Consider the following 225,224-nt stretch of genomic DNA (forward strand, 5'->3'; position numbering starts at 1 on the left):
GGGATCTCCGTGCGCGGCCGCACAGTGGCCGAGGACGGCGTCGATATCGAAGACTACGAGGATTATTTGGTCACGTGGCCCTTGGAAGTCGTAACGGAGCCGGTCAAGTAGCCGGGCGAGTCTTCGCCGTCAATGACGACCGTTCTTCTTGACCAGGCTCTTCGGTGCGACGTTGCGCCAGGCGGTTTCCATGGTTTGGCGGACGAGCTCTTCATCGGCGTCGACGAAGTAGAACGAGGTCCAGCCCCGCGCGCCCCAGCCGCCGGGAACGGCCGCGCAGACGCCTGGCTCCATTTCAAGCAACATGCGCTGCTGGTCGGGCGTGAACTTGAAGACTGCGCGGCCAGCCTCGGGGAGCGACATGAAAATGCGCTTGCCCACGCGGAAATCGCGTGTTCCGAAATGGGCATTTTCCTGAGTTCCCGGGAGGCTCAGTGCCAGTTTTTCAAGCTCTTCTGTCAGCATGAAAAAAGAGTAGCACGGAATTGCTGTTTGGCAAAAAGCCCGCGGCTCCTCGATTTAGAAGCGGCTGGGATTCGCATATCCGTCGTCGATTCTTGCGGCCTGCCGAACGGCCGAACCGTTCGGCAGGCGCTGCCGGCAAGTCACTCTGCAGGCGGAACGGGCTTCTGCGCAGCTTCGCCAGCCGTGCGCATCTCCCGCCACTCGTTCTCAAAACGATCGAGAAGCGGCTGCGGAACTCTGGATTGCGGTGGCGATGCGGGCTGTTTGTTCGCGCGTGTCTGCATCCGATCCTCCTGAATGTGCCGTTTAGGATGGCGGGACCTTTCCACATCATAAAGGCTTTGTAAATCAGCGGGTTAGCGACTTAAACGATTGAAAAAACTTAAATCGATTAATCTGCGACCGCTCCACAATATAATCGGAAGCGCACTTCGAAGTTTCGGACTCAACGGCGGAGGAACTGGATTCAATTGCTGAGAAAGACCACCTAAGCGACTCAAAAGAATCGCTAACCTTCAGCAGTTAACGCAGCGGGCAAGCGGCGAAGCCAGAAGCGCGCGACCACGAGCCCTCCGGAAGATTGTGATCGCAAGGGTCTTTAACACGAACAGCTCACGGGTTTCAGCTTTGGCGCAGTCCGGGCCGCTCGATTGGGACTGGCCTCGATCTAGAGTTTCCTCGCGGCGGAAGCCATTGCAATCTGTGGTCGCTTTTCCTTTGTAGATGTCGTTCCATCGGACGGGGCCCTTCACTTGGCTCAAGGGCCGACATTCATTTGCCATTCAGCCTGCATCGTTTAATGATTTTGCCGATGATGCTTCCCAAGTCGAAAGTGCGTTCATGTCTTCACCAGTGATCATAGCCGCGCTTGCTGCAGGCCTCGCGGGCTTCTCTCCGCCCGCCGACAAGATGCCTTCGGTTGTTATCCGCGTGGCTGGCGATTGCAGCGCCGCCGCCGCGCAGGTAGTGGCTGAGACGGGTGGAGAGCTGCTCTCCGCGCAGCCGACATCGGATGGCAAGTGCGTGGTGACCGTGCTAATCCCTGGCAATGGAGGGCGGCCGAAGAAGGTGACGGTGAAGGTGCCGATGTAACTTTCTGCACCCTGGCCCGTCAGCAAAGGGAAGTAAACGAGACATGCGCATTCTGATAGTCGAGGACGACGTCAACCTGAACAGGCAATTAGCCGAGGCGCTGAAGGACGCCGGCTACGTCGTCGACCAGGCCTTCGACGGCGAGGAGGGCCATTATCTCGGCGATGCAGAGCCCTACGACGCGGTGATCCTAGATATCGGTCTTCCCGAAATGGACGGCATTACGGTGCTCGAAAAATGGCGCGGTGGCGGCAAGACCATGCCGGTGCTGATCCTGACGGCGCGAGACCGCTGGAGCGACAAGGTGGCGGGCATCGACGCCGGCGCCGACGATTATGTTGCGAAGCCGTTCCATGTCGAGGAGGTGCTTGCCCGCATCCGGGCGCTGATCCGCCGGGCAGCCGGCCATGCGAGCTCCGAGATCGTCTGCGGGCCGGTGCGCCTCGACACCAAGGGTTCCAAAGCAACCGTTGGCGGGATACCGCTCAAGCTCACCTCGCACGAATTCCGCCTGCTTTCCTATCTCATGCATCACATGGGACAGGTCGTTTCGCGCACAGAGCTGGTCGAGCATATGTACGACCAGGATTTCGACAGAGACTCCAATACGATAGAAGTGTTTATCGGCCGTCTGCGCAAGAAGATCGGCAACGATCTGATCGAGACGGTCCGAGGACTTGGATATCGTATGCAAGCGCCCGGCAATGGTCATTAGATCCCTAACTGCTCGCGTTCTCGCGGTTTCGACCGTTTGGGCCGTCGTTGCCCTTGTGGTGATCGGAGTTGTTATTTCTGCACTCTACAGGCAGGGATCGGAACGCGGCTTCCAGGATCTGCTGCGTGCGCAACTCTATAACGTCATCAACTCGATTTCGGTCGACGACAAGGCCGCACTATCCGGCAGTCCTCAACTCGGTGACCTGCGCTTTTCCCAGCCGCAGACCGGCTGGTATTGGATCGTCGAGCCGATCGGTGAATTCGACACACCGCCGCTGCTGTCGACATCGTTGGGCACCTCGAAGCTGCCGATCGCCAGCGTGGACGAGGTTCCCTTCGACATTCGCTACGAGCGCTTTTATACGACCAAGGATCCATTCGGGAACGAAGTCGAAGTGGCGGAAACCGAGGTCGTCCTTGACATTCAAGGCCATGCCGCCCGCTTCCGTGTCGCGGGTAACCGAGACGTGCTGGAGGCGGACATCGATCGCTTCACCCGCAATCTTACGATTGCGCTCTCGATCTTCGGCCTTGGCGGTCTTGGCGTAAACGCGCTGACCATTCTCTTTGGTCTGAAGCCGCTCGATCAGGTGCGGCGGTCGCTCGAAAAAATCCGTGCGGGTGAGAGCGAACGCCTGGACGGTGCTTTTCCGCGCGAAATTCAACCTCTCGCCAATGAGGTGAACGCGCTGATCGACAGCAACCGTCGTATCGTCGAACGCGCGCGCATGCAGGTCGGCAATCTCGCTCACTCTCTGAAGACGCCGATCGCCGTTCTGCTCAACGAGGCGCGCGTGTTGGAGGTGCCGCACGGCGAATTGATCAGGACGCAGGCGGATGCGATGCAGACCCAGGTTCAGTCCTATCTCAGCCGGGCCAGGATTGCGGCGCAACGCGGATCCGTGCTGGCGAGAACCGAGGCGCAACCCGCGTTGGAGCGGATCATCCGAGTGATGCGGCGGCTCAACCCCGAAAAGCAGTTCAGCCTGTCGATCGATCCGCCTGGGCTGGTGCTTGCGATGGAGCAGCAGGATGTGGAGGAGACGGTCGGTAATCTGCTCGAAAATGCGGCGCGATATGCTCAAGACCATGTGTCGCTGACGGTCCAGCCGGCTGCGGAAGAGGCGCGCGGCAAGGAGCCCGGCCGGCAATGGATCGTGCTCGACATTGACGACGACGGCCCGGGGCTCGATCCCGACCAGATTGCTCTGGCGATGAAACGCGGCAGGAGGCTCGATGAAAGCAAGCCCGGAACGGGGCTCGGACTATCGATCGTGAGCGAGATCGTCGGCGAATATCAAGGCACGATAGAACTGTGTAAGCGCGAAGATGGCGGGCTCCGGGCCAAGCTCGTTTTGCCGGCTGCGGCCTAACGCGGGATTGGGAAAACTGTGAGGCGGCGCAATCGTGATCCGGCAGTCACACCGCAATCGAAAATGCCGAAGCCGACACCGGGCGCGGTTGCCTCGATCGGCGGAGGGTGCAAAAAGAAAATCGAGAAGCGCCGCCAGTGCGATTGGAGTTCCAACGCGGGCGGTCGCCGGTCAATGGGGATTGAGTTGTCGCGTATCATGAGGAATCACGCAAAAAAGACACGGGCCTTCGTCTCGGGGAGCCGGATCGCTGTAATTGCATCGGCTGTCGTCCTTGCCGGCTGTGGCTCGACGTCGAGCGGCCAGCGTGGCGCCTCTCTCTCGAATCTCGGTGCGACCTCGACACCCGGGGCGTCGTCGACGACCTATATCGCCGCGCTGCAGGGCGGCGTCATTGCCCGCCTCGACGGAATTGATCTTAGCAAGTCGGACCGGCAGCGGGCGCTCGAAGCGGAGTATCGCGCGCTCGAGGCGGCTCCAGGCGGGCAGCCGGTTGTCTGGGAAGGGCGCAGCGTCAGCGGCTCGGTCGTTGCTGCGGCTCCTTATCAGGTCGGTTCTCAAAACTGCCGACAATACAGCCACACCGTCGTCGTTAAGGGGCAGCCGACCACGGCGCGTGGGGCAGCGTGCCGCAATAGCGATGGAAGCTGGACGCCGCTGACCTAGATCACGATGATTTTAGGTCGGATCGACCTAAAATCATGAACGTGATCGATTCTAATAAGTTAGCGCGGGATGCGGGCGGAAAACCGCGCACACTTTTCCTCATCCCGCGCTAGGCCCAAGAACCGTCCTGGGAGCGTCTTCGCGCTAGCTGGAAGATCGTTGCAACGCCTTGAATACTGTCGCTGTCAGGCTTCATCCATCCCGGTTCCTTGAGCGCAGCGGACAGCCTTGCGGCGAAACGCCTCAAATCTCCGTCATTTTCCGTTTTCGAGTTGGAATGGCGCGGACCTCATAGTATTTCCCATCCATGTTGTTCTGGATCCTCGTCGCCATTTTGACGGCGGCCGTTGCTGCCGTACTTATTCTGCCGCTGATGCGGGCGGCACCGCCGCTTCCGTCTCCCCACAGCCACGACGTTGAAGTCTATCGCGATCAGCTTGATGAGCTTACGCGAGATCGGGAGGCTGGCCTCATCGGCAACGAGGATGCGGAACTCGCGAGGGCCGAGATCGCTCGCCGGCTGCTGGCCGCGAACGCGGCCGATGCCGCCGCGGTGGAAAGGACTCCGAAGTACCTGCGTTCGAGCCGGCTGGCGCAGATGTTCGTTCTCCTCTGTCTTCCGGCTGTCGGGCTCTGTCTCTACCTGACGACCGGCAGTCCGGGGGTGCCGGCGCAGCCGCTGGCGGCACGGCTTGCCAATCCGGGCGATGACATCAACATTCTGATTGCCAAGGCCGAAAACCACCTGGCCGTCAACCCTGGAGACGGTGCCGGTTGGGATCTTCTGGCGCCGATCTACATGCGCAATGGCCGCGTGGAGGACGCCGTCGCCGCCTATGATCGCGCGATCCGCCTGCTGGGGGCGGCTCCGGCGAGGCTAGGCGGCTATGCGGAAGCATTGATCGTGCAGTCCGGCGGTCTGGTGACGGCCGACGCGCAGGATGCATTGAGGAAGGCGCTTGCTCTCGATCCCAACGATCCGCGCTCCGAATTCTATCTTGCGCTCGGCCTGAAGCAGGAGGGCAAGCATGCCGATGCGCTTGCAGCTTTCCGCAAGCTCGCCGCTAACTCGCCCCCCGACGCACCCTGGTTGGCGCTGGTAAACCAGAATATTGCGGAATTGTCCGCCGGGTCGCCGGGCGCTGGGGCTGCCCCCGGGGATCCCGCGCCGGGGGACGTGGCTGCCGCCGAGCAGATGAACGCCGGCGAACGACAGGCGATGATCCGTGGCATGGTCGACAGTCTGGCCAGCCGGCTGAAGGGAGATCCTGCCAATTTCGAAGGCTGGATGCGCCTGATCCGTTCCCACGTTGTGCTCGATCAAAGAGACAAGGCTCGAGAAGCGCTGCGCGACGGACTGAAGGCCTTTCCCGCGAACGGCGCTCAGGGCAGACAATTGCTGGCACTCGGTCGTGAGCTCGGGATTGACGCCGCCGGAGAAGGAAAATGACGCGTAAACAGAAACGGCTGGCAATTATCGGCGGCGGCGTCGGATTTCTGACGGCGGCGGTGCTGCTGGTGATGTTCGCCTTCAGCCAGTCTGTCGCCTATTTCTATGTTCCCGGCGACCTTGCGAAGACTGATCTCGCCCCGGGGACGCGTATCCGTCTCGGCGGCCTGGTCGCCGCAGGCTCCGTCAAACGCGGCGAGGGCAAGACCGTTACCTTCGATGTGACCGATACGCTTGGAACGGTGCCCGTGACCTATACCGGCATCTTGCCCGACCTCTTCCGCGAGGGACAGGGCGTGGTGGCCGAGGGTGCGTTCGCCGGCGGCAGCCCCGTTTTCGTTGCGGATACGGTCCTTGCAAAGCATGATGAGACCTATATGCCGAAGGATGTTGCAGACCGCCTGAAGGCGCAGGGCGTCACGCTCGGCGGGAAGGAAAATATCCAATGATCATCGAGCTCGGACACTACGCGCTGGTGTTGGCGCTCGCGACGGCGGTTGTCCAGGCCGTGCTGCCGATTGCAGGCGTGCGGCGCGGCGACCGATCTTTGATGGATCTGGCAGCGAGCGCAGCGCTTGTCTGCTTCCTGCTCGTTGCTTTCTCCTTTGCGGTGCTGACGTTCGCCTATGTGACCTCCGACTTTTCGGTACGGAACGTCTGGGAAAACTCACACTCGCTGAAGCCGTTTATCTACAAGCTCTCCGGCGTCTGGGGCAACCACGAGGGCTCGATGCTTCTCTGGCTGCTCATCCTCGTCTTCTTTTCCGCCCTCGTTGCGCTTTTCGGCCGCAACCTGCCGGAGACCTTGAAGGCGTCCGTCCTTGCGGTGCAGGCATGGATCGCGAGCGCCTTCGCACTCTTCATCCTGTTGACCTCCAATCCCTTCGCCCGGCTCATTCCTGCCCCGGGTGAAGGCAAGGATTTGAATCCCGTTCTTCAGGATATCGGTCTCGCCATCCACCCGCCCTTGCTATACCTGGGCTACGTCGGCTTTTCCGTCTGCTTTTCCTTCGCTGTCGCCGCGCTGATTGAGGGACGGATCGATGCTGCCTGGGCGCGGTGGGTGCGGCCATGGACGCTTGCAGCCTGGACGTTTCTGACGGCGGGTATCGCCATGGGCTCGTACTGGGCCTATTACGAGCTTGGTTGGGGCGGCTGGTGGTTCTGGGACCCGGTTGAGAATGCCTCCTTCATGCCTTGGCTTGCCGGCACCGCGCTGCTGCACTCGGCGCTGGTGATGGAGAAGCGCGAGGCGCTGAAGATCTGGACGGTCCTATTGGCGATCATGACTTTCTCGCTGTCGCTGCTTGGCACATTCCTGGTGCGCTCGGGCGTGCTCACCTCAGTCCATGCCTTCGCGACCGACCCGACCCGCGGTGTCTTCATCCTGGCGATCCTCGTCATCTTTATCGGCGGTGCTTTTTCTCTGTTCGCCTTCCGCGCCTCGCGCCTCAAGGCAGGCGGCCTCTTCGCACCGATCTCGCGCGAAGGTGCGCTCGTTCTCAACAACCTCATCCTGACCACGGCGGCGGCGACAGTCCTCACCGGAACGCTTTATCCTCTCGTGCTCGAAGCCCTGACGGGGGACAAGATCTCCGTCGGCGCGCCTTTCTTCAACATGACCTTCGGCCTGCTCATGCTGCCGCTGCTTGCCGCCGTTCCCTTCGGACCGCTGCTTGCCTGGAAGCGCGGCGATCTCATTGGTGCCGCGCAGCGCCTGTTCACCGCCGCGGCGGTGGGCCTGTCGATCGCTGCGGTCTGTTATTATGCAACGGCTGGGGGCCCGGTTCTCGCTCTCCTCGGTATCGGGCTCGGCGTTTATCTGATCCTCGGCGCGATTACCGATCTCGTTCTTCGCTCGGGTCTTGGCAAGGTCGCGGGCAGCATCGCCTGGAAGCGGTTTTCGGGATTGCCGCGCTCGGCCTTCGGCACGGCGCTCGCCCACATCGGTCTCGGCGTCACGCTGATCGGCATCGTCGCCGTCACAGCCTTCGAGACTGAGACAGTTGTCGAGATGAAGCCGGGCATGACGGTGGATGCCGGCGCTTATACGCTGCGTTTTGACGGCATGCGTCAGGGCCGCGGGCCGAACTATACCGAAGAGACCGGACATTTCACGGTGAGCCGAGGCGGCGTCAACGTGACCGAGATCTGGTCGTCGAAGCGCCTCTATTCGGCGCGCCGCATGCCGACCACGGAAGCCGGAATCAGGACCTTCGGTCTCAGCCAGCTGTATGTTTCGCTAGGAGACGAGATGGCCGACGGCGGGATAGTCGTACGCATCTGGTGGAAACCGTTGATCCTGTGCATCTGGGGCGGCGCGCTCGTCATGATGGCGGGTGGTGTCGTTTCTCTGAGCGATCGCCGCCTGCGGGTGGGGGCGCCGTCACGGCCCGGAAATACGGGACGGGTTGCGATCGGAGCTGCCGAATGATCCGCTTTCTGGTTGCGCTTTTCCTCTGCATCGTTTCCGTCCTGCCGGCTCTGGCGGTCAATCCCGACGAGGTGCTTGCCGACCCGGTACTCGAAGAGCGCGCGCGGGCAATTTCGGCCAAGCTTCGTTGCATGGTCTGTCAGAACCAGTCGATCGATGATTCAAATGCCGAGCTTGCAAAGGATCTGCGAGTGCTGGTGCGGGAGCGGCTCAGGAACGGCGATACCGACGAGGCTGTGATCGCCTATGTCGTCTCGCGCTATGGTGAGTTCGTTCTTCTGAAGCCGCGGTTCCACGCCAAAACGCTGGTCCTTTGGGGGATGCCGGTCATCCTGCTCTTCCTTGGCGCCACCGCGCTTGTTGTCGCTACGCGACGCCGTGGCGCTCGGCCATGGGGCGTGCCGCTTTCCGACGAGGAAAAGGAAAGATTGGACAAGGTTCTCCGGTCCTAACGACCCCTTGGTTCTTGGGAGGAAAAAGACCTTCTGATTCAAACGTCTACATGGCTTTGCGGCTCGACGACGCTACCGCGGCCGCGCACACCGAGCATCTTTCGCCGCTCCATCCAAAAGATTACCAAAAATTCATCTGACGGACAGAACTCAGTAAGGTCCCATTCGTTACACGTTACGTCATGGGCTGTTCCTCCAGTCACAGCCATACGAGCAAGCTCCCATCGTCGGGGTGCAGGCTCGCGGTCACGGTTTCGAGGCCCACGCCCTTCGGCGCGAGGCTTCATGGAAGAGAAAAGGCAAAAACGAATGTCTAGGATCAAAACTCTGCGTCCCTCCCTCAAGACTGTTCTGCAGACTTCAACGGTCGCGGGGCTGACCGCTGTCTTGCTGAGCAGCGGCCTTCCGTCCGAGATCAAGCAATCCTTCGCCGAACCGGTGAGGGTGCAAGCCCCTGCCGTGCCGAGCTTTGCGAATGTCGTCGACTCCGTTTCCCCGGCTGTCGTATCGGTTCGCGTTCAGTCGCGCGCCAGAGCGTCGGATGAAGACGCCAGCAATTTCACCTTCGACTTCGGCGGGCGCGGCTTCGAAGACTTGCCGGACGACCATCCGCTGAAGCGCTTCTTCCGCGAATTCGGTGGTCCAGGTCCACGTGATGGCGACCGGGCGGATCGCGGTCGCCGTGGTCCTCCCAGCGAAGGACGCCTTCGCCCGAGGGCCCAGGGCTCTGGCTTCTTCATCACCGAAGACGGCTATCTCGTCACCAACAATCATGTGGTTTCCGACGGCTCCGCCTTCACAGTCATCCTGAACGACGGAACGGAACTCGATGCCAAGCTGGTCGGCAAGGATAGCCGCACCGACCTTGCCGTGCTCAAGGTCGACGCCAACCGCAAGTTCACCTATGTGAGCTTCGCTGACGATAACAAGGTGCGCGTCGGCGACTGGGTGGTGGCGGTGGGCAACCCCTTCGGTCTCGGCGGCACAGTCACCGCCGGCATCATCTCCGCACGCGGCCGGGACATCGGCTCCGGCCCCTATGACGATTACCTGCAGGTCGATGCGGCGGTGAACCGCGGCAACTCGGGTGGCCCGACGTTCAACCTTTCCGGCGAGGTCGTCGGGATCAACACGGCGATCTTCTCGCCGTCAGGCGGCAACGTCGGCATCGCCTTCGCTATTCCCGCCTCAGTGGCCAAGGATGTCGTCGACGATCTCATCAAGGACGGCAAGGTTTCGCGCGGCTGGTTGGGTGTCCAGATCCAGCCTGTCACGAAGGACATCGCCGAATCGCTCGGCCTCTCCGAAGCGAGCGGTGCCCTGGTCGTCGAGCCGCAGGCGGGTTCGCCCGGCGAAAAGGCTGGTATCAAGAAGGGTGATATCGTCACGGCGCTGAACGGCGAGCCGATCAAGGATCCGCGTGATCTCGCGCGCCGGATAGCCGTGCAGCGCCCCGGTGCCACCGTCGATGTCACGTTGTGGCGCGACGGCAAGTCTGAGAGCGTCAAGCTCGAGATCGGGACCCTGCCGGACGATACAAAGGATACAGCTCCGGACACGAGCGAGGATCAAACCGATCCAGGTCAGGCTGGCGAGGAAGCATTGGCAGACCTCGGCCTGACGGTCATTCCGTCCGACGACGGCAAGGGCGTCACGATTGCATCCGTCGACCCGGACTCGGATGCAGGCGATCGCGGCCTTAAACAGGGCGAGAAGATCGTTACCGTCAACAACCAGGAAGTAAAATCGGCAGACGATATCCTCAAGGTGATCAACAACGCTAAGAAGGACGGCCGCAGCAAGGCGCTCTTCCAAATCGAAGCCGCCGAAGGCAGCCGTTTCGTCGCACTTCCTATCGCCCAGGGCTGATGCCGCGGACATGCTGAGAATTCGGGAGCGGACGGAAAAGGGACATAGTCGTCCTTCCGCCCGCATCCGGTTCCTCGTCCATGGGACGCCGCGACATCCGAGCGATATCGCGGCGTTTCCGTTGCAGCCGAGCCCTTGTGTTCGACCGCAAATGCCGAAGCAAAACCGGTTGAGACGAACAGAGGTCCGGGACTATGGTCACCCGTATGAAGATTCTGATTGTTGAAGACGACCTTGAGGCGGCCGCCTATCTGGCAAAGGCGTTTCGTGAGGCAGGTATTGTGTCGGACCACGCCAGCGACGGCGAGAGCGGTCTGTTCATGGCGAGCGAGAACGCCTATGACGTTCTCGTGGTGGACCGCATGTTGCCGCGCCGTGACGGCCTGTCGCTGATTAGCGAACTCAGGCGCAAGAACATTCACACGCCCGTGCTCATTCTCTCCGCGCTCGGGCAGGTGGATGACCGCGTAACCGGCCTTCGCGCCGGCGGCGATGACTATCTTCCAAAACCCTATGCTTTCAGCGAGCTTCTGGCGCGCGTCGAAGTGCTGGGTCGGCGAAAGGGAGCGCCGGAGCAGGACATGGTCTACCGCGTCGGCGACCTCGAACTCGATCGGCTGGCTCATTCGGTTCGGCGGCAGGGCAAGGAAATCCCGCTGCAACCGCGCGAATTCCGGCTCCTCGAATATCTCATGAAGAATGCCGGGCAGGTGGTGACGAGAACCATGCTGCTCGAAAACGTCTGGGACTATCACTTCGATCCGCAGACCAACGTCATTGACGTGCATGTCTCGCGCCTGCGCTCGAAGATCGAGAAGGATTTCGACCTGCCGCTGTTGAGGACCGTGCGCGGCGCCGGCTACATGATTAAGGACGACCGGACCACTGAAACATGAGCACATTCCGCGTCCTGCTCAGGACGACGGCGGTCCGGCTTTCCGCCCTCTACCTCGTCCTCTTCTCCCTTTGCGCAGCGTTCCTCGTCTTCTACGTCACCGGCATGTCCGAGCGCCTGTTGCAACAACAGACGCGTGAGGCGATCGCCACCGAGGCGAGCCAGATCGAGGATGTCTACGAACGCGCCGGCATCAATGGCTTGCTTCGCTCGCTTGAACGGCGCGCACGCCAGCCGGGGGCCAATCTCTACGCTATCGCCGGGCCGAGCGGAGAAATCCTTGCCGGCAACGTCGCCGGCCTGCAGCCGGGCCTGCTTGACAACGAGGGCTGGAAATCCGAGCCCTTTCGCTATCAACGCTTTACCGACGAGAGCCGTGCGGATAGCCATGTCGCACTTGCCGAGGTTCTCGTTCTCGACAACGGCCTCAGGATCCTTGTCGGCCGCGACCTGCAGGAGCCAGAAAAGTTTCGGGTGCTCGTGCGCCAGGCTCTGATGGTGGCGCTCGGCATTATGGGGCTCGGTGCGCTGGTGATCTGGTTCGGTATTGGCCGAAACGCCCTGAAGCGCATCGATCGCATGTCGGAGGCGAGCACCAAGATCATGGCTGGCGATTTGTCGCAGCGCTTGCCGATGAGCGGTTCGGGTGACGAGTTCGACCGGCTTTCGGAATCCTTGAATGCGATGCTCGGGCGGATCGAGAAGCTGAACGAAGGCCTGCGGCAGGTCTCCGACAATATTGCCCATGACCTCAAGACGCCGCTGACCCGGCTCCGCAACAAGGCCGAAGCGGCGCTCGCCAGCAAGCAAGGCGGAACTCCGAGCGGAGCGCTTGAGGAAATCATTGCCGAATCGGACCAATTGATCCGCACCTTCAACGCGCTTTTGATGATTTCCCGCGTCGAGGCCGGCTCCGCCGTTGCTGAAATGAACGATGTCGATCTTTCCCAGATCGTTGCGGATTGCGTTGAACTTTACGAGCCCCTTGCCGAGGACAAGGCGCTGCGGCTGGAGGCGGATGTCGCACCGGGCGTGATGATTTCCGGCAATCGCGAACTGATTGGCCAGGCGCTTGGCAACTTGATCGACAACGCGATCAAGTATGCCGAAGAGGCTGCAAACCCGTTGATTCAAGTCACGATGAAGAAAAGCGACCGCAATGTCGTGCTAACCGTCGCCGACCACGGTCCCGGCATTCCGAACGACATGTATGATGAAGTGGTCAAGCGCTTCGTCCGGCTGGACGAAAGCCGCTCCAAGCCCGGTACCGGCCTCGGCCTTTCGCTTGTCGAGGCGGTGATGGAGATGCACCGTGGCTCCATGGAGCTGACTGCGACAGAGCCGGAAAGAGAGAACGGAAGAGGACTGACGGTTCGCATGGTTTTCCCGGCTGGCGCGACCTGATAAACCGATTATGGGACGGAGAGGGGACAATCCATGCCGGAAGCGATCGAGCGCCATTTGTCGGATATCGATGTGGTCCCGATTCGTCCGGCAAGCCAGATGGACGCGAAAGCTAGCCTGTCCGTCCTGAAGGATTTGGCAAAAGGGCACGAGCGTATCGCCCGTCTGCTTGCTTCTGACGCACCGCTCAAGGATTTCCTCGTCGCGGCCTTCGCCCTCTCGCCGTTTTTACGCGACACCGCCAGCAGCAATCCCACGATCCTCGAGACTCTCCTGTCCGAGCCGTTGTCTAAATTCCTCAAGCATCGGATCGACGCGGCACGGGCGGCCTGGCAAGCGGAGCCAGGGGGCATGGCGCTGCCGGATGCAGAGATCATGTCCAGGCTGCGGCGTGCGAAACGCGAGGTCGCCTTCGCCGTGGCGCTCGCGGATCTGTCGCGGCTTTTCGATGGCCGGCAAACGACGCGCTGGCTGAGCGACTTCGCCGGTGCGGCCGTCTCGGCGGCTGTCGATCACCTGCTGTTGAGCGCTCACGAAAACGGAAAGTTCGTGTTGAAGGATGCGTCCGCACCGAGCGTCGGCTCCGGCGTTGTGGTGCTCGGCATGGGCAAGCTCGGCGCCTGCGAACTCAACTATTCCTCCGACATCGACGTGGTCGTCTTTTATGATCCGCAGGCCGGCATCGTCGTCAGCCGCGACGAGGCGTCGGAAACCTTCGCGCGGCTCCTGCGGCGCTTGATCCGCATCCTGCAGGAGAGGACCGGTGACGGCTATGTCTTTCGGACGGACCTCCGACTGCGCCCGGACCCGGGCTCGACCCCGCTTGCGATCCCCGTCGAGGCCGCGATGCTCTACTACGAGAGCCGGGGACAGAATTGGGAGCGCGCCGCCTTCATCAAGGCGCGGCCGGTCGCGGGCGACCGAGAGGCCGGCGAGCGCTTCCTGAAGGAACTGACGCCCTTCGTCTTCCGGAAATACCTCGATTACGCGGCTATCGCCGACATTCATTCGATCAAGCGACAGATCCATGCGCATAAGGGCCACGGCGAAATTGCCGTTAAGGGGCACAACATCAAGCTCGGCCGCGGTGGTATCCGCGAGATCGAATTCTTCGCGCAGACGCAACAACTGATTGCCGGCGGCCGCATGCCCGCGCTCCGGCTGCGCGATACCGAGCGGACGCTACGCGTGCTTGTCAATACCGGCTGGATCGATGCATCGACTGCGGACGAATTGATCGAAGCTTACTGGTTCCTGCGTGATGTCGAACACCGTATTCAGATGGTACGCGACGAACAGACCCATGTTTTGCCGGAGACCGAAGCGGAGCTCAAGCGCATCGCCTGCATGCTCGGGTTCGAAGACACCGCTTCCTTCTCAAAGGAACTGTCACGGGTGTTACGAACGGTGGAGCGGCGCTATGCCCAACTTTTCGAGCAGGAGGCAAAACTTTCGACCGAGACCGGAAACCTCGTTTTCACCGGGCAGCACGATGACCCCGACACGCTGGAAACACTGAAGAAGCTCGGTTTCCAGCGACCGTCCGACATAGCGCGCACCATCCGTACGTGGCACTATGGGCGTTATCGGGCGACGCAATCCGTCGAGGCGCGCGAGCGCTTGACGGAACTGACGCCGGAGCTGCTGCGCGTGTTCGGCGAGAGCCGACGTGCCGACGAGGCGTTGCTGCGCTTCGACCAGTTCATCTCGGGCCTGCCGGCAGGCATCCAGCTTTTTTCGCTGCTTGGGAACAATCCGGGGCTCCTGTCGCTGATAGTCAATATCATGTCGTCGGCGCCGCGTCTGGCGGACATCATTGCCGCGCGGCCGCATGTCTTCGATGGCATGCTGGATCCCGGCCTGCTCGCGGAACTGCCGACCAGGGATTATCTGGCGCCGCGCATTGCAAACTTCGTCGCCGGTGCCCATCACTACGAGGACGTGCTGGATCGGCTACGCATCATTGCTGCAGAGCAGCGCTTTCTGATCGGCATAAGACTGCTCACCGGCGCCATTTCCGGTCTGCAGGCGGGGCGGGCATTTACCGACCTTGCCGATCTGATCATCTCAGCCGCACTCGATGTGGTTCTGGAAGAAATCCGCGCGGTACACGGTCGCATCCCGGGCGGGCGCGTCGCTATCGTCGGGATGGGGAAGCTCGGCAGTCACGAGCTAACCGCCGGCTCCGACGTGGATCTCATTCTCCTATATGACTATGACGGCGAGGCGCATCAGTCCGATGGCGCCAAGCCGCTTGATCCCACGCGTTATTTTACCCGAGTGACGCAGCGGCTGATGGCTGCGCTCTCCGCACCGACTTCAGAGGGTATTCTTTACGAGGTGGACATGCGGCTGCGGCCTTCGGGCAACAAGGGTCCTGTTGCGACACGTATTACCGCCTTTGCCAAATATCAGCGTGAGGAAGCCTGGACCTGGGAGCATCTGGCGTTGACACGCGCGCGATGCATCTGCGGGGACGAAAGTCTGACAAGCGAGGCGGAGGCTATTTTCGCACAGGTTCTTTCGCAGAAGCGCGACGTCGATAAGATCCGCAAGGACGTGGAGGAGATGCGCGATCTGATCGACCGGGAGAAGCCGCCGAACGGCATCTGGGATTTCAAGCTGATTCCCGGCGGTCTGGTCGATATCGAGTTCATCGCCCAATACCTGAGCCTGATTGCGCCGGCGAAAGGTGTGGTGCCGCCGCCGGCCGGGACACGCACCATGGACGTCCTGAAGACGCTTGGCACCAGGATGATGGATGCAAATGATCTCGACACGGGGCTCGAGGCTCTCGTGCTCTTCACCGAAGTGTCGCAGATCGTGCGCCTCTGCATCGAGGGCGACTTCAACCCGGAAGATGCACCCGCTGGTCTGATCGATCTCGTTTGCCGGGCTGGAGATTATCCGGACCTGAAACACCTCGAAGCCGATATTCGCCGTCTCTCCAAGGCGGTGCGCCGGATATTCCAGTCGACTATCGGGCCTTGATGCGCCGGTCTTTGGACGGAAACCGGCGTCCCTTATCGGTCAAGCGCGATCCGGAATACGCACCGAGATGATCGTGCCGACGTTTTCGGTCGAATGGATCTTCATGGTTCCGCCGTGCAGACGTGTCAGCGAGCGAGAGATTGCGAGCCCGAGCCCGGAACCGCCCTTGCTCTTGGCATATTGACTTTGCACCTGCTCGAAGGGCTGACCAATCTTCTGCAGGGCGTCCTTCGGAATGCCGATGCCCGAATCGGCGATCGTCAGCGTCACCGCCCCCTTGACCTTGCGAGCCCTTAAGGAAATTCGACCGCCTTCATTGGTGAATTTGACGGCGTTCGACAACAGATTGAGCAGGACCTGCTTCATTGCACGGCGGTCGGCAACCATGGTGAGACCGGAGGAGACTTGCTGCACGACGCGAATATTCTTCTGCTCGGCGGGTATGGTCGTGAAACGCAGCGTCTCCTCGATCAGCGGTGCGAGATCGATTTTTTCACGCGTGATGCGCAGGTGGCCCGCCTCGATCTTCGACATGTCGAGAATGTCGTTGATGACGTTGAGCAGATGCTTGCCGCTTTCGTGAATGTCGCGCGAATATTCGTGATATTTCTCCGAGCCGAGCGGACCGAACATCTGGTTCTGCAGGATTTCCGAAAAGCCCAGAATGGCATTTAGCGGCGTACGCAGTTCGTGCGACATGTTCGCCAGGAATTCGGACTTTGCCCGGTTGGCAGCCTCCGCGCGTTCCTTTTCCGCCTGATAGTTGGCATTGGCGATGGAAAGCTCCGCCTTCTGTTGTTCCAGGGTAATGCGGGATGCCGAAAGATCGCCGATGGTTGCCATCAGCCGCCGTTCCGATTCACGCAGGCGCACCTGGTGACGCTTCAGCAGCGTAATGTCGGTGCCGACCGAAACGAGGCCGCCGTCGCGGGTTCGGCGTTCGTTGATCTGCAGCCAGCGCTCGTCGGCAAGCTGCACTTCGCTCGTCTGTGAATGATTGCTGCGGTCGGGATCGGCAACGCGCCGCTCGACGACGGGCCTCGCCGCCGCGGCGTAAACGACCGTGCGTTCAGTTCCGGGTACGAGAACGTGGTCCGGCAGCTGGTAGGCCTGCTGGTAATGGGTGTTGCACATCACCAGCCGGTCCTGCTTGTCCCAAAGCACGAAAGCTTCCGACGTGCACTCGATGGCGTCGGCGAGACGCTGATCGGCCTCCGCATAACGCTGGGCGAGCCGGTGTTGCTCGGTCACGTCCATGGCGATGCCGATCAGGTGCGCGCGGCCCGACACCGTGCGAATGACCTGCGCACGCGCGCGAAGCCAGACGTAGTGGCCGCCCGCATGGCGCATGCGGAACACCTGGTCGATCTGGCGCGCATTGTCGCGCGCAATCGCGCGGGCAACACGATAGATGCCCCGGTCTTCCGGATGCATAAGTCGCGCGGCATCACCGAACGACAACACGCTGCTGTCGCCGGGCATGCCGAGCATTTCGTACATGGAGCGGGACCAGAACAGGCGCCGGTTGGCGAGATCGAAATCCCAGAGGCCGCAGCGGCCGCGGGAAAGCGCGGTCTCGACGCGCAGGTTCGATTCCGCGAAAACCGCGTCGGCATCGCGGGCACGTTTTGCCTGGATGTAGTAGGCGTGGAGAATGACGAGCAGGATCGCCGAGATGCCGGCAAACAGCGTCACATTGAGCGAAACCTCGTCGCGCCAGGCGAGCTCGAATTGGGCGATCGGCGTCGCCGCCAGGACAAGGCCGGCCGCGTCCGGTAATTGCACCAGGGCGACGAGGTACTCGACGCCGCCGATCGCCGTCTTCATCACGCTCGACCCTTCGCCATAGTATTGCAGCGTGGCGACGTCCGGCGCAATGGATGCAATCGTATTCCCGATGAAGTGAACGCCGTCCTGCGTACTCGCAAAAATGCGGCCGTCCCTGCGGACGGTCAGCAGGAACATGCCGGCGTCGAGAATCTCGGAAGACAGATATTCCGTGAGCCGGCGCTCGACTTCCCAGCGTCGCCCATCGGCAAAGAGCGCCGCGCCGTCATCGTGGAAAGCGGCTGCTGCGGCTGCCGCTGCGAGGCCGACTGCCCGGCGCGAGCCGGCCTCCATCCGGGCGTGCTCGTCCATGATGCCCGACACCCGCGAAATCGCGACGATGAGGAGGAAAGCGATAATGAGGACGGGAATGGACCGTTTGACAATGGGCTCCGCGCTCGCGAGCCTCTGCGATGCCGGCTCGGCAAAGAGTTTCGCCCGCTCGATGAACCCCCGCTCCAGGTCGGAAAAGCCTGGAAACTTGAGTCGCAACCGCCCGTCGGCTGCGCTTCCCCGTCGCGCGTCCGCCATCTTTCCCAATGTATCGTTCCTCGAGTGCGTCCTGCAGTCGTAACTATTGCAAAGAGACGCTTTGATCCTCTCAATCTGAAACATCGGCCCGTTTTCCAGCGCTTTCCCCGGAAAGCGGGATGTTTCAGTGATTCGGCACGCCGCCGCCCGAATCTGACTCAATGAATCACAGGGCGATTCGCCTTGTCCAGAGGCAATGGTAAAGATTTATTAACCAATTCTTATCGTTGGAAAATCATAGGCCGAGCTGCTTCCGCAGCCCGGCCGGATCCAAATCGAGAAGCTTTGTCAGCCTTTGAGCGTGCGTTCGACGATGTCGCTGACGTCGGCGGAGAGATTGGGGGCGTCGGCGATTTGCTGCAACGCATTGCGTGCGTGATCGGCCCTCTTCTCCTCAAGCGACCGCCAGGAGCGCATGGAGGTGAGGAGTCGGGCCGCAAGCTGCGGATTGCGTGGGTCGATCTCAAGGATTTGCCGGGCGAGGAAACGGTAGCCCTCACCATCGGCTCGGTTGAAGCCCGTCAGGTTGGAGAAAGCAAAGGTTCCGATCAGCGAGCGAACACGGTTCGGATTGCTGGCGTTGAAGAGCGGATCCGACATCAACTGCTTGACGCGGTCAAGCGTGCCAGGACCGGGGATCGTCGCCTGGATCGCAAACCACTTGTCGATGACCAGTGCGTTGTCCACAAAGCGCTTCTTGAATTCGGCGAGCGCCGCCGCAGTTTCCGCGGCGCCGGGAAAGCGGTGCGCAAGCAGCGTCAGCGCGAAGCTGAGATCGGTCATGTTGTTGGCGGCACCGAACGCGCTCGCCGCCTTTTCCGGCCTGCCGTCGGCATAGACAACGTAGGAAAGCGCAGCATTGCGCAGCGCCCGCCGTCCGGCGCTCTCGGCATCGGGACGGAACGGTCCGGAGAGTGCCATCTCCTTTACCAGTCGCATGAAGCTATCCTTGGCGGCCGCCGCGGCGGCGGCGAGAATGGCCTGGCGGCCGGCATGGATGGCGTTCGGATCGTTGTTGCTGCCGATTTCCCTGGCGATGTCGGCTTCGCTCGGCAGGGACAGCGCCTGAGCCCGGAATGCCGGCTCCAGCCGATCATCGGTGGCCGCGGCAAGGAGGCCTTCGACGAGCGCGTCGTCGCAGGCGGTCGGTTCACCGTTTCGCGCTTGCGCTGCCGCCTTGACCAGATTGTCGAGCGCCATCGCGTTAAGTGCTTGCCAGCGCGCGAAGAGGTCGGCTTCATGGCGCGCGATCAGAGCGCGGTCGTGCGCGCTCTGCTCGAAATGCAGGTTGATCGGCGCGGAGAAGCCGCGGTTGAAGGATGGAACCGGTCGCGACGGAATACCGGAAAAGACGACCGTCTGCTTGCGCTCCGTCAGATGCAATACGTCTCCGGTGACATCGGCACCCGAAACCGCCGAGGGTTTGGCCTCGCTGCCGTCCTCGAGCAGAAGCCCGATCCGCAGCGGAATATGCATTGGTTCCTTTGCGGTTTGTCCGGGCGTTGGAGGCACCGTCTGCTCCAGCAAAAGCGTGAAGGTCTGCTTCTCGAGGTCGTAGGATCCCGCTGCGCTGACCAGCGGTGTTCCTGCCTGGTGATACCAGAGTGAAAACTGGCTGAGGTCGCGCCCGCTCGCGTCTTCGAAGCAGGCGATGAAATCCTCGATCGTTACCGCCTGGCCGTCGTGACGGTCGAAATAGAGATCCATGCCTTTCTTGAAGAGATCGCGTCCGAGAATCGTCGCGATCATCCGCGTCACCTCGGAGCCCTTCTCGTAGACTGTCGTCGTGTAGAAATTGTTGATTTCGCGATATTTTGTCGGCCGCACCGGATGGGCGAGGGGTCCAGCATCCTCCGGAAACTGCTCGGACTTCAGGTGCCGCACCTCGGCGATGCGTTTGACGGCGCGCGAACGCATGTCCGCGGAAAACTCGTGGTCGCGATAGACCGTCAGGCCTTCCTTGAGGCAGAGCTGGAACCAATCCCGGCAGGTGATGCGGTTGCCAGTCCAGTTGTGGAAATATTCGTGGGCGATGATCGCTTCGATATTGGCGTAGTCCGCATCCGTTGCCGTTTCCGGGTCGGCGAGCACGTATTTGTCGTTGAAGATGTTGAGCCCCTTGTTTTCCATGGCGCCCATGTTGAAATCGGAAACGGCGACGATCATGAAGATGTCCAGATCGTATTCGCGGCCGAAGACATCTTCATCCCACTTCATTGAGCGTTTCAGCGCGTCCATGGCATAGGCAGCCCGCGCTTCCTTGCCGCGCTCGACATAGATCTTGAGCGCAACCTCGCGCCCGGAGGCGGTGGTAAACGTGTCTTCGACGACACCGAGGTCGCCCGCAACCAGCGCGAAGAGATAGCTTGGCTTCGGATGCGGATCGAACCAGGCAGCGAAGTGACGGCCGTCGCCCATATCAGCGCCGCCGAGATAGTTGCCATTCGACAGGAGGAGAGGGGCCTCGGCCTTGTCGGCAATGATGTTGACCGTATAGGCGGCAAGCACATCCGGGCGGTCGGGGAAATACGTGATCCGGCGGAAGCCTTCGGCTTCGCACTGGGTGCAATAGACGTTGCTGGTGCGGTAGAGACCCATCAGCTTGGTATTGGTTTCCGGCGACAACAGCGTCGTTACGGTAATCTCAAACGGCGCCGTCTCCGGTAGGCCGCGGATCGTCAGAGTATCGGGGGTCGCCTCATAAAGTGCCGTGGGTATCTCTTCCTGATCGAGCAACAGGCCGGTCAATGTTAGTTCGTCGCCGTCCAGAACAAGCGGTGCGGCCAGGCTGACACCCCCGCGTCGGTGAAAGATGAGGCGTGCTTCGACTTTCGTTTCCTTCGGATCGAGTTCGAAGGTCAGATCCACCCTCTCGAGAACGAAGTCGGTCGGCCGATAGTCTTCCAGATGAATGATCTGGCCAGTATTTGTCCGCATGGTCAGTCCCGCTTGCGCCGTCGCTAGTCATTCGACTTGTAGAGGCGCCTATCATGGTGAAAAGGTCAGGGGACGAAAAGCGAGTTTTTGCCACACGATTGTAGTGCTGGCGCCCGCACGCCGACAGAAAAAACGTGGCCTTCGGTGTCCTTCCGTTCCCTATCTATGAGTGATTTATCGAAGCGGGCCTAACAAGACCTAAATCCGCTTCGATTTTTTTGTATTTGCTAAATAGCCCTTGTTGGTCTCGGTTTACAGCAATCATCACGAAAAAACAGTATTCATCAAGAAATTTGATCCGATTTTCCGGCGCGCCGCAGTTAATGTAGCGCCATCTTCTCGCGCGGTATTCTTGCCGCGTCCTCCCTAATGCGAGCTCCGCAATCGGCCGACCGATGGCAGTTTGAAAGTACGATTCATGGATGCGGACGTCCGGAGCCCGATGAAGGGTATTCTGCTTAAGGTCCTGTCCGTCGTCGTCTTCGTTTGCATGTCGACTTGCATCAAGGCGGCGGGCGACGACATTGCCACAGGCCAGATCACTTTCTACCGCTCCGCCTTTGCTATGGTGCCAATCCTCGGTTTCCTGGCCTGCCGCGGCCAACTGCGTGACGCGTTCAAGACAAGCGACATCACCGGACATCTGGCGCGCGGCTTTATCGGCATTCTCGCTATGAGCTTCGGCTTCTACGGGCTCGTGCATCTGCCGCTGCCGGAAGCGATCGCGATCGGCTATGCCATGCCGCTGCTAGCGGTGGCCTTCGCGGCGATTTTTCTCGGCGAGATCGTGCGGCTCTATCGTTGGTCTGCAGTCGTCGTCGGGTTGGTCGGCGTATCGATCATCACCTGGCCGCGTCTGACGCTCTTCGGGGCGGGCGGCTTCGGTTCATCAGAGGCGCTCGGCGCCTTGGCCGTGCTGCTTTCGGCGACGCTCGGGGCCATGGCAATGGTTCTTGTGCGCAAGCTTGTGCAGAAGGAGCGTACGCACACCATCGTCCTTTATTTTTCCCTCTCGGCCTCGTTGTTCTCGCTGCCGACGCTTCCCTTCGGCTGGGCAGAGATATCCTGGATATCCTTCCTGCTGCTGATGGTCGCGGGCTTCTGCGGCGGTGTCGCGCAGATCCTGCTGACGGAAAGTTATCGACATGCCGACATGTCGACGATCGCTCCCTTCGAATACACGTCGATCGTGCTCGGGATCGTCATCGGCTATTTCCTGTTCGGCGATGTGCCGACGGGAACCATGATCGCCGGAACCGCGATCGTCGTCGGCGCGGGTATCTTCATTATTTTTCGCGAGCATCAGCTTGGATTGGAGCGCAGAGGCGCCCGCAAGCACGTGACGCCGCAAGGCTAGCGGCCGGCCTGTTCGCGAATGAGGTCTTCCTCGCAGCGGGATGCGGCCGATTGCGGCGGGTGGCGGGAAGGAGCAGCCGGTGAGCGGCGAGCGGATCAGTTGGGGAGGAGAGGGCTGACTGCGCCTCTGTGGGCCCGGCCAGCATCCTTGTTCGTGCTCAGACGGCTAAACTCGCGCGAGGCGCGGATAGCCGTGCCGATGTCGGAGATGGTGTCGAACAGGCGGCGGATGGGCATGATTGTATTCCTTGCTGCTGGTCGAGCGAGCCCGTGCAACCGCGCGGCGGTCAGCGTTGAATGAAATCAGCGTTGAATGAAATCGGCATAGATCTGCGCCGGACGGGTGGTCCGGGCGAGGCCGATCGCGGTCATCTGCTCATTGGCCGCGGTGCCGAAATTATTGAAGGGCGTCCGCAGCGCGGCGCCGGCATAACGGAGCGTCTCGAAGCTGCTGTGGATCGGACGAAAGCGGGCAGTCATGGTTCAATTCCTTATCCATTCCTCCCGTTGCTTCATATTGCGCTGCAGCATCGGTTTTGCAATGCATTAAAACGCCGCGCAGACATGCGCAAATCGCATGGCTTTCTTCACGCTTTGTTCACAAATCGGGCAGGGAAGGCATCAGCCGGTAAGCCTGGCTTTGAAGGCGAGCAGGTCCTGCCAAGCGAAGCGTTTGTTGACCGGCGCCGTCATGAGATCCTGCGGGTGCAGCGTCGCCAGCGCCGGAACGACATGGCCGCCGGCGGAGAGCTCTCGCCAGTCGCCGCGGACTTGGTGGATCATCTCGCTGCCGCCAAAGAAGAACCGGGCGGTGAAGTTGCCAAGCAGCAGCAACTGCTTCGGCTCGGCGAGCGCAATCTGCCGCTCGATGAAGGGGCGGCAGATATCCGCCTCTCGACTGCTTGGAACACGATTTCCGGGCGGCCGCCAGGGAACGACGTTGGTGAGGAGCACCTCGGCCCTGGACAGACCGATTCCGGAGAGCATCCGTTCGAGCATCTCGCCGTGCTTTCCCGCGAAGGGCCGACCGTCGCGGTCGTCGTCCGCGTAAGGCATCGGTCCGATGATCATGGCGCCGGATGCGGCACTACCTTCGACGAAAACGAGGTTGCGGGCACTGTTTTTCAGATTGCAGCCGGCGAAGGCCTCCATCGCCGTGCGCAGTTCTTCAAGCGAGCGCGCAGTCTCGGCTGCGAACCGTGCCTCGCGGATCGCCTGCTCGTCCGGGATCGCGACCGCGGGCGGGGCCATCGGTGCCGCGGCATCGCGGGATGGCGGTTTGCCGGAAGGTGCTGCCGCTTGCGGCCGCATGGATGGCGTCTCGGCGGAGCCCGTCTGGCGACCCGGTGGCGCAGCGCGGCCTTCGGCGCGCCTCGCCTTCATCGCCTCGAATTCGCCGAGCCGGTCGACGGGATCATCTTCCAGCAGCCACTCGACGCCTGCATCCGCATGGAAGGCGAGAAGGGCGGCAAGTTCTGAATGGGAGAGGTCGTTGGCCGAGATCATGGAGCGAATTTAGCAGATCGGCAGGGGCGGTCCAGCCGCAGTTGATGACAATTACGCAGCAGTCGTCCAGGCCGTGATGTCATCCCGTTCACCGATGAGAGCGAGTCCATGGGCGATCGAGAGAAGTTCGCCTCCAGTTTCGATCCTCTCCTGGCCGAAGCGCTTCTCGAAGAGCCCGCGAACGGCTGGCACGAAGGATGTGCCGCCGGTCAGGAATATCTTGTCGATCGCCGTAGGGTCGATTGTCGTCTTCGCAAGGACATCATCCAAGGCTTGTTCGATGCGAGCGAGATCGGGCGCGATCCAGCTCTCGAAGTCGCTCCGCCGAACGGTCCGGCGGGCGCGTTCGCCAAGCGGCGTAAAGAAAAATTCGGTTTCTTCCGCTTGCGACAGCCGCATCTTCGTGGCGGAGACCGCCTGATAGAGCGGATAGCCCTCGTCATGTTCGATCAGTTCCACGAAAGCTTCCAGTTTTTCCGGTTCGAGGCTCGTCCGGACAAGCTTCTTCAGTTCGGTAAAATCCTTCAGCGTCTTGAAGATCGAAAGCTGATTCCAGCGGCCGAAATTGGCGTAATAGCTCGACGGCACCTCAAGCAGCTTGTCGAAGCTCTTGAAGAGACTGCCCTTTCCGATGAGCGGCGAGACTATGTTGTCGATGATGCGAAAATCGAAATGATCGCCAGCGATACCAATGCCGGAATGTCCGATCGGCATTGCCGTCAGCCGGCCAGCCTCGCTCTCGAAACGGATGATCGAATAATCGGTCGTGCCGCCGCCGAAATCGGCGACAAGCACCGTCGCGTCACGGTCGAGGTTGCGAGCAAAATAGAAAGCCGCTGCTACGGGTTCGTAGACATAGTGGACTTCAGGAAAACCGAAACGCGCCAGCGCGCGATTGTAGCGTTCGAGCGCCAGTTTTTCGTCCGGATTGGCGCCGGCGAACTGCACGGGCCGTCCAACGACGATGCGCTGCAGGGTAGTATTCCAATCGTTGCCGGCATAGTCCTTCAACCGCGCGAGGAAACCGTGCATCAGGTCTTCGAAATTGTATCGCTTGGCGAAGACGAGGGTTCCCTGAAAAAGCGTGCTCGCGGCAAAGGTCTTGATCGACTGGAGGAAGCGGCATTCGCCGGGATTGTCGATAAATTCGCGGATTGCGGCCTGTCCGGCCTCGATCCTGAGCGGTGCAGACCCCGCGTCCTTCAGGAAGGAAAGAGCGGTCCGCGTCGTATCCGATCTGCCTGCCGGGCTTTCCACCACGACGGAGCGTGTCGATGCGCCTTGCGCCATCGCCAACACGGAGTTGGTCGTTCCGAAATCGAGGCCGAGGGCGGATGCCATGATTTTCTCCGTGTTTGTGGGATGGGGGCGGGCCTCCTCGCATGCGGTCGCGGCAAAAGCAAGCCGCTTGACGAGGGTCACGGCCGAGTGCATTTACGTTTACGTGCAAGTAATATAGGGCAGGTGTGGTAAACTCATGAAGTTATGCGCAAATGCAGAGACAGTCTGTCGCATCCCGGCTCGACAACGCTTGCCGCATTTGTCATGACGGGGACGATTTGGCTGGGAACGGAACCGGCGGAAGACCGGCAAGACTGGAGACTTTGAAATGACCGAGGCGATGGAACTGCCGGAACGCGAAAGCATGGAATTCGACGTGGTGATCGTCGGGGCGGGTCCGGCCGGGCTCGCGGCGGCGATCCGGCTGAAGCAGCTCAACCCGGAGCTTTCGGTCGTCGTTTTGGAGAAGGGCGCCGAGGTCGGCGCGCATATCCTTTCCGGTGCCGTCGTCGATCCGATCGGCATCGACCGTCTGCTGCCCGGCTGGCGCGACGAGCCCGACCATCCGTTCAAGACCGAAGTCACCGACGATCATTTCCTCTTCCTCGGGCCGGCCGGCTCGATCCGCCTGCCGAATTTTTTGATGCCGCCGCTGATGAACAATCACGGCAATTACATCGTCTCGCTCGGCAATGTCTGTCGTTGGCTCGCCACCCATGCGGAGGCGCTCGGCGTCGAGATCTATCCGGGCTTTGCGGCAACCGAAGTGCTTTACAACGACGAGGGCGCGGTGATCGGTGTCGCTACCGGTGACATGGGCATCGAGCGCAGCGGCGAGCCGGGACCGAATTTCGCCCGCGGCATGGCGCTGCTCGGCAAATACACCCTGATCGGCGAGGGCGTGCGCGGTTCGCTCGCCAAGCAGCTGATCGCCAAGTTCAAGCTCGACGAGGGCCGCGACGTGCCGAAATTCGGCATCGGTTTGAAGGAGCTCTGGGAGGTCAAGCCGGAAAACCACAGACAAGGCCTGGTACAGCATTCCTTCGGCTGGCCGCTCGGCATGAAGACCGGTGGCGGTTCCTTCCTCTATCACCTCGAGGACAATCTCGTCGCCGTCGGCTTCGTCGTGCATTTGAACTACAAGAACCCCTATCTCAACCCCTTCGAGGAGTTCCAGCGCTTCAAGACGCACCCCGTCATCCGCGGCACCTTCGAGGGGGGAAAACGTATCTCCTATGGTGCCCGCGCCATCACAGAGGGCGGCTGGCAATCGGTGCCGAAGCTCTCCTTCCCGGGCGGCGCCCTGATCGGCTGCTCGGCCGGCTTCGTCAACGTGCCGCGCATCAAGGGCAGCCACAATGCGATGCTCTCCGGCATGCTGGCGGCGGAGAAACTGGCGCAAGCGATCGCTAGCGGCCGCGCCAATGACGAACCGGTGGAGATCGAGAACGCTTGGCGGGCGAGCGACATCGGCAAGGATCTGAAGCGGGTCCGCAACGTCAAACCGCTGTGGTCGAAGTTCGGCACGGCGGTCGGCGTCGCCCTTGGCGGCCTCGACATGTGGACGAACCAGCTCCTCGGCCTCTCCTTGTTCGGCACGCTGAAGCACGGCAAGACCGATGCGCAATCGCTGGAGCCGGCGGAGAAGCACCAGAAGATCGAGTACCCGAAGCCGGATGGCGTGCTCACCTTCGACCGGCTCTCGTCGGTGTTCCTGTCGAACACCAATCACGAGGAAGATCAGCCGATCCACCTGCAGGTGAGGGACCCCGAGCTGCAGAAGCGGTCCGAATACGACGTCTATGCCGGACCCTCGGCGCGTTACTGTCCCGCCGCCGTCTACGAATGGGTGGAGCAGGACGGCCAGCCGACCTTCGTCATCAACGCCCAGAACTGCGTCCACTGCAAGACCTGCGACATCAAGGACCCGAACCAAAACATCAATTGGGTGCCGCCACAAGGGGGCGAAGGCCCGGTCTATCCGAACATGTAATGTTCGGGAGGCGGGCTGCGCGGACCTCCGCCGGGAAAGAGCGGCGAAGGCCCGGTCTATCCGACTATGCAGAGGCGGGGCCGCAGTTTCCGGTTTACCGGAAGAGGTGACCTGGCCTTTCCGGCGCTTGCGGGTGTCCGGGATAACGGGAAGCGCATCACTGCGTGATGCTTTTGTTGCTCGCAATCCGCGTCGCCGATGGTGTTCCGGCAGACGCTGCGCCAATCGTGTGCGTGTCTCGCGCTACTATCAGCGCAGCAAGGCGCGATAAGGCCAGAGAAACCGCAACTCTCGGCGAAACGATTGATTTCTCATGCATCTCAGCAAAGGCAGTCAGGGCATTCGCTGACGCAAATGGGCAAGTGTTTGCCGGAAAGACTCGATAAGCAATGGGTGGACGCCTGCGATGCGTGGAGGCATTGTAGGCCGACGAGGGTCGTGTGGATACCGATCGGGATTCGATGGGTGACGGCCCGTTCCGTTCGCTGCCAGCCGCCGCGGTGAGGTTGGCAGTCTGCCATAGGAGCACCGCCAAACAGAGGGAACCGAAATGAAAAAACTTCTTGCGACGACATGTCTTGCCGCTGGCCTGCTTGGGCTCGGCAGCGCGGCATCGGCGGCGGAATGCGGCGACGTGACGATCGCCAACATGAACTGGCAGAGCGCCGAAGTACTGGCGAGCGTGGACAAGTTCATTCTGACGGAAGGCTATGGTTGCGATGCCGAGCTGGTGGTCGGCGACACGGTTCCGTCGATTACCTCGATGATCGAGAAGGGTGAGCCGGATATCGCGCCGGAAGGCTGGGTCGATCTGCTGCCGGACGTCGTCAACCGTGGCCTCGAAGAGGGCAAACTGGTTGGGGCCGCCGTTGCGCTTTCCGATGGCGCCGTCCAGGGCTGGTGGGTGCCGAAGTACATCGTCGACGCAAATCCTGCCATCAAGACGATCGACGATGTGCTGAAGCACAAGGAACTGTTTCCCGATCCGGAGGATCCCAGCAAGGGTGCGGTCTTCAACGGCCCGCAGGGCTGGGGCGGCACCGTCGTGACGACGCAGCTTTACAAGGCTTACGGCGCGGAAGCCGCAGGCTTCACGCTCGTCGACACGGGTTCGGCGGCGGGCCTCGATGGCTCCATTGCCAAGGCCTATGAGCGCAAGCAGGGCTGGGTCGGCTATTACTGGGCACCGACGGCGCTGCTTGGCAAATATGAAATGGTCAAGCTCGAACACGGTGTGCCGCATGATGCCGCAGAATGGAAGCGCTGCAACACGGTTGCCGATTGCCCGGACCCGAAGAAGAACGACTGGCCGCGCGACAAGGTCCAAACGCTGGTGACAAAGACCTTCGCCGACCGTGCCGGTCCGGTGATGGATTATCTCAACACCCGCGCCTGGAGCAACGACACGGTCAACAAGCTGATGGCCTGGATGACCGACAATCAAGCGAGCGGTGACGAAGGCGCCAAGCATTTCCTTGAAGAAAACCCGGACATCTGGACCAAGTGGGTTTCGCCTGAGGTTGCAGAGAAGGTCAAGGCTGCACTCTGATCTTTCTTCGCATACGGGCGGCGCGCGGATACGCGCGCCGTTCTTGTTTCATGTATTGCACAATTCGCTCATAATGTCGGTTTGAGAACAAGTTTGTGCAGCTGCATCGGTTACAGCGCGCGGTGAGCGTTTGAAGGGTCGGCGGCGAAGCAAAAAGAAAATAGACCGCCCCGACTAATGCGAAGGGGAATCGAAATGGAATGGCTGACGAAATTTCCGACTATGGATGATGACCGGCTTCGAGAACTGAAGAAAGTGATCGACGAGGGTTTCCGAGCATTTACACGCGCCTATGGCGACAGCATCGAGTCCTTTTTCGACCCGCTGCAGTTCTTTCTTATCCAGTCCGAACGCTTCATGACGCGAACGCCATGGCCGATCATTCTGATCCTCATCGCCTTGGTTGCCTGGTCTGCCAGCCGCAACTGGAAGATCATCGTGGGAAGTGTCGGCACGCTGCTTCTCATCGGCTATCTCGACATGTGGGACGATACGATGAAGACGATCTCGATGATCTTCGTCTGTACGGTCCTTTCGATCGCGGTCGGCATTCCAATGGGCATCATCATGTCCCGCTCCGACCGGGTGCAGAATGTCATCAATCCCGTACTTGACGTAATGCAGACGATGCCAAGCTTCGTCTATCTGATTCCCGTCGTGATGCTGCTTGGCATCGGCAAGGTCCCCGGCCTTATCGCCGTCGTCATCTATGCCATCCCGCCGATGATCCGCTTGACCAATCTCGGCATCCGACTGGTCGACAAGGACGTGCTCGAGGCGGCGGACGCCTTCGGCTCGTCGAGCTGGCAGAAGCTGAAGAACGTGCAAATGCCGCTGGCGCTGCCCACCATCATGGCCGGCATCAACCAGACGATCATGATGGCGCTCGCGATGGTCGTGATCGCCTCTATGATCGGCGTTCAGGGGCTGGGACAGCCGGTGCTGAAGGCGATCGCCAACCAGTACTTCACGCTCGGCATCTTCAATGGTCTTGCCATCGTCGGCATAGCGATCATCTTCGACCGCGTCAGCCAGGCTTATGGTCATCGCCTGCAGAGACATCGCGAAATCGTCCACGGCTGAGCCTGCTGCATGTTTCCTTAATCGGAGCCGATTTGAGGGGGAAACATGCAGCAATTCAGGGTGCTACAGCGAGCTTTGTGCGTCTGAAAAGACGCACGGCGCTGTAAAAGACGAGAATGGCCCGGGATCATCGACCCGGGCCGAATTTTTTCTGCTCCGGTTCAGTTCCGTCGCGCGGACAAGATGCCGGTCGACAGCGCGACGCCTGAGGCTGTTACGGCCGCTGCGGTGATCTCGAAGGGGCCGATCGTCTCCCCGAGAAGCACGGCGCCGCCGATCATCGCCAGCACCGGCGTCAGTGCGGTAAATGCCGCCGCCTGCGTGCCGCCGAGCGAGCGGACGGCAAATCCGTAGGCAAGTGTCGCCGCAAGGCCGGAGAGGATTCCCTGGCTCATGACTTGGAGCCCGATCTCATGGACTGGAACGCCGGGTAACGTGCTGCCGAAAATGAGCGCCAGTACGACATGGATGAAGAACGACCACGCAGCAATCAAGGCGCTGCCTTCGACCGCGCTCAGGCCCGAGCGGCGAAAGGCGTGCGTATAGACTGCCCAGAGCGTCGCGGCGGCAGGTAGCAGCACGTACCCCATCCACGTGGAAGCATTGGACGCAGCGAGGCTGCGGGCAAGCAGGATCGCAACACCGACGATAATGGCCGTGAAGCCGATCAGCCGCATGCGGTCCGGACGCTCGCGCAACATAGCCACGCCGATGATTGCAGTCGCGAGTGGCATCGAGCCGCCAAGCAGGATGCCTACGGAAGATGCAGGCGTCGCGTGGATGGCGAAGGCCGCCACCTGGAAAAACGGCGCGCCGGAACCGGCAACCATCAGCGCGAGAAGGGTCATCGGCAGTTTTTTCGGCAGGAGGCCAGTCTTCAACCAAACCGGGGCCAGCACCAGCGCCGGTATCCCATAGCGGATGAGCCCCAGATCGATCGTGCCGAGGGTGGTGGCGGCGGTATGCCGCGTGGCGAGGATCCAGGTGGCCCAGATCAACACGGTGACGAAAGCGCCGGCATAACCGGCTGCGGCGGGGGTAGGGGCGCGGCGATCGAAAGTCAGCGCAACCATTCTCTTGTTTCTCCATCTTGTCTCCGAGGCATCTCGGACCGAAGGGAGGCTAGCGCTGAAGCCGCGGGCATGTCCTTGCTATCTGTGCCTCAGATCGCGTAGTCTGGGCAATCTTCTGCCAAAACGACAACGTGAACTTACTTACTATGCTAAAGCTGGATAAATTCGATATTGCCATCCTCAAGATCCTCCAGGAGGATGCACGCGCGACCAATGTCGAGATCGCCGAGCGTGTCAATCTCTCGCCCTCGCCGTGCCTGAGACGCATCCGCAATCTGGAGAAGTCGGGGGTGCTGCGCGGCTACCGGGCCGACATCGACCGCAAGGAGGTGGGGCTCGGATTAACGGTCTTCGTTGAGATCAAGGTCGGCCAGCACAGTCAGGAGAACGCGCGGCGACAGCAGGAGGCGCTGCTCGCCATACCGGAAGTGGTCTCCTGCTTTCTCATTTCCGGCAACGCCGATTTCCTCGCCGAGGTCGTGGTCGAGGATCTTTCCGCCTATGAGAAACTGCTGACTGAGACATTGCTCGCCATGCCCGGCGTGACGGATATCCGCTCGAATTTCGCCATCCGAACGATCAAAACCGGTGGTGCTTTGAAGCTGCCTACCTTGTGACGATCGTGCTGCCGGCAACGAAGGCTGCCGGCAGTTTCCTATCGGTTCGTTTGACAGCCGGGCTCAGAAGCCGGCCAGCACAAGCTTGCCGCGGGTACGGCCGGTTTCGATCATCTGATGTGCTTTCTTGAGTGTCGCAGCGTTGATGGGGCCGAGCGTTTCCGTCAGCGTGGTGCGGATCTTGCCGCCATCGACCAGTTCTGCGACGCTATTGAGGAGGTTGTGCTGCTCTATCATGTCCGGTGTCTTGAACAGCGAGCGCGTGAACATCAGCTCCCAATGGATCGACACGGCCTTTCGTTTGAACGGAGCCACGTCGAGCACTCCGGGATCATCGATGAGCGCAAAGCGGCCCTGCGGCGCGATCAGCTTGACGATTTCGCCTACATGCTTGTCGGTGTTGGTGGTCGAGAAGACGAAGGCTGGAGCGCCGAGGGCGAGTTGCTCGATCTCCGCCGCGAGCGGCCGGCTATGGTCCAGCACCTGATGCGCACCGAGCTTTAACGTCCAATCCCGGGTCTCGGGCCGCGAAGCGGTGGCAATGACGGTGACGTTGGTCAGCGCGCGCAGCAATTGGATAGCGATCGAGCCGACACCGCCAGCGCCGCCGACGATCAACACGGCATTCGCGGCGCCCGGCACAGGATCGTCGACCTTTAGGCGGTCGAAGAGTGTCTCCCAGGCGGTGATCGCCGTCAGCGGCAGTGCCGCTGCCGCCGAAAAGTCCAGCGACTTCGGCTTTCGTCCGACGATTCGTTCGTCAACAAGGTGAAACTCCGCGTTGGTGCCGGGGCGGTCGATTGCGCCGGCGTAAAACACTTCGTCGCCCGGCTGGAAGAGCGTGACCTTGGAACCCACCGCCCTGACGACGCCGGCGGCGTCCCAGCCGAGAACTTTCAGTTGATCCGGTTCCGGTTGAACGCCCACGCGCACTTTTACGTCGACGGGATTGACGGAGACGGCCTTGATTTCGACCAGCAGGTCGCGATCGCCCGGCGAAGGGATGGGCAGGTCGACGTCGATCAGTGCGGTTTCGGCGGCAATGGGTTGCGGTGTCTTGTAGGCGACGGCACGCATGGAATGCTCCTTTGCAATTTGAACAGGAGCTACATGAGCACTATAGTGCATAAGCGCAAGAATGCACAAATTTAGCCTATAGTGTCAAAAAGGATACCGTGATGTCCCGCCCGCGCGCCAAGCTGACCAATAACTTTCCCGGCTGTCCCGTGGAGGCGACGCTGAACTTCATCGATGGCAAATGGAAGGGCGTCATCCTCTACCACCTGATGCTCGAGCGTACCCTGCGCTTCAATGAGTTGCGCCGACGCGTGCCGAGCGTGACGCAGCGCATGCTCACCAAGCAACTGCGTGAGCTGGAAGAGGCGGGCCTGCTCTCGCGTAAGGTCTTCCCGGTCGTCCCGCCGCGTGTCGACTACACTTTGACACCGCGGGGAGAAAGCCTGAAGCCGGTAATCATGGCGCTAAAAGCATGGGGCGACGAGAATGTTTTCTGCGACAGCGAGCGCCTCATGCTCAAGCCTCTGCAACATCAAGCGGGTTGCCAAGCCGAACTCTGAGGTCGCTGACCTTCTCTCCTCTGGGAAACCCCCGCCGTCGCGCTTATCTGTGAGACTAAGATGTTTTGCGCGGATAACGGAGACTATGACCATTCATGAAGGTTAAAGCCATCTTCAATCGAGATGGGGGGACGTTCCGAACGACGGACATGGAGGCCTATGGCCGAAAGGTCGAGGAGGCTTTCCGCGCTGCCGGCCACGAGATCGAAATCGCCTTGGTCGGGGCGGACGCCATGCAGCACGCGTTGGAGACGGCGTGCCGGCGAGGCGATCTCGACGCGATCGTCGCCGGCGGCGGCGATGGCACGATCTCCGCCGCAGCCGGCGTCGCGTGGAAAAAAGGCATGCCGCTCGGCGTCATTCCCGCCGGAACGATGAATCTCTTCGCCCGCTCTCTGAAGCTGCCGCTCGACATTTGGAAGGTGCCTGAAGTCCTTGCGAACGGCAGGATCATCGATGGGGACATCGGCAGCGCGGATGGACGCGCCTTCGTACATCAGTTTTCCATGGGCCTGCATGCCCGCTTGGTGCGCTACCGTCAGTCCTACAGCTTCGCCTCCCGCCTTGGAAAAATCGGCGCTAGTACGCGCGCCGCTATCGGCGTGATTTTCAACCCGCCGGACTTCGAGATCGAATTTGATGCCGACGGTCACAGAGAGCTCCGGCACGTTTCAGCGATTTCGGTCTCGAACAATCATTTTGGCCACTCGACGCTGATGTATGCGGATGACGTGACAAGCGGTCATCTCGGTTTCTACACGGCGCCGCCCCTCAGTCCCGCGGGCGTCGCAAAGCTCGCCCTCGATATCTTGCGCGGAAGGTTCCGGGCGAGCCCGCTGATTACCGAGATGAGCGCTCTCGCAGTCGACCTGCATTTTCCGAAAGTGGACCGCAAGATCAATTGCGTCATCGATGGGGAGCTCTTGCCGATCGGGAAGCGAGACGTCGCCCTGCGTGTTCACCCAGGTGAACTGAAGCTGCTCGTCGGCGCTGACGTGCCCGCTGCATGATCCGCTGCCGTCGCGTCTGGAACACCGGAGGCCATTAAAGCGTCTCCAGCAACAATTAGGCTCACAGCAAGACCGTAGAGGAAGCAACAGAGAAAAGGAGACCGTTCTTCGGGATGGTCGCACCCGGGCCCCGATTGATCGTGTTAAGCATCCGAGGGCTCTCGTTCGAAGACCTGACGCACGATATAGCTGGTGGTCTCGTCGTCACGGAAATAGGCACGCGCCATCATTTCCGAAAGAATGCCGGTGGTAATGAGCTGGATCGAGGACAGGAAAAGCATCACGCCGACAATCAGCATCGGACGGGTACCGATATCGTTGCCGAGCACGAATTTATCCATGGCGAGATAGAAGAGGATGAGCCCGCTCAATCCGCCGGCGGCAAGCCCGATCGAACCGAAGAAATGGCCCGGGCGCGCCTTGTAGCGCATGAAAAACAACACCGCGAGCAGATCGAGTATCACGCGGAACGTGCGCGAGATACCATATTTCGATGCGCCGTAATGACGGGCGTGGTGTGTCACGGGCATCTCGCCGATTCGGCTGCTGGGCACGACGCCGGCAACCCAGGCCGGTATGAACCGATGCATTTCTCCCATCAGCTTCACCTGCTTGATAATCGAACTGCGATAGATCTTCAGGCTGCAGCCATAGTCGTGCAGCTTTACCCCCGTGATTTTGCCGATGAGGAAATTGGCGCACCAGGAAGGAACTTTTCTGAGCAGCAGACCATCCCGCCGGTTCTTTCGCCAGCCGACGAGCAGATCGAGTTCCCGCTCCTCGATCGCTGCGACCATATGGGGAATATCGGCGGGCTCATTCTGCAGATCGCCGTCGAGTGTAGCGATCAACCGGCCGGAGGCCGCATCGATACCAGCCTGCATCGCGGCGGTCTGACCGAAGTTCTTCTGGAGTTCGATGATCTTGATCTGCAGGCCTGGGTGCGAAAGCTCCTTGCGGGCGTTCGGCAAGGTCCGATCGGTGCTGCCGTCATCGACGAGGATCAGTTCCCACGATTTTCCGAAGCCGGCCATCGCTTCCCGAATACGCGTGACGAGCGGTCTAACACTTTCCTCCTCGTTGAACACCGGCACGACTATGGACAGTTCCCTGGCCTCCGCAACATCGGCCACGGACTTCACGGGTTCTTCAATGTGGTTCAAGGGCGGTCTCCGGAGTGCTGTCACAGGTTTTCTTGCACAGTTAACGGTGATAACCAACGCTGAATTGCGTGGCGACTGCGTGGTTCCTTAAATCGGAACCGATCCAAGGATAAAACCATGCAGCAATTCAGAGCGTTACAGCGATATTTGTGCGTCTGAAAAGACGCGGTACTGTGGGAACAGGGAATCGTATCTGATGAATTCGGACTGGCAGTTCAGCCGGCGGTCGTGGCTTGCGCGCAACCGCATGGCGCTGATTTCCCTGGCGGCCATAGCGGCTTATGCCATCTTCGTCGAGTGGGTTTGGGGCTGGTCGGCATTGATGCGCCAATGGGTCGAATTCGGCCTCACGTCCGTCCTGTCCGCTCTCGCCCTGTTGATCGCTACCTATTACATTCGCTGCTATCGCATCCATGACTATTTCCCGGAACAGACTGCGGGTCGCTTCCTGCCTCTCTTTCGAGTGACCCAGGTTCACAACCTCCTTAACATCATGCTGCCATTCAGAGCCGGCGAAACGAGCTTCCCGCTGCTGATGCGCACTGAATTCGGCGTGCCGCTGGTACGCGGCACATCGGCGCTGCTCGTCATGCGGCTGCTCGATCTGCATGCCCTGCTTACGGTCGCCGCGATCGGCCTCGTTCTGGGGCGGAGCGATGCGGTGATCGGCTGGGTTCTTTGGCTGCTCGCGTTTTTCCTGCCGCTCGTGCTCTTCCTTCTCAAGGGATCAGCCCTTGCGTTCGCGCGCCGTCTGGCGCCGGCGAGATTCGAAGTCTTTCTCGACGAGGCAGAAGCAGGCCTGCCGGGCGATATTCCAGCGTTTCTGCGCGCATGGGCGATGACAATGCTGAACTGGGCCGTCAAGGTGGTGGTTCTTGCCTGGGTACTCGCCATCATGGGCGTCGCACCGCTCGCCGCCTGCTTCGGGGGAGCGCTTGGCGGCGAACTTTCTTCCGTTCTCCCCGTGCACGCGCCGGCGGGGGCCGGCACCTATCCGGCGGCGATCGTCGCTGGGGCGATTTCCTTCGGCGCTGCCGCCGATCACTCGACGCTCGAGATGCTCGGCCGTGCGGGCGTCAACGCCCACCTCCTCGTCATCGCATCGGCAATCGCCGGCACGCTGCTTTCGGTACTGCATGTTTCCCTAGAGCGTTTCCGTGTTTGATTGAATCGTTGCCGATTCCCGAATCGTCGTTGTTGTGATTCATATGTGGACGCCCCTATGGCAAGGGCCTTTTGTCGGGGATGGTTTGATCGGTTGCTTTCATATGTCCGGCCTGTTTGTGCGGCGTAGAGTTTGACCGCTGGCCCTGATGGAAATCCGCCGGTGAGGTCCCTGATCAAGCTGGCGCGCTTTTGAAGCGCATTGAATCAGACGGGTTGGCCTCACCATTGGCTCGATCGTTACACATCATCGACTGCCGTTACCAATTCGGGTTGTCTGGGACCGAACTCAGGCCGTCAGCTCATGAGCCCTATAAGCTTCCTTTCGGGTCAGTACGACCCATGCGATCCGCGCGAGCTTGTTGGCGAGCGCGACGGAGACGAGCCTGAACGGCTTTTTCTCCAAGAGCTTTCTGATCCAATTCGCCATGGGTGTTGCCTTGTCCTTCGTGTGACGGATGACGGCGGTAGCACCGACAACCAGCAATCGGCGCAAATATCGGTCTCCTTGCTTGGAGATGCCACCGAGCTGGGTTTTGCCCCCTGTCGAATGCTGTTGCGGCGTCAGGCCGAGCCAAGCGGCAAATTGCCGACCTGAACGGAATTGATCGGGATCGGTGACGGTGGCAGCAACAGCCGTGGCCGTGACTACGCCGAGGCCGGGGATCGCTGCGAGCCTACGACTGGCTTCGCTGTCGACATGCCAAGCGTGAAGTTGCTGATCCAGCACCGCAATCTCATCGGTAAACACCATGATCTGCCGGATCAGAATATCCAGCGAAGTGCGTGCATAAGAAGGTAGGCCGTCCTCATCGGACAGCGCTTGCTGCGCCAGCTTGGCCAGATTGGCAATGCCGGGATTGGCGACAAGGCCGAATTCTGCCAAATGCGCCCGCAGCGCATTTGCGACCATGGTGCGCTGGCGAACGAGCAGCGCTCGCGCGCGGTGGGTCATGAGAATGCCCTGCTGCTCCACCGTCTTCACAGGCACGAACCGCATCGTCGGGCGCTGCACGGCTTCGCAGATTGCTTCGGCATCCAGCGCGTCGCTCTTGCCACGCTTGACATAGGCCTTCACATAGGACGGCGGGATGAGCCGGACCTCGTGCCCCATCGCCGCGAGCGTGCGAGCCCAATGATGCGCTGTTCCGCACGCCTCCATCCCGATCAGGCATGATGGTAGCTTTGAGAAGAAGGGCAGCATCTGCTTCCGATGCAACCGCTTCACGAGCACGGTGTTGCCTGTCTCGTCGATGCCATGCGCCTGAAACACGCTCTTGGCCAGGTCCAATCCCATGATCGTGATCTTCATCGTGAATGCTCCTCTTGCTGCTTCGGATGACAGGCCGGCATCATAGCCGCAGCCGGTGCGGGGGCGTCCACATCATCAAGATGCTGGCTGGAAGGAGGCCAGCATTGGATGACGCGACCCTTATCGAACGACCTTCGCGACCGCGTTTTGGCAGCGGTTTTGAGCGGCGAGACCAGCCGTGTGGTGGCGGCGCGCTTCGGAGTTGCCGTCTCGTCCGTGGTGAAATGGTCGCAGCGCTATCGTGCGACCGGTTCTGGCGCACCGGGCAAGATGGGCGGGCATCGCAAGCGTATTCTGGAACCGCATCGCGCTTTCATTGCCGAGCGGCTCAATCAGAACCCGCATCTGACGCTGCATGGCTTGAAGGATGAACTGGCAAGACGCGGCGTCACGGTCTCCCACAATACGATCTGGGAATTCATCCGGCGCGAGGGACTGCGCTTCAAAAAAAACCCTGTTCGCCCTTGAGCAAGCCCGCGCCGACATCGCTCGCAGGCGGGAGCGATGGAAGACCTTTCAGCGCAATCTCGATCCTGAGCGGCTGGTGTTTATCGACGAGACCTGGATCAAGACCAACATGACGCCGCTTCGAGGCTGGGGACCAAAGGGCAAGCGCCTGCGTGCCTTTGCTCCGCACGGCCACTGGCGGACGCTGACCTTCCTCGGTGCCTTGCGCAGCGATCGGCTGACTGCTCCCTGTGTCTTCGACGGACCGATCAACGGCCAGTGTTTCCGCGCCTATGTCGAGCAACAGCTCGTGCCCGCGCTCAAACCCGGCGATATCGTCATCATGGACAATCTCGGCAGCCACAAATCGGCAGCTATCCGGCAGATCATAAAGGCGGCCGGTGCACGGCTCTGGTTCCTGCCGCCCTATTCGCCGGATCTCAATCCGATCGAGCAGGCTTTCTCCAAGATCAAGCACTGGATGCGGCAGGCCCAGAAGCGAACCGTCGAAGACGCCTGGCGACACATCGGAGCGCTCGTCCAGACAATCGAACCACACGAATGCTCAAACTATCTGGCCAACGCAGGCTACGCTTCCGTCAAAACATGAAACGCTCTAAATCGGAGCCGATTTAAGGATAGAAACACGCAGTAATTCAAAGTGCTACAGCGAGCGTTGTGTGTCTGAAAAAGTGTCGTGCTAACGCCGAAAGCGTAACTCTTACTGAAATGACGTCTCGTAGAAGCTTCTGAGCTTGCGCGAGTGGAGTTTTTCCGGAGGCATCGCCGCCAGCTTCTGCAGCGCGAGGATGCCGATCTTCAGATGTTGGCTCACCTGCGTGCGGTAGAAGGCGCTTGCCATGCCCGGCAGTTTCAGTTCGCCATGCAGCGGCTTGTCCGACACGCAGAGCAGCGTTCCGTATGGCACGCGGAAGCGGAAGCCATTGGCGGCGATCGTCGCCGACTCCATATCGAGCGCAATGGCGCGCGCTTGCGAGAGGCGTTTGACCGGACCGCGCTGGTCGCGCAGTTCCCAGTTGCGGTTGTCGATGGTGGCGACCGTGCCCGTGCGCATGATCTGCTTGAGGTCGTACCCCTTGTAGCCCGTCACTTCCGCGACCGCATCCTGCAAGGCAACCTGCACTTCTGCCAGCGCCGGCAACGGGATCCAGACAGGCAGATCATCGTCGAGCACGTGGTCCTCACGCATATAGGCATGCGCCAGCACGTAGTCGCCGAGCCGCTGGCTGTTCCGAAGCCCGGCGCAATGACCGAGCATCAGCCAGACATGCGGCCTGAGCACGGCGATGTGGTCGGTGATCGTCTTGGCATTGGAGGGGCCGACGCCGATATTGACCATGGTGATGCCGCCATGCCCCTTCTTTTTCAAATGGTAGGCTGGCATCTGCGGCAGGCGGGCAAGCGTATAGTCGGCATCCGGCCTGTCGGCGCCCGCCGGTGTGACGATGTTGCCGGGCTCGACGAAGGCAGTGTAGCCGTTGCCGCCTTCGGCCATCTGCTCACGTGCCCAGGCGCAGAACTCATCGACATAGAACTGGTAGTTCGTGAAGAGCACGAAGTTCTGGAAGTGTGTGGCGCTGGTTGCCGTGTAGTGGCTGAGGCGGGCGAGCGAATAGTCGATACGCTGCGCCGTGAAGGGCGCGAGTGGCGAAGGTTCGCCCGGGCCTGGTTCGTAGGAACCGTTGGCGATCTCGTCGTCGGTCGTGGTGATGTCGGGGGCATCGAACAGGTCGCGCAACGGGATGTCGATGGCCTCGGCGGCCGATGCCTCGACATGGGCGCCCTCGCCGAAAGCGAAATGCAAGGGAATCGGTGTCGCCGATTCCGATACCGTGACGCCGACGCCGTGGTTGCGCATCAGATGCCCAAGCTGCTCCTTCAGATAGTGACGGAAAAGCTTGGGACGGGTGATCGTTGTCGTATAGACCCCGGGAGCACTGACATAGCCGAAGGAAAGCCTCGAATCGACATGGCCGAAGCTGCTTGTCTCGATGCTGACCTGCGGATAGCAGGCGCGGAAGCGGCTGAGCGGTGCATCGCTCTTTCCAAGCCTCTCGAAAGCCTCGCAGAGGAACCGGGTGTTGCGTTCGTAAAGCGTCTCAAGGCAATCGACGGCCTCGGCCGGATCGTCGAAGAGTTGCGGCTCGAAGGCTTCAGGAGTGGCGATGGAAAGGACGGAGTTTGAAGAGATTCGTTTGTGCATGTCGCATTATAAGCTGCGACTTCTGACAAGCAAACGACAAGATTTCATATCTTCGCCTGTTGCATCGTTCCTTAGATCGGCACCGATTCAGGATAGAACCATGCAACAGTTTCAAAGTGTTACAGCGATCCTGAGAAGACGCACGACACTGTAGCGCGCCCGCGGCTCGGGTAGGATCAGCTCATCGCCTGACGCTGGAGCGTGACGAAGAGGACCAGACCGGCGCCGTGCTTGCCGACGCCGAGGCCCGCGGCCTTGGTGTAAGCGACCGCTCCGATCGGCGCCATCAGCAGGCCCGTGAGCATGAGGAGCCGGAGCGAGAGGATGGCGGAGGAGACGAGAGCGGCCATTTTTGCGTTCCTTTTAGAGCTTGGCCTGGCAGTACTGTGCCGTATGCGCGGTACAATCGGTAAGCGAGCCGAGATAGGTGTTTTGGCGGCGGCGCTCCGTATCGGCGCCGACTGCAGCGGCGAGCGTCATCGCGAAGACAACCATCAGCAGACTGATGATGGTGAGGCGTCGAGCGAGAATATCCATGGTTCTATCCGTTGGGCTGGAGGCACGTTCAAATCGATTGATGCCTTTTCGCACAACCAAACTGAATTCTTGCTGAGATGCGCGTTCATCTCCGGTTCATCTTCGTGAATGGCGCCGCTCTTGCTGCGGGCGGCGAGCGTGCCTAAGTCAGTGTTCCCGCAATCCAGGAGAGAACGCTTATGACTGCTCCCATCGAGCTCTATTACTGGCCGACGCCGAACGGCTGGAAGATCACCATCATGCTGGAGGAGCTCGGCGTTCCCTATGCGGTCAAGTACATCAATATCGGCCGGGGAGATCAGTTCGCGCCGGATTTCCTGAAGATCTCGCCGAACAACCGCATGCCGGCAATCATCGATCCTGACGGGCCTGACGGCCAGCCGATTTCGATTTTCGAATCGGGAGCGATCCTGCAATATCTCGGTCGCAAACATGGAAAGTTCTATCCGGCCGACGAACGATCGCGCGTGGAGGTTGAGCAATGGCTCTTCTGGCAAGTGGGCGGCCTCGGCCCGATGGCGGGGCAGGCGCATCATTTCCGCCAATATGCACCGGAGAGGATTGAATACGGCATCAACCGCTATACCGATGAGGTGAACCGCCTTTATGGCGTAATGAACAAGCGCCTTGCCGACCGTCCATTTCTTGCCGGCGACTATTCCATTGCCGATATGGCCTGCATCGGCTGGGTGATCCCGCATGAAAACCAGGGGCAGGATCTGAATGAGTTTCCGAACCTGAAGCGCTGGTTCGAGGCGGTGCTTGCGCGGTCTGCGGTCAAGAAGGCAATCGAAGTCGGCAAGGAAGAACGGGCCCGCCAGGCGAGCCTTGCCGAGGACAAAGAGGCGCAGAAGATTCTGTTCGGGCAGCGCGCCCGTTGAGATTGCCGGCGAGGGGTGACGAACGGGCCGCCCCTTGCCGTTCCGAGGAAGCTAAAGGCGTGTCCACGTTTGCGACTTGCAAAGCACCTTCAGCACGCAACTTTCATCTTCAGCGAACTGCCGCTAACTGAGCCCGAGCCGCTATAGGTCTTATCGCTTTCCGGATCGGTGATTTCGCCGCTGTAGCTGCCGGCGGTGCCGGAAAGATTGCCGATATGCTTGCCCGCATGTTTGCCGGTTTTCAGCGTGATGCAAAATGCTCCACCGCACGGGGCGATTTCCGCCGTGGCGCCGCTCGCGGTCTTCCAGTTGCCGACGATCGGCTCGGCGGCATTGGCCGAGCCAGCGGCAAAGGCGAGCGCCGTGGTGAAGAGCAAGGTGCGAATCATGCGATGTCCTCCAATAGAAGTAGCCAGCGCCATGCCGGCTCGTGTCTGAATTTCCGTGTTGAGCGGCTCGTCACCGCCAGCGCGCCGGAGAGTAGCTTACGCGTACGTAAAGGTAAACATATCGATCGGCCGCATGTTTCCTTGCCTCGGCGCCAATATAGATCGCGAGATCTTGTCCTCATCGAGAGTGCTGCTGTTTTTGTGGTTAGCGTTTGGTTGAAATCCGCAGTCGAACATTTCGTAATTTTTGACGCGAATTTGCGCTGTTCCAGGCGGTCCGATGCTTAACGAAAACCCAAGTTTACCAAGTGTTTGAACTTTGTTTGCGTCAAATTAAGCATGCATTTTAAGCGAGCATTCAAGGGCATGGAGCATACTCCAACCCATAAGACGAGCGGAGAGCAACCCGCCGAGACCGCCGGAAGCGACGCTGCAAAAAGACGGTGCGCCTACGGAAAGCCCATCAAGAGGCAAGACCGAACAGGGACAGAGAAAACTGCCGACTGAAGCCTGGCTCGCCCCAAGGGGGCGTGCCGCTTCGGCTGGACCAACGAAGCAGAAACAGGGACAAGACAAATGGCACGCTTTGACATGCAAATCGCTTCGGAAGCCGAGATGGGTGGCGAGAATCGCGCCGATGTTCTTTGCGAAATGGGCCTCGCTTATGCAACGGGCCGCGGCAGGCCTGTCGATCTCGTGGCCGCCCACAAGTGGCTGAATATCGCCGCCATCAAAGGCTCGGACCGCGCCGCCGGCCTTCGTGCGGACCTCGCGGCCACGATGAGCAAGACCGACCTCGCGATCGCTCTGCGCGCGGCCCGCGAATGGATGACGATGCACTGATAGCAGATGCCTTCGAAAGCATGCCGCTGAAGGCTGATCTCGTCAGCCGGCGGCAGCCAGTTTCCCGAGTACCTCGGGCAGGGCCGCTTCCAGCAGGTTCATTTCAGCGTCGGGGCCGGTGCTGATTCGGATGCAGCGGTTGAGCGGGGCGACCCCTGGCATGCGGATGAAGATACCATGATCGTTCATCAGCCCGTCGACGATCGCCCGTCCGTAAGCCGCATCCCGGCCGCAATCAACGGCCACGAAATTCGTTGCCGAGGGAAGCGGATGAAATCCGTTTTCGCGCGCGATCATCGAGATCCGATCGCGCGACCGCGAGATCCGGAGCACCACTTCCTTGAGATAGTCCTGATTCGCAAGGGCCGCCATCGCCGCCGCAATACCGATCCGGTTCATCCCGAAATGATTGCGGATCTTGTCGAAGGCTTGGGCCGTGCCGGGTGTCGTGAGCGCGTAGCCGACACGTGAGCCAGCAAGGCCGTAGGCTTTGGAGAAAGTGCGCGTGCGAATAACGTTCGGCCTGTCGATCAGGCTTTCGATCGACGGCAGGGTTTTGGGCGGCGCCGTTTCGCAATAGGCCTCATCGAGGATGAGGAGCGTCGTTTCGGGCAGCGCGGTTGCGAATTCGAGGACGCGGTCGGCCGGCCACCAACTTCCCATGGGATTGTCGGGATTGGCAAAATAGACGAGTGGTGCGTTCTCGCGCTTCACGGCAGCGAGCAAGCCCTCGATGTCTTCTCGATCATTGACATAAGGCACCGTGACCAGCCGTCCGCCGTGCCCGGCGACGTGATAATTGAACGTCGGATAGCCTCCGAGCGACGTGACAACCGGCATGCCCGGTTCGATGACAAGGCGAACGATCTGCCCGAGCAGGCCATCGATACCTTCTCCTATGGCGATATTGGCCGGGGAAGTGCCCAGATGGCCGGCGAGCGCCTGCCTCAGGTCGTAATTTTCGGGATCGGCATATTTCCAGGTTTCGCCCGCCGTCTCCCGAATGGCGAGCAACACCGAATCGGCCGGTCCGAATCCGCTCTCGTTGGCGCCGATGCGCGCCGCGATCTTGCGCCCGCGCTGGCGTTCTATGGCCTCGGGCCCGACGAAGGGAACGGTGGCCGGCAAGGATTGGATGAGCGGCGTGAAGCGCGAAAAAGCGGACATCTTGAAAAACTGGACTCCATTCGAAAAACGCCGGGGAACTTATCGCATAAGCCCGGTAAGCGGAATCGCTTTTGCGGAAAAGTTTGGGTCGCCAACCATGCTCAGCCGGCGCTGAGTGCACCAGCAGCGCCGTTCACTGGAAATGGCGGCACGGCTCCGGACCGGCGTGGCGGGTGCGATGCGGTACATTTCCGCTCAGAAACCGCCGCTGGCGAATTGCATTCGGATCAGGCGGCTCAGGAATTCCTGCGCGAGCAGCATGTTGAAGCGCACGCCGAGTTCTGTGCCGCTGCGATGCACCTCTGCGCAGCCGATTTCCTCGTTGAAGCCATCGATCTCCAAGAAGAAATGTTTCGGCAGGATGATTGCGGCATTGAAGTCGAGCATGGCACCGGCAATCGATATATGGCGCAGAAGGCACTGATATCTTGTTTTCGCCTTCAACTGCGACCCGATGACAAGAATGCGGCACGGCCGCTCGATGAAATAGTGCTGATGCGCCACGGCCGACTGGCCCGGGGCTTGTGCGACGTGCACGATCATCGACATGGCAGGCCTCCAAAATACCTGTCGCTTCGTCTTCTGCCGGAGAATCGCTCCTCAAACGCCGCCACGACCGGCAAAGACATGATTTATTACCCTTCCCGAACGGGCTTGCTTCAGCCTTGCGGAACTGGGGCTCTCAACCATAAGACAAGACAAAGCCGCAGAAGCGCCTGAACCCCTGTCCGCTACTGCCAAGAGACGTCGGCATGGAGAATAGCAGAGACTTCGGGACGCGCGAAGGCGCTGAACCGCCTATGGACCGGGCGCTGGCGTTGCCGCGCCTTCCGCGATAGGCGAAAATGGAGCGATTTCCCGAAAACTGACAAAAAAATCTTGCATTGATGACGCGGTGACACTAGTCAGGCGCTAACGGAGAGGTGGCCGAGTGGTCGAAGGCGCTCCCCTGCTAAGGGAGTATACCGGAAACGGTATCGAGGGTTCGAATCCCTTCTTCTCCGCCATCAACACTTCCTACAGGTTCTTATCCACACCCACGCGGCCTTTGCCGCGTTTTTTGTTGCTTGTAGTCTCCTATCGATTCCCATCGATATCGACTGCTACCCACGCATTTGTGGGTATCTCTGTGGGTACCAAAGTCGGAAAATGCGGGTGCCAGGGCGCATGAGTGCTTTAGCGGACAAGCAGGTTAAAAATGCCAAGAAGGCAGAATCGACATACAAGCTCGCCGATGGCGGCGGCCTTAATCTGTTTGTTCTCCCCACCGGCACCAAGTCATGGCGGCTCCGATATCGTTTCGACGGTAAGGAGAAGACGCTCGTCATTGGCAACTATCCGGACGTGTCTCTCGCCGACGCGCGGGCGGAGCGGGAGAGCGCCAAGGAGACTCTAAAGGCCGGGCGCGATCCCAACGTCGTCAAGAAGGTCGAAAAGCTCGTCGGCAAGAAGCAGACCGCCGACACCTTTGAGGTCATTGCCCGAGAGTGGCACGAGCTGCAAAAACCGGTTGAAAAGCACGCCTCCGACGTCCTGGACTCGCTGGTGAAGGACGTATTCCCCATCATCGGCAAGATGCCGATCCGAGACATTGATGCGCCAACCGTGCTCGCGGTTCTTCGGATTGTCGAGAATCGCGATGCGAAGGAAACTGCCCGACGGATCCGGCAGCGGCTTTCATCCATTTTCGTTTACGCGATCGCATCAGGCAGGGCGACCCAAGATCCCGCCGGCGTTGTTCGTGAGGCAATGGCGCCGATGAAGAAGGGGCGGCAGCTCGCAATAACCGATGTCGACAAGGCACGCGAAATGCTGCAGGCACCGCGGTCCACGCCGTCGCATCCTGTGACGAAGCTCGGCCTTCGGCTACTGGTGCTTACAGCAGTCCGCCCGGGTACGCTCATCACCACGCCATGGGGCGAGTGGAACAACCTCGATGAGGACGATCCGATTTGGCAGATCCCGGCCGCGCGGATGAAGCTCAAGTTGCAGCACAAGGACGATGATGCTCGCGATCACCTTGTTCCGTTGTCGCGACAGGCGATGGAAACTATTGCCGTTCTGCGCTCGATCACGGGCAGGGGCCCGTTCGCCCTGCCGAACGGCCGGCACGCCCACAAGGCGATGTCTGAGAACGCGCTGGGCTACCTGCTGAACCGTGCCGGATACCACCACAAGCACGTGCCGCATGGGTTCCGATCGACGTTCTCGACAATCATGAATGAAAGATACCCCGCCGATCGCCAGATTTTCGACCTGATGCTCGCTCATACCCCAAGGATAAGGTTGAGGGGGCTTACAATCGCGCCGAACACTTGGCCCGACGCAAAGAGCTCGCTCAGTTTTGGGCCGATCTGATCCTAGAAGACATGCCTTCCGCCGACGAGATGCTTCACGGGCCGAGGAAGAACCTCAAGGCAATACAGACCATATTTTCAGAGTGAAGAGCCAAAAAGCGACGATAACGGTCGCCGCAACGAGGACTCGAGCTTGCGGCCGCGCCGCCTCTTGAAGGTGGCGCAGCCTAATTCTGCTCATGACGATGGGTTGGGACAGCGAGTTGGGGACTTAGCGGAGAACGAGCTGGCACTGCCAGATGCCGACCGCTTGCTGCGCAATCTTCTGCAGCATCTCCGCGCCCTTTCGGATCGGCTAGGTGGCCTGCCAGCCAAGCTGGAGCGTGGAGTAGCTGCGATACGAGCGGACATCGACGTCGAAGCGGCATCTGCCAGGCTCAAGGCAATCATTGGTGGGATATGCGCAACGATTGAAGGAGCGAGAGAGAGGCGGCTCAGAGAGAGGCCCGTCGATGCAAAGAAGATTGAGCAGCTTCGTTCGGCTATTGATCAGGCATTGCTCACCCGGCTGCGAACATCCATTCGTTCTTTCGCCGCTTCGTCCTCCGGTATGAGAAAACACAAGGAGACAGCGATGTTTCCGAGCTCAGAGTTACAGGGGCAATAAAGGTCAGCTCGTCGACCCTCCAATGGAGTATGAGATTCTCAACTTCACTGAGAGCTTGACCAACATGACATGCAACAATGCGGCCGGACGCATTTGGGATCATTCGCACGTCGACCGAGGGAGAAACTACAACTGGATTTCCAGATCCAGGAACTTGGCTTCTGGCGCAACCTTGTGGAGGCGGCCGGCCGCGTCGGCCTCGCGAGTATGTCCATGGAAGCACAATCTCGAGGAGCAAGCCCGCAAGATCAAGCCGGCAACTCGCGCGAGAGGGCGAATGAGCTGGCGGAAAAGGCGAAAAAGCCTAGCTCCGTTTGGGCAAAATTAACTATGACAGGCATCGGTGAAGTTCTTCGCCGCTGGCGCCCCGGTTTGCCCGCAATCACCCCGCCATGATTGGGAATGGATAAGGCAGGCATCGCATTTCTGGCGCTTATACTCGTCCTCATCTCTCTCGTGATGAGCATCCTAGCTGTAGATCGGGCAGAGATAGAGGTGCCGCCGAATAGGGCGGCACTCCTTCCCACCAATTACCCGTGAGTGCTGGAACTGAAGTATCCGGGCGAGTTGCTAAGCAACACCACCTTCGACAGCCCGTGCGGCAGATATCCCAAGGCGGGGCCTGCCTGACTCTGGCGAGCGCCGAAGAGGGAACGTTCCGTAAGTACGCGTTTCTACCCGATAGGCTTAGTGGTCTACAGTTCGATTCCCCTCACATCAGGATTTTTGTCAATGGTTCATTCAGGTGGCATCGAGTTCTCCTTGGTAGTCGGATCCACGGTCTGAGCCCATAGCAATTACCGGCCCGTCCTCGGGCCTGTACAACCTCACATCCGGTCGCCGCTTTCAACGGCTGCACCATTATCCCGCTTTCGACGGGCACGGGCTCAGGAGAACGGGGCCAAACTCAAGGTCGGCGGTTAAAGCCAATGGGAATCCCGGTCCGTTCACCTGGATCCGTCAGGACTGATCAGGCCCTGAGGATAGCAATCTGCGTTCAATGGCTGCTTCTGTACTTCAGGCGGTTTTCATCACCGCTCCTTCGATTACGACGCCGGAGCTCACGTACTTCCAGAGGGCGACCAGCAACTTGCGAGCCAGAGCGACGATCATCGGTCTCTTAAGACGACCGCTGTTGCGTGCAATGCGCTCCTTGAACCAGAAGGTCAGCGCCGAGTTCGGTTGATGGCGCAGCCATAGCCAGGCGAGCTCAACCATCGTCGCTCGCAAGCGCGGATTCCCCGCCTTCGAGACACCCTGCTCACGATTGACGTTGCCACTTTGCCAAGGCGAAGGAGCAAGCCCTGCGTAGGCCGCGACTTGCCGCCGATTGTCGAAGTGTCTGAACAAGCCTTCTGAGTAAAGTATCGTCGCGAACTCGGGACCAATTCCCTTGATCCTTAACAGCGTGGCTGCTCTTGCCGGTGCGCTGGTGGACTCGCGGGACATCAACGCATCGCGTTCTGCTTCTACCGCTTTGATCTGTGTGAGCAGCAATTCGAGACGATCGAGCTCACGGCAGATCTCTGCTCTCAGGTGCTTCGACACTATCCGGCCATCTCCCGTTCGAAGCTCCTCCAGGCGCTGACGGCGATCGCGACGCAAAGGCTCGTAATCTCGTATTCCTTGGGAGAAGAGCAGCCCCTTTATGCGATTGACGTGAAAACACGTTCCGCAATCAGGGTCTTCCGCTCTCGTCCGAGCCGGCGGTTGTCTTCCTCTTCGGGCGTGAGGAGTTTGACCATCGAGCAAGCACGAGGTTCACCGCGTTTCCAGGCCATCACAGCCCGTATTAATGTTTCGCCGTCTATGCGATCGGTCTTTGCGCGGCGATGTCGGCGCGGCATGGCAATGGATGCAGCCTCCACAATATGGCTCTCAATCCAGGTTTCCTTGCTAAGCACTCGCCCCAGCCAGAAGCCATCAAGCCCGGCCTCCTGGATCACCACCAGTGGATAAAGCTTGTCCACACGCCGCTGCGCTTTCTGGCGAAGGGTGGCGAAACACGAGAACAAGCCGGCGATGTCACCACCAGTTACAGCATGGCGAGACATTTTCTCGCTCCCCGGCGAGAGAGCGGTCACGAGCCATGTCGATTTGCTCAGTTCCAACGATACGAAAATTGCGCCAAGATCGACGGGGGTAGCGGTATGTGCTTGGGGTTGATCTGCTTTCACCGGCATGGTTGGCCTCCAGAGAGATTTCTAGCGACCTCACTCTGCCACGGTGCAGGCCGCTATCCATTCCTGATGGGATCTCAAGGCGAGGAACAGGCCACAAACGAGGAAACCTATAGGAGGTTGAGGAATCTCAACGTCTCTTCTGGCCACGAAACCCTCGCAGGCGGCCCGTCTTCGAGATGGTAGGCCAGGATCTTGATGTTATGCGAACATATCGCTGCGTTGAACGGCTCCTGTCGCTTGGCAATTAAATGTGAGAATGCGGCTGTTTCGGCTTGCTTTTGCATTTAAAGCGGAGAATCCAAGCGGCCGGATTCTCAAATTAACTGGCCATTCTCAAATTAAGTGTCACGTCAACCATTTGAAATCATTGGTACAGCAATCTCATAATCAAATGCCAAGCGACAACAACTCTTCGAACCTTTCCAGACGGGTTTTCCAGCAGTCGGTAGGGTCCGCACGGCCTCCTGGTTCCGGTGATCGATCCGTGAGGAGAGAAGGGTGGAGATTGATCGCTAGGAATTTATACGAGGTCATGAACGACATTGAGTCGATGATGGGCAAACTCAGAGGGCGCCGTCGTCCTTCCGGACGCACGCCCGCCTAGGGCTTCGGGCCCACGCTTCGTGCTTTCCGGTAATCGGTTCCGATCTTCGGGCCGAAGCTAGGCCGCTTTGACCAGCCAGTCCGCAAATAAGCGGGCCTTGGATGTCGCCTTAGGATGGATCTTCAGATGGAAGGGCACGGGTGAGGGAATGGTGTCGGCCACCAGCTGGACGAGTCGTCCTCCTTGCATGAGGCTTTCAACCAGCCCGTCCCAGCCCAGCACTGCCCCGACGTCGTCCTGAGCGGCTTGAAGCGCGATCATATAATTATTCACGTAGAAGCTGCGGCCCTTCGGCAGGGGGTGGCCGAGCGCGTGAAACCAATCGGCCCAGGTCGTCCAGCCGTTTTCCTCGTTGCTCATATGGATCAGGGGCGCCTTGAGCAGATCCTCGACACGGGCAATATCATGCTGGGCGGCGAAAGCTGGAGTGCCGAGAGCGACGATCCGATCCTGAAAGAGCTTGCGGTATTCGACGCCATACTCCTGTGGGCTTCCATAATGGATGCTCAGATCGCAGCGACCGGTCGTGCCCGGAACGTCGCTGGTGATCTGCGACACGGTAATGGCGGGGTGGATTTTCCAGAAAGCTGAAATCTTGGGCGTGAGCCACAGTGAACTGACCGCCGTGGTCGTTCGGATCGTCACGTCAACCGTTTCCTGGCGATCGCGTATCTGCGTGACGGCCTCTGAAATCGTCTCGAATCCACGCTGGATCGCCAGGAACAGAAAAGCCCCTTTTTCAGTGAGCTCAACCCCGCGGCTGCGGCGCAGGAACAGGTTGCATCCGAGATCGGTCTCAAGCGCTTTGATCTGGTGACTGACGGCCGCAGGCGTCACATTCATTTCCTGAGCTGCTTTCTTGAAGCTTGCATTGCGGGCCGCCGCCTCGAAGCAGATGAGAGCCGTCATCGAGGAGAGATCATAGGGCCTGGGCATAGCGGGTCTCTTGGAAGGCACACGTTGTCAGAACACCGAGCGCAGAGCTCATGAGGTTAGTTAAACTAATCCATCATGAAAAAAAGTGCTATTGTCAAAAAGGCTTGCTGGCAAGAAGATTCCATCACAGTTGAATATGCCGAACATGGAATTCTCCTATGACAGTCCCTTCACCTTCCATACATGACCTGCTTGCGCGCCGCGTTCCTGGTTACGCACTCGAACAGCCGTTCTACACATCGCCGGCGATCTACGAGCTCGACCTCGAGCATATCTTCTACAGCGAATGGCTCTACGCGATCCCGTCTTGCCAGCTTGCCAAGACCGGCAGCTACGCCACGATGCGCGTCGGCGCCTATGAGGTGATCATCGTTCGAGGCCGCGACGGCGAAATTCGCGCCTTCCATAATTCCTGCCGCCACCGCGGCTCGCTCATCTGCAAGGGGCGGCAGGGCCAGGTCGCCAAGCTCGTCTGTCCCTATCACCAGTGGACCTACGAACTCGACGGCAAGCTGATCTGGGCGAATGACATGGGGCCGGACTTCGAAGCCTCGAAACATGGCCTCAAGCCCGTAAACCTGCGCAATCTCGAGGGCCTGATCTACATCTGCCTGTCGGATACGCCGCCGGATTTCGAAGCATTCGCTCAGCTGGCTCATCCCTATCTCGCGATCCACGACCTGAATGACGCGAAGGTCGCCTATACCTCGACCATCGTCGAAAAGGCGAACTGGAAGCTCGTCTGGGAAAACAACCGTGAATGTTATCACTGCAGCAGCAACCATCCCGCACTCTGTCGTTCCTTCCCCCTTGACCCGAATGTCGCGGGCGTGTCGCCGGACGGGTCGGTTTCGGATGTCCTCCAAGCGCATTTCGACCGTTGCGAGGCTGCCGGCGCGCCGGCGCAATTCCGCATTGCCGGGGACGGCCAGTATCGCCTGGCGCGCATGCCGCTGCAGGAAAAAGCCCTAAGCTACACGCTCGACGGCAAGGCCGCAGTCAACAAGAATCTCGGCCGCGTTGCCCTGCCCGACGCCGGCACGCTCTTAAAGTTCCATTATCCGACCACCTGGAATCACTTCCTGCCGGATCATTCGCTGACCTTCCGGGTGACCCCGATCAGCCCGATGGAAACCGAAGTCACCACCACCTGGCTGGTGCACAAGGATGCCGTCGAAGGCGTGGATTACGATCTGAAGCGCCTGACCGAGGTCTGGATCGCCACCAATGACGAAGACCGAGAGATCGTTGAAACCAACCAGCAGGGGATTCTGTCGCCCGCCTATGTTCCCGGACCTTATTCGCCGAATCAGGAGAGCGGCGTCATCCAGTTCGCCGACTGGTACGCCACTTGGCTCGAACGTTCGCTGACGCCGATGCGGCAGGCCGCGGAGTGAGAGGATGAGCGCATTCAAAAATCTAGCGTTCTGGAGCGATGCGGAAGAGCTCGAATGCGTCACCCGCACTCCGGAAGTGCCGAATGTCGTGACCTTCAGCTTTCAGAGCCCGTCCGGCGCGCTGTTCAACCATGAGCCGGGGCAGTTCGTCACGCTGGAATTGCCCATTCCCGGCGGGCCGCTCTACAAGACCTATACGATCTCGTCCTCGCCCTCGCGACCGACGGCCCTGACGCTCACGGTCAAGGCGCAGGAGCGTTCCGTCGGCACGCGCTGGATGCTCGACCATCTGCACAAGGGCATGCGCCTCAGGGCCATAGGGCCGGCGGGGAAATTCTCGATCGTGCATCACCCTGCCGAGAAATACCTTTTCATCTCGGCCGGCTCCGGCATCACGCCGATGGTGGCGATGACCACCTGGCTTTACGATTCCGGGCGCGAACCGGATATTGTTTTCATCAATTGCGCGCGCCGCCCCTCCGAGATCATCCTGCGTGACAGGATGGAACTCATGGCGTCGCGCATCGTCGGCATCGACCTGAAATGGGTGGTCGAAGAAGCCGATCCGTTTCGGCCCTGGACCGGCTATCGGGGGATGTTCAACCAGATCATGCTGGGCCTGATGGCGCAGGACTATCTCGAGCGCGAGGTGTTCTGCTGCGGGCCTGAACCCTTCATGCGGGCAGTTCGCGAGGCGCTTGCCGCTCTCGGCTTTGACATGGGCCGCTACCATCAGGAGAGCTTCACGGCAGAGCCCGAGCATGCCGAGGACGTTCCCGAGGATGTGGTTCCCGATGCGCAGAACCAGGCCGAGATCGAGTTCGCCCTCTCCGGTATAACGGCCAAATGCAACGAGGCGGACACGATCCTGGCGGCCGCAAGGGCCGCGGGGCTGGTGATTCCCTCGGGTTGTTCGATGGGGATCTGCGGCACCTGCAAGGTCCGCAAGAGCGACGGGCAGGTGCACATGGTGCACAATGGCGGCATCACTGACGAGGATATCGAGGAGGGCTATGTCCTGGCCTGCTGCTCCAAGCCCTTGGGTCGCGTAAGCGTCGAAGTGTAACACGCAACATGCACGAGCCGCTGCCTTCAGAGGCAAGGCAGGCGAAGGCAGCGAGCTTTGCACGCATCGTCAACCATCTGAAGAACGGCAGATCACGAAACGAAACCACGGATCGAACCCAGAACTGCGGCTTCGATCTCGATGTTCTCCCATTCCTCCGGGGGATTTCGGCGCTTCGCGCTGCCAGGAACATGCACTCCGAACTCCGTCAGACGGCGAAGATGATCCGCCGTACGGGCAACGAATTCGGGATCCGTTGCCATGGGCGAAATCGCGACGACCGTCAGCCCCGTATCGGGGTGTCGGGATCGTGTTATCGTCACAGGGACGGAAGTTTCCGCGCGTCAGCACCGCGGTTGGATGGACCGGCATCGGTTCGACGACGATCATGGCTGCCCCACCAATTGCCCGCTCGGCGTAGTACGCCGCATGCCGCTCGGTCGGAAGGCCGCCTTCGGCCATGTTCGCCGTGTGAGCCCCGAACACGATCCTGTTTCTCAATCTGTGGCCACGGAGTTCAATTGGTGAGAACAGGTGAGGGAACAGCTTGGACATAAGGATTCTCGGCAAACGCGAATGAATGGGCGAGGAGGGCATGCCCTGGTCCTCGTGCGGATGTTTGCCGGCCTACAATGCGCTCGCCAGGGATCCGCTATTCTCAGACGCGGCTGCGTGGGAATTGACCATTGCACCGGCAAGCTGACGCAGGTTGACCGCGCCGAGCGGCTTCCCGTCCTGTCCAACGACGGCGACTTCGTTATCCGGACCGTTGGCGATCATGCGCATGGCGTCTTCGATGGTAGTCCCGACCGGGATCGTTAGGCCGTGCGGCGAAAGGCCGGAACCGAGAGGTGCCATGACGGCTTCCACGTGGACAACACGCCCTCTGTTGACCTCCCTGACGAAGTTGGCGACGTAATCATCGGCGGGCCGCAACACGATGTCCTGGCTGGTGCCCTGCTGGATCACTTCGCCATCGCGCAGAATGGCGATCTGGTCACCGAGTCTCAGCGCTTCGTCGAGATCGTGGGTGATGAAGACGATCGTCTTCCGGATCTCCTTCTGGAGATCGAGCAGAACGGTTTGCATGTCCATGCGGATCAGCGGGTCGAGAGCCGAGTAGGCCTCGTCCATGAGCAGCACCGGCGCGTCGTTGGAAAGTGCCCGCGCCAGCCCGACACGTTGCTGCATGCCGCCCGATAGCTGGTTCGGGTACGTGCTCTCGAAGCCTTTCAGCCCGACGCGTTCGATCCAGCGCATGGCGATGTCGACCGCCTGCGAGCGCTCGACGCCTTGGACCTCAAGACCGTAGAGGGTGTTGTCGAGGACGTTGCGGTGGGGAAGCAGCGCAAACTTCTGGAACACCATGGCCGTCTGGTGCCGGCGAAACACGCGCAATTCGAGTTCCCTCATCTTGACGACGTCAACGCCGTCGACGAGCACTTCGCCGGCGGTCGGGTCGATCAGCCGGTTGATGTGCCGGATCAGCGTCGACTTGCCCGAGCCCGAAAGACCCATGATCACCTGGATACGGCCGGAGGGGATCTCGATGTTGATGTCCCTGAGGCCCAGCACATGTCCGTGTTTCTCATTGAGCTCGGCCTTGGTCAGGCCCTTTTGAACCGCATTGACGTGCGCCTCAACGTTCGGGCCGAAGATCTTGTAAAGGTGCCGGATCTTGATGCCGCCGAAATGAGGATCAGCCATGGACGATCTCCCGGTGCTTCTGGAGCCGCTTGCCGTAGGCCTGGCTGACTCGATCAAAGATGATGGCAATACCGACGATGGCAAGGCCGTTGAAAATGCCCAGCGTGAAATACTGATTGGCGATTGCCTTCAGAACCGGCTGGCCGAGGCCCTGGACGCCGATCATCGAAGCGATGACGACCATCGCCAGTGCCATCATGATCGTCTGGTTGATGCCGGCCATGATCGTCGGTAGCGCTAGCGGCAACTGCACGTTCCTGAGCTTCTGCCAGTTCGATGAGCCAAAGGCGTCGGCTGCCTCGAGCACGTCCCTGTCAACCAGACGAATGCCAAGGTCGGTGAGCCGGATCATCGGCGGAATTGCGTAGATGACGACCGCGATCAAGCCCGGAACCTTGCCGATACCCAGCAGCATGACGACGGGGATCAGATAGACGAAGCTCGGCATCGTCTGCATGACGTCGAGCACCGGGCTCACCAGCCGTTGCAGTCGGTCGGAACGGGACATCAGGATTCCGATCGGGATACCGACCACGATTGAAAGTACAGTGCAGACGAAGATCATCGAGACCGTCCGCATCGTGTCGTCCCACATGTCGAGGTACCCGATGGCCAGCAATGTGACGAGACAGCCGAGCACCACTTTCCAGCTCCTGCTGGCGCCCCAGGCAATGGCCAGGACGATCAGGGTGATGATCGGCCAGGGCGTCTGCGTCAGGAAGCGTTCTGCTGCGATCAGGAAGTGCTGCAAGGGCGAGAAGAACCCCTCGATTGCACCGCCATAGGCGCGCGTGAACGCACGGAATCCCTCGTCGATGGCCTTTTTCAGGCTCCGCAAGGAGTCGTCGTTCATGTGCGGGAATCTAAAAAACCAGTCCATTCGGTTCCCCTTTTTGAAGAAGCCGGCAAGTCTTTTTCTGTTTGCGGCTGGATGAATGCGGCGCGCAGTCGCACGCCGCATATCGAGATCGGCTTAGAGAGCCGCCTTGATCTTCTCGGCAGCTTCCGGAGAGACCCACTTCGTCCAGAGATCCTCGTTCTCCTCGAGGAATTGCTTCGCGCCTTCTTCGCCGCTCGCCTGATTGTCCGTCATCCAGGCCATAAGCTTGCTGACGGTTTCGTTGCTCCAGGACCGCTTGTTCAGATACTCCATGACCTCGGGATCGACCCGCTCGGAGAAGGGCTTCGCCACCAGCGTCACGATCGTATCGACCGGCCATGCATTCGGCTTAGGATCGGGGCAGTCCGCTACGGTGTTGCAGCGCTTCCATTCGGCCGCATCATGGGAAACGCCCGGTTCCAGCTTCACCATTTCATACTTGCCGAGGAGGGCGGTCGGAGACCAGTAGTAGGTAAGGAAACCTTCCTTGCGTTCGTAGGCCTTGGCGATGGCGCCATCCAGTCCCGCGGCAGAGCCGGTATCGACCAGGGTGAAGCCGGCCTTCTCGGCGCCGAACCCATTGTAAAGCTGCGTCGTCACCACCGTACCACCCCAGCCCTGCGGTCCGTTGATAACCGCGCCCTTGCTGGGATCCTCTGGGGCAGGGAAAAGCTCGGGGTGTTTCAGCGCGTCGCCGATCGTCTTGATCTCCGGGTGGGCGTCAGCAATGTACTTCGGAATCCACCAGCCCTGGACGCCACCATCGGGCAGCGGGGAACCGACTTTGATAATACGACCTTCGTCCGTGCCCTTCTTGACGACATCGGGCAAGAGGTCGATCCATGCTTCCGGCGCGATATCGGGCTGACCCTTTTCCGCCATGGAGGTGATCGTCGGCACGGTGTCGCCGATGGTGATTTCGGCACTGCAACCATAGCCTTCGTTGAGAATGAACTTATCCAGGTTCGAGAGGACCTCGGCGCTTTGCCAGTTCATGCTGGCAATGGTAACGCTCCCGCACTCGGCGGCATTCGACACCGACACTCCTCCGAGCAGCCCGAATACCAGGCATGTGGACGCAAGCAGCTTCTTCATTAGACGTTCCCTTTTGTTAGCGGCGCTTTTTCAAGGAGCGGGGTGCCGCGTTTACCCGCTCGGACGGAGGTCAGGAGCGCTCTCCCATACTCACCGATTTCTGGAGAGCGGCTGCAAGTCCGCCGGCGATCGCGGCGTCGAAGCCAGCAGCGCCCATTGCCTCGATCGCTGCCGCAGTGGTGCCGCGATAGCCAAGAAACGCGTCGACCATGTCGGCGGGACATTCATTCCGCCGTTCGAGAAGCCGCCCGGCTCCGATCAGAACGGAATTGACGGCGCGCCTGGCAATATCCGGGGAGAGGCCGTAGGCGATGGCATCCTTCATCATCGCCGTTGCCAGGAGCGCGGGGAAGGCGGGACCGGAGCCCGAAAGACCGGTCAGATAGTCGATGTCGCCTTCGCTTGCGACTTCATCCGTCGTTCCGCAGGAATCGAAGATGCTGCGAACGATGAACCGGTCGCGGTCTTCGACACCTTCCGAGGCGACCCAAGGCGTGTAGGATTTGCCAACCTCGGCGGCGGCATTCGGCATGGCGCGAACAACGCGGTTTGAGCGGAAGTGTACGGCCAACTCGTCCAGGCGAATACCGGCCATGACCGATATGAGCAGTTTACCGGCGGCGTCGACTGCCAGGGCGGGCAAGTCGGCCGGACGCACGGACACGACGATCACATTCGACCGACCGGCGAGCTGCTGGTTGTCCCTTGTCCAGTAAGCACCCTCAAATCGTGCCGGTCGTTCGCCTGTATGGGAAAGCGTGAGGTCCTCAGGCGAGGTGAGCTTTGCATCGAGAAGCGACTGGATGATGGCCCTGCCTAGCCAGCCGTTTCCGCCAATTACCCCGATCTTCAATCCGTTACTCATCCTCGCCCATCTTCGCCGCTAACCGGAATAGCCGTGGCGGGCGAAAAAGCGATCGAGCTCCCTCTGCTCCGGTGCTTGCCCGGTGAAAATTTCCACATATTCCGGGATGCGTTTCATGCGGACGGAGATATCCTCCGTCGTCTGCATAGAGATGTATCCGATCTGCACCAGATAGATCGTGCGCGCCCGAACATCGGCGTGAGGCTCGTCGTAGCCGAACCGCAGGAACATGCGCGACAGCGCCTCAAGGCGCTGCTGGTCGGCGCTTTGGACCTCCGCCAGGATTTCAGGTGATTGGAGGGCCCAGCTCCTCACGGCGAACTCGAATTGCGAGTCGAAGAGCTCGCGGTTGAGCCAGCAATCGAAGACGTTCAGCATCGCCTCGGCGACCGTCTCGGCATAGGCCCCAGCCTGTTTGACGAGGTTGCCCGTGTTCTTCTCGCGCCAGCGCGAGACCAGCGCATCAAGCAGTTCCTCGCGATCCTTGAAAAACCAGTAGAAGCTCGTCCGCGACAAGTTCAGCTTCTTCGCCAGCGGCTGGATTTTCACCGCATCGACGCCCGCCTCCAGCAAGGACTCGTAAGCCGCGCCCAACCAAACATCCGGCGATCCACGCCAGCCGCTATCGTTCATGGTCTGCTCCATAATTGCTTCCTAACAAATCGAGGGAGGCTGCGCAAGAAAAATGTACATCAATGTCAATCTGGATGACTTTTGTGATCTCTGTGTTGACGCATATGTACATTTTCGATTACGCTCCTGAACATCTCTAAATCGGAGCCCGGCAGATGTCGAACGACCCCCTCCTTCAATCCTACCAGCTGAAGCACCTGACGCTGCGCAACCGCATCATCGTGACCGCGCACGAGCCCGCCTATCCGGAGGACGGCATGCCGAAGGCGCGGTATCGCGCCTACACCGTGGAGCGCGCGAGAGGAGGTGTGGCGATGACGATGACCGCCGGGTCCGCGGCCGTCTCGAAGGACAGCCCGCCGGTGTTCAACAACCTGCTCGCCTACAAGGACGAGATAGTGCCGTGGATCAGGGAGATGACCGACGCCGTGCACGAGGAGGGTGCGGCGATCATGATCCAGCTCACCCATCTCGGCCGGCGCACGCGTTGGGACAAGGGCGAGTGGCTGCCGGTTGTCGCTCCCTCGCATCACCGCGAAGCGTCGCACCGCGCTTTTCCCAAGAAAATAGAAGACTGGGACATCGAGAGAATCATCAAGGACTTCGCCGATGCGGCCGAGCGCATGAAGGCGGGCGGCATGGATGGCGTCGAACTGGAGGCCTACGGCCACCTACTCGACCAGTTCGCGTCGCCGCTGACGAACGAGCTAGACGGTCCTTACGGCGGCTCGCTCGAAAACCGCATGCGCTTCTGTTTCGACGTTCTGAAGGCGATCCGCATGCGCGTCGGAGACGATTTCATCCTGGGCGTGCGATACACGGCCGATGAATGTCTTCCCGGCGGGACGGGCAAAGCGGAAGGCCTTGAAATCTCCAAGCGCCTCAAGGAAAGCGGGCTTATCGATTACCTGAACGTTATCCGTGGGCATATCGACACGGACGCCGGCCTCACCGATGTAATTCCCATCCAAGGCATGGCCAATTCGCCGCATCTCGATTTCGCGGGCGAAATTCGCGCTGTCACGAACTTCCCGACCTTCCATGCTGCGAAGATCCCCGATGTCGCCACCGCCCGCCACGCGATCGCATCCGGCAAGGTCGACATGGTCGGGATGACGCGTGCCCACATGACCGACCCGCACATCGTGCAGAAGATCATCGAGAAGCGTGAGGACGACATTCGACCCTGTGTTGGGGCGAACTACTGTCTCGACCGTATCTACCAGGGTGGCGCCGCCTACTGCATCCACAATGCCGCGACCGGACGTGAGCTGACGATGCCACATACCATCGCGAAGGCGGGCGTTCGAAAGAAGGTCGTGATCGTCGGCGCCGGACCGGCCGGTCTAGAGGCGGCGCGCGTGGCGGGCGAGCGCGGCCACCACGTCGTCGTCTTCGAAGCGGCGAATAACGCAGGCGGACAGATCCGGCTGACAGCCCAGAGCGAGCGCCGCCGGGAGATGATCAGCATCATCGACTGGCGCATGAGCCAATGCGAGAAGCTGGGCGTCATTTTCCATTTCAACACATGGGCGGAAGCGGAGACCGTTCAGGCCGAAAACCCGGATGTCGTGATTATCGCGACCGGCGGGCTTCCCCATACCGAGGTTCTGTCAAGAGGCAACGAACTCGTCGTTTCCGCCTGGGATGTTATCTCCGGCGATGTCAAGCCGGGCACCAACGTGCTCATCTTCGACGACGCCGGCGACCATGCCGGCCTGCAGGCCGCCGAACTTCTCGCCAATGCCGGCGCCAAGGTCGAGATCATGACGCCCGACCGCTCCTTCGCGCCGGAAGTCATGGCGATGAACCTCGTGCCCTATATGCGGTCTTTGCAGAAATTGGACGTCACCTTTACCGTCACCTACCGCCTGGAAGCGGTCGAGAAGAGCGGCAATCAACTCGTCGCCCATGTAGGCAGCGATTACGGTGGCGTCGAAAAGCAACGGACGTTCGACCAGATTATCGTTAATCACGGCACCATTCCGCTCGACGATCTGTACTTCGAACTGAAGCCGGCCTCGAGCAATCTCGGCGAGACGTCGCACGAGCAGTTGATCGCCGGCGAGCCGCAATCTGTTGTGCGCAACCCGGAAGGCAAGTTCCAGCTCTTCCGCATCGGCGATGCGGTTGCTGCACGCAACACGCACGCGGCGATCTACGACGCGCTTCGCCTTCTCAAGGACATCTGACGCCGGGCGGGCCGCCAAGCAGCAGCCCCCGCTTCATCAGAGGGATACTCAATGACAAGCCGAAGCGAAGTCCTTCAGTTGTTCATCGATGCCGCTCTCGCCGCGTTTGAACAGTTCGCGCAGGCTTCGGAATCACGCCGGTCGATCCGGCAGATCTCTTCTGCGCTGGAAGTGCCGGCTACCGAAAGGCCCGGCTCCGGCAGCCGGCTGCCGGTGTGTTTCCACCTTGAGGCGGCGCTCGCCATCGAAACGGAACACGAGTCGCTCCGCCGTTTGGTCGATCGGTTCAAGGCGATCGAACCGTTGCTTGAATGGCGGCGCCGCTCGAACTATGACGGTTCCGAGAGCGAGAATTTCTTCGAAGGACATGCCAATGCGATGATCATCGGTCCCGGCGGTCTCGAAGAGCGCAGGGACGTTTGGCTCGGGGTAACATTGATGGCGCCGAACGTGCGGTATCCGAACCACGACCACGCCCCGGAGGAGGTATACCTCGTCCTTTCAGATGGAGAATTTCGGCAGGGCGAGGCCGCCTGGTTCTCGCCCGGCATCGGCGGCTCTTTCTATAACCCTCCAGGCGTCAAACACGCGATGCGGTCGCTAGAGAGGCCGCTGTTGGCCTTCTGGGCATTGCTTTCGGCAAAGCCGGCATAGCAAGCCCACGGGGGGAACATTTCGCTCTCACGGCGCGCAACAAAGATCGCGTAGAGGCCAAGGCGGCTCGGCTGAGGGTGCCGGCGAACTTCCCATGCGGTTTCCTGTGTGACCCGGCGGTACAGCCGCTCCACGGTGGCAACGCCCGCACCGGTAATCAGGGCGGTTGGAAGCCGCAATGAGCGGATAAAGGAAGCCGCTACGCCACGACGAGGATGCTTTCCAACCCGACCCGACCCGGATCGGCCCTCATGGTATTGAAGCCAGTCGGGCTGTCGTACTCGGTCAGCCGGTCCCCCCAGTTTTTCGGCGGCATCCGGGTTCAAGACGGACGCAATCCGTTGCAGCAAGGCGTCTTCGAATGTGCGTCGCGTTCACGTATCGGACACTAAAAGAACAACCATTCAGGCCGTTAGTCGCGCGGGGTAAGTCCCTTTAGGAAAGGCATCCCCGATGAACCTGTCCTAATCCTCCTGCAAATCGAATTCGTCCGCAAAGCCTCCAGTCGAAGGTCGTCTATGTCGTTTCAGCGTGGAGAAGACGGTTTTCCCGTCTGGAACGATGGGCGGTGGGTTTTGATCGACCAGAGAAAAACATCACTCGATCCCTGGCTGCACAAACGGCGGATGTCCCTCTTTCCGAATGACGTACCCAAAGGGCACTACCAGCTCCAGGTAAGCGACGCGGCGAACGTTCAACTTGGCAGAATGTCCGGCATCGTTCCCGGTCCGTCCCCGCTGGGAACTACCTGCCTATCGGACTGTCTTGACTGTTGTCCCGTCGCCGATCGTGTCCCATCATGCGGCGGTACCCGGTCCCGTCTCGCGCTCGAATGGGTTCGGGAGATTCGCGAATCTCTTCGTTGATTCTGTTGGGAATCGGCAAGAAGGCAGGTCAGTTGCACCGCGTGAGCCTGCTCTCCGGCACCGGCCGCCTCCGAAAATACAAGGCCTGAATGGCACCGGCGCCCGGTTTTGTCCCTGTTTTGGGCTGTTTTTTGCCTCTTTCTGAAACGGATGGTGCCGTGCGGCGTTACGCTAACCCCCGGTGACCAAAGGATTTTCTTAATAGTTTGTTAATTCTCTCAGGCCGTCTGGGGCGATTTTGTGTCGTTTCAGCAACAGGGATCAGGGAAGGGCGGCGCAAAGCACATGATCTGGTAAGTTGGGCGTTGCGCGCCCCACCCGGTTTTGTATTTTCAACTCCGGAAGCAAGGGCGGTTGATCGTCCGACTTCTTGAACGTTGGGGATGGGGCAGGGAACGCTGTCCTTCAGCAAAGAAACCCAGACCCGTTTGAAACTTTTGACTGGAGGTCAGAAATGAACATCAAGAGCCTTCTTCTCGGCTCCGCTGCTGCTCTCGCAGCAGTATCCGGCGCTCAGGCAGCCGACGCTATTGTCGCTGCCGAGCCGGAGCCCCTGGAATACGTTCGCGTTTGCGACGCTTTCGGCACGGGCTACTTCTACATTCCGGGCACGGAAACCTGCCTCAAGATCAGCGGCTTCATCCGCTTCCAGACGACGTTCGGCGAAGATCAGTCCGGTTCGTCTGACTGGGATGCCTTCTCTCGTGGCTTCATCGCATTCGACGCCAAGAGCGATACTGAATTCGGCACGCTGACCGGCTTCTTCGCGATCGAAGCCGACCAGGACAACCAGAACAGCAACAACTTCAAAGTTGACGAAGCTTACATTCAGCTCGGCGGCTTCAAGGTTGGTTCCTTCTGGAGCTGGTGGGATAAGGGTCTGAACGGCGAAACCGACATCAACGGTAACGACACCACCAAGTTCAACTCGGTTGCTTACCTCTATGATGGTGGCACGTTCCAGGCTGGTGTGGCTGTTGAAGAACTCGAAGGCGTAACCTCCAAGCCGAACGGTGTTGGTGTTTCCGCCATCGTTTCCGCGTCGCTCGGCGGCGTATCCTTCGACCTCCTTGGCAGCTATGACTCGGAAGTTGAAGAAGGCGCAATCCGTGGTCTCGTTTCTGCAGATCTCGGCCCGGGCGTGCTTCAGGCTCTCGCCATCTGGTCGTCTGACCCGAACGCTTACTGGTCGGTTTCGGAATGGAGCGTTGCTGCTTCGTACCGCTTCAATGCAACCGAGAAGTTTGCAATCACCCCCGGCGCTCAGTACTTCGGCAATATCCGCAACGGCGTTGAGTTCAACGACGCTTGGGTTGGCTCGCTTGGCAACGAAGGCTTCGGCAATGGCGATGCTTGGAAGGTCGGTATCACAGGTGATTACCAGATCACCGAAGGTCTCGCGACTCGTGTAACGGTTAATTACACCGAAGTCGACTACGACACTCCGATTGCTGGTGCTCAAGACGATTTCATCTCGGGCTTCGTCCGCCTGCAGCGCGACTTCTAATCTGACCTGACCTCGGTCAGTGAGAGAAGCCCGGCTCTCGAGCCGGGCTTTTCTTTGTGTTTGCGGTGACGTGGAAGTGCGGACGAGCGCCGCTGCTTTTTTTGCCAATGTTAGCCGTGGTGGCCAGCAGGTGAAGAGATCGCCTAGCCTCTAATGAAGGCGGCTATTTCGTGCCTCAATCCGTCGAGATGCAGGAGCGGTGCGTGCCCCTGGCCGGTCGCAGTTGTGGTCACCAGGCCTGGATGCCGCCTGACCATTTCCTCGACGGTGGTCTGCGACAGCAAGCTGGAGTATTGGCCGCGAATGACCATCATGGGCAGCCCGGCGAAGGCGTCGAATTGCGGCCATAAGCTAGAAAGCACGGCGTCGGCGTTGAGCGCCTGCAATTGGCTTGCGATCGCAGGATCGAAGTCGGTGATCGGAACCCCACCTTCGTCCCGATAGATTGCTTTGGCCATGTCCTCCCAATCCTCGTGGCGCAGGATCGGGAAATCTTCGCCATGAATTGCCTGCAAATAGTGAGGTGCCGCAGCCCAGCTGTCGGGCGCTGTCGCGGCGTTGAGATAATCCCTGATTCGAACGAGGCCACCGATCTCGACGACCGGACCGATGTCGTTGAGAATCGCACCCGCGATCAGAGCCGGGGCGGAGCCGATGAGATGGTGAAGGATTAGCCCTCCGCGCGACGTGCCGATGAAGATTGCCTTCTGCACGCCGAAATACCTGCAGGCGGTGATGACGTCGTCGGCTTCCACCGCGATTGTGTAGCGGCTCTTGTCGTCATCGCGCTGTGACTGCCCTCGGCCTCGATAATCGAGTGCAATGACAGGGCGTGCGCCGCCGGCCGCAGAGGCGAGAAAGACAGCCAGCGGGTGGAAATCTCGGCTGTTGCGTGTGAGGCCGGGCAAGCAGATGACCGGTGTATTCGCATGACTACGCCAGTTGTCGACAGAGTAGGATCTGCCGTAGAGTTTCAGCCCGTCTTTCGCATGAAAATAATGTTCCTGAAACACTTGACCTCTCACTCGCCATCGCCCGGCGGTTCGCGACGCCGCTCTCGCCATTCAGTAGTATTAGCGGTAGAGAATTCAGGACGGATTGCGGCCCATTCTGAGGTCCGAGACAATGTCCGTCTTTTGTTCGAGACGTGACTTATAGACCTGGTAATTCTCCATCACTCGCTGGACGTAGTTGCGCGTTTCCTGGAAGGGGATTCGTTCGATCCAGTCGACCACATCGTCAATGGGCTTGCCGCGCGGGTCGCCGTAGCGCGCCAGCCATTCCGGCACGCGGCGCGGCCCGGCATTGTAGGCGATGAATGTCAGGACGTAGGAGCCGCCGAAACTGTCGATTTGCTCGCCGATATAGTGGGCTCCGAGGGTGGCATTGTAGCCCGCATCGGTCGTCAGGCGCTCCTTGGAATAGGCAAGCCCGTAGCGGCTAGCGACCCCTTTGGCGGTGCCAGGAAGAAGCTGTAGCAGACCGCGGGCGTTCGCCGCGGAAACTGCAGACGGATTGAACGCGCTTTCCTGGCGGGCAATCGCATAGGCGAGCGCCTTGCCAGCGCCATCGATATTGGCACTCGATGGAATTACGCCGACCGGAAAGGCAAGGGCGGCGACATCAATGCCGCGAGCGAAGGCGACCTTACCGATCTGCAGCGAAAGCTGATGGCTGCGTGTCCCCTCTGCCCGCGCCGCAAGAATCGCAAGCTCGCCCGGGCTGGTCAGGTCCTCGGCAAGCGTCCGATAGAGGCTGTCCGCGCGCCAGCCATGGCCCGCGGCTTCGAGCCGGGCAATAGCCCTAACGGCCTCGCGGCTTTCAAAGCGCGTGCGGTCTTCCGCAGTCGGGGAGGGATAGCGCACATCGAGCGTGGAGCGTCCGATGCGGGCCGCGGCAAGCTGTCCATAGAACGTGCCCGGATAGCGCGCCGCATTGGCAAAATACTCGTTCGACCTGCCAGGGCCGCCGGCCTCGGCGGCTCGCCCAAGCCAGTACCAGGCGCGCGAGGCGGAGATCGGTCGGCCCGAGGTCTCCAGAATCTTTCGGAAATGACGTGCCGCCGTTGTCGGATCTTCCAAACCGCGAAGCGCATACCATCCGGCGTGGAATTCCGCATCGACGATATCCGTTGCCTCGGTTGCCGCATGGTTTGCGGCGACGCGATAGGCGCCGCGGAAGTCTCCTTTGTCGAGCAGTCCGCGACTGATGATGCGCTGTTCCGTCCACCATTCGCCGGGATTGACAAGAGCACCCTTATCCTTCGGCATCCGAGTGAGAAGTTTTGCCGCGTCCTGGTATTTTTCCTGCTTGCGCAGATGCTCGATGCGGACAAACAGGTAAGCGGGACGGTCGCGCCACGATGGATCAACCGTCGCAAGTAGCGACGCTGCGTTGCTGCTGCCGCGAATGACGGCCGTCCAGGCGCGGTAAAGCGACTGTGCTTCGCCGAGTTTGCTAAGGCGCTCTGCCTGTTCGACGCGGCTGCGATAGAGAAGCATCTCCATCCGGCGCCTGTGGTCGGCGCTCGTCAGGAGATCGGAAAATTCCGATAGAATTTTGGTTTCGACATCCCCGCCCAGCGCGTCCTTGAGCCAGATCTCGCGTAGGCATTTTGCAGCCGCCGGGGCTTCTCCCTTCGCGACGAGCGCCCGAGCGAGAATGATGGTCCCCTCCGCCGTTTCCGGTTTGGTCGGGCCGAAGGCGGCGATAACGTCCGCTGCTGGCGGGTTTTCGCGATAAAGCGCGCGTTCCGAATGGGCGCGCAACGATTTCGGCCCGGGCCAGCCCTGAAGCTCCCGTTCGGCCTCGGCGATCTCGTAGGACGGAATGCCTTTCTGCCCGGAAACGGCGATCGCCCAGGTGAGGATGTGCCGGTCGAGCGTTACCGCCCGCATGCCGTCGCGAATGGCGATCGCCTTTTCAGGCTGCCGGTCGGACAGGGCATCGAGGCCCGTCTTCAGGTCTCCGTTGATCGCGACATTGATGGCGGCGGTCGCGGCCGATATCGCGCCGGTCATTTCCCGGGACGCGACGCGTCCTGACTTGCCTGAGGAGCCGGGTTTATTGGCCGGAATCGGCACCCGGATCTCGTCCGCCATGGCCGACGAAGCCAGCATCGCTGCACCGATGACGGCGGCGACAGACAAAAGGAGAGTTCCGCGCATCAAGAGCCCCGTGGTTCCCGTGTCTCACTTTCATTTGCCGCTGTATTGCCTAACGAAAAGTTAGCGGCATTTTATCGATGGTGCAAACGGCCGGCGAAGGCACTCCACGGGTGTCATCTCAGCGTAGCGCTTCATCCAGCCACTGCGCGCGCCTGGGCGGTTGATCGCACGGAAACCGACATGAAATGCATCTTCATGACGCTTGCCGCAGCCAGCTCACATGATTATGGTGCGGCAGTTTTTTAACCGTTGATTGCGGCCAGAACGTGGGCGTGTGCCTTGCTTTTTCGCCGTCAGGAGTTGTGCATGTTCAAGGGTTCCATTCCCGCACTCGTAACACCGTTCACCGCCACCGGCTCGGTGGATGCGGATAGTTTCGTCGCGCATGTGGAATGGCAGATAAAAGAGGGCAGCCTCGGCCTGGTGCCTGTGGGAACCACGGGGGAATCTCCGACGCTTTCCCATGACGAGCACAAGAAGGTCGTGGAACTGTGCGTCGAAGCGGCGGCTCGGCGCGTGCCGGTCATTGCCGGCGCCGGCTCCAACAATACGACCGAAGCAGTCGAACTCGCGCAACACGCGGAGAACGCCGGCGCGGACGCCATTCTGGTCGTGACACCCTACTACAATAAGCCGACGCAGAAGGGCCTTTTTGCCCACTATGCCGCCATTGCCGAAAGCGTCAAGCTGCCGATCGTGATCTACAACATTCCCGGGCGCTCGGTGGTCGACATGAGCGTCGAGACCATGGCGGCGCTGGCGAAGGCTTACCCGACGATCATCGGCGTCAAGGACGCGACCGGCAAGATCGAGCGCGTTTCAGAGCAGCGCATGGCCTGCGGCAAGGAGTTCGTTCAACTCTCGGGCGAAGACGCGACCGCGCTTGGCTTCAATGCACATGGCGGCGTGGGCTGCATCTCCGTCACCGCCAACGTCGCACCGCGCCTCTGCGCCGAATTTCAGGAGGCGACGCTCGCCGGCGATTTCGCCAAGGCGCTCGACTACCAGGACAAATTGATGCCGCTTCACAAGGCTATCTTTATAGAGCCCGGTCTTTGCGGCGCGAAATACGCGCTTCATCGCCTTGGTCGGATGAGCCGCACGGTGCGCTCGCCGTTGCTTTCGACGCTCGAGCCGGCCACGGAGGCGGCGATCGATGCGGCGCTCCGGCATGCAGGGTTGGTGAACTGATGGCACCCAAGGGCAGCGAGCGGACGGTCAAGAAAGTGGTCGCGGAAAACCGCAAGGCCCGCTTCAACTACGAGATCGTCGATACCTACGAGGCGGGTCTGGTGCTGACCGGCACGGAGGTCAAATCGTTGCGCGAGGGAAAAGCCAATATCGCCGAATCATACGCGACCGACGAGGGCGGCGAAATCTGGCTGATCAATTCCTATCTGCCGGAATATTTACAGGCCAACCGCTTCAACCATGAAACACGCCGGCGCCGCAAATTGCTGCTGTCGAAGCGTGAGGTGAACCGCCTGCAGGGCGCCGTCAACCGCGAAGGCATGTCGCTCATCCCGCTCAGGATCTATTTCAACGAGCGCGGACGAGCCAAACTCGAACTGGCGCTCGGTAAGGGCAAGAAGCTGCACGATAAGCGCGAGACGTCCAAGGAACGCGATTGGAACCGGCAGAAGAACCGCCTGCTCAAGGAGCGCGGCTGACCTTCCTGCATATTAATCCAGTGTTACCGTCCTCTCATCCGGCCTGCCGCCAGCTTCTCCCCGCAAGCGGGGCGAAGGAAACAAGCGGCAAGCGCTCTAATTCCTTTCGCCTGTTTACAGGGAGCCGGAGCGAGGGCGGAAGAGCCGGTCGCAGCGCTAATCCTAGAGTTCAACGTCATCGGCAACGGGCTCGGCCGGGCGCGGCGCGCGTTCCGACGGCTCGCGGCCGATCTCGCCCCGGAGTGTGACGAGATCGATGAAGTGATCGGCCTGGCGGCGCAGGTCGTCAGCAATCATCGGCGGCTGCGTCGACATGGTCGAGACCACCGATACCTTGCGGCCCTTGCGCTGCAGCGCCTCGACGAGCGTCGTAAAGTCGCCGTCGCCTGAGAAGATCACCAGATGATCGACGGTCTCGGACTGTTCCATGGCGTCGATTGCCAATTCGATATCCATGTTGCCCTTGATCTTGCGTCGCCCGAGCGAGTCGGTGAATTCCTTGGCAGGCTTGGTGACGACCTTGTAGCCGTTATAGTCGAGCCAATCGATCAGCGGGCGGATCGAGGAATATTCCTGATCTTCGATCAGTGCCGTATAGTAGTAGGCCCGCAGCAGATAGCCGCGTTTCTGAAACGCCTTGAGCAGCTTGCGGTAGTCGATGTCGAAACCGAGGCTCTTCGATGCGGCGTAGAGATTGGCGCCGTCGATGAAAAGAGCGATTTTCTCGCGAGGATCGAACATCGTTAATTCCTTTTCCATGGCCTGCACATTTGACCCGACCGTCCGCACGGGAGGCTGCGCAGAAATAAGTGGATTACATTAATTATTGCTGATATTGCAAATAATGTAGGTTATACCACGCTTTATTCCAAGCAGCGCACGGCGCCTATAGCTAGTTTTAGCAGTTGCTGCCGTTCGTCCACACTTCAATTTGCAATCGCTGCTGGACATTCATCCGAAATATCGCGCAATACAATCAATGTCTGTGACCGACGGACGCAGCCCACAATTATGGTATTTTAACATGTGCGGCGAAATGGATGCAGGAAAAACTTGAACTTATGCGGTTTTGATTGTATCCGGGCGACTAATTCCAGAAATCGGAGCCGATGAGGTCGTCCCGTGGCGGCCGTTCCGGTTTCGTGTCGTTAATCCGTGCGGCGGCGTTGCCGCCGCTATGAGCCGCAAAGGACAGGCAAATGGCCCGTGTCACCGTCGAAGATTGCATTGATAAGGTCGACAACCGTTTCGAACTCGTTCTGCTCGCCAGTCACCGTGCGCGCCTGGTTTCGCAAGGTGCCCCGATCACCGTAGACCGCGACAACGACAAGAACCCGGTTGTTGCTCTGCGTGAGATCGCCGATGAAACCCTTTCACCGGGCGATCTGAAGGAGGATCTGATCCACTCGCTGCAGAAGCACGTTGAAGTGGACGAGCCCGAACCCGATCCGGCTTCGCTCACTCAGCCTGAAGCTGCCGCTGCATTCGCGGAAACCGCGGAAGATGAAGACCAGCCGGAAGCGCTCACCTTCGACCGCATGTCGGAAGAGGAGCTATTGGCCGGAATCGAGGGCCTCGTGCCCCCGGAAAAGAGCGACGACTACTAAGATCCGTTTCGGAACTCTGTTCCGGCGTGTTTTCGAAGCAGTGCGCCACTCGTATGATTGGCGCACTTTTTTATTTGCCTGATTTCACGGAGCCGCCAGCGGATGATGCGCCAATACGAGCTCGTTGAGCGCGTGCAGAAATACAAGCCCGACGTGAATGAAGCCTTGCTGAACAAGGCCTACGTTTATGCCATGCAGAAGCATGGCCAGCAGAAGCGGGCAAGCGGCGACCCTTACATCTCCCATCCCCTCGAAGTGGCGGCGATCCTTACGGAAATGCATCTGGACGAGTCCACGATCGCCGTTGCTCTGCTGCACGATACGATCGAGGACACGACTGCAACGCGGCAGGAAATAGACGATCTCTTCGGCGAGGATATCGGCGCTCTGGTCGAAGGCCTGACGAAGATCAAGAAGCTCGACCTCGTCACGAAAAAGGCAAAGCAGGCGGAGAATCTCCGCAAGCTTCTGCTCGCCATCTCCGACGACGTGCGCGTGCTCTTGGTCAAGCTCGCCGATCGCCTGCACAACATGCGCACGCTCGATCACATGTCGGCGGAAAAACGCGCCCGCATTTCTGAGGAGACGATGGATATCTATGCGCCCCTCGCCGGGCGCATGGGCATGCAGGACATGCGCGAGGAGCTCGAAAATCTCGCCTTCCGCTACATCAATCCCGAGGCCTACGAGACCGTCACCAGACGGCTCGAGGAACTCTCCCAGCGCAATGAAGGCTTGATCAAGAAGATCGAGGACGAACTGACCGACCTGCTGCAGGCCGAGGGACTGACAGGTGCCTTGGTCAAAGGGCGTCAGAAGAAGCCCTATTCGGTCTTCCGCAAGATGCAGTCGAAGTCGCTCTCCTTCGAGCAATTGTCGGATGTCTGGGGCTTCCGCATCATCGTCGACGATATTCCCTCTTGCTATCGTGCGCTCGGAATCGTGCACACACGCTGGCGCGTGGTCCCGGGCCGTTTCAAGGACTATATCTCGACGCCGAAGCAGAACGACTACCAGTCGATCCACACGACGATCATCGGCCCCTCGCGCCAGCGCATCGAATTGCAGATCCGTACGAAACGCATGCACGAGGTGGCCGAATACGGCATTGCCGCGCACGCGCTTTATAAGGATCGTGATGCCGTTTCGGCCGAACCGACGCTCTCTCCCACCTCGAATGCCTATTCCTGGCTTCGCCGCACGATCGAATCGCTTGCCGAAGGCGATAATCCTGAAGAGTTTCTCGAGCATACGAAACTCGAACTCTTCCAGGATCAGGTGTTCTGCTTTACGCCCAAGGGGCAGTTGATAGCCCTTCCGCGCGGCGCCACGCCGATCGACTTTGCCTATGCGGTGCATACCAATATCGGCGACACCTGCGTCGGCGCCAAGATCAACGGCCGCATCATGCCGTTGGTTACGCGTCTCAACAATGGCGACGAGGTAGAGATCATCCGCTCGGGCATTCAGGTGCCACCGCCTGCCTGGGAGGAGATCGTCGTCACCGGCAAGGCGCGCGCGGCCATTCGCCGCGCCACGCGTGCCGCCGTCCGCAAGCAATATGCCGGTCTCGGCTACCGCATCCTTGAGCGCACCTTCGAGCGCGCCGGCAAGATCTTTTCGCGCGAAGCGCTGAAGCCGGTGCTTCATAGGCTCGGGCAGAAGGACGTCGAGGATGCGATTGCCGCGGTCGGTCGCGGCGAACTTTCTTCTCTCGATGTCCTGCGCGCTGTCTTCCCCGATCATCAGGATGAACGCGTGACGGTCAAGCCGAGCGCCGACGAAGGCTGGTTCAACATGCGCAGCGCCGCCGGCATGGTCTTCAAGCTGCCCGGCCGTTCGAAAGAAGCGCTTGCAGCGCAACAGGCAGAGGGACCGGAGGCATTGCCGATCCGCGGCCTCTCCGGCAATGCAGAGGTTCATTTCAGTCCTGCGGGCGCCGTGCCCGGAGACCGTATCGTCGGTATCATGGACCGCGACAAGGGCATTACCATCTACCCGATTCAGTCGCCGATCCTGCAAAAATTCGATGAAGAGCCGGAGCGCTGGATCGATGTCCGCTGGGATCTCGATGAGGCGAACAACAGCCGTTTTATGGCGAGGATCGCAGTGAGCGCGCTGAATGAACCCGGGACGCTGGCGGAGATAGCCCAGGCGATCGCGACCACCGATGTCAATATTCGTTCGCTTTCCATGGGGCGCGTCGCTGCGGACTTCAGCGAGTTGCACTTCGATCTGGAAGTCTGGGATCTGCGGCAGCTCAACCATCTGATGGCACAGCTCAAGGAATTGCCGAGCATCTCCATGGTCAAGCGTCTGTTCGAATAAGAAATGCCGATCGTCAGGCAATTACATGGAGATTGCCTGCCGATTGAGCAGCCATGGCACATGAAATCAGCATGCCATGCGTGACCTGCATGGCTGCCGACCCATCCTCGCGCTGGTGAAGCGCCGGCTGCTACACTATCTTCTGGCTCGGGAGGTAAACGAAGAGGTTTGCCATGTTCAAGCAGTTGAAGAAAATCACCCGTGCCCTGCACATCCCCACCGTCGAAGAGCGTGAGATCGCTTATCTAAACGGTTCCGTCGATCGCATCGATCTCGAATACCGTCAGCGCCAGATCGACCGCGGCCTGTTTCGCAACAGTTTCTGACCTCGCAATTCTGCGCGCCGCGCAGCGCGCAGGCTGCCGCAATATTTTGTATTTGCGCGTGACACGGCCTTGGTTCGATCCTTGATCCAAGGAATTGTGCCGATAGCTCGCCCAGGTGAGCGCTCTCGAGCTATGCGCCTGGAGAATGGCTCTGATGCAAGTTTCGCCACGTGCCACATGGGTTGCGCGTGGCGGGTGTCGCGCCTATCTTGCGGCCATCAAAAGGCGGGCGGGCCGTCTTGCGCCGAGAGGCGGCTTCACGATGCGGTCATGACGGCATAATGTTATTCAGGCGCAGAAAACCGGTCACGATATCCGAAAGGCTTCGCGTATTCCTGTGGCCGCGCAAGGGGTTTGCACGCGGTTTGCGTTATATCGGCTTGCGCATCCTGCGTCTGAAGTCGTCTCCGCACTCGATCGCGGTAGGAGTGGCGGCGGGCGCCGCTTCCTCCTTCACGCCCTTCTTCGGCTTCCACATCGTCCTTGCGGTCCTCCTCGCGTCGCTCTTTTCGGGCAACCTGATCGCGGCCGCCGTCACCACCGCGCTTGCCAATCCGATCACCATCCCGGTGATCCTGACGGCGTCCTACGAACTCGGCACGGTACTGATGGGACCGCAACTCGGCCCGATCATCGGCAACGCCGAATTGACCCGGATGATCGAGCATCTCGAGCTTGACAGGCTCTGGGGACCCGTCTTCAAACCGATGCTGATCGGCTCGCTTCCACTCTCCATCACTGGCGCCTTAATCTTTTACGCGCTCGCCTATCAGGCGGTCCGGCTTTTCCAGCAACGGCGCCGGCGGAAACCATCGCACGAGATCGGACAATCATGATGATCATCGGCATCGGCAGCGATCTCATCGATATTCGCCGCATCGAAAATTCGCTCCAACGCTTCGGAGAGCGTTTCGTCAATCGATGTTTCACCGACATCGAGATCGCCAAATCGGACGGCCGCAAAAATCGCGCGGCCTCCTATGCCAAGCGCTTTGCCGCCAAGGAGGCCTGTTCGAAGGCGCTGGGTACCGGCCTGGCGCAGGGCGTGTTCTGGAAGGATATGGGTGTCGTCAACATGCCCGGCGGAAAGCCGACCATGCAACTGACCGGTGGCGCGGCAGCCCGCCTTCAGGAAATGCTGCCTCTCGGGCACCGCGCCGCCATACACCTGACGATCACGGATGACTTCCCGCTCGCACAAGCCTTCGTGATTATCGAGGCGCTCCCCGTTGCCCCGGTGGAGGGAACGGTTTAGAGCATTCCCGAAAAGACCGGACTGGCGGTCGCTTGAAGCGTGGAATTCACGCAACATATAGGCTCGAATTGCGTGGCGACGCGCAGAACGGGAGCCCCGCCGCATACGAGCTTTGAAAGCGCGAAGCTATGGCGCCCCCCGGGCAGGATGACAAAGGAAGAACGCAGCGTGGCAGAAAAGACAGAAACGAAGCAGAGCGGCATCTGGGAAAATGTGAAGGTCATCATTCAGGCGCTGCTCTTGGCCGTAGTCATCCGGACCGTCTTCTTCCAGCCCTTCACGATTCCGTCGGGTTCGATGATGCCGACCCTCCTGGTCGGCGACTATATCTTCGTTAACAAGTTCGCCTACGGCTATTCGAAATACTCGCTGCCCTTCTCGCCGAACCTTTTCAGCGGCCGTATCTTTGCGAGCGAGCCGGAACGCGGCGATATCGTCGTCTTCCGGTTTCCGCCCAACCCCGATATCGACTACATCAAGCGCCTCGTCGGTCTTCCGGGCGACCGCATCCAGGTGCGCGACAGCATCCTCTACGTCAATGACAAGCCCGTCGACCGCATTCCGGACGGCACATTTCGGGCTGACGACCAGTACGACACCGGCGGCGATGTCCCGGTCTACCGCGAGACGATGGACAACGGGGTTTCCTACGATACGCTCGACCAGTTCCCGGAGTCGCGCGGCGACAATACTCGCGAATTCATCGTCCCCGAGGGCCACTATTTCATGATGGGCGATAACCGCGACAATTCCGCCGACAGCCGCTTCGATGTCGGTTTCGTTCCGGCGGAAAACCTCGTGGGGCGCGCAAGCCTGATCTTCTTCTCGCTTGGCAACGACACCTCTTTCCGCGAAATCTGGAAATGGCCGGCAAACCTTCGCTACGATCGCCTGTTCAAGGCTGTTGAATAATGAAGCGGCGCTCGCTGAGCGTGGAGGATCGGGCGAGGCTCGAGGCCGCGATCGGCTATCAGTTTGCCGAGAAGGACCGTCTTGACCGGGCGCTTACCCATTCCAGCGCCCGCAATGCCAAGGCAAGCAACTATCAACGTCTCGAATTCCTGGGGGACCGGGTCCTCGGGCTTTGCGTCGCCGAACTTCTATTCGCGACGTTTCGCGACGCGAACGAGGGGGAGCTATCGGTTCGCTTGAACCAGCTTGTCAGCGCCGAAAGCTGTGCCAGGGTGGCGGACGATCTGTCGCTGCACGAGTTCATCCACACCGGTTCGGACGTGAAGAAGATCACCGGCAAACACATGATGAATGTCCGTGCCGATGTGGTAGAATCGTTGATTGCCGCGATCTATCTCGATGGCGGATTGGAAGCTGCGCGGCGCTTCGTGCTGCAACATTGGACGCATCGCGCCGCGAGCGCAGACGGCGCCCGTCGTGACGCGAAAACTGAACTACAGGAATGGGCGCATGCCAAATTCGGCATTGCGCCGAAATATAGGACGGATGATCGCTCCGGTCCCGATCATGATCCGCGTTTCACGGTGACGGTCGAGATCGACGGGCTTGCGCCGGAGACGGGGACTGACCGCTCCAAGCGCGGCGCCGAACAGGTCGCCGCTACGAAATTGCTGGAACGCGAAGGTGTTTGGCAGAAGCAATCTGCCGGAAATTGATGGAAGCCATGACAGATATGGAAAATAATGCGGCCGGCGGCGCGCCGACCCGCTCGGGTTTTGTGGCGCTGATCGGTGCCACGAATGCCGGCAAATCGACGCTGGTCAACCGCCTCGTCGGCGCAAAGGTGTCGATCGTCAGCCATAAGGTGCAGACGACGCGCGCTATCGTCCGCGGCATCGCGATTCATGATAACGCCCAAATCGTATTCATGGACACACCCGGTATCTTCAAGCCGCGGCGCCGGCTTGATCGCGCCATGGTCACCAGCGCTTGGGGCGGCGCCAAGGATGCGGACGTGATCATGCTGCTGATCGATAGCGAGCGCGGGTTGAAAGGAGATGCGGCGACGATCCTTGAAGGCCTGAAGGAAGTCCATCAGCCGAAAATCCTGGTGCTCAACAAGATTGACCAGGTTCGCCGGGAGGATTTGCTGAAGCTCGCGGCTGCGGCGAACGAGGTGGTCAGCTTCGAACGCACCTTCATGATCTCGGCGCTTTCGGGCTCCGGTTGCGACGATCTCATGGACTATCTGGCCAAGGCGCTTCCAGAGGGGCCCTGGTATTACCCGGAGGATCAGATCTCCGACCTGCCGATGCGCCAACTCGCCGCCGAGATCACCCGCGAAAAGCTGTTCCTTCGACTGCATCAGGAACTCCCTTATGCCTCTCACGTCGAGACGGAAAAATGGGAAGAGCGCAAGGATGGATCGGTGCGCATCGAACAGGTGATCTATGTCGAGCGCGAGAGCCAGAAGAAGATCGCGCTTGGCAAGGGAGGGGAGGCGATCAAGGCGATCTCGACCGCAGCCCGCAAGGAGTTGTCGGAAATCCTCGAGCAGCCGGTGCACCTTTTCCTCTTCGTCAAGGTGCGCGAGAACTGGGGCGACGATCCCGAGCGTTTCCGCGAGATGGGTCTCGAATTCCCGCGGTAGCGGGACCTGCGCTAGATCACGAATCGGCTCAAAATCATGAACGTGATCAATTCTGATAAGTAGAGCGGGACTTGGGCGGGAAACCGCACACACACTTGTCCTCATCCCGCTCTAGAGCGCCGTGCGTTCAAGTGAACGCACAAAGGACGCTCTAGCACTCTAGATTCCAGAGCATCTTGTCCGCTTCCAGCGGTTCCGTTTGAAAGCGGGATGCTCTAGATGCTCGTCAATTTCACACGCTGCGCCAATTCTTCGGCCGCTTCCTTGCGTTCGCTGTATCGGTCGGTGAGGTAAGCGGAGCAGTCGCGCGTCAGCAGCGTGAATTTCATGAGCTCTTCCATCACGTCGACCACGCGGTCGTAATAGCTGGAAGGTTTCATCCGCCCGTCGGCATCGAACTCCTGGAAAGCTTTTGCGACGGATGATTGGTTGGGTATGGTGATCATCCGCATCCATCGGCCGAGAACGCGCATCTGATTGACGGCATTGAAACTTTGCGAGCCGCCGGAAACCTGCATGACGGCCAGCGTCTTGCCTTGCGTCGGGCGGATCGAACCGAGCGACAGCGGTATCCAATCGATCTGTGCCTTCATGATGCCGGTCATTGCGCCGTGCCGTTCGGGGCTCACCCATACCTGCCCTTCGGACCAGAGCGACAGTTCACGCAATTCCTGCACTTTGGGATCGCTCGCGGGTGCCGCGTCAGGGAGCGGCAGTCCTGCCGGGTCGAAAATTCTCACTTCCGCGCCGAAGTATTCGAGCAGGCGGCACGCTTCCTGCGCCAGCAGCCGGCTGTAGGATACCGTCCGTAGCGATCCATAGAGGATCAGGATGCGGGGCTTATGCGTCGAGATGACCGGGCGTAGGGCGCCGGCATCCGGCAACCGCAATTGTTGCACGTTCGCGGCGGGCAGATCGTGCGCTCTGAAGACGTCAGACAATGCGCTTGCCCTGCGGATCAAGCACGGCCTCGCCGTCTTCTTTGGAGAAGGAACCCTTGTGTGTATCGGGCAGGATCTCGAGCACGACCTCCGACGGACGGCACAGGCGCGTTCCCATAGGCGTGACGACGAAGGGGCGGTTGATGAGGATCGGATGCTTGATCATTGCGTCGAGCAACTCGTCGTCGCTGAGTGCCGGATTGCTGAGCCCAAGTTCCTCGAACGGCGTTCCCTTTTCGCGAATGGCCTCGCGGACTGTCAGGCCCGCCGCTTCTATCATCGCCTTCAAATCGGCCCGGGATGGCGGCGTTTCGAGATAGGCGATGATCGTCGGCTCGATGCCGGCATTACGGATCATCGCCAGCGTGTTGCGCGAGGTGCCGCAGGCCGGATTATGATAGATGGTGACGTTCATCGAGTTGTCTCCGCAGAGGTGTGGGTAACGGGTGTCTCAGCCGGCCTCAAAAGCCACTTCATCAGGAAAAGCGCAAAGGCCGCTCCGAGGAGCTCGGCAGTTATGAACCCGGGTAGATCGGTCGGCCGGATACCGGAGAAGGTGTTGGTCAAAGACCGTGCCAGTGCCACGGCAGGGTTGGCGAAGGAAGTCGATGCCGTGAACCAATAGGCGGCTGTGATGTAGAGGCCCACGAGCCATGGTACCCCTTCGCGCCGAAAGCGGATGCCCGAGAGGATCGTCGCAACCAGTCCGAAAGTCGCGATAGCCTCCGAAAACCACTGTGCTGATCCGGAGCGAACCGTCGGCGATATGTCTAGGGGGGCGAGCGCGAACATCAAATGGGCGACGATAGTTCCCATGACGGCTCCGGCCACTTGGGCGATCAGATAGAGGCTGAAGTCGCGCCGGGACAGATCGCCGGAAAGGGTGAAGACAAGCGACACCGCCGGATTGAAATGCGCCCCGGATATCGGACCAAGGATGGTGATGAGCACAACGAGGATCGAGCCGGTGGCGATGGTGTTGGCGAGGAGGGCCAGCGCATCGTCGGCCGTCAGTGCGTCAGCCATAATCCCTGAGCCCACAACAGTCGCAACGAGAAGGCCGGTGCCCAACGCTTCCGCAACGCAGCGGCGGGTAAGGTCGAATTGCTGCATCAGTTTGCCTTGTCGCCATCCGCGCTCGTTCCGCGGCCGATTTCAACGAGGTGGCTGTGGAGCGCCATTCTGTCTATTGAGGCAAGTGGCAGGCTGATGAAGACCGTGATCCTATTCTTCAGAAACCGGGCGGCTTCCGCAAAAGCCCGTTCCTTTTCAAACTCGCTGCCATCTACTCGGGCGGGATCGGCCACGCCCCAATGCGCGGTCATCGGGTGCCCCGGCCATACGGGACAGGCCTCTCCGGCGGCGCTGTCGCAAACCGTGAAAATAAAATCCATCTGTGGCGCATCCGGCCCCGCAAACACGTCCCAGCCCTTGGAGCTTAAACCTTCCGTGGGATAGCCGCAGCTTTCGAGTTCCCGAAGAGCAAGCGGATGCACCTTTCCCTTTGGATTGCTGCCGGCCGAAAAGGCGCGGAACCGACCCTTGCCCTCGGCATTCAGAATGGACTCAGCGAGGATCGAGCGCGCCGAATTGGCGGTGCACAGAAAGAGGACGTTGTAGACAGGTTCAGGCATGGGATTTTTCTCTCGGCTGGCAGCAGGGAGTAAGATCAGCGATCAAGGGCGCGCAAAGATCCGGATGGCCGGCGCAACAATCCTTGAGCATGAAGCTGATGACATGGCGCAGGCCATTCAGGTTGGCTCGATAGACGATGGAACGGCTCTGTCGCTCCGTCGTCACCAAACCGGCACGCTGCAACTGCGCGAGGTGCGTTGACATGGTGTTGTGCGGAACCTCCACCAGACGAGCGATCTCGCCGGCGGGCAGACCGTCGGGCTCATGCGTGACGAGCAGCCGGAACGCGTCGAACCGGGTCGGTTGGGCGAGGGCGGCAAAGGCCATGATTGCGCTTGATGTGTCCATATGTCGAGATATATCGACATATCGACATCGATGCAAGCCGGGCAGCGAAGCAGTTTCGCCTTCCGCTAATTACGATTGGTCTGATCGCTCGATGCCGCGAGCCGCCTGCCGAGGAGGGGGCCGATCGTCTCCGCGCGGTTGGTCCAGACATAACCGGAAAAATTCGGCGGCACGAGCGCCAGATCGTCGGCATTGTCTATGCCTGAGGTGAAATCGCCGCCGCCATAGGGCCCAAGGAGAATGATTTCGCTTCCGGCGGCCGCCATGCGGGCTGCGAACCGGGCCGGCCAGCCCCAAAGAAACCGCGCGTAGTTGCCGGGCACGACGATGAGCGTGTCGTGGCACGCATCCGGCACGATGCCGGTCCAGCCATAGGCGGCGTAACGGCCGAGGCAGGCGAGCGTGGAATGCTTGTCGTAACCTTTCAGCCCCGGAACCAGCCGCAGCGTTTCCTGCGTTGGCGCGGCGCCGCCATAGACGCCGAAAACCAATTTCCGCCACTCGGGATGGGCGCGGAGCAGCACTGCAAGGGTTGCGCCTTCCTCCCGCCGCTCGCTCTTGAAGTTGATCAGGAAGCGGCCATGGGGCAGGGCGGTAAATACCTCCGTCAATGTCGGCATCTGGCCTTGTCCCCGGCCGCGGAAGGGAAAAGTCTTGCCGCCGTCGGCGGTATAGCCGTAGCCGATGTCAAGCGTCTTCAGCTTGGACATCGGAGTTTGTTCGGTCACGCCCGTTCCGTTCGTCCGGCAATCGAGCGTCCAATCGTGGAAGACTGCGAATTGGCGGTCCGGCGTCAGGTGGACGTCCAGTTCGATGACCTCGGCGCCGCTGTCGATTGCCGCGCGCATGGAGGCAATAGTGTTCTCGATGTAGGCGTGCCGCGGTCTTTCGATGCGCTCGGCCGTGCAGGTATCATTTTCAACGCCATCCAATCCATAGACCTGATGAATGCCGCGATGGGCGAGGATCTTTGCCGTGCCGGAAGGCGGCGTGACCAGGAGCGACGTGTTGAGGAGCCAGACAATGATGACGATGGCGACGAAGAATATGGCAGCGACGAGCTTCTTCATCGTGATCCTCCTCTCTTGCGATTCGACGTCGCGCCACAATGTGGCATGACGATGATACCCGTCGGCACGTAACGTAAAGGTTATGCGGATTGCGAACGATCTGTCACCCCCTTGGGTTCCGGTCGGGCCACTGTTCGAATTCAGCCGCGCGCATGATCCAGCCGCCTCCGCGGTCACGGCATGTTCGTCGCCTTCGGATTTACTAAGGAAGCAAGTCTTTGAGGGGCCACAAAGAAGGCCATTGATAAACCGCTGAACGCCGCTAAGTTAATGGAAGTTCTGATGGATAGGAGCCCGATGAGGCTGGCCTGACGAAATCCTGCAGTTGGCCCCGCGTATTGCCGTACCAGCTCGCCGGAAACCGTGAGGCCGCTCCGAACTCGGTTCTCGCCGCTTCTGGACGCGTCCGGCCGCCGTTTCCAAGCGCATGCCTGCCCGCATTCCCTCCGGAAGCCGACCGAACCGCTCACCGCGCTCCCATGCGGAGGAACCATGAGGTCCGTGTAGGTCTGGTGCTGAGGTAGAATATGAATCCGGCATTGTCGAATCTGCTCCGCCGTCTTGTCCAAAAGGGCAAACTGACGGTGATTTTTTCATCGGGTGAACAGGCCGTTTTTGGCGATGGCACGGGCAAGCCCGCGACCGTACGCATTATCGACGCCGAGGCGGAACAGGCCATCGTGCGCGATCCGGGACTGAAGTTTGGCGAAATGTACATGGATGGTCGCGCTATCGTGGAGGATGGCGACATTTTCGACGTCCTGTCCATCGTCAAGAGCAATGGTCTGGAAAAGGCGGCGACCTTCACCAATTCCATGGTCGCGCTGTGGCACGTACTGCGCCAGCAGGTGAAGAGCCGATTGCCGATCAACCGCAATCGCTACAACGTCGCACACCACTATGATCTCGATGGCAAGCTCTTCAATCTCTTCCTCGATGAGGACTGGCAATATTCCTGCGCCTATTTTCATCCCCCGGGCATTTCGCTTGATGAGGCGCAGCGCGCCAAGAAGCGGCACATAGCGGCGAAACTGCTGCTCGAACCCGGCCAGAAGGTGCTGGAGGTCGGCTCCGGCTGGGGCGGCATGGCGATGTATCTTGCTGAATCCTCGGGGGTCGAAGTCACCGGCATCACGCTCAGCGAGGAGCAACTGAAGGTCTCGCGCGAGCGCGCGGTCCGGCGTGGCCTGGCCGATCGCGTCCGTTTCGAGCTGCAGGACTACCGCACCATGCAGGGGCGCCAGTTCGACCGCATCGTCTCCGTCGGCATGTTCGAGCATGTGGGTATCGGCAACTACGGCAATTTCTTCCGCAAGATGAAGGAACTGCTGAAGCCCGAGGGCGTCATGCTGCTGCATTCGATCGGCCAGATCTACAAGCCTTGGGGCACCAACCCGTGGATCGAGAAATACATCTTTCCCGGCGGCTATATCCCCGCTCTCTCGGAGGTGCTGCCGTCGGTCGAGAGCACCCGTCTGCTCGTCAAGGACATCGAAGTCCTGCCGATGCACTATGCTTGGACGCTCCGGGCCTGGCGCGAGCGTTTCGTCGCAAGGCGGGAGGAAGCCGTGAAGCTCTATGACGAACGCTTCTTCCGAATGTGGGAGTTCTATCTCGCCGCCTCGGAAACCGCGTTTCTCTACGACAAGCACTTCATCTTCCAGCTCCAACTGTCGCCGTCATTGGAGACGGTGCCGGTCTCGCGAGACTATATCGCTGAGAAGGAGCGCGAATTGATCGAGTTCGAGAAGAACCGTCAGCGGCTGGAACTCGTCGCCGTCTAAAGCGGGATGGGTGCGGTTTCCCACCCGTACCTTCTCGAACTCCTGTCGTTCACGGCGACCGTAAGGGCGCCGTGCCGTTCCCATTCTTTGCCAACTTCTGTGGAGTTCGGGCGCGTGGCGACCGGCCTTCACTTGGCCATGATGGTCTGCACCGGTATGGTCCGGCGGAATCAGAAATGGAACGCAGCATGGTTATGACCGCAAAGCCTATCGCCGCCATTATCGCCAGCGAAATCAAGGCGACCCCCGCCCAGGTCGGTGCGGCCGTCGATTTGCTCGACGCCGGGGCAACGGTGCCTTTCATCGCCCGCTACCGCAAGGAGGTCACGGGCGGTCTCGATGACACGCAACTTCGCACCCTTTCGGAGAGGCTGAGCTACCTGCGCGAGCTCGAAGCGCGGCGGATGTCGATCCTTGATTCGATCCGCGGCCAGGGAAAGCTCACCGATGATCTGGAGAGCAGGATTGTCGCCGCCACGACCAAGGCCGAGCTTGAGGATATCTATCTGCCCTATAAGCCCAAGAGGCGCACCAAAGCGGAAATCGCTCGAGAGCGCGGTCTGGAACCGCTGGCAGACGCCATTCTTGCCGACCGCTCGATTGCACCGGCCGAACGCGCTGCGGCCTTCCTGACTGCCGACGTGCCGGATGTGAAGGCTGCACTTGATGGTGCGCGCGACATCATCGCCGAGGGCATGACCGAGAACGCCGATCTTCTGGGCCGCCTGCGCAACCACATGAGGGAAGCAGCCTTCCTGCGTGCCAAAGTGGTTGACGGCAAGCAGGAGGCGGGCGCGAAGTTCTCGGATTATTTCGATCATTCGGAGCGTTGGGCGACCGTGCCGGGGCACCGCGCACTCGCCATGATGCGCGGTTGGAACGAAGAGATCCTCTCTGTCGATATCGTTGTCGATGAGGAAGCGACATCGCCGCTGAGGCCCGTCGAACGTATGATTGCGGCCGCCTACAACGTCGGAACGCAACTGCCCGGCGACAAATGGCTGTTGGACATCATCGGCTGGACCTGGCGCGTCAAGCTCTCGCTGTCGCTCTCCCTAGACCTGATGCGCGAACTGCGCGAACGGGCGGAGGAGGAAGCGATCCGCGTTTTCGCGCGCAATCTCAAGGATCTGTTGCTGGCGGCGCCCGCCGGCTCGCGCGCGACCATGGGCCTTGATCCTGGTATCCGCACCGGCGTCAAAGTCGCGGTCGTCGACGGCACCGGCAAATTGCTCGACACCACCACGGTCTATCCGTTTCCACCGAAGGACGACATTCGCGGGACCCAGGCAGAAATCGGGTCGCTCATTCGCAAGCACAAGGTCGAACTGATCGCCATCGGCAACGGCACCGGCAGCCGCGAAACGGAAAAGCTTGTTGCCGACATGCTCGCGCAACTGCCTGCGCCGAAACCGACGAAGGTCATCGTCTCGGAGGCCGGCGCATCCGTCTATTCCGCGTCCGAAACCGCGGCGGCCGAGTTCCCTTCGCTCGACGTGTCGCTACGCGGCGCCGTGTCCATCGCGCGAAGGCTGCAGGACCCGCTTGCCGAACTCGTGAAAATCGAGCCGAAATCGATCGGCGTCGGTCAGTACCAACATGACGTCGACCAATCGAAGCTCAGCCGGTCCCTCGACGCGGTTGTCGAAGACGCCGTGAATGCCGTCGGTGTTGATCTCAACACCGCATCGGCGCCGCTGCTGGCGCGTGTTTCCGGCCTTGGGAAATCATCGGCGGAGGCAATCGTCGCTCATCGGGACGCCATTGGACCCTTTTCCAGCCGCCAGGAACTCCTGAAGGTGCCGCGCCTCGGCGCGCGGACCTTCGAACAGTGTGCAGGCTTCCTGCGCATTGCGAATGGCTCCGAGCCGCTCGACGCATCGTCGGTGCACCCCGAGGCCTATCGCATTGCGAAGAAGATCGTCGCAGCCTGCGGCCGGGACGTGCGCTCCCTGATGGGCGACAGCGCCGCGCTGAAGACGCTCGATCCCCGCGCCTTCGTCGACGAGCGCTTCGGCTTGCCGACGGTCAGGGATATTCTCGCCGAATTGGAAAAGCCGGGCCGCGACCCGCGGCCGAGTTTCAAGACCGCCACCTTCGCCGAGGGAGTGGACGACATCAAGGATCTGAAAGTCGGCATGCAACTCGAAGGCACGGTGACCAATGTCGCCGCCTTCGGCGCCTTCGTCGATATCGGCGTGCACCAGGATGGCCTCGTCCACGTGTCGCAACTGGCCGATCGCTTCATCAAGGACGTGCATGAGGTCGTTAAGGCGGGCGACGTCGTGCAGGTTCGCGTGACCGAGGTTGACGTCGCCAGGAAGCGCATCGGCCTCAGCATGCGCAAGGATGGTGGCGCGGACACTGGGCGAGAGGCGAGGGGACCAACGTCGAACGGCGGTCGCACTCAGTCTACGCCGCTCAAGAAACCGCAGCCGCCGGTTCAGGGCGCTTTCGGCGCGGCGCTTGCAGAGGCATTGAAGAAAAAATGAAAGCCGCGGTGGAACGCCTTTTGCCAAGGATCGTTTTCGTTTCATCGACTGCTTGTGTGACGGCGTCAGTGTATCGATCTATAAATTAGGTAATTGAGATATACACTGCGTTCGGTCATACTCCTCTGGTGGCGACATCGGTTCGTCGCGAGCAGGTGTCGACCATGAAATGCCGGTCTACGGCGGAACAGGTCAGCGGAAATCCTCTTCCGCCGGGGCTCCCGGCGAAAGGAGGTGCGTCATGATACGCAATGTGGTCCGCGGCCTCACGCGAGCCGTCCTCTTGACGGTAGCAGTGGCGGCATATCCCTATCCGGCAGGCGCGCAGGCGGTCGCGAATTGTGCCGAGCGTACTCAGGTGATCGAGTTTCTTGCTCAGCAATACGCGGAAAAGCAAGCTGCGGTCGGCCTGATCAATCCCCAGGCTGTGATGGAGCTCTACGCTGCCGACAGCGGCAGTTGGACCTTGATCATTACGGATGTTTCGGGCCGAAGCTGCGTGATCCTCGCGGGCAAGAGCTGGGAAACGATAATCCCGGTGGGCCCGAAAGCCTAGAAACAGGGTGACACCGCCCGACCCTGCATAGCCGTCGAGCGATGGCGCATCCGCCACCGCACGAAGTTACGAGCCGTTGATCGTCCAACCGCCGATCCTCTGTCACCTAGTCCGGCCGAGAGAAGCGGTCACACGACTTCGCTCGTGACCGCAAGTTCCCCTCCCGATCAATCAGGCCTGCCGATGCTGGCATAGGTAAAGCCGTGTTTGACGACCTCGTCCTTGCGGTAGATGTTGCGCAGGTCGACGAGTAGTGGCGTCGTCATGGTGGCCTTCAGCCGGTCGAAATCCAACGCCCGGAACTCGTTCCACTCCGTGATGATCACCAGCGCATCGGCTTGCGCCGCCGCCTCGTAGGGATCTCTCGCGTGCTCCATGCCTTCTATGAGCTTGCGGGCGTTTTCCATGCCTTCCGGGTCGTAGCCGGTGACTTTGGCTCCGGCATCCTGCAGAGCCTGGACGATGGCGATCGCCGGGCTATCGCGCATGTCGTCTGTGTTCGGCTTGAAGGTGAGGCCGAGAACCGCGACCTTGCGGCCGCGCATGTCCCCGCCAGCCGCGGCGATCACCTTGCGGCCCATCGCCCGCTTGCGGTTGTCATTGACGGCGACTGTGGTCTCCACCAGTCGGACCGGGCTGTCGTGATCCTGAGCGGTCTTGACCAGCGCCAATGTGTCCTTTGGAAAACAGGAGCCGCCATAACCCGGGCCGGCATGCAGGAATTTTCCACCGATGCGTCCATCAAGGCCGATGCCGCGGGCTACATCCTGGACGTTGGCGCCGACCTTTTCGCAAAGGTCCGCCATCTCGTTGATGAAGGTGATCTTCATCGCCAGGAAGGCATTGCCTGCGTATTTGATCAGTTCCGAGGTGCGGCGCGAGGTAAAGACGAGGGGTGACTGGTTTAGGTAGAGCGGGCGATAGACCTCGGTCATCACGTCGCGCGCGCGCTGATTATTGCCGTCAAGGCCGATGACAATTCGGTCGGGCCGCTTGAAATCCTCGATCGCTGCGCCTTCGCGCAGGAACTCCGGATTGGAGACGACGGCAAAGTCCGCATCCGGATTGGTTTCGCGAATGATGCGCTCGACCTCGTCGCCGGTGCCGACCGGCACGGTCGACTTGGTTACGACGACGGTAAAGCCCTTGAGGTTCGCGGCTATCTCGCGTGCCGCGGCATGGACATAAGACAGGTCAGCATGGCCGTCGCCGCGCCGCGACGGCGTGCCGACGGCGATGAAGACGACGTCGCTGCCGGCCACGGCGGCGTTGAGGTCGGTGGTGAAAGTCAGGCGTCCCGCGGCGACATTGCTGGCAACGAGATGATCGAGGCCCGGCTCGAAGATCGGGATCTGCCCTTTCTTGAGCGCTGTGATCTTGCCTTCGTCCTTATCGAGGCAGACGACTTCATGGCCAAAATCCGCGAAACACACGCCGGAAACGAGGCCGACATAGCCGGCGCCAATCATCGTAATCTTCATCCGCTTTTCCTTTGGCTGTTTTTAACAGTTGCTGTTTCTGAGGACGTTAGGATTTCGTCTATTGAATGGCGGGCAGAGCCGTTTTGCACGCTCCCTGCAGCGCCGCAATCGTCAGGTCGGCACCAAAGGTCCCGGCCCGGCCCGTTTTATCCCGTCAGGCGGGCATATCCGCCTGACGGTAATATTGTTCATACCATTTTACGAAACGCGCGACCCCATCTTCGATCGAGACGGAGGGTTTGAAGCCCGTGAGCGCCTCGAGCAGGTCCGGTGACGCGTATGTGCGCGGCACGTCGCCCTTCTGCATCGGCAGCATATTGCGGATGGCCGGTCGGCCAACGGCCTTCTCGACCGTCTCGACGAAGGTCATCAACTCGATCGGCTGGCCGCCGCCAATATTGACGACGCGGAATGGCGCGTGACGCGAAAGCGTATCCTGCGCCTTGTCGCTTGAGATCCGGTTCTCTTCCGAAGGTGCAACCTGCGACAGCCGGACGATGCCCTCGACGAGATCGTCGATATAGGTGAAGTCACGGCTCATCCGGCCCTCGCCATAGACATCGATCGGCCGGTCATTGTGGATGGCGTCGACGAATTTGAAGAGCGCCATGTCCGGCCGACCCCAGGGTCCATAGACGGTGAAAAAGCGGAAAGCGGTGGTCGGCACCCTGTAAAGATGGGCGTAGCTGTGGGCCATCACCTCCATCGATTTCTTCGTCGCCGCGTAGAGCGTCATCGGCTCGTCGGCCCGGTCCGCCTCGGCGAAGGGAATTTTCTCATTGGCGCCGTAGATCGACGAGGTCGAAGCCAGCAGCAGATGCTTCGGGCCGATTGCCTTCGCAAGCTCGAGCATGTTCCACGAACCAATGAGATTGGACTCTACATAGGCTTTCGGATTTTCGAGACTGTAGCGAACACCGGCCTGCGCGGCGAGATGGATGATGACCTCCGGCTCGGCAAGTTCTGCTGCGCGGTCGAGGGCGGCCCGATCTTCGAGCATCGCCGTCACCGCCTTGAATCCGTTGGAGCGTTGAAGGATCGCGTGACGGCGTTCCTTGAGGGTCACGTCGTAATAGGGCGTCATCCCGTCGAAACCGACCACGAAATGCCCTTCATCGATCAGCCGCTTGGCGAGGTGAAACCCGATGAAACCTGCTGTGCCGGTAATGAGGTAACGCACGACGATGATCCCAAATTGCCCAACTAGACGTTTAATACGAAGAAAGCCGGACAATGAAAAGCCGAAACCGTCACTCCGACGGGTCGTCGAGTTGCTGCTGGAGGGCCGACAGGACAGACACTGCATGGTCCGCATACTGGCTGATCCAACGGTCGTGAATGGCCTGGATCGGCAAGGCGTTCAGGTAGTTCCATCTCTCCCGGCCCTCGCGCCTGACGATGACGAGATTTGCCTCCTCCAGAACTTTTAGATGCTGCATGACCGTGCAACGGTCGAGGTTTGCAAACTTTTCGCAGAGCATCCCGGTCGTCTGAGGCGCCCCTTTCAGGACGTCCAGAATCTGTCGGCGCAGGCCATTGGCCAGTGCCTTGAAAACCGCGTCGTCTTTCGAATCAATTGACATGTTATATTTTTATAACATATCATGATCGGGCACAATCGTGAGGAGGACGTCATGGCTTTCGAATTTCGTGTGAATGGAAGGATCGCTCGTCCGGTGGAGCAGGTCTTCGACGCCGTCGTAAACCCGGACAAGCTCAGCCGCTATTTCGTGACGCTCGGAGGCGTCAGCGGACCGCTGGTCGCCGACGCCACCGTTACCTGGTGGGGGGAGGTGCCCGTGAAGGTGGAGACTGTTGAGCCCAATGAACGGATCGTCTTCCGGTGGGATGCCATGGTTGCGGAAGGCGAGTCTCCTTATCAGACGCGCGTGGAGATGCGCTTCCAGCCGCTTGAAGACGGCGCGACCATGGTGACCATCGCCGAAAGCGGCTGGCGGGAAAACGAGCAGGGGCAGAAAGGTTCGTACCTGAACTGCGAGGGCTGGTCGCAGATGCTCGCCTGCATGAAGGCCTGGCTCGAATACGGCATCAATTTGCGCGAGGGCTATTACGTAAGCGAGCTCTCGGGCAAGCCGGCACTCGAACCGCAGATATAGGAGGTCTTGCAATGCCAATGGAGATCAAGGGCGGTATCAACATCGCCATGAAGGTCCCGAGCCACCAATACGAGGCTGTCATCGCCTTCTACCGCGATGTTGTCGGGCTGCCGCCATTCGAGGAGAAAGAGCCGGCCAAGGGCTTCATTCTCGGGCCTAACCGTCTTTGGATAGACGAGGCGCCGCATTACAGCCAGGCAGAGGTCTGGTTAGAGCTCTGTACCGTCGACCATCAAAAAGCCCTCGGCCATCTGGCTGCGAACGGGGTGGTGCGCTGCGATGCGGTCGAGGAACTCGGCGAGGGCTTCCGGGGCGGCTGGGTGATGAACCCCGCCAACATCGTGCATCTCGTGCGCGAGCCGGATGCCTGGTAAGGTGATTTAGAACGAAAGCGGGGCGCCGTCGGCAACTGTGGCCACCGGCGCATCCAGCGGCGGGCCTATCGGCGGCTCTGCCTGAAGCACGACCACACGGCTACCTTCCGGCACGCGGCTGTAAAGGTCGATTATGTCCTGGTTGAACATCCGGATGCAGCCGCTCGAAACAGCCTTGCCAATCGACCAGGCCTCCCTTGTGCCATGGATGCGGAAGAGCGTGTCCCGGTCACCCTGGTAAAGGTAGAGCGCGCGTGGGCCGAGCGGATTGGTGGGACCCGGATCCATACCGCCGGCAAGCGGGCCGTAGCGTTCCGGCTCGCGCGCGACCATGTCCGATGTCGGTATCCAACGGGGCCACTCCGCTTTGCGGCCAATACGCGCTTCGCCGGCGAATTCCAGCCCCGCCTTACCGACGCCGATCCCATAGCGCAGGGCCATTCCGCCATCCTGCACGAGATAGAGGAACCGGTCCTGAGTATCGATAACGACCGTGCCGGGCGGCTCGTATGTGGCATAGGGCACCTGCTGGCGCAGGTAGCGGGGATCGGCCTTGCTGATGTCGGTGGCTGGAAGGGGGAACCTTTCGTCCGGCCTAGGTCCATACATCGCAACATAGTACGGATCAGGTCCCTTCGGTCGCGCCTGCTGTCCGCTGCTCACGCAACCTGAGAGCGCGATAGACACGAGAACGGGTGCAAAAAGTTGCGCCAAGCGACTGAAGCGGGTCGGGGACACACACATAATTGAAACGATCCTGCTGATGGCCATTTTTCAGATCCGCGGGAAGCTGCCACAGGCTCCGCTTGCGCATCAAAAAATGGCGGCGAGGCGGCAAAACAACGGCGGAATTGTAGTGCGTTCAACGTATAGCGGAAAGGCGACAGTTGGTCATGAGCCGCTTTTTCACGTCTCTTGGGACCAGGACCATTTCACTTGATCCCGTTTCTGGGCCGGGTGTATGCCTTTTCCATGCAATGGAGCGATCAAGCCATCATTCTCGGCATCCGGCGGCATGGCGAAAGCTCTGTTATAGCCGAAGTGATGACGTCCGTGCACGGGCGGCATTTGGGCCTTGTGCGTTCCGGCCGGTCGCGCGCGATGCAGCCGGTGCTGCAGCCGGGCAATTCGGTGGAGGTAATCTGGCGGGCGCGGCTTGATGAACACCTCGGCGAATTTCGGATCGAGCCGGTGCAACTGCGCGCCGCGAGGCTGATGGAGACGGCCACTTCGGTCTATGGCATTCAAGCGCTGGGCGCTCTTTTGAGGCTCCTGCCGGAGCGCGATCCGCATCCTCACCTATACGAGGCGCTCGCCGTCATCGTCGATCACCTCCACGATCCGGCGGATGCAGGCGAACTGTTCGTGCGCTTCGAACTCGCGGTGTTGAACGATCTCGGCTTTGGTCTCGACCTTTCGGAATGTGCAGCTACGGGCGCGCGCCAGGAACTCGTCTATGTTTCGCCGAAGTCCGGGCGCGCGGTCAGCCGTGAGGCCGGCGCCCCCTATGCCAAGCGCATGCTCGCTCTTCCGGATTTCCTCTCGGGCGGTCACAAGGCGGCCGATCACGACAGCCTAGCCGCAGCCTTCCGCCTCACTGCCTATTTCCTCAACCGCCATGTCTATGAACCGCGCGGCGTCGATCTGTCTTCAGCACGCGATGCCTTCGTGCACGCGACGCTAAGGGCGCTGAAATCCGCTCCCCCGTCGGCGGCCTGAAACTTCGAACAGGCGCCGCACGATGATGCGGCGCCTGCGATTACTGGGAAAAGGCCTTAGCCGATCTTGCCGCCGCCCTGTTTGGTGACCGCGACGACGGCCGGACGCACCGGCATGTCGTCGCGGAAGTCCGGCCAGCGCGTCGCCGGTTTTTCATAGGTTGCGAGGCCGGCGTCGCCCGGATGCTGGACGGCGAGAAAGAAGGTGTCGCTCGTCGGGTTGAAGCTCGGACCGCACATTTCCGCGCCGACCGGAACCCGAAAGAACAGCTTGGAGGTGCCGCGGGCTTCGCCTTCCGTTTCAACCGCCCAGACGCCATCGGTGCGGCCCGTTTCCTTTTCGTTGTTGCCGTCCGTCGATACCCACAGGCGGCCATCCGCATCGATCGCGCAATTGTCCGGCATGCCGAACCAGCCGTTCTCGGTCGTTGCGGTCGAGAACGAAGCGCCAACTTCGGCAACACTCGGATCACCGCATTTCAGCAGGATGTCCCAGCGGGATTTCGTCGAGGCGAAATCGCCGTCCGTCTCCGAGATTTCGATGATGTGGCCAAAGGCGTTCTTGGCGCGCGGATTGGCGGCGTCGGCTTCCTCTTCCTTGCGCTTGGTGTTGTTGGTCAGCATCACGTAGACCTTGCCGGTCTTCGAATTGGGCTGGACGTCTTCCGGCCGGTCCATCTTGGTCGCGCCGAGCGCATCGGCGGCAAGACGGGTGTTGATCAGCACGTCTGCCTGCGAGGCAAAGCCGTTTCCGGTTGTGAGCGGACCCTCGCCATGCACGATCGGCATCCAAGTGACCGTGCCGTCCTCGTCGAACTTCGCCACGTAGAGCGTGCCTTCGTCGAAGAGATCCATATTGGCGGCGCGGTCGTTCGGATTGTAGGTGCCCTTCGTCACGAACTTATAGACATAGTCGTAACGCTCGTCGTCGCCGCTATAAAGAACGACCCGGCCGTCCTTATTGACGACCGACTCGCAGCCCTCGTGCTTGAAACGCCCGATCGCGGTGCGCTTCTTCGGCACGGAAGCGGGGTCGAGTGGATCGACCTCGACGACCCAACCGAAGCGATTGGCCTCGTTCGGCTCCTTCGATACATCGAAGCGATCGTAGAATTTCGACCACTCATATTGGCCGCCCGGCGCGCCGAGGCGCTTCAACTGCTTGTATTCCGGATGGTCTTCGGCAAGCTCGCCGCCGAAATAGCCGTTGAAGTTTTCTTCGGCCATCATGTAGGTGCCCCAGGCGGTGACGCCGCCGGCGCAGTTGTTGATGGTGCCGAAGACCTTCGTGCCGGTCGGATCGGACGGGGTCTTGACGCGGTCATGGCCGGCCACCGGGCCGGACAGCTGCATCTCAGTATTGGCGCTGATGCGGCGGTTGTACTTGCCGTCGAGAACCGGCTGCCACTTACCATCGACCTTGCGGATTTCGATAACTGTGCCGCCATGGGCGGCCATCTCGATATCGACCAGCTCGTTCGTGTAATCGCCGAGAACGACCTTGTCCTGCTCCTTGCCGTCCTCTGTCACCTTTTCGACGCGGGCGAAGTTCGGGAACATGATTTCGGCGTTGGTGTATTCGTGATTGACAACAAGGAGACCGTGGTCGGGACTACCGTCGAGCGGAATGAAGCCGACGTAGTCGTTGTTGTAGCCGAACTGCCGGCTCTGAGCTCCCGCCGTCTGATTCAAGGGATCGAAGTCCGGGCTGTCGGCGAAAATCTTGTCTCCCCAGCGCAGAAGAATATCCGCGTCATACCCCTCGGCGACGTGATGGGCCTCGTCGACGCCGGCCTCCACCTCCTTGAAATCGAATCGCGAAGCCACACCGTTCGCCTTCGCTTCCTCGGCCGTCAGCAGAGCGAGCGGGCTCACGGTCGTCGAGATGGCGGCCACCGCCAGAGAGCCGCCAAGGAAGGACCGGCGCGAGAAACGGCGGTTGATGATGTCGCCCATGGTCGGATTGGCGGAACAGTTCTGACCGATGTCTTCCAGTTCCTCCCTGCTTTCCGTCAGCGTCTTGAATTCGATTTCTTCCGTCAGGCCGAGATGCTTGTCCATGGTCTGATTCTCCCTTCGTTAAACGATAGAAACTAACGCGCATCGCGCAGTGTCCGATCGTCGCTCTAACAGCATGCTCATGACAGTTCCGCGACAGTTCCATGAAGAGATTGCGGCACCCTGCCGCCAAGAGATTTGGGGCCCGTGAAAAAGACTGTATCTTCGCCGCAGGCTACAAACATAGCCTCTGGCGCGGGATGCCTTTCGCCCGCATCTTGCGCGGCATAGAAAAACCAACCGCCGAGTCGCAGTGCTCTGGGAGAGCCCATGCTTGAAGTCATCGCTTTTGTTGCTTTTGCCATGGCGCTCGCAGCGTTTCTCGGCGGCCGCAAGACCGCTGAGCGGCTGGGCGCCGAAATAGAGTCGCTGAAGGCGGAGATTGCCCGTCTGCGTGAGTTTAGCACCAATGAGCCGGCAATACCGCCTGCTTCCTCAAAGGCAGAGGAGACCGAGGTTCCGGCCCCGGCCGCGGAGGAAGTGGTTGAAAAGGGCCCCTGGTCGCGGGAGCGGGAGGGCGCGCGGATCTTCAGCGATGGCGTCTCGGAGGGTATCGAGAACGCAGCGCGTAGCGCGCCCGACGCCGAGGTCGTCGCGGAAACGATCGCGGCACGTCCCGCGGAAAGCCTTGAGAGCCGAATCGGCGGACAATGGCCGGTTTGGGTAGGCGGTATCGCGCTGGCCCTCGGCGGTTACTTCCTCGTGCAGTATTCGATCGAGGCGGGCCTGTTGAGTCCGGTTGTACGCCTGACCCTGGCCGCAGCCTTCGGGTTTGTGCTCGGGATCGCCGGCGAGGTGATCCGCCGCCGAGCGGTGCCGACGATCGCCGACCGGTTCCGCAACGCCATGATCCCCGGCGTGTTAACAGCGGCCGGCGCCGTCACGCTCTTCGGCGTCGTCTACGCGGCCTATGGGATTTACGGTTTCATCGGCACGGCCACCGCCTTCGCGCTGCTGGCGGTGATTTCGCTTGCGACCGTCGGCCTGTCATTGCTGCATGGCCAGGCCCTGGCCGGACTCGGCCTTCTCGCCTCGCTTCTTACGCCCTTGTTCGTCTCGAGCGGAGAGCCGCGGCCCTGGGTGCTGTTCGGCTTCCTGGCAACCGCCTGGCTCGCCACTCTTGTCGCGTCTCGGCTGCGCCGCTGGACGATCGTGCCCACGCTTGCCAATGCCGGCCTCGGTCTCTGGGCACTTGCCTACGTCACGTCCGTCACGCCCTTCGAGGCCCCGCCGGTCACCTTTGCGCTGCTGGTCATGATTGCCGGTATCGGCCTGATCTGGCCCGGCGATCTGGAGAGTGCTCCAGAGGCGGCCTATCCGGCAGAGGCCGGCAGGTCGGAGGCCGCGGTAGCGGGCCCGTGGCGAAAACTCTTCACGCCGCCGCACGCGGCAATCACGATATCGGCGGCGATCGCGGCGACCGTTCTCGCGCTTCTTCTCATCAGCCCGGCGGTCGGCGCGCTGCGTTTCCCGGTCAGTGAGTTTACGATCGTGATTGCAGCTCTTGCCGCGATCGGCGCTATGCGGCCGATTGCGGTCTATCCGGCACTATTTGCCGCCTTCGGCGCCATCGCCGGCACCTGGAGGCTGACTGCGCTCAGCGGTGTTCTCGTCGACCTTCCGCCGGCGGGACTTTCACCCGCGATCGTCATCCCTGGCCGGACCGCGATGCTGACGGCGATGATATTGTCGGCACTCTTCGTCCTGCTTGCGTCCATCGTGCTTGCCCGGCGCTTGGTCCGCGATCGTCAGTTCGCGGTCCTCTGGGCCGGTATTGCGGCGGTGGTGCCGAATGCGCTCCTGGCGATGTCGTTCCTGATGACGGGCGAACTCGCGTTCGATCTGCCGCACGGGCTTGCCGCTTTCGCCGCCGGTTTGGCCGTCCTTGGGCTGGTCGAATGGCTTTACCGCCGGCATTCCGATACCAAAGAAGCGGACCTTTCTCTCGGCCTTCTGGTCATGGGTTCCTTCGGCCTCTTCGTCATCGGTCTGCATGCCTGGACCGATGGCCTCGTGACGACCCTCGCGATTGCGCTCCTTGGTGCGGGATATACGTTTGCCACGCGTCTGCGCGCCTGGCCCGTTCTTCCCTGGGTGACCGTGGCTGCCGCCATCGTCGTGCTTGCACGGACAGCCTGGGAACCGACAGTCGTCGGCTCCGGCAGCCTCTCCACGACGCCGGTCTTCAACGCACTTCTGCCGGGCTATGGTATTCCGGCGCTGCTGCTCGTCGCATCCGCCTATTTCTTGCGGGCCTCACGGGATAGGCGCGTGCTCAATCTGCTGCAGGCGCTCGCGAGCCTTTTTGTTTTGCTGACGCTCGCGATCCTCGTGCGCCATACGATGAACGGCGGTGTGCTCGACAGTTTTTCCGTCCCGACGCTCGGCGAGCAGTCCATCTACACGCTTCTCGCGATCGGCGCCTCCGGCATCTTCATGACATTGGACACGAAATCCCCGAGCCCGGTGTTTCGCTACGGCGGCATGGCGCTCGGAGTGCTGTCGATGCTGTCGGTGCTCTCGGCGCACCTGATCGGCCTCAACCCGTATTTCAGCGGCGAATCGCTCGGAAGCATTCCGTTCTTCGACCTGCTGTTCATTGGTTATCTGTTGCCCGGCCTCGGTTATACCGGCCTTGCCTGGTATGCACGCGGCAAGCGCCCGCTGCCTTACGTCGCTGCGCTTGCCGTCAGCGGCGCGGTTCTCGCCTTTGCCTGGGCAACCCTCACCGTTCGTCGCTTCTGGCAGGGCGAAAACATCGCCGATTGGAAAGGCTTCCTTCAGGGAGAGACCTATACCTATTCAGTCGTCTGGCTGGTGCTCGGCGTTTTGCTGCTTGTCGCTGGTTCGCGCTTCAATGCCAAGAGCATCCGTATCGCTTCGGCCGTGCTCGTCCTCATAGCGGTGCTGAAGGTGTTCCTGATCGACATGTCCAATCTGGAAGGTGTTCTGCGGGCCCTGTCCTTCATCGGTCTCGGCGGCGTGCTCATCGGCATCGGGCTCTTCTACCAGAAAATACTATCCAATGCCGGGAACGGCCGGACCGGCATGCCCGACACGGCTGCAGGCGTGACCGGAGCGGACGACCGGAGGAGCCGCGTATGACACGACTTCCGGCTCTCGCGGCCGCCTTCGCGCCTCACGATGACCTCGCCGACAAACTTCTGCCGTATGCATTTTCCGGAAACGATGGCTCGCATGACGCTTCGCATCTCATCCGTGTCTGGAAAAATGCGGCGCGCATACAGGCCGAAGAGGGCGGCGACGATCGCCAACTCGCGGCCGCGGTGCTTTTGCACGATTGTGTTTCGGTGGAGAAGAACGCGCCGTTTCGCGCCGAAGCATCGCGGCTCGCTGCCGAAAAGGCGTGGGAAATCCTCGATGGCCTCGGCTGGCGCACGGCGGAAATTTCGCCCGTTGCCCACGCCATCCTGACGCACAGCTTTTCCGCCAACATGACCCCCGAAACGCTTGAGGCGAAGATCCTGCAGGATGCCGATCGGCTCGATGCCATCGGTATGGTCGGCGCGGCTCGCTGCTTCTATATCGCGGGGCGCATGGGCAGCGGCCTCTACGATCCACTCGATCCCTTGGCGGACAATCGGCCGCTCGACGACAAGGCGTTTGCAATAGATCATTTCGAGACCAAACTTTTCCGTCTAGCGGATGGTTTTCAGACCGCAGCGGGACGTCGGTTGGCTCTGGAGCGGCAAGTGCGCCTGCGAAGCGTCCTTGCCATGCTGCTCGATGAAATCTAGGCAAGAGGGTGATTGCGAATTGATTCATCTAAAATCACCATGATGTTCAATGTGTTGGCGCCGCTCTGTGAATCAGATTGCGAGCGGTTTGAATCAAATTCTGAACTCGGAAAGCTGCAATGAAGGTAATTGGCCTCAATATCCATCCGCTGAAGAGCGGCCGCGCCGTTCCGCAATCGACCGTGACGGTCAGCCTCGACGGGCTGGCTGGCGACCGGCGTTTCATGGTGGTCGAACCGGATGGCCGCTTCGTTACGCAGCGCGAATTGCAGGCGCTGGCGCAGGTCGAGGCGATGCATGTCGACGGCGGCGTAAACCTGAAAATGAATGGCAATGAATTATCCGTTCGGTTCGATCCAGACAGGCGGCTCGATATCCGTGTCTGGTCAAGCGACGTCGATGCGGCCGTTGCCGATGACACCGTCAACGAGACGCTTTCGGGCTGGTTCGGACGACCTGTCAAGCTGGTTCATATGGACGAAGGGGCAGAGCGCTTCGTCGGCGCCGAATGGGCCGGGACGGCGGCGCCGGTCGGCTTCGCGGATGGCTTCCCTACCCTCATCACCACCACCGGCTCGCTGGCCGACCTCAACAACACACTTATCGAGAAGGGTCAGGAACCGGTCGGCATGGACCGTTTCCGCACGAATATACTGGTGGATTGCGATGAGCCCTGGGCGGAAGACTTCTGGGAAAGTCTGGAGATCGCCGGCGTCGTCTTCGATCTCGTCAAGCCTTGTGCCCGCTGCATCATGACCACACAGGACCAGACCACCGGCGAGCGCATCGGCGGCAATCCGATCCAGGGGCTTTCCGAAAAACGCATGTCTGCCGATCGCCGGGTGCCGGGCGTGCTCTTCGGTTGGAATGCGGTGCCGCGAGGCGAGGGCAGCGTGAAGCTCGGCGACGAGGTCAAGGTCGTCCGTCTCCGCGGCGAACGCTGGCCGATGAAGATGCGGAAGCTCGACTGAGCCGTTTTGATCCGGACGAACGGCGGCTTCGACGGCGCCCACCATCAATTCCCGTGATCACACGGTCAATTTAATTCGTTTCCCTCAACATAAGCCCTGCCATAGGATGGCCCCTCACGAAAATCGGAGCCTTTTCCATGTCCGCTGTTTCCTCCGCCGCCGCACGCCCAGTTGACAGCGGGAGTCTTCCCTGGCTGATCATCGCCGCCGGCTCTATCGTCGCAATGTTCACTTTCGGTCCGCGATCCGCCATGGGCTTCTTCCAACTGCCCATGCTTGCCGAGACCGGATGGGACAGAACGACTTTCGGCCTCGCGATGGCACTCCAAAACCTCTGCTGGGGTCTCGGCCAACCGTTCTTTGGAGCAGTAGCGGACAAGTTCGGCACATGGCGCGTATTGGCGCTGTCCGGGCTTCTCTATGCTGCCGGCCTCTTCCTCATGGCGTTCGCGAATGCGCCGATCTGGCTGCATATCGGCGGCGGCGTGCTTGTCGGCCTTGGCGTAGCGTCAGGCTCCTTCGGTATCGTGCTGTCGGCCTTCGCCCGCAATGTCGCGCCTGAACAACGCTCGTTTGCCTTCGGCATCGGCACGGCGGCGGGATCGGCCGGCATGTTCCTGTTCGCACCGCTGAGCCAAGGGCTTATTTCCGCCTATGGCTGGTCCGATAGTCTCGTCTATCTGGGTGTGTTGATGCTGCTGGTCCCTTTCTTCGCAATCCCGCTGCGCGGCAACGCCGCTTCGGGCCGGCAGTCGGAGATGCTTTACAAGCAAACCATCGGCGAGGCGCTGAAGGAGGCGCTCGGCCATAAGAGCTACCTGCTGCTTGTCTCGGGCTTCTTCGTCTGCGGCTACCAGGTTGCTTTCATCACTGCCCATTTTCCCGCCTATATCGGCGATATTGGCATCGACGCCCGCTATGCCGTGATCGCTCTCGCGCTGATCGGCTTCTTCAATATCATCGGTTCGCTCTCGGCTGGCTTCATCGGTCAGCGCTATTCGAAGCCCTATTTCCTGGCGCTGATCTATCTTGCCCGTTCCGTGGCCGTCACCGCCTTCCTGCTGCTGCCCCAATCGCCGACCTCGGTCATCATCTTCGCGATCGTCATGGGCCTTCTGTGGCTGTCGACCGTGCCGCCGACCAACGCTTTGGTGGCGATCATGTTCGGAACGCGGCATCTCGGTTTGCTCGGCGGCATCGTGTTCCTTTCCCACCAGATCGGTTCTTTCCTGGGGGTCTGGATGGGCGGCTATCTCTATGACCGCTTTGGATCCTATGATCCCGTCTGGTGGCTGGGTGTTGCGCTCGGGGTGTTTGCGGCCATCGTCCATTGGCCGATCGAGGAAAGACGCGTTTTGCGCCCGGCCATGGCTTAACCGGCAAAGAATTCGATGCGCCCGACAATTGTGGGCGCATCGTTCTTGAAATCTGTCACAAAACTTTCTAAATCAGTGCCCGCGGCTCAGCCGCTTTTGTTTTGACCCAATTATGCTCAATCTGAGCATAATTGACACTGCCGGGGACGGCGGGAGAGGAGAGCCCGATGACCAGTCTTGACCTCCGTGCGGACGTAGCTACGGCTCCGACATTCGCAAGCGCCGCGGCGCGCTTCGGCGTCATCGAAAAGCCGGATCTCGCCTTCACGCCGGCCGTCGCCAGCGAAACGGCGCACCTCTATGAAAAGGTCAAGGATTTCATCCCCGCCATCGAATGGGCTGCCTACGCGCCTTATGTTCACGCGATCAATCGGCTGAAGAGGGAGCGCAACGCCGTTATCCTCGCGCATAATTACCAGACGCCAGATATCTTCCATTGCGTCGCCGACATCGTCGGCGATTCGCTGCAGCTCGCGCGTGACGCGACGAAGGTCGGTGCCGAGATCATCGTCCAATGCGGCGTTCACTTCATGGCCGAGACCTCGAAGCTTCTCAATCCGGAGAAGACTGTGTTGATACCTGACGCCAAGGCCGGCTGCTCGCTTTCCGAATCGATCACCGGCGCGGATGTGCGGCTTCTCAAGGAGCGCTATCCGGGCGTTCCGGTGGTGACCTACGTCAACACCTCGGCTGAAGTGAAAGCGGAGACGGATATCTGCTGCACCTCCTCCAACGTGCTTGCCGTCGTCGAAAGCCTGCAATCCGATACGGTGCTCTGCATTCCCGACGAATATCTCGCGATGAACGTCGCGCGCCAGACCAACAAGAAGATTCTCACTTGGAAAGGCCATTGCGAGGTGCACGAGCGCTTCACGGCGACCGAACTCCTCGCCTACAAGGAAGCCAATCCGGGCATCGAGATCATCGGCCATCCGGAATGCCACCCGGATGTCATCGCGGTCTGCGATTTCGCCGGCTCGACTTCGGGCATGATCAACTACGTCAAGGACAAGCGGCCGCAAAAGGTACTGCTCGTTACCGAATGCTCGATGGCATCCAATATCCAGGCGGAAGTCGAGGGCGTCCAGTTCGTCAAACCTTGCAATCTCTGTCCGCACATGAAGCGCATTACGCTGCCGAAGATCCTCGACAGCCTGCTCAACATGACGGAAGAGGTTCTGGTCGACCCGGCAATTGCCGGCCGCGCCCGCCTTGCGGTAGAGCGCATGGTGAACCTCAAGCAGTAATCGACAGGCGGGGTCGTATCGCCCCGCACTCATGCATGCGTTGGAGGAGTACCGAGCCATGCTGACCGACCACTTTCGCCCGCAATCCTTCAATGGAATCGATGACATCGTCATCGTCGGCGGCGGCCTCGCCGGGCTTTTTTGCGCGCTGAAGCTGGCGCCGCGTCCCGTCACCATCCTGGCCGCCGCTCCGATCGGCCACGGCGCTTCGTCGGCCTGGGCACAAGGCGGGATCGCTGCGGCCATGAGCCGGGGCGACACATTCGAAAAGCATGTCGCCGACACCGTCGCTGCCGGGGCAGGCATCGTCGATGGGAAGATGACCCGGATGATGGTCGCCGAGGGACCGGCGCGCATCCACGATCTGCTTGAATATGGCGTGCCGTTTGATCGCGACCTGGAAGGCAGCTTGCTGCTTTCGCGCGAAGCCGCGCATTCCGAGCGGCGGATCGTCCGCGTCAAGGGCGACATGGCCGGAAAGGCGATCATGGAGGCACTGATCGCCGCCGTTCGCAGAACGCCGTCGATTCGTGTGCTCGAAGGCTATGTGGTCGAGGAACTGGTGCGCGAGGGGCGGTTCATTTCCGGCGTCATAGCGCGGCCGGAGGCCGGTCAGGCGAAGAACCGCGTCTCCTTCCCCGCACGCGCCGTCGTCCTCTGCTCGGGCGGCGTCGGACATCTCTATGCCGTCACCACCAATCCTTGGGAGGCCTGCGGCCAGGGCGTCGGCATGGCGGCGCGGGCAGGGGCCATCATCGCCGATCCGGAATTCGTCCAATTTCACCCGACCGCGATCAATATCGGCAAGGACCCGGCGCCGCTCGCGACGGAAGCATTGCGCGGCGACGGCGCCATCCTCGTCAATTCGGCGGGAGACCGTTTCATGCTCGACATCCATCCCGATGGCGAGCTCGCGCCGCGGGACGTCGTTTCGCGTGGCGTCTTTGCCGAGGTGCAGGCCGGGCGCGGCGCCTTCCTCGACTGCACGAAAGCCGTCGGCAAGCATTTCCCCGAAACGTTCCCGACCGTCTATGCTTCCTGCCTGGCGGCCGGTATCGATCCGATTACGCAACCGATTCCTGTCGCTCCCGCGGTCCATTATCACATGGGCGGCGTGCTGACCGATGCGGAGGGCCGCACTTCGATCGACGGCCTATGGGCGGCAGGCGAGGTGACTTCGACCGGTGTGCACGGTGCCAACCGCCTCGCTTCCAATTCGCTGCTCGAGGCGGTCGTCTTCGCGGCCCGCATTGCGGAAAACATCAAAGGCACCTTGCCGGCAGCGAAGCTTGCCGAATGGGGGGACAATGCCGGCGAGAACGATGATCCGGTAACGGTCGAAGACAGCCCGCCCTTCAAGGTTCTGCGTGCGCTGATGAGCGAGTGTGTCGGCGTCGTTCGCAGCCGCGGCGGCCTGACGCGGGCGATCCGCGAGATCGCGGCGCTGGAGCGCGCCAATAGCCGCCTGCGCTTCGCCAATATCATCACGACCGCCAAGCTGATCGCCGTCGCAGCACTTCAACGGACCGAAAGCCGTGGTGGCCACTTCCGTGCCGATTGCCCAACGGAGCGCAGGGAATGGCAGCGACGCACCTATCTGACGCTGGCACAGGCGGAGAGATTGGCTGCGGAAGCGGCCGAGACCGAGCCGGCATGACGCGCAAACGGACGTCTGCAAACCTCGCAATGACCCGCGACAATCTTGGAACAACGTCATGACCGTAGCCCTTCGTCCGGAACTACCCGCCCTTATGGTCGAGGAGCAGGTCAGAGCCGCGCTCACCGAGGATCTCGGCCGGGCGGGCGACATCACCACGCTCGCGACCATCGGCCCGGAAATGACGGCTACGGCGGATATGCGCGTCCGCGAAGCGGGCGTGATTGCCGGGCTGGAACTGGCGCGCACGACCTTTCGCCTGATAGATCCGGCGATCCGCTTCGAGACGCTGGTCGCCGACGGTGATCGCGTCGCGCCCGGTACGACGATTGCCCGGATCTCGGGCCGCGCCAGGGGTGTGCTTTCGGCCGAGCGGGTAGCGCTCAATTTTCTCATGCACCTCTCGGGGATCGCGACCTATACGGCGAAGTTCGCCGACGAGATCGCCCACACGGCAGCCAAGGTCTGCTGCACGCGCAAGACGATCCCGGGCCTGCGCGCTCTCGAAAAATATGCGGTACGTCTCGGCGGCGGCTCCAATCATCGCTACGGCCTCGATGACGCAGTGCTGATCAAGGACAATCACATCGCCGTTTCCCGCGGCGTCGCCAGCGCCATCCGAGCGGCGCGCGCCTATTGCGGCCATCTCGTCAAGGTCGAGGTCGAAGTGGATGGTCTTGCGCAGATGCGCGAGGCACTGTCCGCTTCCCCTGACGTGATCCTGCTCGACAACATGGGGCCGGATGTGTTGCGCGAGGCCGTCGCCGTCAATGCCGAACATTGGGGATTGAGCGGCGGCGACTACGCGGGCGACCCCCGCCGCACGCGGCTCGAAGCCTCAGGCAATGTCAGGATTGAAACGATTCGGGCGATGGCGGAGACCGGCGTCGATTATATCTCGACATCGAAGATCACGATGGCTGCGCCGACCCTCGACATCGGGCTCGACATTTCCCTTTAGTTTTCTTGCAAGTTCGCCGTAAACGGGCGGGAGACGGTTTCGCAGGCGGCTCTCCATCGCTCTACTGAAGCGGCAAACGGAGCGCGGCCCGACGGTCATCGGTGTGCCGCAATCTTAGCGGCACACCTTGGACGGGCCTCGGACAGCCTGGCTGCTTAGGTGCAGACGGTGATATCCAGCTTTCCGCGTCCGGACCGATCATTCTTGAAATAAGTCGGGCATCGCAGGTTTGTCGCCCTGTGGGGGCGATCAGTATCACCACTACAGCGCGGTGCGTCTTTTCAGACGCAAAAAGGTCGCTGTAGCATTTTGAATAGCTGCATGTTTTTATTCCTAGATCGGCTCCGATTTAAGGAAACATGCAGTAGAGTGACGGCAAGCATTATGTTCTCCCTGCGCAGTCGGGAGGTAGCCCGTTTTCAAGTGTAGCCAGTCCGTCGGAAATTTGAGGTGCATTCAATTTTCGGCTCAAGGGCTGCAACTTCTCCGAGTTTGGGGGAACGACACTGGCAGCCGCGCGTTGTTCCCCTTTTCACCGCAGAGCGGGGATGGGAAACGACATGCGCGTCTCCTGTCCACATCCCACGTTGGCTTACGAGAATCGAGGATGGATCAATGATGACCAGAATGCTGATCGCAATCGCCTTTGCGGCGGGTATGGCGGCCGCTGCTTCGGCGCAACAATCCTCGCAGACTGCCACCGCCAATTTCATCGGCAAGGATGGAAAGGAGACGGGACGCGCCACCTTGACGGCCGCCCAGAAGGGTGTGCTGATCGAGATGGAGGTCAGCGATCTGCCGAAGGACACCTGGGTTGCCTTCCACGTCCATGAGGCGGGGCGCTGCGACGCCGCGGGAGGCCACGAGTCGGCCGGCAAGCACTTCGCCGGTCCGGATGAAAACGTGGAGCACGGCTTCCTCGCGGCACATGGCCCGCATGCCGGCGACATGCCGAACCAATATGTCGGCGCCGATGGCGTGTTGCGCACACAGGTGTTCAACAGTTTCGTGTCGCTCGACGACAAAGGGACTGCCATTCGCGGTCGCGCCTTGATGATCCATGCGCGCTCAGACGACAACCGCAGCCAGCCGGCGGGCGATGCGGGCGAGCGCCTGGCCTGCGCCGTCATCGAATAGTGCGCTATCGCATGTTCCGTAAAATGTAGCCGGTTTAAGGATAAAAACATGCAGCAATTCAAAGTGCTACAGCGACCTTTGTGCGTCTGAAAAACCACGGCTCTGTAGTGCGGAATGAGGAAAAGTGCGCGGTTTCCGCCCGCATCATTACTTTGGATGGATTCGATCTAAAGTAATCGTGGTCTAACGCCCCCCGACCTGAGCCCCGGGGCCGGCCGTTCGTCCAAGATCTGGCGGCGGAAGCGGAAAAGAGCTGCCGGTCGGCCGCCGGTCGAGGCCAGCGTTCCGCCCGTCGGCTCGACGAGTTCGGCACCTTCGACCAAGCGGCGGAAGTTCTGCTTGTGCAGGTGACGGCCGGAGATCGCTTCGACCGTCGCCTGCAGGTCGGTAAGGGTGAATTCTGGCGGCATCAGTTCGAAGACCACCGGCCGGTATTTGATCTTGCCGCGCAGCCTCGCAACGGCGGTTGCAACGATACGACGATGGTCGTGCCGCATCGCCAGTCCAATTGCCGGGTTGTCGGGATTTCGGCAATGGCCGTCGATCACGGCCTCGCGCACGAGCCCCGCGTCGTAGAGAAGCTCGTAGCGCTCGAGCACGCGCTCCTCGTCCCAGGGAAAATCATCGAGGCCGAAGGCGAGACGAACGCGGGACCGGCGCTGCGTGATCGAAGCCGATCGCTCCTCTTCCGAAGGAGTGCTTTCCCAGCGCGCGAGCGCCGGCAGGATCGTCTGGTCGAGGATCGCCGGGCGACCTTGCCGCCAATCCTCCCAGGGCAGGTAACCATACCAGTCGCGCCAATGGGCCCCGGCTTCCGCCAGCCGCTCGTTGTTCTCGGCATCCGTGCGCGTCAGCGCGAGATAGCCGACGGAAACCATGTGCTTGCCTTCCTCGCCCGGCAAGCGCTGGCGTCCGCGGTCGCCGAAGGTGTAGAGCTGCTCGATGTAACCGAGCTTGAGTGCGGTTCGCTTTTCGACGCGGGCGCGCAGGCTCGTCTCGAAGGTGCGGTGGCGCGCCGGGTCGAACGGACCGAAGGGCAGGCTGTCGCGCGTGTCGCCATCGGCCTCACTGATGCCGAGAATGCGCGGGCTGCGATTGACGACAGCGACAATAACCGCGTTCAGTCCGATCTCGACGATAACCGGCCGCGGCTCAGTCGACATGCGGCAAGCTCTTCGGACGGATAGGCAGGACGAAGGGCGCGTTGCCATCTGCATCCGCACCGCGGCCGATAGACTGCACGGCAGCGACAAGCCTCCCGTTGCGCGACAGCGCTCCATCGCCGATTTCGACCAGCCGCGCATTTGGCGTTGCAAAGGGCGAGGCGAGTCTCAGGCGGTTCACCAAAGCCTCATCGTCCTGATCTGGCGCCACGGCAAGGGCGGCGATCAGCGCGGCCGCAGGCGAGCGGGAAACCCCCATCCAGCAATGTATGAGAAGCGGGTGCATCCGGTCCCAGTTGCGGGCAAAATCGATGATCTGCTGAACGTGCTCCTCCTGCGGCGCAATCAGATCGCCTGTCCCGGCAAAGCTGATATCGTTGATGCCGATCGTCAGGTGTTTCGTCCGGTCGATGACGCCCGGGCGGTGAAAATCCTGCCCCCTTGCGACGAGGCTCAGCATTTCGCGGCACCCGTGACGGACTGCCATTTCGGCGATGCGTGCGAGCGGCGAGGCGATGATGCCTGGCATTTCAGGCCTCCTGCTTCGCCGTAAGGCGGTCGGCTTCCAGCGCACCGAAGCGCGCGGCGAAAAGACGCTGTGCTTCGATTGCGGGCAGCGGATCGATCAGCAGGGTCTCCCGTGTGATGCCACGGGGCTGGCCGAAGAACTTGCGGGCCTCTTCCGCGGAAAATCCGGCGAGCTCGGTCGCTTCGAAGTAAGCGGCGATGCGATCGGCCTTCTTGATCCGCTCCTTGAGGTCCTTGGGCGTATGGGGCGGCAGGCCGAAGCGCAGATGTACGGCGCTTTCGAGCCGCCTTTCCACCGCCTTGTAACCGCCGCCGACCACGGCCTTGAAAGGCGAAATCATGTCGCCGATCACATATTCCGGCGCATCGTGGAGAAGTGCCATCAGGCATTCCTCCGCATTGCAGTGGTTCGTGCGGCGGAAGATATCTTCGACGACGAGACTATGCTGCGCGACGGAAAAGGCGTGGTCGCCTGAAGTCTGACCATTCCAGCGTGCCACGCGGGCAAGGCCATGGGCAATATCGGAGAGCTCGACGTCGAGGGGCGAGGGGTCGAGCAGATCGAGCCGTCGGCCGGAAAGCATACGCTGCCAGGCACGCCCATTCATCATGCGCTTGCCTCGCCGGCATCGCCTGGAAACGTTAGGCCGGTCCAGCCGGGCAGCGTCAAACTCACCGCCACGTCGCCCGCGAGAATGGTTTCCCCGTTAGCGATCGCTTCGCCGGCCTTGTCGATGCGGACGATGGCGAGGCCCGTTTGATTGCGGACGGTGCCGAGCGAACCAATCGGTCGCCCGTCGACGGAAATGCTCGCACCCGTCGGCGGGAGCGGCGCATCGCCAGCGACGATCACGACGCGGCGGCGTGCCGTGCCGCGGTGCTGCATGCGGGAGATGACCTCTTGGCCGACATAGCAGCCCTTGCGGAACGAGAGACCGCCATTCATGTCCATGAGCACATCATGAGGGAAGGCGTCCTGCAGCGCGTAATCCGCGCCAGAAACGGCGACACCGGCGGCGATTCTCAACCGATCGAAATCCGCAAGGGGCGCTTCCGGGCCGGGCGTGTCGCGATAGAGACGGAAGACCGGCATGCCGGCCTTTTCGAACCGATGATCGCGATAGCTCCCGGCGGGCTGGTCTTCCGCGAAGACGATCGTAACCGGTGCCGGCGAGAGGAGCGAGAGGTCTACCGCTGAGCGCAATTTATACATGGTCAACCGCTTCAGCAGCGCTTCGGCCTGATCTCTCGCGGTCTCCAGCCTCAATGTTTCATCGTCGCGGGAAATCAGAAAATCGAAGAGAATCTTGCCCTGCGGCGTCAGCAGCGCGCCCGGCCGGACTTCGTCCGGAGCAAGCGCGCCTATGTCCGTAGTAATCAGACCTTGGAGAAGGTCTTCGGCGTCCTTGCCGGAAACGTTGATAATCGCTCGGTCGTCGAGGCAGACCTTGGGCATGGTTCGAATCCTGTTCTCTTTGTCGAAGAAGTAGGATGTCCGCCGACAATCGGCAAGCGTGCTGCTACTGCATGTTTCCTTAAATCGGACCCGATTTAAGGAAAAAAACATGCAGAAAACCAAGGTCCTACAGCGATCTTTGCGCGTCTGATAAGACGCGTGGCGCTGTAGAGCGGGATGAGGCCAAGTGTGACGCGGTTTTCCGCCCGCAGCCCAACTGATGAGGGCTCAATCGCCGGCGACGAAAAATTTCCATTGGCCGTCGGGGGTAATGCCGACGCGGTAGAAATTATAGCTGCCGAATTCCTCCATGCCGGCGAAATCGCCGGCGGTCACCAGCCGAAACAGATCAACCTTCTCCGGAGCGGTCAGCGAGGACAGCGGCTTTTCGGCGAAATAGGGCCAGACATAGGCTTCCTCCGGCGTGCCCTTGTCGGCAAGAACGAAGCCCGTCGACAGAACGTCAAGAAGAATGGCGAGAATTTCGACGCCGTCCTGGTCGCCGGACAGGCTTTTCAGCGTTGCGATGGGGTCTTCGTCGCCGCTGACGCCGGTAACCTGCGTCTGGCTCGGGCCTTTGCCCAGCAGCGGCCGCAGCCTCTCGATCTCGCCCGAAGCGGCGGCTTCGACGATCAGTTCACGCATGCGGGCGACAGGTGCCGGAATCTTCGAGACGTCCGTCAGGACTTCGACCGGCTCGACCACCTGAGGTTCGGCAATTTCGTCGTCCTTGGTGCCGGCCGCCGCCTTATCGACCAGCGGATCGGGCGCTGGTATTTCGAGAGGCGCCTCTTCCTCGGGCTCGCTCTGCTCAGGCTCGCCCGCGGGTGCGGCGTTCTGGTCACTGGCGACCGGGCCGGGAGCGCGCTGGAATTCGCTGAGCGCGAGCGCGGGCGGGGCCGCAATCGGAGCGCAGATAGCTACGCCCGCCAGCAGCAGCGTAACAAGGCGAACCGGGTCGGCCCGGTTTGCAAGGTTCCGGCTCATAGGGCAGTCCTGATATTACTGAATTATCCGCTGTGGCGAGAATTCTCCGGCGAGCATGCGCTCACGAAGCGAATTGAGCATCGCCTCCGCGCCTTCTTCGCCATGAAGCCGGACGGTTTCCCGCATGGCCAGTGCGATCGCCGCGTCGGCAATGATCTCCGGCTCGATGCCGTCAGCCATACCATCCGCCCAAGCCTCGCTCTGGTGTTCGAGGGCCGCCTGCATCTTCTCGTGGACGATCATGTCGTCGATGTCGGTCAGGCTTGGTTCCATCATTCGTTCCATGCGACTTCCACTACATGCACTGCCTAGCCTAACGCCGCTTCGCTGAACTGCAACTGAACAGCCAGACAGGCCGGTTACTTCTTACCACTCTCTTAATAAACTTAGCAGTCTTTTCCCGAAACGACACGGGCTCCTGGAAAAAGAGGTTAATTTCTTGCTAATTTCCAAAGCGGGCGACGATTTCTGAGGCAAGTGTTGCACCTTCGGCACGGTATCGCCGCTCGGCAAGCGTCGCCGGCTCGGTGCAAGTCGTATAGACCGATGCGAAGGTCCGGTACCCACGGTTGAAGGCGGCGGTCATACGTTCGCGTCGCTGCGGTTCGTCGGCAGTCTCCTTGTCGATCAGTTCCTGGGTCGCGCGGCGCCAATTGTCTTCAGGCTGGCTCAGGCAGAGATTGCGCAGATAGTGCACCGACCCGAGAATTTCGGCGAGACGAATCAGTCGCTGGTCATAGGGCGTCGGCCTTTCTTCCGCAGCCGGCGGGGGAGGGGACTGCGTCTTCTCCTCCGCTGCGGGCGGCCTCTTTTGTGCTGCGGCGCCTGCCGCGACCAAGAGGACGGTGCCGGTCAAAAAAAGTCGGAGCATAATTGTGACGCTGGTCATGGATCCATCAACTCCGAATCGGTGCCGGTTGCAAGGCCGGCGTGGTGCGGATAGGGGGATCGAACGCCCGCCAGCCTTTCCACACATTGGCGAACACTCTCGGGAATGGGCAATGTGAAAATTTCCTCCGGCGTAAACCAGCCCAGCCCTGCCGCATCGTCGCTGGCGATGGCGACCGAGGCAGGGTCCGCCTCGACGGTGAAAACCGATAGCAGAAAGTGCCGTCCCTCGGATTCCTTCCCGGGCAGATCGTAGGTTTCGAAAAGCACCGGGTCGCGCGCCCTGATGCCGGTTTCCTCGGCGAGTTCGCGCAAGGCAGTCTCCGCCGGGGTTTCGCCGGGCTCTGCGCGGCCGCCGGGAAAGGCGTACATGTCGGCCGACGGCGGATTGGCCCGCCGGACGAGGAGATAATGCCCATCCCGTTCGAGGATGGCGGAGGAGGCGAGTTCAGGCTGAATCAGCGTCATGGAAACGAAACTCACGTCGGTCGTTGACCCATCCTACGTGAAATGCCACATCCATGTCATGTGCGGACGTTTTGCGCTGACGGCGACGCCGGAAGAATTGATGGAACTGTTTGGCCTGCTGGAGGCGGACGATTTTCCGGCAAGGTTCAACATCGCGCCGACTCAGCCGATCATCGTGATTGTCGCGTCGGATCGGGCGGAACCGGGCAGCAATCTGCCGGAACGTAAAGCCATGCTGGTCCGCTGGGGGTTCACTCCGGGTTGGGTGAAGGATCCGCGCGATTTTCCGTTGCTCATCAATGCCCGCTCCGAAACGGCCGTCGGCAAGGCAGCCTTCCGCGCGGCAATGCGCCATCGCCGAATTCTGGTGCCTGCCTCCGGCTTCTATGAGTGGCGCCGCCCGGCGAAAGGCAGCCGGGAAGCCTCGCAGGCCTATTGGGTCCGCCCGAAGAAGGGCGGCATTCTTGCTTTTGCCGGGCTCATGGAGACCTGGTCCTCGGCAGATGGCTCTGAGGTCGATACGGCCGCCATTCTGACCGCTGGCGCGAACAAGGCGGTCCGCCACATCCACGATCGCATGCCCGTCGTAATCCAGCCGGAAGATTTTGCCCGCTGGCTGGATTGCAAGACCCGGGAGCCGCGAGACGTAACGGACCTTATGGCTCCTGTGTCTGAAGACTATTTCGAAGCGATCCCGGTGTCCGACAAGGTCAACCAGGTCGCCAACAGCGGCCCCGAGCTTCAAGACGAAATCGAGCCGCTCGTATCGCCGGCAGCAAAGGAAGACCGCAACAAGGACAGCGGACAAATGTCGCTGTTTTAGCGCGGCCGTCCCGAGAACGCCCAGTGTTTGACAAGCTTCGTGCCGGCCGGCTTGACCTTGGCCTGCAGGGCGGCAGCGAGCACGGCCTTAAGGCCGAGTGGCCGGTATTGCGCCACAAGGTCTGCGGCGGGCGGTTTGGAATCGGTGATCTTGGGGGCCTTCACTGCATGCTCTCCTTGATGTTTTCCCTAAATTGGAAACGCTTCGTCTTCGGTTTTGTGCCTGAAAACGGCGTCTCTCCTTGTTTCGCGGGAAACACGGTTCGGTACAGAACAGGCTGCATCGCGAATCGTTTTCCCATATTACGATCCCAGATAGCCAAATCATGACAAATCCATGGCCGCAATCGCCGTAGGATGACGACCTTTGCTTGCATGCGGCTCGCCTCTTGACCGGCGCCATACGAAGCGCGATAAGGGTCGCCATGAAAACGGTTATCTGCATTATCTGCCGGAAGATTATTCGCTAGCGATCCGCTGGCCTGGCCGTTTTCGTCTCCACAAATCCAAGATGACAAACGTGCGGGCCATCCGGGCGCTATATTCCGGTGGTTGCATGCAGGCTTGGAGATTTGGGATGGGCGGAATGCCGACTTTGAAGCTGTACAACACGCTGACGCGGGAAAAGGCCGATTTTCGGCCGATCGATCCTCAGAACGTCCGCATGTATGTCTGCGGTCCGACGGTCTACGACTATGCCCATATCGGCAATGCCCGGCCGCTCATAGTGTTCGACGTTCTGTTTCGGCTGCTGCGCCATGTCTACGGCGCGAGCCATGTCACCTATGCCCGCAACATCACCGACGTCGACGACAAGATCAACGCGCGGGCGCTGCGCGATTATCCGGCCTTGCCACTGAACGAAGCAATCCGGCACGTGACCGAGAAGACCGAAAAGCAGTTTCTGGAGGACGCCGCGCTACTCGGCTGCCTCGAGCCGGACGTGCAGCCGCGGGCCACCGAAAATATCGCTCAGATGATCGAGATCATCGAGAAGCTGATTGCCAAGGGCCACGCCTATCAGGCGGCGGGCGAAGTGCTGTTCGATACAAAGTCGATGGCGGACTACGGCCAGCTTTCGAAGCGCAATCTCGAGGAGCAGCAGGCCGGTGCGCGTGTCGCTGTCGATGCCCACAAAAAGAATCCGGGTGACTTCGTGCTATGGAAGCTCTCCGAGGAGAATGAGCCTGGCTGGGATAGCCCATGGGGACGCGGTCGGCCGGGCTGGCACGTTGAATGCTCGGCGATGAGCGGCCGCTATCTTGGTGAAGTGTTTGACATTCACGGTGGTGGGCTGGATCTGATCTTCCCGCACCACGAGAACGAAATTGCCCAGTCGCGCTGCGCCCATGGGACCGATGTGATGGCCAATGTCTGGATGCACAACGGCTTCCTGCAGGTCGAGGGCCGCAAGATGTCGAAATCGGAAGGCAATTTCATCACCATCTATGAACTCCTCCACACGGAGAAGTTCGGTGGCCGCAAATGGCCGGGCGAGGTGCTGCGACTGGCGATGCTGATGACGCATTACCGCGAGCCGATCGACTTCTCCGTCAAGCGGTTGGAAGAAGCCGAGCATCTGCTTTCCAAATGGCCGGTCCCCAGCGAGACAGTGGGCGAGGCCGAGCCAACGGTTGTGGCTGCGATCGCCGACGATCTCAACACGGTCGCGGCGATCCAGGCTCTGCATGCGTTGGCGCAGAAAGCATCTGCCGATTCGCAATATCTCGGCGCCTTCACGGCGAGCGCGGCGCTCATCGGCGTCGTGCCGAAGGAGATCGAACTCGACGAGGCGGTCGTGCACGAGATCGACGGCCGTGTGCGTGCGCGTCTCGAACTCCTGAAAGCAAAAAACTATGCCGAAGCCGACCGCATCCGCGCCGATCTCCTGGCCAGGGGCATCCAGCTCAAGGATGGCAAAGACTCCGAAACCGGCGAGCGGGTTACGACCTGGGAGGTGAAGCGATCCCAGGTGTGACCCGTTCACATGCGATTTGAACTTGCAAGAAAGAGGAGGGCGACATGGCTGATGATATCCATACCGGCGGATGCCAATGTGGCGCGGTCCGCTTTCGCGTCGAGGGCAAGCTCGGCGACGCCTCGGTCTGCCATTGCCGCATGTGCCAGAAGGCGAGCGGCAATTTTTACCTGCCGCTTGTCTCAGTGCGCGGCGCGAAGGTCACCTGGACGCGTGGCGAACGCAAGCGGTTCCAATCCTCGAACGCCGTGTGGCGCGGTTTCTGCGGCGACTGCGGCACGCCGCTGACCTACGAGGCGCCGGACGGAATGGCACTGGCAATCGCGGCTTTCGACCGCCCGGAAGGTATCGCGCCGACGATCCAGTGGGGCATCGAAGCGAAGTTGCCCTATGTCGATCGCGTGCCGGAACTCCCCGGCGAGGACACGATGACGGATGTCGACGCGACGTCCTTCCTCGCCCATCTCGTTTCCTATCAGCATCCCGACCATGACACCGAAACCTGGCCACCGGAGGAAAGATGATGAGTGATGCCGTAAGAACAGGCGGATGCCAATGTGGGGCCGTCCGTTTTCGCATCCGCGGAGAGCTCGGGCGCCCGTCGATCTGTCATTGCCGCATGTGCCAGAAGCAGTTCGGCTCCTTCTTTTCGGCCCTGGTGACGGCACCGAAGGATGGGGTCGAGTGGACCCGCCGTGAACCGAGCTATTTCCAGTCCTCGGTCAATATCGATCGCGGCTTCTGTCCGAAATGCGGCACGCCGCTGACCTACCGGCATCCCGGCGGCCTCGAAATCGCGATCGGTGCCTTCGATGACCGCTCCGATCTCGCTCCGAGGATCCAGGTCAATTACCATGCCCGGCTGCCCTGGGTCGAAACCATCTTCGAGCAGCCGGTCCTCGAGGATCCGGATTATTACGCCAGGCAGGAGCAGATCATCTCCTTTCAGCATCCGGACCGTGAGACGGATCAATGGCCGCCGGCAGGGACCTGGGCATGATGATTCGACGCATCTTCACGGGCGGCTGCCAATGCGGCGCGGTGCGCTACCGTGCCGAGGGCACGCTCGACGATCCGCATATTTGTCATTGCCGCATGTGCCAGAAAGCGGCAGGCAATTATTTCCTGCCGCTCGCCAACATCGCGCGGGAGGATTTCCGCATCACACGCGGGAAGCCGTCCTGGTTCCGTTCGTCCCAGCTCGTACGGCGTGGTTTCTGCCGCGATTGCGGCACCCCGCTGTTCTACGACATGCCGGATGAGGACTTCCTGAATATCGCGCTCGGTTCGCTTGACGACCCGGAGGATGTGCAGCCCGTCTACCAATCCGGAATCGAGTCACGCATGCTGTGGTTCTCGCACCTGCCAGGCCTTCCCCAAAAGGAGACGGATGACGGTAGCGAGGCCTCGGCCACGCGCCATCTGCGCGTTCTGGAATCAAACCGCCAGCATCCGGACTACGACACCGTGCACTGGCCACCCGAGGAAGACCTGTTGTGAGCGTTGCATTGCGGACACTGTACCCGGAAATTGAGCCCTACGCCTCAGGTCACCTCGATGTCGGCGATGATCATATGGTCCATTGGGAACGGGCCGGCACACCCGGTGCAAAACCGGCCGTTTTCCTGCACGGCGGGCCGGGCGGCACGATCTCGCCGAACCATCGTCGCCTATTCGATCCGGCGCTTTACGACGTGTTGCTCTTTGATCAGCGCGGCTGCGGCAAATCCACGCCGCATGCCGAGATCGAGGCGAATACGACATGGCATCTCGTCGCCGATATCGAGCGGTTGCGCGAGATGGTCGGCGCCGATAGATGGCTGGTTTTCGGCGGTTCCTGGGGCTCGACATTGGCGCTTGCCTATGCCGAAAGCCATCCGGAGCGCATTTCCGAACTCGTCCTCCGCGGTATCTACACGCTGACCAAGGCCGAGCTCGATTGGTACTATCAATTCGGCGTGTCGGAGATGTTCCCGGACAAGTGGGAACGTTTTGTCGCTCCGATTCCGCCGGCAGAACGCCACGAAATGATGCGCGCCTATCACCGACGCCTGACGAGCGAGGACCGGGAGACGCGGCTAGCCGCGGCAAAGGCCTGGAGCTTATGGGAGGGCGAGACGATCACGCTTCTGCCGGAGCCCGCGACGAGCAGCCGCTTCGAAGAGGAAGAATACGCTCACGCCTTTGCCCGCATCGAGAACCATTTCTTCGTCAATGCCGGCTGGCTTAAGGAAGGCCAATTGCTGCGCGACGCGCACAAGCTTCACGGCATACCGGGCGTTGTCGTGCACGGCCGCTACGACATGCCGTGCCCGGCGAAATATGCCTGGCAATTGCACAAGGCCTGGCCCGAGGCGGAATTCCACCTGATCGAGGGGGCGGGGCACGCCTATTCGGAGCCGGGCATCCTCGATCGCCTAATCCGCGCGACCGACAAATTCGCCGGCAAGGCCGTATAGCGTGCGTTGAGAGCTCACGCTGACCTTAATATTGCATGTTGGAACTAAGCTATGACCAGGGAACGCATCTACCTCTTCGACACGACGCTTCGAGACGGGCAGCAGACGCCCGGCATCGACTTTTCCGTCGAGGACAAGATTGCGATTGCGACGATGCTTGACGAATTCGGCATGGATTATGTCGAAGGCGGCTATCCCGGTGCCAATCCGACCGATACGGAATTCTTCAAGCGCAAACCGACGCAACAAGCGTCTTTCGTGGCCTTCGGCATGACCAAGCGCGCAGGTGTTTCTGCCTCCAACGATCCGGGCCTCAACGCCTTGCTTAATGCCAGCAGTGACGCGATCTGTCTCGTTGCCAAGAGCTGGGACTATCATGTCGAGGTGGCGCTCGGCTGCTCGAACGAGGAGAACCTCGAAAGCATCAGGGCCTCGGTGGAGGCGGTTGTCGCCTCCGGTCGTGAGGCGATGGTTGATTGCGAGCACTTCTTCGATGGCTACAAGGCAAATCCGGCCTATGCGCTCGCCTGCGCAAAAACGGCCTTTGAAGCGGGTGCGCGCTGGGTCGTTCTATGCGACACCAACGGCGGTACGCAGCCGCCGGAGGTGCGCGCGATCGTCTCCGCCGTGATTGCCGCCGGCGTGCCGGGCGGAAATCTCGGTATTCACGCCCATAATGATACCGGGCAGGCAGTGGCGAATTCGCTGGCGGCCGTCGAAGCCGGCGTCCGCCAGATCCAAGGAACGCTGAACGGTATCGGCGAGCGTTGCGGCAATGCCAATCTGGTGACGCTGATCGCTACGCTGGCGCTCAAGGAAACCTATTCGAGCCGCTTTGAAACCGGGATCGATTCCGAGAGGCTGCAGGAGTTGACCACGCTTGCGCACGCGTTCGACGAGCTTTTGAACCGTTCGCCGGATGCGCAGGCGCCCTATGTCGGCGCATCCGCCTTCGCCACCAAGGCAGGGATCCACGCCTCGGCGCTTCTGAAGGATCCGCGAACCTACGAACATGTCGCACCCGAAGCCGTCGGCAATCTGCGCAAGGTCATGGTGTCGGACCAGGGCGGCAAGGCCAATTTCATCAATGCGCTCAAGCGGCGTGGCATCAGCGTCGGCAAGGATGATCCGAGGCTCGACAAGCTGATCGCGGTCGTCAAGGAGCGCGAGGCGACAGGCTATGCCTATGAGGGTGCGGATGCCAGTTTTACGCTGCTTGCGAACCGCATCCTTGGCACGGTGCCGGACTTCTTCCACGTGGAAAGCTTCCGGGTCATGGTCGAGCGCCGCTTCGATGCGAACGGCAATTTGAAGACTGTTTCGGAAGCGGTGGTCAAGGTTGTCGTCGATGGAGAAACGATGATGTCCGTCGCCGAGGGCCATGGCCCGGTCAATGCGCTCGACCTTGCTCTTCGCAAGGACCTCGGCAAATATCAGTCGGAAATCGCCGATCTCGAATTGGCCGATTACAAGGTGCGGATCCTTAACGGCGGCACCGAGGCGATTACCCGCGTCCTGATCGAATCGACGGATCGGACCGGCGCGCGCTGGTGGACTGTCGGCGTTTCCGACAACATCATCGACGCGTCCTTCCAGGCTTTGATGGATAGTATCGTTTACAAGCTGCTCAAGAACCGTGATCAGGTTGGACTGGTTGCCGCGGAATAGCGCGGCCACCTGTCAGCAGATTTCACTTCTTCGTTCACGGAAATGAATTGGTGCATTACCGATCGTTGGAGTAGGACCCGACGCAAAGAAGGCATTGTTCCGTCGGAGCCATGCCGTCGATCGGAGCCAAATCGGCCGATGCGCCGGTCGTTGCTCTGGTCGAGGGGTCAGGGAGGATATGATGGCTGAGCCGAATGCGAAATTGCCCGCTGAAAATACCGACTCGGCCAGAGGCTTTGCCTTCGCCCTTGCAGCCTACCTGCTTTGGGGCTTCCTGCCCTTCTTCATGAAGGCGGTGGCGCATATCCCAGCGGCTGAGGTCGTCGCACACCGTATCGTCTGGTCCGTCCCGCTTGCAGGTCTCGTGCTGTTGTGGCTGGGCCGTACGCAGGAGATCAAGGCTGCTCTGCGTTCGCCGCGCATGCTGCGGATGGCGACGCTGACCGCCGTCCTCATCACCATCAACTGGGGCATCTATGTCTGGGCGATCGGCGCCGGCAGGGCGATCGAGACGGCGCTTGGCTATTACATCAACCCGCTGTTCTCGATTTTCCTCGGTGCCGTGCTGCTCAAGGAAAGACCGAACCCGGCGCAGATGGTGGCAATTGCGCTGGCCGCGCTCGCTGTCGCCGTTCTCGCCTTCGACGCCGGTGGCCTTCCCTGGGTCTCGATCGGGCTTTGCTTCTCCTGGGGATTCTACGCTTTCTTCCGCAAGACGCTGCCGATCGGACCCAACCAGGGCTTCTTCCTCGAGGTGCTTCTGCTTAGCATTCCGGCGATCGGCTATATCATCTGGCTTGAAGCGACCGGACAGGGACATTTCGGCGATACCGGCATGGCCGACATCCTCTGGCTCCTGTCCTGCGGCATCGTAACCGCCGTGCCGCTGATGATCTATGCCAATGGCGCGAAGCTGCTGCGGCTCTCCACAATCGGCATCATGCAGTATATCGCGCCGACGATGATCTTCGTGATCGCCGTCTTCGTCTTTCATGAGCCCTTCGGCACGGCCAAACTCATCGCCTTCGCCCTGATCTGGGCCGCGCTCCTCATCTATTCGGGGGCGATGCTGGCGCAGAGCAGGGCGCGCCGTGCAGCGCAGCCCACGCCGGCGGAATAGGCTGCGGCAATCGGACGGAGTCCTGAATTACATCTTGGCAATGATCTCGGCTTCGCCGTCGCGGCCCTTCGCGGCGGCCGAGGCGAGAATGCCGGGAACGATATCTTCGGCTCTGTCGATCACCAAAGGTTGGACGAGATGAGCCGTGTGGACGAAGCCCTGGTCGCGCATATGTTGGATGAGTTCCATCATCGGGTTCCAGAAGCCGTTGATGTTGCCGAAGACCATCGGCTTCCTGTGGCGGCCGAGCTGCGCCCAGGTCATGATTTCGACGATCTCTTCAAGTGTCCCGATACCGCCCGGAAGTGCGACGAAGGCATCGGCACGCTCGAACATCTTGTGCTTCCGCTCGTGCATGTCGGCGGTCACGACCAGTTCGTTGAGCTGACCGAGCGAATGGCGAGTTGCCTCCTTGTCCATGAGAAACTCGGGGATGATGCCCGTGACGTGACCGCCGGCGGAAAGAACGCCGCTTGCAACGGCGCCCATGATCCCGCGCGTACCGCCGCCATAGACGAGCCTCAAGCCGTGATCGGCGATCGACTTTCCGAGAGTACGCCCTGCCTGTAGCTGAGCGGGATCACGTCCGCCTTGGGAGCCGCAGTAGACGCAGATCGATCGAATCGGGGTTTGTTCCTTGCTCATGAAGCCAAAAAGACATTGCAGCGCAGCACGGGTCAAGAAAAATGAGCGAAAAATCCTTGCGGATACCGTCGGTGCGGGCGGCGGGAGCTTGTACAGAACTATAGGAAACGTTAGCAATTTCAGTAATACATTGAAGAATTCGGACGGGTAGGCCGCCGTTGCGCTATAATGGCAGCTTGGCCCGCACCGCGGGCCGGCAAAGGGGCATGCGCGGAGCAACAAATCGCTCCGCTCCTGTGGAGAGTGGCATGATAAAGAACAAGGCCAGCTGGGTGGCCCTAAGCGTCCTGGCGATTGCGACCGCATTGATGGTTTTCGTGGTCCAGCCGAACCTGCGTGATCAAGAGAAGGAGCAGGCCGGCCAACCGGCGACGAGCGCCGGCGAGCCCGCTGAGCCAAGCTCTGGCGCCAAGGTCGCGAGCGCACCCTCGGCGAAGGAAGGCGCGGACGGTCGCCAGACAGCCGCGCCTCCCAAACCGGTCAATCCCGCTCAAAGCGCACATGAGCCGATCGCCAACTGGACCGTTCCAGGATTTGACGTCCTGCGTGTCGAACCGGACGGATCGACCGTCATTGCCGGACGGGCCCAGCCCGGTACCACACTCGAAATTCTGAGCGGCGACACTGTTCTCGGCACCACGGATGTCGGCCCCGCCGGGGATTTCGCTGCCGTTTTTGACAAGCCGCTTGCCGCCGGCGATTACCAGTTGACGCTGCGGAGCGTCGGACCAGGCGGTGCCGCCAAGACCTCGGAGGAGGTAGCGACCGTTTCCGTGCCGAAAGACGCAAGCGGGCAGTTGCTGGCAATGGTTTCCAAGCCGGGTGAGGCGAGCCGCCTGATCACAACGCCGAAGGGCAAAGCCAAGCCGATGCAGGCAGCAGTAGAGCCCATATCGCCAGCAACGGGCGAGCCCGGTGGCGCGTCCACGACATCAGCCCAGCCGGCCGCCATACCGGGTCTCCAGGTTACGGCCGTCGAGATCGAAGGGCGCACGATGTTTGTCGCCGGCAACGCGAAGCCCGGCGTGCTCGTGCGCATCTATGCCGACGACAAGCTCCTCGGAGAGATGAAGACCGACGAGAAGGGGCATTTCGTCGTCGATGGTTCGATCGACCTCGCTGTTGGCAGCCATATCATCCGGGCCGACATGCTGAACGAGGATGCCAGCAAAGTGGCGATGCGCGCTTCGGTGCCCTTCGACAGGCCGGCCGGCGCTCAGATTGCCGCGGTCGCAGGCTCGTCATCCACTGTGGTCACGACAGGTCTCGATGGCCTCAAGACGGAGGCCGGCAAGGCGCTCGCCCTGTTGAAGGGCCTTTTCGCCAATGGAAAGCAGCCTACCGCCGAACAGCTTGCCGCTGCCCGCTCAGCCACGGAATTCGCGCTCAAGTCGCTTGCGGAGTTCAAGCCCGCCGAGGCCTCCAATCAGGCGCAGGCGACTGCGGCGGCCGAAGCTTCCAAGGCAGCCGCTAAAGCACTGACCATTCTCAAGTCTTCGCCGCAGGACTCGGCGAGCGTTGCTACCGCGCTGGACAAGGTCGCGGGAGTAGTCGGCCCAGCCTTGGCGCGACAAGGCGGCAGCGCGTCGGTCGCGACCTCTGCCGAACTTCACGCTACGCCCGGCACCGAAACCGCCAATGCCGCGGAGCCATCGACGGTCGGAGATGCGGAAAGCGCACTTTCAGAGCCGACAACCGAGCAGGCTGCGGCATCCGCCTCGGCCGAAGGACAGCCGACGACGATCGAACAGGCGCCGCTCAAGGAAAGCAAGACTTCGGTCATCATCCGCCGCGGCGACACGCTCTGGCAGATTTCACGACGCGTCTACGGAGCGGGCGTGCGCTATACGACGATCTACGTTGCGAACCGTGAGCAAATCGACAATCCCGATATGATCCAGCCCGGCCAGGTCTTCGGGGTTCCCGACAAGGCGCTTTCCGACGAGGAATCGCGGGAAATCCATCGGAAGCGCGTGAAACGCGGAGAATAGCCGCGTCTTTTGCCGACAACTCCATTGCGGCAGCAAGAACGCGGACCTATCTGTCATCAAACGCGGCGTCTTCAAAGGCGCCGCTTTTCATTAAAGCTGGAGCGAGAAAAAGCACGTGCGGTTTTCCCGCGTCCCATATACAGCGCCGTGCGTCTTCAGACGCACAAAGGTCGCTGTAACACTTTGAATTGCTGCATATCCTTAAATCGGAACCGATTTCAGGACCCATGCAGTAACTTGGACCTCCGATCACGTTTGTGATTTGGGTTGGTTTAACCCAAATAGTCGTGATCCAAGAGCATCGGAAGCGGACTGAGACGTGGCACCCCAGAACCAGAAGAAGACGGTTTCCGCCGATACCAGCAATCCGTTCGAGACTATTTCGAACCTCTGGCCTTACATGTGGCCGGCCGATCGCGCCGATCTGAAGCTGAGGGTGGTTTGGGCAACGGTGATTCTGGTGGTCGCCAAGGTCGTGCTTATTCTCGTGCCCTATTTCTTCAAATGGGCGACGGATGCCCTCAACAGCAAACCAGACGCGCTGGGCTTTCTGCCGCAATTTCTCACCGGCGCCGTCATGCTGGTTCTCGCCTACAATCTCGCCAGGCTGCTGCAGGCCGGTCTGAACCAGCTGCGCGACGCGCTTTTTGCGAGCGTCGGTCAGTACGCCGTACGACAGTTAGCCTACCGAACCTTCGTGCATATGCATCAGCTCTCATTGCGCTTCCATCTCGAGCGGCGCACGGGCGGACTTTCGCGCATTATCGAACGCGGCACGAAGGGCATCGAGACCATCGTAAGGTTCACCATTCTGAACAGCGTGCCGACCCTGATCGAGTTCCTGCTGACGGCGGTGATCTTTTGGTGGGGTTACGGTTTCAGCTATCTTTTCGTCACCGCGATCACCGTCTGGCTCTATATCTGGTTCACCGTGCGCGCCAGCGACTGGCGCATCGCCATCCGCCGCTCCATGAACGACAGCGACACCGACGCGAACACCAAGGCGATCGATTCGCTGCTCAACTTCGAGACCGTCAAATATTTTGGCAACGAAGAGATGGAGGCTAAGCGGTTCGACAAGTCGATGGAACGCTATGAACGCGCCGCGACCCAGGTCTGGACGTCTCTCGGCTGGTTGAACTTCGGTCAGGCGCTGATTTTCGGCGCCGGCACCGCCGCCATGATGACCATATCGGCGCTCGCCGTACAGCGCGGCGAGCAGACCATCGGCGACTTCGTCTTTATCAACGCGATGCTGATCCAACTCGCCATTCCGCTGAATTTCATCGGCTTCGTCTACCGCGAAATCCGCCAGGGTCTGACGGATATCGAGCACATGTTTGATCTGCTGGACGTCCAGGCGGAGGTCGTCGACCGGCCGGATGCGAAAGAGCTTAAGATCGAGCGCGGTGCGATCGCCTTTCGGGACGTGTACTTCGCCTATGAAGCGGCCAGGCCTATTCTGAAGGGAATTTCCTTTGACGTTCCCGCCGGCAAGACGGTCGCCGTCGTCGGCCCGTCCGGCGCCGGCAAGTCGACCTTGTCCCGGCTCCTCTACCGCTTCTATGATGTGCAGGGGGGATCGATCACCGTGGACGGGCAGGACGTGCGCGCCGTGACGCAGAAGAGCCTCCGTGCCGTTATCGGCATGGTGCCGCAGGACACGGTGCTCTTCAACGATACGATCGCTTACAACATTCGCTATGGCCGGATAGGCGCGTCGGACGCGGAGGTCGAGGCCGCTGCCGAGGCAGCGCAGATCGGCGATTTCATCCGTGGCCTGCCGGAAGGCTTCCGGGCGATGGTCGGCGAGCGCGGCCTGAAGCTGTCGGGCGGCGAGAAGCAGCGCGTTGCGATCGCCCGCACCATCCTGAAGGCACCGCCGATCCTGATCCTCGATGAGGCGACCTCGGCGCTCGACACGAAGACCGAGCAGGAAATTCAGGCCGCACTCGACGTCGTGTCGCGCAATCGCACGACGCTCGTCATCGCCCACCGCCTTTCGACCGTTATCAATGCCGATGAGATTATCGTTTTGAAGGACGGCGTCATCGCCGAACGCGGAACCCATGGCGAACTGATCGACCGGGGCGGCCTTTATGCTTCTATGTGGAGCCGCCAGCGCGAGGCGACTCAGGTGGAGGAGCAGTTGAAGCGGGTGCGCGAAAGCGACGATCTAGGTGTGATCAACCGCGGCGAGCCGGCGATCTGACGATGGTAGGGCGCCGGCTCATCGGTGCCCAACTTGCCGTCACCTGTCGTTCGCCGTTGCCCGGCCTTCGAATTCGCGCTACAGCGCCGTGCGTCTTCTCAGACGCACAAAGGTCCTGTAGCGCTTTGAATTGCTGCATGGTTTATCCTTAAGATCGGTTCCGATTGAAGGAATCATGCGGTAGGTGACTTTCCGCGTTAATTCTGGAGTAGAGTTCATGAGCTTGGTCAGCACGGTGCGCAACACCCTCGTTCCGATCCACAGGGAAGGCTATCGCTTCATTGCGATCTTCTTCGTCGTTTCGCTGGTGCTTGGCTTCCTGTGGGAACCGCTGATGTGGATCGGCTTCCTACTGACCGCATGGTGCGCCTATTTCTTCCGCGATCCGGAGCGCATGACGCCGATCGATGACGATCTCGTCATCAGCCCGGCAGATGGCCGGGTGTCCTCGGTTGCGACCGTGATGCCGCCGGAAGAACTAGGCCTCGGTTCAGAGCCGATGCTGCGCATATCGGTCTTCATGAATGTTTTCAACGGCCATGTGAACCGCGCGCCTGTAAGCGGGACGGTGCGTCGCATCGCATATCGCGCAGGCAGCTTCGTCAATGCAGAGCTCGATAAGGCAAGTCAGGAAAACGAACGCAACGGCCTCGTCATCGAGACGAAGCATGGTGCAATCGGCGTCGTTCAGATCGCCGGTCTGGTCGCGCGGCGCATCCTCTGCTGGACGGCGGAAAACGCGCGGCTCGAGGCGGGCGAGCGCTTCGGTCTTATCCGCTTCGGCTCGCGTCTCGATGTATTCCTGCCGGAAGGCGCGCAGCCGCGTGTAACCCTCGGCCAGACGGCTATCGCCGGCGAGACCGTGCTTGCCGAATTTGGCTCCGCCAAGGGTCCGGTCATCAGCCGCCGCGCGTAAGGAGTGAAGATGGAGCCCCAGCAGGAAAAACCGGCAGAAGCCTCGGAAACGGCCGTTGGTCCGGGCGACTCGCACGATAAGGCACGCGGTCCGCGGCTGCGGGAAATTCCGCTGCGGCTGATGATTCCCAATATGATCACCGTTCTGGCGATCTGCGCAGGTCTCTCCGGCATCCGGCTCGCCTTCGAAAATCGTTTTGAACTTGCCGTCGCCATGGTTCTCTTGGCGGCGTTTCTGGACGGCATCGACGGCCGCGTAGCAAGGTTGCTCAAGGCGACGTCGAGCTTCGGCGGGCAGATGGATTCGCTCGCCGACATCATCAATTTCGGGGTCGCTCCCGCCTTGGTTCTTTACGTTTTCCTGCTGGATCAGGCGCGATCCATCGGCTGGATCGCGGCGTTGATCTATGCGATCGCGGCCGGATTGCGGCTCGCCCGCTTCAACGTTATGTCGGAGCGACCAGTTAAGGCCTCATGGCAATCGGAATATTTCGTCGGTGTTCCGGCGCCGGCCGGTGCCATGCTGGTGCTGCTGCCTGTCTATATCGGTCTGCTTGGTCTTGCTCCAGACCGGATCTTCGCGCTCATCGCGTCGGCCTACACGGTGCTGATTGCCTTTTTGCTGGTCAGCCGTCTGCCTGTCTGGTCCGGCAAATCCGAGAACAGCCGTGTTCGCCGCGACCTCGTGCTGCCGGTCATTCTAGTCGTCGTCTTCTATGTGGCGACGCTGATGACTTATACATGGGAGACCATGGTCGTCACAGCAGTGGCCTATCTGATCAGCCTGCCGTTCGGCGCCCGCTCGTGGCAGCGCAAATACGGCGACTGGCCCGCGGGGCAAGGTGGCGACGGTCTGCCGGGCGACAGCGATTAGAGCGGGGATCGACTGCTTCCCGGGAATTCGGGCCCTCATCCGCCTACCGGCACATTCTCCCCGCAAGCGGGGAGAAGGCTGGTGGAGGGGCAACCAAAAGCGCTGATCAACGCCGGATTATTCCGGCATGCGATAGTCCACGATCTTCTTTTCCCGGACGAGAAAGAGCTTGCCGGTCTCGGTCTGGTCAGGACCGAACAGCGGCATCAGTGCGGCGGCCACCTCGGAAGGATGCGGCACGGTTGCCGGGTCCTCGCCCGGCATGGCCTGCGCCCGCATGGCCGTCCGCGTGGCGCCGGGATCGACGCTGAGAATGCGCAGCGGCAGGCGCTGTGTCTCGTGTGCCCAGGTGCGCGCCAACGCCTCAACCGCCGCTTTCGAGGCGGAATAGGGTCCCCAGAAGGGTTTGCACTTGTGCGCAGCACTCGATGAGAGAATGAGCGCGCGCCCGGCATCGGACCTAACAAGCAGCGGTTCGAGCGAGCGGATCAGCCGCCAGGTGGCGGTGACGTTGATCGTCATCACCTTTTCGAACACCTTGGCTTCCACATGCCCGACCGGCGAGATCGTGCCGAGCACACCGGCATTGGCAACCAGGATGTCGAGCTTGCCCCACCGTTCGTTAATCGCGCCGCCAAGCTTGTCGATAGCGGCCATGTCGGCGAGGTCGAAGGGGACGAGCGTCGCCGATCCACCGGCCGCCTTGATGGCGTCGTCCAGTTCTTCCAGGCCGCCGACGGTGCGGGCGCAAGCGATCACGTGCGCGCCGGCCTTGGCGAGTTCGAGGGCAGTGAAATAGCCGATACCGCGCGATGCGCCGGTAACCACGGCGACCCGGTCTTTCAGATTGGGCGTCATTTTATTGTCTTGCTATCCGTTGCTGGCGAGAACCGAAAGCTTGCGCACGTTGCTCGCGCCTTCCTGGTCGAGTAGGCGGGTCGGGTAGTCCCCGGTGAAGTAGTGATCGGTGAATTGCGGCGCCTGAGAGTCGCGCGGTGCGCCGCCGACGGCCCGGTAAAGCCCGTCGATAGACAGGAATTCGAGCGAATCCGCGCCGATGAAGCGGCACATGGAGGCGAGATCGACATGCTGGTTGGCGAGCAACTTGTCGCGATCAGGCGTGTCGATGCCGTAGAAATCCGGATGGAAGATCATCGGGCTTGCGACGCGCACGTGCACCTCGCGCGCGCCGGCGTCGCGGATCATCTGAACGATCTTGACCGAGGTGGTGCCGCGCACGATGGAATCATCGACCAGTACCACGCGCTTGCCTTCAATCATCGCCCGGTTGGCCGAGTGTTTCAGCTTAACGCCGAAGGCGCGGATCTGCTGCGTCGGCTCGATGAAGGTCCGTCCGACATAGTGATTGCGGATGATGCCGAGCTCGAAGGGAATGCCGCTCTCCTGCGCATAGCCGATCGCCGCCGGCGTGCCTCCGTCCGGAACGGGCACGACGACATCGGCCTCGACGGGAGACTCCTTGGCGAGGTTCTGGCCCATGCTCTTGCGGGCGACATAGACATTGCGGCCGCCGACGACCGAATCTGGTCTGGCGAAATAGACATATTCGAATAGACAAAGGCGCTCCGGCCGCGGGTTCTGCGGTTTGCGGACGTCGATGCTGATCGACCCGTCGGGCTGGATTTCGCAGATGACGATCTCGCCATTTTCGACGTCGCGAACGAATTTCGCGCCGATGATGTCGAGGGCGCAGGTTTCCGAGCAAAAGATCGGCTTGCCGTCGAGCTCGCCCATGACGAGCGGGCGGATGCCGTTCGGGTCGCGGGCGGCGATAAGCTTAGTACGGGTCAGCGCGAGCATCGAATAACCGCCTTCGACCTGCGCAATGGCGTCGGCAAAGCGGTCGCTCGAGGAAGCGTTTTTCGAACGGGCGATCAGGTGCAGCACCACTTCCGTATCCGACGTCGACTGACAGATCGCGCCGTCAGCGATGATCTGGCGCCTCAGCGTCAGGCCATTGGTGAAGTTGCCGTTATGGGCGATCGCGATGCCGCCTTCCTGCAGTTCGGCAAAGAGCGGCTGCACGTTGCGCAGCACCGTTTCGCCGGTAGTGGAGTAACGCACATGACCGATAGACATGGAGCCCGGCAGCTTCGCGAGCGTCGCCGGATCGGTGTAGTGATCACCAACGAGACCCATGCGGCGTTCGGAATAGAACTGCCGTCCGTCGAAAGTGACCATACCGGCAGCCTCCTGTCCACGATGCTGCAGGGCGTGAAGTCCGAGCGCGGTCAACGCAGCGGCGTCGGGATGCCCGAGGATGCCGAAGACGCCGCACTCTTCGTGCAGGGTGTCGCCGTCGAGTTCGTCATCGATTTCATTGGATCTGAGATCGGTCATCACAGTTCGCCTTTGCTCCGTGCAGGTGCGCATATCGTGATCAGGCTGCCCGTCTTCAAGCAATCTTAGCCGAAAACCTTGGCAAGCGTTATTCCCCAAATGGACAAAGCCCGCACAGCGGGCTTTGTTGCAAATTTAATCGTGCTTCAGCCGTTCGTTGCCGGCGTTTCCTCGCCGGGCGCCTGTTCCGGAGCCGCTGGCGGAGTTTCGCCTTCTCCTTCGCCTGTCGTGTCTTTGCCGCGCAGGCGATCAAGAATGGTGGCGTCTGCCTCTTCGGGCAGGAGCGCGATCAGCTTGTTGCCGAGATTGTCGAGCAGCGGCTTTGATTTCGCCTGGGTAACCCAGATGGGCTGCTGCGGCGGCGCCACCAGCCAGTTGAAGAACAGCATGGCGACGACGACCAGAAGGATGCCGCGCGCGGCGCCGAAGAGAAAGCCGAGCGTCCGGTCGAGCGCGCCGATACGGCTGTCGATGATGAAATCGGCAATCCGCATGGTGATAAAGGAGATAATGATCAGCGCGATCAGGAACACGACGGCAGCCGATCCGATCATCGCGACCGTGTCGCTGTTGGTGTATTGCTTGGCATAGGGCAGCAGGTAGGGATAGAGGAAATAGGCTGCAGCCGCCGCGCCGACCCAGCTTGCCACCGACAGAACCTCGCGCGAGAACCCGCGAACCATGGCGAGGACCGCTGAAAATAATGCAACGCCGAGAACGATACCGTCGAGAATTGTGATGGGCATGTTGTCCTTACTCCGACCCCGTCTTGACTCGGGTCTTACCAAGCTTACCTGCCGCCGGCCTTGTGCGCTTGCGCTTAGAAGACCTTTCCACGACCGTCGCCAAACCGCACTGCTTCGAGGCGCTTCGGTCGTGGCCAAATCTATCAGTCCTCGTCCTCCGCCCGCTGCAGTGCGCGCCGCGATCCCGCAATGCGCGCCACCAGATCGGGCAGGCTCTCCATCTCGCTCCACCGGCCGTTGCCGTTCTTCGGCAGCTCGGTCGATGCAGACGGCAATACGGCCTGGGAGAAACCGAGCTTCTCGGCTTCCTTGAGACGTTGAGCGGTATGCGCAACCGGCCGGACGGCGCCCGACAAGCTGACTTCGCCGAAATAGACGCAATCGGCCGGAAGGGCAAGCCCGGCGAGCGACGAAACCAGTGCGGAAGCGACTGCCAGATCAGCCGCCGGTTCGGAAATGCGGTACCCTCCGGCGACATTGAGATAGACGTCGTGCTGGCCGAGACGAACGCCGCAATGAGCTTCAAGTACGGCGAGGATCATCGAGAGCCGCGCCGAATCCCAGCCGACGACGGCACGGCGCGGTGTGCCGAGCGACGTCGGCGCGACGAGCGCCTGCACCTCGACCAGCACCGGCCGTGTGCCTTCCATTCCGGCAAAGACGGCCGCGCCTGGCGATTTTTCGTTGCGCTCTCCGAGAAACAGTTCCGACGGATTGGCAACCTCGCGCAAGCCTTGGTCCGACATCTCGAACACGCCGATCTCGTCGGTCGGTCCGAATCGGTTCTTCACCGTTCTCAGGATGCGGTAGTGATGGCCGCGGTCTCCCTCGAAGTAGAGCACGGCATCGACCATGTGCTCGACGACGCGGGGGCCGGCGATCTGGCCTTCCTTGGTGACGTGGCCGACAAGAACGACCGCCGTGCCCGTCTGCTTGGCGAAGCGGATCATCGCCTGCACCCCGGTGCGGACCTGCGTCACTGTCCCGGGTGCGGAATCGACGATATCGCTCCAGAGCGTCTGGATCGAATCGATGATGACAAGGTCCGGTCGCTTGCCTTCGGAAAGCGTCGCCAGGATGTCCTCGACATTCGTTTCCGCGGCAAGAAGCACGTCGCTGTCGGCGGCACCGAGCCGCTGGGCGCGCAATCGCACCTGAGCGACGGCCTCTTCGCCCGACACGTAGATCACGCGATGCTTGCGGCGGGAAAGTGCTGCCGCCGCCTGCATCAGCACGGTCGATTTGCCGATGCCGGGATCGCCGCCGACAAGCAGCGCCGAGCCGCGCACGAAACCGCCGCCGGTCACGCGGTCGAGCTCGGATATGCCCGTCTCGATACGCGGTGCATCCTCGATGTCGCCGGAGAGGGTGGTGAGCGCCACCGGCCGCCCCTTCTTAGGCGCGCGCGACGGGCCGCCGCCGATGCCGGCCGTCGGATCATCTTCAATGATCGTATTCCACTCGCCGCAGCCTTCGCACTTGCCCGCCCAGCGGGAGTGGACGGTGCCGCAATTCTGGCAGATGAATTGGGTGCGGGCTTTCGCCATCGGGACTAGCTTTCGAATATTTAGGCAGCGATCAGCGTCGGTCGACGCCAGAGAATCATCATGAGCCGTCACATAATGCCGCGAAACGCGGGTTGAAAGGGTGATTTTCGGCGGCCGTCTTTCGCAGGGCGAGGCGCGGCTCTCAAGCGCCGCCGATATAGCTCCGGTGATAACGATGCCCGAGGCTCGTCAGCAGTTCGTAGCCGATCGTGCCGCCGGCACGCGCCACGTCGTCGATTGCGACGTTCCGGCCGAAGAGCTCGATATAGTCGCCTGCGCGGACAGCCTTTTCCGGCAGGTCGGTGACATCGAAGAGGCTGAGGTCCATCGTGACCCGGCCGACATGCGGCACCCTCCTGCCGTGCAGGAACCCGAAGGCGCCGGAAGGCATCGCCTGCCTGAGTGTAACGCCGCCGCCCGAAAGAGAACGGTGGTAGCCGTCGGCATAGCCGATCGCCACGGTTGCTATGCGGCTGTCACGGATGAAGCGTGCCGATGCGCCATAGCTCGCGGTGCCACCGGAAGGAACCGTGCGCACCTGCAGGATACGCGCTTCGGCGGTAACGACCGGCTTCATCGGGTTAATGGCGCCGTTCACGGCTTCGCCGCCATAGACCGCAATGCCGGGGCGTGTAAGATCGAAATGGTATTCCTTGCCAAGAAAAACGCCGCCGGAGTTCGCCAGGCTTGCAGGCACATCTTCGAAGGCGGCGGTCGCTTCCCGGAAGCGTTGAAGCTGATAATGATTCGTCGGGTGCTTCGGATCGTCGGCGCAGGCGAGATGGCTCATGATCAGTACAGGCGAGAAGCTTGCCGGCCGCGCCGGGTCGTGGGCTAGCGCAACCGCCTCCTCGACCGACAGCCCGAGCCGGTTCATGCCCGTGTCGACGTGAAGCACGCAAGGATGATCGCCCCGCTCCGAAAGCGCTGCCATGAAGACGGCGAGTTGTTCCTCCGAATTGATGATCGGCACGAGGTCGTTGGCGAAGAAGAGTTCCTCGTTGCCCGGCCACATGCCGGCAAGAATATAGATACGCCCGTCCGGCACGAGCGGGCGGAGCTCGACGCCTTCCTCTGCAGTGGCCACGAAGAAATCGCGCGCGCCTGCCGCGTAAAGGGGAGGTGCCGCATGGGCGACGCCAAGCCCGTAGGCGTTGGCCTTGAGAACGGCGGCGGCACGAGCCTTGCCCGAGCGCTCGTCCATCGTCCGCCAATTGTCGGCCAGCGCGGAGAGATCAATGATGAGCCGGTTGGAGGCGGCGAGAAATTCGGGGCTGTGCATAGCGGGAGCTCTTCGTGGGCGATACCGCAGCAATACATCCAAGCGTCGAGAGCCGCAAACCGCCTTGGTGAAGACGCTGGTCTGCCTACTCCGAATGTGCCGAGCACTTTTGTTCAAGACGAGCGGCCGCGCTGTAGGTAGGATTTGATCAATGCACACGATCTCTCAGGAACAGGCTATCGAGGCCATGCCGCTTAAGGGGACCGAGCAGACCCGCTTCTGGCGGGACGCTCGGTTCAAGGGCATGGAGTGCCTGAGTGCAACCTTCATCACCCACGAGTTTGCGCCACACGCACATGACACGTTCAGTATCGGCGCCATCGAGGCGGGCTCGCAGATCAGCACCATCAAGGGCGAGCGCTCACAGACAGGGCCGGGGGATCTCTATCTCATCAACCCGGACGAGATTCACGATGGCCATCCGGGCCTCGACGGCTATCGCTACCGGATGATCTATCCATCCGTCGAGCTGCTGGTGGAGGTGCTCGAGGACGTGACCGGCCGTCCTTTCCGCGGGACGCCCTGTTTCTCGCGGCTTCTGCTGAGGGATCCGGAGCTTGCCGCCGCGTTTCACCGTGCGCACCGGGCGCTCGATGCAAAGGCCGGCGCGCTGGAGGCCGATGAAGGGATGTTCAGCTTCCTGGCACGGATGTTCCAGCGGCACGGCAGCGCCATCATCCTTCCCGTGGAGACGCGGGAGCCCTCCGCCGTTCATCGCGCCCGGGACTATCTCGTCGCCAACTACGCAAGCGACATCGGTCTCGACGAGCTCGCGAAAGTGGCTGGCCTCAGCCGTGCGCATCTGATCCGCGCTTTCCGGAAGGAATTCCATATCACGCCGCATGCCTTCCTCACGGACAAGCGCGTGCGTGAGGCAAAGACGCTGCTTCGTCAAGGCTGGTCCGCGGTCGACGTAGCCTATCATTGCGGCTTCGCGGATCAGGCTCACTTCAGCCGTCACTTCAAGGCGAGAACCGGCGTCAGTCCGGGCGCCTTCCGGGCAGGCTGATCACTTTCGTTCAAGACCTGGGCGCCGCCGTCGCCTATCAGCACTCCGTAAGTAAAAAAACGGAGGTCGTGGACGTGAAGAGGGCAGAGATCTTTCAAGAGTTTTCCGGCGGTGTCAGAGCCATGGCCCCGCTCATCGTCGCCGTGATGCCGATCGGGCTCGTCTTCGGGGCCGTCGCGGCAAGCAAGGGCCTATCCAGTCTCGAAGTAACGCTGATGAGCGCGCTGGTCTTTGCCGGCGGTTCCCAATTCGTGGCTATGGATATCTGGTCTCATCCGGCGTCGTGGGTGGCGCTTGGTTTTTCGGCTCTGCTAGTGAATATCCGCCATGTGTTGATGAGCGCCTCGATCGGCACAAAGATGCCGGCATTCTCCGGTCCAGCAAAATACGCCGCGATGCTGCTCCTCGCCGACGAGATCTGGGCGATGGCCGAATTTCGCGCGGCTCGGACACGGCTGTCTCCGGCCTGGTACGCAGGGCTTGCTGTGCCGTTCTATTTCGTCTGGGTGCTGGCAAGCCTTGCCGGCTCAATCGTCGGCGCCTTCCTCGGTGACCCGAAAGCGATTGGACTCGATTTTGCCTTTCCGGCCGTCTTCATCGTGCTGGTGATGGGCTTCTGGAAGGGACGGGAGAACGGCGCCGTGCTTGGCGCGAGCGCAACGGCCGCGGTGGTCGTGCATCAGCTTCTGCCTGGCGTCTGGTACATCGCAGCCGGGGCCGCCGCCGGAGTCGTTGCGACCCTGCTGACGGGCTGGCGCCGCGAGGCCTGCGCATGACGCTCGATCCCAATGCCTTCCTCGCGATCATGGCGATGGCCACGGCCACGGTGCTGACGCGCGTCGCGGGACTCGTGCTCATCCGCTTCGTCGCCATCGGGCCGCAGCAGAAGCGCGCATTGGAGGCTATTCCGCCGGCCGTGCTGATGGCCGTCATCGCGCCGACCGCACTCGCCACCGGACCGGCCGAGTCGCTTGCTGCATTAGCGACGGCGCTCGCCGCGACTAGACTGCCGCTGCTTGCCGCCGTTGCGGCAGGCGTATTTGTGGTGGCGATCGCCAGGGCACTGATCGGAGCATGAACGTTGCCACTGCTCCCGGGGTGAATGCGGGCATGGATTCGCAGTTTGCCGCGAGTCTCCTTCGCCCCGATTGCTGGGAGAAGGTGGCCGGCAGGCCGGATGAAGAGCAACTTTCTTCTGTCCGGCTCAGTGCTCGTACTGTGTGAACGACGGATCGGCGAGGTCGGTGAAGCGCGTGAATTCCGACTGGAAGGCGAGCTTCACGGTGCCGGTCGGCCCGTGGCGCTGCTTGGCGATGATCACATCGGCCGTGCCCTTCACCTGTTCCATTTTCATCTTCCACTCTTCGTATTTCGGGTCGAACTCGTCGCGCGGCTCCATGTTCTTCACGTAGTATTCCTCACGGAATACGAAGAGCACCACGTCGGCGTCCTGCTCGATCGAGCCCGATTCGCGGAGATCCGAGAGCTGCGGCCGCTTGTCTTCGCGGCTTTCCACCTGACGCGAAAGCTGTGACAGCGCAATGATCGGCACGTTGAGTTCCTTGCCGAGTGCCTTCAGGCCGGTGGTGATTTGCGTTATTTCCTGCACCCGATTCTCGCTGGATTTTCCCGAGCCGGTCATTAGCTGGATATAGTCGACAACCAGAACGTCCAGACCCCGCTGTCGCTTCAGGCGCCGGGCGCGGGCCGAAAGCTGCGCGATGGAGATGCCGCCGGTCTGGTCGATATAGAGCGGCACCTTCTGCATCATCTGCGAGCAGGCCACGAGCTTTTCGAAATCGGCTTCTGAAATATCGCCTCGACGGATCTTCGAAGACGAGACTTCCGTCTGCTCGGAAATGATACGGGTGGCGAGCTGTTCCGACGACATTTCCAGCGAATAGAAACCGACCACGCCACCGTTCTTCGCTTTCATCGATCCGTCGGCCTGCACCTCGCCCTCGTAAGAAGCGGCGATATTGTAGGCGATGTTGGTGGCGAGCGATGTCTTACCCATGCCGGGACGTCCAGCCAGAACGATCAAGTCCGACCGCTGCAGGCCACCCATCCGGGCATCGAGAGAGTGGATGCCCGTGGAGATGCCGGAGAGGCTGCCGTCCCGCTCGAAAGCCGCGCCCGCCATATCGATAGCGAGCGCCACCGCGTCGTTGAACGACTGGAAACCGCCGTCGTAGCGCCCTGTCTCGGCGAGTTCGAACAGGCGGCGTTCGGCATCCTCGATCTGGCTCTGCGGCGGCATGTCGAGCGGCGCGTCATAAGCGATGTTGACCATGTCCTCACCGATGGTGATCAACGAACGGCGCAGCGCAAGATCATAGATTGCGCGCCCATAATCTTCCGCATTGATGATCGAAACGGCCTCCGCCGCGAGGCGAGCAAGGTATTGTGCCACCGTCAGGTCACCGACCTTCTCATCGGCCTTGAGAAAGGTCTTGATCGTCACCGGGTTGGCGGTTTTGCCCATGCGGATGATGTCGCCCGCGACCTCAAAGATGCGGCGGTGCAGCGGCTCGAAAAGATGGACCGGTTTCAGGAAGTCCGATACGCGATAGAAGGCATCGTTGTTGACGAGAATGGCGCCGAGCAGCGCCTGTTCGGCTTCCAGGTTATTTGGCGCTTCGCGATAGTGCTGGTCCGCCTGATCCTTGGCCAAGGGAGCGAGCTTGCGCGCTGCGTCGTTCATCGTCTGTCCGTTTCCGCGTGTGATTCTTCTGAGCTATCCCGTGTGCTTTCTGCGCCCTCACGAGTCTAGTGTAAGCGTGCAACAGTGCCGAAGCATGCAACCCCACCCACTGCCTTTGCCCGTTGTTCGACTGATTCACAGGGGCAGTGTCGAGGCGCCGAAAAAATATCCATCGCCGGGCAGTGGCGGTTGACGGCGTGAGTGCTGGCAACGTACCTGATTCGCATTCAAACGTCCCTTCGCAACCGTCGTCTAAGTCGACAAGGCCGCTGAATCACCATCGTGCGTGTGCGCGTAGATGCGCTTCACTGCCGCCGCTCGCTGCAAATAAAAAGGCCCGGATCCAAGGATCCGGGCCTTTTTCGTGTATGCCTTTGAGGTTTATTCTTCTTCAGTTTCGAATTCGACTTCCGGATTGAAGAAGTCTTCCGGCTTCAGGGCGTCTTCGTCGACGCCGTAGATCGCGTCGGCCGAGGTCAGGCTTTCGCCCTTGGCCTGGCGCTCGGCTTCCTCAGCCGAACGGGCGACGTTGACTTCGATGACGACATCGACTTCCGCATGCAGGTGCAGCGTGACCTTGTGGACGCCGATTGCCTTGATCGGCTGGTTAAGGGCGACCTGGTTGCGGTTGATGTTGAAACCTTCCGCAGCCAACATGTCGACGATGTCGCGAGCCGCAACCGAGCCGTAGAGCTGGCCCGTTTCGCCCGCGGAGCGGACGATGACGAGGGACTTGCCGTCGAGCTTTTCCGCGATCTTCTGGGCTTCCGACTTGCGCTCGAGATTGCGGGCTTCGAGCGTTGAGCGTTCGGATTCAAAACGGGCCTTGTTGGCGGCGTTGGCGCGCAGAGCCTTGCCGAGCGGCAGCAGGTAGTTGCGTGCAAAGCCGTCGCGAACCTTTACGGTTTCGCCCATCTGGCCGAGCTTGGCGATGCGTTCGAGGAGAATGACTTCCATTTTCGATTCCTTTCAGTTTGGCGTTGTTTCGTTGGTCAGTTTTTTCCTGTCGGCGTGACCGCGATGGTGCGTCGCGTGTCGATTAATCCGGACAGGAGGAAGAAGACGGCCGGGATCGTGAAGACGAACACCGACAGATATGCGATCCACAGCACGGGAAGCCGCCACGACTTGCCGCGCGTGCGGAAATGGAAGGAGGCAAAGCCCGAGAGCAGGAAGCCCGCTCCGAACGTGCCGCAGATGAGAGCGCCGATTACCGCCGGAGCTCCGCCGACAAAGGTGAGAATGAGGCCGGCAAGAAAGACGAAGATGGCGTTGCGGTGCATCCTGAGCGCGGAGGGGATATCCTCGCGCGGGCGCAGCGATTTCCCGGACATCTGCACGATGCGGGTCGCGAGATAATATGCTGAAAACAGCATCAGCACCCAGATCGCACCCTGCACGAGCGGCAAGGCAAGCATGAACATCGATTTGATCTGGGTGACTGCGGCAGCATCCGGATTGTAGAGCGGCTCCTGCGCCTTCACCGCATCGATCACCGTGTCGATCATCAGGTCGGAAACGCTGGAATCATATCCGACGATGTAGCCGACGATGATCATTCCAACCGTAACGAGCCCGGATAGATGGCTGAGGATGTCGGAGAGCGGATACCATGCGAGCGCGCCCTCCGGACCGCCGAGCTCAGAGGCCGGGCGTGCGAGATTGGCGAGATGGCTGAGCCAGCCGGCCGGAACGAGGGTCACGACCAGGATCAGCAGCGCGAAATAGGCGGACGACAGCGCGGCGGCCGCGGCTCCCGCAGCAACAATCGCTGTGATCGCGGCCGCGTTGCCCCAGCCGAGCCCGGCAATCAGGATCGGCAGCGCGGAAGCGGCATAAAGGACGATTGCCAGGGACGACTGCATGTTCGCGCCCATCGACAAGAGGGCGGCGGTAATGCCGGCGAGCGCGCCGGTAAGCAGCGATGTCCTGGTCCAGTTCTGCACGTTCGCTGTCCTGCTTCAAACGCAGTTAGGGGCTGCCGTCGGCTAAAGGCCCCAACATGGGATTTTGGCGCGGTTCATGCGCCGGTTCCGATCCGCGCCCACCGCGGAAGGGAGTGGTCGAGGCGCTCACCCGAAAGGAGCGCCTCGACGCAGAGTCGGCTTCCGTGGGTCAGGCGACCAACGGAACGTCAATTCGCCTTACGATACGACGTAGGGCAGCAGGCCGAGGAAGCGAGCACGCTTGATCGCCTGAGCGAGTTCGCGCTGCTTCTTCTGGGAAACGGCCGTGATACGGGACGGAACGATCTTGCCGCGCTCGGAAATATAGCGCTGCAGGAGGCGGACGTCCTTATAGTCGATCCGCGGAGCGTTTGCACCCGAGAAGGGGCAGGTCTTGCGGCGGCGATGAAATGGGCGACGTACCGGAGCGGAAGAAACTTCAGCCATTGTCTTTATCTCCTAAGCTTCGGGTTACGCGCGGTCTTCGCGCGGGCGGCGCGGACGGTCTTCGCGGTCGCCACGGTCCGGACGCGGACCACGATCGCCGAAACCACCACGGTCCGGACGGTCGCCGTCGCGGCGCGGGCGATCGTCGCGATCACGCTTCTGCATCATCGCAGACGGGCCTTCCTCGTGCTTCTCGACGGCGATCGTCATGTAGCGGAGGATGTCTTCGTTGATGCGCATCTGGCGCTCGACTTCGTGGACCGCCGGTGCCGGAGCATCGATATCCATGAGAACGTAGTGAGCCTTGCGGTTCTTCTTGATGCGGTAGGTGAGGGACTTCAGGCCCCAGTTTTCGACCCGACCGACCTTACCGCCGTTCGCTTCGATGACGCCCTTGTACTGCTCGACGAGGCCATCGACCTGCTGCGGCGTGATGTCCTGCCGCGCCAGGAATACATGTTCATAAAGAGCCATTGTGGCTTGCCTTTCTTGCGTTAATCAGCCCGGACCTCGGCGGCTAAGCCTCAACGACTGTTCTATGAGCTGCACTGCAGCCGGCAAGAAAGTGTTGTATCGAGACGGTCGAGAGCGGAGACACGGGAGGCCGGAATACCTTGCATTCCTAGCGGCTTCCGAAGCGGAAACCAGCCCTCCGTTCAGCCACCAGCCAGAAGACCGGGCGTTTCGAACAGCGCGCTTATACGGACTTTCCGCTGAAATGCAAGTGTAACCGGAGATCGCTGCGCAATAATCCGGAGCCTGCTCTCGGCGCCAAGGCCACTTCGCGCAAACTGGCGCGCCGATCGGGTCAGATCGGCGCCGGATACAGCCGATGCAAACGTCGGATGCCGTTCATCACGTCTTGGGAAAGCGTGACCTCAGCGGCGCCGACGTCGGTCTTCAATTGCTCCATCGAAGTCGCGCCGATGATGACCGAGGCCATGAAAGGACGGGTCAGGCAGAAGGCAAGCGCCATTTGCGCCGGGTCGAGGCCGTGCTCCCGCGCCAGCGCGACATAGGCGGCGACAGCCGGTTCCTGGTGCGGCGTGAAGCGGCCGCCGAGATCGCCGTTGATCGAAAGACGCGAACCTGCAGGCTTCGCTCCGCCGAGATACTTCCCGCTCAGAAGGCCGGCCGCGAGCGGCGAGTAGGCGAGTAGGCCCACGTCTTCGTGATGGGACAGTTCCGCCAGATCGAGATCGTAGGTCCGATAAAGCAGGTTGTATTCGTTCTGGATCGTCGCGACGCGCGGCAGTCCGTATCTCGCCGAAAGGTTGAGCATCTTCATCGTGCCCCAGGCGGTATCGTTCGAAAGCCCGATCGCGCGGATCTTGCCAGCCTTTACGAGATCGTCGAGTTTGCCGAGAATCGCTTTCAGATCCGCGGTGACTTGCTCCTTGTCCTGTTTGGACGGGTCGTAGGACCATGCATTGCGGAAATGATAGTGGCCGCGGTTCGGCCAATGAATCTGATAGAGGTCGACGTAATCGGTCTTTAACCGCTTGAGGCTGGCATCGAGGGCTTCGGCGACGCTCTCCGGCGTTATCGGTCCGCCATTGCGGATGTAAGGACGGCCAGAGCCGGCGACTTTGGTTGCGAGCACCACATCATCGCGCCGGCCGCGCGCCGCCAACCAGTCGCCGATGACGCGTTCCGTATTGCCGTAGGTTTCCGCCGAAAGCGGTGTAGTCGGATAGAGTTCGGCCGTATCGATGAAATTGACGCCGTGTTCGAACGCGTAGTCGAGCTGCCCGTGGGCCTCAGTCAACGTATTCTGCGAACCCCAGGTCATCGTGCCGAGGCAGATTTGCGAGACTTTTATGCCGGTGTGGCCGAGCATGCTATAGCGCATGAGATGACGCTCCTTGTGATCGCGGATCCGCGCCGGCGGGAGGGAAAGGCGCACCGCTGAGAATGAGGTGAAAGGCCACAGCCCAAAAGATGTCGGGAGGGCGCGGCGACAATGCGGGAGCAAACTTACGCTTTGACTGGCGAAGATCAAGGGTAAAAGCCTGCTGACGACCAGCAAAGCCCGGCCTGTGCGCTTGACTCACCGTCCAGGAATGTGAATGGAGAGGAAAACGTAAGCGGGGTCAGGAAAGCGTGGATGTCGCGCACGCCTCGTTCTGGACAAGAGAATCGATCATGACGGTCTTGGTCGCGCCGAGTCGATCGTGATCCAGGGAAGGGGCACTTCCATGAGCATTGCATTCACGTTCCCCGGTCAGGGCAGTCAGGCTGTCGGTATGGGCAAGGATTTGGCGAATGCCTTCCCGGAAGCCGCGGCTGTCTTTGCCGAGGTCGACGAGGCGCTCGGTGAAAAGCTCTCCGAGATCATGTGGAACGGCCCGGAGGAAACGCTGACGCTGACGGCGAACGCCCAGCCGGCGCTGATGGCAGTTTCCATGGCGGTGATCCGCGTCCTGGAGGCCAAGGGATTGGATCCGAAGACCAAGGTCTCCTTCGTCGCCGGTCATTCGCTTGGCGAGTATTCGGCGCTCTGCGCAGCGGGAATGTTTTCGCTTGCCGATACGGCGCGGCTTCTGCGAATCCGCGGCAATGCGATGCAGGCGGCAGTTCCCGTGGGCAAAGGCGCCATGGCGGCCATTATCGGCCTGGAGCACGCTGATGTCGAAGCGGTTTGCCGTGAAGCTTCATCGCTTGGGCCATGCCAGATCGCCAACGACAATGGCGGCGGGCAATTAGTGATCTCGGGCGAAAAGCAGGCGGTAGAAAAGGCGGCCGCGCTCGCGTCGGAGAAGGGGGCCAAGCGCGCGCTGATGCTTCCCGTTTCGGCGCCGTTCCATTCCTCTTTGATGGCGCCGGCGGCGGATGCCATGCGCGATGCGCTTTCCGACGTCGAAAAGCGCGACCCGGTGGTGCCTCTCATTGCGAACGTCCTCGCCGCGCCCGTCAGCGATGCTGGCGAAATCGCGAGATTACTCGTCGAGCAGGTGACCGGCCAAGTGCGTTGGCGCGAGACGGTCGAGTGGTTCGCCGGCAACAATGTGACGACTCTTTATGAAATTGGCTCGGGCAAGGTGCTGACGGGACTTGCCCGGCGGATCGACAAGACTGTCAACGGCATTGCCGTCAATACGCCCGCCGACATCGACACGGCGCTTGCCGCCCTTCTGGGCTGAGCGCCCCAGTTATAAGGAAGAAATCCATGTTCGATCTTTCCGGCCGCAAGGCTCTTGTCACCGGCGCATCCGGTGGTATCGGCGAGGAAATCGCCCGCCTGCTGCATGCTCAAGGCGCCGTTGTCGGCTTGCATGGGACCCGCGTCGAAAAGCTCGAGGCCCTTGCCAACACGCTTGGCGAGCGGGTCAAGCTCTTTCCGGCAAACCTGGCCGACCGTACCGAAGTCAAGGCGCTCGGCGAGAAGGCGGAGGCCGAACTCGGTGGAGTCGATATCCTCGTCAATAACGCCGGCATTACCAAGGATGGCCTTTTCGTCCGTATGAGCGATGACGATTGGGACAACGTCCTCGAGGTCAACCTGACGGCGGTTTTCCGCCTGACCCGCGAACTGACCCATCCGATGATGCGTCGCCGTTTCGGCCGCATCGTCAACATCACCTCCGTTGTCGGCGTGACCGGCAATCCGGGCCAGACCAACTACTGCGCTTCGAAGGCCGGCATGATCGGCTTTTCCAAGTCGCTCGCGCAGGAAATCGCCACCCGCAACGTCACCGTCAACTGCGTTGCCCCGGGATTCATCGAAAGCGCGATGACGGGCAAGCTCAATGACAAGCAGAAGGAGGGCATCATGACTGCCATCCCGATGCGGCGGATGGGAACCGGCGCTGAAGTCGCATCTGCGGTCGCCTACCTCGCTTCGAACGAGGCGGGTTACGTCACCGGTCAGACCATCCACGTCAACGGTGGCATGGCAATGATCTGATCCGGCGTCGAGCGGTGTGGTTGTCTGCCGTTTGGGCTCCCCTACATAACCCGCTTCGGCGACTTTACGTGTTGATGCCAAATGCCTGAAATTCAATGTTGAGCAAGCAGATGTCGGGCATTTTCGCACTTTGCGACAGACATAAACCGTGTTAATCGGGCCATGACTGTGCGCAGTCGACCGGCCCGGCCAGGTTGTCCGGCAGCCCCGCTGCCATGGGTTTCCGCGGACACGGTTGGATGGATTGCCCGTTGGACCATCTTGGTCTATCAGGCTTGATTGAGTACCGGTGCCCAGAATGGCGCCGCAGATAAACAAAGGTCGAGGAACTCCGACATGAGCGATATCGCAGAACGCGTGAAGAAAATTGTTATTGATCATCTTGGCGTTGACGCCGAAAAGGTCAGCGAAGGCGCTAGCTTCATCGATGATCTCGGCGCGGACTCGCTCGACACGGTCGAACTGGTCATGGCATTCGAAGAAGAATTCGGTGTCGAGATTCCGGACGACGCAGCGGATTCGATTCTGACCGTTGGCGACGCCGTCAAGTTCATCGAGAAGGCCCAGGCCTGATTCTTTGTACGGCTAAGGCCGTCGACGGGCCGCCTTGTGCGGCCCGCACAGCCTAGGGAAGTGGGCTGGCCTGCGTCGACCGCGGGTTCTCGATCAGCAAAGCGTTCCCGCCTTTCCTCTGGTCGCTGCTAGAATATTTACTACGGATAAACGGATCGGGCTCGTCACGCGTGGTCCGCTCCGGCTCTGGAGTTGAACAGTCAGGGTGGGTCACGGGTTATGAGACGTGTCGTTATCACCGGTACCGGCATGGTATCGCCTTTGGGTTGCGGAACCGAGGTCAGTTGGTCGCGACTTGTCGCCGGCCAGAATGCCGCCCGCAGGGTTACCGAATTCGAGGTCGAGGATCTCCCCGCCAAGATTGCCTGCCGCATCCCCTTCGGCGACGGCGCTGATGGCAGCTTCAATGCCGACGATTGGATGGAGCCGAAGGAGCAGCGCAAGGTCGATCCCTTTATCGTCTACGCGATGGCTGCCGCCGACATGGCGCTGGCGGACGCCGGCTGGAAGCCGGAGCGCGACGAGGATCAAATTGCGACCGGCGTGCTGATCGGTTCCGGTATCGGCGGTCTGGAGGGCATTGTCGATGCCGGCTATACGCTCCGCGACAAGGGTCCGCGTCGTATCTCGCCCTTCTTCATTCCCGGCCGCCTGATCAATCTTGCCTCCGGCCAGGTTTCCATTCGCCACAAGCTGCGCGGCCCAAACCATTCGGTCGTCACGGCCTGCTCGACGGGCGCGCATGCGATCGGAGATGCAAGCCGGCTGATCGCGCTCGGCGATGCCGATGTGATGGTAGCGGGCGGTGCCGAATCGCCGATCTGCCGCATCTCGCTCGCGGGCTTTGCCGCGTGCAAGGCGCTTTCGACCCAGCATAACGACAATCCCGAAAAGGCGTCGCGTCCCTATGATACCGATCGCGACGGTTTTGTGATGGGCGAAGGCGCGGGCATCGTTATTCTGGAAGAGCTGGAGCATGCGAAGGCGCGCGGCGCGAAGATCTATGCCGAAGTGGTCGGCTACGGCCTTTCCGGGGATGCTTTCCATATCACCGCTCCGTCCGAGGACGGCGACGGCGCTTACCGCTGCATGCAGATGGCATTGAAGCGCGCCGGCCTGAAAGCTTCCGACGTCGACTATATCAACGCCCACGGCACCTCCACCATGGCCGACACGATCGAACTCGGCGCTGTCGAGCGGCTGGTCGGCGACAGCGCGCCCAACATATCCATGTCTTCGACCAAGTCGGCGATTGGGCACCTGCTCGGAGCTGCAGGCGCGGTCGAGGCCATCTTCTCCGCCTTGGCGATTCGCGACAACGTCGCCCCGCCCACCCTCAATCTCGACAATCCTTCGGCCGAGACGAAGATCGATCTGGTGCCGCATGTGGCGCGCAAGCGCGAAATCAATGTGGCATTGTCGAACTCCTTCGGCTTCGGCGGCACAAACGCGTCGCTGGTTCTGCGCCGATACAACGGCAATTGATGGCGAGGATCATTCACGGATCGGCTCTGATTCGGGGGAGGCATGAGCGGAAAACCGTTTCACGCTTTTTCATCCCGTTCAGAGCTGGTCGGTGATCCTGCTTTTTGCCGCAATGCTCGCTACAAGCTGTCGATGGAAAGGTGCCGCCTTGGGTGTCGCCACCAAAGGGCTATGTTCGCGCAAGGCACATCTGACAATTGTAGAATATCGATTGCTCTGACACATTCACGCTTGCTGTCGGTCTAAGCCGAAATTCGCACCGGCGGCAGTTCGATTGAAGTGGCGAATTTCGGATTCGGGATCATCGTGAGCGACTCAAGCGACAACAGCGCGGCGCAATTCGGCCGCAATGAAACCGGGAGCAACGGGCCGATCATTCCGAAATCGGCAAGCGAGGCTTTGCGCCCGGAAAAGGTTCCGCAACCGCCCAAGCGTTCGCGCAAGGCGCGCAGCCAGGTCGTCATCTTTCTCAACTTCCTGATGACCGTAATCGTTTTCGTGGCGCTGGCGGCTGCCGGGGCCGTCTATTATGCGATGCACGAATATGAAAAGCCGGGGCCATTGGAAGCAAACAAGAACTTCATCGTTCGAAGCGGTGCCGGCGTCAGCGAAATTGCCAGCGGACTCGAGCGCAACAACATCATCTCGGACAGCCGCGTCTTCCGCTTCGTCTCCGAAGCCTATCTCGATGACGAGACGCTGAAGGCGGGCGAATACGAGATCAAAGCCCGGTCCTCGATGCAGGAGATCATGCAACTGCTGAAGTCCGGCAAGTCGATCCTCTATTCCGTTTCGCTGCCTGAGGGGCTGACCGTCAAGCAGATGTTCCGCCGGCTTGCTGACGACACGGTTCTTGCCGGTGATCTGCCGCAGGAATTGCCGCCCGAAGGTTCGCTCAAGCCGGACACCTACAAGTTCACCCGTGGCACGAAACGCGGCGAAATCGTCCAGCAGATGATCGCGGCGCAGGAAGCGCTGGTCGGGCAGATATGGGAGAAACGCGATCCGAACCTGCCTGTCTCGACGATTGAGGAGTTCGTGACGCTGGCCTCCATCGTGGAAAAGGAAACGGGGCGGGCGGACGAACGGCCGCGGGTTGCCTCCGTCTTCATAAATCGCCTGGAGAAAGGCATGCGGCTGCAGTCGGATCCGACGATCATCTATGGTATCTTTGGTGGCGACGGCAAGCCGGCGGATCGACTGATCCTGAAGTCGGACCTCGACAAACAAACGCCGTACAACACCTATCTTATCAAGGGGTTGCCGCCGACACCAATCGCAAACCCGGGCCGCGCGGCGCTGGAAGCGGTAGCCAATCCTTCGCGCACCCCGGAACTCTATTTCGTCGCCGACGGCACCGGCGGGCATGTCTTCGCCGCGACGCTCGACGAACACAACGCGAACGTTCGGCGTTGGCGAAAGATTGAAGCAGAGAAGGCGGCAGAGGCGGCGAAGGCCGCCCAGGATGCTGTAACCGCCCAATAGATCACAAGCTTGATCGAGTCTGATAAGTTAGAGCGGGATGCGGCGGAAAACCGCGCATACTTGCTCATCCCGCTCTACGCGCAGTAACGACCGGCTGCATTGTGGATGGCTTGACGGCGGCGTGGATATCCCTTGCGGGATGCCGCGCCGCCGCCTTATTGCTTCTGCGAAACCGAACGGAGGAAATGATGCCGCTCCAATCGATGACCGGCTTTGCCAGGAGAGAGGGGAGCACCGGGCGTTACCGTTGGGCCTGGGAATTGCGGTCGGTCAACGGCAAGGGGCTCGATATTCGGCTTCGACTGCCGCAAGGACTCGAGCGCTTCGAGCCTGACTGTCGGCGTCTTGCTTCGGAGTATTTCTCCCGTGGCAATTTGCAGATCGGCCTGTCCGTCAGCAGTGGCGAGGCGGCGGTCGAAGCCGTCGTCAATCAGGGTGCCTTGTCCGCCGTCTTGAAGCTCCGCGAGCAGCTCGGTGAACTGGTCGATCCGGCGCCGCTCAAATTCGATACGCTGCTTTCGATTCGAGGTATCGTGGATTTCCGCGAGCCGGAGGAAAGCGAGAACGATCGCACCGCGCGCGATGCCGACATCCTCGCCGGCTTGGAACAGGCCCTTGCCGACCTCCGGGCGATGCGGGAGGAGGAGGGACGTGGGCTCGGGCAAATCCTGCTCGCGCACGTGGACAGGATGGAGCGCCTGACGACGGTGGTTGAGAACGACCCATCGCGCAGCCCGTCAGCCATTGCTGAAAGGCTGGCGCAGCAGGTCGCGCTCATCATGGACGGCGCCGCTACGCTCGACCGCGAAAGGCTGCATGCGGAGGTGGCGTTGCTTGCGACCAAAGCCGACCTCCGCGAAGAGATCGACCGTCTCGGCTCGCATATCGCGGCAGCGCGCGATCTGCTTGCAAAGGGCGGGCCGGTCGGCCGCAAGCTCGATTTCCTTGCACAGGAATTTAACCGCGAATCGAATACGATCTGCTCGAAATCGAATGCTGCCGCAGTCTCGGCCGCCGGTATCGAATTGAAGGTGGTCATCGACCAGTTCCGCGAACAGGTTCAGAATCTGGAGTAAGACATGAAGCCGGCGACCGTTTCGCCCATCAAGATTGCCCGTCGCGGATTGATGCTCGTGATTTCGTCGCCCTCGGGCGCCGGGAAGTCGACGATCGCGCGCAATCTACTCGAAGCCGATCCGGAACTGAGCATTTCGGTGAGCGTCACGACGCGCGCGCGACGCCCGAGTGAGATCGAGGGACGGCATTATTATTTCAAGTCGATCCGCGAATTCGAGGCGCTTCGAGCGACGGACTCGCTGCTCGAATGGGCAGAGGTGCATGGCAACTTCTACGGCACGCCGCGCGATGCCGTGGAGGCCGCGATGGCTGAAGGCCGTGACATGCTCTTCGATATCGACTGGCAGGGTGCTCAGCAATTGCAGGAGAGGATGGCGGGCGATGTCGTCTCGATCTTCATCCTGCCGCCGTCCATGGCCGAGCTGCAGTCGAGGCTGCATCGTCGCGCCGAAGACAGCGAGGAAGTCATTGCGACCCGGCTCGCCAATTCGCGGGCGGAGATCGAACACTGGCGGGAGTACGACTACATCGTCATCAACGATGACCTCGATCGAGCATTCTCCTCCGTTCGAGCGATCGTCGAAGCTGAGCGGCTGCGCCGCGACCGGCGGCCCGGCCTTTTCGAGTTCGTCAACGGGCTCCTGACGGAAAATCCCTTCTAGCCAATAACCTGATTTCAAGTCTGTTCGCGCTTTGACTGTGCCCCTCAAATGGAATTGGCCAGCCGGCAGAACTCTTCCACTGTCAGCGTTTCGGCGCGGCGTTGCGGATCGATGTCTGCCTTTGCAAGTAGCGCCTCGCCACCGAGTGGCTTCAGGCTTTGGCGCAACATCTTCCGGCGCTGCCCAAAGGCAGCGTGGGTCACTTTCTCGAGGGCCGAAGCGGCGCAGGGGATCGGATTGTCGATCGGTTCGAGATGAACGACCGTGGAGGTTACCTTCGGCGGCGGCGTGAAGGCTTGCGGCGGAATGTCGAACGCCAGGCGTGCCCTTGTCCGCCAGCCACAGAGGACACCGAGGCGGCCATAGTGGTCGTCGTCGGCGCTCGCGACGATCCTGAGGCCCACTTCGCGTTGGAACATGAGCGTCATCGACTGCCAGAAGGGCGGCCAGCGCTCCGGCAGCAGCCAGTTGACGAGGAGTTGCGTGCCGACATTGTAGGGGAGGTTGGCGATGATGCGTACTGGCCCCTCGGCCAGCGTCTCGAACGGCACCTTCAGCGCGTCGGCCTCGATGACGTCAAGCCGGCCCGGATAATGGGCACTGATTTCGGCAAGGGCCGGCAGGCAGCGCGCGTCGCGTTCGATAGCGACGACCTTCTTGGCTCCAAGCGCGAGAATCGCCCGCGTGAGACCGCCGGGACCGGGCCCGACTTCAATGACGGTCACGCCGTCGAGCGGACCGGCTGTGCGTGCAATCTTCTGGGTAAGATTGAGATCGAGCAGGAAGTTCTGTCCAAGTGCCTTCTTCGCGTCGAGACCATGGCGCTGGATCACATCGCGAAGCGGCGGCAGACCGTCGAGTGCTGCCATCAGCGAGGCATCCCTTCTGCATTGTCGGCAAGTTCCGCCGCCAGGCGCAGTGCCGCGAGAAGACTATCCTCGCGTGCAACGCCTTTCCCCGCAAGGCTGAAAGCCGTGCCGTGATCCGGCGATGTTCTGATGAACGGCAGCCCGAGCGTGACATTGACGCTGTCGTCGAAGCCGAGCGCTTTCGCCGGTATCAACGCCTGGTCATGGTACATGCAGATCGCGACGTCGTAGATTTCTCTCGCTCGATCGTGGAACATCGTGTCGGCCGGAAGCGGGCCGACAACATCCAATCCCTCGGCGCGGAGCCGGTCGATGACGGGGCGTATGACAGCGTCGTCTTCTAGGCCGAGCGCGCCCCCTTCGCCCGCATGCGGGTTGAGGCCGGCGACGGCCAGACGCGGCGCTGTCAGGCCGAAGCGGCTTCTAAGATCCGCAGCCGTGATCGTGCAGGTCCGGTAGATGAGCTCCGGCGTCAGTTCACCGGGGACGTCCTTCAGCGGAATATGGATGGTCACGGGAACTGCGCGCAGCTTCGGGCCGGCCAGCATCATCACCGGCATGACGAGCAGCCCTGTGGCTTTCGTGGCGAGGTCCGCGAGATATTCGGTATGTCCCGGGAAACGAAAGCCTGCCTCGTAGAGTACGGCCTTCGCGATCGGATTGGTGACGACGGCTGATGCCTCGCCCGCCATCACGAGGCGGACGGCTATATCGATCGCATCGGTGACGGCCGAAGCATTGGCCGCATTCGGTTGACCGGCGACAACGGCTGCGGGGCAGGGGATCGGCAGCACGGGCAAGGACTCAGAGAAGGCCGAGTGCGCTTCGAAACAGTCGGTTTCCCTTATCTGCACAGTTTGACCGAGAGCCTTCGCACGTGCCGAGAGCACCGAAGGGTCGCCAATGAACAGGAAGGGCGGCGTCGGCCGCGTGACCCGGCTTGCCCACACGGCAAGGCTGATATCCGGGCCGATCCCAGCCGGATCGCCCATCGTCAGGGCGATTGGCCTGCCGCTCGTCTTGTCCATAATGGCCCGTGTTACTTGTTGACGATCTGCGCCCTTTCGCGCAGTTCCTCCAGGAATTTCACGCTGTTCGGATCTTCTCCGCCGGCCTTTTTCTTGCCGAGGTCTTCCGTGCGGAAGACGATTTCGGCGGCCGTATCGTCGTTGACCTGGCGCTTTTTGCAGATCGCCAGATACTCGACGCCTTTTTCCGTGACGCGCGTTCCAGTCGTCATGCCGTCGCCGGCCTTTTCGACAAGCGGCTTCCACTCCTCCGGCAATTGCGGCGCGAGCAGGCGGCCGAGATTGCGGATCGATACGTCACGGTAGTTTGCTGCAAAAGCCTTGGATGTTTCGCAACCGGGGAACTGCGAGCGCGAAGCATTCGCTTCCGCCTGCCGCTTCGCCGTGATCGCGCCGCGCTTTGATTCCGGAATGACGAAGATGACCTGCTGGAGGAAATATTCCGTCGTCACGGGCTTGTTGCCGCCGCTCTCCATCATCCGTTTGACGAGGTCGCCACCGGAAAGGCGGCCGGCGTTGCCATAGCGAAGATTCACAACGCGCGGCCAGCTCATCTGAATGGCGATATACTGCTTGAAATGCTCGGCCCCGACACCGGCTTGGTCCAGAACCTTGCCGAGCTGTTCCGGCGAAAGCTTGTTTCCTGCGGCAAAACGCGCATACGCAGCGTCAACATCCGCCGTGCTGACGGATTGCTGGACGCGGGCGATCTCGCCGCGTTTCAGCACTTCATCGATGAGCTGTTGCTTCGCCGCCTCTGCGCCGCCGCTTTGCCGCTGAAGGCGAAGGAACGCCGCGCGCTTGGCGATATCGCTCGAGGTGATCACCACGCTGTTGACGATCACCTTCACTTGGCTCGCGGCCTGCGCAACCGCTCCCACGGCAACACTCAACGCTCCAGCGAGCGCCAGCGCCGAGAGCGTCCTCAAGATCGAGATTTTCCCGCCCATGATCTTTCCTTGTTCGTCCCGCGCTTCATCCGCCTGCGGCCTTCTGTCGGGCCGCCAGCCCGCGCTTACCCTAATGTCGAGGGAATGCATAATACATGCGGCTAAACAATGACAAGACCGCATGAACGATCGAGCACCGCCGCGGGTCGCTTGTTCCGGCGCGGCGATTGCTGTCGTGCTCACGTTAACGCCGCGGAAGGAGACAGGCGATCGACGCCTGCCCGGTCTCAGAAGTAATCGAGTTCCTCGAACCTGGTCTCGCCCACATTGACATCACCAAGCGTACGGAAGCTGATGCGGGCGCCGATCGACCAGTCGTTTGCAAGCGAGCTGTCCGTGTCGCGCTCCTGCTTGTAGACGATTGAAAACAGCGTGTCCTGATCGTCATAGGTGATGCCGAAACCGTTGCGGGATATGACGTCTCTGGTGATGTCATAGGTCAGCGCGCCGAAGACCGACCAATACTCGTGGAACCTGAAGGCGGCTGCCGTCTGGACTTCGTCCTGATCGAATTCAGAGCCATAAAGCGGTTGTGCTTCGATTCGCGTATAGGTCAGCGCCGCCTGCCATGTCAGGCCGAGATAACCAACCGTCGCATCGGCACGCCGCAGAGCGAGGTCCTTCTCGTCCAGTCGTCCGGAGAGGCTCGCCATCAGACCGGAGGGTGCATCGATACCGACCATCGCGACATAGTCGGAACGCTTGGTTTCCAGGCCGGAATCCGCACCCGCCTTGACGAGATCGTCCGTTGCGAACGAATTGAGGCCGCCGAGGTGAAATGATTGGCCGGCGATGGCACGCAGGCCATAGCCACTGTCAAAGCTTCCGGTATAGCGAAGCCCGACATTGGCGCGCGTTCCACCTTCTACGCGATCGAAGCCGGAGAACTTGTCGCGGTCGAAGAGGTTGGTCGCGTCGAAGACAAAGCTTTGGGCATCTTCATTCGGCAGGGCACCAGCAAGCTGTTCGTCCGGTCGGGCATAGAGCTGCCCGATTGGTTCCAGAACATGGCTGCTTCCCTCACCGGCGAAGAGGATCGGGTAGCGCGCCTCGAGGCCGGCCGTCAGCATCCGCCGTGTTGCCGCATCGCTGTTTGTGTAGTCACCGGTATAGGCAGGGCCGGGATCGTCCATATTGAGGCCGAGGGCATCGCCGCGTGCGGCGAGAAGCGGTGTCAACACCAGTCCGCCGGGCGCGATGAACGTACGCTTCCACTCGAGTTCGCCGGTCAGGCGATGCGACGTACCCTCGAGGCCGCGGAAGCGCTCGACGCCAAGTACCGTGTAGCTGTCGAGCCGATTGCGCTTGACGTTCGTGAAGTTGATGTCGGCATTGAGTTCACCACCCATGACCGGTTCCGGTGCGGTATAGGAATAATCGAGGACCTGAGCGATCGGCTGCTGGTTTTCCTCATTGCTGTCCGGATCAGCATCCTGGATGTCGAAGTAGAATGCGCGGAGGTCGAAATAATTCCGCTTTCCGAGGCCTGTCAGATAGGCTTGGTTTACATAAGTCGTTCCGTCGAACGTCGACAGGTCGTAGGTCCTCGCGAAGTTGTTGTCCGATTGGACGAGGACGTTCCAGCCGAAGGCCCAGCGCGGATTGATTTCGAACTTGCCTCTGGACGCCACCATGCCGCGATTGGTTTCCAGTGCATCCACCGTTCCCGGTGTGAACTGGTCCTTGTCCATCTGGCTTATGCCGGCGACGTTCAGGGTGTGCAGACCGTTGTGGAACTGCTGGCGGAATTCGCCCTCGAGCAGGAAGCCCTGACGGGTCAGCCCGGTGGCGGTGACCGTAGCGTCCATGTAGGGCGAGATCGCCCAGTAATAGGGTACGCCCACGCCGGCGCCGAGTTTCTGCGTATATCTGAACTCCGGAAACAGAAAGCCGCTCTTGCGCTTGACCGTATGGTCGGGAATTTCCATCACCGGAATATAGGCGATCGGTTTGCCAAAAAGCTCGAAATAAGCCTTTTCAAGCCGGATCGTGCGCGTCCTGCCGTTCTGGATAACCCGTTCCGCCTTGATGTGCCACAGTGAGCGGTGCTCCGGCTTGGTCGCGCATGGAGTGCAGGCCGTATAGACGGCCTTGTTCAGGATGAACTCCTCGCCATTGCGCCGCTCGCCGGTCTCTGCCGCCAATCGCGTCAGATCCGTCGTCTCGATCCGCAAAGCCTCGACGAAACCGTTGCCGAAATCGTCGGTGACATCCATCTTATCGGCATAAACGACATTGCCGCCCGGTTCGATCAACTGGATTTCGCCGCTCGCAAGAATGCGGCCTGCCCTCTGATCGTATTCGACCTGGCGGGCTACCATCTTGTAGCCGCCATAGTCGATCTGGACGTTACCGCGCACGGTCACCTTTTCCGTGTCGCGATTGTAAACGAGCTCGTTGGCGGACAGCAGTAACTTGGCGTCCGCCGGAATATTTGGCTGCAGCGTATCGATTTGCGCCTGCGCCATGGCTGGCGCATTCAGTCCGATGGCAAGGGTATGCAGCGCCACGCCTGCAAGCAGGGTAGCCTTGATCAGCTTCATGCGTTCGCGGTTGCCTGCCGCCACTAGCCATCCTCCTGATGCAGTAGAATCGTCGAGCCCAGCGCCATCGCTACAACAACTGGCAACCAGGCTGCAACGAACGGAGGCACAATACCGCTGCTCCCGAATGCTTTGACAAGCACGGTGACGACATAAAGCACGAACCCTGACAGGATTCCACCGAGAATTACGGAGCGCGATTGATTGAACCGGCTAAATTTTAAGGAGACGCACGCGGCTATCAAAGTCATCGCGACGAGAAGCAGCGGCAGCGACAGCAGAGAGTGAAATTGCGTTTCCATGGCGTTGGTGGAAAACCCGAATGATCGCGCCACTTCGATTTTCCGCGGAAGGTCAAAAATCTGAATAGAATCAGCCTTCGCCAGGCGCTCCTGAACGAATTCCGGTTTCAGATTGGTGCGAAGCTGTGCCGTTTCCGAACGACGCGGCAACCGTCCATTTCCGGTTTCGACAACATCGTTAAGAAGCCAGTAACCATCTTCGAGTTTCGCCGACTTCGCATCCTGCCTGAGAATGATCGTTCCCTGTGGATCAAAGTGGATGACTGTGACGTTAATCAGCTCCGTGCCGCCGTTCTGGACGGAGCGTGCGCCGATAATCGTGTCGGTGCCGTCATAGATCTGGCGCAACCAGGGAACTGAGTTCGTTGCAGCCGAACGGGAGGATCCCCACTCCGCCTCGAGTGCTTCGGCTTTCTTCGTTCCCCAAGCCGCGATCGGGTTGAGAGCGATTACGGCCACCACGCCGAAAAGAAACGCGCCCAGGACGAAGGGACGAAGAAATTGCCACACGGAAATGCCGGCCGCCCGTGTCACGACCAGTTCGTACCGTCGGTTGAGCGAAATCAGCGCGGCCATCGCGGCAAAGAGCGCCACGAAAGGAATCGTCTGCTGCAGGATGGTCGGGATGCGAAATGCTGTCATCAGCAGCGCGCCCGTGACCGTATAGTGCGGCAATGTCGACATGCGGGTGGTTAGTTCGCTGAAATCGAGAATGAAGATCAGCGCAAAAATACCGATGAGAAACGCGACCGTGGTGGTGGCGTATCGTTTGAAGAAGTAGCGCCCGAGCGTGTCGAGAATCATGATGCCGATTCCCCTTCAGCGCCTGCCGATCGCACGAGCCGAAGCCGAATCATGAGCTCGGAAAGCTTTTCCTTCCAGGTCATGGGTATGTCGAGGCGGCGATTGCTGGCGAGCTGGTGAATGGCGAGCGCGCCGGTCGCAAGCGGTACGAAATACATGAGCGGCACGAACCATAGCGAGTCTTCGGCGCTGTTGCCCGCATAGAAGGTCATCCAGCGAATGACCAGCGCCGCCCCTAGGGCACTGACCATCGGGTGGACGCGAGCCTCGCGGTGCGACCGCGCATCGCTGCTGACGACGAGCGCAATGAGCCCAAACAGCAGCGGGAATGTCCACTCGGTGAATCGCCGATGAAGCTCTGCCGTAAATGCCAGCGGAGCTCTCTTATAGGCCGAATCGGTCGGGTCGGGATCAAGCAGATAGAAGAGGTCGCGATCCTTTGCGCGGATATTGGCCTCGCTGGCCATCTTGGTCATATCCGTCAGGTCGAAGGCATAGGAATCGAATTTGATGACAGAAACGTCGCCGTCCGGCAGCTTGCGGTGAACCTCGCCGTCCTTCATCACCAGGGCCGAGCTCTTCTCGTCGACTGCGCCCTCGCGCGCATAGTAGACGAGTTCGAAATTCGGGTCGCGCGAATCGGCAACGAAGATGCCTTGCAGCACGCCGCCGCCGCGGCGGGCGCCCACCTGCACGTAAAGGCCGTCAGTAAGCTTGCGGAAGGCGTTTTCCTGTACGACGGAGGAGAGCAGATCCGCATGAGCTGTCGCGATCATCTTGCGCACCGCGACGCGTGAATAGGGTTCGACGAAATTGTCTATGGCGAAAGAGAGGACACTCAGCCCGACGGCGAGAAATATCACTGGCCGGATGATAGACATTCGGGAGCTGCCGGCCGCACTGAGCACCGTGAGCTCCGAATCGGTATTCATTACGCTCAGCGTCTGCGTGACGCCGATGACCAGCGCGAACGGCAGGATGATCGGAACCACCGACGGCAGAATCAACGTCGCAAGCTTCAGGAAGGCAAAGATCGACTGGCCGCTGTCGGTGACGAGATTGACGTTAGTCAGGGCTTGCGTAGTCCAGACTATACCGAGCAGCGGCAGGAGCGTTGCAAGGAACATGACCGCTGCGCGCCGGAAGATGTAGCGTTCGATCAGCTTCATGTCCGTATCCGGTCCAAAATCCTGCTCAAGCTTCCCATACCCTTCGCCCGCGCGAGTCTAAATGATTCGCTGCCCGGTCGGACCAGTCTTCGTTCCCCGCGCCGCTTTATCAGAATCTGGAACAACAGGCATAATATAAGGCGAAGAGCTACGGTTAACCGCATGTAAACATGTGCAGGCATCTTGCCAAGCGCTTCAAAAGCGAGAAGTGTGCGCGCCACAGCCTTGACCATGGCCGACATCGCGAATGTTTGCCGCTGTAGCCGTCCGGTAACAGAACGGCGCAATCAATCAGAAAATGCCCGGAGCCTTTCATGCCGATGAAATTCGAATTCGCCTTCAGCAAGTCCCATCGTCCCGCTGGCGGCGTCGCGGTCCTTCTGCAGACGTCGAGCTCTAAGGAAGCCGCCGGCGCGGCTGTCGTCGACCCGGAAGGTGTCCTCCCGAAGGCCGCGAAGATCGGGAAGTTTACGGGTAAGGCGCTCTCCACGCTCGACATCGTCGCTCCCCACGGTTCGCCGGCGGACCGGATCCTCCTTCTCGGTCTCGGAGACGCGGCTGCGGTCAAGAACCATGATTGGCTGAAGGCCGGAGGCGCCGCGGCCGCGAAACTGCGCTCCGCCGAAAAAGTCACGATCTTTCTCGATGCACCCGGCGTCGATGTAACGGGCAAGGCCGCCGCGGATTTCGCGCTCGGCATGGAGATGAACGCCTATAATTTCGACAGTTACAAAACCAAGAAGTCCGACGACGAAGCCAAACCTCAGCAAAAGCCCGTCAAGGTCACCATCGTCACCGGTGCGGTGATCACGGCGAAGAAGGCGTTCTCTACCGCCCAGGCAACCGGCGAGGGCGTGTTTCTGGCGCGCGATCTCGTCAACGAGCCGGCCAATGTGCTCGGGCCGGTGGAATTTGCCGCCAAGGCAAAGGAACTGGAAAAGCTCGGCGTCGACGTCGAGGTTTTAACCGAGCGCGAGATGAAGAAGCTCAGCATGGGCGCATTGCTTGGCGTCGCTCAGGGGTCCTCAAGACCGCCGCGTCTGGTCGTCATGCAGTGGAAGGGTGGTAAGGCGAAAGACAAACCGATCGCTTTCGTCGGCAAGGGAGTGGTGTTCGATACGGGCGGTATTTCCATCAAGCCCGCCTCGGGCATGGAGGAAATGAAGGGTGACATGGGTGGCGCGGCCGCCGTGACCGGCCTCATGCATGTCCTTGCGGCGCGCAAGGCAAACGTCAACGCCATCGGCATCATCGGGCTGGTGGAAAACATGCCGGACGGCAGCGCTCAAAGACCGGGCGACATCGTGACCTCGATGTCCGGGCAGACGATCGAGGTGATCAATACCGATGCCGAAGGCAGGCTCGTTCTCTGCGACGCGCTCTGGTATTGCAACGATCGTTTCAAGCCACAGGCGATGATCGACCTTGCGACGCTCACCGGCGCGATCATGGTGGCGCTCAGCAGCCACTATGCCGGCCTGTTCTCGAACGACGACCGGCTGGCCGAGCAATTGCTTGCGGCGGGCATCACGACGCAGGAGCGTTTGTGGCGGATGCCGCTTGGCAAGGAATACGACAAGATGATCGACAGCAAGTTCGCCGACATGAAGAACACCGGCGGTCGGCACGGCGGCTCGGTGACGGCGGCGCAGTTTCTGCAGCGTTTCGTCAAGGACACGCCCTGGGCGCATCTCGATATTGCCGGAACGGCGATGGGCTCACCGAGCGACGAGATCAACCAGTCCTGGGGCTCCGGCTTCGGCGTGCGCCTTCTAGACGAATTCGTCCGCGCGAGCTACGAATCCTGAAGGCGCGCATCAGCCAAGCGGGTGTCCGCGAGAGATCGGCATGACCGAGATCCTTTTCTATCATCTGACGGAATCGAAACTTGAAGATGCCCTGCCACCGCTGCTCGACAAGAGCATCGAGCGCGGGTGGCGGGTCGTCGTGCAAACGGCCGACGCCGACAGGCGCGACGCACTGGACACGCATCTGTGGGTCTACCGGGATGACAGCTTCCTGCCGCACGGCACCGATGCAGGCGACTTCGCGGCCGACCAGCCGATCCTCATCGTTGCCGACGAAAGCAATCAGAACGGCGCGACCGCACGTTTCCTCGTCGACGGCGCGGAGCCGCCGCCCGTATCGGACTACGAGCGCGTCATCTTCATGTTCGACGGTTACGATCAGCAGCAGCTCGAGGCGGCGCGAAGTCAATGGAAGCGGCTCAAGGGCGAGGGGCACAACCTCACCTATTGGCAGCAGAACCGCGATGGCCGTTGGGAGAAGAAGGCCTGAAGGCTGCCTTTAACGCCAAACCCCCGCGGGCTTCGCGGTTCTTTCTATCATGGTAAGGGCGAACGCTCAGTCGTGGAACGCCTCGACGAACTTGCGGCGACCAAGCATGAAGGCGTCCGCGACGTGCCGCAGGGGCGCGAGGTCGACATCCGACCTGCCTGCCTTGATGATCTCGGCGAAGCGCCGGTAAAGCATCGGGTATTCCTGCTCGGGCTCTTCATGGACGATCTTGCCGTCGACGGCGAGCTTGGCGCCTCCCTCCGACAGCAGCATCTCGCCGGCGTCGGTTTCGGCAACGATGTCCCAGCTCTGCTTGCCAGTCTGTCGCCAATCGAACTCCGCGGAAACATCGAGCTTCCGGGCGTCGCTGAACGCGATGGTCGCGGCGATCGGCGCGTCGCGGTTCTCGGGAAATTCGAGCGTCGCCGACGTTATGAAGATCGGGCGCGGCAGGATATGCGTAATAATCGACAGGGCGTTGATGCCCGGGTCGAACACGCCAAGTCCGCCGGCTGCCCAGATCCATTCCTGATTCGGATGCCAGTGGCGGACATCCTCCTTCCAGATGATCTTGACGCTGCGGATCGCGGTTGATGCGAGGAATGTTCGGGCGGCCTCCACTGCCGGCGCATAGCGCGAATGCCAGCTGGCAAAAAGCGAGAGACCTTTGCTTGCCGCCAGCGCCTCGAGATCCGCCACCTCGCTCAGGGTCGCACCCGGCGGTTTCTCGAGGAAGACGTGCTTGCCAGCCTCAAGCGCAACGCGGGCAGCTTCGTACCGGTATTGGGGCGGCATGCAAAGCGAGACCGCTTCGACCGCCGGCACCGCGTCCAGCATCGCCTCGATCGATTTGAAATTGTCGATTCCATCGACGGTTCCATGGCGGCTGGCCGCTGCTATCAGCCGATAGTCTGCGTTTTTCGCGAGGGCCGGCAGGTGTTGGTCGCGCACGATCTTACCGACGCCGACGATGGCAATTTGAATGGGAGGCATGGTGTTTCGCTCGGATTAGTATGATTTATTCCCGACCCTTGTAGCAGATTGGGAACGCCGGGCAAGCCGACTTCCAACCTCGAAATTAGCTTGTCATCTTGGGTGGACAAGATGCAAACGAATCTGGTTGTCGTCAGAGGTAAAGAAAAAGCGGCTGTCGGTATCGTCCGATTGCCGAAGCGTTGTTGAGGATCTGCAATGTCACATATTCGCCACGCGACCCGCGCCGAGCTTGACATCATCATCGACTGGGCTGCGAAGGAAGGCTGGAATCCCGGACTTGAGGACGCCAATGCGTTTTGGGCCGCGGATCCGGAAGGTTATTGGGTCGCCTGCGAAGAAGACATGCTCGCCGCTGCCATTTCCCTCGTGCGCTATGGTAGCGATTACGCCTTTCTCGGCTTCTATGTCGCTCAGCCGGCCTATCGGGGCAAGGGCATCGGCCTGGCATTATGGAAGCGGGCGATCGCCGAAGCGGGTGAACGAACGATCGGTCTCGACGGGGTCGTAGCCCAACAGGAGAACTATCGGAAGTCCGGCTTTGCCCGCTCGCACGCGAACGTGCGGTATGGCGGCGTTGTCGATGTGAGGGAGCCTCCAGGTACCAACCTCATCGATGCCGCGCCGATCCATGCGGCAGCGCTGATTGACTATGACCGAGGCTTCAATCCTGCACGCCGCGACGCTTTCCTGCGCGAATGGACTAAGCAACTGAAGACCCGTAGAACCGTCGTTCTGCTGCGCGCCGGAACGATCGTCGGCTACGGAACCCTTCGGGAATGCCGCGAGGGGTTCAAGATCGGGCCACTGTTCGCCGATAGCGAGACGGGCGCTGATCTGATATTTCGGAAGCTCGCGGCCGCCACCAAGGGTGCTCAGGTTTATCTCGACATCCCCGAGCCGAATGCGTCCGCCCGGGCGCTGTGCGAACGCTACAACATGAAGCCGGTCTTCGAAACCGCCCGGATGTATCGCGGGCCGGCGCCGGATCTTCCGCTTGCGCGGATTTATGGCATCACGACGTTCGAGCTCGGCTGATTGCTCTGGCCCGTTCACTCATGGGCTCCGCCGATTCAACGGGTTTAACCCGCCATCGCCTCTTCATATTCGGCCGATAGCTCGAACCACTGCTCTTCGGCTTGCGCCAGCCTTTCGGCCGCCTCCGCGCGTTCCTTCGCCCGCTGGGCAGCCTTTGCCGGGGCCTTCTCGTAGAGGGCGGGATCTGCAAGCTCCGCATCAAGAGCGTGAATCAGTTTTTCCAGCTTTCCGGTCAAGGACTCGATTTCGTTAATCTTTTTCCTGAGCGGCGCCAGCGAAGCGCGCTTGTCGGCATTGGCCTTGCGCTGGTCCGCCTTCGACAGGATTTCGTCCGCTCCATTGAGCTTCGGCTTATCCTCCCTTGATTTCGGGCCGCCGACGATGAGGCTGCGGTAATCCTCAAGATCGCCGTCGTAATTCGCGACCGTGCCGTCGCGTACCAGCCACAGGCGATCGGCCGTGGCTTCGATCAGATGCCGGTCGTGAGAAATGAGAATGACCGCGCCTGAATAGTCGTTGAGCGCGGCGATCAAGGCGTTGCGGCTGTCGATATCGAGGTGGTTGGTCGGTTCATCGAGGATGAGCAGGTTCGGCGCGTCAAAAGCGGCAAGCCCCATCAGAAGCCGCGCCTTCTCGCCGCCGGAGAGGTCCTTGGCGGGCGTTTCCATCTTTTCGGTGGCGAGGCCCATCTGCGCGACCCGAGCGCGCACCTTTGCTTCCGGCGCATCGGCCATTCGCCGGCGGACGTGCTCAACGGCGCTCTGCGTCGGGACGAGATCGTCGAGCTGGTGCTGGGCGAAAAATCCGATCTTCAGCCCGGGAGCGATTCGTACTTCGCCGGATTCCGCCTGGAGGCGGCCCGAGATGAACTTCGCGAAGGTTGATTTGCCGTTGCCGTTGGAGCCGAGCAGCGCGATACGGTCGTCCGCGTCGATGCGGAGATTGAGCCGTTTGAGGATAGGCTTGTCCGGTTCGTATCCGACAGCGCCGCCCTGAATGGCGACGATCGGCGAGGCGACCTGCTTTTCCGGGTCGGGGAAGGAGAAACCCTGAACGTGCTCCTCGATAACCGCCGCCACGGTGCCCATGCGCTCAAGGGCCTTGACGCGGCTCTGGGCCTGGCGGGCCTTGGACGCCTTTGCCTTGAAGCGGTCAATGAAGCTCTGCAGATGCTTGCGCGCCGCCTCGTTCTTGGCTTTCGCTTTCATCTGCAATTCGTCGGCTTCGGCCTTCTGCCGCTCGAACTGGTCATAGGAGCCGCGATAGAAGGTGAGCTTCTTCTGATCGAGGTGAACGATCGCGTTTACTGCCGTATTCAAAAGGTCGCGATCGTGGCTGATGATGATCACCGTATGCGGATAGCGGCGGATATAGTCCTCGAGCCACAAGGTACCCTCGAGGTCGAGGTAGTTGGTAGGTTCGTCCAGGAGCAGCAGATCCGGTTCGGAAAAGAGGACGGCTGCCAGCGCCACGCGCATACGCCAGCCGCCGGAGAAGGAGGAGGCGGGGCGTCGCTGCGCATCGTGGTCGAACCCAAGGCCGGCGAGGATGGTTGCCGCACGCGCTTCCGCGGAGTGGGCGCGAATATCCGCAAGCCGTGTCTGGATTTCCGCAATCCTGTGCGGGTCGGTTTCGGTTTCGGCCTCTGCGAGAAGCAACGTGCGCTCCTTGTCCGCCCTCAGCACGATCTCGATCAGAGGCTCCTCTGTACCGGGCGCTTCCTGCGCCACCTGGCCGATGCGGGCGCTCTTCGGCAGTGAGACGCTGCCTGCCTCGGCCGGAAAATCACCGCTGATGATCCGGAAAAGCGTCGATTTGCCGGCGCCGTTACGCCCGACGAGTCCGGCCTTCGTGCCCGCAGGTAGCGTCACGAAAGCATTGTCGATGAGAAGGCGGCCCGCGATGCGGGCGCAGAGGCCGGTGATCTGGATCATTCCGGCCTTTTGCCCCGACTTTTCCGAGAAGGCAAGGGGTGCGCCGAGTGAATGCAACCGGCGGTGCCTATGCATGACAGGCACGTTTTCAAGGGGCGATTGTTATAGAATCGTGGACAACGTGTTCCGATAATCAATACTTCTAAACATCATCATGAGGGACCACATCTATCGGCGAAGGGCACGGAACTGCTCTTCTGACCGCCTGGATCGGATTGAACGCTATCGGCAAGGCCACCGCGTTCGAAGAAATGATCCGGTCAGAGGCGGCCTCGACAAACCCTCGTTCAAGCGAACGACCGATCAGGAGTGATGATTATGAGGAACGCAATCCATACTGCTCTTGCCGCCACCCTCGTCGCGACCGCCGTTCTCGGCGGCGCCTCCGCTGCCTTTGCCGGCGGCAGCTACTATGAGGGCATCAGCCCCACGCCGCTCCACACGGAACGTGCCCCGAACGCGGGCGATGAGGTCTCCGTTCGCCGTGCCGAGGATGGCTCCATCGATCGTACCTCTACCGGGGCGGTCTCGAACTATGGTTCGCAGCCGAAGGTGATCTCGGGCGGTGAAGGCGAATACTATCAGGGCATCAGCCGCTAAGGGCGGTCGTTCCCGCAAGAATAATTACGGGGTGGCAAAACCCCGTGATCGCATCTTTTCAGCAAGGAACACTCCCATGACCAAGTCCATTGCAGCTCTTCTCGTTGCCGCGGCCGTCGCCGGTGGCGCTTCCGCCGCTGTTGCAGGCGGAAGTTATTACGAAGGCGTCAGTTCGGCGCCGCTTTTCACGGGGCGGGCAACTGCTTCGGCCGGTGCCGGTGCCTCGGCGAGCACCGCCGACCGCGGCGATTATTATGCTGGCGTGGACAACAAACCCGTCGATGCGACGTCGACCGGCGCCATTGCCAATGGCCGCGCCGCCGCGCCGTTCGGCGACGCAGGCGACCAGAACAACTAATATTACCTCCCAAGCCTGACGCGAATCGAATGACCCGGTCCCCGAGTGGAGCCGGGTCGTTTCGCGTTCGCCGAAATCATCGGACGTGAATGGCGATGAACCGCGCCGTGCACCTTAGAAGCCGATTGATGAGGCCATCCGCAGCGTGCGGCTTTTGCTGTGGTGCTGTGCCAGGCGTTCCTATCTCGGCTCCTGATGATACTTGACGATTAAAGTCAGCAATTATATGCCCCCTCGCTAAAATGGAGGTGGCCTTGAGTGCTGGCGAGTTTTCAATATCCACGTTGTTTGCCGCGAACCTGACCGTTCACGGCGACAGGCCAGCGCTTCTGATGCCCGGCGGGAGGATCGTAAGCTATCGGGAATTGGCGGAGCGCGTCGACCGGCAGGCGTCGCAGTGGCGCGGCAGGCGCGGGCTGGCAATGATCGAAGCCGATCTCTCGGAACATGCTGTCGTCGCCTATCTCGCCGCGCTGAAAGCCGGGCATGCCGTGGCCATGCAGAGCCTGAACTCCATGGATGCGGACCGGCAGATCCTGAAGCCGGAATTTTGCTATAGCCGTTTCGACGGGCGCTGGCGGCTGGAACGGCTGGAGGGAGCCACGGAAGCGCTTCATCCCGATCTTGCCGTCCTGCTCTCGACATCCGGTAGCACTGGCCATGGCAAATGCGTCCGGTTATCTGCGGCAAACATCCAGTCCAATGCACAGGCGATCGCCGCATATCTCGGCCTCACTGCCTCGGATCGAAGCTGCCTCGTTCTGCCGATCCATTATTCCTACGGCTTGTCGGTGTTGAATGCCCATCTCGCTGTCGGCGCAAGCGTCTATGTCCCAGGCGGTTCGATCCTCGACGAGGCCTTCCTCGATGGACTGGCCAAGAGCGGCAGCACCAATCTTTCCGGCGTTCCCTATTCCTACGACCTGTTAGAAAAGGTCGGTTTCCGCGAACGGGATTTCCCGGACTTGCGCTTCATGACGGTGGCAGGCGGACGTCCGGCACCGGAAATGATTCGCCGCTACAACGAACATCTGGCGCGGCGCGGGGCGCTCTTCTTTGCAATGTATGGCCAGACCGAAGCGACGGCGCGGATCGCCTATGTGCCGCCGGATCGGCTGGCGGGCAGGGAGGACCGGATCGGTATCGCGATATCCGGGGGAAGCCTCACGATTGAGGACGACCAGGGACGGCTGATTGCGGCTGCCGAGACGCCCGGAGAACTCGTCTATCGCGGCCCGAATGTGATGATGGGCTATGCCGGTTCGCGCGCCGATCTGGCGCGCGGCGCGGAGCTCGCGGAATTGCGAACCGGCGATCTGGCTGTAAGGGATGCTGAAGGGTTCTTCCGCATCGTCGGACGAACGAAGCGCATATCGAAAATTGCCGGCCTGCGAATCGGCCATGACAGTCTGGAGGCAGCCCTTGAGCGTCGCGGCATTGCCGCCGCCGTCATCGGCGACGATGCCTGCATTCATGCTTTCTATGCCGCGACGCCCGGTTCCGGTAGACCAAGTCCCGAGGAAGTCCGCAGGATCCTTGTTGCGGCCAGCGGCTTGACCCTCATGCAGATAAAGGTGTCGTGTGTCGATGAACTGCCGCGGCTGCCTTCCGGCAAGGTCGACTACCGGCGCCTCCAGGACCAAGCGGAGGAGCGCGTCCGCACCGACCATGGCGACGGCATAGCATCGCTTTTCGATCAGCTCTTCTATCCGAAGAAAGTTCAACCGGGCGACAGCTTCCTTTCGCTCGGCGGCGACTCGCTTCGTTTCGTCCAGCTTTCGGTAGGGTTGGAAAAAGTCCTGGGTGAGGTGCCCGAGGCCTGGGAAAAAATGACGGTGGCGACACTGGCGACCCTGCAGAAGCGGGAGACGAAGGGGCGGCAGATCGGTTCCGATCTCATGATCCGGGCACTGGCGATCCTGCTCGTCGTCCTGCACCATGAAACGCTGTGGCCTATCCCCGGCGGATCAGCGGCGATGGTTATCCTTGCGGGCTTCGGCCTCGCACGTTTTCAGGTTCGCGCACTGCTCTCGGGGGCGGTGCTGCAGATCCTGCGGCCGCTCGGGCAGATACTCGTTCCTTATTATCTGATCGTAGCAGGCTATGCGCTTGGCTGGGGCCAGGTACCTTGGGCCTCGGTCTTCCTCGTCGGCAATTTCGGTTTCGCCGATCCGGAACGCCACGACATGGTGCCTTATCTCTATTGGTTCATCGAAGCCTATTGCCAGATGCTGGTCGTGTTTGCCGCCGTCTTCGCCGTGCCTTTTGTCCGGCGCGCTGGCCAGGCCAAGCCCTTTGCCGTGGGCATGATGCTGTTTGCGGCGGCACTTGCTGCGCGGCTGGCGCTGCCTCTGTTCGTGGACATCGGCAATCGCCAGATATTCGCGCTGCCCTGGGTTTTCTATTTGGCGGTTCTGGGCTGGTGCGCCGCCGTTGCCGAAACCACGTTTCAGCGCGTCATGCTGATGTTGGCCGGGACGGGCGCCTTCCTGTTCTTCGGCCTCTATGAAGGCGTGTGGATCGGCACGAAGATCAAGTATCTGCTGCAGATCGTGGTGTTGGCGACCTTGCTTTTCCTGCCGCGCATTCGGGTCCCGAAATGGGCCATCCGGATGATCTTGCCTCTCTCTGCCGCCGGCTTTCACATCTATCTGCTGCACCGTTTCGTGCCGGAGCTTCTGCTGCTGCCGATGCGGCCACTGTTATCGCCGACCGTCTACTCCTCTTGCGCTCTCGTCGGTGGAGTGGGACTTGGCCTGGTGATATGGACGGCTCACCAGCGTCTTCTCCAGTTGCTGGCACGCTCCGAAGGACGCCGGCGTCCACTCGACGCGCTGCGCCAGTTGGCCGGCCGGCTTCGCTTCGGGCGCGACGGTTTCTTACTGCCTCAGCCCGAAATGGCCGTCGCCGATCAGCAAAACTGAGAGGCGCGGCCGCATTGGATCATGTCGCCGCGCTAATCCGCCCACCTGGTGCCATCTGTCCGCAGGAAGAAAACCAGATCGAGTGTCAATGACGGGCCGCCAAGCGCGGTCAAGATCGCGTGCGCCTGGCCGCGGTGATGGGTCTGATGATTGAAGAAATGCGCAAGCGTCGGTCCGAGCCTTTGGGTGATATCGACCGGCGTCGTGAGCGGCGTATAGGTGAAGCGTGTTGCAAGCCGTGCCTCGTCAAGGCTGTCGACCCAGGCGATGATGCGCTCGTCTTCCGCCACTCGCGCCGCCGTCAGAGCGTCGAGGTCCTCATGCAGGATTGCATCAAGTGCCGTCGGCGCATCCCCTTGCTTGGTGAAGCGCTTCATCCAAACCCGGTCGGCAACGAGAATATGGTTGAGCGTCCGATGCAGCGAGCCGAAGAAGGCGCCCTTGTCTTCGCGGAACTCGGCGTCCGAGAGTTCCGCCGCAGCGGTATAGAGCCGCCGATTGGCCCAGCGATTGTAGTCGGCAAACATCCGGTAGTGGTCGTGCATCGGTGATCTCCGTGGTTCGCGGCAGCCTACAGCGGCGTGCGTCTTTTCAGACGCACAAAGGTCGCTGTAGCACTTTGAATTGCTGCATGTTTTTATCCTTAAATCGGCTCCGATTTAAGGAAACGTGCAGTAGCGCGGATTAGCATTCCGGTGTCGAATGCCACTCATGAAATTTACTGATTTGATCTACCGGCCTCTCTGCCGTCGAATGGGTGTCGGAACATCAAATCAGGAGATCGCATGCCCCGTAAGCTTTATACTCTGTGTGGGACCGACAAGGCCCGCCCGTTTTCGCCACATGTCTGGAAGACGAAGCTCTCGCTTGCCCATAAGGGACTTGCCTTCGACATTGCTCCCGTCGGCTTCACCGAAATCCCGAAGTTGGAGGAGGGGGCAACGAAAATCGTGCCGCTGCTGCGCGACGGTGAAAAACTGGTCAAGGACAGCTTTGAGATCGCGCTCTATCTCGAGCAAGCCTATCCCGAACGTGCAACGCTCTTCGGCGGCGAGGGCGGCAAGGCCATGGCCCGGTTCGTCGAGGGATGGTCGCAGATGACGCTGCACCCGGTGATTGGGCGCATCGCGATCATGGATATCCATGACAGCCTCGATCCTGTCGACCAGGCCTATTTCCGCCGGAGCAGAGAGGAACGCTTCGGCCAATCGCTGGAGGAGATTGCCGAGGCAGGACGGTCGGATATCAAAGCTTTTTCGACGAAACTCGAGCCGCTGCGCCACATGCTGAAAGCCCAGCCCTTCCTCGGCGGAGACAGGCCCCTTTTCGCCGACTATATCGTCTTTGGCGCGCTGCAATGGGCACGTATCATCTCGCCACACCGGTTGCTCGCCGCGGGCGACGTCGTCTTCGACTGGTTCGAGCGGTGCCTCGATCTCCACGATGGTCTCGGCCGTTCCGTGACAGCCGCATGAAACCGGCGCTGGAGGCAGCGAATCATCGGCGCTCCCCCTTGTTTTGCTCGGAATTGGCGGCTAATGAACCGCCACTTCAAGAAACAAGGGAATTGAGCCAATGGCGATTGAACGTACTTTCTCGATGATCAAGCCGGATGCTACGAAGCGCAACCTCACCGGCGCCATCACCAAGATGCTCGAAGATGCCGGCCTGCGCGTCGTCGCCTCGAAGCGCGTCTGGATGAGCCGCCGCGAAGCCGAAGGCTTCTACGCGGTTCACAAGGAACGTCCGTTCTTCGGCGAACTGGTCGAGTTCATGTCTTCCGGCCCGACCGTGGTTCAGGTCCTCGAAGGCGAGAACGCCATTGCCAAGAACCGCGAAGTCATGGGCGCCACCAATCCGGCCAACGCTGCCGACGGTACGATCCGCAAGGTTCATGCGCTTTCGATCGGCGAAAACTCGGTTCACGGTTCCGATGGTCCGGAAACGGCGGCGGAAGAAATCGCCTATTGGTTCGCCGGCACCGAAATCGTCGGCTGATTCACATTCTTCGTTTCGGCTCGTAATACGCTGAAAACACTCTTGAAACCGGGGCGGAAACGTCCCGGTTTTATGTTGGGCAGCTTGCCGTCTCGAAGCGCTCCGGCGCCTTGCCGTCGTGGAATACAGCGGGGTTCTTGTCATAACCCGGCCCTTCGACGAGCGGTTTCGCCGGCATCACGTCCTGATCTATGTCGGAGATCACCGTCGTTTCCAGTTTCTGCAGCGTTGCCCCATCCGGTCCCTTGACTTCGATTGTCACCGCGTATGGCGTCTCCTTCTTGACACAAGTAATATCCGGGCTTTCCAGCACCACCTTTTCAAGCTTTGGAAAGAGTTTGCGCGTGAGCGTCAGCGGCTCGCCGCCGGCGGGATTCTCGAAGCGGGCGACGACGACACTGCCGTCCGGGACCGGCTCCGTCTTGTTGAGGGTGACCATGTAGGTGGCGTAGGCCAGCCGGTAGTTGAACACGAACATCTTGCCGGTCAGCTTCAGCGGATCGGGCCCGGTCTCGCGTTGGCATCCGGCAAGCCCGGCTGCGGCGATGAGGACAACGGCGGCGAGCATCTTCATGCTCTCATTTCCTCTTTGTTGCGGCGATAGTGGCGTCTCGCCTTCGTACGATTGCCGCAAACGGCCATGTCGCACCAGGTTCGGCTCCGGTTGCGGCTGCGGTCGAGAAACAGCCACTCGCAATTGGGGCATATCTTCAGCCGATCTGGTTCCGGATCGGCTGCGAGGCTGAGCGCCGAATGCGCAGCGGCCGCGTCGAGTGTGATGTATTCGCCTTTGTACGGCGGCTGGCGCAGGATCGTCGCAATCGCCTCAAGCAGATCCGCCAGCAAATCGGGCCGGTTTTCGGCCCGGCCACGGGCTCGAAAATATTGGTCCGTCGCCTCCCGCAAACCTATGAGCAATCCGCGGTTTTCGGGGCGCGCCGGAACAAGCATGCCGAAGCGCTGCCTTTCCGCGCCGTGACGATTGGCGGCCTCGGCAAAGGAAACCATCGCTACGGCATCGGCGAAACGATCGATCCGGCGCTCCGGATCAAAGCGCAGCACGACTGAATTTGCGACGTCCAGTGCCAAGGCGCCGCCCGAGAATCTATGCGCGGTCCAAGTGAAGCTCATGTGAAAATCCTAACTAGCAAAACCGAGTTTACCAGTTATATTGATTCTGTCACTAGAGCCGCATTGAGGAAAGTGAAAAGCGTTTTCCCGCCCACGTCCCTCGCATGTTGAATTCCATAAGGGCTATGATCTCGGATTGCTTCGATCCGGATCGCCGCGATCTAACGGATGTGCCATGGCCTATTTTCTTCAGCAGATCGCCAACGCCGTGCCCGTCGCCGCACTCTACGCGGCGCTGGCCTTCGGCTATGCGCTCGCCTTTGCCGTCACGCGCCGGGCCGATCTGACCTATGGTGCACTCTTTGCATTTGCCGGTCAGATGTTCGTGCTTTTCGCGGATTTTGGCTGGAGCCGGTTTTGGCTGGTGTTGCCGGCCGCCCTCGGCCTGGGAGCGGCGGCGGCATTCACATTCGGGCTGGGAGCGGGGCTGGTCGCCGGGCGCTACATCATGCGGCCGCTTGCTTTCTCCTCGGCGAACGCGGTGATTGTTGCCTCTCTCGGCACTCTGCTGGTGCTCATGGAAACGGCTCGCCTTGCTTCGGATACGCGAAGCCTGTGGTTGCCGCCCTTTTTGAACGACGTCATCATCTTGTGGCCGGGCTCGGGATTTCCCGTGACGCTGACGGTCATTCAACTGCTGAACACTGTTCTGATGGCCGCTCTGGTTGCCGGCGGGCACTGGCTGCTGACCCATTCTTATTTCGGGCGTTATTGGCGCGCCGTCTCGGAGGATCGAGAGGCAGCGGCGCTTTGCGGCGTCGACCCGGCGACCGTCTACATCGTTGCCTACGGGGTCGCGTCGCTGATTGCCACCTTCTGCGGAGTTCTTGCCGCCTCCTACTATGGCAATATGGACTTCGGCACCGGCCTGACCTTTGGCGTCAAGGTCTTGTTTATCGCGGCGATCGGTGGCCAGACAGCGCCGCTGTTTGCCGCCCTTGGAGCCGCCGGTATCGGCCTCCTCGAAACACTATGGGGAGCCTACGGACCGATCCTCTGGCGCGATTTCGCGATCTTTGGTTTCCTGGTCATCGTATTGGTGGTGACCCGCCGCGAAAAGTTTATTCCCTGATCCGTATTACCGCGTCCAGCGGTCCCGTGCCGTGTCGTCGGCGTCCTTGGCGCTGACCCATTCGCCGACGCTGCCGTCGATGCGATGTTCCTTCTTCCAGAAGGGCGCCGACGTCTTCAAGAAATCCATGATGAGATTTGCGCCGTCGAAAGCCGCCTGCCGGTGCGGTGAGGCGGTTACTACCAGCACGATGTTTTCGCCGGGTCTGATTTTGCCGAAGCGGTGAATGGCCGTTGCAGCCTGCAGACCGAAACGCGCCACGGCTTCGTGGCAGATGCGTTTGATCTCGGCCTCCGCCATGCCGGGATAATGCTCGAGCTCGAGCGCGCCGAGCGTCCCCGCTTCATCCCGGCAGAGCCCGGAAAATGTGACCACGGCACCAATGTCCGACCGGCCGCGTGAGAGCGAGGAAATTTCGGCGGCGATGTCGAAGTCCTCGCGCTGGACGCGCACTGTGACGGCGGCGGCCATCGTTTCAGCCGCCCGTCATCGGCGGAAACAGGGCGATCTCGCGGGCGCCTGCGATCGGTTCGCCGTGATCGACGTGTTCCTGGTTTATCGCCGCGCGGATGACGCTCTGGTGTTCGAGCGCCGTCTGATATTCCTCGCCCCGCGTTTTCAGATGCGCGAGCAGATCGGCAATCGTGACGACATCCGCCGGCAGTTCCAGAGTTTCTTCACCCTTGCCGATGCGCTCCCGTACCCAGGAGAAATAGACGAGATTTACCGTGCTCATTCGTTGACCACATGTTTCAGCCCGGCGCGGAAATAATCATAGCCGGTATAAAGCGTGATGGCCGCTGCGATCCACAAGAGCAGGATACCCGCTTCTGTCGTATAGGGAACGATCTTGTCGCCAGCCGGACCGGCAAGCAGAAACGCGATCGCCACCATCTGGATGGTCGTCTTCCACTTGGCGATTCGTGTCACCGGTACGCTGACCTTGAGCGCTGCGAGATATTCCCGCAGGCCGGACACGAGAATTTCGCGGCAGAGAATGATGATCGCTGCCCAGATCGACCAGCCGGCAATCGTCCCGTCAGCCGCGACAAGCAGCAGGATCGAAGCAACGAGTAGCTTGTCGGCGATCGGGTCGAGCATTCGGCCAATATTGGAAGTCTGCTTCCAGATGCGGGCGAGATAACCGTCAAAGAAGTCGGTGATCGAGGCCGCCACGAACAAGACGAGGGCGGTCCAGCGTGCGAAGTCCGAACTGTGCAAGCGGCCCTCGACGAAGAAGCAGAGCACGATCAGCGGCACGATCAGGATACGGAAATAGGTCAGCAGATTCGGGACACTATAGGCGATGGGCGTTGGCATGGACTCGGTTTCTCTGGACACGACAATACCTCATTTCCCGCAATCCGGGGGCATCGGTGCAATCGATTCTAATCAAAGTGGAGCGGGATGCGGCGGACAACCGCTGCTCCTCTTCCGCATCCTGCTCAAATCAGAGCAGCGAGCGAAAAGCGAAAGCTGCCTTTCCCATCCTCTCCGGGTTTCACCTGTACAGAATGACTTTGCGACCATTAGGTCAACAGGTCATTGCGCGACGGTTGTCATATATGGTGGAATTCACCTGAACGCAGGCTGAATTGCGGCGCTCGCGTCATCATTTGGCGGCGTCCTCATGAAAATGTTCGTAGACGAGGCGCGCCACTGTTTCCGAGATGCCGTTCACTGCCATCAGATCGTTGACACCCGCGCGCGAGACCGCCTTGGCCGTTCCGAAATGCGTGAGCAGAGCGCGTTTGCGTGTCGGACCGATTCCGGAGATCTCGTCGAGCGGGTTCTTGACCATCTCTTTCTTCCGCCGGGCCCGGTGCGAGCCGATCGCGAAGCGGTGGGCTTCGTCCCGCAGTCTCTGAACGAAATAGAGCACCGGGTCTCGCGGCGGCAGGGTAAAGCTTTCCCGGCCTTCGATGAAGAAGCGTTCGCGGCCGGCTTCTCGATCGACTCCCTTGGCGACGCCGATCGCGGTCAGGCAGTCCTCGACATCGAGCTCCTTGAGAATGGCACGAACTGCCGTCATCTGCCCCTGGCCGCCGTCGATCAGGATGACGTCGGGCCAGGCCGGGAAGCCGGCGTCCTCGCTCGGTTCGGCGCCGCGGTTCGGCTTGCCTTCCTCCTTCAGCAGCCGCGAGAAGCGCCGCGTCATCACCTCGCGCATCATGCCGAAATCATCGCCTGGCGTGATGTCGGTCGATTTGATGTTGAACTTGCGATACTGGCCTTTGACGAAGCCCTCAGGCCCGGCCACGACCATGCCGCCGACCGCATTGGTGCCCATGATATGCGAGTTGTCGTAGATCTCGATCCGGCGCGGCACGCAGGCGAGCTTGAACGTCTCGGCGAAGCCTTCGAGCAGGCGCGCCTGCGATGCGGTCTCCGCCAGCTTCCGGCCATGCGCCTCGCGTGCATTTGCGAGCGCATGATCGACGAGATCCCGCTTCTCGCCGCGCTGCGGCACCTGGATCGACACCCTATAGCCGGATTTCTCGCTGAGCGCCTGACCGAGCAGTTCCTGCTCCTCGACGGGTTCGCAGAGCAGGATTTGCCGGGGACACGGCTTGTCGTCATAAAACTGAGCGAGAAACGCGCTGAGTACTTCGGCGGCAGGAAGCGAAGGATCGGCCTTGGGGAAATAGGCGCGGTTGCCCCAGTTCTGTCCCGTCCGGAAGAAAAACACCTGGATGCAGGAGATGCCGCCTTCGTGGTGGATCGCGAAGACATCCGCCTCCTCGACACCGGCCGGGTTGATGCCTTGATAGCTCTGGACATGGCTGAGCGCTGCCAGACGATCGCGGTAAAGCGCCGCGCGCTCGAAATCGAGGTTCTCCGAGGCATCTGCCATGGCGGAGGCGATAGTCGCCTTCACCGCTTGGCTCTTGCCGGAGAGAAAATCCTTTGCCTCATGGACCAGTTCCGCGTAGTCGGCATCACTGATCTCGCCGGTGCAGGGCGCCGAACAGCGTTTGATCTGATAGAGCAGGCAGGGGCGCGTGCGCGTCTCGAAGACGCTATCCGTACAGGTCCTGAGAAGAAAAGCCCGTTGCAGCGAATTGATCGTTCGTCCGACGGCCCCGGCAGACGCGAACGGGCCGAAATAGTCGCCCTTGCGGCTGCGTGCCCCACGATGCTTGTAGAGGGCGGGGGCGCGAGTATCGCCGGTAACAACAATGTAAGGAAACGACTTGTCGTCGCGCAGCAGCACGTTGAAGCGCGGACGCAGGCGCTTGATGAGGTTCGCTTCTAGCAGCAGCGCCTCGATTTCGGTCCGCGTCGTCACGAATTCCATGTTCGCGGTCTCGCGAACCATTCGCGCGATGCGATTTGAGTGCCCGCGTCCCTGAGCGTAGTTGCTGACGCGTTTCTTGAGGCTGCGGGCTTTGCCGACGTAGAGCACATCGCCGGCATCATTGAACATCCGATAGACGCCGGGCCCGTTCGGCAGGAGCTTGACGAAGGCCTGGATCAGTTCGGCGCCCTTGAGGTCCTCCGTCTTCGGTCGGCTTTCCGCCCACTCTATAGCCGGCGCGGGCCGTGCGTCTTCGGCCACGTCGAGCAGATCGTCTTCGTCGTCCGTTTCGGTGCCGTCATAAAGGATGCCGCCATCCGTGGGCGTCTGCCCGTTCATTCCACTATCTCCCGAATATCCGGCGTCTCCCAGGCAAGATGTTGGCCGCCGTCGAGCGCGATCATCTGTCCGGTAACCGACGGCGTGTCGAAAAGGAAGCGGATCGCGCGTCCGAACTCATCGAGCGCCGGTCCGCGCCGGAGGATCAGCGCTTCGACCTGGGCCTGGAAATCGCGCGGATCTTGCCTTTCGTTCGGCAGTGTCGGCCCCGGTCCGATGGCGTTGACCCGAATGTCGGGCGCTAGCGCTTGCGCCATCGTTTGAGTTGCCGTCCAAAGCGCCGACTTGGATAGCATATAGGAATAAAAGCGTGGATTTGGAGACCAGACGCGCTGATCGATGACGTTGACGATGAGACCGGCGACGTTGTCCGGACGCTGCCGCGCGAAATCGCGGGCAAGCAGGGAGGGCGCTTTGACATGCAAGGCGAAATGCCGCTCCCAAACGTCTTCGTCGAATTGATCCAGACTGTCGTTCTTGAAGACGGAAGCATTATTGACGAGGAGGTCGAGCGGACCGAGCAAAGCCGTTGTCTCCGCAATGAGCGTGGACGCGGCAGCCGAATCGGTGAGATCTGCCTTTAGCGCAACGGCCTTGGCACCGCCCGCGTTGAGCTTCGCTGCCAGCGCCTCGGCCTCGTCGAACGAGCCGTTCGCATGAATGGCGATCGCGAAGCCGTGCGTCGCCAGATCCTCAACTATCGCCTTGCCGATGCGTCGAGCGCCGCCGGTTACAAGCGCCGCTTTTGGTGTCTTTTTCAATGTTTGGTTCCGTCCTCGAATCCTCGCTCTGGCTGGACGAAGATATAGGCGAGAACCCGTGGGCTGAAACTCTCCCGTGACGATTCATTTCGAAAAAATTAATACCAGCGGTGTAATTTTCGTTATTTTGAACGGTTATAGTATAGCTTTGGTTAATCTTGAATTATGGTTAATAAAGTCTCTGTGTTGTGAAAGCAACACCAAATTTCGACCATGTTCGCGCCATCAAAATTTCACATTTTAGCTCTTGAGAATCCGCAATTTCTAGCCAATTTCCAGTCAACCGGGCGGGTTAATTACAGATGTCCGGTGTTTCACTAAGGCGCAATTGCTTAGGAACACCGGTTCGCAAAGGAGAATAGTATGCGTACGCTCACCACCACTCTCATGGCTTCCGCCATGGCCCTTGTTGCCTTCCAGGCCGCCCACGCCGCTGACGTCGTCGACGAAGTGCCGGCTGCTCCGGCTGCCGAATATACCGAACCAGCGGTGAAGAACTGGTCGGGCGCCTATGTCGGCGGCACGGCCGACTGGCACCATGGCGAGGCTGATGCGACCGGCGGCAACACCTCCGCTGGTTTCGGCGGCGGCCTCTACGGCGGCTACAACGTGCAGAGCGGCCAGATGGTTTACGGCGGTGAAGCCGACATCGGTTACGCCGGCAACGACTCACACTCCAACGGCCGTCGCGTCAAGCAGGGCGTCAACGGTTCGATCCGCGGCCGCGTCGGTGTCGATATGAACCCGGTTCTGGTTTACGGCACGGCGGGTGTCGCCCTTGGCAACGCCAAGCTGTCGACCCCGGCCGGTTCCGACGACAAGACCCTGGTCGGCTGGACCGCCGGCGCCGGTGCCGAAACGTTCGTCACCGACAACGTCACCGCTCGCGTCGAGTACCGCTACACGGACTATGGCTCAAAGGACTTCCGCACCGGCGGCACGACCGTCTCGTCCGGCTATGACGAGCACAGCGTCCGTCTCGGTATGGGCGTCAAGTTCTGACCCGAACAGACGTGATCAGCGAAAAGGCCGGGTTTCCCCGGCCTTTTTCATGCCTTAGATCACGATGATTTTAGGTCAAATCGACCCAAGATCATAAACGTGATCGATCTTAAAAAGTTAGGGCGGAAAACCGCGCACACTTTTCCTCAGCCCGCTCTAAATTTGGAATAGTCGGGAAAGTGCTTCTCGAACTTCGCCGGCCAGCTCGCGAGCCTCGGCCGGCCCGCCTGCCACTCGCCGCTGAAACGCAGCTCGACATAGTGCAGCAGCGCCGCCAGCGCGAAATGCCCGGCATTTAGCTTGCCCCCGGTCTTCGGCAAGTTTGCGTTGAGATGGTCCAGTCCGCGCTCTACCTTCTCCCACTGCCGGTCGATCCAGGGCTGATGCACCTTTTCAGGCGGATGGAACCGCTTTTCGTAGACGATCGCGAGCAGACTGTCGCAAATGCCGTCGCAGAGCGCCTCGAAGATCTCGACGTCCGTGCGCTTTGCGGCATTCTTCGGATAGAGCTTGCTCTTGGTCTCGCGGTCGAGGAAGTGCATGATCGCGCGGCTGTCGTAGATCGCCTTTCCGTCTGCGGTAATCAGCGTCGGGATCTTGCCGAGCGGATTGTTGCCGACCAGTTCCGCCGGATTGGCGTTGGTGTCCGTCAGCACACTTTCCGCAGCAATGCCGATGTGATGGGCGGCCATGCGGACCTTGTTCGAATAGGGCGAGGCAGGCGAGTAGAGTATTTTCATCCGACGTCTTTCCATTGTCACGGTGCAGGAGGCAGCAACACCGTGCTCCTCCTGCAAGCTTGGCGATCCACTTCAGGGCAGGCTCTGAATTTCAATTCCTTGTCGAAGCAGATCCTGATTTCTTCGAGCAGCCTGCCTTCGCAGGTAACAGCGATCATGTTTTTCGTCATGCCCGGATTTTTGGCTGCTAACGCCGCCTCGATCGCCGGCACGGAGAGGTCGCGCGGTCCGCCATTGGATGTGAGCTCGGGCGGGATGGCGAGCCTTTCGCGCGCTGCACGTGTTACGGCGAAATAGTCGGCTTGGCGCAGTCCTGAACAACTGCCGTGCTTGCGCCACTGATGGCCGATCAGCCCCATTGAGGGAATGAGGTCGAGATATTGTCGACCGAGCGCCTCGGGCACGCGGTCCGATTGCCGCGTTGGGCAGAATTCCGGATAGCCGTCTTCGTTCTGCGGCCAGAGCCCGTGCACGATCAGGCCATGTCCGCTGCCGGCCTCGCATTGATCGGATTTTCCTTTCGGATCGTTGGCGTCGCACCAGGTTGGCGACCAGGATAGCGAAAGGACGTAGAAGTCGAACCCTTTGCCGACGGGGACTGTCACCGACGCTGCGGCTTTTTCAGTATCGGTTCTGGTGCTCGGCAGCGTGTTCTTGGCACCTTCGTCGCTGCAGCCGGCAATCGCCAGAATACCGACGAGCGTCGGCAGCAGCTTTCTTGCAGCCATCAACGAAGCGAAGCGCAATGGGCGCCGTAGACATACCAGGGGTCGAGGCCGCCGACGCAGAACTCGATACTGGAGCCCACGCCGGCAAAACCCCATGGCCGCTCTATCAGGTACCACAGCGGCCGCCGCTCACCGTCCGTCATCACGGCGGTTGCATAGCAATACTCGCGCTCCACCAGATGTGTGTAGTCCCGCGGCTCGAAGCGGCTCTGACCCATGTCGCGGATTTCGGCGATCGCAAGGTCGGCATGAAGATAGTTCGCAGCCTTGTAGTCAAAGCGCCGGGTGATGAAACCCAGAACGGAGGGATTGCTGCAAATGCCCGTGTCATGGGCCACCCGGGGGGCGGGGCCCCCCACATAATCCGCTGCGGCAGCGCCGGTACTTGCGCCGGCGGCGAGGGAAAGCGAAAACAGAAGCGTTGCGGCGAGCTTGCGAGTCATGGCCATCTCCCTGAATCCTCTCGAGAGATTGGAGCCACAGGGCTTCATCCGTCAAGGGCCTCGGTTGAGAGGCGCTTCGCCGCGCAGCCAGAAGCAGCGAGCTGACGCGAAACGGTCCTGGGCGAGACGAGTCTTCAGGAAAGGCAGCAGTGTGTCCAGTTCGCCCTTCAGCGTGTAGGGCGGGTTGACGACGATAAGGCCAGATCCCGCGAGCCCCGTTATGTGGCGATCGCTGCGGACCGAGAGCTCGGCGCAGAGCATTTTCGTGATCTCCAGCGCCTTCAGCGCCTCGTGGAAATCCTTTATTGGCGCGCCCTTCTTCAGCGGATACCAGAGGCAGAAGATGCCACTCGAAAAACGCCGATAGGCCTTGGCAAGGCCGTCGACGAGCCGCTCATATTCGCCTTCGACCTCGAAGGGTGGGTCGACGAGAACGAGGCCGCGCTTCTCCTTCGGCGGCAGATGGGCGCCAAGCGCCAGCCATCCGTCGAGCCGGGTGATGCGGCTCTGGAAGTCGCCGTCGAATAGCCGGTGCAGGATTTCGTAGTCGTCCGGGTGGAGTTCCATCGCCGAGAGCCTGTCCTGCGGACGGAAGAGCATGCGGGCGAGCTTCGGCGAGCCGGGATAATGGGTGAGCCCGCCCTCCGGTCCGCCCTCCGGATTGAGATCGCGAACGGCTGACAGATAAGGTTCCAGGATCGCGGCGACCGGCGCGGGCAGCTCCGCGTCGATCAGTCGTCCAATGCCCTCGCGCCACTCTCCTGTCTTCTGCGCCTCTTCGCTGGAAAGGTCGTAAAGCCCGATGCCGGCATGGGTGTCGAGCACCCGAAAGGCCTTGTCCTTCTGCTTGAGATAGGTGACGAGCCGCGCCAGCACCGCGTGCTTCAAAACATCGGCGAAATTGCCCGCGTGGTAGATATGCCGGTAGTTCATAAGCGCCGCCGATGGCTATGATCAATTGTTGCGATGGATGGGCGAATGGGCTTTGAGCGCCCCTACGGATGCCATATAGAAAAGCCATGAACGTTTCGACCCCCATCAGAGCAGAAAAATCGATCGGCCATTCCGTCTGTCCGCACGACTGTCCCTCGGCCTGCGCGCTGGAAATAGACCTGACGGCCGAAGGACGGATCGGCCGCGTGCGCGGCGCTGCCGAAAACAGCTATACGGCCGGCGTCATCTGCGCCAAGGTGGCGCGCTATTCCGAGCGCATCTATCATCCCGGCCGGCTGATGGTGCCGCAGCGCCGCGTCGGCGCCAAGGGCGAAGGCACCTGGCAGGAGATTTCCTGGGAGGCGGCACTCGATGAGATCGCCGACCAGTTCGTGAAGGCCGAGCAGAAGCACGGCGCGGAAGCGGTCTGGCCCTATTTCTACGCCGGCACCATGGGTCAGGTTCAGCGCGACTCCATCGAGCGGCTGCGCCACGCCAAGCGCTATTCCGGCTTCTTCGGCTCGATCTGCACCAACATGGCCTGGACGGGCTTCACCATGGCGACCGGCAGCCTGCGGGGACCCGACCCGCGAGAAATGGCCAAGTCCGATTGCGTCGTGATCTGGGGCACCAATGCGGTGGCGACGCAGGTCAACGTGATGACCCACGCGGTCAAGGCGCGCAGGGAACGCGGCGCCAAGATCGTCGTCATCGACATCTACGACAATCCGACCGTCAAGCAGGCCGATATGGGCCTGGTGCTGAAGCCGGGCACCGATGCCGCTCTCGCCTGCGCCGTCATGCACATTGCCTTCCGCGACGGCTATACCGACCGCGCCTACATAGCGGAATTCGCCGACGATCCCGCGGGCCTCGAGGCGCACCTGCAGACACGTGGTCCCGAATGGGCTGCCGCTATCACCGGCCTTTCGGTGGACGAGATCGAGGCCTTCGCCAAGCTCGTCGGTACGACGCCCAAGACCTATTTCCGCCTTGGCTACGGCTTCACCCGCCAGCGCAACGGTTCGGTCGCAATCCACGCGGCAGCGTCCGTTGCGACAGTCCTCGGCTCCTGGAAGCATGAAGGCGGCGGCGCCTTCCATTCGAACAATGACATCTTCAAGCTGGACAAGCGCGAACTCGTCGGCACCGCGCTGCATGATCCGGACGTGCGCATGCTCGATCAATCGCAGATAGGCCGCGTGCTGACCGGCGATGCCGAGGCGCTACGCCATCGCGGCCCCGTGACGGCGCTCCTGATCCAGAACACCAATCCCGTCAACGTCGCGCCGGAGCAACGACTGGTGAAACGGGGCTTCCTGCGCGACGATCTTTTCGTGGCGGTGCACGAACAGTTCATGACCGATACAGCCCAACTGGCGGACATCGTTCTGCCGGCGACCATGTTCCTGGAGCATGACGATCTCTACCGCGGCGGCGGGCATCAGCACATTCTGATCGGTCCGAAGGTGGTCGAGCCGCCGCCGACGGTGCGCACCAATCTGTTCGTCATCGAGGAATTGGCAAAACGCCTCGGCATCGCCGATCGCCCCGGCTTCGGCCTGACGGAGCGTCAACATATCGATCGATTGCTCGGCAATTACGGCGTGGACTACGAAGAGATGAAGCAGAGAAAATGGCTCGATTGCCAGCCGGCGTTCGAGGAAGCGCATTTTCTCAACGGCTTCGGACATCCGGACGGTAAGTTCCGATTCAAAGCGGATTGGACCGGCACGGCCGCCCCCAATAGGCCGCCGAAGTCGATGGGCCCACAGGGGCCGCATGCCCGGCTTCCGCAGTTCCCCGATCACGTCGATCTGATCGAGGTCGCCGACGAGCACCACCCGTTCCGGCTGGCAACCTCGCCGGCGCGCTCCTTCTTGAATTCGACCTTCGCCGAAACGCCGTCCTCGATCCAGAAGGAAGGGCGGCCCGAGGTGATGATCCATGCGGAGGATGCGGCCGAACTCGGCATTGCCGACGGCGATATCGTCAGGCTCGGCAACGAGCGCGGCGAAATCCGCCTGCACGCGAGGATCGGCGGCGGCGCGCGCCGCGGTGTGGTCATCGCCGAAGGGCTCTGGCCGAACGGCGCCCATCTCGACGGCGAGGGGATCAATGTTCTGACCGGTGCCGATGCGGTCGCTCCCTATGGCGGCGCGGCCTTCCACGACAACCGGGTCTGGGTGCGGCCGGCCGGCAATTGAGTTTGCATTGATGGGGACTTCGAATGACAAAACATGCCGACCCGCGCTTCCGGATCATCGACCGCCGGACTCTTTTGAACGGCTTCATCAATATCGAGCAGATCACTCTTGAGCAGCAGATGTCGGACGGTAGTACCGCGCGGCTCGTGCGCGAAGTGCACGACCACGGCCGGGCTGCGACGATCCTGCTCTTCGACACCGAGCGAGAATTGATCGTTCTCGTCCGCCAGCTTCGCATTCCCGTCTTTCTGCAGGGCGAGCCGGGATACCTGATCGAAGCTCCGGCGGGCCTTCTCGACGGCGAGGCGCCGGAAGTGGCGATCTGCCGTGAAGCGATGGAGGAAACCGGCTATCAGATCGAGAGCGCCATGCATCTGTTCGACGCCTATATGAGCCCGGGTTCGCTAACCGAACGAACGAGTTTCTTCCTGGGACGCATCGACATTTCCAAGAAAGTGACGGCAGGCGGTGGGCTCGTGCACGAGGGCGAAGACATCGAGGTATTGGAAATTCCCTTCGATGAGGCAGTCGCGATGATCGGCGCCGGCGAAATCTGCGATGCCAAAACCATCATGCTCTTGCAATGGGCCAGTCTTAACCGCGATTCCCTGTTCGGCTAAGTCTCTGATCCATAACCATATAATACATTACCGATATTTCACTTCCTGATCGTGATCCGGTGCGCTAAAGCGCTCGTGTCTTCCTCAATGATACGGGCGAACCATGACGTCCTCCTCGAACGAGCTTGAAGCGAACGACGATCAGCAGGCCGACGATGGATGGCGGCCGTTTCTGAGGCGCAATCAGCGTTACATTTCCGCCATCGGCACGCTTTTGATAATCGCGCTCTTCGGGGCAGCGATCTTCCACCTGACCGCCGAAGTGCAGTACGACGACGTCACCTCCGCGCTGGCCGATACCCGCTGGACGTCGATCGCTGCGGCGATCCTGTTCACTGCGCTGAGCTTTTTTGCGCTTACCTTCTACGATGTCGGCGCGCTCGATTATATCAAGCGGAAGCTTCCCTATGCCGATGTCGCGCTCACGGCCGCCTGCGCCTACGCGGTCGGCAATACTGCCGGTTTCGGCCCGTTAAGCGGCGGCGCGATCAGGTACCGGTCCTATTCCCGGCTTGGTCTGGAGCCGGAAGACATCGCCCGCATCATCGCCTTCGTCACGCTCGCCTTCGGCCTCGGCCTTGCGACGGTCGGCTGCCTCAGCCTGCTCACCGTCGCAGAATATGTCGCGCCGCTGACCGGGCTTGAGCCCTTCTGGTTGCGGGCGATTGCAATTGTGGTGCTTGCCGGCCTGCTGATGGTGCTCGTCGTGGCGCGCAACGGCCATGAGTTCAGCCTCGGTCGCCTCACCCTTCGCCTGCCGGATTCCAAGGTTTCCTCGCGGCAGTTTCTGGTGACGGCACTCGATCTCGGCGCATCCGCGACGGTTCTCTATGTCCTTCTGCCTGCCGGAGCAATTGGCTGGCCGGCCTTCCTGGCGATCTATTGCGTCGCAGTCGGTCTCGGTGTGCTGAGCCACGTGCCCGCTGGACTCGGCGTCTTCGAAACCGTGATCGTAGCGACCCTCGGACGCGCGGCCGATGTCGATACGATCCTCGGCGCGCTGGTCCTTTATCGTCTCATCTATCACGTGCTGCCGCTGCTGATCGCTATTATCGTGATCATCGGTATGGAAGTCCGTCAATTCGCCGGTCATCCGGCGGCATCCAGCCTGCGCCGTGTCGGCGGTCGCCTGACGCCTCTCCTGCTGGCGACGCTCGCGCTCGTGCTCGCACTCATGCTCGTTCTTTCGAGCGTGACGCCGACACCCCACGAGAACCTCGCCTTCCTCCAAAATTATGTTTCTCTTCCGATCATCGAGGGAGCGCACTTCCTCGCGAGCTTGCTTGGGCTGGTGCTCGTCATCGTCGCGCGTGGACTGGCGCTGCGGCTCGACGGTGCCTGGTGGGCCTCGATCGTCATCGCTCTGGCCGCGCTCATGCTTTCCCTGTTGAAAGCTGTGGCCGTCGGAGAAGCGGCCATGCTCGCCTTCTTCCTAGGCGGGCTGCTCGTCAGCCGTCGTCTCTTCGTCCGCCCTGCCTCGCTCTTCGGTCAGGCGCTGACACTGCCCTGGCTGACAGCCCTTGGCGTCATCTGCTTCGGGGCGTTCGTTGTCCTGCTCTTCGTTTATCGGGACGTCGAATACAGCCATGAACTCTGGTGGCAGTTCGAGTTTTCCGCCGAGGCGCCGCGTGGGCTTCGCGCCCTGCTCGGCGTCACGATCGGCGCGAGTGCCGTGGCGATTTGGAGCCTGATGCGCCCCGCCACGACAGCGATAGAGCCGGCTTCCGAGGACGAGATGGAGCGGGCGATCGCCATCGTCGATAGCCAGGACATGTCGGACGCCAATCTGGTGCGGATGGGCGACAAGAGTATCATGTTCTCGTCCGACGACCGCGCCTTCATCATGTATGGCCAGCGGGCGCGCTCATGGATCGCGCTTTTCGATCCGGTCGGCCCGCCGGACGCCTGGCCGGACCTTATCTGGCAATTCATCGAGACAGCCCGCGCCAACGGCTGCCGCGCCGTATTCTACCAGGTTTCGCCGTTGGGCCTCGCATACTATGCGGATGCGGGATTGCGCGCTTTCCGCCTTGGCGAGCTGGCCCTGGTCGACTTGACGCGGTTCGAGCTCAAGGGGGGAAAATGGGCCAACCTGCGCCAGCAGGTCAGCCGGGGGCAACGCGAGGGGTTGGAATTCTCTGTGGTCGAACCCTCGGACGTGCCTGGTATCCTGCCGGAACTGGCTGCCATATCCGACGCCTGGCTTGCGCATCACAGCGCGCGAGAAAAAGGTTTCTCGCTCGGCGCGTTCGACCCGGAATACCTGGCCTCGCAGCCGGTGGCGATCCTCAAATGCCAAGGCCGTATCGTCGCCTTCGCCAATGTCCTCGTCACTGGCACTCGGGAGGAAGCCTCAGTGGATCTGATGCGATTCTCGCCGGATGCGCCTAAAGGATCGATGGATTTCCTCTTCGTGCAGCTGATGGAGCACCTGAAAGCGCAAGGCTATCGGCACTTCAATCTCGGCATGGCGCCGCTTTCCGGCATGTCCTCGCGGCAGATCGCGCCGGCATGGGATCGGGCGGGCAACGCCTTCTTCGAGCATGGCGAGCGCTTCTACAATTTCAAGGGATTGCGCGCCTTCAAATCCAAATTTCACCCGCGCTGGCAGGCGCGTTATCTCGTGGCGAGCGGTGGCCTCAATCCGATCCTCGCTTTGATGGATGCAACGTTCCTGATCGGCGGCGGGCTGAAAGGGGTGATAACGAAATGAGCGGCATCGGACTGATCTGGAAACCCATTGTGTTTGCGGCGCTGATGGTCATGGCTGCCTGCCTCCCCTCGGCGGCGGAAGAGGCGCCGAAATTCGACACGGGCATGATCCCGTCGCCGCATATCCTGTTCCCGACGAACGAGGCAACCGCTCTTGTCGTTCTGCTTTCGGACGAAGCGGGTTGGACGGAAAAGGAAGAGGCGGTCGCCCGGACACTTTCCGGTGACAACGCCCTGGTCATCGGCGTCGATCTCAAAGCCTACCTGGCGTCGCTCGCCAAGGACGATGGCGACTGCGTCTACACGGTCTCGGACATAGAATCCCTCAGCCAGCAGGTGCAGCGTGCCGCGAAGAGCAACGCCTACCGCCCGCCGATCGTCGCTGGCGTGGGTGCCGGGGGCGCCATGGCGCTGGCGATTGCGGCACAGTCTCCGGTAGCGACCATTGGCCAGACTGTCGCTGTCGACCCCAAAGAGGGAATAGGCTTGACGAAGCAACTCTGCACGCCGGCCGAGAAGGTTCGGAGGGGTGACCAGATGGTTTACGGCTTGACCGACGGACCATTGCCCGAGCCCGTGACTGTCACTTTTTCGCCTAACGCTTCCAACGAAGGCCGCGAGCATGTGGCCGCCCTCGTTGAGAAGCATCCAGATATCGAGACAGAGGATACCGATGACGACGCCTACGCCGCAGTGTCGAGTAAGCTCTCGGCGCTCTTGCAGGAGGGCGGCGAAGCCGACAATCCCTTTGGCCTCCCGCTGACGGTCCTCGATGCGAAACCCGCACGCGACACGATGGCCGTGATCTATTCCGGCGACGGCGGCTGGCGCGATATCGACAAGGAGGTCGGCAACGTGCTGCAGCAGGAGGGTGTGCCGGTCGTCGGGGTGGATTCGCTGCGTTATTTCTGGTCGGAGCGCCAGCCGCAGGCGACCGCCGACGACCTCGCCCGGATCATGACCTACTATCGCAAGCGCTGGAATGTCCGAAATGTGCTGCTGATCGGCTATTCCTTCGGTGCCGATGTTCTGCCGCGCACCTACAATCTGCTCCCGGCCGGCGATCGGGCGCTCGTGCGCCAGATCACGCTCATGGCGCTGTCGCATCAGGTTGACTACAAGGTTTCCGTCCTTGGATGGCTGGGTGCCAAGGGCGAGGGGAATTCGGGCGACCCCCTCGACGACATCAATAAGATCGACCCCTCGCTCGTCCAGTGCATCTACGGCACCGAGGAGGAAGACGACGCCTGCCCGGATCTGAAATCGTCCGGCGCCGACGTGGTCGCGATCGACGGCGGCCATCATTTTGACGAGGACTACCCGGCTCTGACGCGCCGTGTGCTCGACGCACTCGACCGCCGCCTCGCGGCTGCGAAGTGATCTGCGGGAGGAAACGTCGCTTCAGATGGCCGGCGAAATGAGTGCGCCAGACGCCTCGCCGAGCGCGTAGCTCACGGCGCGTCCATCTTTCATTTCCACTTTGCCTTCGGCCACGAGCCTCAGCGCCAGCGGATAGATCTTGTGCTCGACGGTCAGCACGCGCGCGGCGAGTGTCTCGGCCGTATCGCCGGCAATGATCGGTACGGCGGCCTGGGCAACAATCGGCCCGTCGTCCATGCCCTCGGTCACGAAATGGACGGTGCAGCCGGCGAGCTTCATCCCCGCGTCGAGCGCACGCTGATGCGTGTGCAGCCCCGGGAAGAGCGGCAGCAGCGACGGATGGATATTCAGAATGCGGCCCCGATGGCGCTGGATGAAGGCCGAGGAAAGCAGGCGCATATAGCCGGCAAGGCAGATGATATCCGGCGCGAGCCGGTCGAGTTCGGCGAGGATTGCCGCCTCGTGCGCTTCCTTGCTGGTAAAGTCCTTGCGGACGAATGAGGATGTCGGGATGCCGAGCGCTGCCGCCTTGGCAAGTCCGCCAGCATCCGCCTTATCTGTGATGACGGCGATGATTTCGGCTGGAAAGTCCGGCTCGACCGCCGCCGTCGCCAGCGAGAGCATGTTCGAGCCGCCGCCGGAAATGAAGACGACGACCCTTTTCTTCCTGCTTACGGTGAGGCTCATAGAGAGAGGCTGCCCTTGTAGATCGTGCCGGTTGCGCCCTCGGCGCGTGTCACCATGCGGCCGAGGGTGAAGACCGTTTCGCCTTGGCCGGTAAGAATCGCAGCAACCTTCTCGGCCTCCTCCGCCGGAACGACGGCGATCATGCCGACGCCGCAGTTGAAGGTGCGGAGCATCTCGGTGGCGGCGACGCCGCCGGTCTTCGCCAGCCAAGAAAAGACGGCCGGCGCCTTGATGGCGTCGAGGTCGATCTCCGCGGCGAGCTGCTTCGGCAGCACGCGCGGAATGTTCTCTGGGAAGCCGCCGCCGGTGATATGCGCGAGCGCCTTGATGGCGCCAGTCTCGCGGATCGCCTTCAACAGCGGCTTCACATAGATGCGCGTCGGCGTCATCAAGAGGTCGGCAAGAGTGCCCTGGCCGAAGGGCGCCGGTGAGTCCCAGTTCAGGCCGGAGAGCGAAACGATTTTGCGCACCAGCGAATAGCCGTTCGAGTGAACGCCGGAGGAGGCGAGGCCGAGAATGACGTCGCCTTCGGCAATGTCGCCGGCCGGCAGGAGCTGTCCGCGCTCGGCAGCACCGACGGCAAAGCCGGCGAGGTCGTAGTCACTGCCGGCATACATGCCGGGCATTTCGGCCGTTTCCCCGCCGATGAGAGCGCACCCCGCCTCGCGGCAGCCGGCAGCGATGCCGGCGACGATCGAAGCGCCCTGATCGGGATCGAGCTTGCCGGTGGCGAAATAGTCGAGGAAGAACAACGGTTCGGCGCCCTGGACCACGAGATCGTTGACGCACATTGCAACGAGATCGATGCCGACGGTATCGTGCTTGTTCGCATCGATGGCGATCTTGAGCTTGGTGCCGACGCCGTCGTTCGCGGCAACCAGAACCGGATCGGTGAAGCCCGCGGCCTTGAGATCGAAGAGGCCGCCGAAACCGCCGATCTCGCCGTCGGCGCCGGGACGCCGAGTGGAGCGCACATGCGGCTTGATCTTTTCCACCATCAGGTTGCCGGCATCGATGTCCACGCCCGCGTCGCTATAGGTGAGACCGTTCTTTCCCGACTGGCTCATGCTCGTTCTCCAAGGGCTCGTCGCATTTTGCGGATGCGATTGGCACGGCGGGACGAGGAGTGCAAGCCGACAGCCCCCGCCGGCCGCCATTTTTTAGCGTTTTGCCCGTATCTCGCCGTGCTTGAGTGATGAAGGGGCGATTTGTCCCGGTTTAAAAGGCGCCGGGCTTGACCTCTGCGCGCACCGCACCCTATCTCGTCGGATGGGTGCACGGCACGCTGCGCCGGACGCGTGACGGGGAGCAAGATGGATAGGCAGGTCAGCGGTATAAGTCTGCAGCGCCAGGTGATCTTCTGGTTGCTGGTGCTTGCTGCCTTCATCGTCTTCCTGATGATCTTCAGCTCGATCCTCCTGCCGTTCCTCGCTGGCATGGCGCTCGCCTATTTCCTCGATCCCGTCGCAGACCGGCTGGAGCGCCTGGGCCTCAGCCGGCTGATGGCGACGATCGTCATACTCGCCGCTTTCATCATCGTTCTCACATTGTCGTTGATGATCATCATCCCGCTGATTTTCACCCAGGCGGCCGACTTTATCCAGAAAATGCCCGGCTACATCACCAGACTCCAGGCTTTCCTGACCGATAGCCAAACGACGCTGCTGCCGGACTGGCTTGCGGCGCAGATGGCAGCAATCAAGCAGAATTCCGCCAAATTGCTCGAGCAGGGCGCAAGTTTCCTCGGCACGCTGTTTCAGCAGTTGTGGAACTCCGGCATGGCGCTCTTGGACATCCTCTCGCTCTTCATCATCACGCCGGTCGTCGCGTTCTACCTGTTGCTCGACTGGGACCGCATGGTCGAAAAGGTGGATAGCTGGGTGCCGCGCGACTATGTCGATGTCGTGCGCCAGATCGCCCGCGATATGAACACGACGATCGCCGGTTTTGTCCGCGGTCAGGGTTCGCTCTGCATCATTCTCGGCGTCTATTACGCGGTCGGCCTATCGCTCGTCGGCCTCAACTTCGGCCTGCTGATCGGCCTCTTCGCAGGCATGATCAGTTTCATTCCCTATGTCGGTTCTATGGTCGGGCTCGTGCTCGCCGTCGGCGTCGCCCTCGTTCAGTTCTGGCCGGATTATATCTCTATCCTGCTGATCCTTGCGGTCTTCTTCAGCGGCCAATTTCTCGAGGGCAACATTCTCCAGCCGAAATTGGTCGGCAAGAGCGTGGGTCTCCACCCCGTCTGGTTGATGTTCGCGCTCCTTGCCTTCGGTGCCCTCTTCGGCTTCGTCGGGCTTCTGGTCGCTGTGCCTGCGACCGCCGCGATCGGCGTGCTTGTTCGCTTCGGCATACAGCGGTACCTTGATAGTGATCTCTATCACGGGCATAGGACAGCCGCGACCAAGCAGCCGGAGGGCCGGGAACCCCGCTGATCCGCGCCATTGTCCAGAGTACAGCATGACAAGACTTCCGTTCGAACAATTGCCGCTCGCCTTCGACCATGATCCGGCAACCGGCCGCGAGGATCTGCTCGTCTCCGACCGGCTGAGCGCTGCCATAGCCATCGTCGATCATTGGCCCGATTGGCCGTCGCCGGTCGTCATCATCGCCGGGCCGGTCGGCTCCGGTAAGTCGCATCTCGCCAGTATCTGGCGAGAGAAGGCGGGGGCCGAGACGATCCATCCCATTGCCGGTTCGAATGCCGCCTACATCGCCGCCACCAGGCCGGTTCTCTTCGAGGATGCCGATCGCCAGGGCTTTGACGACACGGAGCTCTTTCACGTCATCAACAGCGTGCGCCAGCACGGCACCGCGCTCTTGATGACGTCGCGCCTGTGGCCGATGTCCTGGCCAGTGACGCTTCCCGACCTGCAATCGCGCCTGAAGGCTGCAACTGTCGTCGAGATCGGCGAGCCGGATGACGAGCTGTTGACGCAGGTGCTCGTCAAGCTTTTCGCCGACCGCCAGCTTTTCGTCGATGAGCGCCTCATCGCCTATATCGTTGCGCGCATGGAGCGCTCGTTGGAAGCGGCGCAGGCGATCGTGGAACGGCTGGACCGGCTGGCGCTTGCCCGCGGCACGAGGCTGACACGCGGTTTGGCTGCCGAGGTGCTGGAAGAGCTTGGAAATGCCAGTCAGCCCGATTGACTGTCACAGTTCCGTCGTCAAAGTGGGATAGCTCGTTCAATCGGAGCAATGGGGTCTGAAGGGCATGGATAGCGTGACGTCCGCAATTACCGAACACAAGGCGCCTGCGGAGCAAATCGATCTTCTCACGAGCCCCGAGCGTTTCATCAACCGCGAATTTTCCTGGCTCCAGTTCAATCGCCGGGTGCTTGAGGAAACGCTGAATACGGCGCATCCGCTGCTGGAGCGCGTCCGTTTCCTGTCGATCTCGGCCGCCAACCTCGACGAGTTCTTCATGGTTCGCGTGGCGGGCCTCGAAGGGCAGGTGCGCTCGGGACTTTCGCTGCGCAGCCCCGACGGCAAGACGCCGGCCGAACAGCTCGATGATATCCTCAAGGAGATCGACAATCTTCAGATGGAGCAGCAGGCTTCGCTTGCCGTTCTGCAGCAATATCTTGCGAAGGAAGACGTGCTCATCGTCCGCCCGGCATCCTTGTCGGCTCAGGACAGAAGCTGGCTCGCCAACGAATTCGACCAGTCGATTTTCCCGGTATTGACGCCGCTGTCGATCGATCCGGCGCACCCGTTCCCGTTCATTCCGAACCTCGGCTTCTCGATCGGGTTGCAGCTCGTCAGCAAGACCGGCCGCGATCCGATGACGGCGCTTCTGCGTCTGCCGGTGGCGCTCGATCGCTTCGTCCGTTTGCCTGACGTCAAGAATGTCATTCGCTACATCACGCTCGAGGACGTGGTCAGCCAGTTCATCGATCGTCTGTTCCCCGGCTATGAGGTGCAGGGCTCGGGTACGTTCCGCATCATCCGCGACAGCGATATCGAGGTCGAGGAAGAAGCCGAAGACCTTGTGCGCCTGTTCGAGACGGCGCTGAAGCGGCGCCGCCGCGGTTCTGTGATCCGCATCGAGACCGATTCCGAAATGCCCGCCTCGTTGCGCCAGTTCGTCGTGCATGAGCTTGGCGTTCCGGAAAACCGCGTCGCCGTGTTGCCCGGCCTGCTTGCGCTCAACACTCTCTCCGAAATCACGAAGGCGCCGCGCGACGACCTGCGTTTCGAGCCATACAATCCGCGTTTCCCCGAGCGTGTGCGTGAGCATGCGGGCGACTGCCTGGCCGCTATCCGCGAAAAGGACATGGTGGTCCATCACCCCTACGAGTCCTTCGACGTCGTGGTGCAATTTCTGCTGCAGGCAGCACGCGATCCGGATGTGCTCGCGATCAAGCAGACGCTCTACCGCACTTCGAACGACAGTCCGATCGTGCGCGCCTTGATCGATGCGGCCGAGGCAGGCAAATCGGTTACCGCGCTGGTCGAACTCAAGGCGCGGTTCGATGAAGAGGCGAACATCCGTTGGGCGCGCGACCTCGAGCGCGCAGGCGTCCAGGTCGTCTTCGGCTTCATCGAATTGAAGACCCACGCGAAGATGTCGATGGTCGTGCGCCGCGAGGAAGGCAAGCTCAGGACCTATTGCCACCTCGGCACCGGCAACTACCATCCGGTGACGGCAAAGATCTATACGGACCTGTCATTCTTCACCTGCAGCCCGGTGATCGCCCACGACATCGCGAACATCTTCAATTTCATCACCGGCTATGGCGAGCCGGAAGCCGGCATGAAATTGGCAGTCTCGCCGCATACGCTGCGCCCGCGCATCCTCAAGCACGTCGAGGAAGAGATCGGCCATGCCGAGGCGGGTCGTCCGGCCGCTATCTGGATGAAGATGAATTCGCTGGTCGATCCGGAAATCATCGATGCGCTCTACAAGGCAAGCCGCGCCGGCGTGGAGATCGATCTCGTCGTGCGCGGCATCTGCTGCCTGCGTCCGCAGGTGCCGGGCCTTTCCGACAATATCCGCGTCAAGTCCATTGTCGGGCGTTTCCTTGAACATTCCCGGATATTCTGCTTCGGCAACGGACATGGGCTTCCCTCCGAGAATGCGCTTGTCTATATCGGCTCGGCGGATATGATGCCGCGCAATCTGGACCGGCGGGTCGAGACGCTCGTGCCTCTCATCAACCGGACTGTGCACGAACAGGTTCTATCGCAGATCATGCTGGGCAATCTCATCGACAACCAGCAGAGCTACGAGATTCTTCCGGACGGCACCTCGCGCCGCATGGAAGTCGGCAGGGACGCCGAGCCGTTCAATGCGCAGCATTATTTCATGACCAACCCCAGCCTCTCCGGTCGGGGTGAGGCTCTGAAGTCCAGTGCACCGAAGCTGATTGCCGGCTGGAACAGCGGCTGGCGCAAGTAAACTGGAATTGCATGGTCGAATCTGAAGCGCAGGGGCGTCTGCCCGGCATCCGCCCGGTTTCCGTCGTGGATATCGGGTCGAACTCCATTCGTCTTGTCGTCTATGAGGGACTCAGCCGCTCGCCGGCGGTGCTTTTCAACGAGAAGGTGATGTGCGGCCTCGGCAAGGGCATCGACGCGACCGGCCGCATGGAAGAGGAAAGCGTCACCCGGGCACTGAAGGCGCTGCATCGCTTTCGTGCACTGTCCGACCAGGCGCGCGCCAGTACCATGTATGTGCTGGCGACAGCCGCCGCGCGCGAGGCCTCCAACGGCCGCTCTTTCATCGAAAAGGCCGAGGCCATTCTCGGCCAGAAGGTGCGTATCCTAAGCGGCGAGGAGGAGGCCTACTTCTCGGCCATGGGCATCGTCAGCGGCTATTACGACCCGGACGGCGTCGTCGGCGACCTCGGCGGCGGTTCGCTCGAACTGGTCGATGTTGAAGGCAGGCACATCGGCGACGGCATAACGCTGCCGCTCGGCGGCATCCGCCTCTTCGAACACAGCAACGGTTCCTTGCTCAAGGCGCGGACATGGGTTCGCAAGTTCATGAAGGATGCGGAGGTTCTAAAGAAAGGGGCCGGGCGCACCTTCTATGCCGTCGGCGGCACCTGGCGATCGATTGCCAAGCTTCACATGGAAACGCGCAATTACCCGCTGCACATGATGCAGGGCTATGAGCTTTCCTACGATGAAGCCATGGCGATCCTGCCGGAGGTAATCGAGCCGAAGAACATCAAGCCATCTGCCTATGCGACGATCTCCAAGAGCCGCCGCAGCCTGCTGCCTTTTGGGGCCGTGACCATGCAGGAGGCAATTTCGATCATGAAGCCCGAGCGGATCTCGTTCTCGGCGCTCGGCGTGCGCGAAGGGTATCTCTTCTCGCTGCTTTCCGAAGAGGAACGCTTGCGGGATCCGCTGCTGACAGCGGCTCACGAAATTGCGATCCTACGGGCCCGCTCCCCCGAACATGCGCGCGAACTCGCGGAGTGGACTGGCCGGATGGTGCCTTTCTTCGGCGTCGAGGAAACCGAGGAGGAGAGCCGCTACCGGCAAGCTGCCTGCCTGCTGGCAGATATCAGTTGGCGGGCTCATCCGGACTATCGCGGCCTCCAGGCCCTGAACATCATCGCCCATTCGGCCTTTTCCGGCATCACCCATGCGGGCCGAGCCTACATTGCGCTCGCCAACTATTATCGTTTCGAGGGGTTGAATGACGATGGTGCCACCGGGCCGCTTACGGGGATCACGACGCCGCGCCTGCTGGAATTGGCGAAGCTGCTGGGGGGCCTGCTGCGGGTGGCTTATCTCTTCTCCGCATCGATGCCGGGTGTCGCGTGTCAGCTGACTTTGCGGCAATCGTCTCTTCCCGATGTCGATCTCGAATTCGTCGTCCCGGCCGCTTACTCCGGCTTCAAAGGCGAGCGCCTGGACGGTCGCCTCCAGCAACTCGGCAAGCTGACCGGAAAGAAACTCGCCTTCTATTTTGAGGAATGACCGCCTCAGACAGGAACGGACTGCCTGCGTGAAGGAAATGCGGCCGCACCGATCGCGCGGCCGCGTTTCTGTTATTCGGCGTTCAGGAATTCACCGGCTTCGAGCAGCACGAATTCGTTGTCGTCGGCCTTGTCGAGCGCCCGCCCGGCGGAGAAGGGCAGGTTGTTGTCGTTGCCGACGATGATGTGCGTTTCATTCACGCGGTCGACATTCTCGATCGTGACGAACGGCATGTCGTAATAGCCCTCGCCGCCGCCCTGGCGCCTCTTGTTATCCGGATCGGCGATTTTGAGCAGGTCGATGTAGCCGATCTTTCGCACGGCTTTGCCGAGGTTCTCGTCGCCCATCGCGATCTTGTAGATGCGCTTCACCTTCGAGCCGACAGCGAAGCAATCCGGCTTCGGATCCTTCGGGTCGGCACACGCCTTGTCAACGGTACCGGCGCCGTTGTCACGCTCGATCACCAGAGCCGTCCTTTCGTCAAGCATGTTGAAGTCGCCGATCGCCTCTCCGCCTTCTGCAAACGGATAAAGCCAGCTGCGCCCCGTCCAGTTCTTGCTCGCGACGTCGAGCTCGACAATGCGCAGTGCCGGCCGGCCGTCCGCCTGCTCGACCGTTTCGCTGTCGATCCAGAGCGGTCCCTCGAGCAGGCCGTAGAGCTTGGTGCCGTCCTTCGACAGCGCAAGTCCCTCATAGCCGCCCGAACGCTTCAGGTTGAAGGATGGCGTTTTCTTGGATGGGTCTGCCTGCAATGTCAGTGTCGGATTGTCCGGCGACATAACCGGCTTGCCCTCGACCATCGTCGGAATGACCTCGGTCAGCTTGCCGGTCGTGTCGAATTTCAGGATATAAGGGCCGAATTCCTCGCCGATGCAGAAGCCGTCGGCGACGGGCTGAATCGATTCGACATCGAAGTCGGCACCGGTGAGGTAACGTTTCGCCGAACCTTCCATGGCGATCGGGAAGGGGGCCTTGCGCTCGGGGTCGGAAAGGAAGACGGTCTCCAACGCCTCCACCTTGCCGGCGTCCCAGTCGATCTTTAGATGATGGAGCATCAGCATGGCGTCGGATGAGTTAAGCTTGTTGCCGAAGCCGTTGTCAGAAAGGCTCCAGAAGGTCCCGTCCCCCATCGATTTGATGCCGGAAAAGCCCTGCATCGGCTGACCATTGAACGGAAGCGACAGCCCGGTGGGCCGCACGCCGTCCTTGCCGGGCACGCTGCCGAGTGCGACCGCGCGCTTCCGGTCCGGCGTCGAGAACTTTCCCGAGGTTTTGAGGTACTCCGCCGCATCCGCGGGCGCTGAGATGAGGGTGTTGGCCGGAAGGATGGCGTGCGCCTTCAGCGCCGCCGGAAACACCTTTTCCTCGGCGAGCGCGGTGGTCGTCATCAAAAAGGTCAGCGCCGCGGCAGTGAAAAGAGATTTGGTCATGAAGTTCACCATGGGTTGGAGGTCAGGACCGATCCCCGATAGGCGGCTTTCATGACGGTCGCTTAATGCTTGTTTTACAGCCCCGTGAAGCTTTGATGACGGCTCGCGCCACCGGGGCTGCGCCCCGCACAAACGTTCAAGATCGGCCGCATCTCGCGCATTAAAATTCTGGACATAAACCCAAATCAGGCGGACCTCATGTTCGAGACGAAATTTGCGATTGTGCTGCGCGACGACCTTGCCGACTGGCAGAAGCTGAACGTCACTGCCTTCTTGGCAACCGGCATTGCCGGGCAGAAGCCGGACATTATCGGTGAGCCCTATCGCGACGAGGCGGGTAACGTCTATAACGCCTTGAGCGTCCAGCCGATCATCGTACTCTCGGCAGACGGCGCGACGCTAAGCGATATTCGAAGACGCGCCCTGGAGAGAAATATCCGGACCTCTCTCTACGTCGACGACATGTTCTCCACCGGTCATGACCGCGCCAACCGCGACGTTTTCTCGCGATCCGGACCAGATAATGGCGTAGTCACCGGCATCGCAATTCACGCCGAGAGGAAAATCGTCGACAAGGTCACCAAGGGAGCGAAGCTGCACGGTTGATCAAGTTAGACCGCGACGGTTGAAATCCGCGCTTCTGTTTTGTCGTCCCGCCGCAGGAGGCCGCGGGCGAGCGCGTGGACGCCGAGCCTCTGTCCGCGGCCCTTGACCTCGTGTTCCCCGAGGTCTTCGCTGCGGACGAAAGCGGGCAGACGCATGCGCCGGAGCAGGTCGGCGGAAATCAGCACCTGCCGATCGAGGGTTCGGCAGAAACCTTCAAGTCGCGCCGTCGTGTTTACCGTGTCGCCGAAATAGGTGATCTTGTGCTTGTCGACGCCAATCTCGGCGGCAACGATCATTCCGCCGTGCAGTGCCGCCCGCAGGCGCGGGACTTCGCCGTACTCCTTGCGCCAGTGATGCGCATTCTCATCGATCTGGTCGAGGATATCGAAAACGCAGCGAATGCAGGCGGCATCGGCGACGGCACGATCGAAGCGCCAAGTGATCACCGCCGCATCACCGACATAGTCGTGGATCGATGCGCCGTAGCGCAGCACCGGATCGGCCAGGGTCGCAAACAGCCTGCTGAGATATTCCTGCATCCTGAGATCACCGAAGCGCTCGGCGAACGATGTCGAGCCCGCGAGATCGACGAACAGGAATACGCGCTCTTCCTGCATCGGCTTGCGGTAGCGTCCGGTCAGCAAACTTAAGAAAACATCGCGGCCGAGCAGTTCGCGAACCCGCAGAACGAAGATGATGGGACCGGAAATGGCAAGAGCGTAGAGGAGTACATTGAGCGACGGCATCATCGCATCGCTCCAGCTCTGCTGAAGAAGGCCCGCCAGGTTTAGGACCAGACCCGCCGCGGCAAAGCCGACGTTCTCTATAGCAAAATAGACCACGACCGACGAGAACAGAAAACCCGGTGTCGAAAGGCCGTGGATCCTTCTGTAGAGACGTCGGAAAATGATGTGCCGTTCAAACGCGAGAACCGGCATGCAGATGAACACCGCATAGGTTGCGCCAATCAGCCACCCATCGCCATAGACTGCCCACGCATAGGCCACGCCGCTGCCCGCGACGATCAGCAGCAACAGGATGATCTCGAGCGTGGAAAATCTCCAGCGCATGCGCAAAAGCCTCAGAAACGGAAAACAGGCAGAGTGCAGAGTGACATGGATCGACGGGGCCGGCCCATGGCATGTGTGACCTGATCTGGCCTCTTGGCCGAATCAGCCTAACGATCCGTCCTGGCTACGACCGGATTCGGGCGGAAAGTTGTTGTCGGCCCGCGGCTTTCAACCGCCGATTTCCATCGCCTCGATCCTCTTGTCGACGAAGCGCAACGCCACCTCGCCGTTGATGAGCTTCAGCGCCATTTCGCCGAAAAGTTCTCGGCGCCAGCCCTTGAGCGCGCCGACATCGGCCATTTCGCCTTCGGCGGCGATTCGATCGAGATCATCGCTGTTGGCGATGATCTTGGCCGCGACGCCCTCTCTTTCAGCGATAAGCTTCAACAGCACCTTCAGCATTTCGCCCGCTGCGGCGGCACCCTCGCGCGCATGGTTCTGACGCGGCAGGCGCGGCAGTTCGGCTTTAGGAATCGCCAGGGCTTCGCCCACGGCCTCGACGAGCGCAGTGCCGGCGCTGGAACGCTCCCAACCCTTGGGAATCGTCCTGAGCCGCCCAAGTGCTTCCGCGTCCTTCGGCTGCTGCTGGGCGATTTCATAAATGGCGTCGTCCTTGAGTATCCGTCCGCGCGGCACATTTCGCGCCCGCGCCTCGCGCTCGCGCCAAGCCGCGACTTTCTGGAGCACCGCGAGCTCGATCGGTTTCTTGACGCGCATCTTCAGCCGCTGCCAGGCATTGTCAGGATGCAGATCATAGGTCTCGCTGCTCTCGAGGATCGCCATTTCCTCGGCGAGCCACGAGGAGCGTCCCTCGCGCTCGAGTTCCTTGGTCAGGTAATGATAGATATCCCTCAGATGCGTCACATCGGCGAGCGCATAGTCGAGTTGCTTGTCGGTCAGCGGCCTACGGCTCCAGTCCGTGAAGCGCGAGGACTTGTCGATCTGCTCGTTCTTGATGCGGCTGACCAACTGGTCATAGGAGACGCTGTCGCCGAAGCCGCAGACCATCGCCGCCACCTGCGTATCGAACAGCGGATGCGGAATGAGATTGCCGAGGTGGTGGATAATTTCGATGTCCTGACGGGCAGCGTGGAAGACTTTGACGACATCTGGGTTGGCCATGAGGGCAAAGAAGGGAGCCAGGTCGATCCCCGGCGCCATCGGGTCGACGATGACGGCCATATCCGAACAGGCCATCTGGATGAGGCAAAGCTCCGGCCAGAACGTGGTCTCGCGCAGGAATTCGGTGTCGATCGTAATAAAGCTTGAGCGGGCCAGCTGTTCGCAGGCGGCCTGTAGATCTGCTGTCGTTTGAATCATCGTATTTTAATTCACTGTGGCAAAAATGCGGCTTGAGCCTCCGTGTATCGTTTCGCGGCACCTGTCACAATGAAAAATTGTCAGACGACCCTGAAATAACCGGTCATGCCGGTCTTTTGATGCTCGATGATGTGGCAATGGATTACCCAATCGCCGGGATTGTCGGCGACCAAAGCCACCTCCGCCTGTTCGTCCGGCAGCAGCAGGATCGTATCGGTCGGCGGCGGCAGGAAGCTCCGCTTGTTCGAAGCGAGAATTCGGAAGCTCATGCCGTGGAGATGGATCGGATGCGCGTGCGGCGTGCGATTGGCGATCTGCAGGACGTAGCTCTTGCCGCGCGTCAATTCCTCGATCGGTGCTATCGGATCCGGTGTGTCGCCCGGCCACGGAACCTTGTTGAGTGCCCAGAAAGTATAGCCCAGTGAACCGCAGATCGAAGGCCTCGCCTCGTGCTCGGCCGTCGCCGTCAGTTCGATCGGGATAGGCTTCGCCGTCGAGAGATCCGCTTCGGCAACCGGATTGGCCGGAAGGGGGCCGATATCGCGCAGGTCCCGCTTCAGCGACGCTCCGGTGGCGCGGAAACTCGCGATGCTCCAGGGATGCGAACCGCGGAAGTTTCCGATGGTCACGCTAGCGCCTTCGCTCTCCGGCATGCGGATCGCGAGATCCATGCGCTGCCCCGGGCCGAGGTCCAGGCGATCGAGCGGGAAGGGGGTTCCGACCGGATTGCCGTCGAGGGCGATCACCTTCGCCTCTGCACCTTCGAGACCGATCGTGTAGATGCGCGTCACATCGGTGGCGGCAATTCTCACCCGGACGAGGCCACCGGCGGGAGCCTCGTAGGCCGGCTCGCGCCGCCAGTTCGCCGTCCTCAGCGTTCCATAAGTACCGCCGCGGGCCGCATCGCGAGGTTTGAATGGCGCGAGGAATTGGCCCTTTGCGCCGAGCCGCCAATCGCGGAGATTGAGAACGATTTCGGCGTCGAAGGCCGGATCTTCCGGGTTCTCGACCACAATCACGCCCGTCAACCCACTGCCCATCTGCGTCAGCGTGTTGCAATGGGGATGATACCAGAACGTACCGGCATCCGGCGGTGTGAAGCTATAATCAAAGTGGTCTCCGGGATAGACGTAAGGCTGGGTCATCTCCGGCACGCCGTCCATCGCGTTGGCGATCCTCAAGCCATGCCAGTGGACCGTCGTCGGCTCGTCCAGACGATTGACGAGCCTTGCCGCGTAGGCCTCGCCCTTGCGCATCCTCAGCACCGGCGGCATGCTGGTATTAACCGCTTCGCCTAGCCCATAGGTCATGACCTTGGAGTTGGCGCCACCGGCCGCCAGCTGCACTTGCGCAAACTGCGCCGTCAGTATCTGCGGATCGGGAGCGCCGCCGGCCCGTGCCGCAACGCCGGCGCCGAGAGCGAAAGCGCCGCCAAGGGCTGCCGACCCTTGGAGAAACGTTCGGCGGCTGAGCATGGGCATCATGGCGTCATTGTTCCAAGAAGTTGGGGCGGCGAGGGGGCGGAAATGGCGCAACATCTCTTTCTGCCCCGGACCGCCGAGTTTTAAACCTGATTTTCATAATCAGCAATTCGATGCGCTGCGCATCTTGCCGCAGGCCGGGGAGGGACCAAGGTCCTTTCTGCGATTGGCCGTTGCCGACAAGCTTGTTGAAGAAGGACGAAGTGCGCAGGAGATTGCGGAAGGGCATGGAGCGCTCTTCCGTGGGAACGGGGCCACGCGCCGTCATGCGTCGAAGCGTATAGAGAATGAAGAGCGCGAGGATCACCGCGGTATAGATGAACAGCGCCTGCGGCCCAAAGAGGTCCAGCATGAACGAGGCAAAGAGCGGCCCGATGATTGCGCCAAGCGACCAGAAAAAGAGCATGCCTGCCGAGACCAGCGCATGCTGACCTTCCGCTGCGTGATCATTGGCATGCGCCGAACAGAGCGAATAGAGCGGCATCGCAAAGGCGCCGAAGGCGAAGATGCCGGCGAAGTTCAGCCACTCGTCGCTGCCGGCGCCGAAGGCGAGGAAAAGCCCTGCAAGAAGCGATCCGAATGTGGCGATCAGGATGATCAGCCGCCGGTCGATCTGGTCCGAATAATGTCCGAGCGGATATTGCAGCACGACGCCGCCGATGATGCCCGCGCTCATGAACGTCGCAATCGCTGTGACGGAGAGGCCGATCCCCTGCGCGTAGATTGGTCCGAGCGAGCGGAAGGCGGCGTTGGTGAGGCCGACGACAATGCAGCCGACGGTGGCAAGCGGCGAGATATTCCAGAGTGCCTTGACGTCGAAACGGATCGCTTCCGGGGCAACCGGGCTTGATCTGTCCGCGAAGGAGATCGGCACCAGCGAAAGGGTCAGTGCCATCGAGATGATCGCGAAAAGCTCGAACCCGCCGATCCCGACGCCCGGGATCACATATTGCGCAGCGGTAACCGAGCCGAGATCGACGAGACGATAGACCGACAGCGTACGCGCCCGGTTGGCGTTGGTGACGCTGGCGTTCAGCCAGCTTTCGACCGTCGCGAAAAGGCTGGCAAAGCAGATGCCTGCGACGAGCCGCATCAGGAACCAGAACCACGGGTCGATGAGCAGCACCATCGAGATCGCGGCCGCTGAGGCGATTGCGGCCATGGCCGAAAAGGTGCGGATATGACCGATTGCCCTGAGGATACGAGTGACATAGACACAGCCGATCGCGAAGCCGACATTGTAGCCGGCGCCGACGAGGCCGATCAGAGAGGTTGAAAATCCTTCTTCCAGCGCTCTGAGCGAGATGAACGTGCCCTGCAGTCCATTGCCGCCGATGAGAATACCTGCGGTGACGAGAAGCGGGATGAGTGGGCGAATCTGGGACATGAGGCAGGAAACATCCGGATTTCGGCCGCGACTCGTGGAAAAGCGGGGCCTGACCCTGTTTAGCCGTGGCGGACAATCCGGGACAGTGGCGATTTGTTGCCTTTTCGCGCTTATCGCGCGCTGCCGCTGGTGATGGCTGCCATCGGCGGTGATCGCGCGGCAGGATCAGCCCTTTTGCCGCGTGGCGACGGCGCGGCCTTGACAAAACCGGCGCATCATGCGCTTTTCCGCCCGATTTTGACCATGCCGCCCGCCGCCTCGGCGAGCCTGCGCGGTTTTGCAATTCCAGGATTAGACGATGCATCGTTACCGCAGCCACACCTGTGCCGCCCTCCGCAAGTTGGATGTCGGCTCCACCGTTCGCCTCTCCGGCTGGGTTCACCGCGTCCGCGACCATGGCGGCGTGCTCTTCATCGACCTTCGCGATCACTATGGAATGACTCAGGTCGTTGCCGATCCGGACTCGCCGGCGTTCAAGATCGCCGAGACTGTGCGCGGCGAATGGGTCATCCGTATCGACGGGACGGTGAAGGCTCGTACCGACGAAACGGTCAACAAGAACATGCCGACCGGCGAGATCGAGCTTTATGCCCGCGAGATCGAAGTGCTTTCGGCAGCCAAGGAGTTGCCGCTGCCGGTCTTCGGCGAGCCCGATTATCCGGAAGACGTGCGCCTCAAATACCGCTTCCTCGATCTGCGTCGCGAAACGCTGCACAAGAACATCGTCAGGCGCACCGAGATCATCGCGGCCATGCGCCGGCGCATGGGCGATATCGGGTTCACCGAATATACGACGCCGATCCTGACGGCGTCCTCGCCGGAGGGCGCGCGCGACTTCCTCGTGCCGAGCCGCATCCATCCGGGTAACTTCTACGCGCTTCCGCAGGCGCCGCAGCAGTACAAGCAGCTTTTGATGGTCGCAGGCTTCGACCGTTATTTCCAGATCGCCCCCTGCTTCCGGGACGAGGATCCGCGCGCTGACCGTCTGCCGGGCGAGTTCTACCAGCTAGACCTCGAAATGAGCTTCGTCGAGCAGGAAGACGTATGGGACACGATGGAGCCGATGATCCGCGCGATCTTCGCGGATTTCGCCGGGGGCAAGCCGGTGTCGGAAAAGTTCCCGCGGATCCCCTATGACACGGCGATCCGCAAATACGGGTCCGACAAGCCGGATCTGCGCAACCCGATCGAGATGCAGAGCGTGACCGAGCACTTCGCCGGTTCCGGATTCAAGGTCTTCGCCAACATGATCGCCTCGAACCCGAAGGTCGAGGTTTGGGCGATTCCGGCCAAGACCGGCGGTAGCCGGGCCTTCTGCGATCGCATGAACGCCTGGGCTCAGAGTCAGGGTCAGCCGGGCCTTGGATACATTTTCTGGCGCAAGGAAGGTGAAAGACTCGAAGGCGCCGGGCCGCTCGCCAAGAATATCGGCGAGGAGCGCACCGATGCGATCCGTACGCAGCTCGGTTTGAACGATGGCGATGCCTGCTTCTTCGTTGCCGGCGAACCGGCCAAGTTCTACAAATTCGCCGGCGAGGCCCGGGCGAAGGCCGGCGAGGAGTTGAACCTCGTCGACCGCGACCGTTTCGAGCTGTGCTGGATCGTCGACTTCCCATTCTACGAGTGGCTGGAAGAGGAGAAGAGGATCGACTTCGCGCATAACCCGTTCTCGATGCCACAAGGTGGCCTCGAGGCGTTGAACGGCGATGATCCGCTCTCGATCAAGGCCTACCAGTACGACATGGTTTGCAACGGCTTCGAGATTGCCTCTGGCTCCATCCGAAACCAGCTGCCGGAAGTTATGGTCAAGGCCTTCGAGTTGACCGGCAAATCGCAGCAGGAAGTCGAGGAGCAGTTCGGCGGTCTCTATCGCGCCTTCCAGTACGGCGCGCCTCCGCATGGCGGCATGGCCTTTGGAATCGACCGCATCGTCATGCTGCTCGTCGGCGCCAAGAACCTTCGGGAAATCTCGCTGTTCCCGATGAACCAGCAGGCGATGGACTTGTTGATGGGCGCGCCGTCGCCTGCAATGCCGGCGCAACTGCGCGAACTGGCGATCCGGCCGATCCCGCAGAAGAAGGACTGACGTTCTTCCGAAACACTACAGCGCCTTGCGTCTTTTCAGACGCACAAAGATTGCCGTAGCACTTTGAATTGCTGCATGTTTTTTTCTAAATCGAGCTCCGATTTAAGGAAACATGCAGTAGAAGAACCCGGCGATCGCCGGGTTTTTCTTTTTTTTGGATGGCTTCGCTGTTCGGCTGCCGAAAGGGCGCGGCTAGACATAAGCGGTGGGTGGCGCGTCCGCCCAGAATGACCGCTTCAGAAGTCCATGCCGGGTGTGCCGGGCATCTGCGGTGGCGCCTCCTTCTTCGGCTTCTCGGCGACCATCGCTTCCGTCGTCACCAAAAGACCCGCGACTGAGGCTGCGTCCTGCAAAGCCGCGCGCACGACCTTTACTGGGTCGATCACGCCCATTTCGTAGAGATCTCCGAATTCACCGGTCTGAGCATTCCAGCCATAGGCGAGATCCGGTTTCTCGCGCAGTTTCCCGACGATGATTGATCCTTCCGCGCCTGCGTTTTCGGCGATCTGGCGCGCCGGCGCTTCGACCGCGCGCCGCACGATCTCGACGCCCACGCGCTGGTCGTCATTGACCGTCTGGACGTCGTCCAACGCGTTGACGACACGCAGCAGCGCAACGCCGCCGCCTGGCAAAATGCCTTCCTCGACCGCCGCGCGCGTCGCATGCAGCGCGTCATCGACCCGGTCCTTCTTTTCCTTGACCTCGATCTCGGTCGAGCCGCCGACACGGATCACCGCAACGCCGCCGGCAAGCTTTGCGAGCCGCTCCTGGAGTTTCTCGCGATCATAGTCCGATGTCGTTTCCTCGATCTGCGCCTTGATCTGGCTGATCCGACCGTTGATGTCCTCCTTCGCGCCGGCACCGTCGACGATGGTTGTCGTCTCCTTTTCGACCACCACCCGCTTCGCGCGCCCGAGCGTCTCCATCGTGACGTTTTCGAGCTTGATGCCGAGATCCTCGGAGATAACTGTGCCGCCGGTAAGCACCGCGATGTCCTCCAGCATCGCCTTGCGCCGATCGCCGAACCCTGGCGCTTTGACGGCGGCAATCTTCAATCCCCCGCGCAGCTTGTTGACGACAAGCGTTGCCAGAGCCTCGCCTTCGACGTCTTCGGCGATGATCAGAAGCGGTTTTCCGGCCTGGATCACCGATTCCAGGATTGGGATCATTGCCTGCAGATTGGAAAGCTTCTTCTCATGGATCAGGATATAGGCGTCCTCCAATTCGACGCGCATCTTGTCCTGGTTGGTGATGAAGTAGGGAGAGAGATAGCCGCGGTCGAATTGCATTCCCTCGACAACCTCGAGTTCGATCTCGGCGGTTTTTGCCTCTTCGACGGTGATTACGCCTTCATTGCCGACCTTTTCCATCGCTTCGGCAAGATAGCGGCCGATCTCGGCATCGCCATTGGCCGAGATCGTGGCCACCTGGGCGATCTCCGCATTCTTCGAGACCTTGCGGGCATGCGTCTTGAGCTCCTTGACGATCGCTTCGACAGCAAGGTCGATGCCGCGCTTCAGGTCCATTGGGTTCATGCCGGCAGCGACTGCCTTAGCGCCTTCCTTGACGATCGCCTGAGCCAGCACCGTCGCCGTCGTCGTACCGTCGCCGGCAACGTCGCTCGTCCGCGAAGCGACCTCGCGCAGCATCTGCGCACCCATGTTCTCGAACTTGTCCTCAAGTTCGATTTCCTTGGCGACCGACACGCCGTCCTTCGTGATCCGCGGCGCGCCGAAGGATTTCTCCATGACCACGTTTCTGCCCTTGGGACCCAAGGTGACCCGGACAGCGTTGGCCATGATGTCTACGCCGCGCAGCATGCGGTCGCGTGCATCGGTACTGAATTTGACTTCCTTGGCAGCCATGGTGCTCCTCCCTCAAGACGGAAATTTTGCGATGCATCGACGGCTACCCACGCAAAGGTGCCGAATATTCGGTCTCCACAGCCCTGCAGCCAAGGCATCGCCCGAAGGCCGCCCTGATGTGCTCACTCCTCCTCGTCGTCGGGCGTCAGGATATCGATCAGGGCCGCGACGCGCCCCGCTGGTAGATGGCGGCCCTCGCCGATCAGGGCCTCGTCATTGTTGACCCAGGCGATCGCCTCGGCGAGTTCACCCGCCGTCGCGCCCGTCGCAAGAAGTTCGGCCATCAGCGTTTCGTCGACGGGGCCGAGGATGGCGGTGATATCTGACTGCTTCAGTCCCATGGCGTACTCCTTCCGCTTTATCGGTCGAGAATGCGCGAACCTTCGGTGACCTCATGCAAAAATAGATAGGCCAACGCCTCCAAGCATCAAGCGCGGCATCATAACACCAATAGCCAAGATAGAAAAAAGCCCGGCGGCAGGCCACCAGGCTCGCTGTCGAAACTTGCGCTACCGCGTTTCGCGGTCCGCCCGTGAAATGCTAGTCGTTCGCCGTCACCTTTACGCCGAGGACCGAAGGTATGGTATTCGGCGCCCCCATGGCCGCGCCCATGATCATAGGAAACGGCACGGGCTTTTCGGGCTGCGCGGTGATCGTCAGGCTCTTCGGCCCGTCGAGATAGGTATTGATCGCCGCCGATACCTGGTTCTGCAGTTCCGGCACGTTGAGCTGTGCCATCATGATCGGTACAAGCGCTTTCAGCGACTGCGCCAGCTGATCGCCGGTGACGCCCTGCTGGCTACCGGCATAGTCGAGCGCCTTTTTCGTGATCGAAGCGTCGTCGAAGCGGATCGAGGCGCTGTTGAAGGTGAGCTGCTGCATGAGGCCCAGCATTGAGAGCTGAAAGGCCTGGTTGGCCTCCGCCTTGTTCGGGTTGGCCTCGATGGCCTTTGTGGCCTCCTGCAGCGATTTCATGAACTGGAGCGTGTAGCCGGAGAAATCCATGGCGATGTTCAGCCGGCCGACATTCTTGAAGTCGAGAGCATATTTCTCAAGCGCGAGGTTGCCGCTCTCGAGTTCCCAACTGCCGTTCATCGTAACTTCGCCGTCGAGCTTCGTCAGGCCAAGCTTTTCGATCGCCTCCTTAGCCTTTGCATCCTCCACGTCCGAAAGGTCCGCTTTCAAGCCGGCGAGCGTTGCGTCAAAATCGAAGCCTGCATCATTTTCCTGCCGCGTCAGATTGGCTTCCGTGCTTTCCGCCGTGAACACGTCCTTGCCCTTGACGTTCACCGAGATCGGCCCGGTTCCGGCCGTTTCGTAGAGCAGAAGGTCGTTGATCGTGGCGCCGGCCGGATTGCCGGGAATAGAGAGGCCGCCGATCGATATATCCTTGGCCGACAAACTTGTTCCGTCCTGGCTGACATTGACGTCCGGGAACGAGACGGTCTCGGCATAATAACCGCCGCCATCGCTTTCCTCCACGCCTTCGAAAGTCACTTCGCCGATGTCGATCTTTTCTCCGCCTTTCCCTGACACTTGCAACTTGACGCCCGTCACGGTCACCACATCGCCGTCCGCGTCCGCCTTGTCGAAGAGCAGAGAGGAGCCGTTTGCGGACATCGCTGCGTTGAGCTTCTTCATCATGTCCGCGCCGTCCAGAGCGAAGGCTGGGCCGGTAAGTGTGAGGAGGGCCGCACTGGCCATCATCAGGCGGATCTTGCATGTATGCTTCATTGCGGCGTTCCTTATGAAAATGCTTGATTGTTGTTCTGTGATAGGCTGGCGCCTATCTGAGTGATCTTTGCGGGGTGCGTCAACTATAGCCCGCGGAGCCTAAAGCCGGGTTTGCCCGCCGCTGGATGCCTACGCACCGGCGGCGCGGCCTCTCGCTTGAAGCGGTTCCTTCCACTCCATCCTCGATTTTCAGCTCAGTCAAATCAGCGGGTCCCGAAGCTAGTATGAAACAGAGCAAATATATATTCGGTGCGTGAAAGGCACATGTTCCCCTCGGATCATCGTTTCGCGAAGATTACCGCTCTCGTCGGCATTATCGCGCCCCCGGCACAAGGCAAGTGTCGCATGTACGTTCTCCACAGCGCGATACCTTGAGATTCTTGCCGTTGACGACCGGTTGCGGTAGCAAGGGGCATGGGACAAAGCCTTTTGCCGCCGTCTGGCGGGGATGACAACATTCAGCCGGTTGACCTCAAGGCGGCGCTGGAAGAGCGTTACCTCGCCTATGCGTTGTCGACCATCATGCACCGCGCCTTGCCGGACGTTCGCGACGGCCTGAAACCGGTCCACCGCCGGATCGTTCACGCCATGAGCGAGATGGGGCTGAGGCCCAATACCTCGTTCAAGAAATGCGCCCGCATCGTCGGCGATGTGATCGGTAAGTTTCACCCGCACGGCGACCAGTCCGTGTATGATGCGCTGGTGCGTCTGGCGCAGGATTTCTCGCAGCGCTACCCGATCGTCGACGGCCAGGGTAACTTCGGCAATATCGACGGCGACAATGCGGCTGCCTATCGTTACACCGAAGCGAAGATGACCGAGGTTGCGGCCCTCCTGCTCGAGGGCATCGATCAGGACGCCGTCGACTTTCGTCCGACCTACAACGAGGAAGACCAGGAGCCGGTCGTGCTTCCCGGCGCCTTCCCGAACCTTCTCGCTAACGGTGCCTCCGGCATCGCCGTCGGCATGGCGACGTCCATTCCGCCGCACAATGCGCATGAGCTTTGTGATGCGGCCCTCTATCTCATCCGCCATCCGGATGCGACGGTTGAGGATCTGCTGTTCGACCCCGCCAATCCGCAACGGGGCGGCATCGAAGGACCGGACTTTCCGACCGGCGGCGTGATCGTCGAAAGCCGCGCCAGCATGCTCGAATCCTACCGGACGGGCCGCGGCGGCTTCCGCGTCCGCGCCCGCTGGGTTGCAGAGGATCTGGGCCGCGGCGGATACCAGATCGTCGTCACCGAAATTCCCTACCAGGTTCAGAAATCACGGCTGATCGAGAAGATCGCCGAACTGCTCATCGCGCGAAAGCTGCCGCTGCTTGAGGACGTCCGGGACGAGTCGGCTGAAGATGTGCGCCTGGTGCTGGTGCCGAAGAGCCGCTCCGTCGACGCCAATATCCTCATGGAATCGCTCTTCAAGCTGACCGAGCTCGAAAGCCGCTTTCCGCTCAACCTGAACGTTCTCTCGATGGGGCGCGTACCGCGCGTCATGGCGCTGAACGAGGTGCTGACGGAGTGGCTGGCGCATCGCCGCGAGGTGCTGCAGCGGCGCTCGCGCCACAGACTAGCGGCGATCGACCGCCGGCTGGAGATTCTCGGTGGCTACCTCGTTGCCTATCTCAACATCGACGAAGTCATACGGATTATTCGCGAAGAGGACGAGCCGAAGGTTGTGCTGATGGAGCGGTTCACGCTCACCGACCTCCAGGCCGAGTCGATTCTGAACATGCGCCTGCGCTCGTTGCGCAAGCTTGAAGAATTCGAAATCCGTACCGAGTTCGACGCTCTGTCGAAGGAAAAGTCAGAGATTGAGGCACTGCTCGCGTCCGACGAGAAACAATGGCAGGCGGTCGCCTGGGAAATCGGCGAGGTCAAAAAGAAATTCGCCAAGGCAACCGAAATCGGCAAACGCCGCAGCACCTTCTCGGACGCACCCGAGGCCGATGTCGAAGCAATCCAGCAGGCGATGATCGAGAAAGAGCCGATCACCGTCGTCATCTCCGAAAAAGGCTGGATCCGCGCCCTCAAGGGTCACATCTCGGATACGTCATCGCTCCAGTTCAAAGAAGGCGATGCGCTGAAGGTGGCGTTCCCGGCACAGACGACGGACAAGATTCTCGTCTTTACGACCGGCGGCAAGGTCTACACGCTCGGCGGTGACAAGTTGCCGGGGGGGCGCGGGCACGGAGAACCCTTGCGCATCATGGTCGATATGGAAAACGACCAGGACGTGCTGACTGCCATGGTGCACGATCCGGCGCGAAGGCTCATCATCTCGTCGGCGGCCGGCAACGGCTTCGTCGTCACCGAAAGCGACATTGTTGCCAATACCCGCAAGGGCAAGCAAGTGATGAATGTCGGCATGCCGGATGAGGCAAAACTCGTCGTTACCGTCAGGGGCGATCATGTCGCGATCGTCGGCGAGAACCGCAAGTTGCTCGTTTTCCCCCTGTCGCAGATTCCGGAAATGGCACGTGGCAAGGGCGTCCGTCTTCAGCGCTACAAGGATGGCGGCGTTTCCGACATCCGCTGCTTCGCCATTGCGGAGGGCCTCACTTGGGAAGACAGCGCCGGTCGCGTCTTCACCAAGGCCAAGGACGAACTGATCGAGTGGTTTGGCGATCGCGCTGCCGCTGGCCGAGCCGTGCCGAAGGGCTTCCCGCGGAGTGGCAAGTTCAGCGGCTGATTTCCGAGACTCGGCGCTTGCGAGCCTGAACCGTTCGTGGATCAATGTCCGTCCGCGGCGCTGCGCGTTTTCCGGACGCGCAATGTCGCCGTAACTCTTTGATCTACTGCATAATTCCATAAATTGGCCTCGATTTGAGGAATTATTCGGTAGAGAGAGGAACGCGATGACCTTGGCTCTAGACGATACATTGCTGGCGCTTGCGGATCCAACGCGCCGCCGCATATTCGAAGTCCTGTTTGCCGGTGAGACACCCGCCGCGGAGATTGCCGCAGCCGTCGGTATTCAGCGGGACGTCCTTTCCAAGCACATGGCTATTCTGGAAACTGCGGGACTGATCACCCGGCGGCGGCAGGACGACGGCGAACTGATCTCGGCCAATCCCGCGCCGCTTGAGATTGCGGCGGAGTGGATCAACACCAACCGGGAACTCTGGGCGATGCGTTCGCAGATGCCGGAGCTTTCGCAGGATGGCGGACCGGGCGGCCAGCAATAATCTGCCGATGCAGCCTGCTCATCCGGTAAACGGCAGTTCGGCGCACGGAACCTGCGTCTTTGCAGCCTTGCTGCGCATCTGCCAGAGCGAATGACCGATCAAGGCGAAGATCAGGATGGCGCCGCCGAGGAGCGTCTGACCCGTCGGCGTTTCGGAAAAGACGATCCATACCCAGATCGGCGCGAGGATCGTCTCGAGCAGATAGAACATGCCGACTTCCGGCGCGGAAAGATATCGTGGCCCCGTCGCCAGGCAAAAGAAGGCGAGGGGTATCATCACCAGACCGTTGAAGAGAATGTAACCGGGTTCGGCAATGGCGATGCCGCCCGACGGTATCAGCATGAACGCGGCGATGGCAGGGAAGATTGCCGTCGCGAGCGGCACCAGCGCCATGTCCCGGCCGCTCGCGCGGCTGATCGTTATGGCGCTCGCAAGCAGGAAGGCCGAGCAGGCGGCCATGGCGTCGCCGAAGACGTGTCCGCTCTCGAGCCCGTCCTGCACGATCACGCCGACGCCCAAAACCATGATCGCCATCGTGAGCAGGGTGGCATTGGAAGGACGCTCCCTAAGGAAGATCCAGGAAAGCATCGCCGCGAACATCGACGTAAACGCAAGGACGAAGACGACGTTCGCCGTCGATGTATTGAACACGGCAAGCAGGAAGGTAAACGAATTGATGCCGTAGAACAGGCCGGCGATCAGGCCTGCCTTGCCGGGGATCAGCGCGACACGGCGGCCGAGTATTCTATTGATCACCAGCCAGGCAGCGAGTGCGATGAGGAAGGTCGAGAGGCTGCGGACTGCGAGTATCGACCACACTTCACCGTTTGCCGAACGGATCAGCGGAATGTCGAAGGAGAGGGCAAGGCCGCCGAGGCCGGTGATGGCAAGACCGCGCCGATGTCGGGCGGCGTCAGGGGAGAGGCTCAATTTTCAATCCGTGGTAGTCGCCGTTTCGGTGGATGGGTCCGGCCCAACATAGCGCTCCCAACCGCGTGCCATAAGGTGCTCCTGCGGCAAAAACTTTGTCTTATACCCCATTTTTCGCGATCCCTTGACCCAATAGCCAAGATAGACATGGGGCAGGCCGCGCTCCTTCGCCCGGCGGATGTGGTCGAGAATCATGAAGGTGCCGAGCGACCGCTCCGCCAAAGCGGGGTCGAAGAACGAGTAGACCATCGATAGGCCATCGCCCATGCGGTCGGTCAGCGCCGTTGCGATCAACGGGCCTCTCGCTTTCTCGTTGATGCCGTCGCCCTCGACCCGCAAGCGATATTCGATGATCTTCGTGTGCACATGGGTATCCTCGACCATCATCGCATAGTCGAGCACCGACATGTCGGACATACCGCCCTTCTGATGGCGGCGATCCAGGTAGCGCCGGAAGAGGTTGTACTGTTCGCTCGATGGTTCGGCGGGATATTCGGCGGAGATCACGTCGCGGTTGGCCGCGAGCACGCGGCGCATCGAGCGCGTCGGCGAGAATTCGTTGGCGAGGATGCGCACGGAAACGCAGGCCCGACAGGTTTCACAGGCGGGCCGATAGGCGATGTTTTGCGAGCGGCGGAAGCCGCCCTGCGTCAGGAGGTCGTTGAGCTCGGGTGCGCGCTCGCCCACCATGTGGGTAAAGACCTTCCGTTCCATCTCGTTCGGCAGATATGGGCAGGCTGCCGGCGCAGTCAGGTAGAACTGTGGAGACGGTGTGGTCTGGGTATTCATCGAGCGTGGGGGCCACTCTTTGCGTGGTTACTCATCATAATAGCATGGCCGAAGAATGAAAAACGTCAACACACTCGTTCAGAGCGGGACGAGGAAATGCAAGTGTTTTCCGCCTGCATCCGGCATCTCGATCTTAGAGCCGATCATTCCGCACGGAAACGGCGCCGCGGCCTCAGTACATATCACGCCGAACGGTGACCGTGCCGATCAGAAGGTCGTGTAATAGCCGGCCTCGATCGGTGAAGAGGCCGATCAGCAGGATAAGCGGCGTCAACAGTGCGTTGCCGATCCAGAAGATTGCCAGATGAACGACCGCCGTCAGAAAATCCATCGGTCGACCGTCGGTGCGCGCTATCGCCACGCCCATGATTCTCATTCCCGGTGAGGCCTGCTCCCTACCGCCGACAGTCAGCCCGAAATAGAGCATCGCCACCAGTGCGAAAAGGACGGGATAGAGGAGGAAACCGAGGCCAAGCGTCAGAATACCCAGAAAGAAGACGACGACTGCCGCCGGGATCCAGAGCAGCGCGATGATCAGATAGTCGATGATGAAGGCAAACACCCGGCGCGATAGCACACCTTGGTAAGCTCGCCAGTCCTGGCTTGGAAGTCGGAGTTCTTCATCGTGCATGCTCATGCGCGTGCCTCATACTGTTGTCGGTGAGATATGGGGAGCGAATTCGGCAAAACAATGCGCCGGCCGCAGGCGGTCCTGCCCGCGGATTTCACCGTTTCGCCAGGATTCGCGCCACTTCCACCGCGAAATAGCTCAGGATCCCGTCGCATCCCGCCCGTTTGAAGGCGAGCAGCGTCTCGAGCATCACCCGCTCGCCGTCGATCCAGCCATTGGCGGCAGCGGCCTTGACCTGGGCGTATTCGCCTGAAACCTGATAGGCGAAAACCGGCAGGCCGAAGGCTTCTTTCATTCGCCAGCAGATGTCGAGATAGGGAAGGCCGGGCTTCACCATCAGCATGTCGGCGCCTTCCTCGACGTCGAGTGCGGCATCGCGGATTGCCTCGGTGCCGTTGGCCGGGTCGATGTAATAGGTCTTCTTGTCACCCTTGAGCAGACCGCCGGTGCCGATCGCCTCACGATAGGGGCCGTAGAAGGCGGATGCGAATTTCGTCGCATAGGACATGATGCCGACATTCTGGTGGCCGGCGGCGTCAAGCGCCTCCCGGATCGCGCCGATCCGTCCGTCCATCATTTCGGAGGGGGCGATGATGTCGGATCCGGCATCCGCTTGCGTCACTGCGGCCCTGGCGACCACCTCCACCGTCTCGTCGTTGACGATCTCGCCGTCGCGCAGGATGCCGTCATGGCCGTGGCTCGTGAACGGATCGAGGGCGACGTCGGTAATGACGCCGATATTCGGAACGGCCTTTTTGATCGCGCGCGTCGCCTGATTGATCAAATTGTCGGCGGCCAGGCTGTTCGACCCGGTCTCGTCGCGAAGCGTCATCTCGATGTTGGGAAAGGTGGCGATCGCCGGAATGCCGAGATCGGCCGCCTCTTTGACCACTTCGACCGCCTTGTCGATGCTCATGCGGTTGACACCGGGCATCGCGTCGATCGGCTGGACGACGCCGCTGCCGGGCACGATGAAGATCGGCCAGATCAAGTCGTCGACCGTCAGCCGGTTCTCCTGCACCAGCCGCCGCGTCCAGTCTGCCTTGCGGTTGCGGCGCATGCGGCGGTGGCCCGTGATCCTGTCCACAAGATTTGTCCTATCGCTCATCGCGCCGCATCCTTCTTTTCATATGTCCTTCAGAAGGCGGTTTATCACGTGCCTCCGCGGGTTGAAAACTGCGTTGCTTGCCGCCAGCCTGCGGCATTTCTTCCCCGCGCGAGTATGCTCCCTTGAGTGTACCCGTCCTTCGTGCTGGTGGATCGCCGGTGCTCAGCCTATGTTGCCACCCATGCTTCACGATTCTGCTCATGTGCCGAAACCATCGCTGACCGAGGTCCTCTTCGGCTGGTTCCTTCGCTTGGTCTCCGCATCCTGTTTCTGGTTCGCGCTCGGTTATTGGGCCATGTTGATCGGCTTTTCCCACGGCGGCGCTGGCCGTTTCGACCTCCTGCCGCCAGAGTGGCGCGCCGCTGCGACGGCGCTTGCGGTCGTCTATCCGGTCGCTGCGATCGGATTGTGGCTTCTGGTCTCCTGGGGGCCGGTCGTCTGGGTCGTCGCCGCCGGGATCGAGGTCGCCATGTACGAGTTTTATCCCGCCATCATCGGCTCTAGGCCGCTGCTCTTGGTGTTGCACGGAGCCGTCGCCATCACCTTCGTGCTCTTCCGCGCGGCGCTTTTCTATCAACGGCTACGCCAGGCGCGGAAGGTAAGGGTTGATTCACCCTGAGACAGACTCGGTGGATGGTAAGTTCATGTTAAGGCTGCGGTTTAAGTAGAATTTTATACGTATTCGATAGTGTCTCACTCAAGGCGGGAAGACAAACAGACACCGCCAAACAAAACAGTGAGGCAACCAAATGAACACGAAAATGAAGCCGCAGGCAGTTGCGCCCCGAGACCCGCAGGAAGAAACGATCCGTGGTCTCTACATGGAATCCCTTCACCTCGTCGAGCGTCTGCATCGCCGTCTGCTCGACGTCATCAAGGATGAGTTCGACCGTCAAGGCCGCAGCGACGTCAATGCCGTCCAGGCACTGCTGCTCTTCAACATCGGCAACTCGGAACTTACCGCCGGCGAACTTCGCTCCCGCGGTTACTATCTGGGCTCGAACGTTTCCTATAACGTCAAGAAACTCGTCGATCTCGGGCTCATCAACCACCAGCGCTCCCGCATCGATCGCCGCTCGGTTCGCATCAGCCTGACGGAAGAAGGGCAGGAGATCGCCGAGACCGTCGCCAAGCTTTACGAGCGCCACATCGGCTCGATCCAGAAGGTCGGCGGGATCGGCTCCGACGAATTCACGCAGATGAACAAGCTCCTGCAGCGCCTCGACCGCTTCTGGAACGATCAGATCCTCTATCGCCTCTGATCGAGGCCGTACATCTACCTCTGGTTTCAAGGGTCGGCTGCAATCCCTGCGTGTCCGGCCTTTGCCGTCTTCGCTCGACGCGGTTGTTGCCGAAAATCCGCGGACGAGACTGGGCATTGCCGCGCTGCGGGTCCGCCGGCTCTCCCGAGACACGAATTGGCCATATTGCTATGACAGCGACGCTTGGATCGGCAGGTGTGTTCTTGCGCTTGTGAGGTGATTCGTTTGGTCCTCCCATCTGCCGGCAATTGGCTCTCGCTCGCAGGATCGTGAAAGCAATGTGAGAGGCGGGTGGCACGCGGGTTTACGTTTGTTAACCACGTTCGTGCTAGGGCTCGGGCAGCGCGTTTCGGCGCATTGAAATGGTAGGGACTATGTCGAAGAAGAACGGAATGGATGCTTTCTCGCGCCGTGGATTTCTGCGCTCGGCTGCAACCCTCGGTGCCGCAGCGTGGGCAGGCGCCGCCAGTGCTCAGGATGCACTGAACGAGATCATCAATTCGCCGCGCCGCGGCTCCTGGGACGATCAGTTCGATGCCAAGGCGTCGCGGACGGCAACGGCGGTCCTTTCGAATACGCCGGTCTTCGGTCCCCAAACGATCGGCCATGTACAACAGGCGATCTTCGACTACCAGCAGATCGTTGCTTCCGGCGGCTGGCCGACGGTCACGCCTCCGAGCACCGTGAGGCTGGAACTCGGCGTCAACGATCCTGCCGTCCAGCAATTGCGTCAGCGCCTGATGGTCTCCGGCGACTTGCCGCGGTCCGCCGGAATTTCCTCTGCGTTCGATTCCTATGTAGACGGCGCGGTCAAGCGCTTCCAGGCCCGCCACGGCCTCCCGTCGGACGGCGTGATCGGCGAATATACGTTGAAGGCTCTGAACGTCGACGCCACGACCCGGCTTGCGCAGCTTGAAACCAACCTGGTGCGCCTTCAGTCGATGTCCGGCGATCTCGGCCGGCGCTACGTGATGGTCAACATTCCTGCCGCCTATATCGAGGCGGTGGAAAATGGCCGCGTCGTGCTGCGACACACCGCCATCGTCGGCAAGATCGACCGGCAGTCGCCGATCCTCAATTCGAAAATCTACGAGGTCATTCTCAATCCTTACTGGACCGCACCGCGCTCGATCATCCAGAAGGACATCATGCCGCTGATGCGGAAGGATCCGACCTATCTCGAACGCAACGCAATCCGTCTCTTCGACGGCGGCGGCAACGAAGTGTCACCGGAGACGGTGGACTGGAACGCCGAAAAGGCCCCGAACCTGATGTTCCGCCAGGACCCCGGCAAGATTAACGCGATGTCCTCGACAAAGATCAATTTCCATAACGAGCATCAGGTCTATATGCACGACACACCCCAGCAGGGCCTGTTCAACAAGCTGATGCGTTTCGAATCGTCCGGCTGTGTGCGCGTGCAGAACGTTCGTGATCTCTCCACCTGGCTGCTCAAGGAAACACCGGGCTGGTCGCGCCAGCAGATAGAGGGGACGATCAAGGCGGGCGTCAATACGCCCATCAAGCTTGCCGAAGAGGTTCCGGTCTATTTCACCTACATCACGGCCTGGTCGGCAAAGGACCGCGTCGTCCAGTTCCGCGACGACATCTATCAGCGCGACGGCGCGGCGGAACTCGCGCTGCAGACGACCACGGGGATAGAGCAATCGTCTGGCCCCATCGACGCGGACGCCTTGCCGCAATAAGCAAACTGCTGCGTTTATCGATGAAGGCCGCGCATTCCATGGATGCGCGGCCTTTCGCATGATGGCACGGCTGCGATATCTGGGCGCGGCGGATGGTGGAAATGGCGCAAACCGCACAGCGGATATTGCTCTCCGCGTGCGAGGAAGCTAAAGAACAGCCACCCTTGAGAGGAGCCTCGACCCGATGCTTGCACAGAACAACGACGCCTTCTTCACCCGCTCTCTCGCCGACAGCGATCCCGACATCTTCGGTGCGATCGAAAAGGAGCTGGGTCGCCAGCGCCATGAAATCGAGCTGATTGCCTCCGAGAACATCGTTTCTCGCGCCGTTCTCGAGGCCCAGGGCTCGATCATGACGAACAAATATGCTGAGGGCTATCCGGGCAAGCGCTATTACGGCGGCTGCCAGTTCGTCGACATCGCCGAAGAACTGGCGATCGAACGCGCCAAGAAGCTCTTCGGCGTCAGTTTCGCCAACGTTCAGCCGAACTCGGGTTCGCAGATGAATCAGGCGGTGTTCCTGGCGCTCTTGCAGCCGGGCGATACTTTCATGGGTCTCGATCTGAATTCCGGCGGCCACCTGACCCATGGCTCCCCTGTGAACATGTCCGGCAAGTGGTTCAACGTCGTTTCCTATGGTGTTCGCGAGGACGATCACCTGCTCGACATGGACGATGTTGCTGAAAAGGCGCGCAAGCATAAGCCGAAGCTGATCATTGCCGGCGGCACGGCCTATTCGCGCATCTGGGACTGGAAGCGCTTCCGCGAGATCGCCGACGAAGTCGGCGCCTGGCTGATGGTCGACATGGCCCATATTGCCGGCCTTGTCGCCGGTGGCCAGCATCCGTCGCCGTTCCCGCATTGCCATGTGGCGACGACGACCACCCATAAATCCCTGCGCGGTCCGCGCGGCGGCATGATCCTCACCAATGACGAGGATATTGCCAAAAAGATCAACTCGGCGGTGTTTCCCGGTCTGCAGGGCGGGCCGCTGATGCATGTGATCGCCGCCAAGGCGGTTGCCTTCGGCGAAGCGCTGCAGCCCTCCTTCAAGGAATACGCGGCTCAGATAGTCAAGAACGCCCGCGCGCTCGCGGAAACTTTGAAGGCCAACGGTCTCGACATCGTTTCGGGCGGGACCGACAACCACCTGATGCTGGTCGATCTGCGTAAGAAGAATGCGACCGGCAAGCGGGCCGAGGCGGCTCTTGGCCGCGCTTACGTCACCTGCAACAAGAACGGCATCCCTTTCGATCCCGAAAAGCCCTTCGTCACCTCGGGTGTCCGTCTCGGCGCGCCGGCCGGCACGACCCGGGGCTTCAAGGAAGCTGAGTTCAAGGAGATCGGCGAATTGATCGTCGAGGTGCTTGACGGCCTCAAGGTTGCCAATTCCGACGACGGCAATGCCGCCGTTGAAGCCGGTGTTCGCGACAAGGTGATCAAGCTCACCGAGCGTTTCCCGATGTACGGCTACATGTGATCGGACGGGCCGTATGCGCTGCCCCTACTGCGGATCTGAAGACAGTCAAGTGAAGGATTCCCGTCCGGCGGAGGACGGGAACGCCATTCGCCGCCGCCGCATCTGTCCGGATTGCGGCGGCCGCTTCACGACCTTCGAGCGGGTGCAGTTGCGCGAACTGATGATCATCAAGAAGACCGGTCGGAAGGTTCCTTTCGACCGGGACAAGTTGCTGCGCTCGTTCGAGATCGCCTTGCGGAAGCGCCCGGTCGACCGTGACCGGATCGAGCGGGCGGTATCCGGAATCGTCCGCCGCCTGGAAAGCTCCGGCGAAACCGAAATTCCCTCGGAAGAAATAGGCCTCCAGGTGCTGGAAGCGCTGAAGAGCCTCGATGACGTCGCCTTCGTCCGCTATGCCTCGGTCTATCGTGACTTCTCCCATGCGGAGGACTTCGAGAAGGTTATTGCCGAAATAAGCGCCAAGATCGCCCGCGATCCGGTCGAGTAGGCTCAGAGCGGAGCAAGCGATGACCGAGCCGACGCGGGACGACGAAAGGTTCATGGCGGCGGCGCTGCGCCTGGCGCGACGCAATGTCGGTTTCACATCCACCAATCCCTCCGTTGGCTGTATCATCGTTAAGAACGGTACGATCGTTGGCCGAGCCGTGACGGCGCCAGGCGGGCGGCCGCATGCCGAGGCGCAAGCCCTTGCGGACGCCGGCGAAAAGGCGAGGGGGGCAACGGCCTATGTCACCCTCGAGCCCTGTTCGCATCATGGCAAGACACCGCCCTGTGCCGACGCGCTCATTGCATCAGGTGTTGCTCGCGTCGTCGTCTCGGTTCTCGATCCCGACGAACGCGTCGCCGGCCGCGGCGTGGTCATGCTCCGCGACGCCGGCATCGCAGTCGACATCGGCGTCCTCCAACGCGACGGCGAACGCGTGCTTGAGGCCTACCTCATGCGTCAACGCATGAAACGCCCGCATGTGACTCTGAAACTTGCGGTTTCGGCCGATGGCATGATCGGCCGCAAGGGAGAGGGGCAGGTCAGGATTACCGGCGCGATTTCGCGCGCCCAGGTGCAGGTGCTGCGCGCTGAAACCGACGCAATCCTCGTCGGCATCGGCACGGCACGTGCCGACGACCCGGAGCTCACCGTGCGGCTGCAAGGGCTTGAAGATAGATCGCCCGTCCGGATCGTCCTCGACCGCCGCCTCGACCTGCCGGTCGGGTCGAAGCTCGTTCGTTCGGCTCGGACGGTTCCATTGATTGTGGTTGCGACTGACGCCGACTTTCTTTCTTTCGGCGGCCAGCAAGATGAGATGGCGGGGAGAAGGGGCGATCACGCAACCCGCCGGGCCGCTCTTGAAGCTGCCGGAGCCGAAGTGCTGGAAGCTGGTTCGGTCGCAGATCTACTGACTGCGCTCGCTTCGCGCGGTATCTCCTCGCTGCTGGCCGAAGGCGGTGCGCGAGCGGCGCGTGCCTTTCTCGATGCAGGTTTCGTCGACCGTATCCTGCTTTTCACCGGTCCGGCGATCATTGGCGAAGGCGGCATTCCATCCCCATTTGATCGGAAGTCCGTTCCAGCAGGTTTCACGCTTCGGCGTGCGGCGCGTTACGGCGACGATATTTTCGAGGATTACGAGAGAGATATCTGATGTTCACAGGCATAATTACCGACATCGGCACGGTGGAAGCCATTACGCCTCTCGCGGAAGGCGTCAAACTTCGCGTTGCCACCAACTATGATCCGAAGACGATCGAAATGGGCGCCTCGATCGCCCACGCCGGCGTGTGCCTGACCGTTACCGCACTGCCTGAGGTCGGCAGCAACGAACGCTGGTTCGAAGTTGAGGCCTGGGAAGAGGCATTGAGGCTTACGACCATTGCTGGATGGCAGAAGGGCACGCGTATCAACCTTGAGCGCTCCTTGAAAATCGGAGACGAACTTGGCGGCCACCTGGTGTCGGGCCATGTCGACGACAAGGCTGAAATCCTCGCCGTAGAACCGGAGGGCGACGCGGTGCGGTTCCGCCTGCGCGTGCCGGAACGTCTCGCCAAATTCGTCGCACCCAAGGGCTCGGTGGCGCTCGACGGGACGTCGCTTACCGTCAACAGCGTCGATGGTGCCGAGTTCGACGTGCTGCTGATCCGCCATTCGCTTGAAGTTACCACCTGGGGCGAGCGTGAGACCGGGGATCTCGTTAACTTCGAGGTCGATACAATGGCGCGCTACGCCGCCCGACTGGCGGAATTTCCCTCGCCTACCGCATGATTCCTTAAATCGGAATCGATTTAAGGACAAAATCATGCAGCGATTCGAAGTGCTATAGCGACCTTTGCGCGTCTAATTAGACGCGTGGTGCTGTAAGGCGGAATGATCCTCGCTGAAAGAGGCGAGTGGGCCAAACGAATCCGCCCCCTGACGGGGGCGGACAGCGTGACGTCTATCGGCCGGGGAGGCTCAGCGCAGATAGATCGTCAGCCCGCCATCGGCAGCCTGCGCTGCTCCGGCGATGTTGTTCATCTCGACATTTTCCGCCCTCAGCTTAGCGGCCAAGGGCTTGTTGGCTTCGACTGCGGTCTGCAATGCGGCAAGCTGTTGCGGCGTCGCTTCGTCGATCCGGGTCCGAGTCTCGCTCATCTGGTTCAAAGTGTCGACGTTGACAATCCTGAGATTGTTGCCCTTGAAGGTGCGAACCGTCTGGTCGATCTGGCTCGGCCAGTTCATTTCGACGCCTGTGGCGGCATGGGAGATGCCGCCGAAAGTGAGGGCGGAGAGGGCGGCGATGACGGAAATTTGCGTAAAGCGGTTCATTGTCATGGCTCCTTCGGTTTGTGGCGTCTGCCGCGGCGGCGATCGACATTGCGATCGTTGCGCCGTCGAGGCGGGCTCCGCGAGAGCACAGCACCGGCCGTTTGCGGGTGAGATCACCCGCAGCGAAGGGCGCTGGGCTGTTTCGACTGGTTGGGGCGGCGTTTTCCTCGTACTCGGGTCTCGCGCCGTGCCAACGGTCACGAAATTGGGCTCGAATGTGGCCGTTTCCGTGGCGTAAACGACTGAAAAATAATTAAAAATTGTTCATGTTTTATGGCTCTCGGCGGTGCCCGCGTGGAGGCGAAAACCGGTCGGTCGGTCAAACTAGTCAGGCAATTGGCGTCACGCGCCGTTCGAACATGATCATGGGCCTGCCATGATAGCTTGTGCGCCAGAATTCCTTGAAGCCGTGTTTGGCCGCAACCCGGATCGAGGCTTGATTGCCCGGCTCGATGATGCAGGTCTTCTTCAATGTCGGAAACTGGCGGTCGCCCCAGGAGAGCGCGGCTGTGACGGCCTCCGTCGCGAGACCGCGGCCATGGGCTTTTGGAGACAGCGCCCAGCCCATTTCCATGGTTCCCTCGAGAGAGGGCGTAATTCGGCGATGGGCGTCGTGGAAGCCGGCCTCGCCGACGAACGCGCCGCTCTCCTTCTCCTGGATTGCAAAGAAACCGAAGCCGAAATAGTGCCACATGCCGACCTGACGCAGGAAGCGCGTCCAAGACTGTTCACGCGAATAGGGCACGCCGCCGGCGTAACGGGTCACTTCCGCATCGGCAAACAGTGCGCAATAGGAGTGGAAATCGTCGCGGCGGTAAGGGCGCAACAGCAATCGCTCGGTCTCAATCGTGGGAACGCTATGCATTTTCGCTCCAGCTATATTGGTGGAAAGAGATGGCTTCAGACGCCCGGCTCACCGTCCCAGTAGTCGGTTGTCGATGGGGCGCGACCAATGAAGCGGAACGAAGCCCTGGCCTCGCCCGATTGCCGTGTCTTGGCCAGGAACTTGCCGGAATCGGGATATTCGCAGATTTCCGTCGCCGCCATCGTCGAGATGGAAAGATATTTGAGCGGCACCGTTCCGGTATTGATCAGATGGTGCGCGGTTTCGGGTCCGCCAGCCGGTGCGCCCAGCACGTCCCCCGGGCCAACGGGGTAGCGCTCGCTGCCGAAGCGGTATGTTCCCTCGCCTTCAAGGATGACGAACAGTTCCTCCTCCACGTGGTGGTTGTGAAAGGGACAACCGGATTTTCCAGGCGGAACTTCGCCATAGCCGATACCGAGGCCCTTGAGACCGAGAAGGGTGCCGAAGGAAGCATCGCTTGACTCGAAGAAAGAGCCCTCACGCCAGTGGTCGAGCTTGAGATCTTTCAGGTTGACGATCGGCTTGCTAACTTCTGTCATGACGTTCCTCCGTGCTGCGGCTCGCCTAGTGTATGTTCCTTAGATCGGAGGTGCGCCGGATCAACATCTCCACCTTGCAGAATCAGTGCCGAGCGTACTTAAGGTTTTACCGGCTGCATACGCCGTTGCAAAGCGATTGCGGTTCTTGAAAGCAGTGCCATTGTTGCAAGTTGGCTGCAAGGCGACAACGGCGCGGGCTTTCATGCGATCTTCAAGGCGCAACTTGCGAATGCCGCGGTCGGGCGTCGGCGCGGCAAATGGCCTCCGGTCGGTGGAATTTGCTTGCCATTCGGCGCGGAGCATGGTTTGACCGCCGCCTGCGCCGGTACGCCCGGCCCCAATTTTCAGAACAGGTGATCCATGGCAGAGACCAAGGCGGTCCGCATCCTGATTGTGGAAGCACGCTTCTATGACGATATGGCTGACGCATTGCTCAATGGAGCGAAACACGCGCTCGATGCAGCCGGCGCGACTTATGATATTGTGACCGTTCCGGGCGCTTTGGAAATTCCCGCGGCGATCGCCATGGCGCTCGACGGCGCCGACGAAGGCGGCACCGAGTATGACGGTTTTGTCGCGTTGGGCATGGTGATCCGGGGCGAAACCTACCATTTCGACATCGTCGCCAACGAGTCCGCACGTGCATTGATGGATCTTGCTGTGAGCGAAAGCCTCGCGATCGGCAACGGTATTCTTACCGTCGAGAACGACGATCAGGCCTGGGCGCGCGCGCGCCGGTCGGAAGGGGACAAGGGCGGCTTCGCCGCACGCGCCGCTCTGACTATGATCGAACTGAAGAAAAAATTGGGCGCAGAAAAGTGAAGAACACTCCCACGGATCAGCCGCTGAAACAGGCCAACCAGCGTGGCGCCGCCCGCCTTGCGGCCGTGCAGGCACTTTACCAGATGGATGTCGGCGGAACCGGCGTTCTCGAGATCGTCGCCGAATATGAAGCGCATCGCCTTGGCCAGGAACTGGACGGGGAGACTTATCTCAAGGCGGATGCCTCCTGGTTCCGCTCGATCGTCTCCGGTGTCGTGCGCGACCAGCGCAAGCTCGATCCCTTGATCGGCTCGGCGCTTCAGGACGATTGGGCGCTCTCTAGGCTCGACTCCACCGTGCGCGCGATCCTGCGCGCCGGGACCTTCGAGATCCTGGAACGCAAGGACGTTCCGGTTCCGGTGATCGTTACCGAGTATGTGGAGATCGCCAGGGCCTTCTTCGATGAAGAGGAGCCCAAGCTCGTCAATGCCGTTCTCGACCGGATCGCCAAACAGGTCCGCGGCGACCAGCGGAAATAAACCGGATGGTCGCTGTTGCCGCAGAAGATATGGGCGTGGTTCTCCGCGAGGCGCGCCGCAATATCCTGCTGCTTGCCATTGCCCAGGCGCTGCTCGGCGCGGTCGGGCCGATCAGCTTTGCCATCGGGGGTGTTGCCGGCCACCAGCTCCTCGGGGACGATAAGTCGCTCGCGACCGCGCCGCTGACCGCCTTCAATGTCGGCATGGCTCTTGGCGTCGTGCTCGTGACGATATTGTCGCGATTGGTCGGCCGGCGCTTCGCCTTCGTGACCGGTGCATCGATTGCTGCGTTCGGCGGGCTGGTGGCCACGGCGGCGCTCTTCCGGGAGAATTTCTGGCTGTTCGCCGGCGGCCTGGCGGTCCTCGGCTCGTCCAATGGGTTCACCCAGAAGCTTCGTTTCGCTGCGGCCGATGCGTCGCCCTCTTTCTATAAGCCGAAAGCTATTTCCTGGATCTTGGGAGGTGGCATCGTCTCGGCGGTTCTCGGCCCGCAGATCGTCATCTTCGCCGGCGATTACTTCGCTCCCGTATGGTTCGCGGGCGCCTTCGTCGCCCTTGTGCCGGTCTGCCTTGTGGCCCTGCTCTTCTTTATTCCTCTGCGTCTGCCCGTCGCCACGGCGTCGGGCGCGCACTCTGTGGCGACCGCTCGGCCGCTCCGCGAGATTGCCGGCAGCCAGCGGTTCCTGACCGGCATGATCTGCGGCATCTCCGTCTATGCACTGATGACCTTCATGATGACCGGAGCGCCGATCGCCATGGTCGTCGGCTGCGGGTTCTCGAGCGATCTCGCAACGCTCGGGATCCAATGGCATGTGCTTGCCATGTTCGCGCCGAGTTTCGTGACCGGATGGCTGATAAGCCGCTTCGGTGCCGAGCGCATCGTCGCCTGCGGCCTTCTCCTGCTCATGGCCTGCGCGGCGATTGCTCACTTGGGCTTGGCGCTTTGGAATTTCTGGGGCGCGCTCGTTCTCCTCGGGCTCGGCTGGAACTTCGGCTTCATCGGCGCGACGGCAATCGTCGCACAGAGCTATCGGCCGCAGGAGGCCGACAAGGTTCAGGGCTTTCACGACATCGTTCTGTTTTCCGCCGTAGCCGGCTCGTCCTTCGCCTCCGGCAAGGTTCTTGCCGTTTACGGATGGGACATGCTCAACGCCGTCATATGGCCTGTCGCCGGCGTCTGCCTTTTCCTTCTTCTCCTGCTGATGCGCGCCAACAAGAGAGCCATCGCCTGAAAGCTTGCGGCGTGCGTCTTGCAGGCCGACACGCGGGCATTTTCAGGGGCTTGACGATCCACATTCGCAAACGCACTCTGGCCGCGCCGCGAGGGGCGCCGCTTGAGGAGGCGGCGCGCGATTCGCGGATTGAGGGGCCCGCGGCAGGGAGTGAGTCCGCGGGTTGAAACGGAGGATAGTGCGAAATGACCATACTTTTGGGCGTTATCGCATGCGGGTTGCTCGCGTTGGCCTACGCCATCTGGGCGACACAGTCGGTGCTTGCCGCCGATCAGGGGAATGCCCGCATGCAGGAGATCGCAGGCTATATCAGAGAGGGGGCGCAGGCCTACCTCACACGTCAATACAGAACTATTGCCATCGTCGGTGTCGTCGTTTTCATTGCCGCATGGCTTCTTCTCTCAGGCGCTGCCGCCATCGGCTTTCTGATCGGCGCGGTGCTGTCGGGCGCGGCCGGTTTCATCGGCATGCATGTCTCGGTCAGGGCAAATGTCCGCACGGCCCAGGCCGCATCAGTCAGCCTTGCCTCCGGTCTCGATATCGCTTTCAAATCCGGCGCGATCACCGGCCTGCTGGTCGCCGGTTTGGCGCTCCTCGGGGTGTCGGTCTATTACCTTGTCCTGACCGTGGGTCTCGGGCATGGACCGGCCGCGCGCGAGGTCATCGATGCACTGGTGGCGCTCGGCTTCGGGGCGTCGCTAATCTCGATTTTCGCCCGTCTCGGCGGCGGCATCTTCACGAAGGGCGCGGATGTCGGCGGCGATCTGGTCGGCAAGGTGGAAGCAGGTATTCCCGAAGACGATCCGCGCAACCCTGCGACGATCGCCGACAACGTGGGCGACAATGTCGGCGATTGTGCCGGCATGGCGGCGGACCTTTTCGAGACCTACGCCGTCTCCGTGGTCGCCACCATGGTGCTTGCCTCGATCTTCTTCGCGGGAACACCGATACTCGCGAGCGTCATGGTCTACCCGCTGGCGATCTGCGCGGCCTGCATCATCACCTCGATCATCGGCACCTTCTTCGTCAAGCTCGGCGCCAACGGCTCGATCATGGGCGCGCTCTATCGAGGGCTGATCGTTACCGGCGTGCTATCGATGTTCGGCCTAGGTGCGGCAACCTCGCTGACCATCGGCTGGGGTTCGATCGGAACGGTCGCAGGGCAGGACGTCACCGGCTGGAATCTATTCATCTGTGGCATCGTTGGCCTTATCGTCACCGCCTTGATCGTCGTGATTACGGAATACTATACCGGCACCAACAAGCGGCCGGTGAATTCGATCGCACAGGCCTCAGTGACCGGACATGGCACCAACGTGATCCAAGGCCTGGCTGTTTCGCTGGAATCGACCGCATTGCCGGCAATCGTCATCATTGGCGGCATCATCTCCACCTATCAGCTCGCCGGCCTCTTCGGTACCGGCATCGCCGTCACCGCCATGCTCGGGCTTGCCGGCATGATCGTGGCGCTCGATGCCTTCGGGCCGGTTACGGATAACGCTGGCGGAATTGCCGAGATGTCGCATCTGCCGCCAGAGGTGCGCAAGTCGACCGACGCTCTCGATGCGGTTGGCAACACCACCAAGGCCGTGACAAAGGGCTATGCTATCGGCTCCGCAGGCCTCGGCGCCCTGGTGCTCTTCGCCGCCTATTCCAATGACCTCACCTATTTTGCGGCCAATGGCGACAAGCATCCCTATTTTGCCGACGTAGGCACGATCTCATTCGACCTCTCGAATCCCTATGTCGTCGCCGGGCTGATCTTCGGCGGTCTCATTCCCTACCTGTTCGGCGGCATCGCCATGACCGCCGTCGGGCGGGCAGGCGGCGCCGTGGTCGAGGAGGTGCGCCGGCAGTTCAAAGAAAAGCCGGGTATCATGGAAGGCAAGGACCGTCCGGATTACGGCCGCGCCGTGGACATGCTGACCAAGGCGGCAATCCGCGAAATGATCATTCCGTCGCTCTTGCCGGTGCTGGCGCCGATCGTCGTCTATTACGGCGTTTTGCTGCTTTCGGGCTCGAAGGCATCCGCCTTTGCGGCACTCGGCGCATCGCTCCTCGGCGTCATCGTCAACGGACTGTTTGTGGCGGTGTCGATGACCTCCGGCGGCGGGGCGTGGGATAACGCCAAGAAGAGTTTCGAGGACGGCTTCGTCGACAGGAACGGCATACGTCACATGAAGGGCTCGGACGCGCACAAGGCTTCGGTCACCGGCGACACAGTCGGCGATCCCTACAAGGACACGGCCGGTCCGGCAGTCAACCCGGCGATCAAGATCACCAATATCGTGGCGCTGCTGCTGCTGGCCGTTCTGGCTTGAGCCCGCTTCATTGATAAAGAGGCCCGCGGAACTTGGTTCCACGGGCCTCTTTGTGTTGCTGCGTGTTTCCTTCGATCGGAGCCGATTTAAGAATAAGAAATGCAGCAATTCAAAGTGCTACAGTGACTTTTGCGCGTCTGATAAGACGCGCGGCGCTGTGGGATTTCGTCAGTTGCCGAAGCCCTTGAACAGGGATTGCGCCGCACCTTTTCCGGCATTGGGGCCGGTCAGAAGCTGCCCGAGGAAGCTTGTTTCCTTGCCGCCGGTCGGAGTGGTGCGCGACAATGTATCGAAGACCTTGCCGTCTTTCAGCGTATAATGGGCGAGCTGGCTGACGGTGCCTTCCTTGTCGAAATAGACGGCCAAAATGGATTGGTCGATAAGCTTCGGCTTCATGAAGGCAACAGGCCGTTTGCGCGTTTGAGAGATGTAGTAGAAGACCTCGTTGTCGAAGGTGGCAGTGGTCGACGGCGTTCCGAGCGACAGCAGCACCTGCTCACGGCTCGAACCGACAGGAACGAGGTTTAGCGTTTCCTGATCAACGACATAACCCTGATGCAGGACTTCGCCGACATTCGCAGACGTGCAGGCAGCAAGGGTGGCTGTGGAAAGGGAAGCCACGAGCACGGCACGGCTCAGAACTTTCAGGTTTGATGTCAAATACCGCTTCGTCAAGGACTGCTCCCCTTGGAGTAACGATGGCAGATCCGCCATTGCAATTCGTGCCTGCTTCGGTAAACCAGCTTCGGCTATCATGCAACAACGTGATGGGCGCTTGCCCATGATTTCGAGAAAGCCACAGCTGGGCTTTGTGATGATTTTTGGACTGTTCAAGAGAAAAAGCGGCAACATTGCGATCGTGGAGCGCCAGTATGGGCTTCTTACGGCCGCCGCACGCCAGCCGTTTCTGTATACCGACCTCGATGTGCCCGATAATGTGATGGGGCGCTTCGAGATGTTGTCGGCGATGCTGATCCTCTATTTCCGGCGCACGCGGGCCTCCGCACGAGCGGGCCAGGAGATCGCGCAGGAGATCGTCGATGCCTTTTTCGAGGACGTCGATCACTCCATCCGGGAACTCGGCGTCGGTGACGCGGGGGTGCCGAAAAAGATGAAGAAGCTCGCCGGCATGTTCTACGGCCGGCTCGAATCCTATGCGGCGGCGCTCGAAGAACGCGACGGCGGCGCGCTTGCCGCAGCGCTTCGGCGCAATTTTCATCCGCAGAGAGAAGATGCGCCGGCAATGGACGGTCTCGCATCCTATCTGCTCGCCGTCGAAGCCGCGCTGGCGGAGGCTCCCGAGGAATTAGTCGAAACGGGTCAGTTGCGCATTCTTCCGGCGGGAGCATAAAAGGCAGCGTATCAATGGCGCGCGTGACGATCGCGCGGCGCGTCGGCGCTGCGGCAGCGCGAAGGCGAGGAAGGATCTGATCATGAAGGACGAAAGCAAACCGGCATTCTCCTATCCGGTGAA

The 225,224-nt window shown here is 60.9% G+C and carries 208 protein-coding genes, 1 tRNA gene and 4 pseudogenes (2 of these 213 cut by a window edge); 113 read left to right on the plus strand and 100 right to left on the minus strand.

The features are described 5' to 3' along the window. Window positions 1–111, plus strand: the end of a protein-coding gene (locus PYH37_RS16245) for a YcgN family cysteine cluster protein (protein ID WP_280735942.1). The gene continues 357 nt to the left of window position 1, outside the view; 111 of the gene's 468 nt are visible here — the last part of the coding sequence; its start codon lies off the left edge, out of view; it ends in the stop codon at window positions 109–111. A gap of 18 nt (window positions 112–129) precedes the next feature. Here the strand turns inward: PYH37_RS16245 and PYH37_RS16250 are convergent, their stop codons facing one another. Then, window positions 130–465 (minus strand): MmcQ/YjbR family DNA-binding protein, encoded by a 336-nt coding sequence (locus PYH37_RS16250; protein WP_280735943.1) that lies wholly within the window; start codon window positions 463–465, stop codon window positions 130–132. 840 nt (window positions 466–1,305) lie between these two features. Between PYH37_RS16250 and feuN the strand changes: the two genes are divergently transcribed. The 12 genes from feuN (at window position 1,306) to PYH37_RS16310 (ending at window position 15,808) form a co-directional block, all read left to right on the plus strand. Then, window positions 1,306–1,557: a two-component system FeuPQ modulator FeuN gene (gene feuN / locus PYH37_RS16255; protein WP_280735944.1), complete on the plus strand. Its 252-nt coding sequence runs from the start codon at window positions 1,306–1,308 to the stop codon at window positions 1,555–1,557. A 43-nt stretch (window positions 1,558–1,600) separates the two neighbouring features. Next, window positions 1,601–2,272 (plus strand): two-component system response regulator FeuP, encoded by a 672-nt coding sequence (feuP, locus tag PYH37_RS16260; RefSeq protein ID WP_280735945.1) that lies wholly within the window; start codon window positions 1,601–1,603, stop codon window positions 2,270–2,272. Next, entirely contained in the window at window positions 2,262–3,647 is a 1,386-nt protein-coding gene (locus PYH37_RS16265) for an ATP-binding protein (RefSeq protein ID WP_280735946.1), read from the plus strand. The genes feuP and PYH37_RS16265 overlap by 11 nt, the downstream gene beginning before the upstream one ends. A gap of 198 nt (window positions 3,648–3,845) precedes the next feature. Continuing rightward, window positions 3,846–4,313 carry a hypothetical protein gene (locus PYH37_RS16270; RefSeq protein ID WP_280735947.1) on the plus strand — a complete coding sequence of 156 codons (468 nt, stop codon included), beginning with the start codon at window positions 3,846–3,848 and terminating at the stop codon, window positions 4,311–4,313. A 307-nt stretch (window positions 4,314–4,620) separates the two neighbouring features. After that, window positions 4,621–5,763, plus strand: a complete 1,143-nt coding sequence (gene ccmI, locus PYH37_RS16275; protein ID WP_280735948.1) for a c-type cytochrome biogenesis protein CcmI — start codon at window positions 4,621–4,623, stop codon at window positions 5,761–5,763. Continuing rightward, complete coding sequence (ccmE, locus tag PYH37_RS16280) at window positions 5,760–6,212, plus strand: cytochrome c maturation protein CcmE (protein WP_280735949.1); 453 nt, start codon at window positions 5,760–5,762, stop codon at window positions 6,210–6,212. The genes ccmI and ccmE overlap by 4 nt, the downstream gene beginning before the upstream one ends. Continuing rightward, window positions 6,209–8,197, plus strand: a complete 1,989-nt coding sequence (locus tag PYH37_RS16285) for a heme lyase CcmF/NrfE family subunit (RefSeq protein ID WP_280735950.1) — start codon at window positions 6,209–6,211, stop codon at window positions 8,195–8,197. Before ccmE ends, PYH37_RS16285 begins: the two co-directional genes overlap by 4 nt. After that, the gene (locus tag PYH37_RS16290; RefSeq protein ID WP_280735951.1) at window positions 8,194–8,649 is read left to right on the plus strand and encodes a cytochrome c-type biogenesis protein; all 456 of its coding nucleotides are present in this window, start codon (window positions 8,194–8,196) and stop codon (window positions 8,647–8,649) included. Before PYH37_RS16285 ends, PYH37_RS16290 begins: the two co-directional genes overlap by 4 nt. 309 nt (window positions 8,650–8,958) lie before the next feature. Continuing rightward, window positions 8,959–10,518, plus strand: coding sequence for a Do family serine endopeptidase (locus tag PYH37_RS16295; RefSeq protein ID WP_280735952.1), 1,560 nt, complete (start codon window positions 8,959–8,961; stop codon window positions 10,516–10,518). 194 nt (window positions 10,519–10,712) lie between these two features. Further along, window positions 10,713–11,414 carry a response regulator transcription factor gene (locus PYH37_RS16300; protein WP_280735953.1) on the plus strand — a complete coding sequence of 234 codons (702 nt, stop codon included), beginning with the start codon at window positions 10,713–10,715 and terminating at the stop codon, window positions 11,412–11,414. Beyond that, window positions 11,411–12,817: a sensor histidine kinase gene (locus PYH37_RS16305; protein WP_280735954.1), complete on the plus strand. Its 1,407-nt coding sequence runs from the start codon at window positions 11,411–11,413 to the stop codon at window positions 12,815–12,817. Before PYH37_RS16300 ends, PYH37_RS16305 begins: the two co-directional genes overlap by 4 nt. Before the next feature lie 33 nt (window positions 12,818–12,850). Next, window positions 12,851–15,808 carry a bifunctional [glutamine synthetase] adenylyltransferase/[glutamine synthetase]-adenylyl-L-tyrosine phosphorylase gene (locus PYH37_RS16310; protein WP_280735955.1) on the plus strand — a complete coding sequence of 986 codons (2,958 nt, stop codon included), beginning with the start codon at window positions 12,851–12,853 and terminating at the stop codon, window positions 15,806–15,808. 39 nt (window positions 15,809–15,847) lie between these two features. Here the strand turns inward: PYH37_RS16310 and PYH37_RS16315 are convergent, their stop codons facing one another. Both PYH37_RS16315 and pepN read right to left on the minus strand, forming a co-directional pair. Further along, on the minus strand, window positions 15,848–18,175 hold the full coding sequence (locus tag PYH37_RS16315) for an ATP-binding protein (RefSeq protein ID WP_280735956.1): 2,328 nt from the start codon (window positions 18,173–18,175) through the stop codon (window positions 15,848–15,850). Window positions 18,176–18,454: 279 nt separating this feature from the next. Then, entirely contained in the window at window positions 18,455–21,103 is a 2,649-nt protein-coding gene (gene pepN, locus PYH37_RS16320; protein ID WP_280735957.1) for an aminopeptidase N, read from the minus strand. Window positions 21,104–21,521: 418 nt separating this feature from the next. On the opposite strand from pepN, the gene PYH37_RS16325 reads away from it, so the two are divergent. Further along, on the plus strand, window positions 21,522–22,460 hold the full coding sequence (locus tag PYH37_RS16325; RefSeq protein WP_280735958.1) for a DMT family transporter: 939 nt from the start codon (window positions 21,522–21,524) through the stop codon (window positions 22,458–22,460). A 302-nt stretch (window positions 22,461–22,762) separates the two neighbouring features. On the opposite strand, the gene PYH37_RS16330 is transcribed toward PYH37_RS16325, so the two are convergent. From PYH37_RS16330 to PYH37_RS16340, 3 genes are all read right to left on the minus strand, one after another. Then, on the minus strand, window positions 22,763–22,939 hold the full coding sequence (locus PYH37_RS16330; RefSeq protein ID WP_280735959.1) for a hypothetical protein: 177 nt from the start codon (window positions 22,937–22,939) through the stop codon (window positions 22,763–22,765). A gap of 141 nt (window positions 22,940–23,080) precedes the next feature. Further along, window positions 23,081–23,965, minus strand: coding sequence for a uracil-DNA glycosylase (locus PYH37_RS16335; protein WP_280735960.1), 885 nt, complete (start codon window positions 23,963–23,965; stop codon window positions 23,081–23,083). A 51-nt stretch (window positions 23,966–24,016) separates the two neighbouring features. After that, window positions 24,017–25,306 (minus strand): Hsp70 family protein, encoded by a 1,290-nt coding sequence (locus PYH37_RS16340; RefSeq protein ID WP_280735961.1) that lies wholly within the window; start codon window positions 25,304–25,306, stop codon window positions 24,017–24,019. Between the two features lie 268 nt (window positions 25,307–25,574). Here PYH37_RS16340 and PYH37_RS16345 point away from each other — a divergent pair, with 268 nt between their 5' ends. The 4 genes from PYH37_RS16345 to PYH37_RS16355 all read left to right on the plus strand — a co-directional run bounded on the left by PYH37_RS16345 (window position 25,575) and on the right by PYH37_RS16355 (window position 29,871). After that, entirely contained in the window at window positions 25,575–27,239 is a 1,665-nt protein-coding gene (locus PYH37_RS16345; RefSeq protein ID WP_280735962.1) for an electron transfer flavoprotein-ubiquinone oxidoreductase, read from the plus strand. Window positions 27,240–27,372: 133 nt separating this feature from the next. Further along, entirely contained in the window at window positions 27,373–27,510 is a 138-nt protein-coding gene (locus PYH37_RS32450; protein WP_425336144.1) for a CGNR zinc finger domain-containing protein, read from the plus strand. 279 nt (window positions 27,511–27,789) lie between these two features. Further along, window positions 27,790–28,788, plus strand: a complete 999-nt coding sequence (locus PYH37_RS16350) for an ABC transporter substrate-binding protein (RefSeq protein ID WP_280735963.1) — start codon at window positions 27,790–27,792, stop codon at window positions 28,786–28,788. Window positions 28,789–28,983: 195 nt separating this feature from the next. Next, window positions 28,984–29,871 (plus strand): ABC transporter permease, encoded by an 888-nt coding sequence (locus PYH37_RS16355; protein ID WP_280735964.1) that lies wholly within the window; start codon window positions 28,984–28,986, stop codon window positions 29,869–29,871. 161 nt (window positions 29,872–30,032) lie between these two features. Here the strand turns inward: PYH37_RS16355 and PYH37_RS16360 are convergent, their stop codons facing one another. Then, complete coding sequence (locus tag PYH37_RS16360; RefSeq protein WP_280735965.1) at window positions 30,033–30,944, minus strand: DMT family transporter; 912 nt, start codon at window positions 30,942–30,944, stop codon at window positions 30,033–30,035. A gap of 146 nt (window positions 30,945–31,090) precedes the next feature. Here PYH37_RS16360 and PYH37_RS16365 point away from each other — a divergent pair, with 146 nt between their 5' ends. Beyond that, window positions 31,091–31,561, plus strand: a complete 471-nt coding sequence (locus PYH37_RS16365; RefSeq protein WP_280735966.1) for an Lrp/AsnC family transcriptional regulator — start codon at window positions 31,091–31,093, stop codon at window positions 31,559–31,561. 63 nt (window positions 31,562–31,624) lie between these two features. Here PYH37_RS16365 and PYH37_RS16370 read toward each other — a convergent pair whose 3' ends face one another. Continuing rightward, on the minus strand, window positions 31,625–32,638 hold the full coding sequence (locus PYH37_RS16370; protein ID WP_280735967.1) for a zinc-binding alcohol dehydrogenase family protein: 1,014 nt from the start codon (window positions 32,636–32,638) through the stop codon (window positions 31,625–31,627). A 101-nt stretch (window positions 32,639–32,739) separates the two neighbouring features. On the opposite strand from PYH37_RS16370, the gene PYH37_RS16375 reads away from it, so the two are divergent. Together PYH37_RS16375 and PYH37_RS16380 are read left to right on the plus strand one after the other, a co-directional pair. After that, the gene (locus tag PYH37_RS16375; RefSeq protein WP_280735968.1) at window positions 32,740–33,138 is read left to right on the plus strand and encodes a winged helix-turn-helix transcriptional regulator; all 399 of its coding nucleotides are present in this window, start codon (window positions 32,740–32,742) and stop codon (window positions 33,136–33,138) included. A 95-nt stretch (window positions 33,139–33,233) separates the two neighbouring features. Further along, window positions 33,234–34,148 (plus strand): diacylglycerol/lipid kinase family protein, encoded by a 915-nt coding sequence (locus PYH37_RS16380; RefSeq protein ID WP_280735969.1) that lies wholly within the window; start codon window positions 33,234–33,236, stop codon window positions 34,146–34,148. Window positions 34,149–34,291: 143 nt separating this feature from the next. Here PYH37_RS16380 and PYH37_RS16385 read toward each other — a convergent pair whose 3' ends face one another. Further along, window positions 34,292–35,311, minus strand: a complete 1,020-nt coding sequence (locus PYH37_RS16385; RefSeq protein ID WP_280735970.1) for a glycosyltransferase family 2 protein — start codon at window positions 35,309–35,311, stop codon at window positions 34,292–34,294. Window positions 35,312–35,507: 196 nt separating this feature from the next. On the opposite strand from PYH37_RS16385, the gene PYH37_RS16390 reads away from it, so the two are divergent. Beyond that, window positions 35,508–36,476, plus strand: a complete 969-nt coding sequence (locus PYH37_RS16390; RefSeq protein ID WP_280735971.1) for a lysylphosphatidylglycerol synthase domain-containing protein — start codon at window positions 35,508–35,510, stop codon at window positions 36,474–36,476. A gap of 288 nt (window positions 36,477–36,764) precedes the next feature. Here PYH37_RS16390 and PYH37_RS16395 read toward each other — a convergent pair whose 3' ends face one another. Continuing rightward, the gene (locus PYH37_RS16395; RefSeq protein ID WP_252746836.1) at window positions 36,765–37,787 is read right to left on the minus strand and encodes an IS110 family RNA-guided transposase; all 1,023 of its coding nucleotides are present in this window, start codon (window positions 37,785–37,787) and stop codon (window positions 36,765–36,767) included. A gap of 108 nt (window positions 37,788–37,895) precedes the next feature. Between PYH37_RS16395 and PYH37_RS16400 the strand changes: the two genes are divergently transcribed. Beyond that, window positions 37,896–38,844, plus strand: a protein-coding gene (locus tag PYH37_RS16400; RefSeq protein ID WP_280734778.1) for an IS630 family transposase whose coding sequence is annotated in 2 segments (ribosomal slippage) — window positions 37,896–38,231 and window positions 38,233–38,844 — 948 coding nt in all. Because the reading frame shifts where the segments join, the coding sequence is not laid out codon by codon here. A 111-nt stretch (window positions 38,845–38,955) separates the two neighbouring features. Here PYH37_RS16400 and PYH37_RS16405 read toward each other — a convergent pair. The 3 genes from PYH37_RS16405 to PYH37_RS16415 all read right to left on the minus strand — a co-directional run bounded on the left by PYH37_RS16405 (window position 38,956) and on the right by PYH37_RS16415 (window position 40,995). Then, window positions 38,956–40,458, minus strand: coding sequence for an AMP nucleosidase (locus PYH37_RS16405; protein WP_280732550.1), 1,503 nt, complete (start codon window positions 40,456–40,458; stop codon window positions 38,956–38,958). A gap of 176 nt (window positions 40,459–40,634) precedes the next feature. After that, on the minus strand, window positions 40,635–40,808 hold the full coding sequence (locus tag PYH37_RS16410) for a hypothetical protein (protein ID WP_280732551.1): 174 nt from the start codon (window positions 40,806–40,808) through the stop codon (window positions 40,635–40,637). A 13-nt stretch (window positions 40,809–40,821) separates the two neighbouring features. Next, window positions 40,822–40,995: a hypothetical protein gene (locus PYH37_RS16415; protein ID WP_280732552.1), complete on the minus strand. Its 174-nt coding sequence runs from the start codon at window positions 40,993–40,995 to the stop codon at window positions 40,822–40,824. A gap of 179 nt (window positions 40,996–41,174) precedes the next feature. Between PYH37_RS16415 and PYH37_RS16420 the strand changes: the two genes are divergently transcribed. Beyond that, window positions 41,175–41,876, plus strand: coding sequence for a glutathione S-transferase family protein (locus PYH37_RS16420; RefSeq protein WP_280732553.1), 702 nt, complete (start codon window positions 41,175–41,177; stop codon window positions 41,874–41,876). Window positions 41,877–41,927: 51 nt separating this feature from the next. Here the strand turns inward: PYH37_RS16420 and PYH37_RS16425 are convergent. Further along, window positions 41,928–42,265, minus strand: a pseudogene (locus PYH37_RS16425) (DUF2147 domain-containing protein). 576 nt (window positions 42,266–42,841) lie between these two features. On the opposite strand from PYH37_RS16425, the gene PYH37_RS16430 reads away from it, so the two are divergent. Continuing rightward, complete coding sequence (locus PYH37_RS16430) at window positions 42,842–43,108, plus strand: sel1 repeat family protein (RefSeq protein WP_280732554.1); 267 nt, start codon at window positions 42,842–42,844, stop codon at window positions 43,106–43,108. A gap of 42 nt (window positions 43,109–43,150) precedes the next feature. Here the strand turns inward: PYH37_RS16430 and PYH37_RS16435 are convergent, their stop codons facing one another. Together PYH37_RS16435 and PYH37_RS16440 are read right to left on the minus strand one after the other, a co-directional pair. Further along, window positions 43,151–44,275: a pyridoxal phosphate-dependent aminotransferase gene (locus tag PYH37_RS16435; protein WP_280732555.1), complete on the minus strand. Its 1,125-nt coding sequence runs from the start codon at window positions 44,273–44,275 to the stop codon at window positions 43,151–43,153. Window positions 44,276–44,470: 195 nt separating this feature from the next. Continuing rightward, complete coding sequence (locus PYH37_RS16440; protein ID WP_280732556.1) at window positions 44,471–44,824, minus strand: hypothetical protein; 354 nt, start codon at window positions 44,822–44,824, stop codon at window positions 44,471–44,473. A 368-nt stretch (window positions 44,825–45,192) separates the two neighbouring features. On the opposite strand from PYH37_RS16440, the gene PYH37_RS16445 reads away from it, so the two are divergent. Both PYH37_RS16445 and PYH37_RS16450 read left to right on the plus strand, forming a co-directional pair. Then, a tRNA-Ser gene (locus PYH37_RS16445) sits at window positions 45,193–45,282 on the plus strand. Between the two features lie 160 nt (window positions 45,283–45,442). Then, complete coding sequence (locus PYH37_RS16450; RefSeq protein ID WP_280732557.1) at window positions 45,443–46,633, plus strand: tyrosine-type recombinase/integrase; 1,191 nt, start codon at window positions 45,443–45,445, stop codon at window positions 46,631–46,633. 1,623 nt (window positions 46,634–48,256) lie between these two features. Here the strand turns inward: PYH37_RS16450 and PYH37_RS16455 are convergent. Together PYH37_RS16455 and PYH37_RS16460 are read right to left on the minus strand one after the other, a co-directional pair. Continuing rightward, window positions 48,257–49,422: pseudogene (locus PYH37_RS16455) on the minus strand (IS110 family RNA-guided transposase). Window positions 49,423–50,083: 661 nt separating this feature from the next. Further along, window positions 50,084–50,962 carry a LysR family transcriptional regulator gene (locus PYH37_RS16460; RefSeq protein WP_280732558.1) on the minus strand — a complete coding sequence of 293 codons (879 nt, stop codon included), beginning with the start codon at window positions 50,960–50,962 and terminating at the stop codon, window positions 50,084–50,086. Between the two features lie 158 nt (window positions 50,963–51,120). Between PYH37_RS16460 and PYH37_RS16465 the strand changes: the two genes are divergently transcribed. Both PYH37_RS16465 and PYH37_RS16470 read left to right on the plus strand, forming a co-directional pair. Continuing rightward, window positions 51,121–52,359, plus strand: coding sequence for an aromatic ring-hydroxylating oxygenase subunit alpha (locus PYH37_RS16465; RefSeq protein ID WP_280732559.1), 1,239 nt, complete (start codon window positions 51,121–51,123; stop codon window positions 52,357–52,359). 4 nt (window positions 52,360–52,363) lie between these two features. Beyond that, complete coding sequence (locus tag PYH37_RS16470) at window positions 52,364–53,425, plus strand: FAD-binding oxidoreductase (RefSeq protein WP_280732560.1); 1,062 nt, start codon at window positions 52,364–52,366, stop codon at window positions 53,423–53,425. Between the two features lie 92 nt (window positions 53,426–53,517). Here PYH37_RS16470 and PYH37_RS16475 read toward each other — a convergent pair whose 3' ends face one another. The 7 genes and pseudogenes from PYH37_RS16475 to PYH37_RS16505 form a co-directional block, all read right to left on the minus strand. After that, entirely contained in the window at window positions 53,518–53,748 is a 231-nt protein-coding gene (locus PYH37_RS16475; protein WP_280736172.1) for a hypothetical protein, read from the minus strand. After that, window positions 53,729–53,980 (minus strand): annotated as a pseudogene (locus PYH37_RS16480) (oxidoreductase); the annotation flags it as partial. The gene PYH37_RS16475 and the pseudogene PYH37_RS16480, both read right to left, overlap by 20 nt. Before the next feature lie 72 nt (window positions 53,981–54,052). Next, window positions 54,053–55,132, minus strand: a complete 1,080-nt coding sequence (locus PYH37_RS16485; protein ID WP_280732561.1) for a quaternary amine ABC transporter ATP-binding protein — start codon at window positions 55,130–55,132, stop codon at window positions 54,053–54,055. Then, on the minus strand, window positions 55,125–56,012 hold the full coding sequence (locus PYH37_RS16490) for an ABC transporter permease (protein ID WP_280732562.1): 888 nt from the start codon (window positions 56,010–56,012) through the stop codon (window positions 55,125–55,127). The genes PYH37_RS16485 and PYH37_RS16490 overlap by 8 nt, the downstream gene beginning before the upstream one ends. Before the next feature lie 93 nt (window positions 56,013–56,105). Further along, entirely contained in the window at window positions 56,106–57,107 is a 1,002-nt protein-coding gene (locus PYH37_RS16495; RefSeq protein ID WP_280732563.1) for an ABC transporter substrate-binding protein, read from the minus strand. Window positions 57,108–57,177: 70 nt separating this feature from the next. Further along, window positions 57,178–57,972, minus strand: coding sequence for a pyrroline-5-carboxylate reductase family protein (locus PYH37_RS16500; RefSeq protein WP_280732564.1), 795 nt, complete (start codon window positions 57,970–57,972; stop codon window positions 57,178–57,180). Between the two features lie 18 nt (window positions 57,973–57,990). Then, window positions 57,991–58,617 (minus strand): TetR/AcrR family transcriptional regulator, encoded by a 627-nt coding sequence (locus PYH37_RS16505; protein WP_280732565.1) that lies wholly within the window; start codon window positions 58,615–58,617, stop codon window positions 57,991–57,993. A gap of 143 nt (window positions 58,618–58,760) precedes the next feature. Between PYH37_RS16505 and PYH37_RS16510 the strand changes: the two genes are divergently transcribed. The 3 genes from PYH37_RS16510 (at window position 58,761) to PYH37_RS16520 (ending at window position 63,824) form a co-directional block, all read left to right on the plus strand. Continuing rightward, window positions 58,761–60,797 carry an NADH:flavin oxidoreductase gene (locus tag PYH37_RS16510; RefSeq protein ID WP_280732566.1) on the plus strand — a complete coding sequence of 679 codons (2,037 nt, stop codon included), beginning with the start codon at window positions 58,761–58,763 and terminating at the stop codon, window positions 60,795–60,797. Between the two features lie 51 nt (window positions 60,798–60,848). After that, window positions 60,849–61,451 (plus strand): dimethylsulfoniopropionate lyase, encoded by a 603-nt coding sequence (locus tag PYH37_RS16515; protein ID WP_280732567.1) that lies wholly within the window; start codon window positions 60,849–60,851, stop codon window positions 61,449–61,451. A 1,320-nt stretch (window positions 61,452–62,771) separates the two neighbouring features. Further along, on the plus strand, window positions 62,772–63,824 hold the full coding sequence (locus PYH37_RS16520; protein WP_280732568.1) for a porin: 1,053 nt from the start codon (window positions 62,772–62,774) through the stop codon (window positions 63,822–63,824). Between the two features lie 143 nt (window positions 63,825–63,967). Here PYH37_RS16520 and PYH37_RS16525 read toward each other — a convergent pair whose 3' ends face one another. Next, window positions 63,968–64,888 carry an alpha/beta fold hydrolase gene (locus PYH37_RS16525; RefSeq protein ID WP_280732569.1) on the minus strand — a complete coding sequence of 307 codons (921 nt, stop codon included), beginning with the start codon at window positions 64,886–64,888 and terminating at the stop codon, window positions 63,968–63,970. A 24-nt stretch (window positions 64,889–64,912) separates the two neighbouring features. Continuing rightward, complete coding sequence (locus PYH37_RS16530; RefSeq protein ID WP_280732570.1) at window positions 64,913–66,991, minus strand: lytic transglycosylase domain-containing protein; 2,079 nt, start codon at window positions 66,989–66,991, stop codon at window positions 64,913–64,915. Window positions 66,992–67,297: 306 nt separating this feature from the next. Here PYH37_RS16530 and dapA point away from each other — a divergent pair, with 306 nt between their 5' ends. After that, complete coding sequence (gene dapA, locus PYH37_RS16535; RefSeq protein ID WP_280732571.1) at window positions 67,298–68,182, plus strand: 4-hydroxy-tetrahydrodipicolinate synthase; 885 nt, start codon at window positions 67,298–67,300, stop codon at window positions 68,180–68,182. Beyond that, window positions 68,182–68,661, plus strand: a complete 480-nt coding sequence (smpB, locus tag PYH37_RS16540; RefSeq protein WP_003527297.1) for an SsrA-binding protein SmpB — start codon at window positions 68,182–68,184, stop codon at window positions 68,659–68,661. Before dapA ends, smpB begins: the two co-directional genes overlap by 1 nt. A gap of 162 nt (window positions 68,662–68,823) precedes the next feature. On the opposite strand, the gene PYH37_RS16545 is transcribed toward smpB, so the two are convergent. Continuing rightward, window positions 68,824–69,402: a LabA-like NYN domain-containing protein gene (locus tag PYH37_RS16545; RefSeq protein WP_280732572.1), complete on the minus strand. Its 579-nt coding sequence runs from the start codon at window positions 69,400–69,402 to the stop codon at window positions 68,824–68,826. Window positions 69,403–69,860: 458 nt separating this feature from the next. On the opposite strand from PYH37_RS16545, the gene rpoZ reads away from it, so the two are divergent. The 8 genes from rpoZ (at window position 69,861) to era (ending at window position 76,740) form a co-directional block, all read left to right on the plus strand. Continuing rightward, complete coding sequence (gene rpoZ / locus PYH37_RS16550; RefSeq protein ID WP_280732573.1) at window positions 69,861–70,268, plus strand: DNA-directed RNA polymerase subunit omega; 408 nt, start codon at window positions 69,861–69,863, stop codon at window positions 70,266–70,268. A 102-nt stretch (window positions 70,269–70,370) separates the two neighbouring features. Then, the gene (locus tag PYH37_RS16555; RefSeq protein ID WP_280732574.1) at window positions 70,371–72,596 is read left to right on the plus strand and encodes a RelA/SpoT family protein; all 2,226 of its coding nucleotides are present in this window, start codon (window positions 70,371–70,373) and stop codon (window positions 72,594–72,596) included. A 173-nt stretch (window positions 72,597–72,769) separates the two neighbouring features. After that, window positions 72,770–72,922, plus strand: a complete 153-nt coding sequence (locus PYH37_RS16560) for a DUF3563 family protein (RefSeq protein ID WP_280732575.1) — start codon at window positions 72,770–72,772, stop codon at window positions 72,920–72,922. 281 nt (window positions 72,923–73,203) lie between these two features. Continuing rightward, entirely contained in the window at window positions 73,204–73,758 is a 555-nt protein-coding gene (locus PYH37_RS16565) for a DUF2062 domain-containing protein (RefSeq protein WP_280732576.1), read from the plus strand. Further along, on the plus strand, window positions 73,758–74,177 hold the full coding sequence (gene acpS, locus PYH37_RS16570) for a holo-ACP synthase (RefSeq protein ID WP_280736068.1): 420 nt from the start codon (window positions 73,758–73,760) through the stop codon (window positions 74,175–74,177). Before PYH37_RS16565 ends, acpS begins: the two co-directional genes overlap by 1 nt. 168 nt (window positions 74,178–74,345) lie before the next feature. Beyond that, window positions 74,346–75,089 (plus strand): signal peptidase I, encoded by a 744-nt coding sequence (gene lepB / locus PYH37_RS16575; RefSeq protein WP_280732577.1) that lies wholly within the window; start codon window positions 74,346–74,348, stop codon window positions 75,087–75,089. Continuing rightward, window positions 75,089–75,805, plus strand: coding sequence for a ribonuclease III (gene rnc, locus PYH37_RS16580; RefSeq protein WP_280732578.1), 717 nt, complete (start codon window positions 75,089–75,091; stop codon window positions 75,803–75,805). Before lepB ends, rnc begins: the two co-directional genes overlap by 1 nt. Continuing rightward, window positions 75,805–76,740, plus strand: a complete 936-nt coding sequence (era, locus tag PYH37_RS16585; RefSeq protein ID WP_425336095.1) for a GTPase Era — start codon at window positions 75,805–75,807, stop codon at window positions 76,738–76,740. The genes rnc and era overlap by 1 nt, the downstream gene beginning before the upstream one ends. 215 nt (window positions 76,741–76,955) lie before the next feature. Here era and arsH read toward each other — a convergent pair whose 3' ends face one another. The 6 genes from arsH to PYH37_RS16615 form a co-directional block, all read right to left on the minus strand. Next, a complete protein-coding gene (gene arsH / locus PYH37_RS16590) occupies window positions 76,956–77,699 on the minus strand; it encodes an arsenical resistance protein ArsH (RefSeq protein WP_425336154.1) in 744 nt (247 codons plus the stop codon). Beyond that, window positions 77,674–78,096: an arsenate reductase (glutaredoxin) gene (gene arsC / locus PYH37_RS16595; protein ID WP_280732581.1), complete on the minus strand. Its 423-nt coding sequence runs from the start codon at window positions 78,094–78,096 to the stop codon at window positions 77,674–77,676. Before arsC ends, arsH begins: the two co-directional genes overlap by 26 nt. Next, entirely contained in the window at window positions 78,093–78,794 is a 702-nt protein-coding gene (locus PYH37_RS16600) for an MIP/aquaporin family protein (protein ID WP_280732582.1), read from the minus strand. Before PYH37_RS16600 ends, arsC begins: the two co-directional genes overlap by 4 nt. Continuing rightward, window positions 78,794–79,315 carry an arsenate reductase ArsC gene (locus PYH37_RS16605; protein ID WP_280732583.1) on the minus strand — a complete coding sequence of 174 codons (522 nt, stop codon included), beginning with the start codon at window positions 79,313–79,315 and terminating at the stop codon, window positions 78,794–78,796. Before PYH37_RS16605 ends, PYH37_RS16600 begins: the two co-directional genes overlap by 1 nt. Further along, complete coding sequence (locus PYH37_RS16610; protein ID WP_280732584.1) at window positions 79,308–79,664, minus strand: ArsR/SmtB family transcription factor; 357 nt, start codon at window positions 79,662–79,664, stop codon at window positions 79,308–79,310. The genes PYH37_RS16605 and PYH37_RS16610 overlap by 8 nt, the downstream gene beginning before the upstream one ends. Window positions 79,665–79,729: 65 nt before the next feature. Next, complete coding sequence (locus PYH37_RS16615) at window positions 79,730–80,734, minus strand: glycerophosphodiester phosphodiesterase family protein (protein WP_280732585.1); 1,005 nt, start codon at window positions 80,732–80,734, stop codon at window positions 79,730–79,732. 527 nt (window positions 80,735–81,261) lie between these two features. On the opposite strand from PYH37_RS16615, the gene PYH37_RS16620 reads away from it, so the two are divergent. The 3 genes from PYH37_RS16620 (at window position 81,262) to PYH37_RS16630 (ending at window position 85,566) form a co-directional block, all read left to right on the plus strand. Next, entirely contained in the window at window positions 81,262–82,518 is a 1,257-nt protein-coding gene (locus PYH37_RS16620; protein WP_280732586.1) for a cyclopropane fatty acid synthase, read from the plus strand. 188 nt (window positions 82,519–82,706) lie between these two features. Then, the gene (locus tag PYH37_RS16625) at window positions 82,707–85,010 is read left to right on the plus strand and encodes a Tex family protein (RefSeq protein ID WP_280732587.1); all 2,304 of its coding nucleotides are present in this window, start codon (window positions 82,707–82,709) and stop codon (window positions 85,008–85,010) included. 241 nt (window positions 85,011–85,251) lie between these two features. Next, window positions 85,252–85,566 carry a hypothetical protein gene (locus tag PYH37_RS16630; protein ID WP_280732588.1) on the plus strand — a complete coding sequence of 105 codons (315 nt, stop codon included), beginning with the start codon at window positions 85,252–85,254 and terminating at the stop codon, window positions 85,564–85,566. A gap of 167 nt (window positions 85,567–85,733) precedes the next feature. Here PYH37_RS16630 and rkpK read toward each other — a convergent pair whose 3' ends face one another. The 3 genes from rkpK to PYH37_RS16645 all read right to left on the minus strand — a co-directional run bounded on the left by rkpK (window position 85,734) and on the right by PYH37_RS16645 (window position 88,630). Then, complete coding sequence (gene rkpK, locus PYH37_RS16635) at window positions 85,734–87,047, minus strand: UDP-glucose 6-dehydrogenase (RefSeq protein ID WP_280732589.1); 1,314 nt, start codon at window positions 87,045–87,047, stop codon at window positions 85,734–85,736. 154 nt (window positions 87,048–87,201) lie between these two features. Further along, a complete protein-coding gene (locus tag PYH37_RS16640; RefSeq protein WP_280732590.1) occupies window positions 87,202–88,227 on the minus strand; it encodes an NAD-dependent epimerase in 1,026 nt (341 codons plus the stop codon). Between the two features lie 70 nt (window positions 88,228–88,297). Further along, entirely contained in the window at window positions 88,298–88,630 is a 333-nt protein-coding gene (locus PYH37_RS16645; RefSeq protein ID WP_280732591.1) for an ArsR/SmtB family transcription factor, read from the minus strand. A gap of 51 nt (window positions 88,631–88,681) precedes the next feature. Between PYH37_RS16645 and PYH37_RS16650 the strand changes: the two genes are divergently transcribed. Both PYH37_RS16650 and PYH37_RS16655 read left to right on the plus strand, forming a co-directional pair. Continuing rightward, a complete protein-coding gene (locus PYH37_RS16650; RefSeq protein WP_280732592.1) occupies window positions 88,682–89,164 on the plus strand; it encodes an SRPBCC domain-containing protein in 483 nt (160 codons plus the stop codon). A gap of 11 nt (window positions 89,165–89,175) precedes the next feature. Continuing rightward, window positions 89,176–89,538 carry a hypothetical protein gene (locus PYH37_RS16655; protein WP_280732593.1) on the plus strand — a complete coding sequence of 121 codons (363 nt, stop codon included), beginning with the start codon at window positions 89,176–89,178 and terminating at the stop codon, window positions 89,536–89,538. A gap of 6 nt (window positions 89,539–89,544) precedes the next feature. Here PYH37_RS16655 and PYH37_RS16660 read toward each other — a convergent pair whose 3' ends face one another. After that, on the minus strand, window positions 89,545–90,282 hold the full coding sequence (locus PYH37_RS16660; RefSeq protein WP_280736069.1) for a L,D-transpeptidase: 738 nt from the start codon (window positions 90,280–90,282) through the stop codon (window positions 89,545–89,547). A gap of 228 nt (window positions 90,283–90,510) precedes the next feature. Between PYH37_RS16660 and recO the strand changes: the two genes are divergently transcribed. After that, a complete protein-coding gene (gene recO / locus PYH37_RS16665; protein ID WP_280736070.1) occupies window positions 90,511–91,257 on the plus strand; it encodes a DNA repair protein RecO in 747 nt (248 codons plus the stop codon). Between the two features lie 56 nt (window positions 91,258–91,313). On the opposite strand, the gene PYH37_RS16670 is transcribed toward recO, so the two are convergent. Next, entirely contained in the window at window positions 91,314–93,317 is a 2,004-nt protein-coding gene (locus PYH37_RS16670; RefSeq protein ID WP_280732594.1) for a PhoX family protein, read from the minus strand. 267 nt (window positions 93,318–93,584) lie between these two features. Here PYH37_RS16670 and PYH37_RS16675 point away from each other — a divergent pair, with 267 nt between their 5' ends. From PYH37_RS16675 to PYH37_RS16710, 8 genes are all read left to right on the plus strand, one after another. Further along, complete coding sequence (locus PYH37_RS16675) at window positions 93,585–96,419, plus strand: DUF2339 domain-containing protein (protein WP_280732595.1); 2,835 nt, start codon at window positions 93,585–93,587, stop codon at window positions 96,417–96,419. Beyond that, complete coding sequence (locus tag PYH37_RS16680; protein WP_280732596.1) at window positions 96,416–97,072, plus strand: HD domain-containing protein; 657 nt, start codon at window positions 96,416–96,418, stop codon at window positions 97,070–97,072. Before PYH37_RS16675 ends, PYH37_RS16680 begins: the two co-directional genes overlap by 4 nt. A gap of 119 nt (window positions 97,073–97,191) precedes the next feature. Then, a complete protein-coding gene (locus tag PYH37_RS16685) occupies window positions 97,192–98,043 on the plus strand; it encodes an MOSC domain-containing protein (RefSeq protein ID WP_280732597.1) in 852 nt (283 codons plus the stop codon). 137 nt (window positions 98,044–98,180) lie between these two features. Then, a complete protein-coding gene (locus tag PYH37_RS16690) occupies window positions 98,181–99,419 on the plus strand; it encodes an MFS transporter (RefSeq protein WP_280732598.1) in 1,239 nt (412 codons plus the stop codon). Window positions 99,420–99,586: 167 nt separating this feature from the next. Continuing rightward, on the plus strand, window positions 99,587–100,666 hold the full coding sequence (gene nadA / locus PYH37_RS16695) for a quinolinate synthase NadA (protein WP_280732599.1): 1,080 nt from the start codon (window positions 99,587–99,589) through the stop codon (window positions 100,664–100,666). A 58-nt stretch (window positions 100,667–100,724) separates the two neighbouring features. After that, window positions 100,725–102,323, plus strand: a complete 1,599-nt coding sequence (locus PYH37_RS16700; protein WP_280732600.1) for an L-aspartate oxidase — start codon at window positions 100,725–100,727, stop codon at window positions 102,321–102,323. Window positions 102,324–102,381: 58 nt separating this feature from the next. Beyond that, window positions 102,382–103,284, plus strand: coding sequence for a carboxylating nicotinate-nucleotide diphosphorylase (gene nadC / locus PYH37_RS16705; protein ID WP_280732601.1), 903 nt, complete (start codon window positions 102,382–102,384; stop codon window positions 103,282–103,284). Between the two features lie 618 nt (window positions 103,285–103,902). Continuing rightward, window positions 103,903–104,421, plus strand: coding sequence for a superoxide dismutase family protein (locus PYH37_RS16710; protein WP_280736071.1), 519 nt, complete (start codon window positions 103,903–103,905; stop codon window positions 104,419–104,421). Between the two features lie 167 nt (window positions 104,422–104,588). On the opposite strand, the gene PYH37_RS16715 is transcribed toward PYH37_RS16710, so the two are convergent. The 8 genes from PYH37_RS16715 to PYH37_RS16750 all read right to left on the minus strand — a co-directional run bounded on the left by PYH37_RS16715 (window position 104,589) and on the right by PYH37_RS16750 (window position 109,911). Further along, complete coding sequence (locus PYH37_RS16715; RefSeq protein WP_280732602.1) at window positions 104,589–105,584, minus strand: NUDIX hydrolase; 996 nt, start codon at window positions 105,582–105,584, stop codon at window positions 104,589–104,591. Beyond that, window positions 105,574–106,113 (minus strand): tyrosine phosphatase family protein, encoded by a 540-nt coding sequence (locus PYH37_RS16720; RefSeq protein WP_280732603.1) that lies wholly within the window; start codon window positions 106,111–106,113, stop codon window positions 105,574–105,576. Before PYH37_RS16720 ends, PYH37_RS16715 begins: the two co-directional genes overlap by 11 nt. A gap of 1 nt (window position 106,114) precedes the next feature. Continuing rightward, a complete protein-coding gene (locus tag PYH37_RS16725; RefSeq protein WP_280732604.1) occupies window positions 106,115–106,723 on the minus strand; it encodes a YfbR-like 5'-deoxynucleotidase in 609 nt (202 codons plus the stop codon). Further along, on the minus strand, window positions 106,720–107,568 hold the full coding sequence (gene ygfZ / locus PYH37_RS16730) for a CAF17-like 4Fe-4S cluster assembly/insertion protein YgfZ (protein ID WP_280732605.1): 849 nt from the start codon (window positions 107,566–107,568) through the stop codon (window positions 106,720–106,722). Before ygfZ ends, PYH37_RS16725 begins: the two co-directional genes overlap by 4 nt. Before the next feature lie 228 nt (window positions 107,569–107,796). Next, window positions 107,797–108,555, minus strand: coding sequence for a hypothetical protein (locus PYH37_RS16735; RefSeq protein WP_280732606.1), 759 nt, complete (start codon window positions 108,553–108,555; stop codon window positions 107,797–107,799). 15 nt (window positions 108,556–108,570) lie between these two features. Next, complete coding sequence (locus PYH37_RS16740; RefSeq protein ID WP_280732607.1) at window positions 108,571–108,840, minus strand: hypothetical protein; 270 nt, start codon at window positions 108,838–108,840, stop codon at window positions 108,571–108,573. 157 nt (window positions 108,841–108,997) lie between these two features. Then, window positions 108,998–109,444 carry a TIGR02301 family protein gene (locus PYH37_RS16745; RefSeq protein WP_280732608.1) on the minus strand — a complete coding sequence of 149 codons (447 nt, stop codon included), beginning with the start codon at window positions 109,442–109,444 and terminating at the stop codon, window positions 108,998–109,000. Next, window positions 109,441–109,911, minus strand: a complete 471-nt coding sequence (locus PYH37_RS16750; RefSeq protein ID WP_280732609.1) for an NUDIX hydrolase — start codon at window positions 109,909–109,911, stop codon at window positions 109,441–109,443. The genes PYH37_RS16745 and PYH37_RS16750 overlap by 4 nt, the downstream gene beginning before the upstream one ends. Here PYH37_RS16750 and PYH37_RS16755 point away from each other — a divergent pair. Beyond that, complete coding sequence (locus PYH37_RS16755) at window positions 109,910–110,734, plus strand: SOS response-associated peptidase (RefSeq protein WP_280732610.1); 825 nt, start codon at window positions 109,910–109,912, stop codon at window positions 110,732–110,734. The genes PYH37_RS16750 and PYH37_RS16755 overlap by 2 nt on opposite strands. Here the strand turns inward: PYH37_RS16755 and PYH37_RS16760 are convergent. Then, window positions 110,731–110,898 carry a hypothetical protein gene (locus tag PYH37_RS16760; RefSeq protein ID WP_280732611.1) on the minus strand — a complete coding sequence of 56 codons (168 nt, stop codon included), beginning with the start codon at window positions 110,896–110,898 and terminating at the stop codon, window positions 110,731–110,733. The two genes, PYH37_RS16755 and PYH37_RS16760, sit on opposite strands and share 4 nt — an antisense overlap. Continuing rightward, window positions 110,895–111,251 (minus strand): hypothetical protein, encoded by a 357-nt coding sequence (locus PYH37_RS16765; RefSeq protein WP_280732612.1) that lies wholly within the window; start codon window positions 111,249–111,251, stop codon window positions 110,895–110,897. The genes PYH37_RS16760 and PYH37_RS16765 overlap by 4 nt, the downstream gene beginning before the upstream one ends. A gap of 59 nt (window positions 111,252–111,310) precedes the next feature. Between PYH37_RS16765 and cysS the strand changes: the two genes are divergently transcribed. The 7 genes from cysS (at window position 111,311) to rarD (ending at window position 117,958) form a co-directional block, all read left to right on the plus strand. Beyond that, complete coding sequence (gene cysS, locus PYH37_RS16770; protein WP_280732613.1) at window positions 111,311–112,711, plus strand: cysteine--tRNA ligase; 1,401 nt, start codon at window positions 111,311–111,313, stop codon at window positions 112,709–112,711. A gap of 44 nt (window positions 112,712–112,755) precedes the next feature. Beyond that, on the plus strand, window positions 112,756–113,235 hold the full coding sequence (locus PYH37_RS16775; protein ID WP_280732614.1) for a GFA family protein: 480 nt from the start codon (window positions 112,756–112,758) through the stop codon (window positions 113,233–113,235). Next, window positions 113,235–113,711, plus strand: coding sequence for a GFA family protein (locus tag PYH37_RS16780; RefSeq protein ID WP_280736072.1), 477 nt, complete (start codon window positions 113,235–113,237; stop codon window positions 113,709–113,711). The genes PYH37_RS16775 and PYH37_RS16780 overlap by 1 nt, the downstream gene beginning before the upstream one ends. After that, window positions 113,711–114,211, plus strand: coding sequence for a GFA family protein (locus tag PYH37_RS16785; RefSeq protein ID WP_280736073.1), 501 nt, complete (start codon window positions 113,711–113,713; stop codon window positions 114,209–114,211). The genes PYH37_RS16780 and PYH37_RS16785 overlap by 1 nt, the downstream gene beginning before the upstream one ends. Further along, on the plus strand, window positions 114,208–115,170 hold the full coding sequence (gene pip / locus PYH37_RS16790; RefSeq protein WP_280732615.1) for a prolyl aminopeptidase: 963 nt from the start codon (window positions 114,208–114,210) through the stop codon (window positions 115,168–115,170). Before PYH37_RS16785 ends, pip begins: the two co-directional genes overlap by 4 nt. A 51-nt stretch (window positions 115,171–115,221) precedes the next feature. After that, entirely contained in the window at window positions 115,222–116,838 is a 1,617-nt protein-coding gene (gene cimA, locus PYH37_RS16795) for a citramalate synthase (protein WP_280732616.1), read from the plus strand. A gap of 181 nt (window positions 116,839–117,019) precedes the next feature. Continuing rightward, entirely contained in the window at window positions 117,020–117,958 is a 939-nt protein-coding gene (gene rarD, locus PYH37_RS16800; protein WP_280732617.1) for an EamA family transporter RarD, read from the plus strand. A gap of 27 nt (window positions 117,959–117,985) precedes the next feature. Here the strand turns inward: rarD and PYH37_RS16805 are convergent, their stop codons facing one another. Further along, a complete protein-coding gene (locus PYH37_RS16805) occupies window positions 117,986–118,603 on the minus strand; it encodes an LOG family protein (RefSeq protein ID WP_280732618.1) in 618 nt (205 codons plus the stop codon). Between the two features lie 248 nt (window positions 118,604–118,851). Here PYH37_RS16805 and PYH37_RS16810 point away from each other — a divergent pair, with 248 nt between their 5' ends. The 4 genes from PYH37_RS16810 (at window position 118,852) to PYH37_RS16825 (ending at window position 124,595) form a co-directional block, all read left to right on the plus strand. Beyond that, window positions 118,852–120,594: a LysM peptidoglycan-binding domain-containing protein gene (locus tag PYH37_RS16810; protein ID WP_280732619.1), complete on the plus strand. Its 1,743-nt coding sequence runs from the start codon at window positions 118,852–118,854 to the stop codon at window positions 120,592–120,594. Window positions 120,595–120,913: 319 nt separating this feature from the next. Continuing rightward, window positions 120,914–122,806: an ABCB family ABC transporter ATP-binding protein/permease gene (locus PYH37_RS16815; RefSeq protein WP_280732620.1), complete on the plus strand. Its 1,893-nt coding sequence runs from the start codon at window positions 120,914–120,916 to the stop codon at window positions 122,804–122,806. A gap of 217 nt (window positions 122,807–123,023) precedes the next feature. After that, window positions 123,024–123,722 carry a phosphatidylserine decarboxylase gene (locus PYH37_RS16820; protein ID WP_280732621.1) on the plus strand — a complete coding sequence of 233 codons (699 nt, stop codon included), beginning with the start codon at window positions 123,024–123,026 and terminating at the stop codon, window positions 123,720–123,722. 9 nt (window positions 123,723–123,731) lie between these two features. Next, window positions 123,732–124,595 (plus strand): CDP-alcohol phosphatidyltransferase family protein, encoded by an 864-nt coding sequence (locus PYH37_RS16825; protein ID WP_280732622.1) that lies wholly within the window; start codon window positions 123,732–123,734, stop codon window positions 124,593–124,595. A 117-nt stretch (window positions 124,596–124,712) separates the two neighbouring features. Here the strand turns inward: PYH37_RS16825 and PYH37_RS16830 are convergent, their stop codons facing one another. The 5 genes from PYH37_RS16830 to alr all read right to left on the minus strand — a co-directional run bounded on the left by PYH37_RS16830 (window position 124,713) and on the right by alr (window position 130,531). After that, complete coding sequence (locus PYH37_RS16830; protein WP_280732623.1) at window positions 124,713–125,453, minus strand: SDR family NAD(P)-dependent oxidoreductase; 741 nt, start codon at window positions 125,451–125,453, stop codon at window positions 124,713–124,715. Between the two features lie 12 nt (window positions 125,454–125,465). Then, complete coding sequence (gene purF / locus PYH37_RS16835) at window positions 125,466–126,956, minus strand: amidophosphoribosyltransferase (RefSeq protein WP_280732624.1); 1,491 nt, start codon at window positions 126,954–126,956, stop codon at window positions 125,466–125,468. 146 nt (window positions 126,957–127,102) lie between these two features. Next, complete coding sequence (locus PYH37_RS16840) at window positions 127,103–127,702, minus strand: CvpA family protein (protein WP_280732625.1); 600 nt, start codon at window positions 127,700–127,702, stop codon at window positions 127,103–127,105. A 143-nt stretch (window positions 127,703–127,845) separates the two neighbouring features. Next, a complete protein-coding gene (gene radA, locus PYH37_RS16845) occupies window positions 127,846–129,249 on the minus strand; it encodes a DNA repair protein RadA (protein ID WP_280732626.1) in 1,404 nt (467 codons plus the stop codon). Between the two features lie 142 nt (window positions 129,250–129,391). Next, window positions 129,392–130,531 (minus strand): alanine racemase, encoded by a 1,140-nt coding sequence (gene alr, locus PYH37_RS16850; protein WP_280732627.1) that lies wholly within the window; start codon window positions 130,529–130,531, stop codon window positions 129,392–129,394. Between the two features lie 151 nt (window positions 130,532–130,682). Between alr and PYH37_RS16855 the strand changes: the two genes are divergently transcribed. From PYH37_RS16855 to PYH37_RS16865, 3 genes are all read left to right on the plus strand, one after another. Continuing rightward, the gene (locus PYH37_RS16855) at window positions 130,683–131,540 is read left to right on the plus strand and encodes an AraC family transcriptional regulator (RefSeq protein WP_280732628.1); all 858 of its coding nucleotides are present in this window, start codon (window positions 130,683–130,685) and stop codon (window positions 131,538–131,540) included. A gap of 122 nt (window positions 131,541–131,662) precedes the next feature. Further along, window positions 131,663–132,316, plus strand: coding sequence for an AzlC family ABC transporter permease (locus PYH37_RS16860; RefSeq protein ID WP_280736074.1), 654 nt, complete (start codon window positions 131,663–131,665; stop codon window positions 132,314–132,316). Then, window positions 132,313–132,618, plus strand: a complete 306-nt coding sequence (locus tag PYH37_RS16865; RefSeq protein ID WP_280732629.1) for an AzlD family protein — start codon at window positions 132,313–132,315, stop codon at window positions 132,616–132,618. Before PYH37_RS16860 ends, PYH37_RS16865 begins: the two co-directional genes overlap by 4 nt. Before the next feature lie 126 nt (window positions 132,619–132,744). Here the strand turns inward: PYH37_RS16865 and PYH37_RS16870 are convergent, their stop codons facing one another. The 6 genes from PYH37_RS16870 to PYH37_RS16895 all read right to left on the minus strand — a co-directional run bounded on the left by PYH37_RS16870 (window position 132,745) and on the right by PYH37_RS16895 (window position 138,489). Beyond that, complete coding sequence (locus PYH37_RS16870; RefSeq protein ID WP_280732630.1) at window positions 132,745–134,244, minus strand: replicative DNA helicase; 1,500 nt, start codon at window positions 134,242–134,244, stop codon at window positions 132,745–132,747. A gap of 381 nt (window positions 134,245–134,625) precedes the next feature. After that, window positions 134,626–135,201, minus strand: coding sequence for a 50S ribosomal protein L9 (rplI, locus tag PYH37_RS16875; protein ID WP_280732631.1), 576 nt, complete (start codon window positions 135,199–135,201; stop codon window positions 134,626–134,628). A gap of 35 nt (window positions 135,202–135,236) precedes the next feature. Beyond that, complete coding sequence (locus tag PYH37_RS16880) at window positions 135,237–136,190, minus strand: YybS family protein (RefSeq protein ID WP_280732632.1); 954 nt, start codon at window positions 136,188–136,190, stop codon at window positions 135,237–135,239. A 198-nt stretch (window positions 136,191–136,388) separates the two neighbouring features. Continuing rightward, the gene (gene rpsR, locus PYH37_RS16885; protein WP_012707461.1) at window positions 136,389–136,637 is read right to left on the minus strand and encodes a 30S ribosomal protein S18; all 249 of its coding nucleotides are present in this window, start codon (window positions 136,635–136,637) and stop codon (window positions 136,389–136,391) included. Window positions 136,638–136,661: 24 nt separating this feature from the next. Further along, a complete protein-coding gene (rpsF, locus tag PYH37_RS16890; protein ID WP_280732633.1) occupies window positions 136,662–137,111 on the minus strand; it encodes a 30S ribosomal protein S6 in 450 nt (149 codons plus the stop codon). Window positions 137,112–137,445: 334 nt separating this feature from the next. Continuing rightward, window positions 137,446–138,489, minus strand: a complete 1,044-nt coding sequence (locus tag PYH37_RS16895; protein ID WP_280732634.1) for an aldo/keto reductase — start codon at window positions 138,487–138,489, stop codon at window positions 137,446–137,448. 346 nt (window positions 138,490–138,835) lie between these two features. Between PYH37_RS16895 and fabD the strand changes: the two genes are divergently transcribed. The 7 genes from fabD (at window position 138,836) to gmk (ending at window position 145,826) form a co-directional block, all read left to right on the plus strand. After that, window positions 138,836–139,780 carry an ACP S-malonyltransferase gene (gene fabD / locus PYH37_RS16900; RefSeq protein WP_280732635.1) on the plus strand — a complete coding sequence of 315 codons (945 nt, stop codon included), beginning with the start codon at window positions 138,836–138,838 and terminating at the stop codon, window positions 139,778–139,780. 26 nt (window positions 139,781–139,806) lie between these two features. Beyond that, window positions 139,807–140,544, plus strand: a complete 738-nt coding sequence (fabG, locus tag PYH37_RS16905) for a 3-oxoacyl-[acyl-carrier-protein] reductase (protein ID WP_280732636.1) — start codon at window positions 139,807–139,809, stop codon at window positions 140,542–140,544. 336 nt (window positions 140,545–140,880) lie between these two features. Next, window positions 140,881–141,117 carry an acyl carrier protein gene (locus PYH37_RS16910; protein WP_003531676.1) on the plus strand — a complete coding sequence of 79 codons (237 nt, stop codon included), beginning with the start codon at window positions 140,881–140,883 and terminating at the stop codon, window positions 141,115–141,117. 219 nt (window positions 141,118–141,336) lie between these two features. Beyond that, the gene (gene fabF / locus PYH37_RS16915; RefSeq protein ID WP_280732637.1) at window positions 141,337–142,602 is read left to right on the plus strand and encodes a beta-ketoacyl-ACP synthase II; all 1,266 of its coding nucleotides are present in this window, start codon (window positions 141,337–141,339) and stop codon (window positions 142,600–142,602) included. A 306-nt stretch (window positions 142,603–142,908) separates the two neighbouring features. Next, on the plus strand, window positions 142,909–144,087 hold the full coding sequence (mltG, locus tag PYH37_RS16920; protein WP_280732638.1) for an endolytic transglycosylase MltG: 1,179 nt from the start codon (window positions 142,909–142,911) through the stop codon (window positions 144,085–144,087). Window positions 144,088–144,275: 188 nt separating this feature from the next. Continuing rightward, window positions 144,276–145,163 (plus strand): YicC/YloC family endoribonuclease, encoded by an 888-nt coding sequence (locus tag PYH37_RS16925; RefSeq protein ID WP_280736075.1) that lies wholly within the window; start codon window positions 144,276–144,278, stop codon window positions 145,161–145,163. 3 nt (window positions 145,164–145,166) lie between these two features. Next, on the plus strand, window positions 145,167–145,826 hold the full coding sequence (gmk, locus tag PYH37_RS16930) for a guanylate kinase (protein WP_280732639.1): 660 nt from the start codon (window positions 145,167–145,169) through the stop codon (window positions 145,824–145,826). Between the two features lie 44 nt (window positions 145,827–145,870). Here the strand turns inward: gmk and rsmA are convergent, their stop codons facing one another. From rsmA to lptF, 6 genes are all read right to left on the minus strand, one after another. After that, window positions 145,871–146,695 carry a 16S rRNA (adenine(1518)-N(6)/adenine(1519)-N(6))-dimethyltransferase RsmA gene (gene rsmA, locus PYH37_RS16935; RefSeq protein ID WP_280732640.1) on the minus strand — a complete coding sequence of 275 codons (825 nt, stop codon included), beginning with the start codon at window positions 146,693–146,695 and terminating at the stop codon, window positions 145,871–145,873. Beyond that, window positions 146,695–147,723: a 4-hydroxythreonine-4-phosphate dehydrogenase PdxA gene (gene pdxA / locus PYH37_RS16940; RefSeq protein ID WP_280732641.1), complete on the minus strand. Its 1,029-nt coding sequence runs from the start codon at window positions 147,721–147,723 to the stop codon at window positions 146,695–146,697. Before pdxA ends, rsmA begins: the two co-directional genes overlap by 1 nt. 11 nt (window positions 147,724–147,734) lie before the next feature. Further along, a complete protein-coding gene (locus PYH37_RS16945; RefSeq protein ID WP_280732642.1) occupies window positions 147,735–148,673 on the minus strand; it encodes a SurA N-terminal domain-containing protein in 939 nt (312 codons plus the stop codon). 227 nt (window positions 148,674–148,900) lie between these two features. After that, entirely contained in the window at window positions 148,901–151,240 is a 2,340-nt protein-coding gene (locus PYH37_RS16950) for an LPS-assembly protein LptD (protein WP_280732643.1), read from the minus strand. Then, on the minus strand, window positions 151,240–152,322 hold the full coding sequence (lptG, locus tag PYH37_RS16955) for an LPS export ABC transporter permease LptG (protein WP_280732644.1): 1,083 nt from the start codon (window positions 152,320–152,322) through the stop codon (window positions 151,240–151,242). The genes PYH37_RS16950 and lptG overlap by 1 nt, the downstream gene beginning before the upstream one ends. After that, window positions 152,319–153,491: an LPS export ABC transporter permease LptF gene (gene lptF, locus PYH37_RS16960; RefSeq protein ID WP_280732645.1), complete on the minus strand. Its 1,173-nt coding sequence runs from the start codon at window positions 153,489–153,491 to the stop codon at window positions 152,319–152,321. Before lptF ends, lptG begins: the two co-directional genes overlap by 4 nt. A 314-nt stretch (window positions 153,492–153,805) precedes the next feature. On the opposite strand from lptF, the gene PYH37_RS16965 reads away from it, so the two are divergent. Further along, window positions 153,806–155,299: a leucyl aminopeptidase gene (locus PYH37_RS16965; RefSeq protein ID WP_280732646.1), complete on the plus strand. Its 1,494-nt coding sequence runs from the start codon at window positions 153,806–153,808 to the stop codon at window positions 155,297–155,299. A gap of 40 nt (window positions 155,300–155,339) precedes the next feature. Next, the gene (locus tag PYH37_RS16970; protein WP_280732647.1) at window positions 155,340–155,789 is read left to right on the plus strand and encodes a DNA polymerase III subunit chi; all 450 of its coding nucleotides are present in this window, start codon (window positions 155,340–155,342) and stop codon (window positions 155,787–155,789) included. A gap of 66 nt (window positions 155,790–155,855) precedes the next feature. Here PYH37_RS16970 and PYH37_RS16975 read toward each other — a convergent pair whose 3' ends face one another. Further along, window positions 155,856–156,782, minus strand: a complete 927-nt coding sequence (locus tag PYH37_RS16975) for a Gfo/Idh/MocA family protein (RefSeq protein ID WP_280732648.1) — start codon at window positions 156,780–156,782, stop codon at window positions 155,856–155,858. Between the two features lie 198 nt (window positions 156,783–156,980). Between PYH37_RS16975 and PYH37_RS16980 the strand changes: the two genes are divergently transcribed. Further along, window positions 156,981–157,820: a GNAT family N-acetyltransferase gene (locus PYH37_RS16980; RefSeq protein WP_280732649.1), complete on the plus strand. Its 840-nt coding sequence runs from the start codon at window positions 156,981–156,983 to the stop codon at window positions 157,818–157,820. A 44-nt stretch (window positions 157,821–157,864) separates the two neighbouring features. On the opposite strand, the gene PYH37_RS16985 is transcribed toward PYH37_RS16980, so the two are convergent. Then, entirely contained in the window at window positions 157,865–159,754 is a 1,890-nt protein-coding gene (locus PYH37_RS16985) for an ABC-F family ATP-binding cassette domain-containing protein (protein ID WP_280732650.1), read from the minus strand. A gap of 312 nt (window positions 159,755–160,066) precedes the next feature. Between PYH37_RS16985 and PYH37_RS16990 the strand changes: the two genes are divergently transcribed. The 3 genes from PYH37_RS16990 (at window position 160,067) to PYH37_RS17000 (ending at window position 163,636) form a co-directional block, all read left to right on the plus strand. Beyond that, on the plus strand, window positions 160,067–160,354 hold the full coding sequence (locus PYH37_RS16990) for a hypothetical protein (protein WP_342394654.1): 288 nt from the start codon (window positions 160,067–160,069) through the stop codon (window positions 160,352–160,354). A gap of 76 nt (window positions 160,355–160,430) precedes the next feature. After that, window positions 160,431–160,712, plus strand: coding sequence for a hypothetical protein (locus PYH37_RS16995; protein WP_280732652.1), 282 nt, complete (start codon window positions 160,431–160,433; stop codon window positions 160,710–160,712). A gap of 242 nt (window positions 160,713–160,954) precedes the next feature. Then, complete coding sequence (locus tag PYH37_RS17000; RefSeq protein WP_280732653.1) at window positions 160,955–163,636, plus strand: AMP-binding protein; 2,682 nt, start codon at window positions 160,955–160,957, stop codon at window positions 163,634–163,636. A gap of 32 nt (window positions 163,637–163,668) precedes the next feature. Here the strand turns inward: PYH37_RS17000 and PYH37_RS17005 are convergent, their stop codons facing one another. Continuing rightward, the gene (locus PYH37_RS17005; RefSeq protein ID WP_280732654.1) at window positions 163,669–164,181 is read right to left on the minus strand and encodes a DinB family protein; all 513 of its coding nucleotides are present in this window, start codon (window positions 164,179–164,181) and stop codon (window positions 163,669–163,671) included. A 240-nt stretch (window positions 164,182–164,421) separates the two neighbouring features. Between PYH37_RS17005 and PYH37_RS17010 the strand changes: the two genes are divergently transcribed. Together PYH37_RS17010 and ndk are read left to right on the plus strand one after the other, a co-directional pair. Further along, the gene (locus PYH37_RS17010) at window positions 164,422–165,111 is read left to right on the plus strand and encodes a glutathione S-transferase family protein (protein ID WP_280732655.1); all 690 of its coding nucleotides are present in this window, start codon (window positions 164,422–164,424) and stop codon (window positions 165,109–165,111) included. Window positions 165,112–165,211: 100 nt separating this feature from the next. Next, entirely contained in the window at window positions 165,212–165,634 is a 423-nt protein-coding gene (gene ndk, locus PYH37_RS17015) for a nucleoside-diphosphate kinase (protein WP_280732656.1), read from the plus strand. 70 nt (window positions 165,635–165,704) lie between these two features. On the opposite strand, the gene PYH37_RS17020 is transcribed toward ndk, so the two are convergent. Together PYH37_RS17020 and PYH37_RS17025 are read right to left on the minus strand one after the other, a co-directional pair. After that, entirely contained in the window at window positions 165,705–166,208 is a 504-nt protein-coding gene (locus PYH37_RS17020; protein ID WP_280732657.1) for a hypothetical protein, read from the minus strand. Beyond that, a complete protein-coding gene (locus PYH37_RS17025; RefSeq protein ID WP_280732658.1) occupies window positions 166,205–166,765 on the minus strand; it encodes a CGNR zinc finger domain-containing protein in 561 nt (186 codons plus the stop codon). The genes PYH37_RS17020 and PYH37_RS17025 overlap by 4 nt, the downstream gene beginning before the upstream one ends. A gap of 175 nt (window positions 166,766–166,940) precedes the next feature. On the opposite strand from PYH37_RS17025, the gene PYH37_RS17030 reads away from it, so the two are divergent. Continuing rightward, a complete protein-coding gene (locus PYH37_RS17030) occupies window positions 166,941–167,837 on the plus strand; it encodes a branched-chain amino acid ABC transporter permease (protein WP_280732659.1) in 897 nt (298 codons plus the stop codon). Between the two features lie 6 nt (window positions 167,838–167,843). On the opposite strand, the gene PYH37_RS17035 is transcribed toward PYH37_RS17030, so the two are convergent. From PYH37_RS17035 to PYH37_RS17055, 5 genes are all read right to left on the minus strand, one after another. Next, a complete protein-coding gene (locus PYH37_RS17035; RefSeq protein WP_280732660.1) occupies window positions 167,844–168,308 on the minus strand; it encodes a molybdenum cofactor biosynthesis protein MoaE in 465 nt (154 codons plus the stop codon). Between the two features lie 4 nt (window positions 168,309–168,312). Beyond that, the gene (gene moaD / locus PYH37_RS17040) at window positions 168,313–168,573 is read right to left on the minus strand and encodes a molybdopterin converting factor subunit 1 (protein ID WP_280732661.1); all 261 of its coding nucleotides are present in this window, start codon (window positions 168,571–168,573) and stop codon (window positions 168,313–168,315) included. Then, entirely contained in the window at window positions 168,570–169,157 is a 588-nt protein-coding gene (pgsA, locus tag PYH37_RS17045) for a CDP-diacylglycerol--glycerol-3-phosphate 3-phosphatidyltransferase (RefSeq protein ID WP_280732662.1), read from the minus strand. Before pgsA ends, moaD begins: the two co-directional genes overlap by 4 nt. A gap of 292 nt (window positions 169,158–169,449) precedes the next feature. Next, the gene (uvrC, locus tag PYH37_RS17050) at window positions 169,450–171,474 is read right to left on the minus strand and encodes an excinuclease ABC subunit UvrC (RefSeq protein WP_280732663.1); all 2,025 of its coding nucleotides are present in this window, start codon (window positions 171,472–171,474) and stop codon (window positions 169,450–169,452) included. Beyond that, complete coding sequence (locus tag PYH37_RS17055) at window positions 171,471–172,235, minus strand: SDR family oxidoreductase (RefSeq protein WP_280732664.1); 765 nt, start codon at window positions 172,233–172,235, stop codon at window positions 171,471–171,473. Before PYH37_RS17055 ends, uvrC begins: the two co-directional genes overlap by 4 nt. A gap of 363 nt (window positions 172,236–172,598) precedes the next feature. On the opposite strand from PYH37_RS17055, the gene PYH37_RS17060 reads away from it, so the two are divergent. Next, window positions 172,599–173,237, plus strand: a complete 639-nt coding sequence (locus tag PYH37_RS17060) for an outer membrane protein (protein ID WP_280732665.1) — start codon at window positions 172,599–172,601, stop codon at window positions 173,235–173,237. 146 nt (window positions 173,238–173,383) lie between these two features. On the opposite strand, the gene PYH37_RS17065 is transcribed toward PYH37_RS17060, so the two are convergent. The 4 genes from PYH37_RS17065 to PYH37_RS17080 are packed head-to-tail and all read right to left on the minus strand — an operon-like array spanning window position 173,384 to window position 176,081. Next, window positions 173,384–173,977, minus strand: coding sequence for a glutathione S-transferase (locus tag PYH37_RS17065; protein WP_280732666.1), 594 nt, complete (start codon window positions 173,975–173,977; stop codon window positions 173,384–173,386). A 17-nt stretch (window positions 173,978–173,994) separates the two neighbouring features. Continuing rightward, window positions 173,995–174,705, minus strand: a complete 711-nt coding sequence (locus PYH37_RS17070) for a ribonuclease T2 family protein (RefSeq protein ID WP_280732667.1) — start codon at window positions 174,703–174,705, stop codon at window positions 173,995–173,997. Continuing rightward, on the minus strand, window positions 174,705–175,148 hold the full coding sequence (locus tag PYH37_RS17075; protein ID WP_280732668.1) for a hypothetical protein: 444 nt from the start codon (window positions 175,146–175,148) through the stop codon (window positions 174,705–174,707). Before PYH37_RS17075 ends, PYH37_RS17070 begins: the two co-directional genes overlap by 1 nt. A 51-nt stretch (window positions 175,149–175,199) precedes the next feature. Beyond that, window positions 175,200–176,081: a 23S rRNA (adenine(2030)-N(6))-methyltransferase RlmJ gene (locus tag PYH37_RS17080; protein ID WP_280732669.1), complete on the minus strand. Its 882-nt coding sequence runs from the start codon at window positions 176,079–176,081 to the stop codon at window positions 175,200–175,202. Between the two features lie 68 nt (window positions 176,082–176,149). Here PYH37_RS17080 and PYH37_RS17085 point away from each other — a divergent pair, with 68 nt between their 5' ends. The 4 genes from PYH37_RS17085 (at window position 176,150) to PYH37_RS17100 (ending at window position 183,000) form a co-directional block, all read left to right on the plus strand. Next, window positions 176,150–178,288, plus strand: coding sequence for a molybdopterin-containing oxidoreductase family protein (locus PYH37_RS17085; RefSeq protein ID WP_280732670.1), 2,139 nt, complete (start codon window positions 176,150–176,152; stop codon window positions 178,286–178,288). 23 nt (window positions 178,289–178,311) lie between these two features. After that, complete coding sequence (locus tag PYH37_RS17090; protein ID WP_280732671.1) at window positions 178,312–178,908, plus strand: NUDIX domain-containing protein; 597 nt, start codon at window positions 178,312–178,314, stop codon at window positions 178,906–178,908. A gap of 103 nt (window positions 178,909–179,011) precedes the next feature. Continuing rightward, the gene (mprF, locus tag PYH37_RS17095) at window positions 179,012–181,621 is read left to right on the plus strand and encodes a bifunctional lysylphosphatidylglycerol flippase/synthetase MprF (RefSeq protein ID WP_280732672.1); all 2,610 of its coding nucleotides are present in this window, start codon (window positions 179,012–179,014) and stop codon (window positions 181,619–181,621) included. Continuing rightward, window positions 181,618–183,000: a virulence factor family protein gene (locus PYH37_RS17100; RefSeq protein WP_280732673.1), complete on the plus strand. Its 1,383-nt coding sequence runs from the start codon at window positions 181,618–181,620 to the stop codon at window positions 182,998–183,000. Before mprF ends, PYH37_RS17100 begins: the two co-directional genes overlap by 4 nt. 21 nt (window positions 183,001–183,021) lie before the next feature. Here the strand turns inward: PYH37_RS17100 and purN are convergent, their stop codons facing one another. Together purN and purM are read right to left on the minus strand one after the other, a co-directional pair. Further along, window positions 183,022–183,687 (minus strand): phosphoribosylglycinamide formyltransferase, encoded by a 666-nt coding sequence (gene purN / locus PYH37_RS17105; RefSeq protein WP_280732674.1) that lies wholly within the window; start codon window positions 183,685–183,687, stop codon window positions 183,022–183,024. Beyond that, a complete protein-coding gene (gene purM, locus PYH37_RS17110) occupies window positions 183,684–184,754 on the minus strand; it encodes a phosphoribosylformylglycinamidine cyclo-ligase (RefSeq protein ID WP_280732675.1) in 1,071 nt (356 codons plus the stop codon). Before purM ends, purN begins: the two co-directional genes overlap by 4 nt. A 246-nt stretch (window positions 184,755–185,000) precedes the next feature. Here purM and PYH37_RS17115 point away from each other — a divergent pair, with 246 nt between their 5' ends. The 4 genes from PYH37_RS17115 to ppx all read left to right on the plus strand — a co-directional run bounded on the left by PYH37_RS17115 (window position 185,001) and on the right by ppx (window position 190,623). Then, a complete protein-coding gene (locus PYH37_RS17115; protein ID WP_280732676.1) occupies window positions 185,001–186,122 on the plus strand; it encodes an AI-2E family transporter in 1,122 nt (373 codons plus the stop codon). A 25-nt stretch (window positions 186,123–186,147) separates the two neighbouring features. Then, window positions 186,148–186,837, plus strand: coding sequence for a DnaA regulatory inactivator HdaA (gene hdaA / locus PYH37_RS17120; RefSeq protein WP_280732677.1), 690 nt, complete (start codon window positions 186,148–186,150; stop codon window positions 186,835–186,837). A 64-nt stretch (window positions 186,838–186,901) separates the two neighbouring features. Further along, on the plus strand, window positions 186,902–189,088 hold the full coding sequence (locus PYH37_RS17125) for an RNA degradosome polyphosphate kinase (RefSeq protein WP_280732678.1): 2,187 nt from the start codon (window positions 186,902–186,904) through the stop codon (window positions 189,086–189,088). Between the two features lie 11 nt (window positions 189,089–189,099). After that, window positions 189,100–190,623 carry an exopolyphosphatase gene (gene ppx, locus PYH37_RS17130; RefSeq protein ID WP_280732679.1) on the plus strand — a complete coding sequence of 508 codons (1,524 nt, stop codon included), beginning with the start codon at window positions 189,100–189,102 and terminating at the stop codon, window positions 190,621–190,623. 71 nt (window positions 190,624–190,694) lie between these two features. On the opposite strand, the gene PYH37_RS17135 is transcribed toward ppx, so the two are convergent. Further along, window positions 190,695–192,053, minus strand: a complete 1,359-nt coding sequence (locus tag PYH37_RS17135; protein ID WP_280732680.1) for an esterase-like activity of phytase family protein — start codon at window positions 192,051–192,053, stop codon at window positions 190,695–190,697. Between the two features lie 198 nt (window positions 192,054–192,251). On the opposite strand from PYH37_RS17135, the gene PYH37_RS17140 reads away from it, so the two are divergent. After that, window positions 192,252–192,659: a DUF2000 family protein gene (locus tag PYH37_RS17140; RefSeq protein WP_280732681.1), complete on the plus strand. Its 408-nt coding sequence runs from the start codon at window positions 192,252–192,254 to the stop codon at window positions 192,657–192,659. A 5-nt stretch (window positions 192,660–192,664) separates the two neighbouring features. On the opposite strand, the gene PYH37_RS17145 is transcribed toward PYH37_RS17140, so the two are convergent. The 4 genes and pseudogenes from PYH37_RS17145 to PYH37_RS17160 form a co-directional block, all read right to left on the minus strand. Then, complete coding sequence (locus tag PYH37_RS17145; RefSeq protein ID WP_280732682.1) at window positions 192,665–193,729, minus strand: adenylate/guanylate cyclase domain-containing protein; 1,065 nt, start codon at window positions 193,727–193,729, stop codon at window positions 192,665–192,667. Window positions 193,730–193,897: 168 nt separating this feature from the next. Further along, the gene (gene rnd, locus PYH37_RS17150; protein WP_280732683.1) at window positions 193,898–195,049 is read right to left on the minus strand and encodes a ribonuclease D; all 1,152 of its coding nucleotides are present in this window, start codon (window positions 195,047–195,049) and stop codon (window positions 193,898–193,900) included. Between the two features lie 80 nt (window positions 195,050–195,129). Then, window positions 195,130–196,530, minus strand: a complete 1,401-nt coding sequence (locus PYH37_RS17155) for a multicopper oxidase family protein (RefSeq protein WP_280736076.1) — start codon at window positions 196,528–196,530, stop codon at window positions 195,130–195,132. Window positions 196,531–196,681: 151 nt separating this feature from the next. Continuing rightward, window positions 196,682–197,917, minus strand: a pseudogene (locus PYH37_RS17160) (MFS transporter); the annotation flags it as partial. Between the two features lie 298 nt (window positions 197,918–198,215). Here PYH37_RS17160 and aspS point away from each other — a divergent pair. Continuing rightward, window positions 198,216–200,003 (plus strand): aspartate--tRNA ligase, encoded by a 1,788-nt coding sequence (gene aspS, locus PYH37_RS17165; RefSeq protein WP_280732684.1) that lies wholly within the window; start codon window positions 198,216–198,218, stop codon window positions 200,001–200,003. Window positions 200,004–200,239: 236 nt separating this feature from the next. Here the strand turns inward: aspS and groL are convergent, their stop codons facing one another. From groL to PYH37_RS17180, 3 genes are all read right to left on the minus strand, one after another. Then, the gene (groL, locus tag PYH37_RS17170) at window positions 200,240–201,868 is read right to left on the minus strand and encodes a chaperonin GroEL (RefSeq protein WP_280732685.1); all 1,629 of its coding nucleotides are present in this window, start codon (window positions 201,866–201,868) and stop codon (window positions 200,240–200,242) included. A 122-nt stretch (window positions 201,869–201,990) separates the two neighbouring features. Continuing rightward, a complete protein-coding gene (locus PYH37_RS17175; RefSeq protein ID WP_280732686.1) occupies window positions 201,991–202,209 on the minus strand; it encodes a hypothetical protein in 219 nt (72 codons plus the stop codon). Window positions 202,210–202,408: 199 nt separating this feature from the next. Continuing rightward, complete coding sequence (locus PYH37_RS17180) at window positions 202,409–203,602, minus strand: hypothetical protein (RefSeq protein ID WP_280732687.1); 1,194 nt, start codon at window positions 203,600–203,602, stop codon at window positions 202,409–202,411. A 414-nt stretch (window positions 203,603–204,016) separates the two neighbouring features. Here PYH37_RS17180 and parC point away from each other — a divergent pair, with 414 nt between their 5' ends. Both parC and PYH37_RS17190 read left to right on the plus strand, forming a co-directional pair. Continuing rightward, a complete protein-coding gene (gene parC / locus PYH37_RS17185; protein ID WP_280732688.1) occupies window positions 204,017–206,293 on the plus strand; it encodes a DNA topoisomerase IV subunit A in 2,277 nt (758 codons plus the stop codon). A gap of 166 nt (window positions 206,294–206,459) precedes the next feature. Beyond that, on the plus strand, window positions 206,460–206,789 hold the full coding sequence (locus tag PYH37_RS17190) for an ArsR/SmtB family transcription factor (protein ID WP_280732689.1): 330 nt from the start codon (window positions 206,460–206,462) through the stop codon (window positions 206,787–206,789). A gap of 18 nt (window positions 206,790–206,807) precedes the next feature. Here the strand turns inward: PYH37_RS17190 and PYH37_RS17195 are convergent, their stop codons facing one another. The 4 genes from PYH37_RS17195 to hemB form a co-directional block, all read right to left on the minus strand. Further along, window positions 206,808–207,719: a DMT family transporter gene (locus PYH37_RS17195; protein WP_280732690.1), complete on the minus strand. Its 912-nt coding sequence runs from the start codon at window positions 207,717–207,719 to the stop codon at window positions 206,808–206,810. A gap of 3 nt (window positions 207,720–207,722) precedes the next feature. After that, on the minus strand, window positions 207,723–208,508 hold the full coding sequence (locus tag PYH37_RS17200) for an arginyltransferase (RefSeq protein WP_280732691.1): 786 nt from the start codon (window positions 208,506–208,508) through the stop codon (window positions 207,723–207,725). 172 nt (window positions 208,509–208,680) lie between these two features. Continuing rightward, window positions 208,681–209,145, minus strand: a complete 465-nt coding sequence (locus PYH37_RS17205) for an RDD family protein (RefSeq protein WP_280732692.1) — start codon at window positions 209,143–209,145, stop codon at window positions 208,681–208,683. Between the two features lie 88 nt (window positions 209,146–209,233). Beyond that, window positions 209,234–210,247: a porphobilinogen synthase gene (gene hemB, locus PYH37_RS17210; protein ID WP_280732693.1), complete on the minus strand. Its 1,014-nt coding sequence runs from the start codon at window positions 210,245–210,247 to the stop codon at window positions 209,234–209,236. A gap of 181 nt (window positions 210,248–210,428) precedes the next feature. Between hemB and PYH37_RS17215 the strand changes: the two genes are divergently transcribed. The 7 genes from PYH37_RS17215 to PYH37_RS17245 all read left to right on the plus strand — a co-directional run bounded on the left by PYH37_RS17215 (window position 210,429) and on the right by PYH37_RS17245 (window position 216,949). Then, entirely contained in the window at window positions 210,429–210,866 is a 438-nt protein-coding gene (locus tag PYH37_RS17215; RefSeq protein ID WP_280732694.1) for a DUF6163 family protein, read from the plus strand. A gap of 130 nt (window positions 210,867–210,996) precedes the next feature. Then, the gene (gene ldtR, locus PYH37_RS17220) at window positions 210,997–211,509 is read left to right on the plus strand and encodes a transcriptional regulator LdtR (protein WP_280732695.1); all 513 of its coding nucleotides are present in this window, start codon (window positions 210,997–210,999) and stop codon (window positions 211,507–211,509) included. A gap of 374 nt (window positions 211,510–211,883) precedes the next feature. Next, entirely contained in the window at window positions 211,884–213,215 is a 1,332-nt protein-coding gene (locus PYH37_RS17225; RefSeq protein ID WP_280732696.1) for a L,D-transpeptidase family protein, read from the plus strand. 184 nt (window positions 213,216–213,399) lie between these two features. After that, window positions 213,400–214,695, plus strand: coding sequence for a serine hydroxymethyltransferase (gene glyA, locus PYH37_RS17230; protein WP_280732697.1), 1,296 nt, complete (start codon window positions 213,400–213,402; stop codon window positions 214,693–214,695). Window positions 214,696–214,708: 13 nt separating this feature from the next. Continuing rightward, entirely contained in the window at window positions 214,709–215,182 is a 474-nt protein-coding gene (gene nrdR / locus PYH37_RS17235; RefSeq protein WP_280732698.1) for a transcriptional regulator NrdR, read from the plus strand. A gap of 19 nt (window positions 215,183–215,201) precedes the next feature. Further along, window positions 215,202–216,332 carry a bifunctional diaminohydroxyphosphoribosylaminopyrimidine deaminase/5-amino-6-(5-phosphoribosylamino)uracil reductase RibD gene (gene ribD / locus PYH37_RS17240; RefSeq protein WP_280732699.1) on the plus strand — a complete coding sequence of 377 codons (1,131 nt, stop codon included), beginning with the start codon at window positions 215,202–215,204 and terminating at the stop codon, window positions 216,330–216,332. Continuing rightward, the gene (locus tag PYH37_RS17245; protein WP_280732700.1) at window positions 216,332–216,949 is read left to right on the plus strand and encodes a riboflavin synthase; all 618 of its coding nucleotides are present in this window, start codon (window positions 216,332–216,334) and stop codon (window positions 216,947–216,949) included. The genes ribD and PYH37_RS17245 overlap by 1 nt, the downstream gene beginning before the upstream one ends. Before the next feature lie 189 nt (window positions 216,950–217,138). Here the strand turns inward: PYH37_RS17245 and PYH37_RS17250 are convergent, their stop codons facing one another. The 4 genes from PYH37_RS17250 to PYH37_RS17265 form a co-directional block, all read right to left on the minus strand. Further along, window positions 217,139–217,492, minus strand: a complete 354-nt coding sequence (locus PYH37_RS17250) for a hypothetical protein (RefSeq protein WP_280732701.1) — start codon at window positions 217,490–217,492, stop codon at window positions 217,139–217,141. A 328-nt stretch (window positions 217,493–217,820) separates the two neighbouring features. Continuing rightward, window positions 217,821–218,357, minus strand: coding sequence for a GNAT family N-acetyltransferase (locus tag PYH37_RS17255; protein WP_280732702.1), 537 nt, complete (start codon window positions 218,355–218,357; stop codon window positions 217,821–217,823). A 35-nt stretch (window positions 218,358–218,392) separates the two neighbouring features. After that, the gene (locus PYH37_RS17260; RefSeq protein ID WP_280732703.1) at window positions 218,393–218,896 is read right to left on the minus strand and encodes a cupin domain-containing protein; all 504 of its coding nucleotides are present in this window, start codon (window positions 218,894–218,896) and stop codon (window positions 218,393–218,395) included. A gap of 60 nt (window positions 218,897–218,956) precedes the next feature. Beyond that, window positions 218,957–219,199, minus strand: a complete 243-nt coding sequence (locus PYH37_RS17265; protein ID WP_280732704.1) for a hypothetical protein — start codon at window positions 219,197–219,199, stop codon at window positions 218,957–218,959. Window positions 219,200–219,256: 57 nt separating this feature from the next. On the opposite strand from PYH37_RS17265, the gene ribH reads away from it, so the two are divergent. The 4 genes from ribH to PYH37_RS17285 all read left to right on the plus strand — a co-directional run bounded on the left by ribH (window position 219,257) and on the right by PYH37_RS17285 (window position 223,750). Next, window positions 219,257–219,718: a 6,7-dimethyl-8-ribityllumazine synthase gene (gene ribH, locus PYH37_RS17270; RefSeq protein WP_280732705.1), complete on the plus strand. Its 462-nt coding sequence runs from the start codon at window positions 219,257–219,259 to the stop codon at window positions 219,716–219,718. After that, a complete protein-coding gene (nusB, locus tag PYH37_RS17275) occupies window positions 219,715–220,197 on the plus strand; it encodes a transcription antitermination factor NusB (RefSeq protein ID WP_280732706.1) in 483 nt (160 codons plus the stop codon). Before ribH ends, nusB begins: the two co-directional genes overlap by 4 nt. A gap of 29 nt (window positions 220,198–220,226) precedes the next feature. After that, window positions 220,227–221,429, plus strand: coding sequence for an MFS transporter (locus tag PYH37_RS17280; protein ID WP_280736077.1), 1,203 nt, complete (start codon window positions 220,227–220,229; stop codon window positions 221,427–221,429). 185 nt (window positions 221,430–221,614) lie between these two features. Next, entirely contained in the window at window positions 221,615–223,750 is a 2,136-nt protein-coding gene (locus tag PYH37_RS17285) for a sodium-translocating pyrophosphatase (protein WP_280732707.1), read from the plus strand. Window positions 223,751–223,918: 168 nt separating this feature from the next. Here PYH37_RS17285 and PYH37_RS17290 read toward each other — a convergent pair whose 3' ends face one another. Then, on the minus strand, window positions 223,919–224,425 hold the full coding sequence (locus PYH37_RS17290; RefSeq protein ID WP_280732708.1) for an outer membrane protein assembly factor BamE: 507 nt from the start codon (window positions 224,423–224,425) through the stop codon (window positions 223,919–223,921). Between the two features lie 139 nt (window positions 224,426–224,564). Between PYH37_RS17290 and PYH37_RS17295 the strand changes: the two genes are divergently transcribed. Together PYH37_RS17295 and PYH37_RS17300 are read left to right on the plus strand one after the other, a co-directional pair. Next, window positions 224,565–225,101, plus strand: coding sequence for a ubiquinol-cytochrome C chaperone family protein (locus PYH37_RS17295; RefSeq protein ID WP_280736078.1), 537 nt, complete (start codon window positions 224,565–224,567; stop codon window positions 225,099–225,101). Between the two features lie 82 nt (window positions 225,102–225,183). After that, window positions 225,184–225,224, plus strand: partial view of a YceD family protein gene (locus tag PYH37_RS17300; protein WP_280732709.1) — the start only. Its footprint extends 511 nt past the window's final position; 41 of the gene's 552 nt are visible here — the first part of the coding sequence; its start codon is at window positions 225,184–225,186; its stop codon lies beyond the right edge, outside the window.

Source organism: Sinorhizobium numidicum (assembly GCF_029892045.1).
GTDB lineage: Bacteria > Pseudomonadota > Alphaproteobacteria > Rhizobiales > Rhizobiaceae > Sinorhizobium > Sinorhizobium numidicum.

What these genes read in the sequence shown, in the direction of transcription:
- PYH37_RS16465 (WP_280732559.1), top strand. Translation starts at nt 51,121, where the DNA reads ATGACAGTCCCTTCACCTTCCATACATGACCTGCTTGCGCGCCGCGTT.
- PYH37_RS17020 (WP_280732657.1), bottom strand. Translation starts at nt 166,208, where the DNA reads ATGAAGATGCTCGCCGCCGTTGTCCTCATCGCCGCAGCCGGGCTTGCC.
- PYH37_RS17005 (WP_280732654.1), bottom strand. Translation starts at nt 164,181, where the DNA reads ATGCACGACCACTACCGGATGTTTGCCGACTACAATCGCTGGGCCAAT.
- PYH37_RS16345 (WP_280735962.1), top strand. Translation starts at nt 25,575, where the DNA reads ATGACCGAGGCGATGGAACTGCCGGAACGCGAAAGCATGGAATTCGAC.
- PYH37_RS16250 (WP_280735943.1), bottom strand. Translation starts at nt 465, where the DNA reads ATGCTGACAGAAGAGCTTGAAAAACTGGCACTGAGCCTCCCGGGAACT.
- PYH37_RS17255 (WP_280732702.1), bottom strand. Translation starts at nt 218,357, where the DNA reads ATGCATAGCGTTCCCACGATTGAGACCGAGCGATTGCTGTTGCGCCCT.
- PYH37_RS16675 (WP_280732595.1), top strand. Translation starts at nt 93,585, where the DNA reads ATGCTTGAAGTCATCGCTTTTGTTGCTTTTGCCATGGCGCTCGCAGCG.
- PYH37_RS16360 (WP_280735965.1), bottom strand. Translation starts at nt 30,944, where the DNA reads ATGGTTGCGCTGACTTTCGATCGCCGCGCCCCTACCCCCGCCGCAGCC.
- PYH37_RS17285 (WP_280732707.1), top strand. Translation starts at nt 221,615, where the DNA reads ATGACCATACTTTTGGGCGTTATCGCATGCGGGTTGCTCGCGTTGGCC.
- PYH37_RS16615 (WP_280732585.1), bottom strand. Translation starts at nt 80,734, where the DNA reads ATGAAGAAGCTCGTCGCTGCCATATTCTTCGTCGCCATCGTCATCATT.
- PYH37_RS16680 (WP_280732596.1), top strand. Translation starts at nt 96,416, where the DNA reads ATGACACGACTTCCGGCTCTCGCGGCCGCCTTCGCGCCTCACGATGAC.
- PYH37_RS17265 (WP_280732704.1), bottom strand. Translation starts at nt 219,199, where the DNA reads ATGCTCCGCGCCGAATGGCAAGCAAATTCCACCGACCGGAGGCCATTT.
- PYH37_RS16710 (WP_280736071.1), top strand. Translation starts at nt 103,903, where the DNA reads ATGACCAGAATGCTGATCGCAATCGCCTTTGCGGCGGGTATGGCGGCC.
- PYH37_RS16330 (WP_280735959.1), bottom strand. Translation starts at nt 22,939, where the DNA reads ATGACTGCCCGCTTTCGTCCGATCCACAGCAGCTTCGAGACGCTCCGT.
- hemB (WP_280732693.1), bottom strand. Translation starts at nt 210,247, where the DNA reads ATGAGCGATAGGACAAATCTTGTGGACAGGATCACGGGCCACCGCCGC.
- cysS (WP_280732613.1), top strand. Translation starts at nt 111,311, where the DNA reads ATGGGCGGAATGCCGACTTTGAAGCTGTACAACACGCTGACGCGGGAA.
- PYH37_RS17295 (WP_280736078.1), top strand. Translation starts at nt 224,565, where the DNA reads ATGATTTTTGGACTGTTCAAGAGAAAAAGCGGCAACATTGCGATCGTG.
- PYH37_RS16325 (WP_280735958.1), top strand. Translation starts at nt 21,522, where the DNA reads ATGGATGCGGACGTCCGGAGCCCGATGAAGGGTATTCTGCTTAAGGTC.
- PYH37_RS16910 (WP_003531676.1), top strand. Translation starts at nt 140,881, where the DNA reads ATGAGCGATATCGCAGAACGCGTGAAGAAAATTGTTATTGATCATCTT.
- PYH37_RS16340 (WP_280735961.1), bottom strand. Translation starts at nt 25,306, where the DNA reads ATGGCATCCGCCCTCGGCCTCGATTTCGGAACGACCAACTCCGTGTTG.
- ccmI (WP_280735948.1), top strand. Translation starts at nt 4,621, where the DNA reads ATGTTGTTCTGGATCCTCGTCGCCATTTTGACGGCGGCCGTTGCTGCC.
- rsmA (WP_280732640.1), bottom strand. Translation starts at nt 146,695, where the DNA reads ATGGCAGCACTCGACGGTCTGCCGCCGCTTCGCGATGTGATCCAGCGC.
- PYH37_RS17030 (WP_280732659.1), top strand. Translation starts at nt 166,941, where the DNA reads ATGGCCTATTTTCTTCAGCAGATCGCCAACGCCGTGCCCGTCGCCGCA.
- radA (WP_280732626.1), bottom strand. Translation starts at nt 129,249, where the DNA reads ATGGCGAAAGCCCGCACCCAATTCATCTGCCAGAATTGCGGCACCGTC.
- PYH37_RS16495 (WP_280732563.1), bottom strand. Translation starts at nt 57,107, where the DNA reads ATGAAGAAGCTGCTTGCGTCCACATGCCTGGTATTCGGGCTGCTCGGA.
- PYH37_RS16380 (WP_280735969.1), top strand. Translation starts at nt 33,234, where the DNA reads ATGAAGGTTAAAGCCATCTTCAATCGAGATGGGGGGACGTTCCGAACG.
- PYH37_RS16485 (WP_280732561.1), bottom strand. Translation starts at nt 55,132, where the DNA reads ATGGCTGATCCTCATTTCGGCGGCATCAAGATCCGGCACCTTTACAAG.
- recO (WP_280736070.1), top strand. Translation starts at nt 90,511, where the DNA reads ATGCAATGGAGCGATCAAGCCATCATTCTCGGCATCCGGCGGCATGGC.
- PYH37_RS16310 (WP_280735955.1), top strand. Translation starts at nt 12,851, where the DNA reads ATGCCGGAAGCGATCGAGCGCCATTTGTCGGATATCGATGTGGTCCCG.
- PYH37_RS17125 (WP_280732678.1), top strand. Translation starts at nt 186,902, where the DNA reads ATGGATAGCGTGACGTCCGCAATTACCGAACACAAGGCGCCTGCGGAG.
- PYH37_RS17070 (WP_280732667.1), bottom strand. Translation starts at nt 174,705, where the DNA reads ATGGCTGCAAGAAAGCTGCTGCCGACGCTCGTCGGTATTCTGGCGATT.
- PYH37_RS16630 (WP_280732588.1), top strand. Translation starts at nt 85,252, where the DNA reads ATGATACGCAATGTGGTCCGCGGCCTCACGCGAGCCGTCCTCTTGACG.
- PYH37_RS17205 (WP_280732692.1), bottom strand. Translation starts at nt 209,145, where the DNA reads ATGAGCATGCACGATGAAGAACTCCGACTTCCAAGCCAGGACTGGCGA.
- hdaA (WP_280732677.1), top strand. Translation starts at nt 186,148, where the DNA reads ATGACAAGACTTCCGTTCGAACAATTGCCGCTCGCCTTCGACCATGAT.
- PYH37_RS16805 (WP_280732618.1), bottom strand. Translation starts at nt 118,603, where the DNA reads ATGAGCAAGGAACAAACCCCGATTCGATCGATCTGCGTCTACTGCGGC.
- PYH37_RS16855 (WP_280732628.1), top strand. Translation starts at nt 130,683, where the DNA reads ATGCACACGATCTCTCAGGAACAGGCTATCGAGGCCATGCCGCTTAAG.
- PYH37_RS16530 (WP_280732570.1), bottom strand. Translation starts at nt 66,991, where the DNA reads ATGCGCGGAACTCTCCTTTTGTCTGTCGCCGCCGTCATCGGTGCAGCG.
- PYH37_RS16335 (WP_280735960.1), bottom strand. Translation starts at nt 23,965, where the DNA reads ATGATCTCGGCCAACGACCTCTCCCATTCAGAACTTGCCGCCCTTCTC.
- PYH37_RS16720 (WP_280732603.1), bottom strand. Translation starts at nt 106,113, where the DNA reads ATGCCAGGCATCATCGCCTCGCCGCTCGCACGCATCGCCGAAATGGCA.
- PYH37_RS16600 (WP_280732582.1), bottom strand. Translation starts at nt 78,794, where the DNA reads ATGCAGCAATTCGACCTTACCCGCCGCTGCGTTGCGGAAGCGTTGGGC.
- alr (WP_280732627.1), bottom strand. Translation starts at nt 130,531, where the DNA reads ATGCACAGCCCCGAATTTCTCGCCGCCTCCAACCGGCTCATCATTGAT.
- PYH37_RS16515 (WP_280732567.1), top strand. Translation starts at nt 60,849, where the DNA reads ATGACAAGCCGAAGCGAAGTCCTTCAGTTGTTCATCGATGCCGCTCTC.
- PYH37_RS17225 (WP_280732696.1), top strand. Translation starts at nt 211,884, where the DNA reads ATGTCGAAGAAGAACGGAATGGATGCTTTCTCGCGCCGTGGATTTCTG.
- PYH37_RS16500 (WP_280732564.1), bottom strand. Translation starts at nt 57,972, where the DNA reads ATGAGTAACGGATTGAAGATCGGGGTAATTGGCGGAAACGGCTGGCTA.
- PYH37_RS17200 (WP_280732691.1), bottom strand. Translation starts at nt 208,508, where the DNA reads ATGAATACCCAGACCACACCGTCTCCACAGTTCTACCTGACTGCGCCG.
- PYH37_RS16980 (WP_280732649.1), top strand. Translation starts at nt 156,981, where the DNA reads ATGTCACATATTCGCCACGCGACCCGCGCCGAGCTTGACATCATCATC.
- era (WP_425336095.1), top strand. Translation starts at nt 75,805, where the DNA reads ATGGAAGCCATGACAGATATGGAAAATAATGCGGCCGGCGGCGCGCCG.
- ndk (WP_280732656.1), top strand. Translation starts at nt 165,212, where the DNA reads ATGGCGATTGAACGTACTTTCTCGATGATCAAGCCGGATGCTACGAAG.
- PYH37_RS16460 (WP_280732558.1), bottom strand. Translation starts at nt 50,962, where the DNA reads ATGCCCAGGCCCTATGATCTCTCCTCGATGACGGCTCTCATCTGCTTC.
- rnc (WP_280732578.1), top strand. Translation starts at nt 75,089, where the DNA reads ATGAAGCGGCGCTCGCTGAGCGTGGAGGATCGGGCGAGGCTCGAGGCC.
- aspS (WP_280732684.1), top strand. Translation starts at nt 198,216, where the DNA reads ATGCATCGTTACCGCAGCCACACCTGTGCCGCCCTCCGCAAGTTGGAT.
- PYH37_RS16750 (WP_280732609.1), bottom strand. Translation starts at nt 109,911, where the DNA reads ATGACGCTGATTCAGCCTGAACTCGCCTCCTCCGCCATCCTCGAACGG.
- PYH37_RS16305 (WP_280735954.1), top strand. Translation starts at nt 11,411, where the DNA reads ATGAGCACATTCCGCGTCCTGCTCAGGACGACGGCGGTCCGGCTTTCC.
- ppx (WP_280732679.1), top strand. Translation starts at nt 189,100, where the DNA reads ATGGTCGAATCTGAAGCGCAGGGGCGTCTGCCCGGCATCCGCCCGGTT.
- PYH37_RS16740 (WP_280732607.1), bottom strand. Translation starts at nt 108,840, where the DNA reads ATGGAACGAATGATGGAACCAAGCCTGACCGACATCGACGACATGATC.
- PYH37_RS16395 (WP_252746836.1), bottom strand. Translation starts at nt 37,787, where the DNA reads ATGAAGATCACGATCATGGGATTGGACCTGGCCAAGAGCGTGTTTCAG.
- PYH37_RS16410 (WP_280732551.1), bottom strand. Translation starts at nt 40,808, where the DNA reads ATGGCCGCTCTCGTCTCCTCCGCCATCCTCTCGCTCCGGCTCCTCATG.
- PYH37_RS16350 (WP_280735963.1), top strand. Translation starts at nt 27,790, where the DNA reads ATGAAAAAACTTCTTGCGACGACATGTCTTGCCGCTGGCCTGCTTGGG.
- ygfZ (WP_280732605.1), bottom strand. Translation starts at nt 107,568, where the DNA reads ATGCCCAAGGTCTGCCTCGACGACCGAGCGATTATCAACGTTTCCGGC.
- PYH37_RS16780 (WP_280736072.1), top strand. Translation starts at nt 113,235, where the DNA reads ATGAGTGATGCCGTAAGAACAGGCGGATGCCAATGTGGGGCCGTCCGT.
- PYH37_RS16265 (WP_280735946.1), top strand. Translation starts at nt 2,262, where the DNA reads ATGGTCATTAGATCCCTAACTGCTCGCGTTCTCGCGGTTTCGACCGTT.
- PYH37_RS16685 (WP_280732597.1), top strand. Translation starts at nt 97,192, where the DNA reads ATGAAGGTAATTGGCCTCAATATCCATCCGCTGAAGAGCGGCCGCGCC.
- rarD (WP_280732617.1), top strand. Translation starts at nt 117,020, where the DNA reads ATGGCTGAGCCGAATGCGAAATTGCCCGCTGAAAATACCGACTCGGCC.
- purF (WP_280732624.1), bottom strand. Translation starts at nt 126,956, where the DNA reads ATGACCGATCTCAGATCCAATGAAATCGATGACGAACTCGACGGCGAC.
- parC (WP_280732688.1), top strand. Translation starts at nt 204,017, where the DNA reads ATGGGACAAAGCCTTTTGCCGCCGTCTGGCGGGGATGACAACATTCAG.
- glyA (WP_280732697.1), top strand. Translation starts at nt 213,400, where the DNA reads ATGCTTGCACAGAACAACGACGCCTTCTTCACCCGCTCTCTCGCCGAC.
- gmk (WP_280732639.1), top strand. Translation starts at nt 145,167, where the DNA reads ATGAAGCCGGCGACCGTTTCGCCCATCAAGATTGCCCGTCGCGGATTG.
- PYH37_RS16895 (WP_280732634.1), bottom strand. Translation starts at nt 138,489, where the DNA reads ATGCGCTATAGCATGCTCGGCCACACCGGCATAAAAGTCTCGCAAATC.
- PYH37_RS17085 (WP_280732670.1), top strand. Translation starts at nt 176,150, where the DNA reads ATGCCATATAGAAAAGCCATGAACGTTTCGACCCCCATCAGAGCAGAA.
- PYH37_RS16690 (WP_280732598.1), top strand. Translation starts at nt 98,181, where the DNA reads ATGTCCGCTGTTTCCTCCGCCGCCGCACGCCCAGTTGACAGCGGGAGT.
- PYH37_RS16450 (WP_280732557.1), top strand. Translation starts at nt 45,443, where the DNA reads ATGAGTGCTTTAGCGGACAAGCAGGTTAAAAATGCCAAGAAGGCAGAA.
- ldtR (WP_280732695.1), top strand. Translation starts at nt 210,997, where the DNA reads ATGAACACGAAAATGAAGCCGCAGGCAGTTGCGCCCCGAGACCCGCAG.
- arsC (WP_280732581.1), bottom strand. Translation starts at nt 78,096, where the DNA reads ATGAACGTCACCATCTATCATAATCCGGCCTGCGGCACCTCGCGCAAC.
- PYH37_RS16565 (WP_280732576.1), top strand. Translation starts at nt 73,204, where the DNA reads ATGTTATTCAGGCGCAGAAAACCGGTCACGATATCCGAAAGGCTTCGC.
- uvrC (WP_280732663.1), bottom strand. Translation starts at nt 171,474, where the DNA reads ATGAACGGGCAGACGCCCACGGATGGCGGCATCCTTTATGACGGCACC.
- rnd (WP_280732683.1), bottom strand. Translation starts at nt 195,049, where the DNA reads ATGATTCAAACGACAGCAGATCTACAGGCCGCCTGCGAACAGCTGGCC.
- PYH37_RS16650 (WP_280732592.1), top strand. Translation starts at nt 88,682, where the DNA reads ATGGCTTTCGAATTTCGTGTGAATGGAAGGATCGCTCGTCCGGTGGAG.
- moaD (WP_280732661.1), bottom strand. Translation starts at nt 168,573, where the DNA reads ATGAGCACGGTAAATCTCGTCTATTTCTCCTGGGTACGGGAGCGCATC.
- PYH37_RS16965 (WP_280732646.1), top strand. Translation starts at nt 153,806, where the DNA reads ATGCCGATGAAATTCGAATTCGCCTTCAGCAAGTCCCATCGTCCCGCT.
- PYH37_RS16655 (WP_280732593.1), top strand. Translation starts at nt 89,176, where the DNA reads ATGCCAATGGAGATCAAGGGCGGTATCAACATCGCCATGAAGGTCCCG.
- PYH37_RS16660 (WP_280736069.1), bottom strand. Translation starts at nt 90,282, where the DNA reads ATGTGTGTGTCCCCGACCCGCTTCAGTCGCTTGGCGCAACTTTTTGCA.
- pepN (WP_280735957.1), bottom strand. Translation starts at nt 21,103, where the DNA reads ATGCGGACAAATACTGGCCAGATCATTCATCTGGAAGACTATCGGCCG.
- PYH37_RS16860 (WP_280736074.1), top strand. Translation starts at nt 131,663, where the DNA reads ATGGCCCCGCTCATCGTCGCCGTGATGCCGATCGGGCTCGTCTTCGGG.
- PYH37_RS17010 (WP_280732655.1), top strand. Translation starts at nt 164,422, where the DNA reads ATGCCCCGTAAGCTTTATACTCTGTGTGGGACCGACAAGGCCCGCCCG.
- feuN (WP_280735944.1), top strand. Translation starts at nt 1,306, where the DNA reads ATGTCTTCACCAGTGATCATAGCCGCGCTTGCTGCAGGCCTCGCGGGC.
- PYH37_RS16820 (WP_280732621.1), top strand. Translation starts at nt 123,024, where the DNA reads ATGAGCTTGGTCAGCACGGTGCGCAACACCCTCGTTCCGATCCACAGG.
- PYH37_RS16420 (WP_280732553.1), top strand. Translation starts at nt 41,175, where the DNA reads ATGACTGCTCCCATCGAGCTCTATTACTGGCCGACGCCGAACGGCTGG.
- PYH37_RS16990 (WP_342394654.1), top strand. Translation starts at nt 160,067, where the DNA reads ATGATTATGAGGAACGCAATCCATACTGCTCTTGCCGCCACCCTCGTC.
- PYH37_RS16715 (WP_280732602.1), bottom strand. Translation starts at nt 105,584, where the DNA reads ATGTCGACTGAGCCGCGGCCGGTTATCGTCGAGATCGGACTGAACGCG.
- PYH37_RS16545 (WP_280732572.1), bottom strand. Translation starts at nt 69,402, where the DNA reads ATGTTCGATCCTCGCGAGAAAATCGCTCTTTTCATCGACGGCGCCAAT.
- PYH37_RS16525 (WP_280732569.1), bottom strand. Translation starts at nt 64,888, where the DNA reads ATGGCGAGAGCGGCGTCGCGAACCGCCGGGCGATGGCGAGTGAGAGGT.
- PYH37_RS16725 (WP_280732604.1), bottom strand. Translation starts at nt 106,723, where the DNA reads ATGATGAATGGGCGTGCCTGGCAGCGTATGCTTTCCGGCCGACGGCTC.
- PYH37_RS16825 (WP_280732622.1), top strand. Translation starts at nt 123,732, where the DNA reads ATGGAGCCCCAGCAGGAAAAACCGGCAGAAGCCTCGGAAACGGCCGTT.
- PYH37_RS16370 (WP_280735967.1), bottom strand. Translation starts at nt 32,638, where the DNA reads ATGCGTGCCGTCGCCTACAAGACACCGCAACCCATTGCCGCCGAAACC.
- PYH37_RS16670 (WP_280732594.1), bottom strand. Translation starts at nt 93,317, where the DNA reads ATGGACAAGCATCTCGGCCTGACGGAAGAAATCGAATTCAAGACGCTG.
- PYH37_RS16375 (WP_280735968.1), top strand. Translation starts at nt 32,740, where the DNA reads ATGTCCCGCCCGCGCGCCAAGCTGACCAATAACTTTCCCGGCTGTCCC.
- PYH37_RS16520 (WP_280732568.1), top strand. Translation starts at nt 62,772, where the DNA reads ATGAACATCAAGAGCCTTCTTCTCGGCTCCGCTGCTGCTCTCGCAGCA.
- PYH37_RS16775 (WP_280732614.1), top strand. Translation starts at nt 112,756, where the DNA reads ATGGCTGATGATATCCATACCGGCGGATGCCAATGTGGCGCGGTCCGC.
- mprF (WP_280732672.1), top strand. Translation starts at nt 179,012, where the DNA reads ATGACGTCCTCCTCGAACGAGCTTGAAGCGAACGACGATCAGCAGGCC.
- purN (WP_280732674.1), bottom strand. Translation starts at nt 183,687, where the DNA reads ATGAGCCTCACCGTAAGCAGGAAGAAAAGGGTCGTCGTCTTCATTTCC.
- PYH37_RS17115 (WP_280732676.1), top strand. Translation starts at nt 185,001, where the DNA reads ATGGATAGGCAGGTCAGCGGTATAAGTCTGCAGCGCCAGGTGATCTTC.
- PYH37_RS16995 (WP_280732652.1), top strand. Translation starts at nt 160,431, where the DNA reads ATGACCAAGTCCATTGCAGCTCTTCTCGTTGCCGCGGCCGTCGCCGGT.
- PYH37_RS16735 (WP_280732606.1), bottom strand. Translation starts at nt 108,555, where the DNA reads ATGAGCCGGAACCTTGCAAACCGGGCCGACCCGGTTCGCCTTGTTACG.
- dapA (WP_280732571.1), top strand. Translation starts at nt 67,298, where the DNA reads ATGTTCAAGGGTTCCATTCCCGCACTCGTAACACCGTTCACCGCCACC.
- PYH37_RS16745 (WP_280732608.1), bottom strand. Translation starts at nt 109,444, where the DNA reads ATGACCAGCGTCACAATTATGCTCCGACTTTTTTTGACCGGCACCGTC.
- PYH37_RS16440 (WP_280732556.1), bottom strand. Translation starts at nt 44,824, where the DNA reads ATGTCGATGATCGTGCACGTCGCACAAGCCCCGGGCCAGTCGGCCGTG.
- smpB (WP_003527297.1), top strand. Translation starts at nt 68,182, where the DNA reads ATGGCACCCAAGGGCAGCGAGCGGACGGTCAAGAAAGTGGTCGCGGAA.
- PYH37_RS16610 (WP_280732584.1), bottom strand. Translation starts at nt 79,664, where the DNA reads ATGGACACATCAAGCGCAATCATGGCCTTTGCCGCCCTCGCCCAACCG.
- lptG (WP_280732644.1), bottom strand. Translation starts at nt 152,322, where the DNA reads ATGATTCTCGACACGCTCGGGCGCTACTTCTTCAAACGATACGCCACC.
- PYH37_RS16810 (WP_280732619.1), top strand. Translation starts at nt 118,852, where the DNA reads ATGATAAAGAACAAGGCCAGCTGGGTGGCCCTAAGCGTCCTGGCGATT.
- PYH37_RS16490 (WP_280732562.1), bottom strand. Translation starts at nt 56,012, where the DNA reads ATGGACTGGTTTTTTAGATTCCCGCACATGAACGACGACTCCTTGCGG.
- PYH37_RS16295 (WP_280735952.1), top strand. Translation starts at nt 8,959, where the DNA reads ATGTCTAGGATCAAAACTCTGCGTCCCTCCCTCAAGACTGTTCTGCAG.
- fabG (WP_280732636.1), top strand. Translation starts at nt 139,807, where the DNA reads ATGTTCGATCTTTCCGGCCGCAAGGCTCTTGTCACCGGCGCATCCGGT.
- PYH37_RS16390 (WP_280735971.1), top strand. Translation starts at nt 35,508, where the DNA reads ATGAATTCGGACTGGCAGTTCAGCCGGCGGTCGTGGCTTGCGCGCAAC.
- PYH37_RS17175 (WP_280732686.1), bottom strand. Translation starts at nt 202,209, where the DNA reads ATGGGACTGAAGCAGTCAGATATCACCGCCATCCTCGGCCCCGTCGAC.
- PYH37_RS16620 (WP_280732586.1), top strand. Translation starts at nt 81,262, where the DNA reads ATGAATCCGGCATTGTCGAATCTGCTCCGCCGTCTTGTCCAAAAGGGC.
- PYH37_RS17215 (WP_280732694.1), top strand. Translation starts at nt 210,429, where the DNA reads ATGCTTCACGATTCTGCTCATGTGCCGAAACCATCGCTGACCGAGGTC.
- PYH37_RS16755 (WP_280732610.1), top strand. Translation starts at nt 109,910, where the DNA reads ATGGAAACGAAACTCACGTCGGTCGTTGACCCATCCTACGTGAAATGC.
- PYH37_RS16925 (WP_280736075.1), top strand. Translation starts at nt 144,276, where the DNA reads ATGCCGCTCCAATCGATGACCGGCTTTGCCAGGAGAGAGGGGAGCACC.
- nrdR (WP_280732698.1), top strand. Translation starts at nt 214,709, where the DNA reads ATGCGCTGCCCCTACTGCGGATCTGAAGACAGTCAAGTGAAGGATTCC.
- PYH37_RS17280 (WP_280736077.1), top strand. Translation starts at nt 220,227, where the DNA reads ATGGGCGTGGTTCTCCGCGAGGCGCGCCGCAATATCCTGCTGCTTGCC.
- PYH37_RS16700 (WP_280732600.1), top strand. Translation starts at nt 100,725, where the DNA reads ATGCTGACCGACCACTTTCGCCCGCAATCCTTCAATGGAATCGATGAC.
- PYH37_RS16830 (WP_280732623.1), bottom strand. Translation starts at nt 125,453, where the DNA reads ATGACGCCCAATCTGAAAGACCGGGTCGCCGTGGTTACCGGCGCATCG.
- nadC (WP_280732601.1), top strand. Translation starts at nt 102,382, where the DNA reads ATGACCGTAGCCCTTCGTCCGGAACTACCCGCCCTTATGGTCGAGGAG.
- PYH37_RS16285 (WP_280735950.1), top strand. Translation starts at nt 6,209, where the DNA reads ATGATCATCGAGCTCGGACACTACGCGCTGGTGTTGGCGCTCGCGACG.
- PYH37_RS17035 (WP_280732660.1), bottom strand. Translation starts at nt 168,308, where the DNA reads ATGGCCGCCGCCGTCACAGTGCGCGTCCAGCGCGAGGACTTCGACATC.
- PYH37_RS16355 (WP_280735964.1), top strand. Translation starts at nt 28,984, where the DNA reads ATGGAATGGCTGACGAAATTTCCGACTATGGATGATGACCGGCTTCGA.
- PYH37_RS16510 (WP_280732566.1), top strand. Translation starts at nt 58,761, where the DNA reads ATGTCGAACGACCCCCTCCTTCAATCCTACCAGCTGAAGCACCTGACG.
- PYH37_RS17075 (WP_280732668.1), bottom strand. Translation starts at nt 175,148, where the DNA reads ATGACTCGCAAGCTCGCCGCAACGCTTCTGTTTTCGCTTTCCCTCGCC.
- PYH37_RS17065 (WP_280732666.1), bottom strand. Translation starts at nt 173,977, where the DNA reads ATGAAAATACTCTACTCGCCTGCCTCGCCCTATTCGAACAAGGTCCGC.
- pgsA (WP_280732662.1), bottom strand. Translation starts at nt 169,157, where the DNA reads ATGCCAACGCCCATCGCCTATAGTGTCCCGAATCTGCTGACCTATTTC.
- pdxA (WP_280732641.1), bottom strand. Translation starts at nt 147,723, where the DNA reads ATGGACAAGACGAGCGGCAGGCCAATCGCCCTGACGATGGGCGATCCG.
- rkpK (WP_280732589.1), bottom strand. Translation starts at nt 87,047, where the DNA reads ATGAAGATTACGATGATTGGCGCCGGCTATGTCGGCCTCGTTTCCGGC.
- PYH37_RS17100 (WP_280732673.1), top strand. Translation starts at nt 181,618, where the DNA reads ATGAGCGGCATCGGACTGATCTGGAAACCCATTGTGTTTGCGGCGCTG.
- PYH37_RS16625 (WP_280732587.1), top strand. Translation starts at nt 82,707, where the DNA reads ATGGTTATGACCGCAAAGCCTATCGCCGCCATTATCGCCAGCGAAATC.
- PYH37_RS16300 (WP_280735953.1), top strand. Translation starts at nt 10,713, where the DNA reads ATGGTCACCCGTATGAAGATTCTGATTGTTGAAGACGACCTTGAGGCG.
- PYH37_RS17145 (WP_280732682.1), bottom strand. Translation starts at nt 193,729, where the DNA reads ATGCGCTGGAGATTTTCCACGCTCGAGATCATCCTGTTGCTGCTGATC.
- PYH37_RS17000 (WP_280732653.1), top strand. Translation starts at nt 160,955, where the DNA reads ATGGAGGTGGCCTTGAGTGCTGGCGAGTTTTCAATATCCACGTTGTTT.
- PYH37_RS17025 (WP_280732658.1), bottom strand. Translation starts at nt 166,765, where the DNA reads ATGAGCTTCACTTGGACCGCGCATAGATTCTCGGGCGGCGCCTTGGCA.
- PYH37_RS16645 (WP_280732591.1), bottom strand. Translation starts at nt 88,630, where the DNA reads ATGTCAATTGATTCGAAAGACGACGCGGTTTTCAAGGCACTGGCCAAT.
- ribH (WP_280732705.1), top strand. Translation starts at nt 219,257, where the DNA reads ATGGCAGAGACCAAGGCGGTCCGCATCCTGATTGTGGAAGCACGCTTC.
- rpsR (WP_012707461.1), bottom strand. Translation starts at nt 136,637, where the DNA reads ATGGCTGAAGTTTCTTCCGCTCCGGTACGTCGCCCATTTCATCGCCGC.
- PYH37_RS16605 (WP_280732583.1), bottom strand. Translation starts at nt 79,315, where the DNA reads ATGCCTGAACCTGTCTACAACGTCCTCTTTCTGTGCACCGCCAATTCG.
- cimA (WP_280732616.1), top strand. Translation starts at nt 115,222, where the DNA reads ATGACCAGGGAACGCATCTACCTCTTCGACACGACGCTTCGAGACGGG.
- PYH37_RS16405 (WP_280732550.1), bottom strand. Translation starts at nt 40,458, where the DNA reads ATGCACAAACGAATCTCTTCAAACTCCGTCCTTTCCATCGCCACTCCT.
- PYH37_RS17190 (WP_280732689.1), top strand. Translation starts at nt 206,460, where the DNA reads ATGACCTTGGCTCTAGACGATACATTGCTGGCGCTTGCGGATCCAACG.
- PYH37_RS16985 (WP_280732650.1), bottom strand. Translation starts at nt 159,754, where the DNA reads ATGATCCAGATCACCGGCCTCTGCGCCCGCATCGCGGGCCGCCTTCTC.
- PYH37_RS17180 (WP_280732687.1), bottom strand. Translation starts at nt 203,602, where the DNA reads ATGAAGCATACATGCAAGATCCGCCTGATGATGGCCAGTGCGGCCCTC.
- PYH37_RS16975 (WP_280732648.1), bottom strand. Translation starts at nt 156,782, where the DNA reads ATGCCTCCCATTCAAATTGCCATCGTCGGCGTCGGTAAGATCGTGCGC.
- rpsF (WP_280732633.1), bottom strand. Translation starts at nt 137,111, where the DNA reads ATGGCTCTTTATGAACATGTATTCCTGGCGCGGCAGGACATCACGCCG.
- acpS (WP_280736068.1), top strand. Translation starts at nt 73,758, where the DNA reads ATGATCATCGGCATCGGCAGCGATCTCATCGATATTCGCCGCATCGAA.
- PYH37_RS17250 (WP_280732701.1), bottom strand. Translation starts at nt 217,492, where the DNA reads ATGAACCGCTTTACGCAAATTTCCGTCATCGCCGCCCTCTCCGCCCTC.
- PYH37_RS17140 (WP_280732681.1), top strand. Translation starts at nt 192,252, where the DNA reads ATGTTCGAGACGAAATTTGCGATTGTGCTGCGCGACGACCTTGCCGAC.
- PYH37_RS16430 (WP_280732554.1), top strand. Translation starts at nt 42,842, where the DNA reads ATGGCACGCTTTGACATGCAAATCGCTTCGGAAGCCGAGATGGGTGGC.
- PYH37_RS16415 (WP_280732552.1), bottom strand. Translation starts at nt 40,995, where the DNA reads ATGGATATTCTCGCTCGACGCCTCACCATCATCAGTCTGCTGATGGTT.
- PYH37_RS17135 (WP_280732680.1), bottom strand. Translation starts at nt 192,053, where the DNA reads ATGACCAAATCTCTTTTCACTGCCGCGGCGCTGACCTTTTTGATGACG.
- PYH37_RS16945 (WP_280732642.1), bottom strand. Translation starts at nt 148,673, where the DNA reads ATGGGCGGGAAAATCTCGATCTTGAGGACGCTCTCGGCGCTGGCGCTC.
- PYH37_RS16365 (WP_280735966.1), top strand. Translation starts at nt 31,091, where the DNA reads ATGCTAAAGCTGGATAAATTCGATATTGCCATCCTCAAGATCCTCCAG.
- feuP (WP_280735945.1), top strand. Translation starts at nt 1,601, where the DNA reads ATGCGCATTCTGATAGTCGAGGACGACGTCAACCTGAACAGGCAATTA.
- PYH37_RS16505 (WP_280732565.1), bottom strand. Translation starts at nt 58,617, where the DNA reads ATGGAGCAGACCATGAACGATAGCGGCTGGCGTGGATCGCCGGATGTT.
- PYH37_RS16290 (WP_280735951.1), top strand. Translation starts at nt 8,194, where the DNA reads ATGATCCGCTTTCTGGTTGCGCTTTTCCTCTGCATCGTTTCCGTCCTG.
- fabD (WP_280732635.1), top strand. Translation starts at nt 138,836, where the DNA reads ATGAGCATTGCATTCACGTTCCCCGGTCAGGGCAGTCAGGCTGTCGGT.
- PYH37_RS17090 (WP_280732671.1), top strand. Translation starts at nt 178,312, where the DNA reads ATGACAAAACATGCCGACCCGCGCTTCCGGATCATCGACCGCCGGACT.
- PYH37_RS17080 (WP_280732669.1), bottom strand. Translation starts at nt 176,081, where the DNA reads ATGAACTACCGGCATATCTACCACGCGGGCAATTTCGCCGATGTTTTG.
- PYH37_RS17245 (WP_280732700.1), top strand. Translation starts at nt 216,332, where the DNA reads ATGTTCACAGGCATAATTACCGACATCGGCACGGTGGAAGCCATTACG.
- ccmE (WP_280735949.1), top strand. Translation starts at nt 5,760, where the DNA reads ATGACGCGTAAACAGAAACGGCTGGCAATTATCGGCGGCGGCGTCGGA.
- PYH37_RS16870 (WP_280732630.1), bottom strand. Translation starts at nt 134,244, where the DNA reads ATGAACGACGCAGCGCGCAAGCTCGCTCCCTTGGCCAAGGATCAGGCG.
- PYH37_RS16970 (WP_280732647.1), top strand. Translation starts at nt 155,340, where the DNA reads ATGACCGAGATCCTTTTCTATCATCTGACGGAATCGAAACTTGAAGAT.
- PYH37_RS17260 (WP_280732703.1), bottom strand. Translation starts at nt 218,896, where the DNA reads ATGACAGAAGTTAGCAAGCCGATCGTCAACCTGAAAGATCTCAAGCTC.
- PYH37_RS16555 (WP_280732574.1), top strand. Translation starts at nt 70,371, where the DNA reads ATGATGCGCCAATACGAGCTCGTTGAGCGCGTGCAGAAATACAAGCCC.
- PYH37_RS16785 (WP_280736073.1), top strand. Translation starts at nt 113,711, where the DNA reads ATGATTCGACGCATCTTCACGGGCGGCTGCCAATGCGGCGCGGTGCGC.
- purM (WP_280732675.1), bottom strand. Translation starts at nt 184,754, where the DNA reads ATGAGCCAGTCGGGAAAGAACGGTCTCACCTATAGCGACGCGGGCGTG.
- fabF (WP_280732637.1), top strand. Translation starts at nt 141,337, where the DNA reads ATGAGACGTGTCGTTATCACCGGTACCGGCATGGTATCGCCTTTGGGT.
- PYH37_RS16560 (WP_280732575.1), top strand. Translation starts at nt 72,770, where the DNA reads ATGTTCAAGCAGTTGAAGAAAATCACCCGTGCCCTGCACATCCCCACC.
- groL (WP_280732685.1), bottom strand. Translation starts at nt 201,868, where the DNA reads ATGGCTGCCAAGGAAGTCAAATTCAGTACCGATGCACGCGACCGCATG.
- lptF (WP_280732645.1), bottom strand. Translation starts at nt 153,491, where the DNA reads ATGAAGCTGATCGAACGCTACATCTTCCGGCGCGCAGCGGTCATGTTC.
- PYH37_RS16865 (WP_280732629.1), top strand. Translation starts at nt 132,313, where the DNA reads ATGACGCTCGATCCCAATGCCTTCCTCGCGATCATGGCGATGGCCACG.
- PYH37_RS17060 (WP_280732665.1), top strand. Translation starts at nt 172,599, where the DNA reads ATGCGTACGCTCACCACCACTCTCATGGCTTCCGCCATGGCCCTTGTT.
- PYH37_RS16270 (WP_280735947.1), top strand. Translation starts at nt 3,846, where the DNA reads ATGAGGAATCACGCAAAAAAGACACGGGCCTTCGTCTCGGGGAGCCGG.
- PYH37_RS17155 (WP_280736076.1), bottom strand. Translation starts at nt 196,530, where the DNA reads ATGCCCATGCTCAGCCGCCGAACGTTTCTCCAAGGGTCGGCAGCCCTT.
- ribD (WP_280732699.1), top strand. Translation starts at nt 215,202, where the DNA reads ATGACCGAGCCGACGCGGGACGACGAAAGGTTCATGGCGGCGGCGCTG.
- PYH37_RS16435 (WP_280732555.1), bottom strand. Translation starts at nt 44,275, where the DNA reads ATGTCCGCTTTTTCGCGCTTCACGCCGCTCATCCAATCCTTGCCGGCC.
- PYH37_RS16840 (WP_280732625.1), bottom strand. Translation starts at nt 127,702, where the DNA reads ATGCCCATCACAATTCTCGACGGTATCGTTCTCGGCGTTGCATTATTT.
- rpoZ (WP_280732573.1), top strand. Translation starts at nt 69,861, where the DNA reads ATGGCCCGTGTCACCGTCGAAGATTGCATTGATAAGGTCGACAACCGT.
- rplI (WP_280732631.1), bottom strand. Translation starts at nt 135,201, where the DNA reads ATGGAAGTCATTCTCCTCGAACGCATCGCCAAGCTCGGCCAGATGGGC.
- nadA (WP_280732599.1), top strand. Translation starts at nt 99,587, where the DNA reads ATGACCAGTCTTGACCTCCGTGCGGACGTAGCTACGGCTCCGACATTC.
- PYH37_RS16470 (WP_280732560.1), top strand. Translation starts at nt 52,364, where the DNA reads ATGAGCGCATTCAAAAATCTAGCGTTCTGGAGCGATGCGGAAGAGCTC.